Annotated in this window: 216 protein-coding genes, 1 tRNA gene and 2 rRNA genes (2 of these 219 cut by a window edge); 102 read left to right on the forward strand and 117 right to left on the reverse strand. The window is 59.7% G+C overall.

The window, feature by feature from the left end; translation table 11 throughout:
* Positions 1–893: the start of an FtsK/SpoIIIE family DNA translocase gene (locus tag GbCGDNIH6_RS10590; protein WP_072564541.1), read on the reverse strand. The gene continues 1,753 nt to the left of window position 1, outside the view; only the first 893 of its 2,646 coding nucleotides appear in the window; it begins with the start codon at positions 891–893; its stop codon lies beyond the left edge, outside the window.
* Positions 894–1,158: 265 nt separating this feature from the next.
* Here GbCGDNIH6_RS10590 and GbCGDNIH6_RS10595 point away from each other — a divergent pair, with 265 nt between their 5' ends.
* The gene (locus tag GbCGDNIH6_RS10595) at positions 1,159–2,256 is read left to right on the forward strand and encodes an alkene reductase (RefSeq protein ID WP_072564543.1); all 1,098 of its coding nucleotides are present in this window, start codon (positions 1,159–1,161) and stop codon (positions 2,254–2,256) included.
* A 29-nt stretch (positions 2,257–2,285) separates the two neighbouring features.
* On the opposite strand, the gene GbCGDNIH6_RS10600 is transcribed toward GbCGDNIH6_RS10595, so the two are convergent.
* The 7 genes from GbCGDNIH6_RS10600 to GbCGDNIH6_RS10630 all read right to left on the reverse strand — a co-directional run bounded on the left by GbCGDNIH6_RS10600 (position 2,286) and on the right by GbCGDNIH6_RS10630 (position 9,381).
* Positions 2,286–3,788, reverse strand: coding sequence for an efflux transporter outer membrane subunit (locus GbCGDNIH6_RS10600; RefSeq protein WP_072563852.1), 1,503 nt, complete (start codon positions 3,786–3,788; stop codon positions 2,286–2,288).
* Complete coding sequence (locus tag GbCGDNIH6_RS10605; protein WP_072563854.1) at positions 3,785–4,705, reverse strand: efflux RND transporter periplasmic adaptor subunit; 921 nt, start codon at positions 4,703–4,705, stop codon at positions 3,785–3,787. The genes GbCGDNIH6_RS10600 and GbCGDNIH6_RS10605 overlap by 4 nt, the downstream gene beginning before the upstream one ends.
* Positions 4,706–4,720: 15 nt before the next feature.
* Positions 4,721–4,915, reverse strand: coding sequence for a DUF1656 domain-containing protein (locus tag GbCGDNIH6_RS10610; RefSeq protein ID WP_072563856.1), 195 nt, complete (start codon positions 4,913–4,915; stop codon positions 4,721–4,723).
* Positions 4,912–6,933: an FUSC family protein gene (locus tag GbCGDNIH6_RS10615; RefSeq protein ID WP_081370099.1), complete on the reverse strand. Its 2,022-nt coding sequence runs from the start codon at positions 6,931–6,933 to the stop codon at positions 4,912–4,914. Before GbCGDNIH6_RS10615 ends, GbCGDNIH6_RS10610 begins: the two co-directional genes overlap by 4 nt.
* Positions 6,934–6,940: 7 nt before the next feature.
* The gene (locus GbCGDNIH6_RS10620) at positions 6,941–7,417 is read right to left on the reverse strand and encodes a MarR family winged helix-turn-helix transcriptional regulator (RefSeq protein WP_072563859.1); all 477 of its coding nucleotides are present in this window, start codon (positions 7,415–7,417) and stop codon (positions 6,941–6,943) included.
* A gap of 119 nt (positions 7,418–7,536) precedes the next feature.
* Positions 7,537–8,859 (reverse strand): ammonium transporter, encoded by a 1,323-nt coding sequence (locus GbCGDNIH6_RS10625; RefSeq protein WP_072563862.1) that lies wholly within the window; start codon positions 8,857–8,859, stop codon positions 7,537–7,539.
* Positions 8,860–9,042: 183 nt separating this feature from the next.
* Complete coding sequence (locus GbCGDNIH6_RS10630; RefSeq protein WP_025287441.1) at positions 9,043–9,381, reverse strand: P-II family nitrogen regulator; 339 nt, start codon at positions 9,379–9,381, stop codon at positions 9,043–9,045.
* A 264-nt stretch (positions 9,382–9,645) separates the two neighbouring features.
* On the opposite strand from GbCGDNIH6_RS10630, the gene GbCGDNIH6_RS10635 reads away from it, so the two are divergent.
* Positions 9,646–10,911, forward strand: coding sequence for a UbiH/UbiF/VisC/COQ6 family ubiquinone biosynthesis hydroxylase (locus tag GbCGDNIH6_RS10635; protein ID WP_072563864.1), 1,266 nt, complete (start codon positions 9,646–9,648; stop codon positions 10,909–10,911).
* Between the two features lie 28 nt (positions 10,912–10,939).
* Here the strand turns inward: GbCGDNIH6_RS10635 and GbCGDNIH6_RS10640 are convergent, their stop codons facing one another.
* Positions 10,940–11,221, reverse strand: a complete 282-nt coding sequence (locus GbCGDNIH6_RS10640) for a hypothetical protein (protein ID WP_072563866.1) — start codon at positions 11,219–11,221, stop codon at positions 10,940–10,942.
* Between the two features lie 307 nt (positions 11,222–11,528).
* Here GbCGDNIH6_RS10640 and GbCGDNIH6_RS10645 point away from each other — a divergent pair, with 307 nt between their 5' ends.
* From GbCGDNIH6_RS10645 to rpe, 3 genes are all read left to right on the forward strand, one after another.
* Positions 11,529–12,404, forward strand: coding sequence for a phosphoribulokinase (locus GbCGDNIH6_RS10645; RefSeq protein ID WP_072564544.1), 876 nt, complete (start codon positions 11,529–11,531; stop codon positions 12,402–12,404).
* Positions 12,405–12,497: 93 nt separating this feature from the next.
* Entirely contained in the window at positions 12,498–13,403 is a 906-nt protein-coding gene (locus GbCGDNIH6_RS10650; protein WP_232449810.1) for an AAA family ATPase, read from the forward strand.
* A gap of 39 nt (positions 13,404–13,442) precedes the next feature.
* Positions 13,443–14,117, forward strand: a complete 675-nt coding sequence (gene rpe / locus GbCGDNIH6_RS10655; RefSeq protein WP_072564546.1) for a ribulose-phosphate 3-epimerase — start codon at positions 13,443–13,445, stop codon at positions 14,115–14,117.
* Positions 14,118–14,128: 11 nt separating this feature from the next.
* Here the strand turns inward: rpe and dnaQ are convergent, their stop codons facing one another.
* From dnaQ to msrB, 16 genes are all read right to left on the reverse strand, one after another.
* Entirely contained in the window at positions 14,129–14,806 is a 678-nt protein-coding gene (gene dnaQ, locus GbCGDNIH6_RS10660; protein ID WP_072563868.1) for a DNA polymerase III subunit epsilon, read from the reverse strand.
* Positions 14,807–14,818: 12 nt separating this feature from the next.
* Positions 14,819–15,436, reverse strand: a complete 618-nt coding sequence (gene coaE / locus GbCGDNIH6_RS10665) for a dephospho-CoA kinase (protein ID WP_072564547.1) — start codon at positions 15,434–15,436, stop codon at positions 14,819–14,821.
* 82 nt (positions 15,437–15,518) lie between these two features.
* Entirely contained in the window at positions 15,519–16,373 is an 855-nt protein-coding gene (locus GbCGDNIH6_RS10670) for a shikimate dehydrogenase (protein ID WP_072564548.1), read from the reverse strand.
* 30 nt (positions 16,374–16,403) lie between these two features.
* Complete coding sequence (locus GbCGDNIH6_RS10675) at positions 16,404–17,675, reverse strand: MFS transporter (RefSeq protein WP_081370101.1); 1,272 nt, start codon at positions 17,673–17,675, stop codon at positions 16,404–16,406.
* Between the two features lie 20 nt (positions 17,676–17,695).
* Positions 17,696–18,397, reverse strand: coding sequence for a PRC-barrel domain-containing protein (locus GbCGDNIH6_RS10680; protein ID WP_157692421.1), 702 nt, complete (start codon positions 18,395–18,397; stop codon positions 17,696–17,698).
* A 159-nt stretch (positions 18,398–18,556) separates the two neighbouring features.
* The gene (locus tag GbCGDNIH6_RS10685) at positions 18,557–19,813 is read right to left on the reverse strand and encodes an arsenic transporter (RefSeq protein WP_072563871.1); all 1,257 of its coding nucleotides are present in this window, start codon (positions 19,811–19,813) and stop codon (positions 18,557–18,559) included.
* The gene (locus GbCGDNIH6_RS10690; RefSeq protein WP_025287452.1) at positions 19,813–21,102 is read right to left on the reverse strand and encodes an MFS transporter; all 1,290 of its coding nucleotides are present in this window, start codon (positions 21,100–21,102) and stop codon (positions 19,813–19,815) included. The genes GbCGDNIH6_RS10685 and GbCGDNIH6_RS10690 overlap by 1 nt, the downstream gene beginning before the upstream one ends.
* A 91-nt stretch (positions 21,103–21,193) precedes the next feature.
* Entirely contained in the window at positions 21,194–22,051 is an 858-nt protein-coding gene (locus tag GbCGDNIH6_RS10695) for a YihY/virulence factor BrkB family protein (protein ID WP_025287453.1), read from the reverse strand.
* A 257-nt stretch (positions 22,052–22,308) separates the two neighbouring features.
* On the reverse strand, positions 22,309–23,031 hold the full coding sequence (locus GbCGDNIH6_RS10700; RefSeq protein ID WP_081370102.1) for a response regulator transcription factor: 723 nt from the start codon (positions 23,029–23,031) through the stop codon (positions 22,309–22,311).
* Between the two features lie 14 nt (positions 23,032–23,045).
* Positions 23,046–25,610: a glycosyltransferase family 2 protein gene (locus GbCGDNIH6_RS10705; RefSeq protein ID WP_081370103.1), complete on the reverse strand. Its 2,565-nt coding sequence runs from the start codon at positions 25,608–25,610 to the stop codon at positions 23,046–23,048.
* Positions 25,611–25,637: 27 nt separating this feature from the next.
* On the reverse strand, positions 25,638–27,041 hold the full coding sequence (locus GbCGDNIH6_RS10710) for a tetratricopeptide repeat protein (RefSeq protein ID WP_025287456.1): 1,404 nt from the start codon (positions 27,039–27,041) through the stop codon (positions 25,638–25,640).
* Positions 27,034–28,749 carry a tetratricopeptide repeat protein gene (locus GbCGDNIH6_RS10715; protein WP_025287457.1) on the reverse strand — a complete coding sequence of 572 codons (1,716 nt, stop codon included), beginning with the start codon at positions 28,747–28,749 and terminating at the stop codon, positions 27,034–27,036. The genes GbCGDNIH6_RS10710 and GbCGDNIH6_RS10715 overlap by 8 nt, the downstream gene beginning before the upstream one ends.
* A 601-nt stretch (positions 28,750–29,350) precedes the next feature.
* The gene (locus tag GbCGDNIH6_RS10720) at positions 29,351–29,572 is read right to left on the reverse strand and encodes a hypothetical protein (RefSeq protein WP_011632856.1); all 222 of its coding nucleotides are present in this window, start codon (positions 29,570–29,572) and stop codon (positions 29,351–29,353) included.
* A 79-nt stretch (positions 29,573–29,651) separates the two neighbouring features.
* Positions 29,652–30,314 (reverse strand): class II aldolase/adducin family protein, encoded by a 663-nt coding sequence (locus GbCGDNIH6_RS10725; protein WP_072563875.1) that lies wholly within the window; start codon positions 30,312–30,314, stop codon positions 29,652–29,654.
* A 22-nt stretch (positions 30,315–30,336) separates the two neighbouring features.
* A complete protein-coding gene (locus GbCGDNIH6_RS10730; RefSeq protein ID WP_072563877.1) occupies positions 30,337–32,547 on the reverse strand; it encodes an amylo-alpha-1,6-glucosidase in 2,211 nt (736 codons plus the stop codon).
* 100 nt (positions 32,548–32,647) lie between these two features.
* Positions 32,648–33,076 carry a peptide-methionine (R)-S-oxide reductase MsrB gene (gene msrB / locus GbCGDNIH6_RS10735; protein WP_072563879.1) on the reverse strand — a complete coding sequence of 143 codons (429 nt, stop codon included), beginning with the start codon at positions 33,074–33,076 and terminating at the stop codon, positions 32,648–32,650.
* A 209-nt stretch (positions 33,077–33,285) separates the two neighbouring features.
* Between msrB and cysC the strand changes: the two genes are divergently transcribed.
* From cysC to GbCGDNIH6_RS10780, 9 genes are all read left to right on the forward strand, one after another.
* Positions 33,286–35,163: an adenylyl-sulfate kinase gene (gene cysC, locus GbCGDNIH6_RS10740; protein ID WP_081370105.1), complete on the forward strand. Its 1,878-nt coding sequence runs from the start codon at positions 33,286–33,288 to the stop codon at positions 35,161–35,163.
* 131 nt (positions 35,164–35,294) lie between these two features.
* Complete coding sequence (locus GbCGDNIH6_RS10745) at positions 35,295–36,017, forward strand: urease accessory protein UreD (protein WP_157692422.1); 723 nt, start codon at positions 35,295–35,297, stop codon at positions 36,015–36,017.
* 75 nt (positions 36,018–36,092) lie between these two features.
* Positions 36,093–36,395: an urease subunit gamma gene (locus GbCGDNIH6_RS10750; protein WP_072563882.1), complete on the forward strand. Its 303-nt coding sequence runs from the start codon at positions 36,093–36,095 to the stop codon at positions 36,393–36,395.
* 19 nt (positions 36,396–36,414) lie between these two features.
* Positions 36,415–36,720 (forward strand): urease subunit beta, encoded by a 306-nt coding sequence (locus GbCGDNIH6_RS10755; protein WP_072563884.1) that lies wholly within the window; start codon positions 36,415–36,417, stop codon positions 36,718–36,720.
* Positions 36,720–38,429 carry an urease subunit alpha gene (gene ureC, locus GbCGDNIH6_RS10760; RefSeq protein ID WP_198355759.1) on the forward strand — a complete coding sequence of 570 codons (1,710 nt, stop codon included), beginning with the start codon at positions 36,720–36,722 and terminating at the stop codon, positions 38,427–38,429. The genes GbCGDNIH6_RS10755 and ureC overlap by 1 nt, the downstream gene beginning before the upstream one ends.
* A 31-nt stretch (positions 38,430–38,460) precedes the next feature.
* Positions 38,461–38,997, forward strand: a complete 537-nt coding sequence (gene ureE, locus GbCGDNIH6_RS10765; protein WP_072563888.1) for an urease accessory protein UreE — start codon at positions 38,461–38,463, stop codon at positions 38,995–38,997.
* Complete coding sequence (locus GbCGDNIH6_RS10770) at positions 38,942–39,703, forward strand: urease accessory UreF family protein (protein ID WP_475689687.1); 762 nt, start codon at positions 38,942–38,944, stop codon at positions 39,701–39,703. The genes ureE and GbCGDNIH6_RS10770 overlap by 56 nt, the downstream gene beginning before the upstream one ends.
* Positions 39,700–40,350, forward strand: a complete 651-nt coding sequence (gene ureG, locus GbCGDNIH6_RS10775) for an urease accessory protein UreG (protein ID WP_072563890.1) — start codon at positions 39,700–39,702, stop codon at positions 40,348–40,350. Before GbCGDNIH6_RS10770 ends, ureG begins: the two co-directional genes overlap by 4 nt.
* Positions 40,351–40,612: 262 nt before the next feature.
* A complete protein-coding gene (locus GbCGDNIH6_RS10780; RefSeq protein WP_232450069.1) occupies positions 40,613–41,080 on the forward strand; it encodes a helix-turn-helix domain-containing protein in 468 nt (155 codons plus the stop codon).
* On the opposite strand, the gene GbCGDNIH6_RS10785 is transcribed toward GbCGDNIH6_RS10780, so the two are convergent.
* Positions 41,077–42,366, reverse strand: coding sequence for a DNA recombination protein RmuC (locus GbCGDNIH6_RS10785; RefSeq protein WP_072563892.1), 1,290 nt, complete (start codon positions 42,364–42,366; stop codon positions 41,077–41,079). The two genes, GbCGDNIH6_RS10780 and GbCGDNIH6_RS10785, sit on opposite strands and share 4 nt — an antisense overlap.
* 51 nt (positions 42,367–42,417) lie before the next feature.
* Here GbCGDNIH6_RS10785 and GbCGDNIH6_RS10790 point away from each other — a divergent pair, with 51 nt between their 5' ends.
* Positions 42,418–43,650, forward strand: coding sequence for an MFS transporter (locus tag GbCGDNIH6_RS10790; RefSeq protein WP_072563894.1), 1,233 nt, complete (start codon positions 42,418–42,420; stop codon positions 43,648–43,650).
* Positions 43,651–43,679: 29 nt separating this feature from the next.
* Here the strand turns inward: GbCGDNIH6_RS10790 and GbCGDNIH6_RS10795 are convergent, their stop codons facing one another.
* The 4 genes from GbCGDNIH6_RS10795 to GbCGDNIH6_RS10810 form a co-directional block, all read right to left on the reverse strand.
* Complete coding sequence (locus GbCGDNIH6_RS10795; protein ID WP_072563896.1) at positions 43,680–45,266, reverse strand: APC family permease; 1,587 nt, start codon at positions 45,264–45,266, stop codon at positions 43,680–43,682.
* 148 nt (positions 45,267–45,414) lie between these two features.
* A complete protein-coding gene (glgX, locus tag GbCGDNIH6_RS10800) occupies positions 45,415–47,514 on the reverse strand; it encodes a glycogen debranching protein GlgX (RefSeq protein ID WP_072563898.1) in 2,100 nt (699 codons plus the stop codon).
* A gap of 149 nt (positions 47,515–47,663) precedes the next feature.
* Positions 47,664–49,736, reverse strand: a complete 2,073-nt coding sequence (locus GbCGDNIH6_RS10805; protein WP_081370107.1) for a lysylphosphatidylglycerol synthase domain-containing protein — start codon at positions 49,734–49,736, stop codon at positions 47,664–47,666.
* Entirely contained in the window at positions 49,708–51,324 is a 1,617-nt protein-coding gene (locus tag GbCGDNIH6_RS10810; RefSeq protein WP_072563900.1) for a lysine--tRNA ligase, read from the reverse strand. Before GbCGDNIH6_RS10810 ends, GbCGDNIH6_RS10805 begins: the two co-directional genes overlap by 29 nt.
* Between GbCGDNIH6_RS10810 and GbCGDNIH6_RS12510 the strand changes: the two genes are divergently transcribed.
* The 4 genes from GbCGDNIH6_RS12510 to GbCGDNIH6_RS10825 all read left to right on the forward strand — a co-directional run bounded on the left by GbCGDNIH6_RS12510 (position 51,323) and on the right by GbCGDNIH6_RS10825 (position 55,479).
* Complete coding sequence (locus tag GbCGDNIH6_RS12510) at positions 51,323–51,475, forward strand: hypothetical protein (protein ID WP_157692423.1); 153 nt, start codon at positions 51,323–51,325, stop codon at positions 51,473–51,475. The genes GbCGDNIH6_RS10810 and GbCGDNIH6_RS12510 overlap by 2 nt on opposite strands.
* Entirely contained in the window at positions 51,475–54,381 is a 2,907-nt protein-coding gene (locus GbCGDNIH6_RS10815; RefSeq protein ID WP_072563902.1) for an ATP-dependent DNA helicase, read from the forward strand. Before GbCGDNIH6_RS12510 ends, GbCGDNIH6_RS10815 begins: the two co-directional genes overlap by 1 nt.
* 46 nt (positions 54,382–54,427) lie before the next feature.
* Positions 54,428–54,847: a tellurite resistance TerB family protein gene (locus GbCGDNIH6_RS10820; RefSeq protein WP_072564553.1), complete on the forward strand. Its 420-nt coding sequence runs from the start codon at positions 54,428–54,430 to the stop codon at positions 54,845–54,847.
* 101 nt (positions 54,848–54,948) lie between these two features.
* On the forward strand, positions 54,949–55,479 hold the full coding sequence (locus tag GbCGDNIH6_RS10825) for a hypothetical protein (protein ID WP_157692424.1): 531 nt from the start codon (positions 54,949–54,951) through the stop codon (positions 55,477–55,479).
* A gap of 121 nt (positions 55,480–55,600) precedes the next feature.
* On the opposite strand, the gene GbCGDNIH6_RS10830 is transcribed toward GbCGDNIH6_RS10825, so the two are convergent.
* From GbCGDNIH6_RS10830 to groES, 3 genes are all read right to left on the reverse strand, one after another.
* Positions 55,601–55,804 (reverse strand): cold-shock protein, encoded by a 204-nt coding sequence (locus GbCGDNIH6_RS10830; protein ID WP_011632878.1) that lies wholly within the window; start codon positions 55,802–55,804, stop codon positions 55,601–55,603.
* A gap of 332 nt (positions 55,805–56,136) precedes the next feature.
* Positions 56,137–57,771 carry a chaperonin GroEL gene (gene groL / locus GbCGDNIH6_RS10835; RefSeq protein ID WP_072563906.1) on the reverse strand — a complete coding sequence of 545 codons (1,635 nt, stop codon included), beginning with the start codon at positions 57,769–57,771 and terminating at the stop codon, positions 56,137–56,139.
* 84 nt (positions 57,772–57,855) lie between these two features.
* Positions 57,856–58,146 carry a co-chaperone GroES gene (groES, locus tag GbCGDNIH6_RS10840; RefSeq protein ID WP_025287479.1) on the reverse strand — a complete coding sequence of 97 codons (291 nt, stop codon included), beginning with the start codon at positions 58,144–58,146 and terminating at the stop codon, positions 57,856–57,858.
* Positions 58,147–58,434: 288 nt separating this feature from the next.
* Between groES and GbCGDNIH6_RS10845 the strand changes: the two genes are divergently transcribed.
* On the forward strand, positions 58,435–58,695 hold the full coding sequence (locus GbCGDNIH6_RS10845) for an usg protein (RefSeq protein ID WP_011632882.1): 261 nt from the start codon (positions 58,435–58,437) through the stop codon (positions 58,693–58,695).
* Here the strand turns inward: GbCGDNIH6_RS10845 and GbCGDNIH6_RS10850 are convergent.
* The gene (locus GbCGDNIH6_RS10850) at positions 58,646–59,407 is read right to left on the reverse strand and encodes a TVP38/TMEM64 family protein (RefSeq protein WP_232449814.1); all 762 of its coding nucleotides are present in this window, start codon (positions 59,405–59,407) and stop codon (positions 58,646–58,648) included. The two genes, GbCGDNIH6_RS10845 and GbCGDNIH6_RS10850, sit on opposite strands and share 50 nt — an antisense overlap.
* A gap of 110 nt (positions 59,408–59,517) precedes the next feature.
* Between GbCGDNIH6_RS10850 and GbCGDNIH6_RS10855 the strand changes: the two genes are divergently transcribed.
* The 3 genes from GbCGDNIH6_RS10855 to GbCGDNIH6_RS10865 all read left to right on the forward strand — a co-directional run bounded on the left by GbCGDNIH6_RS10855 (position 59,518) and on the right by GbCGDNIH6_RS10865 (position 63,275).
* Positions 59,518–60,642: a COX15/CtaA family protein gene (locus GbCGDNIH6_RS10855; RefSeq protein ID WP_081370109.1), complete on the forward strand. Its 1,125-nt coding sequence runs from the start codon at positions 59,518–59,520 to the stop codon at positions 60,640–60,642.
* A gap of 16 nt (positions 60,643–60,658) precedes the next feature.
* Entirely contained in the window at positions 60,659–62,107 is a 1,449-nt protein-coding gene (gene tldD, locus GbCGDNIH6_RS10860; protein WP_095413414.1) for a metalloprotease TldD, read from the forward strand.
* A 220-nt stretch (positions 62,108–62,327) separates the two neighbouring features.
* Positions 62,328–63,275 (forward strand): SGNH/GDSL hydrolase family protein, encoded by a 948-nt coding sequence (locus GbCGDNIH6_RS10865; protein WP_072563910.1) that lies wholly within the window; start codon positions 62,328–62,330, stop codon positions 63,273–63,275.
* On the opposite strand, the gene GbCGDNIH6_RS10870 is transcribed toward GbCGDNIH6_RS10865, so the two are convergent.
* Together GbCGDNIH6_RS10870 and GbCGDNIH6_RS10875 are read right to left on the reverse strand one after the other, a co-directional pair.
* Positions 63,272–64,660, reverse strand: a complete 1,389-nt coding sequence (locus GbCGDNIH6_RS10870) for a glutamate--cysteine ligase (protein ID WP_072563912.1) — start codon at positions 64,658–64,660, stop codon at positions 63,272–63,274. The genes GbCGDNIH6_RS10865 and GbCGDNIH6_RS10870 overlap by 4 nt on opposite strands.
* Before the next feature lie 45 nt (positions 64,661–64,705).
* The gene (locus GbCGDNIH6_RS10875) at positions 64,706–65,458 is read right to left on the reverse strand and encodes a 16S rRNA (uracil(1498)-N(3))-methyltransferase (RefSeq protein ID WP_072563914.1); all 753 of its coding nucleotides are present in this window, start codon (positions 65,456–65,458) and stop codon (positions 64,706–64,708) included.
* Between the two features lie 43 nt (positions 65,459–65,501).
* On the opposite strand from GbCGDNIH6_RS10875, the gene ubiA reads away from it, so the two are divergent.
* Both ubiA and GbCGDNIH6_RS10885 read left to right on the forward strand, forming a co-directional pair.
* Positions 65,502–66,425, forward strand: a complete 924-nt coding sequence (ubiA, locus tag GbCGDNIH6_RS10880) for a 4-hydroxybenzoate octaprenyltransferase (RefSeq protein WP_072564556.1) — start codon at positions 65,502–65,504, stop codon at positions 66,423–66,425.
* A complete protein-coding gene (locus GbCGDNIH6_RS10885; protein ID WP_072563916.1) occupies positions 66,422–67,060 on the forward strand; it encodes a class I SAM-dependent methyltransferase in 639 nt (212 codons plus the stop codon). The genes ubiA and GbCGDNIH6_RS10885 overlap by 4 nt, the downstream gene beginning before the upstream one ends.
* Before the next feature lie 3 nt (positions 67,061–67,063).
* Here the strand turns inward: GbCGDNIH6_RS10885 and GbCGDNIH6_RS10890 are convergent, their stop codons facing one another.
* The 3 genes from GbCGDNIH6_RS10890 to GbCGDNIH6_RS10900 are packed head-to-tail and all read right to left on the reverse strand — an operon-like array spanning position 67,064 to position 70,084.
* A complete protein-coding gene (locus GbCGDNIH6_RS10890; protein WP_072563919.1) occupies positions 67,064–67,900 on the reverse strand; it encodes a universal stress protein in 837 nt (278 codons plus the stop codon).
* 53 nt (positions 67,901–67,953) lie between these two features.
* Positions 67,954–68,280, reverse strand: a complete 327-nt coding sequence (locus GbCGDNIH6_RS10895) for a DUF952 domain-containing protein (RefSeq protein WP_072563921.1) — start codon at positions 68,278–68,280, stop codon at positions 67,954–67,956.
* 1 nt (position 68,281) lies between these two features.
* Positions 68,282–70,084 carry an aminopeptidase P family protein gene (locus GbCGDNIH6_RS10900; protein WP_072563923.1) on the reverse strand — a complete coding sequence of 601 codons (1,803 nt, stop codon included), beginning with the start codon at positions 70,082–70,084 and terminating at the stop codon, positions 68,282–68,284.
* A 161-nt stretch (positions 70,085–70,245) separates the two neighbouring features.
* Here GbCGDNIH6_RS10900 and GbCGDNIH6_RS10905 point away from each other — a divergent pair, with 161 nt between their 5' ends.
* Positions 70,246–70,482, forward strand: a complete 237-nt coding sequence (locus GbCGDNIH6_RS10905; protein WP_025287491.1) for a DUF1127 domain-containing protein — start codon at positions 70,246–70,248, stop codon at positions 70,480–70,482.
* A 59-nt stretch (positions 70,483–70,541) separates the two neighbouring features.
* Here the strand turns inward: GbCGDNIH6_RS10905 and rsmA are convergent, their stop codons facing one another.
* The 7 genes from rsmA to cysQ all read right to left on the reverse strand — a co-directional run bounded on the left by rsmA (position 70,542) and on the right by cysQ (position 79,447).
* Complete coding sequence (rsmA, locus tag GbCGDNIH6_RS10910) at positions 70,542–71,402, reverse strand: 16S rRNA (adenine(1518)-N(6)/adenine(1519)-N(6))-dimethyltransferase RsmA (protein WP_072563925.1); 861 nt, start codon at positions 71,400–71,402, stop codon at positions 70,542–70,544.
* Positions 71,395–72,726, reverse strand: coding sequence for a peptidylprolyl isomerase (locus GbCGDNIH6_RS10915; RefSeq protein ID WP_232449816.1), 1,332 nt, complete (start codon positions 72,724–72,726; stop codon positions 71,395–71,397). The genes rsmA and GbCGDNIH6_RS10915 overlap by 8 nt, the downstream gene beginning before the upstream one ends.
* Positions 72,727–72,781: 55 nt before the next feature.
* Positions 72,782–75,232, reverse strand: coding sequence for an LPS-assembly protein LptD (locus GbCGDNIH6_RS10920; RefSeq protein ID WP_198355761.1), 2,451 nt, complete (start codon positions 75,230–75,232; stop codon positions 72,782–72,784).
* Between the two features lie 69 nt (positions 75,233–75,301).
* Positions 75,302–76,414: an LPS export ABC transporter permease LptG gene (gene lptG, locus GbCGDNIH6_RS10925; protein WP_072563931.1), complete on the reverse strand. Its 1,113-nt coding sequence runs from the start codon at positions 76,412–76,414 to the stop codon at positions 75,302–75,304.
* A complete protein-coding gene (lptF, locus tag GbCGDNIH6_RS10930) occupies positions 76,415–77,578 on the reverse strand; it encodes an LPS export ABC transporter permease LptF (RefSeq protein ID WP_232449818.1) in 1,164 nt (387 codons plus the stop codon).
* A gap of 86 nt (positions 77,579–77,664) precedes the next feature.
* Complete coding sequence (locus tag GbCGDNIH6_RS10935) at positions 77,665–78,690, reverse strand: L-threonylcarbamoyladenylate synthase (protein ID WP_072563933.1); 1,026 nt, start codon at positions 78,688–78,690, stop codon at positions 77,665–77,667.
* Positions 78,683–79,447, reverse strand: a complete 765-nt coding sequence (cysQ, locus tag GbCGDNIH6_RS10940) for a 3'(2'),5'-bisphosphate nucleotidase CysQ (RefSeq protein WP_072563936.1) — start codon at positions 79,445–79,447, stop codon at positions 78,683–78,685. The genes GbCGDNIH6_RS10935 and cysQ overlap by 8 nt, the downstream gene beginning before the upstream one ends.
* A gap of 240 nt (positions 79,448–79,687) precedes the next feature.
* Here cysQ and GbCGDNIH6_RS10945 point away from each other — a divergent pair, with 240 nt between their 5' ends.
* The 4 genes from GbCGDNIH6_RS10945 to GbCGDNIH6_RS10960 all read left to right on the forward strand — a co-directional run bounded on the left by GbCGDNIH6_RS10945 (position 79,688) and on the right by GbCGDNIH6_RS10960 (position 84,628).
* Positions 79,688–81,157, forward strand: a complete 1,470-nt coding sequence (locus tag GbCGDNIH6_RS10945; protein WP_072564558.1) for a leucyl aminopeptidase — start codon at positions 79,688–79,690, stop codon at positions 81,155–81,157.
* Entirely contained in the window at positions 81,157–81,606 is a 450-nt protein-coding gene (locus tag GbCGDNIH6_RS10950; protein WP_072563938.1) for a DNA polymerase III subunit chi, read from the forward strand. Before GbCGDNIH6_RS10945 ends, GbCGDNIH6_RS10950 begins: the two co-directional genes overlap by 1 nt.
* Positions 81,607–81,760: 154 nt before the next feature.
* Positions 81,761–83,941, forward strand: a complete 2,181-nt coding sequence (locus GbCGDNIH6_RS12515) for a beta strand repeat-containing protein (protein ID WP_157692425.1) — start codon at positions 81,761–81,763, stop codon at positions 83,939–83,941.
* 108 nt (positions 83,942–84,049) lie between these two features.
* Positions 84,050–84,628: a hypothetical protein gene (locus tag GbCGDNIH6_RS10960; RefSeq protein ID WP_157692426.1), complete on the forward strand. Its 579-nt coding sequence runs from the start codon at positions 84,050–84,052 to the stop codon at positions 84,626–84,628.
* A gap of 121 nt (positions 84,629–84,749) precedes the next feature.
* Here the strand turns inward: GbCGDNIH6_RS10960 and GbCGDNIH6_RS10965 are convergent, their stop codons facing one another.
* On the reverse strand, positions 84,750–85,202 hold the full coding sequence (locus GbCGDNIH6_RS10965) for a GNAT family N-acetyltransferase (protein WP_072564559.1): 453 nt from the start codon (positions 85,200–85,202) through the stop codon (positions 84,750–84,752).
* Positions 85,203–85,215: 13 nt separating this feature from the next.
* Positions 85,216–85,857, reverse strand: coding sequence for a guanylate kinase (gene gmk, locus GbCGDNIH6_RS10970; RefSeq protein WP_011632905.1), 642 nt, complete (start codon positions 85,855–85,857; stop codon positions 85,216–85,218).
* Positions 85,858–85,992: 135 nt separating this feature from the next.
* Here gmk and GbCGDNIH6_RS10975 point away from each other — a divergent pair, with 135 nt between their 5' ends.
* Complete coding sequence (locus GbCGDNIH6_RS10975) at positions 85,993–86,832, forward strand: SDR family NAD(P)-dependent oxidoreductase (protein ID WP_081370113.1); 840 nt, start codon at positions 85,993–85,995, stop codon at positions 86,830–86,832.
* A 12-nt stretch (positions 86,833–86,844) separates the two neighbouring features.
* Here the strand turns inward: GbCGDNIH6_RS10975 and mltG are convergent, their stop codons facing one another.
* The 5 genes from mltG to fabD form a co-directional block, all read right to left on the reverse strand.
* Positions 86,845–88,134, reverse strand: a complete 1,290-nt coding sequence (gene mltG, locus GbCGDNIH6_RS10980) for an endolytic transglycosylase MltG (protein WP_081370114.1) — start codon at positions 88,132–88,134, stop codon at positions 86,845–86,847.
* Complete coding sequence (fabF, locus tag GbCGDNIH6_RS10985; RefSeq protein ID WP_072563943.1) at positions 88,097–89,392, reverse strand: beta-ketoacyl-ACP synthase II; 1,296 nt, start codon at positions 89,390–89,392, stop codon at positions 88,097–88,099. Before fabF ends, mltG begins: the two co-directional genes overlap by 38 nt.
* Positions 89,393–89,450: 58 nt before the next feature.
* Positions 89,451–89,690, reverse strand: a complete 240-nt coding sequence (locus GbCGDNIH6_RS10990; RefSeq protein ID WP_011632909.1) for an acyl carrier protein — start codon at positions 89,688–89,690, stop codon at positions 89,451–89,453.
* Between the two features lie 238 nt (positions 89,691–89,928).
* The gene (gene fabG / locus GbCGDNIH6_RS10995; protein WP_072563945.1) at positions 89,929–90,666 is read right to left on the reverse strand and encodes a 3-oxoacyl-[acyl-carrier-protein] reductase; all 738 of its coding nucleotides are present in this window, start codon (positions 90,664–90,666) and stop codon (positions 89,929–89,931) included.
* Positions 90,667–90,767: 101 nt separating this feature from the next.
* Positions 90,768–91,730, reverse strand: coding sequence for an ACP S-malonyltransferase (gene fabD / locus GbCGDNIH6_RS11000; protein WP_072563947.1), 963 nt, complete (start codon positions 91,728–91,730; stop codon positions 90,768–90,770).
* Between the two features lie 319 nt (positions 91,731–92,049).
* On the opposite strand from fabD, the gene rpsF reads away from it, so the two are divergent.
* From rpsF to GbCGDNIH6_RS11045, 9 genes are all read left to right on the forward strand, one after another.
* Complete coding sequence (gene rpsF, locus GbCGDNIH6_RS11005) at positions 92,050–92,514, forward strand: 30S ribosomal protein S6 (protein ID WP_072563949.1); 465 nt, start codon at positions 92,050–92,052, stop codon at positions 92,512–92,514.
* A 6-nt stretch (positions 92,515–92,520) separates the two neighbouring features.
* The gene (gene rpsR / locus GbCGDNIH6_RS11010; protein WP_011632915.1) at positions 92,521–92,796 is read left to right on the forward strand and encodes a 30S ribosomal protein S18; all 276 of its coding nucleotides are present in this window, start codon (positions 92,521–92,523) and stop codon (positions 92,794–92,796) included.
* A gap of 10 nt (positions 92,797–92,806) precedes the next feature.
* Positions 92,807–93,382 carry a 50S ribosomal protein L9 gene (rplI, locus tag GbCGDNIH6_RS11015; protein ID WP_072563951.1) on the forward strand — a complete coding sequence of 192 codons (576 nt, stop codon included), beginning with the start codon at positions 92,807–92,809 and terminating at the stop codon, positions 93,380–93,382.
* A gap of 161 nt (positions 93,383–93,543) precedes the next feature.
* Positions 93,544–95,067 (forward strand): replicative DNA helicase, encoded by a 1,524-nt coding sequence (locus tag GbCGDNIH6_RS11020; RefSeq protein ID WP_072563953.1) that lies wholly within the window; start codon positions 93,544–93,546, stop codon positions 95,065–95,067.
* Entirely contained in the window at positions 95,051–96,256 is a 1,206-nt protein-coding gene (gene alr / locus GbCGDNIH6_RS11025; RefSeq protein WP_232449819.1) for an alanine racemase, read from the forward strand. Before GbCGDNIH6_RS11020 ends, alr begins: the two co-directional genes overlap by 17 nt.
* On the forward strand, positions 96,253–97,032 hold the full coding sequence (locus GbCGDNIH6_RS11030; protein ID WP_072563955.1) for an MlaE family ABC transporter permease: 780 nt from the start codon (positions 96,253–96,255) through the stop codon (positions 97,030–97,032). The genes alr and GbCGDNIH6_RS11030 overlap by 4 nt, the downstream gene beginning before the upstream one ends.
* Positions 97,029–97,808, forward strand: a complete 780-nt coding sequence (locus GbCGDNIH6_RS11035; protein ID WP_072563958.1) for an ABC transporter ATP-binding protein — start codon at positions 97,029–97,031, stop codon at positions 97,806–97,808. Before GbCGDNIH6_RS11030 ends, GbCGDNIH6_RS11035 begins: the two co-directional genes overlap by 4 nt.
* Positions 97,809–98,021: 213 nt before the next feature.
* Positions 98,022–99,341, forward strand: coding sequence for a UDP-glucose dehydrogenase family protein (locus GbCGDNIH6_RS11040; protein ID WP_198355762.1), 1,320 nt, complete (start codon positions 98,022–98,024; stop codon positions 99,339–99,341).
* Between the two features lie 5 nt (positions 99,342–99,346).
* On the forward strand, positions 99,347–101,062 hold the full coding sequence (locus GbCGDNIH6_RS11045; RefSeq protein ID WP_072563960.1) for a methyltransferase domain-containing protein: 1,716 nt from the start codon (positions 99,347–99,349) through the stop codon (positions 101,060–101,062).
* Here the strand turns inward: GbCGDNIH6_RS11045 and GbCGDNIH6_RS11050 are convergent.
* Positions 101,048–102,037 carry an alpha/beta hydrolase gene (locus GbCGDNIH6_RS11050; RefSeq protein WP_072563962.1) on the reverse strand — a complete coding sequence of 330 codons (990 nt, stop codon included), beginning with the start codon at positions 102,035–102,037 and terminating at the stop codon, positions 101,048–101,050. The two genes, GbCGDNIH6_RS11045 and GbCGDNIH6_RS11050, sit on opposite strands and share 15 nt — an antisense overlap.
* A gap of 90 nt (positions 102,038–102,127) precedes the next feature.
* Here GbCGDNIH6_RS11050 and GbCGDNIH6_RS11055 point away from each other — a divergent pair, with 90 nt between their 5' ends.
* From GbCGDNIH6_RS11055 to uvrC, 4 genes are all read left to right on the forward strand, one after another.
* Positions 102,128–102,796, forward strand: coding sequence for a phosphatase PAP2 family protein (locus tag GbCGDNIH6_RS11055; RefSeq protein WP_072563965.1), 669 nt, complete (start codon positions 102,128–102,130; stop codon positions 102,794–102,796).
* A 60-nt stretch (positions 102,797–102,856) separates the two neighbouring features.
* Positions 102,857–105,058, forward strand: coding sequence for an excinuclease ABC subunit UvrB (gene uvrB / locus GbCGDNIH6_RS11060; protein WP_072564564.1), 2,202 nt, complete (start codon positions 102,857–102,859; stop codon positions 105,056–105,058).
* 124 nt (positions 105,059–105,182) lie between these two features.
* Positions 105,183–105,962: an SDR family oxidoreductase gene (locus GbCGDNIH6_RS11065; protein WP_072563967.1), complete on the forward strand. Its 780-nt coding sequence runs from the start codon at positions 105,183–105,185 to the stop codon at positions 105,960–105,962.
* A gap of 398 nt (positions 105,963–106,360) precedes the next feature.
* Complete coding sequence (gene uvrC / locus GbCGDNIH6_RS11070) at positions 106,361–108,289, forward strand: excinuclease ABC subunit UvrC (protein WP_081370115.1); 1,929 nt, start codon at positions 106,361–106,363, stop codon at positions 108,287–108,289.
* Positions 108,290–108,309: 20 nt separating this feature from the next.
* Here the strand turns inward: uvrC and GbCGDNIH6_RS11075 are convergent, their stop codons facing one another.
* The 8 genes from GbCGDNIH6_RS11075 to hisB all read right to left on the reverse strand — a co-directional run bounded on the left by GbCGDNIH6_RS11075 (position 108,310) and on the right by hisB (position 113,148).
* Complete coding sequence (locus tag GbCGDNIH6_RS11075) at positions 108,310–108,696, reverse strand: histidine triad nucleotide-binding protein (RefSeq protein ID WP_025287520.1); 387 nt, start codon at positions 108,694–108,696, stop codon at positions 108,310–108,312.
* Positions 108,697–108,750: 54 nt separating this feature from the next.
* Complete coding sequence (locus GbCGDNIH6_RS11080; protein WP_198355763.1) at positions 108,751–109,233, reverse strand: phosphoribosyl-ATP diphosphatase; 483 nt, start codon at positions 109,231–109,233, stop codon at positions 108,751–108,753.
* A 6-nt stretch (positions 109,234–109,239) separates the two neighbouring features.
* On the reverse strand, positions 109,240–110,016 hold the full coding sequence (gene hisF, locus GbCGDNIH6_RS11085) for an imidazole glycerol phosphate synthase subunit HisF (RefSeq protein WP_072563971.1): 777 nt from the start codon (positions 110,014–110,016) through the stop codon (positions 109,240–109,242).
* Positions 110,017–110,156: 140 nt separating this feature from the next.
* Complete coding sequence (gene hisA, locus GbCGDNIH6_RS11090) at positions 110,157–110,885, reverse strand: 1-(5-phosphoribosyl)-5-[(5-phosphoribosylamino)methylideneamino]imidazole-4-carboxamide isomerase (protein ID WP_072563973.1); 729 nt, start codon at positions 110,883–110,885, stop codon at positions 110,157–110,159.
* Between the two features lie 17 nt (positions 110,886–110,902).
* Positions 110,903–111,484 (reverse strand): GNAT family N-acetyltransferase, encoded by a 582-nt coding sequence (locus GbCGDNIH6_RS11095; RefSeq protein ID WP_072563975.1) that lies wholly within the window; start codon positions 111,482–111,484, stop codon positions 110,903–110,905.
* Positions 111,481–112,140: an imidazole glycerol phosphate synthase subunit HisH gene (gene hisH / locus GbCGDNIH6_RS11100; protein ID WP_025319902.1), complete on the reverse strand. Its 660-nt coding sequence runs from the start codon at positions 112,138–112,140 to the stop codon at positions 111,481–111,483. Before hisH ends, GbCGDNIH6_RS11095 begins: the two co-directional genes overlap by 4 nt.
* Positions 112,137–112,544, reverse strand: a complete 408-nt coding sequence (locus GbCGDNIH6_RS11105) for a hypothetical protein (protein ID WP_072563977.1) — start codon at positions 112,542–112,544, stop codon at positions 112,137–112,139. The genes hisH and GbCGDNIH6_RS11105 overlap by 4 nt, the downstream gene beginning before the upstream one ends.
* A 13-nt stretch (positions 112,545–112,557) precedes the next feature.
* Complete coding sequence (hisB, locus tag GbCGDNIH6_RS11110; protein ID WP_072563979.1) at positions 112,558–113,148, reverse strand: imidazoleglycerol-phosphate dehydratase HisB; 591 nt, start codon at positions 113,146–113,148, stop codon at positions 112,558–112,560.
* Between the two features lie 102 nt (positions 113,149–113,250).
* Between hisB and hslV the strand changes: the two genes are divergently transcribed.
* The 7 genes from hslV to GbCGDNIH6_RS11145 all read left to right on the forward strand — a co-directional run bounded on the left by hslV (position 113,251) and on the right by GbCGDNIH6_RS11145 (position 119,417).
* On the forward strand, positions 113,251–113,841 hold the full coding sequence (gene hslV / locus GbCGDNIH6_RS11115) for an ATP-dependent protease subunit HslV (RefSeq protein ID WP_072563981.1): 591 nt from the start codon (positions 113,251–113,253) through the stop codon (positions 113,839–113,841).
* Between the two features lie 6 nt (positions 113,842–113,847).
* Complete coding sequence (gene hslU, locus GbCGDNIH6_RS11120) at positions 113,848–115,164, forward strand: ATP-dependent protease ATPase subunit HslU (protein ID WP_072563983.1); 1,317 nt, start codon at positions 113,848–113,850, stop codon at positions 115,162–115,164.
* A 66-nt stretch (positions 115,165–115,230) separates the two neighbouring features.
* Positions 115,231–115,689: a SufE family protein gene (locus tag GbCGDNIH6_RS11125; RefSeq protein ID WP_072563985.1), complete on the forward strand. Its 459-nt coding sequence runs from the start codon at positions 115,231–115,233 to the stop codon at positions 115,687–115,689.
* Positions 115,690–115,710: 21 nt separating this feature from the next.
* Entirely contained in the window at positions 115,711–116,535 is an 825-nt protein-coding gene (locus tag GbCGDNIH6_RS11130; protein WP_072563987.1) for a TIGR01459 family HAD-type hydrolase, read from the forward strand.
* Positions 116,536–116,743: 208 nt separating this feature from the next.
* On the forward strand, positions 116,744–117,286 hold the full coding sequence (locus GbCGDNIH6_RS11135; protein WP_072563989.1) for a MarR family winged helix-turn-helix transcriptional regulator: 543 nt from the start codon (positions 116,744–116,746) through the stop codon (positions 117,284–117,286).
* The gene (locus GbCGDNIH6_RS11140; RefSeq protein ID WP_081370116.1) at positions 117,286–118,005 is read left to right on the forward strand and encodes a response regulator; all 720 of its coding nucleotides are present in this window, start codon (positions 117,286–117,288) and stop codon (positions 118,003–118,005) included. Before GbCGDNIH6_RS11135 ends, GbCGDNIH6_RS11140 begins: the two co-directional genes overlap by 1 nt.
* Complete coding sequence (locus GbCGDNIH6_RS11145) at positions 118,002–119,417, forward strand: ATP-binding protein (protein WP_095413416.1); 1,416 nt, start codon at positions 118,002–118,004, stop codon at positions 119,415–119,417. Before GbCGDNIH6_RS11140 ends, GbCGDNIH6_RS11145 begins: the two co-directional genes overlap by 4 nt.
* Here the strand turns inward: GbCGDNIH6_RS11145 and GbCGDNIH6_RS11150 are convergent.
* From GbCGDNIH6_RS11150 to GbCGDNIH6_RS11175, 6 genes are all read right to left on the reverse strand, one after another.
* Complete coding sequence (locus GbCGDNIH6_RS11150) at positions 119,401–120,321, reverse strand: lysophospholipid acyltransferase family protein (protein WP_072563992.1); 921 nt, start codon at positions 120,319–120,321, stop codon at positions 119,401–119,403. The two genes, GbCGDNIH6_RS11145 and GbCGDNIH6_RS11150, sit on opposite strands and share 17 nt — an antisense overlap.
* 10 nt (positions 120,322–120,331) lie before the next feature.
* Positions 120,332–121,354, reverse strand: a complete 1,023-nt coding sequence (lpxK, locus tag GbCGDNIH6_RS11155) for a tetraacyldisaccharide 4'-kinase (RefSeq protein WP_408874869.1) — start codon at positions 121,352–121,354, stop codon at positions 120,332–120,334.
* Positions 121,354–122,622: a 3-deoxy-D-manno-octulosonic acid transferase gene (locus GbCGDNIH6_RS11160; protein ID WP_232449821.1), complete on the reverse strand. Its 1,269-nt coding sequence runs from the start codon at positions 122,620–122,622 to the stop codon at positions 121,354–121,356. Before GbCGDNIH6_RS11160 ends, lpxK begins: the two co-directional genes overlap by 1 nt.
* On the reverse strand, positions 122,622–123,335 hold the full coding sequence (locus tag GbCGDNIH6_RS11165) for a lysophospholipid acyltransferase family protein (RefSeq protein WP_072563996.1): 714 nt from the start codon (positions 123,333–123,335) through the stop codon (positions 122,622–122,624). The genes GbCGDNIH6_RS11160 and GbCGDNIH6_RS11165 overlap by 1 nt, the downstream gene beginning before the upstream one ends.
* A 45-nt stretch (positions 123,336–123,380) precedes the next feature.
* Complete coding sequence (locus GbCGDNIH6_RS11170) at positions 123,381–124,451, reverse strand: glycosyltransferase family 4 protein (RefSeq protein ID WP_072563998.1); 1,071 nt, start codon at positions 124,449–124,451, stop codon at positions 123,381–123,383.
* A gap of 79 nt (positions 124,452–124,530) precedes the next feature.
* Positions 124,531–125,343, reverse strand: coding sequence for a UDP-2,3-diacylglucosamine diphosphatase (locus tag GbCGDNIH6_RS11175; RefSeq protein WP_072564000.1), 813 nt, complete (start codon positions 125,341–125,343; stop codon positions 124,531–124,533).
* A 201-nt stretch (positions 125,344–125,544) separates the two neighbouring features.
* On the opposite strand from GbCGDNIH6_RS11175, the gene GbCGDNIH6_RS11180 reads away from it, so the two are divergent.
* From GbCGDNIH6_RS11180 to GbCGDNIH6_RS11215, 8 genes are all read left to right on the forward strand, one after another.
* Complete coding sequence (locus GbCGDNIH6_RS11180) at positions 125,545–126,414, forward strand: diacylglycerol/lipid kinase family protein (RefSeq protein ID WP_072564002.1); 870 nt, start codon at positions 125,545–125,547, stop codon at positions 126,412–126,414.
* Between the two features lie 199 nt (positions 126,415–126,613).
* Positions 126,614–127,459, forward strand: a complete 846-nt coding sequence (locus GbCGDNIH6_RS11185) for a cytochrome c oxidase subunit 3 (RefSeq protein ID WP_011632950.1) — start codon at positions 126,614–126,616, stop codon at positions 127,457–127,459.
* Between the two features lie 61 nt (positions 127,460–127,520).
* Complete coding sequence (locus GbCGDNIH6_RS11190) at positions 127,521–128,228, forward strand: SURF1 family protein (RefSeq protein WP_157692427.1); 708 nt, start codon at positions 127,521–127,523, stop codon at positions 128,226–128,228.
* Positions 128,225–129,733 carry a carboxypeptidase M32 gene (locus GbCGDNIH6_RS11195; protein ID WP_072564006.1) on the forward strand — a complete coding sequence of 503 codons (1,509 nt, stop codon included), beginning with the start codon at positions 128,225–128,227 and terminating at the stop codon, positions 129,731–129,733. Before GbCGDNIH6_RS11190 ends, GbCGDNIH6_RS11195 begins: the two co-directional genes overlap by 4 nt.
* Positions 129,734–129,825: 92 nt before the next feature.
* Positions 129,826–131,274, forward strand: a complete 1,449-nt coding sequence (thrC, locus tag GbCGDNIH6_RS11200; protein ID WP_072564008.1) for a threonine synthase — start codon at positions 129,826–129,828, stop codon at positions 131,272–131,274.
* The gene (locus tag GbCGDNIH6_RS11205) at positions 131,274–132,554 is read left to right on the forward strand and encodes a M16 family metallopeptidase (protein WP_072564010.1); all 1,281 of its coding nucleotides are present in this window, start codon (positions 131,274–131,276) and stop codon (positions 132,552–132,554) included. The genes thrC and GbCGDNIH6_RS11205 overlap by 1 nt, the downstream gene beginning before the upstream one ends.
* Positions 132,551–133,882 (forward strand): TldD/PmbA family protein, encoded by a 1,332-nt coding sequence (locus GbCGDNIH6_RS11210; protein WP_072564012.1) that lies wholly within the window; start codon positions 132,551–132,553, stop codon positions 133,880–133,882. Before GbCGDNIH6_RS11205 ends, GbCGDNIH6_RS11210 begins: the two co-directional genes overlap by 4 nt.
* Before the next feature lie 100 nt (positions 133,883–133,982).
* On the forward strand, positions 133,983–134,936 hold the full coding sequence (locus tag GbCGDNIH6_RS11215) for a Tim44 domain-containing protein (RefSeq protein ID WP_072564014.1): 954 nt from the start codon (positions 133,983–133,985) through the stop codon (positions 134,934–134,936).
* Positions 134,937–135,011: 75 nt separating this feature from the next.
* On the opposite strand, the gene GbCGDNIH6_RS11220 is transcribed toward GbCGDNIH6_RS11215, so the two are convergent.
* From GbCGDNIH6_RS11220 to GbCGDNIH6_RS11250, 7 genes are all read right to left on the reverse strand, one after another.
* On the reverse strand, positions 135,012–135,221 hold the full coding sequence (locus tag GbCGDNIH6_RS11220) for a hypothetical protein (protein WP_157692428.1): 210 nt from the start codon (positions 135,219–135,221) through the stop codon (positions 135,012–135,014).
* Positions 135,218–136,171, reverse strand: coding sequence for a heme o synthase (locus GbCGDNIH6_RS11225; protein ID WP_072564019.1), 954 nt, complete (start codon positions 136,169–136,171; stop codon positions 135,218–135,220). Before GbCGDNIH6_RS11225 ends, GbCGDNIH6_RS11220 begins: the two co-directional genes overlap by 4 nt.
* A 32-nt stretch (positions 136,172–136,203) precedes the next feature.
* Positions 136,204–137,799, reverse strand: a complete 1,596-nt coding sequence (ctaD, locus tag GbCGDNIH6_RS11230) for a cytochrome c oxidase subunit I (protein ID WP_072549084.1) — start codon at positions 137,797–137,799, stop codon at positions 136,204–136,206.
* Positions 137,800–137,834: 35 nt separating this feature from the next.
* The gene (gene coxB / locus GbCGDNIH6_RS11235; protein ID WP_072564568.1) at positions 137,835–138,737 is read right to left on the reverse strand and encodes a cytochrome c oxidase subunit II; all 903 of its coding nucleotides are present in this window, start codon (positions 138,735–138,737) and stop codon (positions 137,835–137,837) included.
* A 144-nt stretch (positions 138,738–138,881) separates the two neighbouring features.
* Positions 138,882–139,607 (reverse strand): class I SAM-dependent methyltransferase, encoded by a 726-nt coding sequence (locus tag GbCGDNIH6_RS11240; protein WP_232449823.1) that lies wholly within the window; start codon positions 139,605–139,607, stop codon positions 138,882–138,884.
* A 226-nt stretch (positions 139,608–139,833) separates the two neighbouring features.
* Positions 139,834–140,043 carry a cold-shock protein gene (locus GbCGDNIH6_RS11245; protein WP_025318397.1) on the reverse strand — a complete coding sequence of 70 codons (210 nt, stop codon included), beginning with the start codon at positions 140,041–140,043 and terminating at the stop codon, positions 139,834–139,836.
* Positions 140,044–140,249: 206 nt separating this feature from the next.
* Positions 140,250–140,972: a GcrA family cell cycle regulator gene (locus GbCGDNIH6_RS11250; RefSeq protein ID WP_072564022.1), complete on the reverse strand. Its 723-nt coding sequence runs from the start codon at positions 140,970–140,972 to the stop codon at positions 140,250–140,252.
* 385 nt (positions 140,973–141,357) lie between these two features.
* Here GbCGDNIH6_RS11250 and GbCGDNIH6_RS11255 point away from each other — a divergent pair, with 385 nt between their 5' ends.
* The 5 genes from GbCGDNIH6_RS11255 (at position 141,358) to mtnC (ending at position 144,278) form a co-directional block, all read left to right on the forward strand.
* Positions 141,358–141,852: a CHAP domain-containing protein gene (locus GbCGDNIH6_RS11255; RefSeq protein ID WP_072564024.1), complete on the forward strand. Its 495-nt coding sequence runs from the start codon at positions 141,358–141,360 to the stop codon at positions 141,850–141,852.
* A 178-nt stretch (positions 141,853–142,030) separates the two neighbouring features.
* Positions 142,031–142,297, forward strand: coding sequence for a twin-arginine translocase TatA/TatE family subunit (locus tag GbCGDNIH6_RS11260; RefSeq protein ID WP_025318394.1), 267 nt, complete (start codon positions 142,031–142,033; stop codon positions 142,295–142,297).
* Positions 142,298–142,333: 36 nt separating this feature from the next.
* Positions 142,334–142,978, forward strand: a complete 645-nt coding sequence (locus GbCGDNIH6_RS11265) for a methylthioribulose 1-phosphate dehydratase (protein WP_072564026.1) — start codon at positions 142,334–142,336, stop codon at positions 142,976–142,978.
* A gap of 31 nt (positions 142,979–143,009) precedes the next feature.
* Positions 143,010–143,549 (forward strand): 1,2-dihydroxy-3-keto-5-methylthiopentene dioxygenase, encoded by a 540-nt coding sequence (locus GbCGDNIH6_RS11270; protein ID WP_072564028.1) that lies wholly within the window; start codon positions 143,010–143,012, stop codon positions 143,547–143,549.
* A gap of 33 nt (positions 143,550–143,582) precedes the next feature.
* On the forward strand, positions 143,583–144,278 hold the full coding sequence (mtnC, locus tag GbCGDNIH6_RS11275; protein WP_072564030.1) for an acireductone synthase: 696 nt from the start codon (positions 143,583–143,585) through the stop codon (positions 144,276–144,278).
* A 24-nt stretch (positions 144,279–144,302) separates the two neighbouring features.
* Here the strand turns inward: mtnC and GbCGDNIH6_RS11280 are convergent, their stop codons facing one another.
* The 3 genes from GbCGDNIH6_RS11280 to GbCGDNIH6_RS11290 form a co-directional block, all read right to left on the reverse strand.
* Positions 144,303–145,058, reverse strand: coding sequence for a hypothetical protein (locus tag GbCGDNIH6_RS11280; protein WP_072564031.1), 756 nt, complete (start codon positions 145,056–145,058; stop codon positions 144,303–144,305).
* A gap of 75 nt (positions 145,059–145,133) precedes the next feature.
* Positions 145,134–146,087: an Hsp33 family molecular chaperone HslO gene (gene hslO, locus GbCGDNIH6_RS11285; RefSeq protein WP_072564034.1), complete on the reverse strand. Its 954-nt coding sequence runs from the start codon at positions 146,085–146,087 to the stop codon at positions 145,134–145,136.
* 154 nt (positions 146,088–146,241) lie between these two features.
* The gene (locus tag GbCGDNIH6_RS11290) at positions 146,242–146,544 is read right to left on the reverse strand and encodes a metal/formaldehyde-sensitive transcriptional repressor (protein ID WP_072564570.1); all 303 of its coding nucleotides are present in this window, start codon (positions 146,542–146,544) and stop codon (positions 146,242–146,244) included.
* Positions 146,545–146,873: 329 nt separating this feature from the next.
* On the opposite strand from GbCGDNIH6_RS11290, the gene GbCGDNIH6_RS11295 reads away from it, so the two are divergent.
* Positions 146,874–147,071, forward strand: coding sequence for a hypothetical protein (locus GbCGDNIH6_RS11295; RefSeq protein WP_157692429.1), 198 nt, complete (start codon positions 146,874–146,876; stop codon positions 147,069–147,071).
* 58 nt (positions 147,072–147,129) lie between these two features.
* Here GbCGDNIH6_RS11295 and cysE read toward each other — a convergent pair whose 3' ends face one another.
* The 3 genes from cysE to GbCGDNIH6_RS11310 all read right to left on the reverse strand — a co-directional run bounded on the left by cysE (position 147,130) and on the right by GbCGDNIH6_RS11310 (position 150,199).
* Positions 147,130–147,972, reverse strand: a complete 843-nt coding sequence (gene cysE, locus GbCGDNIH6_RS11300; RefSeq protein WP_011632972.1) for a serine O-acetyltransferase — start codon at positions 147,970–147,972, stop codon at positions 147,130–147,132.
* A gap of 83 nt (positions 147,973–148,055) precedes the next feature.
* Positions 148,056–149,000: an ornithine carbamoyltransferase gene (gene argF / locus GbCGDNIH6_RS11305; protein ID WP_072564038.1), complete on the reverse strand. Its 945-nt coding sequence runs from the start codon at positions 148,998–149,000 to the stop codon at positions 148,056–148,058.
* Positions 149,001–149,002: 2 nt separating this feature from the next.
* Positions 149,003–150,199: an aspartate aminotransferase family protein gene (locus GbCGDNIH6_RS11310; RefSeq protein WP_095413454.1), complete on the reverse strand. Its 1,197-nt coding sequence runs from the start codon at positions 150,197–150,199 to the stop codon at positions 149,003–149,005.
* 116 nt (positions 150,200–150,315) lie between these two features.
* On the opposite strand from GbCGDNIH6_RS11310, the gene GbCGDNIH6_RS11315 reads away from it, so the two are divergent.
* On the forward strand, positions 150,316–150,906 hold the full coding sequence (locus GbCGDNIH6_RS11315) for a regulatory protein RecX (protein ID WP_072564040.1): 591 nt from the start codon (positions 150,316–150,318) through the stop codon (positions 150,904–150,906).
* Between the two features lie 78 nt (positions 150,907–150,984).
* Here the strand turns inward: GbCGDNIH6_RS11315 and GbCGDNIH6_RS11320 are convergent, their stop codons facing one another.
* From GbCGDNIH6_RS11320 to GbCGDNIH6_RS11370, 11 genes are all read right to left on the reverse strand, one after another.
* On the reverse strand, positions 150,985–151,395 hold the full coding sequence (locus tag GbCGDNIH6_RS11320) for a GtrA family protein (RefSeq protein ID WP_072564043.1): 411 nt from the start codon (positions 151,393–151,395) through the stop codon (positions 150,985–150,987).
* Entirely contained in the window at positions 151,392–152,696 is a 1,305-nt protein-coding gene (locus tag GbCGDNIH6_RS11325; protein ID WP_072564045.1) for an NAD(P)/FAD-dependent oxidoreductase, read from the reverse strand. The genes GbCGDNIH6_RS11320 and GbCGDNIH6_RS11325 overlap by 4 nt, the downstream gene beginning before the upstream one ends.
* A gap of 3 nt (positions 152,697–152,699) precedes the next feature.
* Complete coding sequence (locus tag GbCGDNIH6_RS11330) at positions 152,700–153,641, reverse strand: NAD-dependent epimerase/dehydratase family protein (protein ID WP_072564065.1); 942 nt, start codon at positions 153,639–153,641, stop codon at positions 152,700–152,702.
* Between the two features lie 11 nt (positions 153,642–153,652).
* Complete coding sequence (locus GbCGDNIH6_RS11335) at positions 153,653–154,396, reverse strand: SDR family NAD(P)-dependent oxidoreductase (protein WP_072564066.1); 744 nt, start codon at positions 154,394–154,396, stop codon at positions 153,653–153,655.
* Positions 154,393–155,733 (reverse strand): FAD-binding oxidoreductase, encoded by a 1,341-nt coding sequence (locus tag GbCGDNIH6_RS11340; protein WP_232449825.1) that lies wholly within the window; start codon positions 155,731–155,733, stop codon positions 154,393–154,395. The genes GbCGDNIH6_RS11335 and GbCGDNIH6_RS11340 overlap by 4 nt, the downstream gene beginning before the upstream one ends.
* Positions 155,733–157,172, reverse strand: a complete 1,440-nt coding sequence (locus tag GbCGDNIH6_RS11345) for a UbiA family prenyltransferase (RefSeq protein WP_232449827.1) — start codon at positions 157,170–157,172, stop codon at positions 155,733–155,735. The genes GbCGDNIH6_RS11340 and GbCGDNIH6_RS11345 overlap by 1 nt, the downstream gene beginning before the upstream one ends.
* A 171-nt stretch (positions 157,173–157,343) precedes the next feature.
* Positions 157,344–157,772 carry a pore-forming ESAT-6 family protein gene (locus GbCGDNIH6_RS11350; protein ID WP_072564068.1) on the reverse strand — a complete coding sequence of 143 codons (429 nt, stop codon included), beginning with the start codon at positions 157,770–157,772 and terminating at the stop codon, positions 157,344–157,346.
* A gap of 59 nt (positions 157,773–157,831) precedes the next feature.
* The gene (locus tag GbCGDNIH6_RS11355) at positions 157,832–158,404 is read right to left on the reverse strand and encodes a GNAT family N-acetyltransferase (RefSeq protein ID WP_072564069.1); all 573 of its coding nucleotides are present in this window, start codon (positions 158,402–158,404) and stop codon (positions 157,832–157,834) included.
* 37 nt (positions 158,405–158,441) lie between these two features.
* Entirely contained in the window at positions 158,442–160,406 is a 1,965-nt protein-coding gene (gene rpoD, locus GbCGDNIH6_RS11360) for an RNA polymerase sigma factor RpoD (RefSeq protein WP_072564070.1), read from the reverse strand.
* Positions 160,407–160,460: 54 nt separating this feature from the next.
* Positions 160,461–162,311, reverse strand: coding sequence for a DNA primase (dnaG, locus tag GbCGDNIH6_RS11365; protein ID WP_072564071.1), 1,851 nt, complete (start codon positions 162,309–162,311; stop codon positions 160,461–160,463).
* 32 nt (positions 162,312–162,343) lie between these two features.
* Positions 162,344–162,799, reverse strand: coding sequence for a GatB/YqeY domain-containing protein (locus tag GbCGDNIH6_RS11370; protein WP_072564072.1), 456 nt, complete (start codon positions 162,797–162,799; stop codon positions 162,344–162,346).
* A gap of 110 nt (positions 162,800–162,909) precedes the next feature.
* On the opposite strand from GbCGDNIH6_RS11370, the gene carA reads away from it, so the two are divergent.
* The 5 genes from carA (at position 162,910) to GbCGDNIH6_RS11395 (ending at position 170,777) form a co-directional block, all read left to right on the forward strand.
* A complete protein-coding gene (gene carA, locus GbCGDNIH6_RS11375; RefSeq protein WP_072564073.1) occupies positions 162,910–164,256 on the forward strand; it encodes a glutamine-hydrolyzing carbamoyl-phosphate synthase small subunit in 1,347 nt (448 codons plus the stop codon).
* A 93-nt stretch (positions 164,257–164,349) separates the two neighbouring features.
* Positions 164,350–167,628, forward strand: a complete 3,279-nt coding sequence (carB, locus tag GbCGDNIH6_RS11380) for a carbamoyl-phosphate synthase large subunit (protein ID WP_072564074.1) — start codon at positions 164,350–164,352, stop codon at positions 167,626–167,628.
* Between the two features lie 103 nt (positions 167,629–167,731).
* Positions 167,732–168,205: a transcription elongation factor GreA gene (gene greA / locus GbCGDNIH6_RS11385; protein ID WP_011632989.1), complete on the forward strand. Its 474-nt coding sequence runs from the start codon at positions 167,732–167,734 to the stop codon at positions 168,203–168,205.
* An 8-nt stretch (positions 168,206–168,213) separates the two neighbouring features.
* Entirely contained in the window at positions 168,214–169,410 is a 1,197-nt protein-coding gene (locus GbCGDNIH6_RS11390) for a threonine ammonia-lyase (RefSeq protein WP_072564075.1), read from the forward strand.
* A 32-nt stretch (positions 169,411–169,442) separates the two neighbouring features.
* Positions 169,443–170,777, forward strand: coding sequence for a dihydroorotase (locus GbCGDNIH6_RS11395; protein WP_072564076.1), 1,335 nt, complete (start codon positions 169,443–169,445; stop codon positions 170,775–170,777).
* Between the two features lie 28 nt (positions 170,778–170,805).
* Here GbCGDNIH6_RS11395 and GbCGDNIH6_RS11400 read toward each other — a convergent pair whose 3' ends face one another.
* Positions 170,806–172,131 carry an MFS transporter gene (locus GbCGDNIH6_RS11400; RefSeq protein ID WP_232449829.1) on the reverse strand — a complete coding sequence of 442 codons (1,326 nt, stop codon included), beginning with the start codon at positions 172,129–172,131 and terminating at the stop codon, positions 170,806–170,808.
* Positions 172,132–172,326: 195 nt separating this feature from the next.
* On the opposite strand from GbCGDNIH6_RS11400, the gene GbCGDNIH6_RS11405 reads away from it, so the two are divergent.
* The 4 genes from GbCGDNIH6_RS11405 to GbCGDNIH6_RS11420 are packed head-to-tail and all read left to right on the forward strand — an operon-like array spanning position 172,327 to position 177,263.
* Positions 172,327–172,995 carry a tetratricopeptide repeat protein gene (locus tag GbCGDNIH6_RS11405; RefSeq protein WP_072564078.1) on the forward strand — a complete coding sequence of 223 codons (669 nt, stop codon included), beginning with the start codon at positions 172,327–172,329 and terminating at the stop codon, positions 172,993–172,995.
* A gap of 3 nt (positions 172,996–172,998) precedes the next feature.
* Complete coding sequence (locus tag GbCGDNIH6_RS11410) at positions 172,999–174,381, forward strand: outer membrane protein assembly factor BamB family protein (protein ID WP_072564079.1); 1,383 nt, start codon at positions 172,999–173,001, stop codon at positions 174,379–174,381.
* A gap of 1 nt (position 174,382) precedes the next feature.
* Positions 174,383–175,834, forward strand: a complete 1,452-nt coding sequence (gene der, locus GbCGDNIH6_RS11415; protein ID WP_072564080.1) for a ribosome biogenesis GTPase Der — start codon at positions 174,383–174,385, stop codon at positions 175,832–175,834.
* Positions 175,835–175,844: 10 nt separating this feature from the next.
* On the forward strand, positions 175,845–177,263 hold the full coding sequence (locus GbCGDNIH6_RS11420; RefSeq protein ID WP_072564081.1) for a hypothetical protein: 1,419 nt from the start codon (positions 175,845–175,847) through the stop codon (positions 177,261–177,263).
* Positions 177,264–177,299: 36 nt separating this feature from the next.
* Here GbCGDNIH6_RS11420 and purD read toward each other — a convergent pair whose 3' ends face one another.
* Positions 177,300–178,574 carry a phosphoribosylamine--glycine ligase gene (gene purD, locus GbCGDNIH6_RS11425; RefSeq protein WP_072564082.1) on the reverse strand — a complete coding sequence of 425 codons (1,275 nt, stop codon included), beginning with the start codon at positions 178,572–178,574 and terminating at the stop codon, positions 177,300–177,302.
* A gap of 61 nt (positions 178,575–178,635) precedes the next feature.
* Between purD and xseA the strand changes: the two genes are divergently transcribed.
* Positions 178,636–180,267 carry an exodeoxyribonuclease VII large subunit gene (xseA, locus tag GbCGDNIH6_RS11430; protein WP_072564083.1) on the forward strand — a complete coding sequence of 544 codons (1,632 nt, stop codon included), beginning with the start codon at positions 178,636–178,638 and terminating at the stop codon, positions 180,265–180,267.
* 8 nt (positions 180,268–180,275) lie between these two features.
* Here the strand turns inward: xseA and GbCGDNIH6_RS11435 are convergent, their stop codons facing one another.
* The 11 genes from GbCGDNIH6_RS11435 to GbCGDNIH6_RS11485 form a co-directional block, all read right to left on the reverse strand.
* The gene (locus GbCGDNIH6_RS11435; protein WP_095413419.1) at positions 180,276–181,106 is read right to left on the reverse strand and encodes an ABC transporter permease; all 831 of its coding nucleotides are present in this window, start codon (positions 181,104–181,106) and stop codon (positions 180,276–180,278) included.
* The gene (locus GbCGDNIH6_RS11440; RefSeq protein WP_072564573.1) at positions 181,103–182,296 is read right to left on the reverse strand and encodes an ABC transporter substrate-binding protein; all 1,194 of its coding nucleotides are present in this window, start codon (positions 182,294–182,296) and stop codon (positions 181,103–181,105) included. Before GbCGDNIH6_RS11440 ends, GbCGDNIH6_RS11435 begins: the two co-directional genes overlap by 4 nt.
* A gap of 13 nt (positions 182,297–182,309) precedes the next feature.
* Positions 182,310–183,074 carry an ABC transporter ATP-binding protein gene (locus GbCGDNIH6_RS11445; protein ID WP_072564575.1) on the reverse strand — a complete coding sequence of 255 codons (765 nt, stop codon included), beginning with the start codon at positions 183,072–183,074 and terminating at the stop codon, positions 182,310–182,312.
* A complete protein-coding gene (locus tag GbCGDNIH6_RS11450) occupies positions 183,071–184,153 on the reverse strand; it encodes an acyl-CoA dehydrogenase family protein (RefSeq protein ID WP_072564576.1) in 1,083 nt (360 codons plus the stop codon). The genes GbCGDNIH6_RS11445 and GbCGDNIH6_RS11450 overlap by 4 nt, the downstream gene beginning before the upstream one ends.
* A gap of 6 nt (positions 184,154–184,159) precedes the next feature.
* Positions 184,160–184,732 carry a carboxymuconolactone decarboxylase family protein gene (locus GbCGDNIH6_RS11455; protein WP_072564084.1) on the reverse strand — a complete coding sequence of 191 codons (573 nt, stop codon included), beginning with the start codon at positions 184,730–184,732 and terminating at the stop codon, positions 184,160–184,162.
* A gap of 369 nt (positions 184,733–185,101) precedes the next feature.
* The gene (locus GbCGDNIH6_RS11460) at positions 185,102–185,494 is read right to left on the reverse strand and encodes a 6-carboxytetrahydropterin synthase (RefSeq protein ID WP_232449831.1); all 393 of its coding nucleotides are present in this window, start codon (positions 185,492–185,494) and stop codon (positions 185,102–185,104) included.
* The gene (queE, locus tag GbCGDNIH6_RS11465) at positions 185,494–186,141 is read right to left on the reverse strand and encodes a 7-carboxy-7-deazaguanine synthase (RefSeq protein ID WP_072564578.1); all 648 of its coding nucleotides are present in this window, start codon (positions 186,139–186,141) and stop codon (positions 185,494–185,496) included. Before queE ends, GbCGDNIH6_RS11460 begins: the two co-directional genes overlap by 1 nt.
* Before the next feature lie 114 nt (positions 186,142–186,255).
* Positions 186,256–186,930, reverse strand: coding sequence for a TetR family transcriptional regulator (locus tag GbCGDNIH6_RS11470; RefSeq protein ID WP_072564085.1), 675 nt, complete (start codon positions 186,928–186,930; stop codon positions 186,256–186,258).
* Between the two features lie 45 nt (positions 186,931–186,975).
* A complete protein-coding gene (gene proC, locus GbCGDNIH6_RS11475) occupies positions 186,976–187,803 on the reverse strand; it encodes a pyrroline-5-carboxylate reductase (protein WP_072564086.1) in 828 nt (275 codons plus the stop codon).
* The gene (locus GbCGDNIH6_RS11480; RefSeq protein ID WP_072549510.1) at positions 187,800–188,303 is read right to left on the reverse strand and encodes a type III secretion system chaperone family protein; all 504 of its coding nucleotides are present in this window, start codon (positions 188,301–188,303) and stop codon (positions 187,800–187,802) included. The genes proC and GbCGDNIH6_RS11480 overlap by 4 nt, the downstream gene beginning before the upstream one ends.
* Positions 188,304–188,453: 150 nt before the next feature.
* Positions 188,454–188,753, reverse strand: coding sequence for an accessory factor UbiK family protein (locus tag GbCGDNIH6_RS11485; protein WP_072564579.1), 300 nt, complete (start codon positions 188,751–188,753; stop codon positions 188,454–188,456).
* A 216-nt stretch (positions 188,754–188,969) separates the two neighbouring features.
* Between GbCGDNIH6_RS11485 and lgt the strand changes: the two genes are divergently transcribed.
* From lgt to GbCGDNIH6_RS11535, 10 genes are all read left to right on the forward strand, one after another.
* Positions 188,970–189,806: a prolipoprotein diacylglyceryl transferase gene (gene lgt / locus GbCGDNIH6_RS11490; RefSeq protein WP_072564087.1), complete on the forward strand. Its 837-nt coding sequence runs from the start codon at positions 188,970–188,972 to the stop codon at positions 189,804–189,806.
* On the forward strand, positions 189,803–190,837 hold the full coding sequence (locus tag GbCGDNIH6_RS11495; RefSeq protein ID WP_072564088.1) for a class I SAM-dependent methyltransferase: 1,035 nt from the start codon (positions 189,803–189,805) through the stop codon (positions 190,835–190,837). Before lgt ends, GbCGDNIH6_RS11495 begins: the two co-directional genes overlap by 4 nt.
* Positions 190,837–191,634: a purine nucleoside phosphorylase YfiH/LACC1 family protein gene (locus tag GbCGDNIH6_RS11500; RefSeq protein ID WP_072564089.1), complete on the forward strand. Its 798-nt coding sequence runs from the start codon at positions 190,837–190,839 to the stop codon at positions 191,632–191,634. The genes GbCGDNIH6_RS11495 and GbCGDNIH6_RS11500 overlap by 1 nt, the downstream gene beginning before the upstream one ends.
* A 67-nt stretch (positions 191,635–191,701) precedes the next feature.
* On the forward strand, positions 191,702–192,721 hold the full coding sequence (locus tag GbCGDNIH6_RS11505; protein ID WP_072564090.1) for a hypothetical protein: 1,020 nt from the start codon (positions 191,702–191,704) through the stop codon (positions 192,719–192,721).
* A 141-nt stretch (positions 192,722–192,862) separates the two neighbouring features.
* Positions 192,863–193,795 carry a ribose-phosphate pyrophosphokinase gene (locus GbCGDNIH6_RS11510; protein WP_011633014.1) on the forward strand — a complete coding sequence of 311 codons (933 nt, stop codon included), beginning with the start codon at positions 192,863–192,865 and terminating at the stop codon, positions 193,793–193,795.
* Positions 193,796–193,808: 13 nt separating this feature from the next.
* Complete coding sequence (locus GbCGDNIH6_RS11515) at positions 193,809–194,417, forward strand: histidine phosphatase family protein (protein WP_232449832.1); 609 nt, start codon at positions 193,809–193,811, stop codon at positions 194,415–194,417.
* A 137-nt stretch (positions 194,418–194,554) separates the two neighbouring features.
* The gene (locus GbCGDNIH6_RS11520) at positions 194,555–195,196 is read left to right on the forward strand and encodes a 50S ribosomal protein L25/general stress protein Ctc (protein ID WP_025287601.1); all 642 of its coding nucleotides are present in this window, start codon (positions 194,555–194,557) and stop codon (positions 195,194–195,196) included.
* 21 nt (positions 195,197–195,217) lie between these two features.
* Positions 195,218–195,793, forward strand: a complete 576-nt coding sequence (gene pth, locus GbCGDNIH6_RS11525) for an aminoacyl-tRNA hydrolase (protein WP_072564581.1) — start codon at positions 195,218–195,220, stop codon at positions 195,791–195,793.
* A gap of 45 nt (positions 195,794–195,838) precedes the next feature.
* Positions 195,839–196,933: a redox-regulated ATPase YchF gene (ychF, locus tag GbCGDNIH6_RS11530; RefSeq protein WP_072564091.1), complete on the forward strand. Its 1,095-nt coding sequence runs from the start codon at positions 195,839–195,841 to the stop codon at positions 196,931–196,933.
* A 154-nt stretch (positions 196,934–197,087) separates the two neighbouring features.
* Positions 197,088–197,954, forward strand: a complete 867-nt coding sequence (locus GbCGDNIH6_RS11535) for a quinoprotein dehydrogenase-associated SoxYZ-like carrier (protein ID WP_072564092.1) — start codon at positions 197,088–197,090, stop codon at positions 197,952–197,954.
* A gap of 47 nt (positions 197,955–198,001) precedes the next feature.
* On the opposite strand, the gene GbCGDNIH6_RS11540 is transcribed toward GbCGDNIH6_RS11535, so the two are convergent.
* A complete protein-coding gene (locus tag GbCGDNIH6_RS11540) occupies positions 198,002–198,400 on the reverse strand; it encodes a VOC family protein (protein ID WP_072564093.1) in 399 nt (132 codons plus the stop codon).
* Between the two features lie 268 nt (positions 198,401–198,668).
* The gene (locus GbCGDNIH6_RS11545; RefSeq protein WP_072564094.1) at positions 198,669–199,211 is read right to left on the reverse strand and encodes a hypothetical protein; all 543 of its coding nucleotides are present in this window, start codon (positions 199,209–199,211) and stop codon (positions 198,669–198,671) included.
* A gap of 217 nt (positions 199,212–199,428) precedes the next feature.
* Between GbCGDNIH6_RS11545 and GbCGDNIH6_RS11550 the strand changes: the two genes are divergently transcribed.
* Positions 199,429–199,914: a hypothetical protein gene (locus tag GbCGDNIH6_RS11550; protein WP_157692430.1), complete on the forward strand. Its 486-nt coding sequence runs from the start codon at positions 199,429–199,431 to the stop codon at positions 199,912–199,914.
* Positions 199,915–199,930: 16 nt separating this feature from the next.
* Here the strand turns inward: GbCGDNIH6_RS11550 and GbCGDNIH6_RS11555 are convergent, their stop codons facing one another.
* A complete protein-coding gene (locus GbCGDNIH6_RS11555; protein WP_081370123.1) occupies positions 199,931–200,572 on the reverse strand; it encodes a YceI family protein in 642 nt (213 codons plus the stop codon).
* Positions 200,573–200,638: 66 nt separating this feature from the next.
* Between GbCGDNIH6_RS11555 and GbCGDNIH6_RS11560 the strand changes: the two genes are divergently transcribed.
* From GbCGDNIH6_RS11560 to GbCGDNIH6_RS11595, 8 genes are all read left to right on the forward strand, one after another.
* The gene (locus GbCGDNIH6_RS11560; protein ID WP_072564096.1) at positions 200,639–201,076 is read left to right on the forward strand and encodes a DUF1489 family protein; all 438 of its coding nucleotides are present in this window, start codon (positions 200,639–200,641) and stop codon (positions 201,074–201,076) included.
* Between the two features lie 351 nt (positions 201,077–201,427).
* Positions 201,428–202,366: a DNA-methyltransferase gene (locus GbCGDNIH6_RS11565; protein WP_232449834.1), complete on the forward strand. Its 939-nt coding sequence runs from the start codon at positions 201,428–201,430 to the stop codon at positions 202,364–202,366.
* A gap of 51 nt (positions 202,367–202,417) precedes the next feature.
* Positions 202,418–203,203: a (Fe-S)-binding protein gene (locus GbCGDNIH6_RS11570; protein ID WP_072564097.1), complete on the forward strand. Its 786-nt coding sequence runs from the start codon at positions 202,418–202,420 to the stop codon at positions 203,201–203,203.
* Positions 203,204–203,343: 140 nt separating this feature from the next.
* Complete coding sequence (locus GbCGDNIH6_RS11575) at positions 203,344–203,895, forward strand: MaoC family dehydratase (protein WP_198355767.1); 552 nt, start codon at positions 203,344–203,346, stop codon at positions 203,893–203,895.
* Between the two features lie 86 nt (positions 203,896–203,981).
* Positions 203,982–205,421: a LutB/LldF family L-lactate oxidation iron-sulfur protein gene (locus tag GbCGDNIH6_RS11580; RefSeq protein WP_072564098.1), complete on the forward strand. Its 1,440-nt coding sequence runs from the start codon at positions 203,982–203,984 to the stop codon at positions 205,419–205,421.
* Positions 205,418–206,131 (forward strand): LutC/YkgG family protein, encoded by a 714-nt coding sequence (locus GbCGDNIH6_RS11585; protein WP_072564099.1) that lies wholly within the window; start codon positions 205,418–205,420, stop codon positions 206,129–206,131. The genes GbCGDNIH6_RS11580 and GbCGDNIH6_RS11585 overlap by 4 nt, the downstream gene beginning before the upstream one ends.
* The gene (locus GbCGDNIH6_RS11590) at positions 206,124–206,774 is read left to right on the forward strand and encodes a Smr/MutS family protein (protein ID WP_081370124.1); all 651 of its coding nucleotides are present in this window, start codon (positions 206,124–206,126) and stop codon (positions 206,772–206,774) included. Before GbCGDNIH6_RS11585 ends, GbCGDNIH6_RS11590 begins: the two co-directional genes overlap by 8 nt.
* Before the next feature lie 194 nt (positions 206,775–206,968).
* On the forward strand, positions 206,969–209,692 hold the full coding sequence (locus GbCGDNIH6_RS11595) for a response regulator (protein WP_072564100.1): 2,724 nt from the start codon (positions 206,969–206,971) through the stop codon (positions 209,690–209,692).
* 20 nt (positions 209,693–209,712) lie between these two features.
* On the opposite strand, the gene mltA is transcribed toward GbCGDNIH6_RS11595, so the two are convergent.
* Together mltA and GbCGDNIH6_RS11605 are read right to left on the reverse strand one after the other, a co-directional pair.
* Positions 209,713–210,867: a murein transglycosylase A gene (mltA, locus tag GbCGDNIH6_RS11600; RefSeq protein WP_232449836.1), complete on the reverse strand. Its 1,155-nt coding sequence runs from the start codon at positions 210,865–210,867 to the stop codon at positions 209,713–209,715.
* A gap of 84 nt (positions 210,868–210,951) precedes the next feature.
* Positions 210,952–211,638: a Tim44/TimA family putative adaptor protein gene (locus GbCGDNIH6_RS11605; protein WP_072564586.1), complete on the reverse strand. Its 687-nt coding sequence runs from the start codon at positions 211,636–211,638 to the stop codon at positions 210,952–210,954.
* 247 nt (positions 211,639–211,885) lie between these two features.
* Between GbCGDNIH6_RS11605 and GbCGDNIH6_RS11610 the strand changes: the two genes are divergently transcribed.
* Complete coding sequence (locus GbCGDNIH6_RS11610; protein WP_072564102.1) at positions 211,886–212,440, forward strand: histidine phosphatase family protein; 555 nt, start codon at positions 211,886–211,888, stop codon at positions 212,438–212,440.
* 103 nt (positions 212,441–212,543) lie between these two features.
* On the forward strand, positions 212,544–213,083 hold the full coding sequence (secB, locus tag GbCGDNIH6_RS11615; protein WP_408874870.1) for a protein-export chaperone SecB: 540 nt from the start codon (positions 212,544–212,546) through the stop codon (positions 213,081–213,083).
* Between the two features lie 74 nt (positions 213,084–213,157).
* On the opposite strand, the gene GbCGDNIH6_RS12520 is transcribed toward secB, so the two are convergent.
* Complete coding sequence (locus GbCGDNIH6_RS12520; protein ID WP_157692431.1) at positions 213,158–213,319, reverse strand: hypothetical protein; 162 nt, start codon at positions 213,317–213,319, stop codon at positions 213,158–213,160.
* 98 nt (positions 213,320–213,417) lie between these two features.
* Between GbCGDNIH6_RS12520 and GbCGDNIH6_RS11620 the strand changes: the two genes are divergently transcribed.
* Positions 213,418–214,344, forward strand: a complete 927-nt coding sequence (locus tag GbCGDNIH6_RS11620) for a LysR family transcriptional regulator (protein WP_072564103.1) — start codon at positions 213,418–213,420, stop codon at positions 214,342–214,344.
* A 7-nt stretch (positions 214,345–214,351) separates the two neighbouring features.
* On the opposite strand, the gene GbCGDNIH6_RS11625 is transcribed toward GbCGDNIH6_RS11620, so the two are convergent.
* On the reverse strand, positions 214,352–216,145 hold the full coding sequence (locus GbCGDNIH6_RS11625; RefSeq protein WP_072564588.1) for an ABC transporter ATP-binding protein: 1,794 nt from the start codon (positions 216,143–216,145) through the stop codon (positions 214,352–214,354).
* A 213-nt stretch (positions 216,146–216,358) separates the two neighbouring features.
* Between GbCGDNIH6_RS11625 and glgC the strand changes: the two genes are divergently transcribed.
* A complete protein-coding gene (glgC, locus tag GbCGDNIH6_RS11630) occupies positions 216,359–217,612 on the forward strand; it encodes a glucose-1-phosphate adenylyltransferase (RefSeq protein WP_072564104.1) in 1,254 nt (417 codons plus the stop codon).
* Between the two features lie 33 nt (positions 217,613–217,645).
* Positions 217,646–219,088, forward strand: coding sequence for a glycogen synthase GlgA (glgA, locus tag GbCGDNIH6_RS11635; RefSeq protein ID WP_072564105.1), 1,443 nt, complete (start codon positions 217,646–217,648; stop codon positions 219,086–219,088).
* 15 nt (positions 219,089–219,103) lie between these two features.
* Here glgA and GbCGDNIH6_RS11640 read toward each other — a convergent pair whose 3' ends face one another.
* Positions 219,104–221,002, reverse strand: coding sequence for a potassium transporter Kup (locus GbCGDNIH6_RS11640; protein ID WP_072564106.1), 1,899 nt, complete (start codon positions 221,000–221,002; stop codon positions 219,104–219,106).
* Between the two features lie 99 nt (positions 221,003–221,101).
* Positions 221,102–221,812, reverse strand: coding sequence for a YggS family pyridoxal phosphate-dependent enzyme (locus tag GbCGDNIH6_RS11645; protein WP_072564107.1), 711 nt, complete (start codon positions 221,810–221,812; stop codon positions 221,102–221,104).
* Between the two features lie 52 nt (positions 221,813–221,864).
* On the opposite strand from GbCGDNIH6_RS11645, the gene GbCGDNIH6_RS11650 reads away from it, so the two are divergent.
* Both GbCGDNIH6_RS11650 and GbCGDNIH6_RS11655 read left to right on the forward strand, forming a co-directional pair.
* Complete coding sequence (locus GbCGDNIH6_RS11650; protein WP_072564108.1) at positions 221,865–222,539, forward strand: thiamine phosphate synthase; 675 nt, start codon at positions 221,865–221,867, stop codon at positions 222,537–222,539.
* A gap of 155 nt (positions 222,540–222,694) precedes the next feature.
* Entirely contained in the window at positions 222,695–223,165 is a 471-nt protein-coding gene (locus GbCGDNIH6_RS11655; protein ID WP_072564109.1) for a DUF3576 domain-containing protein, read from the forward strand.
* Between the two features lie 318 nt (positions 223,166–223,483).
* On the opposite strand, the gene GbCGDNIH6_RS11660 is transcribed toward GbCGDNIH6_RS11655, so the two are convergent.
* From GbCGDNIH6_RS11660 to GbCGDNIH6_RS11670, 3 genes are all read right to left on the reverse strand, one after another.
* Positions 223,484–223,560 (reverse strand) — tRNA-Met (locus GbCGDNIH6_RS11660).
* A 37-nt stretch (positions 223,561–223,597) separates the two neighbouring features.
* Positions 223,598–223,712: ribosomal RNA gene (gene rrf / locus GbCGDNIH6_RS11665) — 5S ribosomal RNA — on the reverse strand.
* Positions 223,713–223,815: 103 nt separating this feature from the next.
* A 23S ribosomal RNA gene (locus GbCGDNIH6_RS11670) occupies positions 223,816–226,001 on the reverse strand (it continues 552 nt past the right edge of the window).

Consider the following 226,001-nt stretch of genomic DNA (forward strand, 5'->3'; position numbering starts at 1 on the left):
CTACCCCTGGCAGGTCCATTCCCGGATGGCGTGCGTTCCTGCACCTTCTGTCGGGCGCGGGCGGTGAGGGAGGAACGGGTTTCCTCCCGCACCGCCTGTTCCATCATCGTCATATCATAGCGGAGATGCCCCTCCGCATCGTTCTCATCATCCACCAGCCGGACCGCACGCTGTTTCAGCCGCCCCAGCAGTCCGCCACCCCGACCGAACAGACCGCGTGAACGAGACATGGCCGGACCGATATGGTCACCATAAACCGATGACAGTGACGCCGCGCCACGCCCTGCAGCCCGCCACTCCCCCGCAGACAGGCCAAACGCCAGGAAGACCAGCAGGATGGCCAGGCCAAGCCCTGCCACCCAGATCACTCCATCCCCCAGCGGTCCCAGCACTGCATGTCCGGCCTGGAGCGAAGCACCGGCCAACAGATCGCCGCTCAATCCGCCCAGGCCGGCGGAACTTGGCCAGTTCCGATGCAGGGCAGGAACCAGTTGCCCAACAGCCGCCACCACGGCAGACACAACCGGCATGGCGACAATCAGACTGCCGAACCGCAAGATCACACTGCCCAGTCCGCGATGGGACGAAATCCGCCATGCCCAGATCAGCATCGCCAGCACCGGCAGGATCGCCGCCACCCCAAATCCCTGCAACAATATATCCGCCAGCATGGCCCCGGCACGGCCTGCCAGATTGGTTGGCTCCTGTCCGGTTGCGGTGTCGAAGGAAGGATCGTGCGGGTTATAGGTTACCAGCGCGATCAGCAACGCCAAAGCGACAAGGCCCAGCACCAATCCCCCCATCTCCGCCATACGGCGATGGGCAAGTGCTTTCAGGGCGGGGGACAGGAAACGTTTTGCCTGCCTCTGACGTGGCGAGGTCACGACGGCCATCTGGTCTCCACTGTTCAGCAAATGTTTCAACCTTACCCGATAAGTCCCTGATCAGCAAAGGGTCATACCGCATCTATCCATACCGTGATGACATGTGTCAGTGGAAAGCAGCCGCTTCGCACACATTATCGAACCGGTCCATCATCAGAAACGTTCGCTCCGGACTTTCGCGGGGTTGCGACCGGCCGACAGCATCCCCACTACCAACATCATTGCCCTATCAGGGGCCCAGACATTTTTCCACGATCCGGAAGGATTTTTATCTATGTCGTCCACTACCCTTTTCTCTGCTGGTCGGATTGGTGCCATACCGGTTGCAAACCGCGTCGCCATGGCTCCCCTGACGCGCGCGCGTGCAGGCATGGACGGGGTGCATACGCCACTCGCAATCGCTTACTACCGCCAACGCGCCTCCGCAGGTTTGATCATCAGCGAAGCCACCAATATTTCGCGGCAAGGGCGCGGTTATGCCTTCACCCCCGGCATATACACCGATGCCCATGTCGCCGCCTGGCGTCCGGTGGTCGATGCCTTACATGAAGCAGGGGGACGTATCGTCCTGCAGCTATGGCATGTCGGGCGCATTTCTCACACCAGCCTGCAGGAAAACGGACAACCGCCTGTCGCGCCTTCCGCCATTCAGGCCGGGCAGACGACATTCACCGAATCTGGTCCAGCCCGGCCCTCCATGCCCCGTGCGCTGCATATCGATGAAATTCCCGGCATCATCGATGATTATCGCAATGCTGCACGCCGTGCCAAAGACGCCGGCTTTGATGGCGTGGAAGTACATTCCGCCAATTGCTATCTGTTGGAACAATTCATCCGCGACAGCACCAATCATCGCGACGACGCCTATGGTGGCTCGATCGAAAACAGAACCCGCCTGTCTTTCGAAGTCACACAGGCCGTTGCCGAAATATGGGGCGCAGACCGCGTCGGCATCCGTCTTTCTCCCATGACACATTCCGCAGGAGATACTCCGCTCGACAGTACGCCGGCGGAAACATACGGATTTCTGGCAGAGCGGCTCGGCACGTTGGGTCTGGCCTACCTGCACTGCATCGAAGGCAATACGCGTGAGACAAATGCCAAAGATGCTTTCGACTATCAGTCTCTGCATCGTGCCTTCGGGGGGGCCTATATCGCCAACAACAGTTATGATCGCGATCTGGCACTGGATGCAGTTTCGTCCGGACGGGCTGACATGATAGCATTCGGGCGCCCCTTTATCGCCAATCCTGATCTGGTGGAACGGCTCCATCGCAATACACCGCTCGCCACGGCATCTCAGGATGTTTTCTACGGTGGGGGTGCAGAAGGCTACACGGATTTCCCGGCCCTGACTGGTACCGGAGACTGACGCAAGAGACTCTTCCCCCTTTGACATCTTTAGTTCCGGGCTTTTTCTTCCTTAACCGGATTGTCCATTCCCAAAGGCAATCCGGTTCTTTGGAGCAAATGGGTTTCAATCTTCGGATCGTTGAAGGTCACGTTCTGCCAACCACCACCTAGCGCCTTGTAAAGCTGGATCGTATTACGAATACGGTCCAGCTTGCTGATGGCAACAGCATCTTCCGCTGCCAACGCCGTACGTTGCGCATCCAATACCCTCATATAACCGGTCAAGCCGTGTTCATAGAGAGTGCGGGATTGAACAAGTGCCTTCTGACTCTGGGCCTGCGCCTCCAGCAGATTTTTATCCCGCTCCTGTGCTGTGGAAAAATTGACCAGCGCATCCTCGACCTCACGCAGCGCAATCAGCACGGACTCCTCATACGTGATCCGCGCCGCTTCCGCTTCGGCCTGGGCTGCCGTCAGGCGGGCATGCCGACGGCCGCCGTCAAACAAAGGCTGTGCAATGCCGACACCCATCATCCAGGTCATACTCGCCGCACTAAACAACTGATGCAGTGTCGAGCTCATCGGCTGCACCACAATCGGGATCATGAAACGCGGATAAAGCTGCGCCTTTGCAACACCCACCTGGGCAAGCGCCATTGCGTAGTCCCGCTCCACCCGCCTGAGATCAGGACGATCAGCGATCACCTGCGCTGGCAGCAGAACCGGCAAGGCAGGCGGTACCGGCAGAACAGGGGTGGGTTGCAACAGCTCCGCCTCCAGCGCGCCGCCGGGAGGCTTGCCAATCAGCACACCGATCGCATGCGCAGCCATGGCAATCATCGCATGCAAAGGTGGTTCGGTTGCCTTGATCGTCTCCAGCTCCGCCCGGGCCTGTGACAGATCGAGAGTGGAGCGTATCCCCTGACCGACCTCTTTCGACACCAGATCAACAATATGCTGTGCGGTGACTTCGTTTTTCCGTACAATTTCCAACCGGAGCTGACTGGCCCGCAACACTGCATACTGGCTTGCCAATTCGGAAATCAGGCTGACCAATATGGCGCGTCTGCCCTCCACCAGCGCATCGGCACTGGCATTGGCAGCCTCCACCATCCGTCTTGTACCGCCGAAAATATCCAGCTCCCAACTGGAATCGAAAGTCGTATCCCAGTAACGGTAAGCAATCTGTGGCAAGCCCGGCCATTGCATCGTACCTGAATATCCACGACTTTGCTTGGTAGCACTGAGATTGATCTGGGGATACCAGCCGGCCACGGCATTTTCCCGCTCCGCACGGGCCATGATGATGCGTTGCTGGGCAATGGCCAGACTATGGTTGTTGGTAATGGCATCATCGACCAGCCGATCCAGCACCGGATCATCAAATGAGCGCCACCATTCTGCCAGGCTGATACGATCACGCGATGTCGCGTGCTCGTGCTTTTCCGTCCAGTCAGGCGGGATATCGGTTTTTGGCTTCCTGAAATCAGGACCGACTGTGCAAGCTGAAAAAAATACTGCAAGGCACAGGGGAAAAACAAACTGCCTCACAGATGGTCTTCCAGCCACTGCACGGCACGTCCAGCAGCGCTGTAGTCCTGATCAGCCTCATTACCAAGTGCCACAGAGCAGGTCATGCCGGCTGCCAGCGTAATTGATTTCGGAACCTTATCGATATGAATCCTGACCGGAATACGTTGCGCCAGACGGACCCACGTGAACACGGGGTTTACATCCGGCAAACCCAGATTATCCAGGGACTGATTCTTGTCGTTGATGCCACGGCCAATACTGTCGACGTGACCGGAAAGAAGCTCTGAATATCCCATCAGCTTGATGCGCGCAGGATCACCAGCCTTGATATGATGGAGTTTTGTTTCTTCGAAATAACCATAAATATAGAAGCTTTCGGCATCAATCATTGCGAGCAAAGCATGGCCCGCCGTTGCATAATCCCCAACCCGGAGCTGAAGATTCGTCACATAGCCATTGACCGGGGCATACAGGACCGACCGCTCCAGATTGAGCTTCGCTACATCCAGATCGGCTTTTGCTTTTTCCACCGCAGCTGCTGATACGGCAGCCGTGGTACGGAACTGTTCCTGTTCTTCAGGAGAAACAATCCCTGTCAGACCCTGCCGTCTTTTTACATCCGCCTGGTTGTTCCGATACCGTGCCTGAGCACTGTCCAGTGCAGCCTGAGCTTGCGCGATGGCCAGACGGAAACGGATCGGATCGAGTTCGAACAGCATATCGCCTTTATGCACAAACTGATTGTCTCTGACGGTGACCCTGGTCACATATCCTGGCACCTCGGGGCCTATGGAAACGACATAAGCGCGCACACGCCCGTCACGCGTCCAGGGTGCCAGCATGTAGACATGCCACAGCATTACACCCAGCCATAATGCCACAGCGACCACTATAAGCGTGATCATAACGCGAACGGCATATTTCAGAAATCGCATGATTAGGACTTGATCCTATGCGTAAAGAACAAGCAGGGACAGGATCGACACATAAACCGCCAGCTCAAAAAGCGGGGGGTGCCAGATGAATTGCAACAACCCCGTCAATCGCAAGAAACTGCGCAGGATCGCAAACAGCACCAGTGCCATCACACCGTAAACACTAATGGGGGCCACCAGAACACCCCAGATATTGACTTCGTGAATCATGACTGAGAAACCTGCCTGCCCCCTTCCAGCAGAAGCAAGTGAAGTTCGTCCAGAGATGCCGCAGTCCGGAGCAGCTGCGGATCATGCACACCGGCTGCTACCACCTCCCTGCATGCATGGTCAGCAAAGTCGGCAGCACGCTGCGGCTGACGACGCAGGACGGCCAGCAGCCTTTGCACGGCAGGACGGGCGGAAACCGGAATAATGCCATGCTCGATAGCATGCCTGATCTTGAATATCTCCCGCCCTGTCAGGACCAGCGCAGCCGATCCCCGGCCTATCCGCCGCCGCTCCGGCCCTGCGGGAGGTAACCGGGCGGAAATGCGCATCAGTTTCTGGTATTGCGGATATTCCCATGTCAGGTTGGAGGCCGGCATTTTTTTACGGGCAGCATCCGATACGCCTTTCCATAGGGACAGGGTAGCCAGCCGAATGGACATATCGAAACTGGGCGGCACCAGAATCATAAAGGCTATGTTGGCCGCCAGAGCACCGATAATGCTGCTGAAGACAGAATTCAGAAATCCAGTCAGGTTATAATGAATGGGATTGGCAATCGGGCTCAGCACGGCATAAAACAGCATGATCGACATTGCGAGCGCGGGATTTCGTCCGCTTACCTGCATATAGCCACATACTATCACTACGGGCATATAGGCCATCAGCAGCAGCGGAAATCCGTCCATATGCACCAGAATGCCATAGACCAGCACGAATGACAGGACACTGGCGATCAACGTACCTTGCAGGAACGCTTTCATCATCCCCGAGGGATTATCACCCGTTGCTGCCAGCGCAACAATAATCGCGGTCATCACGATTGCGCTGCCCCCGCTGGGCCATTCAGTATAGATCCAGAATAATCCCAACAATTCAGCAGCCAGAAACGCCCGCAATCCACTGCGCAGAGCAGTCACATGATCACGCCAAAGCGGTAGCCTGACCCGGCGAATTTTCTGTACCCGTGGATCGGCAAGCCGCGCCATCATCCGCAACTGCCGTGCAGCGTCATCAAGAAGATTGACCAGTCCGAGTGATTTCAGACACTGTGTGTGGTCGGCAAAGTGCCGCAGCTCCACATGCATGTGGGAGGATGCGGCAACCAAGTGTCGCAGCTCCTGAACATTGTCTGGTATATGCCGAATCAGATTTGACAATATCTGGCGCAAACGATCTGCAGCCTGTGCGGTCCGCGGATCAGCCGACAATGCCTGCAACCTCTCCCCGATCCGCATGCTGCTTGCCGTCACGGATGTCATGAGACCGAATAGCTGCCGGAAAGCATTGGCGCGACGGGCAACCTCACTGCTCTCCGCCGCCCCGAACTCGACCGCCTGATCGTAGGAGGCAATGCGGAACAGCAGGCGACGACGCGTATCAAGGATATTTTCTTCAGAGGCCCCATCCCTGACCATCGTCAGTAATTCCGACAGATCCCGCAGGGACTGCATGGAATCTGCTTGAAGCCTGTTTTCAGAAGTAGCCGGCTGAAGCAGCATCGTCACCAATGCACTGCATACAATCCCCAGTGACACCACGGACAGCCGGTCCAGCGCGACACTGAAAATCGTATCCGGATGGGCCAGCACGTCGCCGAAGCCTATCAAGGCGATGGTATATCCTGCCAGCGCCGCACTATAAGCACGAAAATAGCGCAGAAGGTTGGAGATATAACTGCAACATCCCGTCCAGATGGCAAAGGCGGACAAATACAGCAAAGGCGACTGCACAAACAGCGCAACCGCCATGATACTCGCTACACAGCCCAGGATCGTACCCAGAAAACGCCACAGGCTTTTGGAAAGAATGGCTCCCCGCATCGGGCTTGCGACAATGATCGTCGTGACAAGGGCAGAAGAAGGATTCTGAAGCTGTAGAAAATAGGCGCAATACAGGGCAAGCGATCCACTCAGGGCCAGCCTCAGCGCATAAAAAAAGGCCGCTGATCTCAGAAACGCCGGCAGCCAGGCTCCCATGTCAAACCCATCCTGACCGGCTGTATCCGATGCTACCGGCATGACCGTCTCAGCCCTCTGTCACTTGCGGGAGACCGGCCGCCACATCCCACATCCTGTCTTCTGTCAAAGCCTGTTCCAGATCAGAAAGGGTCTTTATACAGGCAGTCAACTGCTCTGGCTCTATCAGCGCCATCAGGGCCTGGTCGGTCCTGCAACAGATGGCCAGGACCTGATCCAGGACGCGCCTTCCCTCCGCCGTCATGCGCAGGAGTTTGGATCGGCGATCTGCCGGATCTTCATAACGTTCGATCAGGGATTGTCCTTCCAACAGATCGAGCAAGCGCACCAGAGATGGGCTTTCTATATCCAGCATGCGCGCAAGTTCGACCTGACGTACCCCATCCCCGGCCCGGCCCAGATAAAAGAGCGGGCGCCAGCTTGCTTCGGTCAGTCCGAAATGGCTTACATTCCGCGTGATCTCACGCCGCCACGCAGTGGTGACGCGATGCATCAGGCGGCAGAATTCTCCAAGTGGAATGTCCATTCCGGGTCATTAGAATACTATTTTTTAGAAGGCTATGAATATTATCGCAACGCTGAACAAAAAAGGGGAAGCCGAAGCTTCCCCCAGAAGGCTGGTATGCTGAATGAGGTAGAAAAAAATCAGCCCAGACGTTCGCCGTGCAACGTGACGTCGAGACCTTCGACTTCCTCTTCCTGCGTTACGCGCAAGCCGATGACCACATCAATGATCTTGAGCAGGATGAAGGTCATCACGCCACTCCAGACCAGAGTGATGCCAACCGCCTTGGCCTGAATGATCAGCTGCGGAATGCCGCCGACCACACCGGTAGGAGACGCGTCGGTCGCCGAAAGCGGGCCATAGGCAAAAACACCGGTCAGCAGAGCGCCGGTAATACCGCCGATGCCATGGACGCCCCAGGCATCAAGGCTGTCATCATAACCGAGCATGTGCTTGAGGCTGGTCGCACCCCAGAAGCAGATGGCACCAGCGATCAGGCCGATCAGCACAGCCGGGCCAGGCAGCACGAAACCAGCTGCCGGGGTGATAGCAACCAGACCGGCCACGGCACCGGAAAGTGCACCCAGCACCGTCGGTTTGCCGCGGACAATCCATTCCACCACGATCCAGCCAATCGCCGCACCGGCCGCTCCCAGCTGGGTAGCGACAGCCGCCATCGCCGCACGACCACCGGCACTGCCGGCAGAACCCGCATTGAAGCCGAACCAGCCCACCCACAGCAGGGAGGCACCGATCAGAGCGTAGGACAGGTCATGCGGCGACATATCGTCCCGGCCATAGCCATAACGCTTGCCGAGCACGAGCGCACAGACCAGACCGGCCACACCAGCATTGATATGCACGACTGTACCACCGGCGAAGTCAGCGGCCCCCATGCCGGCCAGCCATCCATTCGACGCCCAGACCCAGTGTGCGACGGGGCTGTAGACGATCAGTGACCACAGGACGATGAACACCAGATAGGCGCTGAACTTCATACGATCAGCAAACGCACCGGCGATCAGCGCCGGCGTGATGATCGCGAAGGTCATCTGGAAGAACATGAAAAGAGATTCGGGGATCGTCATGCCCGCCATCGGAACATCACTGCCCTTGACGATATGATCGGCAATGCCGTTCAGCAGGAAGCGGGACATATCGCCGACATAGGCATTGCCCGTCCCGAAAGCGAGGCTGTAGCCAGCCACCATCCACACGATGGACAGCACGGCCGCCGCGGAAAAGGCCTGCATCATCGTCGCCAGAATGTTCTTCTTGCGCACCATGCCGGCATAGAACAGGCCAAGGCCCGGAACGGTCATCATCAGCACGATTACACTGCTGATCAGCATCCACGCGGTATCACCGCTGTCGATCTTCGGCGTATCGGCCCAGGCGGGCATGGCCGCGAAAAGCGGCAGCGCCGCAGCGGCAGCACCCAGCCCCAGCTTGCGGCTCCCCATCTTGCGGCTTGGTAACCGCGCCTGTGCCCGGCAGTTTTCCGGGCAAGGAAGATCAGCTTTCATTCTTTGGTGTCCCCCAATGAAACACATACGCTGCGCATGCACGGGCTCAGCATTCTTTGCATCCCCGCCATGTGGCGCTTTTTGACCGCTCCCGGCCTTCAGTGATGTGGCGAAACGGCTTTACAGCGCGTCCGCATCCAGTTCCCCGGTGCGGATGCGAACGGCGCGTTCGATATCGAGAACAAAGATTTTGCCATCTCCGATCTTGCCAGTATTCGCCGCTTTCATGATGGCTTCGACCACCTGCTCGGCAAGGCTGGCCGGAACAGCAACCTCAATCTTTACCTTCGGCAGAAAACTGACGTGATATTCTGCCCCACGATAGATTTCAGTCTGGCCTTTCTGACGGCCAAATCCCTTGACCTCCGTCACGGTCAGCCCCTGCACGCCCAGCGGCGTCAGTGCTTCCCGCACATCGTCAAGCTTGAAGGGCTTGATAACAGCCACAATCAGCTTCATCCCGGTGCTCTCCTTCCCTTTGGCGGAACGCCATTGCAATTTGCGGGGCGCGTCCAACACGGGCAGGCCCCGTGATGCACAACGCACCGCATGCGAAATCTGTATAATCAAAAACCGTGCCGGGACGTTTCATCCCTGCATTTGCCGACGGATGAACCTATAGTAATCAGAGAACTGCAACAGACTGCCCATTTTGTACGCAATTCAAGACCCTGATCGCTCGTTTTACGAACGATCCGGTTTGAACGGGAAACGATATATCTGATGGTCCACGCACTGCCTGACATCCCGCCTTCTTCTGAAGGCACTTTGCTGGAAGCCGATCTCTGCATCGTAGGGGCGGGTCCGGTGGGTGGGACTCTCGCCTGTCGGCTGGCGGCTGCGGGGCTGCGTGTTGCGATCATTGATAAGGCATCCTTGCCGCCCATGGAGCATCCGGCCTTCGATGGCAGGGCCTATGCGATTGCTGCCGGGGTCAGGAATTTTCTGGCTGAGGCAGGACTTTGGGATCTTCTGCCGGATATGCCCTGCCCCATTCACGGTATCCGCGTATCGGATGGCAAGGTTGGACGCCCGGCCTCACCGCTGCATCTGCATTTCGACCATGCGGAGACGGGACAGGACAGCACAAGCGAGCAGGCTTTCGGCTGGATGGTGGAAGCGCGCGCCCTGCGCCGTGCGCTGAATCAGCGGCTGCATGATGACCCGTCGATTCATCTGTTTGCCCCTGCCGACTATGACATACAGCGCACGGAAGAAGGTGTGATCATCCATATCCACCGGCAAGGCCAAACGCCCGTGCAGCTTCGCTGTGCACTGGTGATTGCCGCGGAAGGACGACAAAGCCCGTTGCGGCAGGACGCGGGCATCAGGGTCACGAAGCTGGGATATGACCAGATCGGCATGGTCTGCGCCGTAGCGCACAAGTATCCGCACAACAACATTGCTCTGGAGCATTTTCTACCCGGCGGCCCCTTCGCCCAATTGCCGATGACCGGTATTCCCGGTTCTCCTCATATCTCGGCCATTGTCTGGACCGAGAGGGGTGCGATCGCGCAACGCCTCGCCACATTGGACGATGAGCGTTACACGAAAGAATTACAGCGTCGGCTGGGTGATCATCTGGGGGAGATCAGGCTGCTGGGCCGCCGCTGGAGCTATCCGCTTAGCGCGCTGCATGCACATCGCTACTATGATACACGCCTGCTGCTGGTGGGCGACGCCGCTCACGGTATTCATCCGATTGCCGGACAGGGCCTGAACCTTGGTTTCCGGGATGCGATGACACTGGCCGATCTGTTGATCAAGGCGCATCACACCGGACAGGATCTGGGGAATACGCGACTGCTCACCGCCTATCAGGCGGCGCGGCGTCCCGCCAATCTTGCCATGCTGCTGGCAACCGATGCGCTCGATCGACTGTTCAGCACCGATCGACGTTCTGTCAGACTGGCGCGTGATCTCGGGATTGCGGCGGTGCACCGCCTGCGCCCGCTGAAGCAGTTTTTCATGCGTCAGGCGATGGGATAAGCATCCAGCCAGACAGTCGGCAAGCTCCTCAGGAGGAACGCAGAGCCTCCAGCTCCTGCCGCAGTTCCGCGACGCAGCGTTCCAGTTCCTCAATCCGCTGCTCCATCCGTGTGCGGAGCTGGCTGCGTGGCCCCTGAACCGTGAACCACGAGCGACCACCACTCATGGCCGCCTCCCCACAGACGCGGGGGGACAAAGCCTCCGAGCTGGTCGTGGGCGCAGGAACCGCTGAAGCGGCGCGGGCACGCTCGGCCGAGCGGTCCGTCACATGTCTTGAACGGCCCGGGCGACCAGATGGCACAGTCGTCATCGTTTATCCTCCCTTTCCGTCTGCATTGGAGACGGATCGAATTATTTTCGCTTGCGGCGCATTTGGAAAGAGATTTTTTCATCCTTACCCATAAAATCTTTCTGAAAATTTCTTTATGGAACCATAACAGGAAATAAATACCTCTTATAATGAGGCCACTTTTGCGCCGTTCTGCGGCCGAAAACGGTCACAGGCCATGTTTTTTCAACAGCTTGTGACGAAGCTGCATTTACAGGAAGGTTGCGGCGACCGAGACTGTCCCTGTCCGGAGAGGTTTAAAACCCGTTATCCATGTCTGCCATCGCATATGTCTGAACGTCATCCCATCATTTCCGTCACCGGCTCCTCCGGTGCTGGCACGACCTCCGTGCGCAATATTTTCGACCATATTTTTCGTCGGGAAGGCATTCACGCTGCCTATGTTGAGGGCGATGCATTTCACCGTTACGACCGGGACGAAATGAAGCGGCAGGCAGACCGCGCCATGCGACAGGGCAACCCGCATTTCAGCCATTTCGGCCCGGACGCAAACCTGCTGAAACAGCTTGAAAACCTGTTTCACCAATATGGTACGACCGGCACAGGGCAGACCCGCCACTATATTCATGATTTCGATGAGGCCGCCCAGTTCGGCCAGCCCCCCGGCACATTTACGGAATGGGAGCCACTGCCGGAACACACCGATCTGCTGTTCTATGAAGGGCTTCATGGCGCGCTGGTGTCGGATGGCGTCAATACGGCTGCCCCCGCCGACCTCAAGATCGGTGTTGTGCCGGTTATCAATCTGGAATGGATCCAGAAAATTCACCGTGACCGCTCGGCCCGGAAATATTCCACCGACCAGGTCATGGAGACGATCCTGCGACGCATGCCGGATTACGTGCATTATATCTGCCCGCAATTCACGCACACGGACATCAATTTTCAGCGGGTTCCGACAGTCGATACCTCCAACCCGTTCATCGCCCGCGCCATTCCAAGCGCCGATGAATCCATCGTGGTCATCCGGTTCCGCGACCCGCGCGGAATCGACTTTCCCTATTTATTGTCGATGATCGCAGGCAGTTCCATGTCGCGGGCCAATTCCATCACCATTCCCGGCACCAAGCTGGAACTGGCGATGCAGTTAATTCTGACACCGATCATCCTGCAACTGGTGGATCGGGGTCGACAGGCGCGTTAAGGCCGATTCCTGCAACAGGGGATTGCACTCAATGCCGCAAAGCTGTTGAAAAGGGCTGCCTGTTTCAAAGCCGGAGCAACCGCCATTTCATCCGTGTCTGATATCGAACCGATCATCGATCTACAAAAGGAACTGGAAAGCGCCGGGGTGAGGGAGGTGCTGGAGGCGCTCGATCATGAAATGATCGGGCTGGCGCCGGTGAAAAGTCGCCTGCGGGAAATCTGTGCGCTGCTGCTGGTCGATAACGTTCGTCGCCGCCACGGGTTGATGAGCGAAGCTCCAAGCCTGAACATGGCGTTTACCGGCAACCCCGGCACCGGCAAAACCACCGTCGCCGCCCGCATGGCGGGCGTGCTTTATCGTCTGGGTTTCACCAGCCGCGACCGTCTGGTCAACGTGACACCGGATGATCTGCTGTCAGACACGATTGGTCAAACCGCTCAGAGAACCAAGGATGCCATCGCCCGTGCATCAGGTGGAGTCTTGCTGATCGATCAGGCGCATTTCTTGCTGCGGGGTGATAATGGGTTCGGACAGGAAGCACTGGAAATCCTGTTACAGGTGATGGAGCGCCCGGAGGCCGATGTGGTGTTTATCCTGACCGGATACACCAGAGAAATGCAGCATCTGTATTCCAGCATGGCGGGCATCCGCAGCCGTATCGCCCATCATATCGAATTCCCCGATTACGATGAGGAAGAATTACTGGACATCGCCGAAGCAATGCTGATGCGCCAGAATTACCGTTTCAGCGACAGCGGAAGGGAGGCCATGATCCGCTTCATCGCTCAACGACGGACAGAACCGTTCTTCGGCAACGGCCGCACCATCCGTAACGCGCTGGATATCGCGCGTCTGCGGCAGGCCAACCGTCTGGTTGCCATTGGCGGACAGGTCACTCCAGCCCAGCTTCAGACCCTTGAAGCCCCGGACGTGCTTGGGGAACGGCTGTTTGCCCATTCCGCGCCTTCCCTCTCCGGTTCTGATAACAAGGCCTGAGAACGCTTCCCTATCCTTCCAGCCGCCGGACCCATGACCATGACGACCACTTCTTCCGAGATCATCATCGCTCCCTCGATCCTGTCCGCCGATTTCGCCCGGCTCGGGGCCGAAGTGAGCGATGTCATCGATGCAGGTGCCGACTGGATTCATGTGGATGTGATGGACGGGCATTTCGTGCCGAACATCACGATCGGCCCAGCAGTGGTGCAAGCATTGCGGCCACTGACCGATCGCGTGCTGGATACACATCTGATGATCACCCCCGCGGATCCGTATCTGGAAGCCTTTGCCAAGGCAGGCTCCGACATCATCACCATCCATGCCGAAGCCGGTCCGCATGTCGATCGTTCGCTGGCCCATATCCGCCAGCTCGGCAAGCAGGCCGGGGTTGCGATCTGCCCCGGCACACCGGAAAGCGCCATTGAATACGTGCTGGACCGGCTGGACCTGATTCTGGTGATGACGGTCGAACCCGGGTTCGGGGGACAAAGCTTCATCCCGGCCATGGTCGAGAAAATCCGCCGTGTCCGTGCCATGATCGGCAACCGCCCGATCCGGCTGGAGGTTGATGGCGGCATCACCCCAGATACAATCCGGGCCTGCGTAGAGGCCGGGGCCGACACTTTCGTGGCCGGATCGGCAGTGTTCAAGGGCAACCGCGATGCCTATGCAAGCGCCATCACCGCTTTGCGAGCCCACGCACGCGGCTGAGCCGCGCGGCGTTACTCCATCCGCCAGACCGGGTCTTTCAGCCGGTCGATAAAGGCTTCATGGGCCGCCAGCGTTGCCTCATCCGGCATGATCGGACGCGGCACACGGCTGGCGGAATGTTCATATTCCGCCACAGCGGCCGCACGCTCGGCCTCCGTCAGTCCCAGCCCGCGCTGACGGCCTCCGGTCAGTTCTATGTAGACCTCCGCCAGCAGCTTGCAGTCGAGCAACGCATTATGGGTGGTGCGCTGGGACAGGTCGATGCTGAAGCGACGGCAGAGCGCATCCAGACTGTTCGGCATGCCTGGAAAACGGGCTTTTGCCATGACCAGCGTATCAATCATCCGGGCAGGATCGAGCTTCGGCTTTCCCAACTGCGCAAATTCCGCGTTCAGAAAGTTGAAGTCGAACGGTGCATTATGCGCAATCAACGGATCACGGCCGAAAAAAGCCAGCAGATCCTCCACAATATCAGCGAACAGAGGCTTTCCCCGCAGCATCTCTGCCGTAAAACCATGCACCCGCGTCGCTTCCTCCGGCACGTCACGGCACGGATCGATCAGGGTGTGGAAGGTGTTGCCGGTGGGCAGATCATTGAACAGTTCCAGCGCGGCAATTTCCAGGACGCGATCCCCGGTGAGGGGATCAAATCCGGTCGTCTCCGTATCGAACAGAACGGAACGGCTCATGTCCTGTTTCCTTCAATCATGAGCTTTCATCTTTCTCAGGACAGATAACAATTGGCGACGGGTTTCATGGCGATTCAGCCCCGTGCGAATGACATGATCAGCGCGGCGGCGACGCTCCTGATCCGGCATTTGACGCCGCAGCAAGGCCCGGACTTCCTCCGCACTCATGGCCCGCCGCGCCCGGATACGGGCAATTTGCACAGGGGGTGGCGCTGTGACCACGATTACCGCATCACATAACCGATCCCATCCGGCTTCGAACAGCAGGGGCACATCCAGCACCACGTCCCGTTTCCGCCGCCGCCGTGCCTGATGAAGAAAGTCCCGTGCCTGCCTCATCAGCAGCGGATGCATGATTGCTTCCAATACTGAAAGCGCATCTGGAGAGGCCGAAACGATCCGCCGCAATGCGGGCCGGTCCAGCACCCATCCGGGATGACCGGTGGCACTATCCTGCCGTACTGCTTGAGGAAACCGGGCGGCAATCGCTGGCAGGGCGGCCCCTCCCGCTGCCTGAAGCCGATGCACGGCAGCATCCGCATCGAAAACCGGGATTCCCATGCGGCGCATCATACAGGCAGTAGTCGATTTCCCGGCCCCCATACCGCCGGTCAGTCCTATCACCGTCATGCCCGTTGGCATGCCCGTGGGCATGCGCGTTGGCATGCGCGTTGGCATGCGCGTTGGCATATCAGCTGGCTTCCTCACCGGCCTATCCGGCCAGTACCGCCGCGCGGAGCGCATCATCGACCTCGGGCTCAACGCCGAACCAGGACCGGAACCCCGGCCTCGCCTGATGCAGCAGCATGCCCAGCCCCTCTGCTACAGGCAATCCGCGCAAACGGGCCGCATGCAGCAAGGGCGTTTCCAGCGGCGTATAAACGATATCCGCTACGGCCAGCCCGTCCGGTGCGTGTGACAGATCAATCTCCAGCGCCGGATGTCCCTCCATACCCGCCGCGGTGGTATTCACCACCAGCGCATGCTCCTTCAGCACGTCTTCCCGTCGGGACCACGGCACGGCAGAAACATTGGGCAGCAATGCCGCCAGTTCTGCCGCCGCCTCATCACGGCGGGCGCAGAGCGTCACTGGCACCCATGCACTCAGGGCCGCAGCAATGCCGCGTGCCGCACCCCCGGCACCAAACAGCAGTACCGGCCCGGCGGACGGATCGATACTGTGATCACGCAAATTGGCGATGAACCCGTCCCCGTCCGTATTACTGCCGATAATACGGTCATTCTCGAACACCAGCGTATTGACCGCACCGGCCAGCAGCGCCTGATCTTCCACCTCATCACACAGGGCAAGCGCCGCCTGCTTGTGAGGAATGGTGACATTGGCCCCGCGAAAGCCACAGGCGACCAACCCCCGCACCGCGGTTTCAAACCGCTCCGGCGGCACGGCCAGCGGTACATAGGCTCCGTCAATACGATAGCGCGCCAGCCAGTGACCATGCAGTTTCGGCGACCGGCTGTGCTGGACCGGCCAGCCGATCACACCAGCCAGACGGGCTGCTCCGCTCAGGCCGGAGCAGAGAGGGGCTGAAACAATCGAGGATGTCATTCCATCAGAAACCATGCCTGCCGACCGCTTTCAAACAACAGGTTTTGTAGAGGCCTGCGCATTGCTCCGTGCCACCCTTCCGGTTTCCGGCATGCCGAAACGTACCAGCGCGGCACCGGCGGCACCGGCCAGTGATAGCACGAGAAAGGCTGCCGACAGGCCAAACCGGTCAGAAACCGCTCCCGCCATTGTGGTGCTGATCGTAGCACCGACCCCTCCGGCCAGCCCCACCATTCCAACGCTGAGATTAAACCGCCCCGATCCATAGGTGATATCCGCCACGATCAACGGCATCAGCACACCGAACACGGCGGCACTCACCCCGTCCAGCATCTGGAGTGGCACGATGAACCAGTCATGGCTGATCCCGGCGAATAACAAGGCGCGAATGGGCAACGCCAGAAATCCGATCAGCAGTACGGTCCGACGCCCAATCCGGTCCGCCGCCCGTCCAACCCAAGGGGAAAACAGCGCCACCACGATCTGCGGTACCACAATACAGGCCGCAATGATCAGACTGGCATCAGGGCCACTGCGCTCCGTCGCAGCACCGCCGACCAGCGGTAACAAGGCAGCATTGGAAAGCTGAAACAAAGCCGAGCATGCGGCGAAAATCAGCAACCGCCTGTCCGTGAACAACACCCTCAACGACACACCGCTTTTCTTTTGGACAGCCTGCGCCCCATTCTCATGGTCCCGGGCAGGACGGATCATCAAAAGGGAGAACAAGGCAGGCAGGGTCAGCAATGCCGTCAGGATGAACACGGCGCGATTAGAAATATAGGTGCCAATCAGCCCCATCGCCCCCGCTGCCAGCCCGTTACCGATCGACCCCCAGCGGGCATTGCGCCCGAACCGCTCACCGATCCGCGATGCAGGCACCAGCGCCAGCGACATTGCCGCAATCGCAGGCACCAGCATACAGGTGGCAAAACCATGCAGCACCTCGGCCAGCATGATCGGCAAGCGTCCGGGAAAAAACGCGAACAGCAAGGCGCAAAAGGTCATTGCGATGGTAGGCAGGAAGGCAGCCAGCCGTTTCTGCGGCATGGCATCCACCGCCCATCCCCCCGGCAACTGGCTGAGCATCGAGGCAAAGGTACCGACACTCAATGCCAGCCCGATATCAGTCTGGGTCCAGCGATGGGATGCCAGATACACGGCGACGAACGGCCCGAATCCGGTCTGGAGATTGGCCACGAAAAAAACAAACAGATCCAGGCCGATCCGGCTGCGCCGATCTGCCGGAGAGGATGCTCCGGCAACCTCCCTGTTCTCAGAGATATGCTGAAAAACCGTCAAAAGATGCTGCTCTTGATCGTTCAGGGATGATCAGCTGCATCGCCCGGAGTAGGCGGTGGGGCCGCAGGCGATGTCTGGCCGGAACCATCAGAAGGATGTCCATCCTGAGGGGGAGGCACGTCGTTTTGGCCGGATGGATGATCTTTCTGTGCAGCAGGCGGGACGGTTTCACTGGGCGTCAGCACCGCACCACCTTCACCATCCTTGTATTCCGGGGCGGACTTCAGCTCATCCGTCGTCATCTTCAGCACGATGCTGCGCTGCGGATTGTCCGGCGAAAAGGCAAGCTGCTTCCATTCAATGGCAATCCGCCGGTCTCCCACCCCCAGAAATCCGCCGACATCAATCAGAGCTGCGACAGGCACGCCTTTCGCGTCGACAATCACATCCGCCATACGGCCAATACTTTTGCCATCCGTGTCGTGCACCTCCTGCCCCAGTACGCCCTGCGCCACTTTCGCGGGCACATGACGGGTCGGTGCTTTCGGCATGACAATGGCCTCCGGCGCAGGGGGCATCGGTTCTAAAGGAGATAACACCAGCGCCTTCGGCAGCTCGGGCTGGGAATCGGGACGCGGCCACGAAGCAGGCGGCAAATCAACCTGCCCGGAACCCGGCTGAGCTGTGGCAGCGGGTGCGGGTGTCGCATCCGGCGTCGTCTCCGCCCGGACGGGGCCGCCCTGCCACAGCAGCACCATCACCCCCATGATCGCAGCTTTCAAACCCTTCATCCCACCCTCGGACGACCTCAATTGACGATACCGGCCTGTGCGCCTTGCCGATCGCTTTTATCTGTTGAAGCAGGGTCTGGCCCGGATCGCAAATCCAGCCCGCTGCCATAACCCGCTGCCATCAGCACGGGTTTGTTGCCCCCGAAAACGCTATCCCAGTGCCAGACGCAACCCGAGCGCCACCGACAGCATCGCAGGCATCACCACAAGCCCCACCCGCAGAAAAGCGCCGAATGTGACTTCCTCCCCCTCACGCCGGATTGCGTTGAGCCAAAGCAGACTGGCCAGGGAACCGGTGATCGCCAGACTCGGCCCAAGATCGCCCCCGATCAGCAATGCATCGGAGATCAGCTGTGGCGGCTGAGCCTGCAATGTCGCCGTACCAGCGATCAGTCCGGCGGGCAGATTGTTGGTGACGTTGCTGATCAGGGCCAGCAACACACCTGAGATCATGGCCGTCGCCGGTGTATTCGCCTGTGCTCCACGACAAAGCAGATCAGCAATCGCTGCGACGGCTCCAATATGACTCAAAGCCTGCACCAGCACAAACAGCCCGGCAACCAGAAGAATGGCACTCCATGAGACATGCTTCAGGAAAGACAATGGAGAAGTGCCAGTGATGGCAGAAACCAGACCCATGCTTGCAAATCCCGCGATCAGGGTCGGCAGCCCCAGTGGCAGATCAAGCGCCGAGACCGTCACCAGCCCGAAAGCCGTCAGAATCAGGGCGCATAAAGCCGTCCGCCCGCCGGTCGATAAAGGCTCCTGCGGGACATTGCTTTCACTTTCGGCCTCGGTCAGCGTACGACGGAAAATAATATATAATCCACCATATCCTGCCAGCACTGCCCCCAGCGCGGGCAGACCAAAAGAGGCTAGCCAGACCGACAAAAACGGCATCGCGCCATTGAAAAATACCAGATTGGCCGGATTGGAAATCGGCAGCACGAAGCTTGCCGCATTGGCCACCGTGACACAGCAGAACAGCAGAGGCAGCGGTCTGGCCCCCGCCCGCTTGGCCACTGCATAGACGGCAGGCGTCATCACCACCGCTGTTGCATCGTTGGAGAGAAAAGTCGTCACAATCACACCGGCCACATACACCAGCGCAAACAATCTGACCGGTGATCCACGGGCATGATTGACGGCGTTGACGGCGATCCAGTCGAACACCCCTTCCCGCCGAGCCACTTCCGACAGCAGCATCATGCCGATCAGAAACCCGTAAACATCCTTGCCCCTGATGACGCCCTTCCCCACCTCAGACAGGGGCAGCAGGCCCGTAACAGCAAGAATACTTGCCCCCAGCGCGGCCCAGACCGCCTCCGGCAGGCGAAACGGTCGTACAACGATCCCCGCGGTCACGGCAATGCAAAGCGCCAGTGTGGCCAAAACAGCACCGTTCATCACAGGGTCCGGGTTTCAGGCATTAACAGAGCATAGAGGACAAAGCCCAACCCGGCGACGCCAGCCAGAGAGAAAAATGCCACGGAATAGCCGGCTTTGACGATGATCAGGCCCGCGATACCAGCACTCAGGGCAGCACCAATGCCCTGCGCCGTGGCCACAGCGCCCTGGCTGATATTGAACCGGCCGGTTCCCTTCGTCAGATCGGCGACCACCACCGGGAACAAGGCCCCGAATATCCCGGCCCCTACCCCGTCCAGCAACTGCACCCCCAGCAGCCACCATGGATTACCCGACAGCGGATACAACATCCCACGCAGCGCCAGAATACCGAATGCCAACAGGAAAATCGGGCGCGTGCCGATACGATCAACAAACCGCCCCACCAGCATCGCCACCGGCACCATTACCATCTGGGCGGCAACAATACAGGCTGCCGCCAGGGAGGTCGCCACATCCTTTCCGACCTCCCGCATCAGAAGCTGACTGACCGAGGTGAGCATGGCCGCATTGGCCAGATGGAACAGAAACACCAGCACGGCAAAGATCATCAGGCCAGGATGCTCCGCCAGAACCCGCCAGAGGCTGGGGGACGCCTTATCCTTCAGAGCGGCCCCATCCATACCGTTGGCTTCCCCCCCGTTGGCCAGATCATTGTCTATATGCCGGTTATCAATCCTCAGCACCGTTACCAGCCCGGCAATAGCCAGAAGACCCATCAGCCAGAACACCACGACCGGGCCGTAATGCCACGCCAGCAGTCCGGCAATTGCCGCCGAGACTGCATTACCGAGATGATTGAAGGACTCGTTACGCCCGATCCGCCGCGCAAACCCATCCGTTCCCACCAGACCCAGCGTCATCGCCGCAATAACAGGTGCGAAAATCGCCCCCGCCACGGCGGCCATAGATTGGGTCAGCGTCACCAGCGGCAAACCGGACATAAAGGGCAGCAGCAAAGTGCTGAGCGTTACCAGCAAGATCGCTACAGCCAGCAGGCGAGGCTTATTCCGGCTGCGATCAACCAGTGCTCCGGCAGGGGTTTGCGCAACCAGCCCGACAAGCCCGCTGATGGTCAGCACCAGGCCTACACTGTATTCATCCCAGCGCCCGTCCCTGCCAGAAGCCGACAGCAGGTACACGGCAAGGTAAGGCCCCAGACCATCCCGAACATCCGCAAGAAAAAAATTCAACTTGTCGAGAAGAGCAGATTCTTTCTGCTTCTGTCGGCTGTCAGAGGGGAGCTGACCATCTGACAGGACCGTATCAACCGCGATTGCCTCGCTCATTGCACCCGCATCCGAAAGCACCCCCGGTCTTACTTCCCCCTTCATACCGGGAGCGTAAACGTCTGGCTGAATATCTGGATACACGGCTTGTTTAGCTTTTTTTTTCGTTGCCCCGCAGCTCAAGCACACGATTCAACTCCGCCCCAAGCAAAATCGCGTAAATAACAGACCAGAACCATATCATGACACCGACGAACGCGCTTAATGGCCCATAAGTGGCGTCATAAGGTGCCAAACGGGCAATATACAGGCTCACCAGCAAAGAAACGATAACAAACAGCAGGGACGCAATCACCGAACCTGCCGTGATCCAGCGCCATGCTACCTTCATCCGACCCGGGCCATACCGATAAAGCAGAGATATCGAGAACAGCAGAAACAACAGCAACAGACCTATCCCCGCTGTTCTGGTCAGATACTCCCGGTATCCCGACATGCCCGTAAAGGAGATAACGGCGGGCAGAGCCACCAGAAGAGCCAACGAAATAACCCCCGCCAGCAGGGCCGCGAGTGTCATCAGCAATCCGACCAACTGGACGCACAGGAACGAGCGATTTTCTTTTTCCTCATACGCAATATTCAGGGCAGACATCATAGCTTTGATACCGGTCGAGGACGACCAGAATGCAAAGCCCGCACTGAACAGCGCGCCAAAACCCAGTGTCTTCCGAGGTTGAGCAACAAGCCAGTCGATCCGGTTTTCAACCAGCTCAAAGGCACCGGGGGGCAATAGTTCTGGCAGATGATCAAGTTGCGGCCTGATAGTGGCGGGATCGAGCAGCAAACCATACACAAAAATCAACATGGTCATGGTCGGGAACAATGCCAGCGTGGCATAAAATGCGCAGCCAGCCGCGATCAGCGACATCTGGTCACCGATCATTTTGCGTCCTGTTCCAATAATAACAGTGCGCCAGTCACTCCAGAAAGCACAAGGCGGTCTTGTCACCTGGCCACTTCCATTCCCACCACATGATCCAGAGTGCTGCCAGATAGCAGATTTCTGGATCTTTTATGTATCCTTACTCCCAAAAAATCACACGGCATCTCCCCACCTGCTAAGCAACAGTCGTGGTGGCTGATCATAATCAAGATTTGGCGAAAATTTTTAAAAAAATATAAAATAAAAGAAAATATAAAAATTTCTTTTAGGGTTTATAAAATAAAATAGAAATTTTTTATTTTATATTGAATTTTATGGTGCCGTCAGGCTGCAGCTTCTTCTTTTTGCTCTGCAACCAAACGATAGCCCTGCTTCCTTACGGAAAAAATTGACAGGCCAGAATGAACGGCTGACAGTTTCTGTCGCAAACGGCAGACATTGACCCGCACCAAAGTAGGATCACGTACCGTGGTATTAGGGCTCAGATGTCTCATGATCAATGCAATGGAACAGGCATCACCCGCGTTCTGCGCAAGTATATGCAACAATGAGAATTCCTGCGGCGTCAGAGTAAGGTATTCCTGTCCAACCCTGGCTGTACGACGCTGCACATCCAGCAGAACCTGTCCGACCTGTAATTCTCGGTGCAAAGTCCACCGGCTGGGAACTTTCATACGCACCATGATGCGTGCTTGAAGCTCCTTCGCGATTACATCCTTCGGGAAGACCTCATCGGCCCCTTCCGTCAGACACCTTACTCTTACCTCAACATCTCCCACACCCAGAACAATAATGGGAATTGTCTCGTCTATAAGTCGTACCTGACCTACCGCAACATCCGGAGGCAAAGATAACCCAGCCCCCTCAATGATAACCAGATTACAATCATTATCCTGAAGGTTCTTGACCAGCTCTGGAGAATCCTCTGTTGAAGAAATATTCCACCTGCCCCCAGGCATGCTGTTAAGCAATTCATTGACCAAATTGCTTACATGCCCAAGGACCAGCGCTTTCATTGCAACAATCTCGCCAGAGTAAGAAGTCATTGTCCAGACCTAAATTAAATATTAATCACAATTTTAGAATAATCAGAGAGAACAGAACGTCTTTTCATAATATCTCTGGCTGAAATACTTTCCAGCCAGTGCCAGATCACAGGTTCCGGATCATTAAGTGCATGAAAGGGCTGCATGCTGGTCGAAAAGTGCGGATTAAAGAACGGATCATGACGTAACACCTCTCCCCACCTTTCCAGCATGATTTGGGTTTCCTTGAAAAATCTGCGCTCCTGAGCTGGGCGTACATCATCCCCTCGGCTCAGGGACTCATGATGCTCTGCAAAAAATTCAGGGGTATAGATAATTGTATAACCCGCCGCCCTTAATCTCAGACAAAGATCAATATCATTGAACGCAACAGCCAACTTTGCTTCATCAAAACAGCCAATTTCATGAAATGCCTTACCCCTTACCAGCATACCGGCTGCTGTCACGGCCGACATTTCCTGTGTAAAATTGGCCCTTCCTCCATATCCACCTTCATCGCCAGGTAAGCCGGTATGCACATGCCCCGCCACCCCACCTATACCCAATATAACGCCGCCGTGTTGAATGGTGCCATTCGGATAAACAAATTTTCCACCGACCGCCCCAACCCGAGGGTCAACTTCTGCCTCTGCCACAAGTCGATATAGCCAATCAGAGGTAAGGACAAATAAATCGTTGTTTAAAAATACATAATAGTCTGCAGGATAAGACGCACAGGCAATATTATTGAGCAAGGAATAATTAAACGGTATTTCCTGCCGGATTATTTTAATATTGGAATGTGCTGAGACATAATCCTGCAAAAGTGATATATTCGGATCAGTAGACCAATTATCAACCAACACAATCTGATAATTGGTATAATGAGTTTTTTCGATAATGTTTTTGATACAATTCAGCGTAACGTCAATCTGATCCTTGAAAGGAATGACAATACTGACACTCGGGCTGTTATTCGTTTTCCAATCAATCTTGTAAAGTGTCATTCCATATCTGGTTGACACATCTGCCTTAAGACCGCGGCGCTCCAGATGCCGCGACACACATTGAAGCCCTGCTTCAATCGCATATGGCTTTGCACCGATATCGCCCGCAGTTGAACCGGGTGTAATACGCCAATGATACAGAATTTCGGGAACATGGAATACTTCCGATGGTTCCAGACGTTCCGCAATCCGCAACAGCATGTCATGGTCCTGCGCACCATCGAACTGCTTGTTGAAAGGACCTGCACTATTGATGACATCTCGCTGCACAAGAACGAAATGACAGATATAGTTTACCTCAAGTAAAAGACGATAGTTCCAGTCCGGCTTGAAGGCCGGATCTCTGAAAAACCCACTATCGTCAATTTTATCTTCGTCGCTGTAAAGCAGTTTCGCACCCGTGGCCTCTGCGGCGGCAATCATGATATCCAGTGCGCTGGCCTCAAGAAGATCATCATGGTCAAGAAATGCGATCCAGTTGCCATTGGCAGCTTTGAGGCCCAGATTACTGGCTTCGCTGATCCCACTGTTCTTTCGGGTGGCCAGATGCTGGATACGGGAATCAGCCTGCGCAAACTGGTGCAGCATATCCTTTAAATCTGCTTCTCCACTGCAATCATCAATCAGTATCAATTCCCAATTCTGATATGTCTGCGCGATGACAGACTCGACAGCCAGAGCAAAATCAGACAGGCGCGGTTTGTAGACAGGGCAAATTATACTGACCAGCGGAGCAGTTTTACGCCGCGAATCCAGACGGATCATCGAAGAATCATTAAGAGCCTTCGTATATTTTCTTGCCCAGGTATCATAATCATCAATATTATATCGATACGTTGGAAGCAGATCTTCAATTTGGGTTCGTAATGCCGTCAACTGACGGTGCAAATTTGCAACCATATCAGATATTTCGACAATACTTGCTTCCTGCTTATCGGTCAGAATAGACGTCACATACGGACTGCCATCCAGCTCGATATTTTCCGGCATTTTAAAAAAACGGAATGTCTGACTGAATGGTTTGGCAACTGGAAAGACAGGCCTGTATTCGAAACCACAACGTGGATCCGCACTGAGCGCACGCCCGACATCACTGCGATAACGATTGGCACGCAGCAGAGCGACTGTCTGTCCTTCACATTCCACGCGCAGCTGGGAATTACCAACGAATTGTTTCGGATCTTCCGCTGTATTTTCCAGAATCCAGCCCCGGAAAGCACCACGCTGATAACCATCAATAGAACTTCTGAATTCGGGAACCCAGCTCATCTGAAAAGAAACAGAAGCGTTCAGTACATTGTTCCACAAAAGCGGGACGGAGATCCCTCCTTCTGTCATCATTTCAAAATAATGAGTTTCTCCGTCTCTAAAACGGCCAGGGACACTAATTGTAAATCCGACCAGTGCGTGAGGGAAACCCGCAGCAGAAACGTCGGGACGCGATTCATCACAGGTAATACGCTGTATTTCCTGCCCATCCAAAACAATAATAGCCTTCAATGAAGAATTCGGGGCGGCCGGATCATGAGCCCACCCCTTTACAAGGCCCCCTTCAATAGAATCTATAATACAGCATAGATTATTCTTGATCATAAAATCTTGCTTTTTGATATGGTTGTATTACGATTTTATTTTCAGCGAACCAAGTTCAAGGCGCATTTGTTCAAAAACACTTTTCCAGTCGCCGCAATCTGACTGACGAAACAGACGCGCAGTCGGATACCAAGGGGATGTATCCCGACCAATCAACCATCTCCACTCAGCGACATGAGGCAATATCAACCATAAAGGCACACCGATCGCACCAGCCAGATGCGCCACCGAGGTGTCGATACTAATGACCAGATCCAACCCGGCCATAATCGCCATGGTATCTTCAAAGCTTTTGACTTCGAGACTGAGATGCACCACAGGCGCAACCCCATAAAATTCACCCACCTGCGACTGCGATGGCCCCTTCTGCAAAATCACGAAGGCAACATCCGGGCAGTTAGCTAGAGCCTCGAATTCCTTCAGCTGTACAGAACGCTTCCAGTCATTTTTATGTGTCGGTCGGCCAGCCCATACAATGCCAATTCTTTTGAAACGACGGGGCAGTATTTTATCCAGCTTTGCCGACCAGGCTGCTTTTTTTTCCTCATCGACATACAGATAGGGAACACGATCTGGAATATTATCAAGCGTGATATCAAAAATACGTGGCAGTCCTGTAATAGGTAGCCACGCCTTATAGTCACCGGTGTCATTCCAGTTAACGAAACAACGTGCTTCCGGGCATATCATTTGCAAAAGAGGCTTGAGCTCCGGACTGCATCCTACAGATACTTTCGAGCACCTTTCCAGAACACGGGGAATGAGCCGACCAAACTGGATGGCATCGCCAAATCCCTGATCTGCGACCAGCAGAAGTGTCTCATCCCCTTCGAACCGCGATCCATCCCATTGAGGTTTATCTGTATAAGGAATAGGGGGTGCTGCATCAGGAATACGGAATCTCCATTCGTATTCTTCCCACCCTTCCCTGAACTCTCCATTCTGAAGCAGGGCTTCAGAAAGGCCGAAATGGGCACCCGCCATATCAGGCACAATTGACAATGCCGCTCGAAAGCTCTTCTGCGCCTCTGCATTGAGCCCGGCATCCATTTCCACAATCGCCAGATTATGAAGTGCTTCACCATCTCCTGGATTAAGTTCGACTGCCCGCCGGGCGGTTACCAGCGCCTCATCCAACTTTCCACAGAGCCGGTAGAATTCGCATATATTGCGAATGTAAAGAGGGGTATTAACCCCGCAGAGAATGGACTGCTCTGCATAAGCCAATGCCTGCTGCATATTTCCTTTTTTATAAGAAATAACAGCCATCAGATGCAGGGCATCCGCATGGTGCGGATGCTGCTTCAGAATTGTCTGCAAAAGGCTTTCGGCTCTGTCAATCCGCCCGGCTTCATCATGCCGGATTGCAGCCTCGAAAATCTCGGCAACGCCTAGAGAAACCTGATCTGGCGCTATGGATAAATCAGACATTGGCATTTGCAGTGCTGGGTTCGCTCACAAGAGCCTCAAATCCTCTCGCCTCGATCAGGCTGGAAAGGATTTTAGAGGCTTCCGCCAGATGAGCAGAAAATGGCTCATATCCGATCATCGGAGGAAGAGTAAGGGAATGCTGTCGACCGTAGACAGGTTCGAAGCTGACGAAATTAGTGATCCGCTCACAGGCCATGGATTGGTTCTGCAGCAAATCCGAAATTTTGACCGGCAGATATTTCAGGACAAAATTGCTGCGCATATGTTCAGCAATGTCTGACATTGCTTTGACATATTCAGCCGCACCTTCAATCGTCCCGTCATATTCCAGCAACACCGGCGTGCTGGAAGCAAATTTCCGCACCGCAGAAGACAGAGGGTGATCGATAAGATGAATGATCGGCGCATATGGGAAAAGAAGAGCGATCAGGCCGATTTGTGTTTCATCAAGGGGATCAATATTCACGATCCAATTGCTTTTGTCCTGTCCCTGCGCCTGGACTGAGCGGAAATGGCCCTGCAGCTTTTCCCTGAGCGTTCTCAGGCTTGAGACACGATCAGCCATCCAGAGATCAGCCAAGGCCTCCGGATAGGCATACGGCGATGCCACCATTTCCGGCAGGCGCTCTATCAGGCTGGAGAGCAACGGCCCCAATGCAATGGTTGATGCCGAAATAGCTGAGGCAATCCATTTTCCGAACGGAGCCGTTACCTGGGAAGAAGCTCCCACTACGAAGATCGGCTGTATACCACCGTCGAATTCTTTCTCAGCGGGGCTGATCAATCCCAGTTTGTTAGCGGTAAAAAAGCTTTTAAGACGTTCGACATAACCACCCAACCCGACAGGCCCAACCCCCAGCGGCGCATCCGGAGCACGCCCACCTTCCTGCCATGCTGCAAAAGCGTCTTCATAACGACCCAACCCGTAAAGAATGTTACCGCGCTCCTTCCACTCAAAGAAGCTGCGGGTGATATCTTCCCCGGGAAGGGCATTCACAATATCCAGAGCCTGGGCCGCAAGACCAAGTTCATTGAGAACAGCCGCATATTGAACAGCCAGAAAGCGGTTTTCTCCTGCTTTTTCATAAGCCTGGGACAGGATGTCCCGAGCTTTTTCCAGTCGTCCAGCTTTTCTTTCCAGCAGGGCATGACCGATGACAGTCTGTGGAACATCAGGAGCAAGGCTGAGAGATTGCTCATAGGAATTGGCAGCTTCCTCGAAACGCCCCTGCAACGTCAGATTCCATCCGAGGTTGGCCAGAATGATCGCATCGGGCTGGTCGATCATGGCGATCGTATGCCGATAGCATGCCTCCCCCCCGATCAATTCACCTGCTTCACTCAGGATCATCCCCAGCACATTATGAGCGTCAGCAAGAGTGGGATCCGCACGGATCGCCATGCGTGCAACCCGCTCCGCATCTTTCAGTTCACGGACTTCCATATGCAGCCTGGCCAGCTGTGTCAGCTGAACGGCCAGATTAGGATTGGCCTTCACCAGACGTGAAAGCAGCGCCTTGGCAGCGCTATGATTATTCTGGGCCAGACGGATCTGGCTTAACATTAACAGCGCATCTGGGTCATAAGGGGACAAATCCAGAACGGCCAGGCTGAGCTCTTCAGCAACGGCGGCATTGCCTATTTTAAATGCCTGACGTGCCCGCTCGGTCGTGGGGGCCAGATAAACCGCGCTATTGGCTGCCACCATTGAAACCGGCTCAACCAAACAACAACGGACCGCTCGCAACCCACTACCACAATGGCACATAACAGAAGGATCAATCGACATAGCAATACCTCAAAAAATAAAAATCTTCACTGTGTTTGTTTATGTAGATTTTTTTGCGAATACATCCAACCGTTTTGGAAAATAAATTTATTTATCCGTATGATTGTAGAAACTATTAAAAGTAAGGAAAAATTATTTACTTTGACATATGATATCCTGGCAGGAAAATGACCACAGTACGTGATTGTAGGGTTAACCTGTAACCGCATTTGATATTCCGATTAAAGGAAACATAATAGCTTTTGCAACCTTAAATTGAGTTTTGTTAGGTAAATTGATTTTTATTATAATTAATTATATTTGTTACTTTAATCACATTTTTTTAAAATTGGGTTTTTATTCCATCAATGATAACTTTATCTGAAAAAAAACCTGACAAAATATTATTTAAATAGATAAAATTTTTATATTTGTAGGAAAATAGTTTTAAAATCGATAACCAACAAAATCTAAAAAAAAATTTGGCCCTGCTTAATAATTTTATATTACTTCGGGATCAAAACAGGGCCATCAGAGGCTTTTAACGAACGACTTCTCGCTCTCCTCTAATATGCCGCGCAGCCCGCTCAAGCCCGGCCGCAATTGATCCACGGGTGCCGACATTATCTTCCCGAGCACCCTGCGCCAGCACGCGTCCCAGATCAGCAAGGCATTCCCCGATCTCACGGACGGCGAGACGGAGATAATCATCCTGAAGATGGGGGGGCAGGGGTTCAAGGGTCAGTTCGGGGGATGACGCCATGATTTTTCACTCCTTGTGAGGGGTCGGTTGAAGTCAGAATCATACAGAGTTCACGCTTTGCGGAAACTGTTCTTACAGCTTAGGGCTTCTGTTTTTCCTGAAGTCCGTACCCTTGGAAACGAGCGCGGGTTTCTGCCAGTTCTCGCGGAGAAAGCAGAACTGGCCCCCCAATCTGAAGGCTGTGCCAGTATTGCCTGGCCAGCGTTTCCAGCTCCACCCCCAGCCACAATGCCTGACGCAGATCATTGCCACAGACCACCATGCCATGATTGGCCAGCAGGCAGGCCTTGCGCCCATCCAGAGCAGAGAGGGCCAGATCAGCCAATTCTGCCGTACCGAATGTTGCATAAGGAGCGCAGCGTATGTCATCTCCGCCGAAGCAGGTGATCATATAATGACAGGGTGGAATAGACCGTCGCGCCATAGCCAGCGCGGTGCAGAACACCGGATGCGCGTGCAGGACGGCCCCGAATTCCGGCCGTGAGCATAGGATACCATGATGGAAACGCCATTCTGTCGATGGCTTGCATGGCCCCTCCCACCTGCCAGCGTCATCATCCAATGGCATGGAAGCGACCATATCGGGCATCATTTCGTCATAAGGAATCGCGGAGGGGGAAATCAGCATCCGGTTTCCCCAACGCAGGCTGATATTCCCGGCTGTTCCCTGATTGATTCCCAAAGAAGTCATGGCCCGGCACGCATCCACCAGCGCGCGCCGGGCCGAGGATTCATCATGCATTTCGTCCGCGCCTGCCACTTTGCTATCGGGTCACGATGCTGACGACAGCGCGGCTGTTTGCACCTGGCAGACAAACCACGCGATCGCCTACCCGCTGGAAGGTCAGATCGACGAAGCTATCCCCCAGCTGCAAACGCTTCAGATGCAGGACATCAAGGCCATAGGGCAGAGTGGGCCGGTCCACCGTAATTTCCTTCTTCCAGCCATTGATACGCAGCCCGAGACAAGCCTGTAACATCATGAACACCGATCCTGCCGCCCAGGCCTGGGGCAGGCAGGCCACCGGATAGCTGATGGGCGCTTCTCCGGGGCTGCGGGGGAAACCACAGTACAATTCCGGCAGCCGCATTCCCAGATGAACGGCCGATTCGAACATATCGCGCGTGATGTGGGAAACAACGTCACGTTCGCCATAAGAGGCCATCCCGGCCACACACAACGCCGTATCATGCGGCCAGACCGAACCATTGTGATAGGACATGGGGTTATATCGCGGCGCCGTCGTGCCGAGGGTCCTGATACCCCAGCCACTGTTAAAAGAAGGCGAGGACAGCAAGCCGGTCAGCCGGGCCGCCCGCTCGGGCGATGGAACCCCCGTGTACAGCAGATGCCCGGCATTGGAGGCCGGCACCCGGCACAACTCCCCATTCCCGTCCAAGGCGATGCCGTAGCAGCCGAGATCCTCCATCCAGAACTTGTCTTCAATGGCCGCTCTCAGACGGGTCGCCTTGGTGCGCCAGCGCACGGCATCCTCGGTCAGACCACGCCGTTCGCTCAGGCTGGCAAGGGCGAGATAGGCGGCATGCACATAGCCCTGCACCTCCACCAATGCCACCGGCCCCTGGGGGAATTTGGCATCAGCCCCGAACACGCTGTCGAAACTGTCTTTCCAGCCCTGATTGGCCAGTCCGCTTTCCTCACCACGGGCATAGTCCAGGAACCCGTCGCCATTGGAATCTCCCGGCCCTTCAACCCAGGCAATGGCCGCCATCAGCGCGGGCCACAAAGTGTCGATCAGCGCCATGTCTCCGGTCCGATCGGCATAGGAACCTGCCAGCACCACGAACAGGGGCGTGGTATCGACACCGCCATAATACTGACCAAACGGTATTTCCTTGAGCGTGGTCATCTCTCCATGCCGCATCTCGTGCACGATCTTGCCCGGCGCGGAATCCTGAAAACTGGATGTATCTGTTGCCTGATGGCTGGCCAGAAAAGTCAGCACACCCCGCGCCATGCCCGGATCAAGCCAGAGCCTCTGCAGGGAAGTAATGACCGCATCACGCCCGAATGGCGTCGAGAACCATGGAATCCCGGCATAAGGATAGGGACCGGTCGGCAAATCGGTCGTCAGCAGCGCCAGATCAGCGGCAGACCGATCAATCCATTGGCGGTACATGCGACTGGGCGTGTCGATTTCAGCGGCGCGACGGCGCTTCGCCCGCATGGCCCAACGCGCACGTGCAGCTGCCTTGCGAAACCTTTCCCGTGAGGGAGAAGCATCAGCCTGCGGGCCAATTTCCATAAAGAGCTCAATCCGCCCTTCCCGCTCCAGATGAAAGAGAAACGCCGCCTGCCCCGGCTCCAGCCTGGCGGGAGGAATCGAGAAACTGATCAGCGTCACCCGGTTGATTTTATCCAGGCCCTGATAGGCGAAACGCATCATACCATGATTGATTTCCGGCGGCATCACACGCCCGCGTGAAACCCGCTGTAATCCACGCACTTCAAACATATCGCGGAAATCGGCTGCAAAACGCAGTTCGATTGGAACCGTGGCGGGCGTTTGCCCGAAATTGACCAGCGTGATGCGCTCGTAAAGACAATGATCCCACAGAAACCGGCGGCGCTCCACCAGAATGACCCCTTCCGGCAGGGACTGCCCACCCAGTGGCGGCAGAGGGCGGTTAGTCATATTGGTGGTGGCATAGACATTGTCATAGCTGACCGCAGCCCCGAGCAAGGAAGGAGAGCGATCCCCGATCATCAGACGGAAGCGCGACAGAACACGGGTATCGTTGTCGAAAAACCCATCATCGTCGCCATGCATGTCGCCCATCTGGTCTGCCACCAGAAAGCAGTCGCCATGTTTCAGCGCCAGTTGACGGCTGATCCCTTTTGCGCCGCCGCCTTCCTCTTCGCTTTCATGGGAAGGATGGGCCGGCCAAGGATCTGTCTCCGGCAGGTCGGTCAGGGGCGGGAAAGCGGGGTCGGTGTTGGGGGAATCGGTCATGGGAAGGCAGTGTCCTCAACCATCGCAGGAGGGTCAGGACACCGCGAGACGACATATTTCGCAACCCTGTGAACAGGAATTCCGCCAGTCCCCGTGCTTTTCAGCCTGATGCAGGCTGAAAACTCAGAGCAAGCCCGTTCATGCAGTAACGCAGACCGGTAGGACGCGGCCCATCGGGGAAAACATGGCCGAGATGTCCGTTACACTGACTGCAATGGACTTCGGTGCGAACCATGCCGTGGCTGGTATCCGTCGTGGTGGCCACCGCGCCCTCCCGCGGCTGGAAAAAGCTGGGCCAGCCAGAGCCGCTGTCATACTTCGTCGCCGCATCGAACAATACCTGCCCGCAACCGGCACAGGCATACAGGCCTGGCCGTTTTTCATCATTGAGCGGGCTGGTGCCGGGACGTTCCGTGCCATGCTGACGCAGGATGCGATATTGCTCCGGGGTTAACGTGTCCTGCCAGCGGTCATCGCCGCATGACGGTGCATGATCGCCACAGCCGCAGCCAGTGTTCTGATCGGCCATTCTGCCTGCCTCCTCCCCTTCAGACTCTCATGAGACACCCTCTATCGGGGCACCTTAAAGGATGCCATGCAATATGGGAGGCCTTGCCCCACAGGCAAAGCCTGTTCGTCTCCCTAGACAAGCTGGTGATTCCAGCGATAACACGCGCCACCTGACGGGATGACCGGATCAATCCGACATCCACACGCTGATCCGCCCGGAGAGATGACTTGAGCCAGCCCCCGCCCCCCCCCGCTTCTTCGGCCCGCTCCGGCGGTCTGCTGCGGTTTTTAACCTGCGGCAGTGTGGATGATGGCAAATCGACGCTGATCGGGCGTCTTTTGCATGATACACGCAGCGTTCCGCCGGATCAGATCGAGACGATGGTGCGCGACAGCATACGTCGCGGGCGCTCAGCGGATGATCCTGATTACTCCCTGTTGCTGGACGGGCTGCTGGCCGAGCGTGAGCAGGGCATCACCATCGACGTTGCCTACCGGTTTTTTTCTACCGCTCGTCGTCATTTCATCGTCGCCGATACCCCCGGCCACGAGCAATACACCAGGAACATGGCGACCGGTGCTTCCACTGCACAGGTCGCCGTGATGCTGTGTGACGCACGGCGCGGGCTGCGTGTGCAGACACGGCGTCATGCCACCATCGCTTCCCTGCTCGGGATTCGTCACGTCGTGCTGGCGGTCAACAAGATCGATCTGGTCGGCTACGATCAGGAGCGTTTCCGCGAGCTTGAAAACGAGTTCCGCACCTTCGCCGACCGCCTGAATTTCAGGGATGTCGTGGCGATCCCTCTCTCTGCCCGTGCGGGCGACAACATCACCGGCCCGAGCGAAAACACGCCCTGGTACAGCGGTCCGGCCCTGATCGAGTATCTGGAAACCGTCGAGATCGAGCCGGAAGAAACCAGCCATCCCTTCCGCATGCCGGTACAGATTGTTCTGCGCCCGCAGGGTGGCGGACGTTGCTTCGGCGGCACCCTTGCCAGCGGCGTGCTGCGCCCCGGTGATCAGATCACCAACGTCACCGGCGGAGCCTCCAGCCGGGTGGCCCGGATCGCCACCATGAGCGGTGATCTGGCCGAAGCCCGCACCGGTGATGCCGTCGCCGTGTTTCTGGAAGACGAAATCGACGCCTCACGCGGGGATGTACTGAGCGCTGCTGATTCCATCCCTCCCAGTGCCGATCGGCTGGAAGCCGATCTGGTCTGGATGCAGGAAGCCCCGTTACTGCCCGGCGCTGCTTTTCTGGTGAAAATCGGCACACTGACCTTGGGCGGACGGGTTGCTGCGATCCGCGCGAAAATCGATGTGGACACGCTGGAAGAAGAACCAGGCGAGCGCTTGATGCAAAACGAGGTCGCAAAGATCGAGCTGGTTCTCGACCGGCCTGTACCGTTCGAATCCTACGACGTCACCCGCCATCTGGGCGGCTTCATCCTGATCGACCGCATCACCAATGCAACAGCCGGAGCCGGAATGGTCCGTGCCGCCGCCGCCACGGAAGGCGCGGTCTGGCATCGTCATACCTTGGATACCGCAGCCCGCTCCTCACTGAAAGCGCACAGCCCCGCTGTGCTGTGGTTCACCGGTCTGTCCGGCGCCGGGAAATCGACCGTCGCCAATCTGGTGGAACAGAAGCTGCTGACCCAGGGGTGCCACACCTATCTGCTGGATGGCGATAACCTGCGGCACGGGCTTAACAAGGATCTCTCCTTCTCCCAGAGCGATCGGCGCGAGAATATCCGCCGTATCGCTGAGGTAGCACGCCTGTTCCATGATTCAGGGCTGATCGTGCTGGTTTCCGCTATCTCCCCCTATGCGGCTGATCGCGCGGCGGCACGGGCACTGGTGCCGGAAGGCGCGTTTATCGAGGTCTTCGTGGATGCACCGATCGACGAATGCGCCCGCCGCGATCCGAAAGGGCTGTATGCACGGGCCAAGGCAGGGGAAATCACCGGCTTCACCGGCATCGACGCCCCTTATGAAACACCGGAAAGCCCGGAGGTGCATCTGGAAGCTTTCGGCAAGGACCCGGAGCTTCTGGCCGAGCAGGTCGTCAGCCATCTGCGGGATAGCGGGCTGCTCCGCTGACGGGCGGGAAGCACCCTGATCAGGCAGACTCCCCCCGCCACCAGCGGGCCGATGGTCATGCCGCAATCCGGTTTCGCCATCATGACAGCCGTACCCGGCTGGCTGACCTGCATCAGGCAGCCCCTCTGCGCGTGCTTCTGCCCATGCCGGAAGCGGATGAAGCTCCGGTCGCAGCTCTGGTCAACATCGCTGGCGGGCTGGCCGGAGGCGACCGGCTCTCTTTCACAATGACGCTGGATGCGCAGGCCCGCGCCACCCTCTGCACAGCAGCGGCAGAGAAAGTCTACCGCTCGCTCGGCCCGGATACCGACATCAGCAACACCCTGACTGTCGGACCGGAAGCGGCGCTGGAATGGCTGCCGCAGGAAACGATCCTGTTCAACGGGGCCAGACTGCGCCGCCGGATGAATATCTCGCTGGCCGCCGATGCCCGATTATTGGCCACCGAAACCATCATTTTCGGGCGGACCGCGCATCAGGAAACATTTCTGAGTGGCCATTTCTCCGATCAATGGCGGCTATGGCGGGATGGCAGACTGCTCTGGGCGGACAATTTCCGCCTTCCGGACCCGCCTGCGCGCGTGCTGGACCATCCGTTCGGACTGAACCGTCATCCGGCCATGGCCACAGTCGTGCTGGCAACCCCGGATGCTGCCGCATATCGGGATCTGTTGCGAGAAAAATGGCAGGATGATACCGGCAAGGGCGTCACTGTTCCGCGTCCCGGTCTTCTGCTGGGCCGTCTGATCGGCTCTGCCACAGCCGTCAGACAGGGGGTGGAAGAGGCAATCATCATCCTGCGCGCCACCGTGATGCATGGGCCGGCCCGGCTTCCCCGCCTCTGGCTGAGCTGATCCGGCTGGACCACAACCAGCGGCACCCCCCATAATTCATCCTTTATCCCCAACGATCGCACACAGGCCACGTCGATGCATCTGACTCCCCGCGAAAAAGACAAGCTGCTGATCGCCATGGCAGCGCAGGTTGCCAGACGTCGTCTGGAACGCGGCGTGAAGCTGAACCACCCCGAAGCCATCGCCCTGATCACCGATTTCGTGGTGGAAGGCGCACGCGATGGCCACAGCGTGGCGGAGCTGATGCGCGATGGTGGCACCGTCCTGACGCGCGAACAGGTGATGGAAGGTGTGCCGGAGATGATTCACGACGTCCAGGTGGAAGCAACCTTCCCGGACGGCACCAAACTGGTCACCGTTCACAATCCCATCCGTTGAGCGGCAAGGACACGCCACGATGATCCCAGGTGAAGTTTTTTCCGCCCCCGGCGAGATCGTTCTGAATAATGGCCTGCCCGTGACGAAACTGGTGGTCGCCAATACCGGCGACCGCCCGGTTCAGGTCGGCAGCCATTATCATTTCGCCGAAGCCAATCCGTTGCTGCATTTCAACCGGGAAGCGGCGCGTGGACAGAGGCTGGATATTCCCGCCGGGACCGCGATCCGCTTCGAACCGGGGCAGAGCCGGGAGGTTCCTCTGATCCCCTATCGCGGGGCACGGATTGTGCATGGTTTCCGGAACGAAACCGGAGGAGCCCTCTGATGGCCCGCCTTTCCCGCGCCGCCTATGCCAGCATGTATGGTCCTACCACCGGGGACCGCCTGCGTCTGGCCGATACCGATCTGATCATCGAGGTTGAGCGTGACCTGACCACCTATGGCGAGGAAGTCAAATTCGGCGGTGGCAAAGTAATCCGTGACGGCATGGGCCAGTCGCAGATGACCAACGCCGCCGGTGCGGTGGATACGGTCATCACCAATGCCCTGATCGTCGATCATTGGGGCATCGTGAAGGCGGATGTCGGGCTGAAAGCAGGGCGTATCGCCGCGATCGGCAAAGCCGGCAATCCCGGCACCCAGCCCGGTGTGGATATCGTGATCGGCCCCGGCACGGAAATCATCGCCGGAGAAGGGCGCATCCTCACCGCGGGCGGGATCGACGTGCATATCCATTTCATCTGCCCGCAGCAGATCGAGGAAGCGCTGTCCGCAGGCATGACCACCCTGTTCGGTGGCGGCACCGGTCCGGCACATGGCACGCTGGCCACCACCGTAACGCCCGGCCCCTTTCATCTGCACCGGATGCTGAAAGCGGCTGAAGGATTTCCGATCAATCTCGGTTTTCTCGGCAAGGGGAATGCCGCCCTCCCCGCCGCCCTGGAAGAGCAGATCCTGGCGGGCGCCGCCGGGCTGAAACTGCATGAAGATTGGGGCTCCACGCCTGCCGCAATCGATAATTGCCTGTCTGTCGCCGATGCGCTGGATGTTCAGGTTGCATTGCACTCGGATACGCTGAACGAGGCGGGCTTCGTGGAAAGCACCATCGACGCGCTGCGTGGACGCACCATTCAGGCTTTCCACACCGAAGGCGCAGGCGGGGGGCACGCGCCGGATATTTTGCAGCTGGTGGGGGAAGCCAACGTGCTGCCCAGCTCCACCAACCCCACCATGCCCTATACGGTGAACACGGCTGACGAGCATCTGGATATGCTGATGGTCTGCCACCACCTTGATGCCCGCATTCCCGAGGATGTCGCCTTCGCCGAAAGCCGCATCAGGCGTGAAACCATCGCCGCCGAGGATATTCTGCACGATCTGGGTGCCATTTCGATCATCAGCTCCGACAGTCAGGCGATGGGACGGGTGGGAGAAGTCATCATCCGCACCTGGCAGACCGCTCACATGATGAAGCAGCAACGCGGCCGTCTGCCCGGTGAAACGGGCGATAATGACAATCTGCGGGTGCGGCGCTACATCGCGAAATACACCATCAATCCCGCGCTTGCGCAGGGGATCGCCGAGCATGTCGGCAGCGTGGCAGTGGGCCGGGTTGCCGATCTTGTGCTGTGGTCACCAGCGTTTTTCGGCGTCAAACCAGATATGGTGCTGAAGAACGGTACCATCGTCATGGCCCCCATGGGCGATCCCAACGCCTCCATCCCTACCCCACAACCGGTACATTACCGGCCTATGTTCGGCGCTTATGGAGCGGCGCTGCCGGAATGCGGCCTGATTTTTGCCTCCGGGGTTTCTCTAGCACACGGTCTGGCGGAGCAGCTGCAAACCCGTCGCGCCATGCTGCCGGTGAAGAACACCCGGTCAGGCCTGTCGAAACGGGATATGGTGTTGAATGATTACTGTCCGCATATCGAAATCGACCCGGAAACCTATGAAGTCAGGGCCGATGGTGAATTGCTGATCTGTGAGCCAGCGGAAATATTACCGATGGCGCAACGGTATTTTCTGTTCTGACTATCCATGCTGTTGCAGGAATTGATCCATCATGACCGAAATCGTGCCTATCGCCCGTCACGTCCGCCGCAGCGGCGAATGGAATGCCTCCCATGCCGATGACAGCGTAAGACTGGATTATGACGACCGGCATCGTCGCCGCAGGCTCTACACCACCAAACAAGGCCGCCGGATTCTGCTTGATCTGATCGAAACAACCGTACTGCGGGATGGTGACGCTATCCAGGTCGAGGATGGCACATTGATCGCCGTGAGGGCCGCACCGGAACCTCTGATCGAGATTACCGCGCATGGTCCGGACGAATTGTCACGGCTGGCCTGGCATCTCGGTAACCGTCATCTTCCAGCCCAGATCAGCGATAATCGTATTCTGATCCGTGATGATCATGTGATTGTCACTATGCTGCGGGGGTTGGGTGCGCATGTGCGTTCCGTGATCATGCCGTTCGATCCGGAAGGCGGTGCGTATGGCGAGCATAACCGGCATCACGCACATGCCCATGGTCACCCACATGAGCATACATATCCACACGATCATGGACACGATCATCCCCACACGCATGATTGACGATCCGGGCTCCAGCTCTGGCCCCACTGGCGATGCCGCGCTGTACCGGCTGCTGAGCTGGCTGTCTCCGGCCTATCCGGTCGGGGCCTATACTTACAGCCATGGACTTGAAACCGCCGTGGAGGATGGTCTGGTGCATCATCGGCAGAGCCTCGCCGATTATGTAGCCACCGTGCTTCATGACGGGGCGGCAGCGATTGATGGTCCACTACTCGCCGCTTCATGGCGGGCGGCTCAGGCAGAAGATCAAGTGCTGCTCGATGAACTTGCTGTGCTGGGGGCGGCATGGCGCAGCAGTGCGGAAACCGCGCTGGAAACCTCCGCACAGGGGCGGGCCTTTTGCGATGTAACGCAGGCGGCATGGCCTGATCCACGCTTTGCCGCTTTCTGCGCGCGTCATGATGAAAGCATCGTCCATCCCGTCGCCTTCGGAGTTGCCAGTTGTTGGCAGGGAATTCCGCTGCGGGCCGCTTTGTTCGGGTATCTGTCTGCCTTTGCCGCCAATCTGGTCTCCGCCGGTGTCAGACTGATTCCGCTGGGCCAGACGGATGGTCAACGGGCACAGGCTGCGTTGCTGGATGATCTTCAGCGCGCCACCGATCACGGGCTGAACACAGCACTGGAAGACGCAGGCTCGGCCGCACCGATGCTCGATCTGTTCTCTATCCGTCACGAAACGCAATATACGAGGCTGTTCCGATCATGACCGCCCATTCTCCTTCCGACCGCTTCGCACATGGCCCGTTCCGGGTGGGAATCGGGGGACCGGTTGGCTCCGGCAAAACCGCGCTGACAGACCGTCTTTGCAAAACTTTGCGTGATTCCTACAATATTGCTGTCATCACCAATGATATCTACACACGGGAAGATGCGGAATTTCTGACACGTTCCGGTGCCCTCTCGCCTGAACGGATCATGGGTGTGGAAACAGGCGGCTGCCCACATACTGCCATTCGTGAGGATGCTTCCATCAACCTCGCCGCGGTGCGTGATCTGAGCCAGCGTTTCCCGGGCCTCGATATCCTGTTCATCGAGAGCGGCGGCGATAATCTTGCGGCCACTTTCTCACCCGAACTGGCTGACCTCACGCTGTATGTCATCGACGTCTCGGCCGGCGATAAAATCCCCCGCAAAGGTGGCCCCGGCATTACGCGATCCGATCTGCTGGTCATCAACAAGATCGATCTCGCCCCTCTGGTGGGCGCCAATCTGGGGGTGATGGACCGTGATGCCCGCAAGATGCGTGGAACGCGCCCGTTCCTGTTCACCAATCTGAAAGATCAGCAAGGTGTGCAAGAAATCGCTGATTTCATCCTGCGAAGTGGTGGGTTTGTTACTCCGGATACCATCTGATTCAGGGTGATCTTCTCCAAAACCGCAAGATCGGTCGCGCGCGCCATGACTGTGCGCGTCCAGAATGGTGCCTTCACGGGGGAGCAGCCATGAAGGTACCACTTCAACACTATCATAGCCGTATGCAGAGAGTGCTCGATTACATTGACCACCATCTCGACGATAAGCTGAGCGTCGAAATACTGAGCAATATAGCGGCTTTTTCAAAATATCATTTTCACGGCAATTCACAGCGCTGTTTGGCCTGTCCGTTCACAATTATATTCAGCTCAGTCGCTTGAAGCGGGCTTCTTTCCGACTGGCCTATCGCAATGCCGAGCGGATTACCAATATTGCGCTGGATGCCGGTTACGATGCACCGGATGCCTTCGGCAGAGCCTTCCGGAAACAGTTCGGACAATCCCCTTCCACATTCAGGACAAAGCCGGACTGGCAACAATTGCTGGAAACATTTGAACCACTCGACCAGGCCAGAAGCAGATGCACACAGCTACGTTTCACAATAGAAGATATCACCATCCGCGAAACGGACCCGATACCGGTTGCCATCATGACGCATCGCGGCGATCCGGCGATGATTGGTTACCGATCAGCAATGAAACACCGGGAGATTTTCCGCTGTACTGTCAACGTATCACCCTGTTCCCCGATGTTGCGGAGCATCAGGCCGTCACCGACTTGTTCCTGCCGCTCCAATAAATCAGCGCCGCACAATGGGGTCAGCCGTTAAAACAGGCCCTCCTCAGCCTCTTCTGTTCCGGCTTCTCCCGTAGCAAGCAGACGCTCAGCTTCCTCCGGTTCCCTTCCCTCGACACCGCGCAAGGTGCGGGCGACGGCCCGCGTGCGGACACGGGCCGTTTCAATCGTGTTGCTGAAGGTACCAGCCTGTTTGGCCAGACGCTCCAGCACCTTATCCATGCGCTCCATCTCGGTTTTGGTTGCACCCAGCAACGTTCTGATCTGATCGGCCTTCTGTTCCAGCGCCAGCGTGACATGGCCGAGATGGATGGTCCGCAGCAAAGCCGGAAACACACTCGGCCCGAGCACCAGCACACGATGCAGGCGTCCCACCTCGTCGATCAGGCCAGGAACACGGGCGATTTCCGCATACAGCGCATCCGTCGGCACATACAGCACGGCGAATTCCACCGTACGCGGCGGCAGCACATATTTCGTCGCGATCTTGCGCGCCTCATCCTTGATGCGACGTGTCAAACCGGCCACTGCCATCCGCTCCGCCTCCACATCTCCTGCCTCCGAGGCAGCAAGCAGGCGTTCATAGTCCTCCACCGGGAATTTGGCATCGATCGGCAGGTAAACCGGTCGATCCCCTTTCATCGGCATGATGACGGCGAATTCCACCACCTCATCACTATCATCACGCAGGCGTTTATTGGTTTCATAACTGCCCGGCGGCAGCACGTCGTCCAGCATGGCGCGCACCTGCGCTTCCCCCCAGCCGCCACGGGTCTTCACATTACTGAACAGGCGCTTGATGTCACCGATCTGCGCCGTGACTGCCTGCACATCGCTCATCGCCTTCTGAACTGCGGTGAACTGGTCGATGACGCGGGCGAAACTCTCCGTCATCTGCTTTTCAACCGCAGCATGAAGCTGCTCGTTCACCGCCGTGCGGATTTCCTTCAATCTGGTCTCGCTGCTTTCACGCAGCCGGTCCAGCCCCTCTCTCAATGCGGCATGCAGATCACCGATGGCGCGGCCCTGTGCATCCCGCAACGCCCCCAGAGACCCGGTGACATCCTGACGCAATGCGCCGGTCGCGGTGCCAACCTCCGAGAAAATACGCCCCATGGCTTCCGTGTTCGCATCACGCAATGCCGCCGACAAGGCGCGTTCCATATCCAGCAGATGCCGACGCATCGCTTCCGTCTCATCACGGCCCCGCGCATGGGATTGCTCCACCGCCGCCGCCAGACGTGACGGCAGAGACAGAAGCATCCACACAACCGCCAGCAAAGCCAAAGCGGATAAAGCCAGGGCCAGCATATCCATCATCAGTGCTTAATCCTTTGAAGAGCGCTGTCCATACGATATTGGACTGGTCTCATGTCAAAAAATTCGCACTCTCCGCAGTTTGCGACAAGCAGCAGCCAGCACCCCCCTTCCGAAACTTCTGGTGGCGTATCCCCCTGGATACAATGGGTTCTATCCGTCTGTGTCGCGTGCACAGTCGGGGCGATCTATTACAATCAACCGATGCTCGGGGCGATCAGCGTGCAATTCCCCGGTCATCCGATGGCCATCGGAATGATTCCAACCGCAACCCAGCTCGGCTACGCGCTGGGTTTGCTGCTGCTGGTCCCGCTGGGCGATATGCTGCCCCGGCGTGGTCTGATCCTGATCCAGACACTCGCAGCTGCACTGGCCCTGATACTGGCCAGCATGGTACAAAGTGCCGCGGGGCTTGCGGTTGTTTCCGTACTGGTCGGGTTAGGCGCTTCGGTTACCCAACAGATTGTGCCGCTGGCGGCCGCGCTGGCTGCCCCCTCTCGCCGCGGTGCAGCAGTGGGAATGGTGATGAGCGGATTGTTCTGCGGCATTCTGCTCAGCCGTACCCTGTCCGGCTGGGTCACGGATATGGTCGGCTGGCGCGCTGCTTTCGAGGCTGGAGCCGTGCTTGATCTTCTGGCGGCTGTCGCTCTGGCGATTATGCTGCCTTCTCTGCCACCGGTCACGCGCACCCGCTATGGCTCGCTGCTGCTGTCGCTTGGCACGTTATGGCGGCAGGAACCGGTACTGCGACACGCGGCCTTTATCCAGATCGGACAGTTCGCTGCCTTCAGTATGCTCTGGTCCATTCTGGCATTGCGACTGGAACAACCTCCTTTTGAACTGGGGGCGGGCGCAGCCGGATTGTTCGGTATCCTCGGCATTGCCGGTATTCTGATCGCCCCTGTGACCGGACGCCTGGCCGATCGGCGAGGGCCGGCGCTGATGATCGGGCTCGGCCTGATTCTGGTGCTGACAAGCTGGGGCGTATTCTACGCCGTACCAGGCATCGCCGGACTTGCCGCCGGCGTTGTGCTGCTGGATCTGGGCGTGCAGGCAACCCAGGTCTCCAATCAGCATCGTATTTATGCACTCCGCCCGGATGCACGTGCGCGTATCAATACGATCTATATGGGCCTGATGTTTCTGGGAGGGGCAGCCGGATCAATGCTGGCCAGCCTCGTATGGCATCAAGGGGGCTGGACGCCGCTGTGCCTGCTGGGGGCTACCGTCACTGTGCTTGCGATAAGCGTGCATGTAACGGCAACCAGACAGCAAAGGCGATTATAAACGCTCCGAGGTAGCCCGCAGCGCCGCCCTTATTGAGCAGCGTGTTCTTTCGCGGCGATCTCAAGAGCATCGGTGCGCCAGCCACTGCGTACTCCCCAATGGCTGAAGACCAGCGAAATCGCTGCCACGATCGCCATATCCCATCCATAGGGCAGATAATCATGCCCTCCGAACTTATCACTCCCTGCCCATGACAGAGCCGCCATAACCGGCAGATACAGAATGAACCATTGTGCAGCCCTCACATCATCTCTGGCCCCGGTCCAACCGTTTTTGGTCTGGTAATAGAAATAAATTGGCAGGGCCGCGACCAGCAACAGGATAATATACCCGGTCAGCGGCCAGCGCGCCCAGTACAGAAGCAGGGAAGCACACATAAAAGCGAAGTGGCCGATCACATTAATTCCTGGCACACGCACCGGACGGTTCATGTCAGACGCCGTACGACGCAAGCTCATCGCACAGATCGGAATCATGACATAGCTGATGACTGTTGCCACAGAGATCGCCGCCGCCAAAGCTCCCCAGCCGCGAAAGAAATACAGGAAGATAAAGGAGACACCAAGATTAAACCATAATGCTCCACGAGGAATCCCGTAGATGGGATGCACGGCACCCAGCATATCGGGTGCCGTACCATTGCGCTGCATGCCATGAACCATACGCGTGGTACTGGCCATATAGGTGATGCCGGTACCGCTCGGGCTGACAAATGCATCCAGATATAACAGAAGCGCCAGCCAATTCAGATTAAGGGCCAGCGCCAGCTGCGCAAACGGTGAGTTGAACGTTACATGCGCCCATCCGTCTACGATTCTGGCCGGATCGACAACACCCAGATAAGCAACCTGAAGCAGTACATAAATTGCCCCCGCCAGCAGCACGGAACCGACCACCGCAAACGGGACACTACGCGCCGGATTACGTGCTTCTCCTACCAGATTCAAAGGACTTTGAAATCCGTTGAAGGCGAAGATGATGCCTGATGTGGCAATGGCGGTCAGCACACCCGCCAGCCCATAAGGCAGCATACCGCCTTCTGAAGTGGCACCGCTCACATTGCCGGGATGAAACGAAGAGGCCATCAGCGCCACCGCCGTTACAGCCGGAATGATGATCTTGAACACGGTAATGACTGAATTGCTACGCGCGAACAACTTCACGCCCCAGTAATTCAGCAGAAAATAAACAACGACCAATCCCGCTGCCAGCAGCTGCGCAAATCCGCTCAGCTCCCCGTTCACCATAAGATGCTGTGCCCATGGATAGGGCCATGAACTCATATATTGAACCGAGGCTTCAGCCTCGATAGGAATAACGCTGACGATGGAAATCCAGTTGGCCCAGGCGGTGAAAAATCCAAGCAGGGAACCATGGCTGTACCGTGCATATCGCACCATACCACCGGATTCAGGCATCATCGTACCAAGCTCCGCCCCCAGCAGGGCGAAAAGCAGCACGATTCCCATTCCCATCAACCAGGCAAAAATGGCCCCTGGCCCTGCCAGATTGGCAGCCCTCGCGGCCCCGAACAACCAACCCGAGCCGATAATCGAGCCCAGGCCGGTAAACATCAGTGCCCAGGGACCAACATCCCGTTTTAACTGCCCGGCCATCAGCGTATAACAGCTTTCAAGGGACGTTCCTTTTTTTCTTTTTAAAAGGTCAAGCAACTTCAATCATCATCGGATGAACGGTGGTTACATCAGCACATTCCGTCTCTGCTGTAAGCCTCAATTTTCTTATCAAGCCCCTCAATAATCGTCAGGGTTGGAGTGCGAACAGAACCACTGATCGCGCCGTGACAGCATAAACCTGCCCAATCCGATAGGCACGGGTTTTGGCACCTTCCGGCTGACTGGTATCGAATGTCAGTTCCCATCGCCGTGCCCCGGCACAGGGTGGTAAATGAAAGGGTACCTCCTCATGATGGGCGTTGTAAATCACCAGCAGCGTGGTGTCCGTTCCGGCCCGTCTGACACCACTGGCCTGTGCTCGCCCGTCCATGAGCATGCCGAAACACCGTGTGCCGTTTTCCCAATCGGCAGGTTCCATCGTGTCGCCACTGGCAGCGATCCAGGTGACATCCTGAACACCGAGTTCCTCATCATATGCACCCGTCAGAAAACGTCCGCGTCGCAGGATGGGGAACCGCTCCCGCAAGGAAATCAGCGTCCGCACAAAGGCTATCAGGGTATGACCATCCGCATCGATGTCCCAGTCGACCCATGAAATCTCGTTATCCTGACAATAGGCATTGTTATTGCCTTGCTGCGTGCGTCCAAACTCATCGCCCGCCAGCAGCATCGGCGTTCCCTTCGCAAGGAACAGCGTCGCCATCAGATTCCGCTTCTGCCGCTCCCGTAATGCACAGAGCGCCGGATCGTCGCTCGGCCCCTCCACTCCACAATTCCAGGAACGGTTATGAGAATGGCCGTCCTTGTTATCCTCGCCATTCGCCTCATTATGCTTGTCGTTGTAGGTGACGACATCCTGCATGGTAAACCCGTCATGTGCAGTGACGAAATTCACACTGGCCCATGGTTTGCGCCCACGACGGTTATAAATATCGGCCGAAGCGCATAGCCGCGCAGCCATGGCGGAGGCTGTTTCCTCCCCTTTCCAGAAACCACGCACTGTATCGCGAAACCGGTCGTTCCACTCGGCCCAGCCGGGCGGAAAACCACCGACCTGATAGCCGCCCGGCCCCAGATCCCACGGCTCCGCCACCAGTTTCACGCGGGAGAGAACAGGATCCTGCCGGCAGCTGTCCAGAAAGCCGCCTCCTTCATCGAATCCATACGCTTCACGGGCAAGAATAGTTGCGAGGTCGAAGCGGAAACCATCAACATGCATTTCCTCCACCCAATAGCGAAGGCTGTCAGTCACCATCTGCAACACCCGGGGATGAGACAGATTCAGCGTGTTTCCGGTGCCGGTATCGTTGATATAGTAACGTGGATCAGGGGCCAGCCGGTAATAGCTGGCATTGTCGATACCGCGGAAAGAAAGGGTCGGGCCCCGCTCATTTCCTTCGGCAGTGTGGTTATAGACAACATCCAGAATCACCTCGAGACCGGCATCATGCAGATGCGCAACCATCTCCTTGAATTCCGCCACTGCACCGGTGGCGGAATAACGTGGATGGGGTGCGAAAAAGCTGATCGTGTTGTAGCCCCAGTAATTGGAAAGATTCTGTTCGATCAGGAAACGATCATTCACGAAGTAATGAACCGGCAGAAACTCGATGGAGGTCACACCGAGCGATCTGATATGCTTCACCACTTCCTTCACCGACATACCGGCGAAAGTGCCGCGCAAAGGCTCCGGCACCATGGGATGACGCATGGTGTAGCCGCGCAGATGAGTTTCGTAGAAAACCGTTTTTTCCCATGGCACGCTGGGGGGATGATCTCTACCCCAGGTGAAAGCGGAATCGATCACCCGGCATTTCGGCATGAATCGTGCGCTATCACGCGTATCAAATGAAAGATCTTCATTCTCATCGCCGATGATATAGCCGTGGCAGGCATCATCCCAGTGCAGATCGCCCACCATCGCCTTGGCATAAGGATCAAGCAGCAGTTTGTGTGGATTGAACCGGTGCCCGACTTCCGGCGCATAGGGGCCGTGTACACGATAGGCATAGACCTGCCCTGGCCGGGCATCCGGCAAATAGCCGTGCCAGACCTCATCGGTATATTCGGGCAATTCAATCCGCTGTAACTCCCGCATGCCTGAAGAATCGAACAGGCAGAGCTCGACTTTTGTCGCATTGGCGGAAAACAGCGCGAAATTAACGCCCAGCCCATCCCAGGTTGCTCCCAGTGGATAGGGCAGACCCTCACTGATGCGCGTTCTCATGATTGCAATCAGACCTCGACGATGGGGTTCGGCAACAGGGAAGCTATGCTGCCCCAGTTGAGGGGCTTCAGAACAGAGTCATCCAGCCTTTGATCATGCCGGAAGGGGATAGGGGTGGGGGGAAATACCGATACAACGCGAAACACAGCTTATTCTGCCAGGTGGGAAGGCCTCATCAGCCCGGACAAAGCCGGCAGAATCGTTTGCAGATCACGCTCGGCCCTGCACACCAGATAGAGACCCTCCAGCCTTCCCTGCCCCCCGGAGAGCGGCAACCCGTCCTTATCCAGTGGCACAGCTTGAAGCCCGAGATCAGCATACACCTGAAGGTAGGTCTCCCCGACACCCCATAAAGCAGTCTCCCGCCCTTCCTGACTCGCCAGATCGCGGAGATGCCACACGGCAGAGACACGGTCTGCCTCTGGCCCTGTGGGGTCACCCAAACCGAGGAGAAGCGATCCAACGCGACAGAACGGAATCCCTGCCTGCGCTGCCTCCCCCAGAACGACACCATCAGCTTTGGGAATGCTGAGCCCGTTCATACGGGCACAACGCATCCGCCATTCGGGCGTCCATGGTTGAAAGGTCACATGCGCCGGACGAATCAGTCCCCATATGGCCGCAAGCCCTGCGAGTACCGCCCCGGCCACACTGGCACGGATCGCATTGGGTACATCCGCCGACAGGACAACACTCCACCAGGATGCCCCTGCCAGTCCGCTCACATGCCGCTCGAACCCTGCCAGCATCAGCAGGCAAATCACCAGGGCAAAAAGCGGTACCACCGTTTCGGCCTGCATCCGATCACGAAGAGAACGGGCCTGACGGTAAAACGCCTCCCTGAATGGAGCCAGCAGCAATCCGGTCAAAATCAGGACGGCTGAAACCCACAACCCTTCCCCCCTCGCCAGCGAGACCGCAGCCCCGCTGAGCAGCAGCAGAATGGTCATTCCCCACGCCAGACGCACCCGCTGCGCCAGACCGACCGCCATGACCAGCAGACCGGTTCCGAGCAGGGAAGGGAAAAACATCTCTGCCTCCCTCGCTGCATCAAACGCATCAATACCGAGCCAGGACAGATCCGGATTGGGATCGACGAAATTAAGGCCAAGCAACAGGGACCCGCTCAGAGCCACAGCCCCGGTTGCAGCCCCCACGGCCAGATCAGGTGCGCTCCAGCGTGATGGGGCGGGCAACGCGTCCTGTCCCTGATCCGCTGGCGGAATGGATTTACGGCCGCGCAGCAGAATCTCGTTCCCTGCAAAAAGAGCGCCGGATACGAAAAGCGGGATAATGTAATAATATAGACGAAAAACCAGAATCGCACTGACGATCTGGGGCGGGGGCAGCCAGCCTGACAACCCGATCAGGATGGCGCTGTCGAATACGCCCAGTCCTCCGGGAAGATTGGCCGCCAGCCCGGCTGTGTAGGATGACAGATAGACCCCGAGAAAACGCAGATAGGTCAGCCCCTCCGCTTCCGGCAGCAACGCATAGAAAATAGCCGCTGTCACTGCCACATCCGCCGTTGCCAGAAGAACCTGCAACACTGCCATCCGTGCGCCCGGCAGTGATATCTCATGACCGAACATCTGGAAGGTACCGAACATGCGCGCCAGGGTTACATAGCCTGCGACCACCGCCCACATGAGCAGACCCAGCAAATGCATACCCCAGCCCGGCAGCCACTGGCCGAAGAACGGGACTGATTCCGGCTCCCACAGCAGGATCGCCCCGCCCAGCACCATGCCGCCTAACCCGAAGGTCAAGCTGCAAAAGGCGATGACCTTTCCAATCTGGACCGGTGTCAGGCCCCAGTGCGCATACAACCTATATCGCACAGCAGCGCCGGAAACCGCCGCAAACCCCAGATTATGCGCCAGTGAATAGGCACAGAAAGACGCCAGAGAGACCTTCCAGTAACTGACCCGCCGTCCGGCATAAATCGTGCCGAGCCTATCGTACAAAGTCAGCACGGCATAGGAAACCAGAGTATATCCGGCGGAGATCCACAGTACGCGATTGGGGATCTCCTCCAATGCGCGTTTGATGTCATCCACCTTCAGATGGCGGAATTCCCTCTGCACCACATAGATCGCACCGATCAGCAGCAAAATCCCCAGAAAAGCGGGGGCCCGCCGCAGAATCCGCTTGCCGCGAACCAGCAGCCTCAGCTGGCGGATCCGCTTTGCGTCAAGCCGTTGGAGTGTTTTGGCGCGCAAGGGCGGCCTCGATCAGAGAAGCAGTTTCAGCAACGCCGTAGACGGCAACAAAGTTACCGAAGCGCGGCCCCTCCGCCTGCCCCAACAGCACCTGGTAAAGACAGCCGAACCAGGCGCGTAATTCTGCGAATTCATGTCTCTTGCCGACCTCGAACACTGCATTCTGCAGGACGGTTTCGGATGCATCCGGTTCCATACTCCGCAGCACATCACGCAGATCAACAAGGGCTGCCCGCTCGGTCTCTGTCGGATCGCGGTAATTTTTCTGCGGCAGCACGAAATCGCGATAATACATCACCGCATGATCGGCCAGCCGCGCCAGAAAAGGCTGCTTCTCCGGCGTGGCGCCGGGGCAGTAGCGGCGGATGAAGCCCCACAGAATATCAGCGTTCTCCGCATTCACCACACTGGCCAGATTGAGCAGCATCGCGAAACTGAGCGGGCTGCGCTGTTCCGGTACCTGCCGCCCGGCGATATGCCAGGAGGGATTGGTCTTCAGCGCGGTCTCATCCTGAGTCGCAGCTTTGTCGGCATGGGCGAGATATTCATCGGCAGCACGCGGGATCACGTCGAAATACAGGCGCTTGGCCCGCTGCGGCGCGTTATACATGTATTGCGCCAGACTTTCCGGCGGGGCATAGCGCAGCCATTCCTCGACGGACAGGCCATTGCCTTTCGACTTGCTGATTTTCTGACCATGCTCGTCCAGAAACAGCTCGTAGGTCAGCGTCACCGGCGGCTGCCCACCGAGAATGGAGCAGATGCGGGAGGATAGCCGCACGCTGTCGATCAGATCCTTGCCCGACATTTCGTAATCGACGCCCAGCGCGTACCAGCGCATCGCCCAGTCGGCCTTCCACTGCAACTTGGCGGCACCACCGGTGACCGGCGTCTCGAAACGTTTGCCACTCTCGTCCCGCCAGACGATCGTTCCAGCCTCGACATCGCGATGCTCGATCGGCACCTGCATGACAATTCCGGTTTCCGGATGAAGCGGCAGGAAAGGAGAATAGGTCGCCCGGCGCTCCGGCCCCAGTGTCGGCAGAATGACAGCGGTGACCTCCTCATACACTTCCAGCAGACGACGGAGGGCCACATCGAACCGACCCGACCGATAATACTCGGTGGAGGATGCGAATTCATAGGAAAAGCCGAACCCATCCAGAAAGCTGCGCAGCCGGGCATTGTTATGAGCACCGAAACTGTCATGGGTGCCAAACGGATCCGGCACACTGGTCAACGGACGGCCGATGAATTCAGCCAGCATCTCCTTGTTCGGGACGTTATCCGGCACCTTGCGCAGCCCGTCCATATCATCGCTGAAAGCCAGCAGGCGGGATGGCAGGCCGATCAGCTCCGTAAAGGCATTCCGCACCCAGGAGGTGCGCGCCACTTCCCCGAACGTGCCGATATGCGGCAGGCCGGATGGGCCATAGCCGGTCTCGAACAGCGCCTCCTTTTTTCCGGTTGCAGCCAGACGCGCGGAAACGCGCTGCGCTTCCTCAAAAGGCCATGCCTTGGGAACCTCCGGCACAGGGCCGGAAGAGGAGGGATCAGAGGGGGAAGAAGCGGATAAAGACGTCACCATGCGGCGCAAGCTAGAAACGGCAGGCCGTCCGGTCAATCGGAGCCGTGAACATGGCTCCGCTGACCGGCAGGAAATGCTGCCTGATCTACTCAGCGACACGATCCGCAGATACGCTCTGGCGGCCAGTCTGCTTAGCCCTATAAAGGTCTGATGCAGTCCCGCCCCCCCAGCATCATCCAGCAGGAATCTTCTTCACAGGCAGGGTATGCCGCCCTTGTCGCCGGATACGGACAGGCAGCACTCATTGATCCGGATGGCGTGTTGCACCAGACCAGCAGCGCCAGAGCCGCCGCCATGCTGCATACACTGCCACCGGTGCTGGTTATTCATGCGCCCGCCACCCTGAACCGGCTCGCTCTGCATGGCCATGCCATGCCGTGCCTTGATCTGCTGGAGTTGTTTGCTTTCGTGCTGCCTGGCAAGACCGCCTCCCCCACCCCGCGCGGGCTGGCGCTGGCGCTTGATCTGCCACCGCCAGGACCGTGTCTGGAGGAACAGGTCACCAGCCTGTCCCGACTGACGTCCAATCTGCTGAACCGGTTGCAGGCCGGACGCATGACACCGTTGAACCGCGACGCTGCGGCTCTCGCCGCACGGATGGGGCAAAGCGGTTGGGCATGGGCACCTTATGTGATGAAGGCGCTGGGCCAGCCCGATGCCGCCGCACAGGCCAACGCGCTGAGAATCTGGAACCGACTGCCGGAATGGGAAGACCTGCCGCCCGCGCCGCCACCCTCTTCCCACCCGGTCAGCGATGCCGAGGCAAGGAGCCGCCTGCGCAGCATTCTCGGCACTGATGCGGAGCAACGACCAGGACAGGCGGATTATGCGGGTGCCGCCAGCGCCGCCTTTGCACCGAGACAAAGCCGGGGCGATCCCCATCTGGTGCTGGCCGAGGCAGGCACCGGCACCGGCAAAACGCTGGGCTATATCGCCCCTGCCAGCCTGTGGGCCGAGCGTAACCACGGTTCCGTCTGGATCAGCACCTATACCCGCCATCTGCAACGGCAGATCGAGGGTGAGCTGGCCCGGCTATTTCCCGATCCCGTCATCAGGCGGCAGAAAACCGTGCTGCGCAAAGGACGGGAGAACTATCTCTGCCTGCTGAATTTCGAGGACGCCGTGGCCAGCGTGGCAGGGCTGGCGCATACCCGCACCATTCCGCTCGCGCTGCTGGCACGCTGGGCACTGGTGACGGAAGATGGTGATCTGCAAGGCGGCGATCTCCCCGGCTGGCTTCCGGAACTGTTTGGTGGCGGGTTGCTGCCAGCACTGGCGGACCGGCGCGGCGAATGTATTCACGCCGGATGCGGCCACTGGAAGAAATGCTTTGTGGAACACAGCATCCGGCGGGCACGCGGGGCCGATCTGGTGGTGGCCAATCACGCGCTGGTCATGGCGCAGGCAGTGTGGGGTGGACTGGACGATACGACAGTTCCCACGCGCTATGTCTTTGACGAGGGCCATCATGTCTTCGATGCCGCCGATAGTGCGTTTTCGGCCATCCTGTCAGGGATGGAAACGGCCGAACTCCGTCGCTGGCTGCGCGGAGCAGAAGGCGGCCGTTCCCGCGCCCGCGGTCTGCGCCGCAGGCTTGAGGAACTGGTGGCCGATGATCCCGACCTTCAGGCCCCGCTGGAAGCAGCCCTGACCGCCGCCACCGCTCTGCCCCCGCAAGGCTGGCAGATGCGTCTGGCCGAAGCGGCCCAAAATGCACAGGAACATCTGGATTCTTCACTCGGCAACGTCCTGCTGCCCGACCTTGGCGGAGTCGAGGCGGGGCGGCAAAATCCGGCGGAAGCCCTGCTGCATCTGCTGCGGCGTCAGGCTCTGGCGCGGTCAAACGACAAAACCGGGCTGCCCCGCACCGCCATTGAATCAGATCTGCATCCGGTTCTGCCCGAACTCCCTGACGCTGCTGCTGTGCTGGATCGGGCGCTGGACCGTATCCTCCAACCGCTGAAAACCCTCCGCCAGCGTCTGGCCGACCGGCTGGAAAGCGAGTCCGACACGCTCGATCAGCCAACCCGCAGCCGGATTGAGGCCACCTGCCGCTCTCTGGGACGCCGGGCCATCGACCCGCTTTCAGCATGGCGCACCATGCTGCTGGCAATCCAGTCACCGCCACCGGAAGCAGGACTCCGGCCGGAGCATGTGTATTTCATCCGCCTGCAACGCGGCGATACCGGCGACCGGGATGTCGGACTGCACCGGCATTGGCTGGACCCGACCATTCCTTTTACCGCCACGCTGGCTTCGCCCGCGCATGGATTGCTGATCACCTCAGCCACATTGCGCGACGGCGGCATGGAGGATCAGGCCGCCGCATGGGAAGCGGCTGAAGCACAAGTCGGCGCACCACATCTGCCCTCCCCCGCTATCCGCGCCGCTCTGGCCAGCCCGTTCGACTATGCGACACAGACGCGCGCCTTCATCATCACCGATGCAGGGTACGAACTTGCGGCACTCGCCGCTGCCTACCGTACCCTGTTTCTGGCGGCAGGCGGAGGGGGATTAGGACTGTTTACCGCTATTACCCGGCTGCGCGCCGTTCATGCACGGATTGCACCCGCCCTGGAAGCGAAGGGGATACAAGTCCTTGCCCAGCATGTGGATGCCATGGACAACACCACACTGGTGGATGTCTTTCGCACCGAAATCGATTCCTGTCTGCTCGGCACCGATGCAATGCGTGACGGGGTCGATGTGCCGGGTCGCGCCCTGCGACTTGTTGCGTTCGAACGTGTGCCTTGGCCGCGTCCGGACATTCTGCATCGGGAACGCCGTATGCATCTTTCTGGCGGCATGCCGTCAGCTTATGACGAGCGCATCACACGCATGAGATTGCGACAGGCTTTCGGGCGACTTGTGCGCAGCGCTTCCGACCGGGGCGTGTTCGTGCTGCTGGACCGCCGGACGCCCAGCCGTCTTCTCTCCGCCTTTCCCCCCGGCGTCACGGTCAGACGGGTTGGGCTGGCGGAAGCCGCGGCAGAAACAGCCGATTTTTTGGGAATTGAACACAAAAACGTGATGGGTGCCGACCCATTCGGAATTTGATGCGTTTCGGCTTGCACCTCTTGCCAGTATGAGCGAGTTTTTTCCTATGTTGACCCGAGAAACACTGACCCCCCAGGAAGCCCTTGTGTGTACGATGGTGCTGGTGGCGGCTGCCGATGGCGGGATCACCGACCGCGAAATCGGCACGATGGCGGGATTGGTCCAATTTTTGCCGGTTTTTCAAGGTTTCACGGCTCCGGAACTGGCCAGCGCGACCGACGCCACGGTTAATCTGCTGCGGGATGAAAACGGGCTGGCCCATGCCTCCCGTCTGATTCGCAACGCCTTGCCGAACCGGCTGCGCGAAACCGCCTATGCTCTTGCCTGCGAAGTCATCGCCGCCAGCAGCGAAGCCCAGCAGCCTTCATTGCGTATGCTGGAAATGGTGGCCCACGAACTGCATCTGGACCCGCTTGTCATTACCGCCATCGAACGCTGCACCCGCGCGCGCCACCAGCGGGTCTGATTATTTACCCTGTCGGAACCAGCCCGTTCAGAACCTGACGGAACATGTGCCGCCAGGGAGCGTTCGCCTTCCATGACACCAAAACCATGGGAGATGACGGAATGAGCCACGATCACAGCAAGCAAGGCCCGGATTTTCAGCCCTCCGTAACCCTCATACAAGCCCATTTCGACAGCGATGAAGCCGTACAGGCTGCCATTGATCGTGTGATGCAGGCCGGAATCGACCGTGGCGCCATTTCCCTGACCAATCGGGACAATGCCCAGGCTGGCCCCGATGGCAGTGTCGAGGCACCCACCACGGAAACAGATCATCGCCAGCTACGCACATTGGGGGCAGGAGTCGCCGCGGCGGCAGGCGCTATGGCTGCTGCCGGGGCTGTGGTAGCAACAGGCGGAGCAGCCTTGCCGGTGGTAGGGGCGGCGCTGGCAGGCGGTGCAATTGCAGGAGGTGCCGCGGAAGGCATCGGGCAGGCGGCCAGCCATGCCGGGCACGAAAAGCGTGAAACAGCTGCAGAGGCCAATGCGCTGATCCTGTCGGTCTCCGTACAGGATACGAACCAGCAATATCGTGCCGAACAGGCCTTGTCAGAGGCAGGCGGAACGTCGATTCGCCGGGTGGAGAAGGGCTGACACGTCTTTATCCATGTCTGAACATTAAAAAACCGGTCGTTCCATCAGGAACGACCGGTTTTTTGATCTTATGACCAGACCAGACCGATGCGGTAAAGCATCAGGCTGACTGAGCAATCAATCAAGCCACGCGAAGGTTGGTGGCAGCGGCCTTGCCGCGTTCCATCGCAACTTCGTATGTCACCTTCTGACCTTCGTCCAGGCCACGCAGACCAGCCGCCTGAACAGCGGTGATATGCACGAACACATCCTTACCGCCATCCTGCGGCATGATGAATCCGAAGCCCTTTGTAGCATTGAACCACTTAACTGTACCCGTAGCCATAGCGCGTCACTTCTCCGTCGTTAACACCACACACATTGTGCGGTGATCGACAACCGAGCCTTTTGTATTACTTGAAGGCTCCCCCCGGTGGGGCACCGGTGCATATGTTCCGAAAAACACTCTCACCGGGAACGGACGCGCAGCAAGGCAAGCAAAAGTACGATTGACAGTTTGTAGTGGGACAGAAAGCTCCGCAGATGTCAATTGCGGATCAATGACAAGCCGCCTCGGGGATCGACCAAAAACAGGTCTCTGATCTGGGGATTCAACACAGCTCAAAGAAAAAGGGCGGCCACCAGGGCCGCCCTTCAACCGTCTGATGAACGGATGGATCAGAAATCCATATCGCCCATGCCGCCCGGAGGCGCACCAGCCGGAGCTTTCTTTTCCGGCTTCTCGGCAATCATCGCCTCGGTGGTGATCAGCAGGGCTGCGACGGAAGCCGCATCCTGCAGAGCCGTACGGACGACCTTCGCCGGGTCGATGATACCGGCCGACACCAGATCCTTGAACTCGCCGGTCTGGGCATCGAAGCCGAAATTATAGGTGTCGTTTTCCAGAACCTTGCCGGCGATCACCGCACCGTCTTCACCCGCATTCTCGGAGATCTGACGCAGCGGTGACTGCAGGGCACGGCGGATAATTTCAATACCGACCTTCTGGTCGCCATTGTCATACCCGAGATCGGCCAGCTTCAGGGAAGCACGGGCCAGAGCCACGCCACCACCCGGAACGATGCCTTCCTCGACCGCGGCGCGAGTTGCATGCAGCGCGTCATCGACGCGATCCTTGCGCTCCTTCACCTCGACTTCGGTGGAGCCGCCGACGCGGATAACCGCGACGCCGCCTGCCAGCTTCGCCAGACGTTCCTGCAGCTTTTCACGGTCGTAGTCAGAGGTGGTTTCCTCCGCCTGCGCACGGATCTGGCTGCAACGGCCCTTGATGTCGTCGGGAGAACCGGCGCCTTCGACGATCGTGGTGTTTTCCTTCTCGATCAGCACGCGCTTCGCGGTGCCGAGTTGCTGAAGGGTGACGGTTTCCAGCTTGATGCCCAGATCTTCGCTGATCACCGTACCACCGGTCAGGATCGCGATGTCTTCCAGCATCGCCTTACGACGATCACCGAAACCCGGAGCCTTGACGGCCGCGATCTTCAGACCACCACGCAGCTTGTTCACGACCAGAGTGGCCAGAGCTTCGCCTTCGACATCCTCGGCGATGATCAGCAGCGGACGGCCGGACTGCACGACGCTTTCCAGCAGCGGCAGCAGAGGCTGCAACTGGGCCAGCTTCTTTTCGTGGATCAGGATGTAGGGGTTATCCAGCTCTGCGATCATCTTCTCCGGATTCGTGATGAAATACGGAGAGACATAGCCACGGTCGAACTGCATGCCTTCGACGACGTCCAGCTCGGTCTGGATGCCCTTGGCTTCCTCAACCGTGATGACGCCTTCATTGCCGACCTTCTGCATGGCCTCGGAGATCATACGGCCGATCTCGCTTTCGCCATTGGCGGAGATGGTGCCGACCTGAGCGGTCTCGGAGGGGTTGGTGATCTTGCGGCTGTTGGCCTTCAGATCCTCGATCACCACGGCAACGGCCTTGTCGATGCCGCGCTTCAGGTCCATCGGGTTCAGGCCAGCGGCCACGGCCTTGGCGCCTTCACGCACGATCGCCTGGGTCAGGACGGTCGCGGTGGTGGTGCCGTCACCAGCCTTGTCATTGGTCTTCGAGGCCACTTCGCGCACCATCTGGGCGCCCATGTTCTCGAACTTGTCGGCCAGCTCGATTTCCTTGGCGACGCTCACGCCGTCCTTGGTGATGCGGGGTGCGCCGAAGCTCTTGTCGATGACCACGTTACGGCCTTTCGGACCAAGGGTCACCTTCACCGCATCGGCCAGAATGTCCACGCCACGCAGCATGCGCTGACGGGCGTCGCCACCGAATTTTACGTCTTTGGCTGCCATTGTCGTTTCTCTCGATTACAGTCTGTGGGGAGGAAAACAGGACTTCATTCAGAACAAAGGCGCAGGCTTTTGCCGTGCGCAGCCTTATCCGATGATGCCCATAATGTCGCTTTCCTTCATGATCAGCAGCTCTTCGCCGTCGATCTTCACTTCCGTGCCGGACCACTTGCCGAACAGCACGCGATCGCCAGCCTTGACATCGAGCGGCTGAATCTGGCCCTGCTCGTTACGTGCGCCGGCGCCGACGGCGACGATTTCGCCTTCCATCGGCTTTTCCTTGGCGGTGTCAGGAATGATGATGCCGCCAGAGGTTTTTTCCTCAGCGTTCAGGCGACGGACCACGACGCGGTCGTGCAGGGGACGGAAACTTGCCATCGGAAAACGCTCCATAAAACTCGTGCGCCTCTGTCCGGCGCTTGATGGGCTCGTTTGTTAGCACTCCCGTTCGGGGAGTGCCAGCCATGTATGGCAGCTCATTTCATTTTTCAAGCAATTCGGTGCTCGGATCCTGTGAATTTTTGGCAGCCACAGCGCAGCGTGAGTGCTAATCCATTGATAAGAAACATTTTTCTTGAAATCACTCAAACTGCAATGTCACGCTTCTGAAACGGGCTGCGGTCAGACCGGCGCAGGCCCGGTTTTTTACCGTCAGGAGGCACTCTTATGAATCTTGGCCGTCAGTTGCAGGACTATCGTCTGACCACCGCTGAAATTCTCTATCACCTGCCCGATCATCCCGCCCTGTTGCAGAGCTATATCTGGCAGGAGCTGGACATGGCCCCCCGCTTTCCCGAACTCCATAAATTTCTGGATTTCTGGAGTCGCGAGCTTGAGGGCAAGCTCCATTCAGTGCGCGTGACCGCGGCCGGTCTGATCACGCCGGGCGAGATTCGTCATCCGGCGCTGGTGGCCACTCTGCACTGACGCTCTCATCCGGCTGTATCGCCTCCCGGCCAAGTCGGGTACGGCGATACAGCCAGAACCCAAGCATCATGGACATACAGAACAGCATGATGGCCACAGCCAGCTGGACGCCATGACCGATTCTGGTGCCCCCGCCCAGCAGCACGAACACCAGGGTTTGAGGGATAAAACCGACGATACTGGCCGCCACAAAAGGGATGGGGCGGATATCCAGCACGCCGGCCAGAATATTGAGCAGCACATTGCTGCCGACCGGCAGCAGACGCAGGGTCAGGGTGGCGCTGAAGGGATGCACGGCCAGAAGCCGGCTGAGCCTGACCAGACGCCCCCCCTGCTCGCGTCTTGCCAGAAAACGCCGCATCCAGGCACGCGCCAGCAGCCGTGCCCAGAGAAAATCGACAACGCAACCCAGCGCGGTGGCCGACAAGGCCAGACCAAATCCTTCTGCCGCGCCGAAACTGTATCCGCCCGCAAAAGCCACTACCTGACGCGGCATTCCGACTGCACAGAACAGGGCGGCCAGCAGCAGATAGGACATCCAGCCACCCGGGCTGCGCAGTCTTTCAACCGACAGGCCGCGCATAATCAGACCGGCCCCAACCAGACCGGCAATCAACAGGAGCGGCTTGCCGACACTTTTCCACAAAGGGGGTGAGACACGCAGCGATACGGACGGAGCAGCCTCGGGAGGCTCGGTTGTGACCATGGCCATCCCGGTTAGCGTCATGACCCGGCAGCATCAAGCCATACAGGTGACCCATACAGTTGCCATCGCCGTGCCTGCTGTTCGCCTGCCTCTGAAACCGGTATAGAGCGGGCATTATGTCAGATCATATCCGTGCCGCATCCTCTCCATCCCGCCATGGCAGCGAACATGGGTGGCAGCATGCCGTAACTCCGCAGCAGCGCAACCGGATTCTGGTTGCAACATGGATGTTCACGCTCTGCTTCATGATTCTGGTCATGGTCATGCTCGGAGGGGCGACACGGCTGACCGGTTCCGGCCTGTCCATCATGGAATGGGCACCGCTGATGGGGACGCTGCCACCGGCCTCCCAGACTGAATGGGAGCGGCTATACGCGCTGTATCAGAAGATCCCGCAATACGCGCTGGTCAATCACGGCTTCGGGCTGGACGGGTTCAAGCATATTTTCTGGCTGGAATGGACCCATCGGCTGTGGGGACGCCTGATCGGGCTGGTTCTGTTGCTGCCGCTGATCTTTCTGGCGGTGACGCGCCGGATCGAGCGCAGCCTGATCCCCCGCCTGATCCTGATTTTTGTGCTGGGCGGGCTGCAGGGTGCAGTCGGCTGGTTCATGGTCGCCTCCGGTTTTTTTCCGGACAGCACAGCGGTTTCGCCCTATCGTCTGGTGGTTCATCTCTCCTTTGCCCTGCTGCTTTACAGCGCCTTGCTCTGGACTGCGCTCTCGGTCCTGAATCCTGAGCCGCGCCCACTCCCCGGCACGGTGGGACTACGCCGGATGAGCGCAGTCACGCTGGGGCTGGTCTGCATCACCATCATTGCCGGCGGGTTCGTCGCCGGGATTCATGCCGGGCTGGATTACAATACCTTCCCGCTGATGGATGGACGCCTGGTCCCGGAAGGCTATGGCGAAGGCCCCCGGGCCATGTTCGAAAACATCCCCACCGTCCAGTTTGATCACCGCCTGCTGGCCACATTGACGGCCCTGACCGCGTTGCTCACCGGGATGATCGGATTCCGCAGAGGCGGCAATGCCCGGCGTGCTGTTTTGCCGCTGATGGTCGCAGTGATCTTGCAATATGCGCTTGGCATCGCCACGCTTCTGAGTGTCGTCGCCGTACCAGTGGCCGTGGCACATCAGGGCATGGCTGTCCTGCTGCTGACGGCCGCGATCGTCACCCTGCATAGTCTGCGTGGTGCCGGCCGCACCGCTTCCATCAATGCCCCGGCCTCTTCTCACTAGCCGGGCAGGAGTTGTCATGAGTCTCGATACCGCCCTCGCTGCCACCGATCATCTGTTCTTCGAGCGGGCGGACGCGACCCTCGATCAGGACAGCGCCCTGAAAATCACACAGGATGCCCTGCTCGGGGCCGAGGATGGGGAGCTGTTCCTGGAATATCGCGAAAGCGAGGTCGTCAGTCTGGATGATGGCCGCATTCGCGGCGCGAATTTCGACACCGCCACGGGCTTTGGCCTGCGCGCCGTCGCCGGTGAAGCCACCGGATATGCCCATGCCGGGGAGATCAGCGAAGCCGCCTTACGCCGTGCCGCCACCACAGTAGCCTCCGTCGCCTCCGGCCATGGCGGTACCCTCGCCGAGCCACCGCGGGCGACCAACGCACGGCTCTACAGCGACGCCAACCCGCTGCCGAGCGTCGATTTCGCCACCCGCACCGCCCTGCTTGCCACCATCGACGCCTATGCGCGGGAAAAAGACGCCCGCGTGCGGCAGGTGACGGCCTCGATCGTGGGGGAATGGCAAGCCGTGCAGATCATCCGTGCCGATGGATTGCGCGTCGCTGATCTGCGCCCGCTGGTCAGGCTGAATATCGCCGTCATCGTCGAACAGGATGGCCGCCGGGAAAGCGGCAGCTTCGGCACAGGGGGCCGCTATGGCTATGATCGCCTGCTGACTGAGGAAACATGGAAAAACGGGATCGACGAAGCCCTGCGCCAGGCACTGATCAACCTCGACAGCCGCCCGGCCCCGGCCGGGGAAATGCCGGTCGTGCTCGGCTCCGGCTGGCCCGGCATCCTGCTGCATGAAGCCATCGGCCACGGGCTGGAAGGGGATTTCAACCGCAAAAAAACCTCCGCTTTTGCCGGGCTGATGGGACAGCGGGTCGCAGCACCGGGCGTCACTGTGGTCGATGACGGCACCCTGCCGGACCGGCGCGGCAGCCTGACCGTGGATGATGAAGGCACCCCATCCTCCCGAACCGTGTTGATCGAGGATGGGATTCTCACCGGCTATATGCAGGATCGGCTCAATGCCCGGTTGATGGGCGTCCGCCCTACCGGCAATGGCCGCCGCCAGTCCTATGCCTATGCACCGATGCCGCGTATGACCAACACCGTCATGCTGGGCGGCACGCATGAGAAGGAAGAAATGATCCGCTCGGTGAAACGCGGCCTGTACGCAGCGAATTTCGGCGGCGGCAGCGTGGACATCACCTCCGGCAAATTCGTGTTTTCCGCCAGCGAGGCCTACCTGATCGAGGATGGCCGCATTACCGCCCCGGTCAAGGGTGCGACCCTGATCGGCAACGGGCCAGACAGTCTGACGAAAGTCGAGATGATCGGGCCGGATGTTGCGCTGGACCCTGGAATTGGCACCTGCGGCAAAAGCGGTCAGGGCGTTCCGGTCGGTGTCGGGCAGCCGACGCTGAAACTGACCGGCCTGACCATCGGCGGTACAGCCGACTGAGAGGGTTGCCTCATTACCGGGACGAACGTTTTCATTGCGGTTTGCGGTGTATCCTGACCGATAGAATCCGGAAGGCTGGGGTCTATCGGTAAGGATACACCCCTGCTGCACTCTGAAGATGAATGAGATTTAAACAGATTCAGGCTTTTCTCCCGGCTCTCTCCATGCCAGCGATAGTTCCTGTTTCATGGTAAGCCCTTATAAGGCTTGAGAGCATCCAATGATCAAACGTGGCGTGATAGATCGCATTGTCTGGAAAACCGGCGCTTTATTGGCATTCGCCGCTCCGGCCATTGGTACGCTCACAGTTCCTTTCATGGCCCATGCCATGCAGGAGAGTAAGTCTGCATCTTCCTCTTCCATCCAGGTGGCAACATCCTCCCCACCGCCGAGCTGCCCGGCTTACGAGATGCCGCCCCTGCATCTCAAAAATCTGCGGGATGCGCTGGAGGATAATGAACAGGTGGTGATCGTCGCCATCGGTTCCTCTTCTACGCAGGGATGGATGTCGTCAGATATTGGCGCCTCCTACCCCGCTTTGTTGCAGAAGGAACTGTCAGAGGCTCTGCCGCATGCCCATATCGCCGTGATCAACCGGGGCATCGGCGGGGAAGACGTGGCGGAGGAAACCCCGCGCCTGCAAAGTGACGCGCTGGATGTTCATCCTCAGCTCGTAATCTGGCAGGTCGGAGCCAATGGGGCGATGCGCAATATCAGCCCTGACATATTCCGCAAGATGGTCACGGCCGGTGTCGTCCGGATGCACAAAGCTTCCGCCGATGTGGTGCTGATGGATAATCAGCGTGCACCCCGTATCATCGCAACCAAGGAAGGCCCTTTACTGGACAGCACCATGGCCTCCATTGCCCACAAGACCGGTGCTGCGCTGTTCCAGCGTGGGCAATTGATGGATCACTGGCGGGATATGGGCCACCCATACGCTGATTTCATCGCCTCGGACGGGCTGCATCATAACGATCTGGGTTATCGCTGCGTGGCGCATGCCCTGGCACAGGCTATTCTGGCAGGGCTCAAGGAAACCGGAGCCAAACAGGATACCACCTCCGGCCTTCCTCATCACGCCGCCCATCCAGCGGTCAGAAAAGCCTCGCCCGGCGACGCTCACGGACCGGATGGGGATGATGATGGAGAGGATGAGGGCAGTTAAGCGATCTGAGCCTCGTTGAAAATCCGGCTCACATCCCCTGCCCAGACGCTCTGATAGCGGTTCAGCCAGTGCTCCGCCTGTGTTGGAGCGCCGCCTTCCACGATGTCCCGCAGTGGATCGAGGTATATTTCTTCCTCCTGCCCACGGGCACGCAGACCGTCAGCAGCGATGGCGACCAGATCGCGGGCCAGGTCGCGTACCGTGCCACCCGCGAAAGGCGTGTTCACCGCTTGCCTTGCGACCTCCGACCGCAACCCGACCAGACTCTGCCATCCATGGCGGTTCATCAGCGCGGTGGCGGCCTCCAGCGCAGCATCATCGTAAAGCAGACCAACCCAGAGCGCCGATTGAGCCAGCATCATCGCCATACTGCCGGCATCAGCGCCCCGCATTTCCAGAAAACGCTTCAGTCGGACTTCAGGGAAAGCCGTCGTGGTGTGATCGGCGAAATCACCGATGGTCGGACGCTCCCCTTCCCGGCCCGGCAGACGTCCGGCCATGAAATCACGGAAACTGGCTCCGGCGACATCGACATATCCACCATAGCCCTCACCGGGGCGATGCACGAAATACATCGGCACATCCAGCAGCCACTCCGTCCAGCGCTCGAAGCCGAACCCGTCCTCGAACACAATGTCCGGCAATCCTGTGCGATGGGGGTCGGTATCCGTCCAGATATGGGCGCGATAGGACAGGTAACCGTTCGGCTTGCCCTCCGTGAAGGGAGAGTTAGCAAACAGCGCCGTGGCCACCGGCTGGAAAGCCAGCGCAACCCGGAATTTGCGGACCATATCCGCCTCTGATTGCGTATCCAGATTCACCTGCACGGTGCAGGTGCGCAGCATCATGTCCAGCCCGAGCGTCCCGACTTTGGGCATGTAGGCACGCATGATTTCGTATCGACCCTTGGGCATCCACGGCATCGCGGCGCGGCTGTGCAGCGGCTGGAACCCCAGCGGCGCGAAACCCAGACCCAGCGGAGCCGCGACGCGATGCAACTCGGCGAAATGGATTTGAAACTCCTGCCTTGTCTGATGCAGATTCGTCAGCGCACCACCGGACAGCTCAAACTGCCCGCCCGGCTCCAACGACAGGGAGGCACCGAGGGAAGAAGCCGGACCTTTCAGCCCGATCGAGTGACCCCGGTCCAGAATCGGCGTCCAGCCCTCTGCCGCCTTGACAGCGCGCAGGCCTTCCAGAAGCGCCGCAATGCCAGCCGAACCATCATAGCGAGGGGCAGTCAGATCGGTCAGAGAAAAGCCGAATTTCTCATGCTCGGTGCCGATACGCCAGTCGGAACGCTCACGGCAGCCGCTGGCAAGATAATCTGCAAGCTGACGGGTCGTGGTCGCCGGAGTGATATCGGCATCGCCTGGATTGGACATCGGCTTCCTGATTGGCTGGAACGTTACAGGGTCGAATCCCTGCGGCTACTCAAGCGGCATATCAGACACAGGCGGAGCTGTCAGCAAGGCCAGCCCGGCAATGGCGGCGGTCTCCGCGCGCAGCACCGTTCGCCCGAGAGAGATTGGGATAACACGTGCGTGAGAACGCAACATGACCAGTTCCTGTTCCGCAAATCCTCCTTCCGGGCCGGTCAGCAGGGCCGATGGCCCGGCCACACCTCTGGCATGCGCCGCATCGGACCGTTCAATTGCCGCATAGAGTCGCCGATCCTCCGGCCAGTCACGTAACAGGGCCGGCAATGACTGAGGCGCCTGAAGCACCGGAATGGTCAGGCGTTCACACTGCTCTGCGGCTTCAACCACGATGGCTTCCAATCTGGCCGTATTGATGCGTTCGGCATTGGTGCGAGTGGTCATTACCGGAATCAGGCGGGAGACTCCAAGCTCGGTCGCTTTCTGCACCACCAGTTCGGTATTCGTGCGCTTCAGCAGAGCAAAAACCAGCCATGGCCCCTCTTCCGGTGCAGGAGAACGAATCTGCTCTGTCAGGCTGAGTGTGGCCCCCTTGCGGTCGATCCTCTCAATCACAGCCCGCCATTCGCCATCCGTGGCATTGAACAGGCTGAGCGCATCCCCCACCCCGCGCCGCATCACGGTGCCGAGGTAATGGGCGCGCGCTGTATCCAGTGTTAAATGCTCGCCCCCACGCAGGGCGTGGTCCATATGCAGCCGGATGGAAGGGGCACGGGCGGATGAAAAACGATTCGAGGCTGTCATGACAGGGCATCCTGCCACAAACCCTGCCCACACGGCAGAGAAGATGACGGGGCCTCATACCGATCTCCGCCCCGATGGATGGATCGCCCACCTGCCCCGCCGGATACAACCTTATGCTCTCCTCGCCAGGCTGGACCGGCCTGTCGGCATCTGGCTGCTGTTTCTGCCGGGTGTATGGGGAATTCTGGCGGCACGGCCACCGGACCGGGAAAGCCTGCGCCTGATCGTGCTGTTTTTGATCGGCAGTGCCGTGATGCGGTCGGCGGGCTGCGTCGTCAACGATATGTGGGACCGTGATCTGGACCGCAGCGTCGCCCGCACCGCCGGACGCCCACTGGCCGCCGGATTGCTGGGCATGCGTCAGGCGGCACTGTTTCTCGGCCTGCTGCTGCTGGCGGGATTACTGGTTCTGCTCCAGCTTCCGCGCATGGCACAAATAGCCGCTGCTTCATCCCTGCTGCTGGTGGCCGTCTATCCGCTCGCCAAGCGCGTGACATGGTGGCCGCAACTGGTGATGGGATTCACGTTCGGCTTCGGCGCACCCGCAGGTGCCATCGCCGCAGGCGCGGAGACAGGGCCGGACTGGTGGCTGGTGGGGTTCCTGTATGCCGCCGCTATTTTCTGGGATCTCGGTTTCGATACCATCTACGGATTTCAGGATATCGAGGATGATGCCGTGATCGGCGTCAAATCCACCTCCCGCCGTTTCGTGCATATGCCGCGGCGTTTCGTGGGCGGAAGCTACGCCTTGATGGTGGTTTTTCTGATTCTGGCCGGGATCAGGGCAGGGCTGCCATGGCTTTATGACCTTGCACTGACTCTGCCCGCCGCGCTGCTGCTGTGGCAGGTACACAGGCTGGATATTCTCAATCCCGCAGCCTGTCTGGGCGCTTTCCGGGCCAATACCCGAATCGGGCTGGCCGTGGCGGGCGCGTTCCTTTGGGGCTGGATCGGATTGTTGCCATGAAAGACACCGCCTTCATCCGCGAGAATACGGCTTGGTCCCGCGCGCCTCTGGTGCCGGAGCTCGGGCTGTTTCTGGCCACCGCCATCACCCCGATCTGGCAGGCCACGGAAGACTGGCTGGCGCAGCGGAATGTCGAGCCGCCTTTCTGGGCCTTTGCGTGGCCGGGCAGTCAGGCCATTGCCCGTCACGTGCTGGATCATCCCGAACTGGTGAAGGGCCGGCGGGTGCTGGATTTTGCGGCGGGATGCGGGCTGGCGGCTTTGGCCTGCGCCCGCAGTGGTGCACAGGAGGCGGAGGCAGCCGAGATAGATGCGCTGGCTCTGGCCGCCACCACGCTGAACGCAACTGAAAACGGCCTGACCGTCCGTCTGGCCGAAGGCGATGTGGTGGGAAACCCATGCCGCTGGGATCTTATCCTCTGCGGCGATGTCTGTTACGAGGCCCCCATGACCCGCCACATCATGCCGTGGCTGCGACACATGGCGAAAACAGCAGAGGTCTGGATTGCTGATCCCGGACGAAGCTATCTGCCGCAAGAAGGTATGACCGCCTTCGCCGAATATACCGTGCCGACCACGCTGGAGCTGGAAGATCGCACCGAACGGCATGTCCGCCTGTTTCGTCTTGCTCCCTGACCCCTATCGCTTCATCAGTACCGGAATACGCGCATGTTCCATCACATGCCGCGTCACCCCCCCCAAAATCATCTGTCTCAGGCGAGAATGGGAATAAGCCCCCATCGCCAGCAGATCGCAGGAAAAATCCTCTGCCGCCTGTAACAACCCGGCTCCGACACTCCCATCGAGCGGGTTGAAATGGGCAATATCCGCTCGAATACCGTGACAGCCGAGGTAATCCGCCAATTCCTCCGCCGCCGGTCCCTGACGGTAATAGGAATCAGCCGTCAGAATACAGACTGCCTCTGCCTTCTGCGCCCATGACAGAACGGCCCGTACAGCCGACGCACTTTCGACCGTGCCGTTCCAGGCAATGCAGACCCGGTTGCCGAGCGTATCCCCCGGCTGATCCGGCGCCATCAGCAAAGGGCGTCCTCCGTCAAAAAGCACCGCGTGCAGCGCCTCGGTCGAGGACAGATCATCGTCCCCGGACGGGCGGGCAATGACGGTGAGATCGGCCACACGGGCCTGCCATGCCACGATGTCCTCCTCCTGCCCTGTCCTTTCCTCCAGCCGGATGGAGACGGGGGGGTGCCGGTCACGGGTGACGGCATCAATCATCGCCTGAATGGCCACGCCCCGCTCCCGTGCTTCTGTCTCCACCGCCTCGATCATGTCTTGTACCATCGCACCGGACAGACCTTCTGCAGCCAGCGGTGCTATGTCACTGCTATCGGTACGGATGTGAACGGCCAGAATTTGGGCCTCCCATCTGGCAGCGGCCTGTATCGCGACCGCCAGTGCGGATCGGCCACGGCTCGGGCAACGGAGCGGTAATAAAAGCTTGCGAATAGTCATAGCAGCTTCCTTTTCCGATGATCATCACCCTGTTCCGCCTTGTGGGGATCTGTCTACGCCCGATCCTCCGGCGTTACCGGCCTTATCGAGAGAACCTGATCGGTCTTGATCGCGCCATATAAATGCGGGAAAGGCGGCTGATTCGGCTCCGATACCTCCCAGCGCAACGGTGCGGACAGGTCATCAGCCGACAGAAACAACAGCAGCAGACCGTCCTGATCAGGGTAATGAAGCCTCAGCACGAAAGAGAGTTGCTCCGGAGTACAGAGATGGATGAATCCCTCCCGCTCCAGACCCGGCGGCGCATAGCAACCCTCCTTTAAAGCATTCTGCCAGTCTTCCGGACTGATGATGTGCAGCAATGCCGGGGTTGTGCTCATCTCAGCCCTCCTTCGAAAGGGGTGCACAGGCGGCTTCCAGCCATGCCTGCTCCGACGCGGGCAGCAGCGGGCCGATCTCTGCCAGGACGCGGGCGTGATAGGTATCGAGCCAGACCCTTTCAGCCTCTGTCAGTAAACCAGGCTCAATCAGGGTGCGATCAAACGGGGCCAGGGTCAAAGTCTCGAAGCCGAGAAAAGGACGGGCGGTATCCAGCATGTCCCTTTCCTGCACCAGCAGCAGATTCTCCAGCCGGATGCCGTATTCGCCAGGCTGATAATAACCCGGCTCGTCGGACAGGATCATACCCGGACACAGCGCAACAGGACGGCCCGCGCGGGAGAGAGAGGCAGGTCCCTCATGCACCGACAGATAGCTGCCGACGCCATGACCGGTGCCGTGATCGTAATCAAGCCCCACATCCCACAAGGACCGGCGCGCCATCGCATCGATATGCGGTCCGGCCACCCCTTGCGGAAATTGCAGCGTCGCCACGGCGATATGCCCTTTGAGAACCCTTGTAAAACGGTCCCGCAACAGCGCAGGCGGTGCATCCGGTCCGGTCCAGATCGTGCGGGTCACATCCGTGGTGCCATCCAGATACTGGCCGCCGGAGTCGATCAGATAGACTTCGTTCGATCGCAAAGGCCGGTCTGTTTCCACCGTGACGCGGTAATGGATCACCGCGCCATGCTCTCCGGCACCAGAGATGGCAGGAAAGCTTTCTCCCCTGAACTCATCAGCCTGCTGCCGGAACGACAGCAGACGGGCAGCGGCGCTGGCCTCGGTTTCTCCCTCCCGCAGCGGATTCAGGCTGTACAGAAAACGGCACAGAGCCACGGCATCGCGCCGGTGGGCATGTCTGGCCCCCGCCTGCTCCACCGCGTTCTTGCAGGCGCGCGGCAGAGCGCAGGGATCAGCCCCGGGACTCAATACGGCCCCTGCCTGCCGCAGCACCTGTGCAAACCAGACCGGAGCCGTGGCCGGGTCGAGCCGCACGGTTTTTCCCTCCAGCGCCTGCAAGGCTGCTGCCAGCTCCGTCCGGGGCTGCAGGGTTATGTCAGCGCCAAGCCATTGCGCCGTGGCAGCGGGGATTTTCTCCGGGGCCATGAACAGCGCCACCTTGCCATCCGCGAACAGAACCGCAAATCCCAGCGCATAGGGCGTGAAAGGCACATCCTGCCCGCGAATATTCAACAGCCATGCCAGAGAAGCAGGGTCCGTCAGCACCACCGCATCCTCGCCGGCCTCGACCAGGACATCCCCGATCTCCGTCCGTCGGGACGCGGAATCCTGCCCTGCCCTCTCCAGCGGATGAGGCACGGCCGCAGCCAGAGGCGGCGCTGGCCGGTCAGGCCACACCGCATCGACCGGATTGGCGGCAACCGGCACCATGTCCAGCCCCGCTGCAGTAAAGCGACCCAGCCCATCCTCGCTGGTTAGCAGCGGATCATAGCCGATCCGCGCCCCTTTCCCTGCGGCGTTTGCCAACCAGAGCGGAGGAGGTGTCTCGATGATATGGCATTGCTCCCAAAGAGAGGAATCCGTTTCCTGAGCGGCCTGAAGCGTATAACGCCCATCCGTGAACAGGGCCGCACGCTGGCGCAACACCACTGCAAGACCAGCACTCCCCGTGAACCCGGTCAGGAAGGCCAAACGCTCCGCACAGGGCGGAACGTATTCGCCCAGATGCTCATCAGCGCGCGGAATAATGAACCCTTCCAGTCCCTGTCCCGTGATCACCGTCCTGAAGGCCGCGAGACGTGCCGCTGCCTGAGCATTCCGTCCCGTCTCCACCGTTGCCATCCTGCCGCCCTTATCTCTTTTTGCACTGCAACATATGCATGCCTGTCTTTTACTCTTTACTCGCCGCTTTTAGAGGCAAATAGATCATATAATCACCACAAGGACGCTGCCTTCCGAATCAATGCCAAGGAGGCCCGGCAGTGCCTCAGGGAACCGATCACATGACCACCACGACCTTCAATCAGGGTTTGCTTTCCTCCCGCAGCCTGCCCGCACAAATCGTTGCCGTCCATGGCTCCGTGCGCCAGCAGTTGAAGGCTGTTCACCAGCGCCTGCAGAACGAGCGCGCCCGGCGTTGTACAGCCCGCATTCTGGCAGCCCGCACGGATCAGGAACTGGACGATCTGGGTCTGCATCGTGGTCAGCTGCGCATCGAGCGCACCGGTCTGTTCGACTGATTCCTTCCGCCGACCTGATCGGATAGAAATGGGCGCGATCCTTTCGGGATCGCGCTTTTTTATTGGTCGCCGCCGAGGCTGGTGCGTGCCAGACGGTCAAATTCCTCGATCGTCAAGGTCTCCGCCCGACGATCACCGGCAATGCCCGCACGGGACAGCAACCCTTCGCCCCCCAGTGATTTGAGGGCACCGCGCAGCATTTTGCGCCGCTGACCGAATGCAGCCGCCGTGACCCGCTCCATCGCCGTGAACAAAGCCGGGGATGGTTGTTCCTCACGCGGCCACAGCGCTGCCACAGCGGAATACACTTTCGGAGGCGGATGAAAGGCTCCGGGCGGCACCGACATCAGCATTTCCACCCGGCAGGTCCACTGGGCCAACACCCCCAGACGACCGTAAGCATCGCTGCCCGGTGCAGCACAGATTCGTTCCGCCACTTCCTGCTGGAACATCAGGGTCATGCTCTCGAACAGCGCCGCCTGACGCAACCAGCCAACCAGAAGGGGCGTGCCGACATTGTAAGGCAGGTTGGCGACAATACGTCTCGGCCCCGTGGTCAGCGTGCCAAGATCGACCCGCATCGCATCCGCTTCCAGCACCGTCAGACGATCCGGATAGAAACCGGCAAGCTCCTCCAGCGCCGGGATTGCCCGATGATCGAGTTCAATCGCCACCACCCGCTCTGCCGCGGTCTCAAGCAAGGCACGGGTCAGGCCGCCCGGCCCCGGCCCGATCTCGATCGCTGTACGGCCCTGCATCGGGCCGGCTTCCCGCACGATTCGCGCCATCAGATGCGGATCGAGCAGAAAATGCTGACCCAACGCCTTGCGCGCTTCCAGCCCATGGCGGGCAATAACGTCGCGTAAGGGCGGAAGCGCCGGAGGGGAGGCAGGCACTGTCCCGACAGCCGCCTCAGTCATGGCCCCGCATATCGATCAGGGCGCGACGGCGCAGCTCACGCTGAAGCTGACGGCTAGCGGTTTCAACACGTTCGCCCAGAATCTGATTGGAAATATCTTCCTTGGCCGGCAGACCGAAATTCTTCTGGGTCCGGCTGCACACCATCATGATGGCAATACCGTCCTGAGAGACGATCGGCTGGCTCGGCTGACCCACCGGCAGCGAAGCCAGAAGGGCACGAAACTGCGGCGGATTAATGCTTTCCAGACGCAGCTCACCGGGATCGGAGGGCCGCGATCCTCCCATCGCCTTGCTGGCGGCCTCGACTGCGGCACAATCATGCATACCGGCGGCAGCGGCCTTCGCATGCTCCAGCGTTTTCCGCTGCTGATCGGTGGGCGCTGCCGGATTGAGCGGGGTCGTAAACGGATAGAAAACCTGTCGGATCGATAAGGCAGTCCCCTGATCATTACCGATGATCCGCTTGCCGCGCAGGGCCACGATCTCGATCCCCCCCGCCACATCGATCGGGTTGCTGATCGCCCCGGGAGGCATTTCCTTCAGCACCGACACAACCTGCGGATCAAGCTGATTGGGCTGCACCCATCCCAGATCACCGCCTTCAAGCGCGGTCTGACTCTGGCTGAACTGGGCGGCGACAACGGGAAAAGGCGCTCCGCTGCGTAGCTGCTGGATGACCGTATCGGCAAAATCATGGGCCGCCTGCGCACGGGAGGGATCATCAACGGGGATGAAAATTTCCGAAACGCGATATTCCGTCTGGCCTTTCTGGGATGCCAGCAGTTCTTCCTCGTCCTGGATTTCCTTGTCACTGATCCTGACACGCTCCCCCAGCTGCTGACGCAGCACACGGGTCCAGCCCAGCTGAACACGAATCTGGTCGATCAGCGTACGCATGCTGACCCCATCCGCAGCCAGTTTGTGGCGCAGCGCATCCGGCTGCATGCCGTTCCGCTGCTCCATCCCCTGAATGGAGTGGGCAATATCGCTGTCGGTAATAACGATACCGCGACGCTGGATTTCCTGGAGCCGCAATTTCTCGTCCACCAACTGGCGCAGGACCTGCGGAGTCAGACGATCCAGCACCTCCTTTGACATTGGCAGGCCTGTGGACATGGCAAACAGCCGCCGACGCGCATCCACATCGCCCTTGCTGATGACATCGCCATTCACGACCGCGACGATACTGGTCTCATCAGGCGAAGAAGCCGGTGCCTTTGCCTTGCCAGTGGCACTCTCCCCATGGGATGCAGCCAAGGCCGGATGGGCGGAAAACAATGCCATACCGACAAGAAAAAGGGCGCGGAAACGGTCAACAGCCATGAGGGTAAGCGTCCTGTCCTGATCCTGATATCTCTGATAGCCAGCAGCAGCCCGCTTAGAAAGCCCGGAAGCCAAACGATCCCAGCGTTTTAAACGTCAGAGAGAACATGATGGTCTCGTTCCCGGTATCGTTCAGGATCGAGGTATAGCGTTTGTACAAACGCATCGCCAAAATGAAGCACTCATTCTCGTAAGCAATGTCGCCACCCAGCGCCACCATCTGCTCGGCTTCCAGATTGCGACGCGCATAGGCGCTGAAGCGCCAGTGCTCATAATGCGTCGACAGGCCGAGCATGGCTTCGTTACGCGGTGTCGTGACCAGCTGATAGACGGGCGTAGAGGCAGGCAGCACCGTACCGGGCGCATAGGTCAGATCGTAAAAATTATTCTCGGCCGTATACAGATATCCCACACTGGCGCGCAGCCATGATGGTCCAAAGGATGCCACGGCCTCCCCGTAATGGATCCGACCGCTCTTGTGATCGAAACGGCCCCGTGTGGTCAGATCATATCCGATGCCGCTCAGGCTGACCCGCCCGACAATATCCGAGGCACGGTCGGACAGACCCAGCCCCGGCATGAATGTATCATCCCGATGGGTCCGATAGGACTGGCCAACCAACCCATCCAGCATGGTGGTCTTGTATTTCCAGGAGGCATGAAGACCGACATTGGCGCGGATGCCGCCTTCCATACGGTCAAGGCCATTGAAACGATTGAGCGAAAACAGATTGGCATCTGTAAACTGCGTCACCAGACTGTCTTCATTAGGGAAATAGCGATACCCGCCTCCCCCTGTATTGGGGGCGACGATCAGCTGGGCGATCGGCTCGACCACCTGTGTGCCCCACTGTCCCGCACTGCGGGCCAATGGAAGCCTGACCTCGACCGCCGCCTGTGGCAGAGCACGCGCATCGGTTGTGCTGGTATAGGGTGCATAGACCGGCTGCTGGTTCAGCCCCGTCGCATTATAGGCGACCGTATCGCCATGCAGCGTGAATTTCCACAGATCGCCGAAGCGCCCGATGGCAGGCCGGTCCCAGTTGAGGCTGAGCGAAGCTCTCTGATCCGAAACGCCCTGCTCGCGCAGGACACTGAAATCATCGGTCCTGAGCGAAAAATGTCCTCCCAGTGAATCCGGCTGCCCCGCATATTCATAGATATAATGCGGCAGGACGTAAGGAACCGTCGAATTGGCGAAGGAGCCACTGATCCCCTGATAGGACATCGCATTCAGGCGAGTATAGGAACCCTGACCGAAGCCCTCCAGATAGATATTGTTCGACAGGACGTTCGTGCCGACGCCGGAAATATGATAATCGCGCAGATAGGCAGCCGAGGTCGCATTGTTCAGATTGAAGCCGTAACGCCATGTATCGTCATAGACGAATTCGCCCTTCGCGAAGATCAATCCCTGAAAACCGGGTCGGATCGGGTCGTAATAGGCGTTACTGTCGGTGCGGCTGGACGACGCCACATAGGCGGCCGCCACATTGATCTGCATGTCCCCGCTATTGAACTTCTTCCGGTAATAGGCCTGCAATTGCGGTCCGGTCTGCGAGGGCAGGGTCGCGGTCAGAGTGACATCGGATGAGTCGTCGATCACCAGATAGTACGGAACCCTGGCAAAAACACCCAGATAGCCGGACTGGCCAATCCCGGGCACCATGAAGCCGCTCTTGCGCCTCACCGAAGGATCAGGATGCGACATGTAAGGGAGGTACAGCACCGGAATGCCGTAAATCTCCATCACCGCATCCTGATATTCGATTTTTTTCTCCTCCAGATCCTGTGTGCCGGTAAAGGCGCGGATCTGCCAGAAAGGCGGCTTTTTCGGGTCGTCCAGACACAGGTTACAGGTCGTGTAGAGCACCCGACTCATGTCATTGACCTTGCCATCGGTACGACGCATGCCGTTGGCAACCAAACGACCATTGAATTTCAGCAGGGCGCGCATGTTTTTCATTACGCCGTCTTTCATGCCCTGGCTGAGTTCGGCGTAATCGCTGAACAGAACCTCGCCATCCGGCTCCAGCAGCACCACATTGCCAGATGCGGCGGCAACATTGGTGTTACGATCATACGTGACCTTGTCGGCGCGCAGTACATGGTCGCCCTGCCACGCTTCTACATGCCCCTCCGCACTGACCAGCGAGCCATCACGGTCATATGTCAGATGATCGGCGGTGAAGGTGACCGGCGTCTGGCCACTGACCGTAGAGCCTTTGTTGTGTGGTGAGGGGGCCGCCACGGGCGGAGGGGCGGAGGCTCCGTTCGGATCGCTGCCCACCATGGCAGGCTCCAGCGCCGAGGAACCGCTGGCACCGGGGGAGGATGTCTGGTTGAACTGATTGAACAGGCTGTCATTCGCCTGCAGGGAACTGACCTGGGCAAAGGCCGAAGCCCCTCCGGCCAGCATGCACACTGACATCACACCCAGAAACAATGATAGGTGGTGATCATGAACAGAAGCCGTCAGCCCTTGCAGGACCAACCGCGTCTTCATTCTTCCGATACCGTTTCGTTTCATGTGCATGCGTGTCCTTAGCCTGTCCGCGCACGATCTGTCAGCATATCAGCCGTCTTCCAGATGCAGCAGCAGCGCCACTGCCAGCATCAACCCGGCGACTGAAGGCGCCCATGCCGCCAGCACCACTGGCACAGTGCCGGACTGTCCGAATTCCTCTGCCACTTTGGAGATGACGAACAGACAAAATCCGGCCGCCACGCCACTGCCAATCATTCTGGCCACCCCGCCCCGACGGGAAGGTCGCATGGAAAACCCCGCCGCCACCAGCGCCATGGTGGCACATAACAAAGGAAGGGCCAGCAGAGACTGAAAGCGCAGACGATGCCGCAACGATGAAAACCCCGACCGGTCCAGCAGACGGATGAAATCCGGCAGGCTCCAGAATGACAGCGTATCGGGGGAGGCAAAGCTTTCCTGAATACGCCGCACGGTCAGATCGGTCGGGATCTCCACAGTATGCGGCGGGTCCGGCAGATGGCTGGGACGCAAGACTCTGGCATTGTCCAAAACCCATTGGCCGGAGACTAGTCTGGCTGTTGCCGCCTCGATCCTCTGGACCAGGCGATCCTCAGAATCCAGCCGGAAAACACTGATCGAAGAGGCTTGCAGACTGTTTTTATGCGCCGCCACCTGCATCGCATGGATGATCGACACACCGTGCGGGTCCAGCCCCGGATCGGACTGACGCAGCCAGAGCTGGCCGCCCGCCAGCCGCATCGGGCCGCCACTGGTACGCAGATAGGTATTGTCGAGCTGCTCTGCCCGCGACAGCATGACCGATGAGAGCGGACTGATCACCGTCATGGCCAGCACCCCCAGCAGGGCAGCGGCCCCGACCGGCAGCGCCAGAAACTGCCAGGCGGAGATGCCCGCAGCCCGGGCCACAACCAGTTCCGAGGAACGGGTGAGTCGCCAGAATGCACCAATCCCCCCCAACAAAACCGCGAACGGCAGGATGGTGATGCTCATCCATGGCAGCCGCAAGGCCGCGATGGTCGAAACGAGCCCAAATGAGACATCAGGCTTCGTGGCCGCCCGACGTAACAATTCAATGAAATCGAACAACCCGACCAGCAGAGTAAGGGCAACGAGAACAACCAGCGCTGCGGCCAGAAAAACCCGGGTGATATAGGAAGAAAGGGTCAAGGCGCGGATCATTTAACGCGCCCCTGACGGAGGAATACTGGCAAACCTGTTATGACCAGTCTCTCTGGAAGATGTCCTCCCGCGCCATTCCGGCCGGAACATGATCCAGGCACCGGCCATACCGGGCGCAATAGCTGCAATCCAGATCAGGGGAATCAGTTGCGGCAGTTTTGCCGCCGCATTCGCCACGGCCAGTCCAACAGCCAGCAGAGCCACCACCACCAGCGCCGCCACACCCGGACGCAGCAGACCACCATGTCGACGAAAAGCGCCGTTCAACACCGAAACCAGCGCCACCACCGCAAAAGACAGCACATTGAGCGGACCAGACAGACGCCTGTGCGCCTCCACCCTCAGCTTTGGAATATCCCGCACCATCACCTGTGAAGGATCGGGATGCAAAAGCTCGGTCAGCGACATTTCATTGGCATCGCGCGACCGCTGTTCATCCTTGCCGGATTGTTCGAGGCTGATCGTGTTCTCGTTGAAAGTCAGAATATTCAGCCGACCCGTATGGCGGTCCAGCTCCTGCCGGCTACCGCTTTCCAGCACGACCTGAGGCGCACCATTATGACCCTGCTCCATCCGTCCACGCTGGGCGATGATCGTCGCATGGCTGTCGGCCTTGCGGGCATCATCAATCAGGATGCCATGCAATGTCCCGTCCGCATCGCGTTTACGTATGTAGACGATCATGTCATCGGAAATCGGTGTAAACACGCCATCCTGCAACAGGAAAGCCGCCATCTTGTTGCGGATTTCCCACTGATACTCCCGGAAGGCGCTGAAAGCCGCCGGCACGATCCACAGATTCAGGACGAAGGACAGCAGCATGGTCAGCAGTGCCACCAGCAGCGCCGGACGCGCCATGACCCAGCTGGACAGCCCGGCCGCCCGCATGACCGTCAATTCCCGATCCCCTGCCAGACGCTGATACACAAACTGGACCACAACATAAGTCGTGATGGGAATGATCACCGCCACAAAGCTGGGGATCAGCAGACCGGTCAGTTTCAGGAACACAAAAACGGACAGGCCGCGATTGACCACAAGTTCGATGAAACGCAGCGACTGGGTCAGCCAGATCAGCGCCACCAGCCCGCAGGTGCAGGCGACCAGCGCAACCAGCAACTGGCGCATCACATATCGGTCGAGTGTCGTCAGTCTCAGGCTCATGGGCATTGTCTGGGACAGGAACGAAAGGAAAGCAACCACAGGAATGCGACAGCACAAGCGACGAAGAGCACCTTCATCAGACCGTCTTATGGCTCCCGCGCCGCATCGGATGGCATCTCACGCGGGGCCGCCGCACGGGCCAGACGGTCATTGATGGCCTCACCCAACCCTTGCATCGGCACACGCATACAGGCGATCCCGCGCAGACCCCTTCGCTTCCCCTCGGTATCCAGGGTTCTCAATCCTGAAAACAGGCGCGTCGCACCCTCGATCACATCTCCGGCCGCGCTCAGATTCCACACCAGCCCCGCCCCGGGCAAAGGCGGCCCAAAAGCCAGCAACGCCTCATCAGCGGCAACCGACACCGCATCAAGCCGCACGGCCAGGGAAGGCGCATAATGAGAACGCATCATACCGGGAGAGAGCAACACTTGTCCTTTGCTTCCTTCCGGCCCTCCTTCCGGAGCGGACATAACCGTCACATCCCCGATCACCTCCCGCAATGCATCGCGGGACACCCCGCCCGGACGCAACAGCAGTGCTGAAGGACCGCTGAGATCAATCACGGTCGACTCAACCCCCACCATGCAATCCGGCCCTTCCAGTACGGCGTCGATACGCCCGGCCAGCCCCTCCATGACATGATCACGGCTGGTGGGAGAAACCCGTCCCGACCGGTTCGCGGACGGCGCTGCCACCGGGCACCCTGCCGCCACCAGCATCCGGCGGGCCAGATCGAGACCGGGCACACGCAATGCCAGCGTCTCCTGCCCGGCACTGGCCAGCAGGCTCACAGGGCTGTCCGGCTTCCGTCGCAACACCATGGTAAGCGGCCCCGGCCAGAATGCAGCCGCCAAGGCCCACGCCCTGTCATCTGCGATACCATGGGTAAAAGCGGATTCCGCATGCGGCAGGTGGCAGATCAGCGGATTGAAACGCGGCCGATCCTTGGCGGCAAAAATCCGCGCCACGGCATCGGCACAGGTCGCATCAGCCCCCAGACCCCAGACCGTTTCGGTCGGAAACGCCACCAGCGCCCCCTGACGCAACAGTCTGCCCGCCTCCTCAGGCTCTGTCAGCAAGGCGGTGGTGAAGGGCAAAGTGTCAGCCATGCGCGCCAGTACAGATGAAATGCGGATTTTCCCATCCCGGCTTGCCATAGCCGAGCATCTGGCCATCAAAAGTGAGAACCGACCCTCCGGCAGCCTCCAGAACCGCCTGCGGTGCGGCCGTATCCCATTCCATCGTGCGGCCCAGACGCGGATACAGATCAGCCTCGCCTTCCGCCAGACGGCAGAATTTGGCCGCCGAGCCGATATTACTGAGGGCTGCAACCTTGCGCTGACCAAGGAACTCGGCCAGACGCGGATCGTCGGCATAATGGCGGGAAGCCATGACGGTCAGCCCTTCCGCCGGTGGTGTGCGAACATGGATCGGCCTTTCACCATCAGCATCCCGCTTCCATGCGCCCTGTCCGGAAATGCCCAGAAACAGCTCCCCGTAAGCAGGCAGCGCCACGGCTCCCAGAACGGGTCGGCCATGACGGATCAGGCCGACATTAACCGTGAAATCCCTTGTTCCGGCGGTAAATTCCCGGGTGCCATCCAGCGGATCGACCAGCCAGAACGTATCGGCGGGGGCGGTCATCAGACCCGCTGCGACCTCTTCCTCCGCCACCACCGGCCATTGGGGCGTGGCGGCTCGCAGCCCGGCAAGGATCGCCTTTTCCGCTGCATGATCGGCCTCGGTGACCGGGCTGTGATCTGATTTATGGATCACGTCGAACCCGCGGGAGCGGATCGTCATGATAATCGAGGCCGCCTGCTGTGCCAGTTCAGCCGCCAGGGCCAGTGCTTCAATGTCATTCATGCGCTTATCATGCGGTGTATCGCACCAGAGTAAAAGCGCCAGAGTAAAAGTGGTGGAATAACTTTCTCCCTCTTGCCCTTTCGATCCGATGGTATCCCGTCTCTCATCAACAGGGCATGACGGCCCCGCGGTGCAGGCCGTTTTCATCCGCAGCCAATCTGCTTTAGCGTCAGAGCCATCTGACTGCTTATCCGTTCCGGAACGGCGTTCCCGTCCCGATCCAAGTCTGTGGGAGCCTGCATGCTCGATATCGCTTTTGCCAAAGCTGCCCTGCCCAAAAACGGGGCACTGGTTCTGTTTCTTGCACCCGATGAAACACCATCGGGACTTGTCGAAGCAGCGGACAAGGCTACGGGCGGGGCCATTACCCGCGCAATCTCTATCGCCAGTTTCAAGGCAGAGCATGGCAAAAGCCTCAATCTGCTTGCCCCCGGCGCCGGCCTGTCCCGCATTGTGCTGATCGGTCTGGGCAAGGATGTACCGACCCAGACATCTCTGGAAGAAGCCGGTGGCGCCGCATGGCCCGCCATTGCGAAGGAAAACACGGCCGCCATTGCCGCCCCCACCCTCTCCAAAGAACAGATTGCGTTCATCGCGCATGGGGCCACGTTGCGGTCCTACCGCTTCGATCGCTATCGAACTGATGAAAAAGCGGATGCCAAGCCGACACTGACCAAACTGACCGTTCTGACCACCGATCCTGCCAGCACCCGCGCCGCTCTGGCCCCGCTGCGCGCCATTGCCGAAGGCGTGTTCCTGACCCGCGATCTGGTGAGCGAACCCGCCAACGTGCTCTATCCGGCGGAATTCGCGGAGCGCTGCCGCAAGCTGACTACACTCGGTCTGAAAGTCGAAATCCTTGGACCGAAGGAACTGGCCAAACTCGGCTTCGGCGCCCTGCTCGGTGTTGCTCAGGGCAGCGAACGCGAAGCCCGTGTGGTGACAATGCATTGGAATGGGGCCGGGACCCGTAGCAAGGAAAAGCCGGTCTGTTTCATCGGCAAGGGCGTTACCTTCGATACGGGCGGGATCAGCATCAAGCCAGCCGCCGGTATGGAAGACATGAAATGGGATATGGGCGGGGCCGGGACTGTGACCGGGCTGATGGCCGCCCTCGCTGCCCGCAAGGCGAAGGTCAATGCGATCGGGATTATCGGGCTGGTGGAAAACATGCCCTCCGGCACCGCGCAGCGTCCGGGCGATGTAGTCACCAGCTATTCCGGCCAGACCATCGAGGTTATCAACACCGATGCGGAAGGCCGCCTCGTACTGGCGGATGTGCTGTGGTACGCCCAGCAGAAATACGATCCGCGGGTAATGATCGACCTCGCCACGCTGACCGGCGCGATCATTATCGGTCTCGGCCATGAATATGCCGGGCTGTTCAGCAATGATGACGCACTGGCCGAGCAGATCGCCAAAGCCGGTGGAGCAACCGGTGAGAAAGTGTGGCGGATGCCGATGCATCCCGCTTATGACCGTCAGATCCGCTCCGACATCGCCGATGTGAAGAATGTGGGGGGTCGTCCGGCAGGCTCCATCACCGCCGCCCAGTTCCTGCAACGCTTCGTCAACGGCAAGCCATGGGCGCATCTGGACATCGCCGGGATGGCATGGCTGACTCACGATACCAGCCTCGCGGAAAAAGGCGCTGCCGGCTATGGCGTGCGCCTGCTCGACCGTCTGGTCGCCGAGTATTACGAAGGCTAATGACGGAAATCGGCTTCTATCACCTGACGCGGACAGGGCCTGAACAGGCCCTGCCGCAACTATTGGGCCGCACTCTGGCAGCAGGCGAGAGAGCCATGGTGCTGTGCGGCGGGCCGGAGCGGGTGGCAGCATTGGACACCACGCTCTGGCTCTGCCCTAATCCGGACTGGCTTCCCCACGGCACCGCCCGCAGCGGCGATGCAGCCCTTCAGCCGATCTGGCTGACTGCACAGGATGAAGCCGCCCCCAACGGCGCCCACTTCCTGTTCCTGATCGACGGCACTACCAGCGAGCGACTGCACGATTATACCCGTGTGTTCGATCTGTTCGACGGAAGCAACGAAGACGCCGTCGCAGCCGCTCGCCTGCGCTGGAAACAGGCGCAAAGCGCTGGCCACATCCTCACCTACTGGCAGCAGGGGCCACGGGGGTGGGAGAAGAAACGGTAAGGCGCACCTCAGCTCTTTTTTCGTTCAGCGCTGGCCACGATACTGTTACATTTCCCGGCCGAAATAGCTTTTATAGGTAAAAAATCCGTTGAAATTTTGTTTGTTTCTTTAGGATTTTTCATTGCTAAACTGCAATGAAAAATCCTTCAGTAGAATGAAATATGTCAAATCCTCAAGTTATATATGCAAACAATACCACATTCCACTTTGGAAACAGCCAATCGTACATTGTGTATGGTTCAGGCAATCTTCTGGAAGTTTTGATAACATATCCATATCTGGTAGCAATGAAAATATTTATTTAGGAAATTCTAATACAGCAGGTATTTGGGGTGACAATAATTCTGTTTCTAGTGGAAAAAATGAAAAAATTGTTCTTTCTGGAAAAAACAATAATCTAGATTCTGTTGGACCAATTAGCACTGTTAATATTTCTGGTGATAATTTCCACGCAAACGCATCTTCGCTTGTTTCTATCCTTGTGGATAATAACAGCCACGGTTCCATATATGGAAATAATGATAATATTTCAGCTGGATCAGGCAGTTCTGTAGATATTTCCGGCAATAAAAACACTATTCAATTAGGGGATTCATCAACATCCAGAATATGGGGCGATAATGAAACTGTTGTTGGTGGAAATAAAGATACTGTTTCTGTAGCCGGAAACAATGAAAATATTTATCTCAAGAACTCCAGCATTGCTGGCATATGGGGCAACAATAACACTGTTACAGCAGGGACAGACAACCAACTTGTCCTCTCTGGAGATGGAAGCCATCTGAACACAATTGGCTCAGGAAGTACAGTAAATTTAATTGGAAACAATTTTTCTGCTTCTGCCTCGGCAAATGTTTCAATCCTTGTAGGCAATAATAGCAGCGGAAATATCTCTGCAACCAATGCCAGCATTTCAACAGGGTCAGGCGATACCACTAATATATCAGGGAATAATAACACTATACAAAGTGGGAGTTCAAATTCTACAAATATTTCAGGAAACAATAACAATATTACTGCTTCATCAGGAGATACGCTGAATATAACTGGCAACAGCAATCTTCTAACAGGCAGCAATACAACAGTAAATATTCAGAATAGTGACGCAAATAATGCTTCAGCTGATACCGCAAAAGGCAATGACCAGCAGGCACTGCTATGGAATACAGCGGCGCAGCTTGCACTTCGCATAGCCGCTCAGGATCCGGCGAACCGGACAGATTTGACGACCCGCATCAAGGTTGGTGACCATGTAACAGATGTCACCGTCTATGCGAACCCGGACCTCAGCATGATTGGGGCGGGTAATAAATTTCATGATATTGGTACTAATGCATGGGACATTGTGGAATTAGTAGGTGTTGCTGCCATTAATATTGCAGCCATTGCTTTTCCAGTTGTTATGCCCGCCGCTATTGCGGTTGACCTTGCAGAGGCGGGGAAAGAATTTTCGAATGGGAATGTTTTAGGGGGGTTTCTTAATCTCGCCACAGCCGCAGCGGGTGGCCTCGGGGCATATGCTGACGGGTTAGGAAGCGCAACGGGCATTTCCTCCGAAACCTTCAAAGGGGCATCGAATGTTATTTATACGGCCTCGCAGGCGGTTGGTGGCGTGTATGGTGCTGTTCAGGGGGCTGAAAACGGTGATGCAGGCGGGACACTGGGCAGCATTCTGATGTCCGCCGCTACCATCGCAAGCGGGACAAGCCTTGCATCTTCCGACGCCAGTTCCCAGGCATTTTATGCAAAGATAGCGTCCGGCCTGAATATGTTATCAGCAGGGACAAGTCTTTCAACAGCGTTTGCAAATGGGGAAATCACCACCGGTCTGGTCCAGAGCTTATCCCTTGTTCTAACAAACATGGCCAATAATTACGCTAACTATCGGGCAGCATCGCAATATGCGCTTCAGGTCGCTCAGATTACCCCCGGCATGTTGGGTAGGCCAGAGCATATTCCTTTTGTTGGAGGAGCTGGGGATTCTAGTATTTCTGGTCTTATAAAAGGATATGAAGATCATTATCAACATTATCACCCGAATGCAGATGTAAAGTATTTTACTTGGGATCAAAGTCTAGAACTGGCAGCTTGGGCCAAAAATTCTGGTGGAACTGCAACAATCATAGCACACAGTTACGGTGGATCGACCGCAGCCTCTGTCGTGGCAAGTGGAATACACGTCAATACTCTCGTTACTATTGATCCTGTAGGGTATTACACACCAGATTTTACAAAAATTACCGAAAATTCTCAAAAATGGTATGATTTCAATTCATCAAATAGTGGCATTAATATACCAAACGTTATTGCAGGCGTAGGGGGGGGCTTGGAATAACGAACCCTTAGGACATGCTACCTCTGTTATACCTATTAATCTTGACCATGGATCTATTGCTGTTCCCTTGATCCAAAATCTTTTAAATTTTTCTTGAGAATGCAGCATATGAATACCCTAAAAATGATAATAAGCAGCCTCTTGCTTCTGTTTATATCGGCATGTGCGCATGCCCCCAGTGATGTGACACTATCATCTGTTACAATTGTTGATAGAAGTAATTTTCCACCATTTCAAAGCGTTCCCAAAGAAGTCCGTGATTTAATTGGAAATACTGCATTAATGGCTGAATTTACTACAAAATATAATATGAATCAAAATACATCAGATGGAACGATAGTAAAATTTTGCGATCAAATTTATGGAAATGAAATTCTTTCTTATTCAAGCAACTATAAAATCACTCCGATTCGAGAAAATTCGTTTCTTTATTCAAAGAATATTTATAAATATTTATTTTTTATTGATTTATCTTTTTATTTAAAAAATAAACCTGATGATGATTTTAAAAAATTATATGATTTAAGAAAAGATGCTCGCGATGTTTGCTTTTATATCATAGTCTACACCATGCCATTTTCTGGAAAATCAAACATAGTCCGTATTCCTCGCTCCATGATTGAAGCGGCTTTCAAAAATGGCGTTCAACCACTGCCACCCCAAGTGAAAGGTAAAACACCCGACTAGGCTCTTATCTTACGCCCGATAAGCTTTCGCGCATGACCGAATCATGTGCATCCCCATGATGCAAAGCAGGCCGGGATGCACGTAGATTTCAAATCAAGGATAAAAACACTTTAACCCTCTCTCACAGCGTCCCGGTAAAACTGTACGCTGTGATCGACATGCCTTCCCGGAAATAAAAACGGTGTGCCCGGATACGCTGCACACCGGAATCGAGATCGAGTGCCTGACAACCCCTCTGCCGCGCCCGCTGCCGTAACCAGTCGAGCAAGGCCTCACCATGGCCACAGGAGCGGCTGGCTTCATCCGTCACCAGATCATCCACGTAAAACCGAAAACCGCGATAGGTGGTCAGGTAACACCGGTACACCGTCACCGCCCTGACGATACCGCCTTCCACCAGGATGGCCATCTCTGCGCCCTGCGCGATCATTGCCCGCATATGCCCCACATAAGGATCGGGAATCGCAGGGCGTAGCTGACGATGCACCGTCTCGGCAGCATCCAGCCATGAAGCGGCCTGTTCCTCCGGCAGATCGGTCACCGGGACAATCAGACGCCCCGTGCTGTCAGTCATGGCATTCTCATTTTCATTCCGACAGGCCGAGGCCACCCAGCCAGTGACGCAGCCAGCCCTGCCGTTTCGTCTCCGTGCGGGCCGCATGGAGAATGGTCCGCACCTGATCAATCGCCTCCGGCAGATGGGTGTTCACCACGACATAGGGGAACTCTCCTACATGGGCAATCTCATCCCGTGCCGCAGCCATACGCTGGGCGATGATATCCGGCGCATCGCCCCGCCCCTCCAGCCGGCTGGCGAGGTCGTCCAGCGAGGGTGGCAGCACGAAAATACCCACCACATCGCCCGGTAATGCGGAGCGGAGCTGGTGATAGCCCTGCCAGTCCACATCGAACAGGACATCGCTGCCCTCCGACAGGGCCTTCTGCACCGGACCGCGCGGCGTGCCATAGCTGCGCCCGAACACACGCGCATATTCCAGCAGCTGGCCCTCTGCGGCCATCGCATCGAACTCTTCCTGCGTGCGGAAATAGTAATGCACGCCCTCCTGTTCTCCGGCACGGGGAGCCCGGGTTGTCACGCTGACAGAAAGACGCAGACCGGGATCTTCCGCCAGCAGAGCACGGGTGATGGAGCTTTTGCCCGCTCCGGAAGGTGCCGCCACCACCAGACACAGCCCCCTGCGCCCCGTTTCAGGCAGTGGACGCATCATGCCCCCTGCCCCCGCAAGGCGGCATGGCAAATGGTTTGACGGGGTATAGTCTGGCTGAAATCGATTCGTACGGTCGGGCTGGGCACCATCTGAGTTCGTCTCCCCTCGCGCGCCGTATACCAGCGGGGGCAGGCAATGGGCCAGCGTGACAAACAGAGAATACGTCAAAAGGGGCAGATCGCCGCCCATCATCTGGCTCAGGAAGGGGCTATTGTTATCACCGGCGCCTCCAGCGGGATCGGCACGGCACTCGCCATTCTCTGCGCCTTTCCCGGCGCGCGCCTGTATCTGAACGGGCGGGATCCACAGAGGCTGGAGGCAACCGCTCAGCAATGCCGTGATCAGGGGGCGCAAGTGCACTGCTTCAATGCCGATGTCCGGGATGAAGCCGCCATGGCTGGCTGGATCGAGAGCATAGCTGCCCGTGGAGACCGGTTGGGAACGCTGATCGCCAATGCAGGCATCTCCCCCGCCATGAGCGGAGCGGCAACAGGGAGCGGTCTGGAAACACCCACCATCACCCGCGCTGTGTTCGAAACCAATGTCACCGGCATGCTGAACAGCGTCCTGCCCGCCATGACCCTGATGCAGGGGCAGGCCGCCATTGATGGCGCTCTACGTGGCCGGATCGCGGTGATCGCCTCCATCGCCGGGCTGGCACCCCTTCCCTATGCGCCCAGCTATTCCGCCAGCAAGGCCGCTGCACAAAGTTGGGCCACCGCCGCCGCCTCCCGTGCGTGGAAAGACGGGATCAGGCTCAGCGCCATCTGTCCGGGATTTATCCGCACCCCGATGACCGATAAAAACCGCTTCCGGATGCCGTTTCTGATGGAGCCCGAGGAAGGAGCGTCCCGGATCCTTTTTGCGATTGCACAGGGGAAAATACGCTACGCCTTCCCATGGCAGATGGCAGCCATGGCACGTCTGACCGCCCTGCTGCCCCCCGCGCTCACGGCACGGCTGATGCCTCAATAGAACCCCTCAGGGTCAGCGGCTTTTTTTGCCGTCCCGCCATTTGCGCACATTGGCCTCATGCTGGCCGAGATCGCGTGCGAAATTGTGCCCTCCATTTCCATCGGCAACGAAATAGAGATCGTCACTGTGCAGCGGATGGAGCACGGCTTCCAGCGCCGCCTGCCCGGGATTGCCAATCGGGCCGGGCGGCAGACCATGGATGCGGTAGGTGTTGTATGGCTCGTCAAAAGCCAGATCGGCATGGGACAAAGACCGCTCCAGCTGACCGCTGCCACCGCTGGCGGCATAGACCAGCGTGCTGTCCGCCTGAAGCCGCATCCCATGTTTCAAACGGTTGAGAAAAACCGCCGCCACATGCGGGCGTTCCTGGGGACGGGCCGTTTCCCGTTCCACGATACTGGCCAGAATCACCGCTTGCTCCGGACTGGTCAAACCGATGGAGCGATCCCGTCCCTGCCATGCTTTCTCAAGCCAGTGACGGCTGGCCTCGGTCGCCCGCTCCACGATCTGCTGACGTGTGGCCCCCCGTTCGAAAGCGTAGGTCTGCGGCAGAAGGCTTCCCTCCGGCGGTACCGGCGTATCGCCGGTCAGCACGGGATCACGGGACAGAATCTCGGCCACCCGGAATGCGGTAATGCCTTCAGGCAACGTAATCGTATGCTGCACAGGCCGTGCCGTACGCAGGATATGCAGCACGGTCATCACCGAGGCGTGAGCCGGAAATTCGAACTCCGCCGCGTGCAAGGTACCAGCCCCCTGCCACCGCGTGATCTCGACCGTGGCACGGAACAACAGAGGAGAGTCGATGATACCCGCCTGATGCAGTGCCTGCGTCACATGAACCAGACCACCACGCGGGACGATAACGATGGTACGGGCTTCGGAAGGGCCATCAGCATAGGCCGTCAGCCAACCATAACCGGCAATCCCACCCAGAACAGCAAGAAAAGCCGCCACACCGCCCCCCAACCACCACCGCCAGTGACGGTGCTTTGCAAGAGGAGAAGGCGGCATTGCCTGGTCAGGCGGAGATGGAGCGCCAGCTGCGGATGTATCATCCCCGTCCGATTTTGAACGTGCCTCACCGCTCACCGGTTGGGGTGAGGCTTCATCCATGACAGGGTCATTGGTGTCATCTCCAGCCCCACCATGCGTGGAAGCGGCCTCCGTATCGGCGGAAGGCCGCACCAGGCCGTGGCGGCGTACAGCCTGATCGTCTCCGTTCTGCGCGCGGGCACCATCGCCTGCGGAGAGCGGCTTATGATCAGACGGCGCGGAAGATGATGCTGGCGTTGGTTCCACCGAAACCGAAACTGTTGGAGAGCGCAGCTTTCACAGGACGGCGCTGGGCCTCAAGGGCCACACGATCGATCACGCTTTCGCGGCTTGGCGTGTGCAGATTGAGGGTCGGCGGCACCACGCCATCCCGGATGGCGAGGATGGAGAACACGGCCTCAATCGCGCCTGCTGCACCCAGCAGATGCCCGGTGGCGGATTTGGTGGAGGACATGGCCACTGTACGCGCCGCATCCCCGAAGAAACGCTCGACCGCATCCAGTTCCAGGTCATCGCCCAATGGTGTGGAGGTGCCATGCGCATTGACGTACTGAATATCGGCAGGCGTCATGCCGCCATTGCGGAACGCGGCCTTCATCGCCCGGAATGCGCCATCATGGCCCTCTGCCGGGGCTGTGATGTGATGCGCATCACCCGACAGGCCATAGCCGGACACTTCCGCATAGATTTTCGCGCCGCGCTTTTTCGCGTGTTCATATTCCTCGAGCACCAGCACGCCGGAGCCTTCCCCCATGACAAAGCCGTCACGGTCCTTGTCCCACGGGCGGGATGCCTCGGTCGGGGTTTCGTTGAAGCCGGTGGAGAGCGCGCGGGAGGCACAGAACCCGGCTATGCCGAGTTCACACACCGCCGCTTCCGCACCACCCGCAACCATCACATCGGCATCCCCGATGGCAATCAGCCGGGCAGCATCGCCAATGGCATGAACACCGGTGGCGCAGGCCGTGACGGCGGAATGATTCGGTCCCTTGAAACCATATTTGATCGACAGATGGCCCGAGGCGAGATTGATCAGCGCGGCAGGAATGAAGAAGGGCGAGATACGCGCCGCCTTGCCTTCATAAATCTTGACGGAGGTCTCGTAAATTGTCTGAAGGCCACCGATACCGGAACCGATCATCACGCCGGTACGTTCACGGCCTTCCTGATCGTCCTCGCCGGGCATCCAGCCGGAATCCTCGACCGCCTGCGTGGCGGCGACCAGGCCCAGATGGATGAAGCGATCCATCTTCTTCTGATCCTTGACCGGAATCCATTCGGCCAGATCCAGGCTGCCTTCGGCTTTGGTACCGACAGGCACCTCCCCCGCGATGCGAGCGGGCAGCGCCGATGCATCGAAAGACTGGATTGCGCCGATGCCGGATTCCCCGGCAATCAGGCGCTTCCAGACGTGTTCGACACCAAGCCCGAGTGGGCTGACAATCCCCATGCCGGTAACGACGACACGGCGTCCACGGCTGTTAGCAGAGTCGGAAATGCTCATCCCGCTCGATCCTGGTGTCTTGTGCGTCAAACTTGGAAAAGAGGGCCGGGCCGAAGCCTCAGGCCGCCTTCTGCTTTTCGATATATTCGACCGCGTCCTTGACGGTGCTGATCTTCTCAGCCGCGTCTTCCGGGATTTCCACCCCGAACGCTTCTTCGAACGCCATCACCAGCTCGACCGTATCGAGGCTGTCGGCACCCAGATCGTCGATGAACGACGCTTCGGGGGTCACCTTGGACTCCTCGACGCCCAGGTGCTCGACGACGATCTTCTTCACCTTGTCGGCGACTTCGCTCATCGGATCTCTATCTCCTGCTTGCAGCATGCTTGCTGTGGCCTGATCCGGCTTCCCTGTCTGGTCCACCGGACATTATCCCCAAAGATGTTTCGCCACCCGGCCTTTTTCGAATCCTGCCCGAAACCGGGCAGAACGAGGCCTGATGGACGATGACCCAAAGGCCGGAACATTCCGGCCATCAGGCTGACGGCTGCGCGATAGCATGGTTTTTCGCACACCGCCACCATCCTGCCATAGTTCAGATCATCGCCATACCGCCATTTACATGCAGTGTGGCACCGGTGACCCATCCGGCTTCGTCAGAGGCCAGATAGACCACGGACGATGCGATATCCTCCGGCTGCCCCATGCGGCCCAGAGGAATAGAGTGCAACAGCTTTTCACGGCTGGTTTCGGGAAGAACATCGGTCATCGCGGTTTCCACAAAACCGGGGGCCACGACATTCACCGTGACGCCGCGTGAACCGACTTCCTGGGCCAGAGCCTTGCTCATACCCACCAGCCCTGCCTTTGCTGCCGCATAATTCGACTGTCCCGCATTGCCGGTTGCACCGACAACCGAGGAAATCTGGATGATCCGGCCGGCCCGGCGGCGCAGCATCCCCTTCAGCGCAGCCCGTGCCAGACGGAAAGGCGCGGTGAGATCGACATCCAGAACCGTCTGCCAGTCCTCATCCTTCATACGCAGGGCCAGCATATCGCGGGTCAGACCTGCGTTATTGACCAGAATGTGAAGCGGGCCGGCCGCTTCCTCCGCCGCTGCAACCAGCCCTTCCGCCGCTGCGGGATCGGACAGATCGGCAGTCACGATATAAGCGCGCTCGCCCAGAGAGTCCGCCAGCGACTCGAGAGCAGGGCGGCGTGTGCCGGACAGAACCACGCTCGCACCCTGCGCATGCAGGGCACGGGCGATGGCAGCTCCGATCCCGCCAGAAGCCCCGGTTACCAGAGCCACTTTACCATCCAGCCGGAACATCGGCGTTTCCCCTCATCTCTTTATGCGTTGTCCGGTACGGAACCGGCCCCCGCCGGGGATTCCGCCCGCAACCAGTTTGGCCCCGTCACCAGTTTGGCCCGTCAAAACGTCTTCAGCAGCGCCTCGATCTCTGCCGGGGTTCCGGCAGACAGGGTCGTCGCATCCGGCGCAATCCGTCTGACCAGACCACCCAGAACCTTGCCTGCGCCAAGCTCGACAAACGTATCGACGCCGAGTTCCAGCATCGTTGCCACGCATTCCCGCCATCGCACGGTGCCGGTCACCTGCCGCACCAGCAGATCGCGCAGTTCCGCAGGGTCCGTGGCCTTGGCCGCCGTGACATTGGCGATCACCGGCACCAACGGCGCATGCAACGGATGCTCCGCCAGAGCCTGCGCCATCACATCCGCAGCCGGCGCCATCAACGCCGAATGGAACGGAGCAGAGACCGGCAGCAGCACAGCCCGCTTCACCCCCCGCGCACGGGCCACTTCGATCGCCCGGTCAATCGCACCGCGATGACCTGAAATCACGACCTGGCCGCCGCCATTATCGTTGGCGGGCTGGATCATCTCCTGTCGACCTGTCTCGGGATCGCTGGCGGCTTCCTCACAGATTGAGGCCGCCTGATCCATATCGACACCGATCAACGCCGCCATGCCGCCCTCCCCGGGCGGTACCGCATTCTGCATCGCCTGACCGCGCACCCGCAGAAGCAACGCCGCTTCAGCCACGGACAGCGCATTGGCGGCACACAGGGCGGAGTATTCACCCAGAGAATGCCCGGCCACCACCGCAGCCCTGGCAGGCAGGATGAAGCCGCCTTCCTTTTCCAGCACGCGCAGTACGGCCATCGACATAGCCATCAGGGCGGGTTGGGTGTTTTCAGTGAGGGTCAGATCCTCGGCAGGACCATCGAACATCAGGCGGGACAGTTTCTGATCCAGCGTGTCATCCACCTCCTCGAACACTTCACGAGCGATGGAGAACGCATCGGCCAGATCGCGGCCCATGCCGACGAACTGGCTGCCCTGACCTGGAAACAAAAAGGCGCGAACGGTCATTCGACGCAATCATTCCGAACTGTTGGAGGAACGCCGCGTAACTTTCACACGCCGATAAGTCAATGCCGGGCACTCCAAGCCCGACCAGCTTGCCCCGGATCGGAGCCAGACAGATGGCGGACAGACTGCCATGTGCTGCGATCCTGCCTCCGCTGCGCGGTTTTTCCTTGAAACGAAACGGGTTTCGTGATGTTACCCCGCCCTTCCCTGCCGGGGCGACGGCATCGTCCCGGCTATGCCCACATGGAGGGTCCGGTTTTCCGGGGCTCCCCTGCATGGACCATACCGGTCGGGGCCGAACAGCCAGAGGGGGAATGAAATGCCGCTTTACGAGAGCGTGCTGATTGCACGTAACGATGTGACCCAGCAACAGGTCGAAAGCGTTGCCGACCACGTTGCGTCCCTGATCGAGGCCGAAGGCGGCGCGATCAAGAAGCGTGAATACTGGGGTCTGCGCACACTGGCCTACCGGATCAAGAAAAACCGGAAGGGCCATTACATGCTGCTGGGCCTGGACGCGAAGCCCGCCACGATCACGGAAGTCGAGCGTCAGCTGCGCCTGAACGAAGACGTTCTGCGCTTCATGACCATCCGCGTCGAGGAAATCGACGACGTTCCGTCCGTGATCCTGTCCCGCAAGTCCGATGACCGCGAACGCGGTTTCCGCGGCCCGAAGCCGCCCGGCCGTTTCGAGTCGGGTCGCAAGCGTGGCTATGACGACCGCGAGGAATTCCGCGCCCGCCCCGGCAGCGACGATGACGACCGCGGTCTGGATCAGGAGTAAGCTGATATGTCCGATACCCAGGATGTGAACCCCGCCACCCGCCGCGCTGCGGTCGGTGCGCGTCGCCCCTTCTATCGTCGCCGCAAGTCCTGCCCGTTCAGCGGCCCGAACGCGCCGAAGATCGATTACAAGGACGTGCGCCTGCTGAGCCGCTTCCTGTCCGAGCGCGGCAAGATCGTGCCGAGCCGCATCACCGCCGTTTCGGCCAAGAAGCAGCGTGAACTGGCGCAGGCTATCAAGCGCGCCCGCTTCCTCGCCCTTCTGCCCTATATCCTGACCTGAGGAGGGACCCATGGCTGCTGTTGAACTGATCCTGCTGCAGCGGGTCGAAAAGCTGGGCCAGATGGGTGATCTGGTCCGCGTGAAACCCGGCTATGCCCGTAACTTCCTGCTGCCTGGCGGCCGCGCCATCCGCGCGACCAAGGCGAATATGGAGCGCTTCGAACAGCAGCGCGCCCAGCTGGAAGCCCAGAACCTGAAGCGCCGCGAAGAAGCCGAGCGCATCGCCGAACGCGTGAGCGGCCTGTCGGTCGTCATCATCCGTCAGGCGGGCGAATCCGGCGGCCTGTATGGCTCCGTCAGCAGCCGCGACATCGCGGTTGCCGTCACGGAATCCGGCCTGAGCGTGAACCGTCAGCAGATCCAGCTTGATCAGCCGATCAAGATGCTGGGCCTGACCGATGTGCGCGTCGTGCTGCATCCGGAAGTCGTGCTGCCGGTGACGGTCAACGTCGCCCGCAGTGTCGAGGAAGCCGAACGTCAGGCACGTGGCGAGGCTGTCGGCCTTGCCGCCGAGGAAGCCGCCGCTGCCGCGGAAGCCGCCCTGATTGAGGTTGCGGACGAAGAAGAGGTCGAGATCTCCGCCTAAGCGGTGATCCCGAGACCATGAATGAAGGCGCGGCACCGGTTTCGGTCCGCGCCTTTTTTCTGTTTCGTTTCAAAGAGATAACCAGTCCTATCCAAGTTATCCCCGTTATTAGCATTCTTCCACAGCGACGGGCGCGCCAGCCTGTCTTATGATCGCCGGTGATGAATACTCTGGTGACCACATCCCCGTCCGAACCCGCGCTGCTCGGCCTGTCGCAACGGCTGCCGCCCTCCAACCATCAGGCGGAACAGGCGCTGCTGGGTGCCTTGCTGACCAACAACAAAGCCTATGAACGGGTCAGCGAATTTCTGGCGCCCGAGCATTTTGCCGACCCGATTCATGGCCGTCTGTATCACTCTATCGCCCGCCGGATCGAAACCGGACAGTTGGCGGATGCCATCACGCTGAAGGCGGAATACGAGCATTCCGGCCTGCTGGATCCGGTCGGCGGCAGCGCCTATCTGGGCAAGCTGATGAGTGCCATGGTCGGCATCATTAATGCCGGGGAATACGGCCGCGCCATCCATGATGCCTGGCTGCGCCGCCAGCTGATCGACCTTGGCGAGCACGTGGTGAACCGTGCTTTCGGGGCGGCTGACGATGCCGCACAGGCTCTGTCTGCACGTGAACAGCTGGAAACCGCCGAGCAGACCCTGTTCGATCTGGCCGAGCGTGGCGGCAGTGAAGGCGGATTCGTCAGCTTTGAAGTCGCACTGACCGCCGCCATTGCCGGGGCTGAACGGTCCTTCAGAACACCGGGCGGTGTGTCCGGCCTGTCTACTGGCCTGCGTGATCTGGACAAGCGCAGCGGCGGTCTGCACCCCTCTGACCTGCTGATCCTCGCTGGTCGTCCCGGTATGGGAAAAACCGCGCTGGCAACGAAAATCGCCTTCGGCGCAGCCCGCTCCCTGCTGCTCGAAGCCCGGGAGAAAGACCCCAATGCGGTGCCGTCCGGCACAGTGGCTATTTTCTCCCTCGAAATGAGTGCGGAGCAGCTTGCCACCCGTCTCCTCTCCGAAGAGGCCCGCATCTCCGGCGATCGCATCAGGCGTGGCGATATCGGGCAGCGCGATTTTGACCGCTTCGTGGAAGTCAGCCGGGAACTGGCGGTTATGCCGCTCTATATTGACGATACTCCGGCCATCACGCTCTCCGCCCTGCGCACACGCTGCCGCCGGTTGAAACGGACCAAGGGGCTGGCGCTGATCGTGGTCGACTATCTTCAGCTGATGCGCCCCGCCGCCGGCACACGCCCCGAAAGCCGCGTGCTGGAAATCAGCCAGATCACGCAGGGGCTGAAGGCCATCGCCAAGGAACTGGCCGTGCCGGTCATCGCCCTGTCCCAGCTTTCCCGCGCCGTTGAAAGCCGGGAAGACAAGCGCCCCCAGCTTTCCGATTTGCGCGAATCGGGATCGATCGAGCAGGACGCCGACTGCGTGATGTTCGTGTATCGCGACGAATATTACCTGCAACAGCGCATGCCGAAGGATATCGCCTTCGAGAATGATGACAAATTCCACTCGGCCATGGAGAAATGGACACAGGATATGGAGTCCGCACACAATAAGGCCGAACTCTACATCGCGAAGCAGCGTCATGGGCCGACCGGAAAAATCGATCTGTTCTTCGAGGCTGAGTTTACTCGCTTCGGCGATCTCGATGTCGTCCATGGCGAGGACATCTGACGATACCGGGCCTTACGAAATGCCCCTGACAGGAGCGGGGACATCCTCTGGTCCGGTTGATATTTTACCTTCCTCTCAGGATAAGGCGCACCAGAACGGGCCGGGTGTTGCACGGCTGGAGATCGATCTGGAGGCCATTGCCTCCAACTGGCGCTTTCTGCATACGACCCATGGTACGAATCGCATCACCGGGGCCGTGGTCAAGGCGGACGGGTACGGACTGGGGGCCGACGTCATTGCTCAACGTCTGGTGCAGGAGGGATGCACTCACATTTTCGTGGCCCATCCGCAGGAAGCCCTGACGCTTCGTCCGCTGATCCCATCCGCCACATTGATCGTGCTGAATGGTCTGTGGCCCGGATGGGAAGCTGTTTATGCGGATCAGGGGCTGATCCCGGCGCTTGGCTCCCTCGCTGAAATTGAGGCATGGCGGCAGGAGGCAGGCCGCCGCGAACAGGCCCTGCCCGCCTTCCTGCATGTTGATACCGGCATCAACCGGCTGGGGCTGGACCCGCAGGAACGTGACCGGCTTGCCGAACGGCCCGAGCTGCTGGATGGCATTACGTTACGGGCCATCATGACCCATCTGATCAGCGCGGAAATTCCCGACCATGACAGCAATACGCTTCAGCGCCAGCGTTTTGCTGCCGCGTGCAGCCGCCTGCCGCCTGCCCCGCGCAGCATCGCCAATTCCTCCGGTATTTTTCTGGGGCCAGATTTTGCCAGCGACATCGCCCGGCCCGGTGCCGCGCTGTACGGCATCAACCCGCTTCCCGGCCGCCCGAACCCGATGCGCCCCGTGTTGCGGCTCTCTGCAAGAGTGCTTCAGATCAGACCGGTCGAAGCTGGGGAGATCGTGGGTTATAATGGTATCTGGGTCGCCCAGCGCCCCTCCCGGATCGCGGTGTGTTCAGTCGGATATGCGGATGGCTTCCAGCGTGCCCTGAGCAGCCGGGCAGAAGCCGCTTTTGACGGAACACGCATTCCACTGGTAGGCCGTGTCTCCATGGACCTGACGACCTACGACGTCACTGACGATCCCCGCATCACGGTAGGCTCCTGGCTGGAGCTTATCGGCCCGGAAGTATCCCCCGATGAAGTCGCCGCACGCGCCAGCACGAACGGGTATGAGGTGCTGACCTCCCTCGGGCGGCGCTACGAGCGAATTTACCGGCCTTTGACCCCATGATCCTCAGCCCGCTTGCATGGCTGGGCAGGGGCTTTTTCTCGGCCTGTGCCAGCACGGGCCGGATGGGCGTGTTCGGTCTCACCGCTCTATCGCATCTGCTGCGACCGCCTTTTTACGGGCGTATGTTTTTACGGGCATTGGTGGAAATCGGCTATTTCAGCCTGCCCGTCGTGGCACTGACCGCCATTTTCACCGGGATGGTGCTGGCGCTGCAATCCTATACCGGCTTTGCCCGTTTCTCGGCCGAAAGCGCCATTGCATCTCTTGTCTCGCTCTCCGTCACACGGGAACTGGGACCGGTGCTGGCCGGGCTGATGGTCGCCGGGCGCGTCGGCGCAGCCATGGCGGCGGAGCTGGGCACGATGCGCGTGACCGACCAGATCGACGCGCTGAGCACCTTGTCCACTCATCCGATGAAATATCTGGTCGCGCCGAGACTGCTGGCAGGCACCATCGCCCTGCCGTTGCTGGTCATCATTGCCGATATTCTGGGCGTGATGGGCGGATGGCTGGTGGCCTCAATCAAGCTGGGTTTCAATTCGCATACCTATCTGGCCAATACCATCGCCTCCATTCACATGGATGATGTCATGTCCGGCCTGACGAAAGCTGCCGTATTCGGATTTCTGATTGCCCTTCAGGGCTGCTACCATGGCTATAACAGCCGTGGTGGTGCTCAGGGGGTCGGCTCGGCCACGACATCCGCCGTGGTGACCGCCTCCGTTCTGATCCTGGCATTCGATTACGTCCTGACCGAATTGTTTTTCTCACGATGAGCGCACCCTCCATCCGCATCACCGGGCTGCGCAAGACGTTCGGCGAGCGCCGGATTCTTGATGGCATCGATCTGGATGTTCCAGCCGGTACCTCCATGGTCGTGATCGGCGGCTCCGGCTCCGGCAAATCAGTGCTGCTGAAATGCATTCTAGGCCTGATCGAGCCGGATGAGGGAAAAATCGAGTTCGACGGACGCGACATTCTCACTATGCCTGCCGATGAACGGGCCGCGCAGCGGCAACGGATCGGTATGCTGTTCCAGAACGGCGCATTGTTCGACAGCCTGCCGGTCTGGGAAAACGTGACCTTCGGTTTGCTCGCTCGTCACCGTATCTCCCGCTCAGAGGCGAAGGAGATCGCAACCCGATACCTGGCCAAAGTAGGACTCAGCGCAGAGATCGGGCGCATGTCTCCGGCTGAATTGTCCGGCGGCATGCAGAAACGGGTTGCTCTGGCCCGTGCCATCGCCATGCAGCCGGATATCCTGTTTTTTGATGAACCGACGACCGGCCTTGATCCCATCATGGGTGCGGTGATCGACGGGCTGATCGTTGAATGCGTCACCGCCGGCCAGTCAGGTGGCAGCACGGCCATTGCCATCACCCACGATATGGCCAGCGCAAGACGGATCGGCCACGAAGCGGCCATGCTGTTTCAGGGCCGCATCGTCTGGACCGGCAAGGCCAACAGGCTGATGGACAGCGACAACCCCTATGTCGATCAGTTCACCCATGGCCGACGCGAAGGCCCGATCCAGATGCAGCTGCGTCATTAGGAAATAATGCAGTCAGAAGTTGAAAAACATGCCTTATTTTTCTGTAAAAAATATTTATTTTGTTCTGTTTCATCTCCTCTGATTTTTAAAAAAGAGTTTTTCAGTATCTATTTTATTTCGATACTCAGATGATATGAATGATGAGAGATCATCATTTACTTCCCCCCCACCTCAACGACCCATCATCTTGATGAAGAGGAGATCACTGGACCAATGCGCATTGCCATGATCGGAGGCGGATATGTCGGGCTGGTCTCCGCGGCCTGTTTTGCCGAGTTCGGGGTTGAGGTCGCGGTCGTGGAATCCGATCCGGCCAAGCTGGCGGCTTTGCATGACGGTCGGATGCCGATCTACGAACCGGGACTGGACAAGCTGGTTGCAGACAATGTCGCCGCAGGCCGCCTGTCTTTCGGCAATGATCTGACGGCTGCCGTCAAGGATGTGGAGGCGGTGTTCATCGCTGTTGGTACGCCGACCCGTCGCGGCGATGGCCATGCTGATCTGACCTATGTTTTCACTGCTGCCGAACAGGTTGCAGAAGCCCTGACCACCCACTGTGTCCTTGTGACCAAATCGACCGTTCCAGTTGGCACTGGCCGCAGGCTGGAGGCGCTGGTGCGGGAAATACGTCCCGATCTGGAGATCGACGTTGCGTCCAACCCCGAATTCCTGCGCGAGGGGAACGCGATCGGCGACTTCATGCGCCCGGATCGCGTGGTGGTTGGCAGTTCCACCCCCCGCGCGAAAGAAGTTCTGAGCCGTCTCTATCGCCCGCTGAACCTGATCGAGACCCCGATCCTGCATACCGGGCTGGAAACCGCAGAACTCACCAAATACGCCGCCAATGCGTTTCTGGCGATGAAGGTGACCTTCATCAATGAGATTGCCAATCTCTGTGAGGCAACCGGTGCGGATGTGCATGATGTTGCGAAAGGCATGGGGCTGGACGGCCGGATCGGCAGCAAATTTCTGCATCCCGGTCCGGGCTTTGGCGGATCTTGCTTCCCGAAGGATACGCTGGCTCTGGTACGGATCGCCCATGATGCGGGCGCACCGACAAGGCTGATCGAGACGGTGGTCGATATCAACAATACCCGCAAGGAACAGATGGCTGAGCGCATTATCACCGCCTGCGGAGGCAGCGTGCGCGGCAAACGAATCGGCGTACTGGGCCTGACATTCAAACCCGCAACCGACGATATGCGAGACAGTCCCTCCATCCCGATCCTGAGCCTGCTGCATCAGGCGGGCGCCTCGATCATCGCCTATGATCCGGAAGGGATGAAGCAGGCCCGTCCCCTGCTGCCGGATACCATCACTTATGTAGACAGTGCCATTGAGGCGCTCTCCGGTGCAGATGCTCTGGTGATCATCACCGAATGGAACGAATTCCGTGCCCTTTCTCCGGAAATGCTGCTTGCGCAGATGAATGGACGAGTGGTTGTTGATCTGCGTAATGTCTTCGACCCTGCCGCGATGCGAGAGGCCGGCTTCTCCTATTCCTCCATCGGGCGCCCAGAGAAAAGGCATTAAAACGCGTGACCACTGCGGCGGCTGTAGATGAGGAATGGAAATATCCCGATATTCCCAACCCTGACATTCTGGACCGGATTCCGTTATCAGCCCGCATTGTGCTTGATGTGGGCTGCGGCAGTGGGGCGCTGGGGGCTGCCTACAAACAGATCAATCCAGCCGCCCGTGTCTTCGGAATAGAGACCAATCAACAGGCTGCCCGCCTCGCCTCATCCCGGCTGGAGACGGTCATCAACAGCGATGTGGAAACCGCCATTTTTCCTGACGAGCTGCTCGGGCGCGTTGACTGCCTGATCTATGGCGATGTGCTGGAGCATCTTCAGGATCCCTGGACGCTCCTGAAAAATCATGTGGAGACATTGCTGGCTCCGGGGGGTGTCGTCATCATCTGCATGCCCAATGTCGAGCATTGGAGCATCACCGCGCGCCTTCTGACCGGGACGTTCGACTACAGCGATACCGGCCTGCTGGACCGCACGCATCTGCGCTTTTTCTCACAGGCCATGATGGAGCGCTGCATCCGCGCTGCAGGGTTGCAGCCCATTGACTGCCTGCCACGTATTTTCGAGGCCGAGCAGGGGCGACAGGTCATCAATGCCCTGAAACCAGTGCTTCAGACGATGCAGGTCGATCCGGACGCCTATGCGCGGCGCGCCCTGCCAATGCAATATGTCTGGCGTGCCCGTGCCGGGGGGCCTGCCCCTGTTCAGGTCTATTCCACCATCCTGGCACCGGTCGGTGGGGTCAGCGACGTCAGGGTGATCGAGCCTATGCGTGCTCTGGCTGCCGAGCCGGGCGTCCGGGCGGCGATCGTCAAGGGTGGCGAACTGCCTCCCCCCGATCCGTCTTTGCCGAAAATCTGGATTTTCCATCGCCCTGCTCTCGCCGGAGAGGAAGGGCTGTCCGTGCTGCGGGGAATCCTGCGACAGGGATTTCTGATCGTTACGGAATTCGACGATCATCCGGATTACATTCCTGTTCTTCAGCGCCCGGATATGTGGAATTTCCGTGGTGTGCACGCGGTCCAGACCACCACCATGGGGCTGGCCGATGTATTCCGCAAAGACAATCCGGAAGTCGCCATATTCCCTAATGGCATCCGCGCCCTGCCGGTACCGCACAATCATGCGAAACGCCCGCAGATGAGAATGCTGTTCGCGGGGATCAATCGTGAAAACGACTGGCCCCCTTATATCGATGCCCTCAACACGGCGGCGCGGCTCTGTGGAGAGCGGCTGCATTTCGAAGTCGTACGGGACCGTGGATTTTTCGATGCACTGGATACGCCGCACAAATCCTTCTCCGACACGCTGGACTATGCGGCCTATCATCAGAAACTGTCAGACTGCGAGCTGTCCTTCATGCCTTTGCAGGACACGCCCTTTAACCGTGCCAAAAGCGACCTGAAATTCATTGAGGCTGCCTCTCATCGCGTCTGCGCTGTGGCCAGCCCGGTTGCGTATGAGAACAGCATTCAGGACGGCAAGACCGGCATTCTGTTCCGCACAGGGGCCGAGCTTCAGGAAAAGCTTGTGGCCCTGGTCAATAATCCTGATGCGGTTCTGCAGATCGCCACCGCGGCGCGGAGCTATGTCGCCGCCGAACGGATGCTGGCCTATCAGATGGCTGCGCGCACCGCATGGTATCGCAGCCTGTGGGCACGCAAGGATGCGCTTCACGCCGCCCTGCTGGAGCGTATGCCCGCCTTACGGGAAGGATAACGCCTTCCCCAGCATCGCTTCGTCCTCCGCTATAGGGGGAAAGGTGGTTTGGAGCGCCTGCCGGTCCCCGTCGCCTGCCATGCGGTGCAGGAAGCGGGAAGTCCGACGCAGCGAGTCCCGGCTTTCCGGCAGAAAAGTCGCGAAAATCTGGAACGCATGCGGCACTTTGGGCCAGATGCGCAGATCGACGGTGCCACCGCTGTTCCGTACACGCTCCGTAAGTCTGCAAGCATCGTCCAGCAGAACTTCGTCCGCCCCGACCTCGATCAGCAGCGGGGGAAGCCCGTCAAGCGCGCCATAAAGCGGCGAGGCCAGCGGATGGTAAGGGTCGGCACCCTGAAGATAGAGTGTCGCCGCACGGGATACATTTCCATCCAGCATCACATCCCGATGAGCGTTATAGCGCAGGGACGCTCCGGTTGCCGCCAGATCTGTCCAGGGAGAAAACAGCGCAGCCGCCACCGGCAATGGCAGCCCGGCCTGTTTCGCCGCCAGCATCAGGGACAGCGCCAAACCGCCCCCCGCCGAATCTCCAGCAATGACAAGACAGGCTGGCGGAATGCCAGAGTCCAACAATGCCCGATACACTGCCAGCGCATCCTCGACCGCAGCGGGAAACGGATTTTCCGGAGCCAAACGATAGGCAGGCGCATAGACTTCAAACCCGGCCCGGGCGAAAAACGAGGTGATCGGGCGGTGTGTGGCCGGAGAGCAGCCCAGATAAGCGCCCCCATGCAAATACAACAGGGTGGTCGGCAGAGCCTTCACCACCCCTGCGGTAGAGTGATGGGTGCACAGATGCTCCGTCTGCACGCCACCCAGTTCTTTCATGCTGATCTGCATGTCACCCGGCAGACGGCGAATGGTCAGCGCAAAATCACGACGCAGTTCACGTACATCTTGCACGCGGGACAGACGGCGTTTCACCGTCCAGCGCAGGATCGGCAGAAGGATACGAAGACGGAGACTGGACACGGCTTGTTTTGTCTCTCTCGCCTGTTTCGAAGCAAAGACGCTTCCGCTATCCAATCCGCGCCTGAAAAGCCAGCTTTATGAAAGCCCCGCATGAGCAGTCTCGGTCATAGCAGTGATGATACAAGCTCATCCCGCCCTGTCTGGTGGCCCCTGATGGGGCTGGCGGCAATCACGACCGTACTGGCCATTGCCTTTCTCGATCGGGGCTGGTCGAGCTGGGCTCACGCCGCCCTGCCATCGTGGAAACCCGTTTTCGTCTGGATGACGCGCCCGGCCGAAATAGCGGCACCGCTCGGCGCACTCTATCTGTTTTTGGCGGTCCTGGCAGCAGCGTCCGGACGCTGGCGGCCCGGCAGGCTGGGATGGGCGCTGATCGCAGCCTCTCTGGCCGCGCTGGTGGCAGTGCCTGTGAAGGATGAGCTAAAATACCTGTTCGGTCGTCCATGGCCGGAAACATGGATCGACAACAACCCATCCTGGATTGGCAACGGTATATTCGGCTTTTTCCCGCTGCATGGCGGACGGGGCTGGGCCTCTTTCCCCTCCGGCCATACGACGATGATCACCGCCCCCATGGCTGCACTGCGCGACCGGCTGCCGGAACTGCGCAGGCTGTGGCTGCTGCCAATCGCCTGTGTCGCCATCGGGTTACTGGGAGCGGATTTCCACTTCATCAGTGACGTGATGGCCGGAATGCTCACCGGCATCACCTGCGGAGTAGGCCTGTCCGCCGTCATACGCCCTTCTGAACAGTCCTGAGAGAGATCAGGACCGGCAGTTTTGCTTGCAGCGGGGCGTGTGGCCGCCCATCTTCCCGTCATGTCCCAGATCGCCGCCCATCCCATGCTGTTCATGCCGCAAAAACAGCCCGCGAAACCCCTCACAAGGGCGCTGGAAGTCGTCTCTGACTACAAACCCGATGGTGATCAGCCAAGCGCGATCAGGGAGCTGGTCAACGGACTCCGGCAAGGGGAACGCAATCAGGTGCTGCTGGGCGTCACCGGCTCAGGCAAAACCTTCACCATGGCCAAGGTGATCGAGGAAATGCAGCGCCCGGCCCTAATTTTGGCGCCAAACAAAACTCTGGCAGCCCAGCTCTACGGGGAGATGAAGTCGTTCTTTCCCAATAACGCGGTCGAATATTTCGTCAGCTATTACGACTACTATCAGCCGGAAGCCTACGTTCCGCGCACGGACACCTATATTGAAAAAGACGCCCAGATCAACGAACAGATCGATCGGATGCGTCATGCCGCCACCCAGGCCCTGCTGGAGCGGAACGATGTCATCATCGTTGCCTCCGTTTCCTGCATTTACGGTATCGGTTCGGTCGAGACCTACGCGAAGATGGTGGTACGGTTGCAGGTGGGCGGCCAGATCGACCGTGATGCGCTGGCCCGGGCGCTGGTCGATCTTCAATATCGACGCAACGACGCCGCCTTCCAGCGCGGCACGTTCAGAATGCGCGGAGAGACGGTCGACATCTTCCCCGCCAGCCATGAGGACCGGGCCTGGCGCATCAGCCTGTTCGGTGACGAGATCGATGCCATCAGCGAATTCGATCCCCTGACCGGCAATGTGACCGCAAAACTGGAAGAGGCTGTCGTTTACGCCAACAGCCACTATGTCACACCTCGCCCCACGCTCAGTCAGGCGATCAAGGAAATCAAGCAGGAGCTGCAACAGCGGCTGGCCGAATTCGATGCCGAAGGTAAGGTGCTGGAGGCCGAGCGCCTCCGCCAGCGCGTGACCTTCGATATCGAGATGATGGAGACCACCGGCTCCTGCAAAGGAATCGAGAATTACTCCCGCTATCTTTCCGGCCGCGCACCGGGAGACCCGCCGCCGACCCTGTTTGAATATCTGCCGGACAACGCCATTCTGATCGTCGATGAAAGCCATGTCACCGTGCCGCAGATCGGCGGTATGGAGCGGGGCGACCATGCCCGGAAATCCATCCTGTCGGAGTTCGGTTTCCGCCTGCCCTCCTGCATCGATAACAGACCGCTGAAATTCGATGAATGGGAGCGCTTCCGACCGGAAACCGTGTTTGTCAGCGCAACACCCGGCCCTTGGGAGATGGAACAGACCGGCGGTGTGTTTGCCGAACAGGTGATCCGCCCGACCGGGTTGATCGATCCGATCACGGAGATCCGCCCGGTGGAACATCAGGTGGATGATCTGCTGGCGGAAATACGTCTCGTCACTGCCAAAGGAAATCGCGTACTGGTCACCACCCTGACGAAGCGCATGGCGGAAGATCTGACTGAATACCTCACCGAGCACGGGGTGAAGGTTCGCTACCTCCACTCCGACGTGGACACGCTGGAACGGATCGAGATCATCCGCGATCTGCGCGTCGGCGTCTTCGATGTGCTGATCGGCATCAACCTGCTGCGAGAGGGGCTGGATATTCCGGAATGCTCACTGGTCGCCATTCTGGATGCGGATAAGGAAGGGTTCCTGCGTAGCCAGACCTCACTGATCCAAACCATCGGCCGCGCCGCACGGAATGTGGAGGGGCGCGTGATCCTGTATGCGGATACCATGACGCGCTCGCTGACCTTCGCGGTGGAGGAAACCGCCCGTCGTCGGGAGCGGCAGAAAGCGTGGAACGAAGCCCACGGCATCACGCCAACCACGGTACGCAAGCAAATCGGCAAAATGCTGGAAAGCGTATTCGAACAGGATTACGTCACCGTCGCGCCAACCTCCGCCACCTCGGCCGCCGAGTTCGTGGGCAAGGATCTCCACGCCTCCATCACCGAGCTGGAGCGCCGGATGCGCGCCGCGGCCGCCGATCTCGAGTTCGAGGAAGCCGGACGCCTGCGCGACGAAATACGCCGTCTGGAAGCGCTGGAAATGGGCCTGCCCCCCGTACCGGCCCCTGCTTCCTCCATGCGGGCTGGTGCGCAGAAAGATGGCGGACGCGCCCGCAAGGACCGCACGCCGCAACCGCTCGGCCCCGGCGGCGGAGGTTATGATCCCTCCAAGGTCAGAGGTCGGCGCCGGAGGGGATAAGACCCAGACTGCTGGCATACGACATCGAACCGTGTGGCAGAAGCCGGCCGCCTCCGGTCATGGCATGCTTGCACTGACTGTATGTCGGCCTCACAGGATCATCTCATCATGGAACCATCGTCGCATGCTGCATTCACTGCCCCTGTCTGAAGCCATGCCGCGCACCGCGCTCGTCACCGGGGCCGGACGCAGGATCGGGCGCGCCATTGCTCTGGCGCTGGGAGAGGCCGGGTTTTCAGTCGCCGTACATTACGGAACCAGCCGCACAGAGGCCAAGGAGGTCGTCACCACCCTTCATCAGAGCGGACGGAATGCCGTCTCCCTGCAAGCCGATCTCGGGCGCGAACAGGATACCCGGCGGCTGATGCAGGACGCAACTGATGCGCTGGGGCCGATCGGCGTACTGATCAACAACGCCGCCATTTTCGAATTCGATGCCTGGCATGACGCGACCCGCGACAGTTGGGACCGACATATGGAAACCAATCTCCGCGCGCCGCTGGTACTGGCACAGTCCTTTGCCCATCTGCTGCCCACAACGGCACAGGGGGCTGTAATCAATATGATCGACCAGCGCGTGTGGGCGCCGGGACCGGGTTTTATTTCCTATACAGTCGCGAAGAGCGGTCTGTGGACCCTGACCCGCACGCTGGCTCTGGCTCTGGCTCCCCGCATCCGTGTGAATGCCATCGGGCCCGGTCCGGCAGCCCCCAGCAAACGGCAGACCCCGGGCCAGTTCGCGGAACAATGCAGCAGTGTCCCGCTCGGCCATGGCACAAATCCAGAGGAAATCGCCCGGGCCGCGCTGTTTTTGCTCTCCCTGCCCTCCGTGACCGGCCAGATGTTGGCACTGGATGGCGGGCAGCATCTGCAAGGGGCTGGTAGTACGACTCTGGTTGAATAAGGCCCTTTTAGGGGCCACGACCTGAAAACCGGTCAAGCCATAAAATTGGCAGACTCACAGATTCTTGTGCTTGACACTCTCTTCTCAAAGCGGGTTACGGCCGGACTTGTCCACCTGCGGCGCAAGAGAATCATATTTTTCAGTATGATGACGGCACCACCATCCTTCACAAAGAATAAAACAATATATTTCAACGACTTATACTGTTGCTTCGAATCTGTGCAATCGGCGTGTAACCCTTGTGTACTGCGGGTTTGGCACAAATGTGCGCAGCTTCTTCCACAATGTTATCCACAGCTTTGGTGGATGAATTTTATCCTGTCTCTTATCCACTTCCCGCGCCGAGATCCGGGCGCCCAACCCTTGAGGAAGTGCGGGGTAACCCCTAATCCATGACTATGCCTGATGCTCCCGCCAGCCCGCCGAAAGAAGGTCAAAATCCTTCCCTGCCAATTGTCGAGGCACCCTCAGGCAAAGGGGTGACTGTCATTGAGGCAATGCTGAAACTGTTGCCGGACAGGCCGGGCGTCTACCGGATGCTCGATGGACAAGGCGAAGCCCTGTATGTCGGCAAGGCGCGTAGCCTGAAAAAACGCGTGGCCAGCTACACCCAGATCCACCGTCTTCCCGAGCGGCTGCGTCGCATGGTCAGCGAGACGGTTTCCATGGAGATCGTCACCACCCACACCGAAGCCGAAGCCCTGCTGCTGGAAGCCAATCTGATCAAGCGGCTCAAGCCGCGCTTCAACATCGTGCTGCGGGATGACAAATCCTATCCATGGCTGATGCTGACCGAGGATCATGCTTTTCCTCAGATCATGAAACATCGCGGCGCACAGACAAGAAAAGCCGCCAGCTACTGGGGGCCGTTTGCCTCGGCCTGGGCAGTCAACCAGACCGTGACCGCCATGCAGCGTATTTTCCTGCTGCGCTCCTGCTCGGACAGCGTGTTCGCCAACCGCTCCCGCCCTTGTCTGCTGTTCCAGATCCGCCGCTGCTCTGCCCCCTGCGTGGACCGTATCAGTCAGGAGGATTATGCCGAACTGGTCGATCAGGCACGGGCCTTCCTGTCCGGACGTGGCACGGACATTCAACGCGATCTCGCCCGCCAGATGGAAGAAGCCGCCGAAGCACTGGAATTTGAGCGCGCCGCCGCCATCCGCGACCGTATCCGTGGCCTGACCCATGTGCAGGGCACCGCCGTGGTCAATCCGGCCTCCATCGGCAATGCGGATGTCATCGCCGTCTGGCAGGATGCGGGACAAAGCTGTGTGCAGGTTTTCTTCATCCGTGGCGGCCATAATAACGGCAACCGTGCCTTCTATCCTGCCCATACCAGTGTCGAGACAGCACAGGATGTATTGGGAGCCTTTATCGCCCAGTTCTATGACGACAAGCCCCCGCCCCCTTTACTGTTGCTCAATCATGCCATCGCGGAGGAAGAGCTGGTCTCGGAAGCCCTCAGCCTGAAAGCAGGGCGCCGGGTGGAGCTGCATGTGCCGGTACGCGGAGAAAAACGCGCCGTGGTCGCCCATGCGGAGACCAATGCTCGGGAGGCACTGGAACGCAAACTGGCGGAAAGTGCTGGCCAGAACCGGCTGCTGGACGGCGTGGCGGAGCTGTTCGATCTGCCCACCCGCCCGGACCGGATCGAGATTTACGATAACAGCCATATCATGGGGACCAACCCGTACGGTGTCATGGTGGTGGCGGGGCCGGAGGGTTGGAATAAATCGGCCTACCGCAAATTTTCCATCCGTGGCCCGATCACACCCGGCGACGATTTCGCCATGATGCGCGAAATGCTGGAGCGTCGTTTCAGCCGTGGCCTGAAGGAACGTGCCGAAGGACCGGAAGGGGGAGCCAACTGGCCCGATCTGGTACTGATCGATGGCGGGGCCGGTCAATTATCAGCCGTGCGCGGAATCCTGGACGAGATCGGTGTCACCGATGTGAAACTGGTTGCCATTGCCAAAGGTCCTGATCGCGATGCAGGCCGCGAATGGTTTCATACAGAAGGCCAGGCACCGTTCCAGCTGCCACCCCGTGATCCGGTGCTTTATTACCTCCAGCGTCTGCGTGACGAAGCGCATCGCTTCGCTATCACCACCCATCGGGCGGGGCGGTCAAAAACACTGGTCCGTAGTGAACTGGACGATATTGACGGCATCGGAGCCGCCCGCAAACGCGCCCTGCTTAATCATTTCGGCTCGGCACGCGGTGTCAAACAGGCCGGGCTCGCGGCACTGGAAGCCACCCCGGGCATCTCGAAAGAAATCGCAAGGCGCATCTACGCCCATTTCCATCCAGGCGCGCGCGCAGAATAAGCCCGCGCCTTCAGCATCTTTCAGTCCTCGGTTTTCACCAGCATCGGGCCAAGCGGACGCCCGGCAAACAGATGCACATGGAAATGCGGCACTTCCTGCCCGGCATCCTGGCCACTATTGGCCAGCAGCCTGTATCCCGGCACTTCCAGCCCCATGTCACGCGCCAGCTTGCCAACCGTCAGGAAGAACGTTCCGACTTCCTCCGCGGAGGCGCGCTCCGTAAAATCCGCAAAAGAAATATAAGGTTTTTTGGGAATGATCAGCACATGGGTAGGGGCCTGCGGATTGATGTCCAGAAAGGCCAGCGCATGATCATTCTCCATCACCTTGCGACAGGGAATCTCGCCGCGCAGGATAAGAGCGAAGATATTGTCGGGGTCGTAATCCCCGATGGCGCTGACCGGCATTGGCTTGTGCCTTTTCTGTTTCCAAATCTCTGTCTGATGACGAGATCGGTATGATCAGGGAATTTTGGTAGTCTTCAACCCTGCGTTGCGCGGCAATATTTTGGCACGGGATGCTTTTTCAGCAATGCCACTGATGCCTTCGCGCTTGGTCAGTTCCCGCCATACCTCGGCAGGCTCGACCCCGACCGCGACCCATAGGACCAGAAGATGATACAGCACATCGGCGCTTTCACCGATCAGGGCTTCCTTGTCGCCGCTCACCGCCTCAATCAGACATTCGACGGCTTCCTCGCCGAATTTCTGTGCAACCTTGCCGATACCGCGGGACAGCAGGCGTGCGGAATGGCTGACCGCAGGATCAGCATCCCGGCGCTGCATGACCACTTCCCAAAGCCGGTTCAGTACCTGCACCGCATTATCAGGATCAATATCAGCCAGAGGCGAAACTCTTCTGGATTTGATCTTTACGGCGGAAGGAGCAGACGTTTTCTTGTTCGTCTTCGTGACTGTTTTTTTCTTAACGGCTTTGACCATCATGATCCCTCAGGCAGCCTGCATGGCAGGCCGGGTGAAACGAACGGGTTGTCCCGCTGCATGCAACGCATTTTTGACCTGCTCGATTGTGAACGTGCCAAAATGAAAAACGGATGCAGCGAGCAACCCTGTCGCCCCCGCTTCTGCACCCTCGACAAAATGCTGCAATGTGCCGATGCCACCCGAAGCGACCACCGGCACCCGCACAGCCGCACAGACCCGACGTAACAATTCAGTGTCGAATCCCTGCCCCGTTCCATCCCGATCCATGCTCGTCAGCAGGATCTCCCCGGCACCCAGAGACGCCACCTGACGGCACCATTCTATGGCATCAAGCCCGGTCCCTGTACGGCCACCATGAGTAAACACTTCCCAGCCCGATGACGTTTTCTTGACGTCAACGGCCACCACGATGGCCTGGCTGCCGAATTTTTCAGCCCCTTCCCTGATCAACTCAGGACGCGCCACAGCGGCTGAATTCATGCTGCATTTATCAGCCCCCGCCAGCAGCAGGCGCCGCATATCACCTACGGTGCGGACCCCACCCCCAACTGTGAGCGGCAGAAAGACCCGCTCGGCCGTGCGGGCAACCACATCGAGAATAGTATCACGATTGTCCGAGCTGGCCGTAATATCAAGAAAGGTCAACTCATCCGCACCGGCCGCATCATACAGGGCTGCCTGCTCGACGGGATCACCCGCATCGCGCAGGGATACGAAATTCACGCCTTTGACGACACGCCCGTCCTTGACGTCCAGACAGGGAATCACACGAAGCTTCAACACGGCGCAATCCGTTCACCGGCGACCGGCACAATTTAAGGATCAGGACTGGTCTGCGCCAGCCACTAAAAGTGGCGGGGGTTTTGCAGCTAAAAGCCGTGGAAATGCAAGAACTTCGTGCGCCGTTTTCACACCGGGGTTTGTTAAGGCAAAGAAACGGCCTGCAAAGCTGCTGCCGGGTCTATGCGACCATCGTATAAAGCACGCCCAAGTATAACGCCTGTAATTGTTCCGGCGTCGTAAACATCAACAATATGCGACAGATCACCGACGCCACCACTGGCAATCACCGGGATCGTCGTGGCACGGGCCAAAGCAAGCGTCTGTTCGACATTCGGACCCGTCAGCATGCCATCGCGGCCAATATCGGTGTAGATGATCGCGGCCACACCCGCATCTTCAAATCGGGCAGCCAGTTCAACAGCCGCCACCGATGATGTTTCAGCCCAGCCTTCGGTGGCAACAAACCCGTCACGCGCATCAATCCCTACCGCGATCCGCCCTGGGAAAGCACGGCAGGCATCCTTGACCAGCTGCGGCGTTTTGACGGCAGCACTGCCCAGAATGACACGGGAAATACCCGCCTCTATCCACCGCTCCACGGCCGCCATGTCACGAATGCCGCCACCCAACTGAACAGGGACGGAAACAGCGCCGAGAATGGCGGTAATCGCCTCGGCATTTTCCGAGCGGCCGGCAAAGGCGCCGTTCAAATCGACCACATGCAGCCAGACAAACCCTGCATCCTGCCATTGCCGGGCACGAGCGGCAGGATCGTTGCCATAGATGGTTGCGTCCTCCATCTCGCCACGGCGAAGGCGGACGCATTGGCCATCTTTCAGGTCAATGGCAGGGTAAAGTGTGAAACGCATGTTCTGTAAGGTCCGTGTCACGCCGTCATGATGCGGCTGTCAGCCTGCAACAGCTTGTAATAGTAATATCCGCGCAGGGTCTTCCCCCGCGCACGTGCATAGACCGGGTGGGTGCCCCAGCAAATATAGCCCATGGATTCGTAAAGCTTTTTCGCCGCTTCCTGATCTTCCCGCAGATCGAGATTCAGCACCTGAAATCCCAGCGCACGCGCGCAATCCTCGACCCGTTCCGTCAACATGCGGGCCAGACCGAAACCACGGGCGAAGGGAGCCACGAAACTATGCGCCAGCATCGCTCCGAACGCTCTGGCTTCCTCGTTCTTCGCTGGACGGATGAACTGGGCGGCACCAACCACCGCCCCATTCTGACGGGCAATGAACAATTCCCGCTCCGGCACCAGCAGAACGCCACGAAAATATCGCTCCAGAGCCTGATGCCCCGGCGGTGTGATCCAGCCGGAGCCGCCACCGTCCAGAATGGCGGCATGCGCGGCTTCACACAGGCTGGCCATATCGTCATCGCTCAGCGTCTCGACGCGCTCGACATCCTGCGCAGGCTGCGTGCCATGACCATCATGCGGCAGTTGAGAGCCTGTCATGAACCGCTTACTCCATCAGGAGTCCAGACCATGAAATTCTGCAGGATACGCAAACCGACTTCCTGACTTTTTTCCACATGAAACTGGGTTCCGGCCCGGTTGCCGGAGGCAACCATCGCCACCACAGGACCGCCATACTCCGTGGTGGCGAGGATCTGTGCCTGATCTCCATCACGCAATGCATATCCATGCACGAAATAGGCATGATCATCCGCCTGCAATCCATTCAGCAGCGGATGCACACAGCCGGTAGACGTAAAATCCAATCCGTTCCAGCCCATCTGCGGCAGACGCAGACCGGGGCAACTTATCGGCGCGATCTCGCCCTTGATCCACCCGAAGCCCGGCGCGCCTTCGTGCTCCAGACCGCGTTCGGCCATCAGCTGCATGCCGACACAGATGCCCAGAAAAGGCTTGCCCGCTGCAACGCCTTCCTCGATCGCGCCACGCATACCCTCGATTGCGGCAATGCCGCGTGCGCAATCGGCGAAAGCACCCTGTCCCGGCAGTACGATCCGGTCAGCAGTACGGACATCCAGCGGATCGGCGGAGGCAATGACCTTTGCATCCAGCCCGGCGCGCCCGGCCGCGATCTCCAGCCCGCGACGGGCAGAGGCCAGATTGCCGGTACCGGAATCGATCACCACCACTTTCATATCGTCTGCTCCCGCAGGGTCGGATGAGCGGCCTGCTGTTTTTCTTTCATCCGGTGCATCCGGGCCAGCGCCATACTGAGTGCGGTATCAGCATCGGCTGCTACCAGGACACCTGCCAGCCTGTATCCTGACAGCGTCAACGACCAGCGCCGCAGATCCTGCGCGAACAGCCCCTGCGCCACCATCAGCCCGGCAAAGACCGGTCCCTGCCAAAGCGGAGGCAGAAAAGCGACCAGCAGCATCCAGCCTGCCAGAAGGATCATCGCCGGCAGCACCGCCTGCCGCATCCCCAGCCAGAGCGGCCCAAGCAGGGTCGCCGGAATGCTGAACTGCTCCGGAATCACGCGTGGCAATGCGTTGCCCTTTGTCGCCGGATCAGGAAAATGAACGGTCCAGATCGTCATGGCAGCACAGGCTCTACAGGGCGCCCTTGGTGGAAGGAATGGCATCCCCGACCCGGGGATCGCGCTCCACCGCCATGCGCAGTGCCCGGGCCACCGCCTTGAAACACGCCTCCGCCACGTGATGCGTGTTGGTGCCGACCTTGAGCGTCACATGCAGCGTCATCAGCGCATTGCCTCCGAAGGCACGGAAAAATTCCTCGAACAGCTCGGTATCCATCGTGCCGACCTTGGGCTGCAGAAACGGCACCGACCAGGCTACATGCGCCCGACCGGACAGATCGATCACGGCTTCGGCCAGTGCCTCATCCATCGGGACGATGGCATGGCCGAAGCGGCGAATGCCTTTTTTATCGCCCAGCGCTTGGCGCAGCGCCTGACCCAGCACGATCCCGACATCCTCGGTGGTGTGGTGATCATCAATATGCAAATCGCCGGTGGCGCGGATCGTCAGATCCAGCAGCGCGTGGCGTGCCAGCGCGGTCAGCATATGATCCAGAAACCCGATACCCGTGGCGATATCGGTCTGTCCGGTTCCATCCAGGTCGATGCTCAACCGGATGGAGGTTTCCGAGGTCGTACGGTCGATGGTGGCTTGGCGCGTCATGGCGGAGTGCTAGCGCCTCCTGTTCCGAAACACCAGCTTTGAGACATCAATCCGTTGATCCGGCCTTGCCGCCATACGCTCGAAGCGCCATGTGAGGCGATCATGAGCATCTCCTCCTATCCTGCCGCATCATCCCATGATCCTGTGGGCTGGCACGGCACCACCATTCTCTGCGTCCGTCGCGGAGACACTGTTACGATGGCCGGGGACGGACAGGTCAGCCTCGGTCAAACTGTTGTGAAGGGCAATGCCCGCAAGGTCCGGCGTATCGGCGCGGGCGGTCAGGTTCTGGCAGGCTTCGCCGGCGCGACCGCCGATGCCTTCACCCTGCTGGAGCGACTGGAAGCCAAGCTGGAACGCTTTCCCAACCAGCTGGAACGCGCCTGCGTGGAGCTGGCGAAAGACTGGCGCACCGACCGCTATCTGCGTCGGCTGGAAGCGATGATGGCGGTGGCCGATCAAAGCCGCAGCTTCACCCTGACCGGCAATGGCGACGTGCTGGAGCCGGAAGACGGTATTATCGCCATCGGCTCCGGCGGGAATTATGCGCTGTCGGCGGCCCGCGCCCTGATGACGGTGGACGGGCTGGCAGCCGAGGAAATCGCCCGACGCGCCATGCGCATCGCCGCCGATATCTGTGTCTACACCAATGGAAACGTCATCGTCGAAACCCTCCAGGGCGAGGCAGAATAACGCATCATGGACATCCCTACCTATTCACCCCGGGAAATCGTCTCCGAACTGGATCGCTTTATCGTCGGCCAGACCGATGCCAAACGGGCCGTGGCCATTGCCCTGCGCAATCGCTGGCGCAGGCAGCAACTGCCGGAAGCGATGCGGGAAGAAGTCGTCCCCAAAAATATTCTGATGATCGGCCCCACCGGCTGCGGCAAGACCGAAATCGCCCGCCGTCTGGCCAAGCTGGCGCAGGCCCCGTTCCTGAAGGTCGAGGCCACAAAATTTACCGAAGTCGGTTATGTGGGCCGTGACGTCGAAAGCATCGTGCGCGATCTGGTCGAGGCCTCGCTGACCATGCTGCGCGACACCAGCCGCCGGAACGTTCAGGCCCAGGCGGAACTGGCCGCCGAAGAACGGCTGCTCACCGCGCTGGTCGGTGAAGGGGCTGCCGCCGATACGCGCTCCCATTTCCGGCGCATGCTGCGCAATGGGGAGCTGGAAGAAAAAGAAATCGAAATTTCCATTGCAGCCGCTCCTTCCGCACCGCCATCGGTCGATATCCCCGGCGTCCCACCCGGTCAGGCGATCAATCTGACCGAGATGATGAAGGGCATGTTCGGCAATCGACAGCAGCAGAAGAAACTCACCGTTGCCGCGGCACGGGATCTGCTTCAGCGCGAGGAAGCCGATCGGCTGCTGGATAATGAGAAACTCGGGCGCGATGCGGTGGAGCATGCCCAAAACAACGGCATCGTCTTCATCGATGAGATCGACAAAGTTTGCGCCCGCAGCACCGAAGGCGGCATGCGCGGCGGCGATATTTCCCGCGAGGGCGTGCAGCGCGATCTGCTGCCGATCATCGAAGGCACCACCGTAAACACCAAATATGGTCCGGTGAAGACCGACCATATCCTGTTCATCGCCTCCGGTGCGTTCCATCTGGCCAAGCCGTCCGACCTGCTGCCAGAGCTCCAGGGCCGCCTGCCGATTCGGGTGGAACTGCAACCATTGTCACGCGCCGATATGCGCCGGATTCTGGTGGAGCCCGAGCACTCCCTGCTGAAACAGTACCAGGCTCTGCTGGGAACCGAGCAGGTCGATCTGGACATCACCGACGACGCAATCGATGCGCTTGCCGATCTGGCGGCGGAGATCAATGACCGGGTCGAGAATATCGGTGCCCGCCGCCTGCATACGGTGCTGGAAAAACTGCTGGAAGATATCAGCTTCACCGCCGCCGATCGTGCGGGGGAACTGGTCACCGTCGATGCGGCGCTGGTCAGGGACCGTGTGGCGCCGCTAGCGGGCAAGGCTGATCTCAGCCGCTTCATTCTGTGACCGGCCCATGATTTCGTTGCGACCTGCCTGCTTGACGGCGCGGCGGGCAGGTCGCACATCGCAACCATGACAGACGATCCGTTCTACCACCCGCCGGAAGACAGCGCAGAGGCCGCCATCGAGGCCATCGCGGACGAGTTGTCCGTGTTCGATGAGGATTGGGATCGGTACCAGTTCATCATCGATATGGGTAAAACCCTGCCGCCTTTTCCCGCCGACTGGATGAATGACGCGCACAAGGTGCCGGGATGTCAGAGTCAGGTCTGGATGGAGGCACAGCTCGAGAATGGTGCGCTGTATCTGGCCGGCAAATCCGATGCCCAGATCGTCGGCGGGCTGATTGCGCTGCTGCTGCGGGTCTATTCCGGCCGAACGCCTGCGGAAATTCTTGCCACCGATCCGGTCTGGCTTAAAACTCTCGGCCTGACCGGATCGCTCTCCATAAACCGGGGTAGCGGACTGGAGGCGATGGCGCGGAAAATTCATGAACTGGCGGCATCGGTGCGGACACAGTCCGGCGCCTGATCCGGTATCAAAGGTGCGCGGATGAGCCTGCAGAACCTTGCCGCAAATCATGATGTTTTCCTGATCGACCAGTTCGGCACGGTCCATGACGGCACCCATCCCTATCCGGGAGCACTGGATGCGCTGTACCAACTGCGCGCCATGGGCAAACAGGTGGCTCTGCTGTCCAACTCCGGTCGCCGCGCCGGACCGAACGCGGAACGGCTGGCCAAAATCGGTGTACCGGCCGATGCCTATGATCTGAACATCTCCTCCGGCGAGGTCGCGTGCCATATGCTGGCCGCAGGGATTCTGCCGGAAGCCACCGGCGCGTCACGCTGCCTGCTGATCTCCCGCGATCATGACTGCTCCATGCTGGAAGGCAACGGGCTGACCATGACCAACGACCCGCAGGAATGCGATCTGGTCATCATCGGCGGCAGCGAGGGGGAGAAAGTACCGCTGGCCGATTATCGCACCCTGCTCGCGCCCGCCGCCTCGCGGCGCGTGCCCGCTTTATGCGTCAATCCCGATCTGGTCATGCTGACACCGCGCGGACAGGCCTTCGGAGCCGGACGCATCGCGGAGTTGTATATTGAGCTGGGGGGGCTGGTCCGATGGATCGGCAAACCTTTTCCCTCGATCTATGATTATACACTGCGTCTGCTCGGCGATCCGCCACGGGAACGGGTGGTGGCCATCGGGGACAGCGTGAGGCACGACATCAAGGGTGCCCGCGCCGCCGGATGCCATGCCGTATTGGTGCTGACCGGTCTTGCCGGTCCGGCAGTGCTGGATGATGAACTCCATCCCGATATGATCCTGCCGGGATTAAGATGGGATGCCCGCGCCGTACGGGAACATTGATCCTGACTTCCGACAGGTTATCAGCCATTCTTTCGCCATGAATCCGCCATCTGAAAGGCCAACTGGGATGCCTCATTGGAGCAAAGAAGGAGGACAGAGCAAAGGAATCCTCCTACCTTCATGACTGAACAACGGCACGGTCACGATCCCGGTCTTGTGAACCGCCCGGTGACCGAGTGCTCGATAAAACAGGGATGGCGACGTCATCATGCAATCAGAACGAGTGTCCTGGCCTGCGGAAACCTCTCACGGGGCTGGTACCCATCAGCTGTTCCTGCGTGAGGAGGAATTGCGGCTGGCACAGGATCTGCTGTTCTTCGCCTATCGCGATTTCACCGCTTCCGCAGATGCTGCGCTGGAGGAGCTGAGCTTCGGTCGCGCCCATCATCGCGCCCTGCATTTCATTGCCCGCAATCCCGGCCTGACAGTCAGCGATCTGCTGTCGATCCTGCGTATTACAAAGCAGAGCCTGGCCCGCGTGCTGGGCAATCTGGTGGATCGTGGTTATGTCATGCAGTCGCCCGGCAATGAAGATCGACGTCAACGCCTGCTGCGTCTGACCGAAAGCGGGGAGGCGCTGGAACGCCGCCTGTTCGAAAGACAGAAAGCCATTCTGACTGCGGCCTATCGCGAGTCTGGGGGCCATGCGGTGGAGGGTTTTCGCCGCGTGCTTTACAGCCTCGCGGGGAAGGATGCCCGCAACTGTATTGATCAGGCGGACCCGGCGTTTCGCAATCGGAGGAAAATCTGATGTCGCCCTCGGATCAGGGCGGCGGAGAAGCCACCATGATCCTGGTGGTCGATGATGATGACCGCCTGCGCCGCCTGCTGTCCCGCTTTCTGGCCGAGCGTGGATTTCGTGTCACCACAGCTGAAAATGCCGCTATAGCCCGGCAAACCATGGGGTTTCTTCAACCCGATCTGATAGTGCTGGACGTCATGATGGCGGGGGAGGACGGTCTGAGCCTCACCGAAAGTCTGCGTCAGGATGGACAGGACGTGCCCGTGATCCTGCTGACAGCACGCGGCGCACCGGAAGACCGGATTGCCGGGCTGGAAGCCGGGGCGGATGATTATCTGGCCAAGCCGTTCGAACCCGATGAGCTGGTGGCCCGCATCCGTGCAGTGCTGCGGCGCACCTCCATTCCGGTAACACCACCCGCACCGACCGGGCCGGTCAAGCTGGGGCAGATCATCTTCGACCCCGATCGCAGCGAATTGCGGGGACCGGATGGAACAACCCGTCTGACCGGCGGCGAAACCGCCCTGCTGGCGGCCCTCGCGGGACGGGCCAATGAAGTTCTTTCCCGGGAAGAGCTGGCAGCGGTACTGAGCATGGACGAAGCCAGTGAACGCGCCATCGACGTGCAGGTTACCCGTCTGCGCCGCAAGATCGAGACCGATCCAAGGGAACCCCGCTACCTGCACACGGTGCGGGGGCGTGGCTATGTGCTGAAACCGGGTCCATGAGCGGCCCGGACGATCACATCTCCGACCCGGACCGGCCGGAAGCGCAGTACATATCGCCCCGTTTCCAGTTGGCCGGTCGGATGCAACGCGCCGGGCTGCGCCGGGCCATTAAAAAATTTCTGCCTCGCTCCCTGCTGGGGCGCTCCCTGCTGATCATCCTGCTGCCGCTGGTGCTGGTGCAGGCCGTCTCGCTCAAGATTTTCTATGGCAGCCATCTGGATGTCATCTCCCGCCGCCTGTCATTCTCGGTCGCCGGAGAAATCGCCTACACAATTGATCTGCTGCGCCGCTTTCCCGATACGGCCGATCAGGACTGGATCCTGCGCCATACCTGGGGGCAATTCGCGATCATGGCCACCATTCGGCCTGGTGCCACCCTCAGCCCACGGGAACCCCATAACATTCTCGGCCCGATGGATGATGACCTCCGGGCCGCGCTGGAAGAAATGGTCAAGCTGCCCTTCACCATGGACTGGATTTCCGACACCCAATCCGTCCTGATCCATGTGCAATTGCCGCAGGGCGTGCTGGATGTGAAAGCCCCCCGCAAACGGCTTTATACCGCCACTATCTACCTGTTTCTGTTCTGGACCGTCGGCTCGGCTCTGCTGTTGTTCGCCGTCGCCGCGCTGTTCATGCGCAATCAGATCCGGGCTATCCGACGTCTGGCCGGGGCAGCGGAAGCCTTCGGCATGGGACGGGATCGCGGACCAATCAAACCGGAAGGCGCTATCGAGGTCCGCCGTGCCGCAACCGCCTTCAACCGTATGCAGGAGCGCATCCGCCGCTTCGTCACGCAACGCACCGAGATGCTGGCCGGGGTCTCCCACGATCTGCGCACGCCGCTGACCCGCCTGCGTCTGGCCGTGGCCATGTTGCCCACTGTACCTCCGGAAGAGCTACCGGAGGAAAGCCGGGCCATGATCGCCGATCTGGAAGATATGGAGCGGATGATTAAAGCCTATCTCGCATTTGCACGCGGTGAAGGAACCGAGCAAACCCAGCCCTCTGACCTCGTCCGGCTGGTGCAGGGGGTCGTGAACGGCACCCGCCGCGCCGGAGCCGATATCACGCTTTCAGCCCCGCCGGAACTGATGCTGCCACTGCGCCCGGATGCATGCCGCCGCGCCGTGGCCAATCTGGTCGATAACGCCTGTCGTCACGGTAAGCGGGTCGTGGTCAGCATCAACGCATGGTCCCGGGCCGCCCATGTCACGGTGGATGATGACGGTCCGGGACTTGCCCAGGAATGGCGGGAAGCCGCTTTCAAGCCGTTCCAGTCCGGCTCCGCCGGCGGGACCGGGCTTGGTCTGGCGATCAGCCGCGACATCATCCGCAGCCATGGCGGGGACATCATGCTGCAGGACAGCCCGCTGGGCGGCCTGCGCGCACGGATCATGCTTCCCCTGTGATGCGGTCCTCAACGGCCGCCATCACCGGCTTCGGCCAACGCCGGTGCAGCCATAACCATTGTTCCGGCACGGCCCGTATCCAGCGTTCCAGAACCTGATTCATCGCAAGGGTCAGCGCCGCGATATCCTCGGCCCGCTGGCCGGTCTCCGGCAGGGATAAAGGCGGTTCCACAATCAGGCGGAACCGCGCCGGGCCGATCCGCCGCATATAACCGGGGATCACCGGACAATTGAATTTCAGCGCCAGAGCCGCCGCCGCCGGGGCGGTCATCGCCGGATAGCCGAACAGCGAGGACTCGATGCCGTCATTCATCTTCTGATCGATCAGCATCCCCAGACAGCCACCGGCCCGCAGATGCGCAACACTGTACCGCGCGCCCACAGCCCCCTTTGGAAACAGCGGAATTTCCGCCCCGATGGCGCGACGACGCAAAGAAAGCAGGATTTTGTCCACCACCGGATTGGCGGGCGCGCGATAGATGCTGGACATGAACATCCCGAACGTCGCCACGGCAGGCGGCAGCACTTCCCAGTTGCCGATATGGCCGGAGACGAAAATACAGGCTCCCCCCCGCGCCGCCTGCGCAAGAAGAATCTCCTCGCCCTCGATTTCCCAGCCCGGTCCGGACTGCGTACGCTTCAGCAATGGCAGATGCGGATATTCGGCTACGGTGCGGCCCAGATTATCCCATACCCCCCCAATGATCCGCCGTCTGGCTGCTGCATCCAGTTCCGGCATGGCCAAACGCAGATTCCTGTCTGCGACACGGCTGACCGGCAGATATGGCCCGATCCTCCGCGCCACAGCCCCCCCGAGATCAGAAGCCCGCTCCGCGCCCAATGCCTTCAGCAATGCCAGCACCAGACGCAGCGCCTGACCCTGAATCGCGTGGCAGACCTTCATCAGCAAAGGCTCATGCCAGTATCGTGGCAGAATCGTGCGACTGTCGAAGAGCAGCCTCAGAAATACGGTCATGCCGGGTCGGCAATGTATCCAGCAGACGATCCAGCGCCTGTTCGTCCTCCCAGACGATGCGGACGCCCGATACGGTGACCCGCTTCTGCCACTCAGAACTCAACCGGACAGCATCTTTCGGTGTCGTGACCAGAATGGCCCCCATTGCGGCCGCATCCTGCGCGAGAAGAGTCAGGTCGCGCTCGGTAAAGACGTGATGATCCGGGAAACCGCGCAGTTCGGCGACCTCCACTCCGGCCCGTGTCAGAGTGTCGGCGAATTTGGCCGGACGGCCTATTCCGGCAAAAGCCAGCACAGGACGGCCAATCAGGGCTTCAGTCCCTGTTGCGGTCAGGTGCGCCCGCAGAACCTGCAAACCGGCAGGCAGTTGACGCGCTGTGCCGGTCACGTCATCCCCCACGATCACCGCCGCCCGACAGCGTGCTGCAGCCGCCGCGACCGGCTCCCGCAGCGGACCGGCTGGCAGAACGCGCCCGTTACCGAACCCGACCGCGCCATCGATAATCAGCAGGGACAGATCGCGGGCGAGACCGGGATTCTGCAACCCGTCATCCATCACCAGCACCGAGGCTCCGGCGGCAATCGCCTCCCGTGCCGCAGCAGCGCGATCCGGGGCGACCCAGCAAGGGGCAGAAGCCGCCAACAACAATGCCTCATCGCCGACCTGAAACACGGTATCGTCGGGCTGGACCTGCACCACACCCTTTACACGTCCCCGATACCCGCGGGTCAGGGCATGCGGTGTGAAACCACGCTTTTTCAGCCTTGCAATCAGATCCAGCGCAATCGTGGTCTTGCCTGCCCCGCCAACCGTGGCATTACCGCAGCATACCACCGGCACCGGTGCCCGCCAGCCCGGCCGGGCCACACGATGCGCCGTAAAAGCCGCCGTCAGGGCTGAAGCCGGGGCCAGCAACCTGGCGGTTGGGCCGTTGCGGAGCCAGAATCCGGGGGTGCGTATCATTTCGTCATCTCCGACACCATCACAGCCAAACGCCGCGGCAGATCATCCCATCCCTGTACCGCCGCGCAAGCCCGCTGCCCACGCGCGGCAGCTTCATCGGGATCATTCACCATATGCCGGACGAAATCGGTCAATCCGGCTTCATGATCAACCCGTATCAATCCACCCACTGCCTCCAGAGCCTCCACCGCATCGGCGAAATTCTCCATATGCGGCCCGGCCGCGCAGGGACAGGCAAGGCGCGCGGCTTCCAACGGGTTTTGCCCGCCATGCGGGATAAGGCTGCCACCGATAAAGGCGCAGTCAGCCACCCGGTAAAACAGCCCCAGCTCCCCGATCGTATCCGCAACATAAATCCCCGACTCGCCAGCAGGCGGAAGCGCCTGTTGCAACGATCTGCGTGGAGAACCGGGGGCAATCATGGCACCTCGTTCCGGGTGGCGCGGCACGATCACGGTCAGCAGAGGCGAAACAGACTCTCCAGCAAGACGGGTGTGTACACCTGAAACGACTTCATCCTCTCCCGGATGCGTGCTGGCGGCGAGAAAAATCGCGCGGCCACCAATCTGCGCCTGCAAAAGCCGCAATGCAGCCGGATCGGCAGGCAAGGGAGAAGCCGCAAATTTCAGATCGCCTGCCGCCTGCACCTTCCCACCCCCCAGCGACCGGAACCGGGCAGCATCTTCCTCCGACCGGGCCATGATGAATTGCATTCCAGCCAGCATCTCCTGCACCAGAGCGGGGAAGCGGCGCCAGCTTCGGGCGCTGCGCCCCGATAAGCGGCCATTCAACAGGGCATGAGGGATCCCCCGGTTCCGGCAGGCCGCCAGCAGATTGGGCCAGAGTTCGCTCTCCACGAACACGGCGGCATCCGGCCTCCATCCGTTCAGAAAACGTGCGGCCCAGAGCGGCACATCCAGCGGCACGAAACGATGCGTGACCGCTGCCGCCAGCCCCATGTCAGCGAGCCTCGTTTCCATCAGCGCGGCAGAAGTCACTGTTCCGGTCGTCAACAGCACATGCAGGGCAGGATCAAGACGATGCAGGGCAGTCAGCAACGGCAACACCGAAACGCTTTCCCCGATGCTCGCGGCATGCAGCCAGAGCAGACGCCCCATCGGACGATCAGCCCCCAACCCGCGACGTTCGGGCAGGCGACCAACCTGTTCCTTCCCGTTCCGCGCCCGTCTGGCCAGATGCCGGTTCAGCAGCGGGATCGCCATACTGGCCGCACCTGCGTACAGCCATCCTGCCAAAGAGCGCATCACCGTTTCGCCGCACTGGCCGACGGACCCGTCATCGCATCCGGAGCCAGACCACACAGCCGGTTCGCCTGATCCGAAGCATGGTTCAACGCTTCCTCCAGCCGGGCGGTGGCATAGCGCATGTCATCCCGCTCTACCCGGATCGGCGCAGCAACCACCACGGCACCACGCCCGAACGGCATTGGTACCACCATCCGGTCCCAGCTTTTCAGCACCAGACGACGGCTGATCTGCGCAGCAACAGGCAGCAGAGGGCGGCCACTCATCGCCGCAATCGCCGTGGCACCGGGCGCCGCCTGCCGCCGCGGGCCACGCGGGCCATCCGGTGTGATGATGATCCGGCCGCCCTGATCCAGAATGCGCAGCGTGTCCCGCAACACCGTGGCACCGCCCCGGCTGGACGACCCGTTGAGTGTCTTCGCCCCCAGCAGGCGCATCAAGGTCGCGACCAGACGCCCATCCCGATGCTGGCTGATAATCACATGGCATGGCTCCGGATTGGCCTTGCGGAACCGCAGCCAGACCTTCGGCATCAGGGCCAGCTGCTCATGCCAGAAAGCGCAGATCAGGGAGTCTCCACCCAGAAAAGTGGCCACATGCTCCTCTCCCTCCCACTGCCAGCGCGTCGTCGTCAGGGCGAAATGCAGCCACGCCCGGAGCAGCCAGGCACCGGCACTCTGTATTCCGGGATGACGGGAAAGGCGTTTGAGCATGGATCGCGCCGGTAGCACGCACACAGTCAAAGCGAAAGGCGCAACCTATCTTTCCTCCACAGCATGGTAGCGACCTGTTTTCTGCTGCAATCCCCAGACCGGGCGAAGATTGCTGACGAAAACGCGGGCACATTGCGCCCAACTGAACTGCTCCGCGAACCGGCGGCATTGCGCCCGATCGGCATTCAGTGCCTGCATGGCCGCCTGACCCAGCGCCTGCGGCGTCAGATCCTCCGCCAGCACACCGACCTCTCCGGCATCACGCAGCAGATCACCGGGACCCGTCACGGGAAAGGCCGCGACTGGCGTACCGGAGGCCAGCGCCTCCAGCGTGACCAGCCCGAACGTATCGGTGAGAGAGGGGAAAACCTTGACATCAGCGCCGGCAAAGCACGCCGCCAGCACCGCGCCATGACGCGCACCGAGATAGTGCGCAGAGGGCCATTGACGCTTCAGCAGGGCGGCATGCGGGCCTTCCCCAACCACAACCTTGCTGCCCGGCAGATCGGCGCTCAGGAAAGCTTCAATATTTTTCTCGACCGCCACCCGTCCGACATACAAAAAAACCGGGCGCGGCAGATCCACGAAGACATCTTCCGTATCAGCGCCGGGATGGAAAATATCGAGATCAACCCCGCGTGACCATGGCAGCAGCCGATTGAACCCGCGTTCGGAAAGTTCCCGACGCAGGCTTTCCGTCGCAACCATCATCCCTTCTCCGGTAGCATGAAAACGTCTCAGCCATCGGTAGAAGGGGGTAGCCGGCAGGCCGGTACGGGCCTTGATATAATCGGGAAACCGGGTGTGGAAGGCAGTGGTGAAAGGAAAGCCATTCCGCCGCGCCCACCGTGCAGCGGCCAACCCCAGCGGCCCCTCGGTCGCGATATGCAGCGCATCCGGATCGAACGCCACGATCATCCGCCTGAGTCTGGCCGCGGGGAACAGGGACAGCCTGATTTCCGGATAGGTCGGGCAGGCAATGGTGCGGAACCGGTCCGGGCCGATCACCTCGGCCACATGCCCCTGCTCTCGCAGTTCGCGCTCCAGCATGGTCAAGGTGCGCACGACACCGTTCACCTGCGGCTGCCAGGCATCAGAGATAATCAGGATGCGCAAGCCTACCCCCGTTGGAGGCCATACGCGATCGGAATCGCGGGCGATCCGCCCGAAACTGCCGGCCCTGAAAGCACTGTCATCAGGCAGTTTGCAGTACCTCCGACCGGCGGCCCGCGAAGAATGATAACTGGTTTCTGGCCGCCCAGTCGATCAGTTCCAGTTGACCGTCAGCATGCTCGACCAGCGCCGTACAGCTTTCCACCCAGTCACCGTCATTGATGTACAAAACACCGTTCACCTCACGCATTTCAGCATGGTGAATGTGACCGCAGACCACCCCGTCCAGACCACGGCGGCGCGCTTCACCGGCCAGAGCGTTCTCGAACCGGTCGATCGCCTTGACTGCCTCCTTGACCTGACGTTTCAGCCAGGCGGACAGGGACCAGTACGGATAGCCCATCCGGCGACGGACCGCGTTGAACCAGCGATTGATCTCCAACGCCAGCGTGTAGGCCCAGTCCCCCAGCACGGCGAGGAACTTCGCATAGCGCACAACGCTGTCGAACTCATCGCCATGCATGACCAGAAACTGGCGCCCATCCGCCGTTTCGTGCACGGCTTCCCGCATCAATCTGATCCCTGCCACTTCCAGCCCGTCGGGCTGAAGCCAGGCGCGGAACATCTCGTCATGATTGCCGGGGATATAGATGACTTCGGTGCCGGAACGGGCATGACGCAGGATCAGCCTCAGTACCTCATCATGCTGCTGATCCCAGTACCAGGCTTTACGCAGCCGCCAGCCATCAATGATGTCGCCGACCAGATAAAGCCGGTCACACCTCACCCGCCGCAGAAAATCCGCCAGAAACTCCCCTCTGCACCCACGCGTACCAAGGTGGAGGTCGGATATGAAAACGGTTCGGTAATGTTCGACGCTGACCGGCAGGTCCATCCGATGGCCTCCTTGCTTTCCGCATGCCGGATAGGCCGATTTACCAGTCAAAAATCATGAATATTATGTGACTCGGAAGTGATAATGGGATTATTTCAAATATAATATATCTGCCATAGTGTCGAAATACCGATGTCACATTTGAGCATCATAATGTGATATTCACCCTTTTTGTATACGACAGCGCAGGCAAGCCGATTCTTGATCGTCATTTTCAATCCAGTGGCAGGGCAACGTCGACCCGGCCGGCTTTGGGCCGTGCTGGATCTGCTGCTTGAGCATGGGATCAAGGTCGAGCTTGCGGAAACGCGCCATCCCGGCCACGCCACGGAGCTGGCACGGCAGGCTGCCGCCAGCGGTACCGACATGATCGTCGCTGCCGGAGGCGACGGAACCATCGCCGAAATAGCACAGGGCATGATCGGAAGCCCCACCCGACTCGGCATACTGCCGCTCGGTTCCGCCAATGTACTGGCGCATGAACTGACATTACCGGTCAGGGCCAAGGCCATTGCCTCCACCCTCGCCTTCCGCCGCACGCGCCCGCTCTGGCCTGGTCTGGTACAGGCCGGGCAGAGTCAACGCCTGTTCATCCAGATGCTGGGAGTTGGATTCGATGCGCAGGTTGTTCATCACCTCTCCCTCCCCTTGAAACGCTTTACCGGCCGCATCGCCTATGCCGCGCAAAGCATTCGGGAGATCAGCCGTTACCGCAGCACCCGCTTTCCGGTGATCATCGATGGCCAACCGCATGAGGCCGCCACCGTGATCGTCGCCAAAGGCCGCTATTACGGTGGCCCCTTCCTGCTGGCCCCTGATGCAGCCTCCGACAGTCCCGGTTTCTCCATCGCCATGTTTCAGCAGGATTCAACGCGTGACATTCTCAAATACGGGCTGCAACTGCTGTTTGGACAGTTGCCAGCATGCTCCGGTCTGAAGTTCCTGCGCGGCAGAGAGATCACGTTTCCAGGCAGCACAATCATGCCGGCACAAGCTGACGGCGACCCGGCCGGGCATACGCCGCTTCATATTGGCGATGCTCCCTTCCCCCTGCGGGTGGTGGTGCCATAAAGCCGGAAAACCGGGTTTTTGATGACCCCGCAACGGCACCCGGCAGAAAATTCCAGCATCAATGCGATAAAAGTATCATATCAGCCCTTGATATGACGGATTTTTTAATGATGATGCGCGGCAATAATGCGGGATTGAAATCAGGCTGACCGCACGCGGTGGTTGGCGTTCTTCCCTGTGATATGTTGATGGAAACGACATGAGCACCGACACGCACAGCGCCGCGATCCCGGTGAGTTCTGGCATCAGGCAGCCTTATCACCTTGTTGATCCAAGCCCCTGGCCCATTATTTCCGCCTTTTCAGGCGGTCTGCTGCTGTTCGGGATCGCCGAATATGCCAATCACCACAGCAAGCTGGTTCTGCCCGCCGGTATCGCCGCCGTGCTGCTGTGCATGTTCGGCTGGTGGCGTCAGGTTCTGAAAGAGAGCAACACCCCCGGTCTGCACAGCCCGCTGACGCGCCTCGGTCTGCGTTATGCGATGCTGATGTTCATCGCATCGGAAGTGATGTTCTTCGCCGCATTTTTCTGGGCGTATTTCAACTTCTCGATTTTCCCGAGCAATATGGGCAATCTGACCAGCGCAGCTGCCGCTGTCTGGCCGCCAGCCGGGGTGCATACCTTCAATCCCCTGCATCTGCCGCTGGTCAACACCCTGATCCTGCTGACCTCCGCCCTGACCCTGACCTGGGCGCATCACGGGATTGCCCATGGCAATCGTCGGACACTGATTATCGGGCTGATTCTGACCATCGTGCTGGGTATGTCCTTCACGATCTGTCAGGCACGGGAATATTCGGAAGCGCCGTTCAAGTTCACCGATGGCGTCTATCAGTCCGTGTTCTACATGGCGACCGGGTTCCACGGCTTCCATGTCATCGTCGGCACCATCTTTCTGACCGTGTGCCTGATCCGCGCCCTGCGTGGCGGCTTCACCGCAGAGCGTCATTTCGGGTTCGAGGCCGCCGCCTGGTACTGGCATTTCGTGGACGTGGTGTGGCTGTTCCTGTTCGTCGCGATCTACTGGCTGGGTTATCGGGGCTGATCCCTTCCAGATATCGAAACGCCGATATGAAGGCGCCCCTCTGGCGGGGGCGCCTTTTTTCGTGAATATCAGACCTATGTCCACCTATCGCCGTTTTCTGATTCCCACCGGAATCACCGTCCTGCTGATGGCGGTGCTGATCTTTCTCGGCTACTGGCAGGTCCAGCGTCTGCACTGGAAAACCGGTATTCTGGCCCAGATCGACGCGGCCGAGGCCGCACCACCAACGCCGTTGCCGGACGCACCCTCGCCGTTTCAGAAAGTCGTCGTAACGGGCACACTCGTCCCTTCGGAAAGCATATTGTTCGGCGCCGAAACCCATGTGACCCAACAAGGGGAGCCTATGGGGGCACAGCTTCTGATGCCGCTGTCACGTGCCAGCCATAAAGCGGTGATGGTGCAACTCGGCTGGGTGGCCGATCCGCCCGGACGGAATACGCCCGTGCCTGCCGGGCCTGTCACCATCACGGGTTACATCCTGCCGGATCAGAAAAAAGGTTGGTTCACGCCCCCGGCCGATCCGGCCCATCATCATGTCTATCTGCATGATTCCGCCACCATCGCTGCCCTGAGCCATGCCGGTGATATCGAGCCCTATACGCTGGTCGCGCTGTCACCCGTTTCGCAGGAGAACGGACATCCGATCCCGGCGGAGGGGCTGCCTCGCCCGCAGAACAATCATCTGGGGTATGCTCTGACCTGGTTCGGTCTGGCGATCACGCTGGCCCTGCTCTACGCGAGCTGGCTGAAAAAGGCGCTCCGCTCATGATCGATTCTGCCGCAGCCTCTGCCCCTTACCCGTGGTTGAAGGACCGTTTCAACCGCATCGCCACGCTTCAGGAAGCCTCCAGCATGCTGGGCTGGGATGCCTCCGTCATGATGCCGCCGGGGGGTGCTGCGGCACGGGGTGATCAATTGGCCCTGCTCGCCGGGATGGCGCACGAATTACTGGTCGATCCCGCCACAGGGGATGCGCTGGCATCCGCCGCCCGGACACCCCCTGCCGATCTGTGGGACCGACGCAACCTGCAACTGATGCAGCATGCCCATATCCGCGCCACGGCCTTGCCGGGCGATCTGGTCATGGCCATCAGTCGAGCCTGCTCCTCCTGCGAGAAAATCTGGCGGGAGGCACGGGCGCAGAACGATTTCGCCAGCGTGCGTCCAGCGTTGGAGGAGGTGATCAACCTCACCCGTCAATCCGCGAACGCGCTGGCGCCCGTGCTGGGCCTGTCCCCGTATGATGCGCTGATGGACGGGTTTCAGCAGGGAATCGGTGCCGCTGACGTGGCCCCGGTTTTCGCTGCCTACGAAACCTTCATCGCCGAGGCACTGCCCCGTGCGGAAGAACTTCAGCACAACCACCCGGCCCCTGTCCCGCTCGGCGGACCCTTTCCGGAAGCGGATCAGGAAAGCCTCTGTCGTTTTCTGGCGGAACGGGCGGGGCTGGATTTCACCAGAGCAAGGCTGGATCGCTCCACCCATCCTTTCTCCGGCGGTACGCATACCGATCTGCGCATCACCACCCGTTATGATACCGCCAATGTCGCATCAGCCATGATGGGGGTACTGCACGAAACGGGGCATGCGCTGTACGAAGCGGGACTGCCGGATGCGTGGAACAGGCAACCTGTCGGGGAAGCAGCCGGCATGGCCGCCCATGAAAGCCAGTCCCTGATCGTCGAGATGCAGGCCTGCCGTTCCGACCCTTACCTCTCCTGGCTCGGCCCGGTGTTACAAGAGCGGTTTGGCGGCAATGCGGACGCTTACAGCCCCGGCAATCTGGCAGCGCTCTGGCGGCGCGTGGAGCGGGGCTTCATCCGGGTCGATGCCGATGAAATGACTTATCCGGCCCATGTCATCCTGCGATTCCGTCTGGAACAGGCGCTGATCGATGGCAGTCTGACTGTTGCCGATCTCCCCACCGCCTGGAATGAGGGGCTGAAAGCGCTCCTCGGCATCGTACCACCGGATGACAGACATGGCTGTTTGCAGGACATTCACTGGTATGATGGCGCGTTCGGCTATTTCCCCAGCTATACGCTCGGGGCCATGGCCGCGGCGCAATTGATGGAAGCAGCCCGCGATGCCACGCCAGGACTGGATGAGGCGTTGGGGCGCGGCGATCTGTCACCGCTGATCGCGTGGCTGCGGACAGAGGTGCATGAACGCGGCAACCTGCTGGGTTTCAATGATCTGTTGCGCGCCGCGACCGGCAAGCCGCTTGATCCGGCGGCCTTTCTTACCCATCTGCGTCAACGCTACCTCGATTGAACGCCTGCCAGAGCCTGCCCCGCGCTTCAGGCAGGGCGGCAAAGCCCGAAACCTCCCTTTTACCAGCCCTCGCACCGCCATAGATTGAATCCATGCGTTATATCTCCACACGGGGCGACGCCCCGATCCGTAACTTCTCAGGCGTTCTGCTCGCCGGGCTTGCCGAGGATGGCGGGTTGTATATGCCGGAATCCTGGCCGCAATTTTCCCCCGATGAGTGGCGCGCCATGCGTGGCCTGCCCTATCCGGATCTGGCGGCACGGATCATTCAGCCTTTCGTCGGCGACTGCATCCCCACTGAAACCCTGCTGACGCTGTGCCGCAATGCCTATGCGGGCTTTACCCATCCGGCCATCGTGCCGCTGGTACAGCTCGATCACGATGTCTATACGCAGGAGCTGTTTCACGGCCCGACCCTTGCGTTCAAGGATATGGCCATGCAGCTGCTGGGGCGGCTGTTCGATTACGTGCTGAGCCAGAGCGACCGCCGCATCACCATTGTCGGCGCAACCTCCGGCGATACCGGTTCCGCCGCTATTGAGGCCGTGCGGGGAAGGGACCGGGTGGATATCGTCATCCTCCACCCCGAAGGCCGCACCAGCGCGGTGCAGCGGCGGCAGATGACCACCGCCATCGCCCCGAATATCGGCAATGTCGCCGTGCGCGGCACGTTCGATGACTGCCAGGATCTGGTCAAGGCGATGTTTGCCGATGCCCCATTCCGGCAGGAAATGAGCCTGTCCGCCGTCAACTCCATCAACTGGGCGCGGATCGCAGCGCAGATTCCCTATTACGTCTACGCCGCTCTTCAACTCGGCGCACCGGACCGGGCGGTGGCGTTCAGCGTGCCGACCGGAAATTTCGGCAATGTGCTGGCCGCTTATGCCGCCCATCGCATGGGGCTGCCTGTGGGCAGACTGGTTGTTGCTTCCAACCGTAACGACATTCTCTACCGCTTCCTGAGCGCGAACGACATGTCGGCGCGCCCGGTCGAGCCGAGCCTGTCGCCGAGCATGGATATTCAGGTCAGTTCCAATTTCGAACGGGTGCTGTTCGAATTGCTGGATCGTGATCCCGCCGCCACCGCCGCCACGATTCGCGCTTTCCGGGAAACAGGCCGCATGCCGGTGGCCGATGCCACATGGCAGAAGGCAAGATCCCTGTTTCATGGCTTCCGCATGGACGACACGGATACGGAGGCAGCCATTCGCGCCTTGCGACAGGAAACCGGCTATCTGGCCGATCCGCATAGCGTCATCGGCATTGCAGCGGCACGGAGCCTGCGCAACGCTGGCCGCCTGTCGGCAACTGGTCCCGTCATCGCCATGGCGACGGCCCATCCGGCCAAATTCCCCGATGCGATGGAACGCGCCACCGGTGAGCGCCCGGCCCTGCCCCCTCATCTGAGCGATCTGTACGATCGCGAGGAGCGGTTCACCGTCGCCGACAATAATCTGGCGGATATCGAGGCTCTGGTGCGCAACATCGCCCACCGTAATACAAGCCCGGCATCCTCCCCCGTAACCGGAGTGCCTGCCTGATGTCCGAAACGCTCGATGGGGGCGCGGTGCGCCTCACCCGCCTGCCATCCGGTCTGACCGTTGTGACCGAGCGCATGGAGCGGGTGGAAACAGTCTCGTTCGGGGCCTATGTCGGCGTCGGCACACGTCATGAAACCGCCGCGGAAAACGGCGTTTCCCACTTCCTCGAACACATGGCGTTCAAAGGCACGGAGCGCCGCAACGCCGCGCAGATCGCCGAGGAAATCGAGGCGGTCGGTGGCCATATCAACGCCTACACCGCCAGGGAACAGACCGCCTATTACGTCAAGGTTCTGAAGGAAAACACCGATCTCGCCGCCGATATCATCGGCGATATCCTGACCCACTCCACCTTCGACGCGGCCGAATTCGAGCGTGAGCGGGGCGTGATTCTTCAGGAAATCGGTCAGGCCAACGATACGCCGGATGACATCATCTTCGACCATTTTCAGGAAACAGCTTTCCCCGGTCAGCCGATGGGCCGCCCGACACTGGGAACCGAAACGATTATCCGCGGCCTGGAACGGGACGTGGTGGCCGGTTATATGCGGCGTCACTATGCGGCCTCCAACATGGTGGTCGCAGCGGCCGGCGCGCTGGAGCATGATCGTATCGTCGATCTGGTGCAGCAGCATTTCGCCGATCTGCCCGCCTCAACGGCGCTGGATGCCTCCCCCGCCGATTACAAAGGTGGAGAATTCCGGGAAAACCGCGATTTGGATCAGGTCCATATCGTGCTGGGCTTCCCCAGCGTGAGCTATGCCGATCCTGATTATTTCCCGACCATGCTGCTTTCCACCCTGCTGGGTGGCGGCATGTCATCGCGCCTGTTTCAGGAAATCCGTGAAAAGCGGGGGCTGGTGTACTCCGTCTATACGTTCAGCCTGCCTTTCCTGGATGGCGGCCTGTTCGGCATCTATGCCGGCACGGGCGAACAGGAAGCGAAAGAACTGATCCCGGTCACGCTCGCCGAGCTGTTGCGCGTGCAGAACGACGTGACCGAGCAGGAGCTTCAGCGCGCCCGTGCGCAGGTGAAGGCCTCGGTGCTGATGTCACTGGAAAGCACCGGCAGCCGCTGTGAGCAGATTGCCCGCCAGTATCAGATTTTCGGCCGGCTGGTGCCAACCTCCGAAACCGTGGCGAAAATCGACGCCGTGACGCTGGACGATGTCCGGCGCGTAGCGGCCTCCCTGTTCCGCGCCAGTCCCACCCTGGCAACCCTTGGACCAGCAGGCCATGTTCCTGATCTGACCCGTATCACTGGATCGCTGGCAGCATGAGCACCTATCTGGATTTGATCGACCAGCTTCTGACCCACGCAAAACGGGCGGGCGCCGATGCCGCTGATGCGCTGATCGCGGCGGGAACCTCGCTCTCCGTCCATCGGCGTCTCGGGCAGACCGAGCATGTGGAACGCTCGGAGGGCCGGGATCTGGGGCTGCGCGTGCTGGTGGGGCAACGTTCGGCGGTCGTGTCCTCCAGCGCACTCGATCCATCCGGATTCGCACGGCTGGCGGAACAGGCTGTTGCCATGGCTCGCGTTGTGCCGGAAGACCCCTATCTCGGTCTGGGCGAGGTGTTTTCTCCAGCGGACGCCACCCTGCTTGATCTCTACGATCCGTCCGAGCCGGATGCCGATACACTTGGTGCACTGGCGGGTCGGGCCGAGGAAGCCGCGCTGGCCGTCAGCGGTGTTACGAATTCCGAAGGCTGCGAGGCTGGTTACGGCAAGACAGACATTGCCCTGGGTACCTCCGCCGGTTTTCGTGGCGCTTATGCCCGCACCAGCTTTTCTTTCTCCGCCACCGCTCTGGCTGGCACCGGGACCGGAATGGAGCGGGATTACGATTACAGCACCGCCGTGCATTTCAACGATCTGGAGCAGCCGGAACTCATCGGCCGGACCGCCGGAGAAAAAGCCGTCGCCCGCCTCAATCCGGGCCGTGTGAAAACAGCGCGGATGCCGGTGATTTTCGATCCACGGGTTTCGAACGGGCTGATCGGTCATCTCTCCGGCGCCATCAATGGCGCCTCGGTGGCCCGTGGCGGCAGCTTTTTGCAGGATCGTCTGGGGCAGCGTCTGTTCCGCCCCGGCATTGTCATTCGTGACGATCCATCCCGCCGACGCGGATTGCGGTCCCGGCCTTTCGATGGAGAAGGCCAGCCCGTGCAGCCGCTGTCGGTGATTGAGGATGGTGTGCTGACAAGCTGGATTCTCGATCTGCGCAGCGCCCGCCAGCTTGGGCTGCATACCACCGGCCATGCCGCGCGTGGTACTGGCGGCGGCCCCTCCCCTGCGGTCAGCAATTTCTATCTGGAAGCCGGAATGCTCAGCCCGATGGCGCTGATGGCCGATATCAGCGAGGGGCTGTACATCACTGAAACCATGGGGCCGGGCGTCAACCTGACCACCGGTGATTACAGCCGTGGCTGTGCCGGTTTCATGATCCGTAACGGCGCACTGGCCGAACCAGTGGCTGAAATCACCATTGCCGGGCATCTGCTCTCCATGTTTGCGGAGCTGACGCCGGCGGATGATCTGCGCTTCCGTGGCTCGGTCGATGCGCCGACGGTCCGTATCGACGGCATGATGGTCGCCGGAGCCTGAGAAAAAGCCCCTGTAATCCGGCTTTCATCATCATGTCGCCGCTACAGTTTCGAGGAAATGCCCCTATATAAGGGTCATGATGATTCGGAACGGACCTACGATGCGCAAAGCTTTGCCGGTTTTTCTGGCCGCCACGCTGATCCTCTCACCTGTTCTGGCACAGGCGAGGGCCGGGGGAGGGTCGTCGATGGGCAGCAGGGGGAGCCGGACCTATTCCGCACCCCGCTCCACCCCTGTGGCACCTTATGCCGCGCCGATGGAGCGCAGCTACACCGCACCCAGCCGCCCCTCCTATAACAGTCCTCCCGGCATGCCGCCCATGCAGCCTGCCATGTCCCGGCGTTCCGCCTTCACCTCCGGCCTATTAGGCGGGCTGATCGGCGCGGGGATCGGCGGCTTGCTGATGGGCCATGGATTGTTCGGTGGGATCAGCGGGATCTTCGGTTTCTTCGGCCTGCTGTTGCAGATCTTCCTGATCGTGATGGTGGTCCGTTTCCTGTGGCGCCGCTTTGCGGGTGGCAATGCGCCCGCCATGGCACCCGCCATGACAGGCGCAGGGAGCGGATTTGCCAACCCGTTCACCAGCAATCAGGCTGATCGCGGCCAAATGGGGGGAGGACAGATGGGGGGAGGACAGAGCAGTGTCCAGCCGATCCAGCTTTCTCAGGGAGATTACCAGCGTTTCGAATCGTTGCTGAAAGAGGTTCAGGCGGCCTGGACCGATCGCAATCTTCAGCAGCTCGGCAGCATCAGTACGCCGGAAATGGTTGGTTACTTTAACGAGCAACTGACCGCCCTTGCCAGCCGCGGCCTGCATAATACCGTTACCAACGTCACCTTGCAGAAGGGTGACCTGTCGGAAGCGTGGCGGGAAGGTGCGCTGGAATACGCGACCGTCGCGATGCGTTTCTCCATGCTTGACGTAACCTACGACTCAAGCGGTCGGGTGGTGGAGGGAGATGCTTCCCAGCTGCAGACAGCGACCGAGTTCTGGACCTTCGTGCGCAGCCCGGGTGGACCATGGATTGTCTCTGCCATTCAACAGGCGCGATAACAGCGCGGAAACAAAGAAAAAAGCGCCCCGGCAAGGGCGCTTTTTTTTATCAGCCGGAGTGTTTTCCGCTTTCTGTCAGCCTGCCGGAGAAGCCATACCGGCAGGAACCTGGCCTGACTCATGCGGCGTCTGATGAGCGATCTTCACCATCGCCATCGCGTAAAACAAAAACGACATACCAAACAGCACAATCAACATCGCCCGATTACGGCCACGCCGTTTCCGACGAAATTCATCAGACTGCTCCTGCGTCAGGCGCGGGGGGAAATTGACCATACCAATCACACGAAACGATCAACAGCCAGCGCCAGAAACAGCACCGCCAGATAGATCAGAGAGTATTTGAACGCGGCACGGGCAGGCGCATCCTTGGTCAGGCTCAACCCAGCCTCGTCCTGCTTGTCCCGCAGCACCCGCCAGCTCTGCACCAGAAAGCCGATGCTCAGCACGATGGCAGCCAGTCCGTAAACGCGTCCGGTATCACCCAGCGCCCAGGGCAGCACCGCGATCACTGACAGCAGCACAGTATAGGCCATGATATGCTGACGTGTTTTACGTGCCCCCGCCACCACCGGCAGCATCGGTACCCCAGCCCGCTCATAATCCATCTGCGCCCAGAGCGAGAGCGACCAGAAATGCGGGGGCGTCCAGAAAAAAACAATGGCGAACATCATCACCGGCATCAGATCAATCGTGCCGGTCACCGCCGCCCAGCCGATCACCGGCGGGAAGGCACCTGCGGCCCCCCCAATGACGATATTCTGAGGCGTGCTGCGCTTCAGCCACATCGTATAGATAACCGAATAGAAAAAGATCGCGAAGGCCAGCACCGCAGCGGCAACAACATTCGTTGCCAGCCACATCACCAGCACCGATCCTACCGCCAGCACGATACCGTATCCCAAAGCCTCGCCCGGCTCGATCCGGCCTGCCGGAATCGGACGGTTTTTGGTCCGGCGCATCACCGCGTCGATATCGCGGTCGTACCACATGTTGATCGCACCAGAGGCCCCGGTCGCAACCGCGATGCACAGGATCGCAATGGCACCCAGAACAGGATGCAGGGAGCCCGGGGCCACCAGCATGCCGATCAGCCCGGTAAATACGACCAGACTCATCACACGCGGCTTGAGCAGGGTCACCCAGTCCGCTGCCGAGGCCATGCCAGGCATTTGAGCGGAAAGCGGCAGAGAGGATACCTCCCTGCCGCCATTGACGAACGCACTGTCGCTCATACGTCTTTCATCCGTCCCGAGGGAACCGCGCGTCAATTGACGCGCGGCAATTCCTCAAAGGTGTGGAAGGGCGGCGGAGAGCTGACGGTCCATTCCAGGGTCGTCGCACCCTCACCCCAGTAATTCGCAGGCAGATGTTCCTTCGAGGTGAAGGTCTTGTACACCACGAACAGGAAGATCAGCACGGAAAAACCGGAAATATAGGCACCGATCGAGGCCACATAGTTCCAGCCTGCGAAGGCATCCGGATAATCCGGATATCGGCGCGGCATACCAGCCAGGCCCAGAAAGTGCATCGGGAAGAATGTCAGGTTCACACCGATAAACGTTACCCAGAAATGCACCTTGCCCCAGAATTCCGGATAGGGACGGCCCGTCATCTTGCCGATCCAGTAATAGAAACCGGCAAACATGGAGAACACGGCCCCCAGCGACAGCACATAATGGAAGTGCGCGATCACATAATAAGTATTGTGCAGCATCTGATCGACACCGGCATTGGAGAGCATCACGCCCGTGACGCCGCCGACGGTGAAGAGGAAGATAAAGCCAACGGCCCAGAGCATGGGGGTCTTCATCTCAATGGAGCCTCCCCACATGGTGGCAATCCAGGAGAAAATCTTGATGCCCGTCGGCACGGCAATGATCATCGTCGCCGCCATGAAGTAGGCGCGGGTATCGACGCTGATACCAGAGATAAACATGTGGTGCGCCCAAACCACGAAGCCCACCACGCCGATCGCCACCATGGCATAGGCCATACCCAGATAACCGAAGATCGGCTTGCGGGAGAAGGTGGAGACGATGTGGCTGATGATCCCGAACGCGGGCAGGATCATAATATACACTTCAGGGTGACCGAAGAACCAGAACAGATGCTGGAACAGCACCGGATCACCACCGCCTTCGGGGGCGAAGAACGCTGTGCCGAAATCACGGTCGGTAATCAGCATGGTGATCGCACCCGCCAGAACCGGCAGGGACAGCAGCAGCAGGAACGCGGTCACAAGCTGCGCCCAGACGAACAGCGGCATTTTGTGCAGCGTCATGCCGGGGGCACGCATGTTGAAGATGGTGGTGATGAAGTTGATCGCCGCCAGCAGCGACGAAACACCGGACAGATGGAGCGCGAACAGGGCGCAATCCATACCGATACCGCTCTGGAACGTGCTGTTGGACAGCGGCGGATACAGCGTCCAGCCCGGACCGGCCTCCCCCAGATAGAGCGCATAGCTCAGCAGGGCGAAAGAAGGCACCAGCAGCCAAAAGCTGATATTGTTCAGACGCGGAAAAGCCATATCCGGCGCGCCGATCATCAGCGGTACGAACCAGTTGCCGAAGCCACCGATCAGCGCGGGCATGACCACGAAGAAGATCATGATCAGACCATGCGCCGTAACGATGGCATTCCACTGCTGTCCATCACCGATCAGGGTGCTGTGCGGATGCATCAGCTGCGCACGCATCAGCATGGACAGCCCGGCCCCCAGAAACGATGCCAGCACAGAAAAAATCAGGTACAGCGTCCCGATATCCTTGTGATTCGTGCTGAACAGCCAGCGGGAAATAAAGCCCGGCTTGTGATCATGATGATCACCGGCATGGGCATGAGATGTTGCAGTCGCCATTTCGTTAGCTCCCTCAGACACCGATCCTTGACGGATCAGCGCCCCCCTTCTGCGAACTGCCGCGGGATGGTCTGCCCGGCCGGCGTATTATTGAGCGACGTTTTTTTCGTCTTCTGGCTTTCCGCCCATTTCTGGAACTCTTCCGGAGACACCGCCTTCACCGCGATGGGCATCTGGCTGTGGAAAGCCCCGCAGATCTGGTTGCATTCGCCATAATAGACGCCCGGCTTATCCGCACGGAACCATGTTTCAATGGTACGGCCGGGAATAGCATAACGCTGCACGCCAAGGCTGGGAATAAAGAAGCTATGGATCACGTCGGCACTGGTAACCAGGACGCGGACATTCTTGCCATAGGGGACGACGACCTGATTATCCACCGACAAGAGGCGAATCTGATCCGGCTTCAGGTCGCCATCCTGAATGACCCGGCTTTCGATGCTGTCGATGCCATTGTCAGGGTAACCGTATTCCCAGTACCACTGATGTGCGGTCACCTTCAGGGTGACGTCAGGATTATGGGTCCGGTCTTCATAATAGACCAGACGGAAGGACGGAATGGCAATCACCGCCAGAATCAGGGCGGGGATCAGCGTCCAGGCGATTTCCAGCCACGTATGGTGGCTGGTACGGCTGGGAACCGGATTGCGTTTCGCGGAGAAGCGATACGCGCACCAGCCAAGCAGAGCCGCCACGAATACGACGATGGCGGTGATGATCACCATGATCAGATCATGCAGGGAATCGATCCGCTCTTTCAGGGGACCATAGGCGGTCTGCATACCGATTTCCCACGGCTTCGGCACACCAAGACCGGTCTCACTAGGCTGGGCATGGGCCGAATTGGCCATAATTTGGGCAAGCGCCACCAGCACGCTGGCAGCGAGAGGTTTTCTTAAAAATGAATTGGCGGCAACGCGCCGCAAGAAGGACACCATCGGCCGTTTCATCCCGGTTCTGGAGGATACGGCCAGAGAGCCGTATCTTTGCGCCAATCGGCTACAGGACTCCCCGCCCAAGATCAAGCGTTTGTCAGAAAAATGCCGCAGCTCCGTTGCTGAACGACAATTTATTACCGGAAATCAGTCGTTTTGGAGCTGTACAAGCGTAAAGATACCGAATGGTTGCACCGGCGTAATTTCCGCACGAGCGCGATCCTGTGGCGACAGAAGGGCCTCGAACGCGAAATCCGGATGCCAGCCCAGCGCATGGGAGGCAGGCGCCATGGCGCGTTCGATCCACCAACGCGGGCCTTTTTCCGCAGCGAAATGATTGACGAACAACAGCCAGCCACCAGGACGGACCACACGGCGCATCTCTGCCATCAACTGTACCGGATGCGGCACAACTGAAGCGACAAACATCGCCACCGCAATATCAAAGGAATTATCCGCGAAGGACATTGCCTCCGCATCCATTTCCAGCAGCGTCTCAACATGAGCAAGCTGCTGCTCACGCACACGTTCACGGCCTAACGCCAGCATGTCGGTTGAAAGATCAATGCCGGTAATCCGCTTGTCCCGGCAATAGCGGGGCAGAGCAAGGCCCGTTCCAACCCCCACCTCCAGGACCTGCTGACCAGCTAGTCGGTTCACAGCCTCCACAGCGCGGCGGCGACCATAGGCGGACACGCCGCCGAACACCGAGTCGTACACCTTTGCCCAGCGCCGGTAAGCATTTCTCACCGCATCCGCATTCAAGCTGGTATGGGGCACAGCCTGAGGGCCACGGGTATTCTCCGCCGCCCCGGAGCTAGAGGACGCATTCTGGGCAGATGTCTGCGGAATCTTCATATGAGAGGTCGACAAGCGGTACCGCTCCGGATGTAAGCCACAAAAGTGCTGATGTGGGTAGGCGACACGCTGCAACTGCGCAAGCCCGAACAGAAACACTGCCCTCAGCCTCTCTGCCGGACGCCTCCCCTCTGACCCCTGTTACTCCGAAGACGCATGATGAGAGATCCGTCTGCCAATGCCCTCTGGCCAATACCCTGATCGCTGACAGAACAAGACAGACGCGATCTACCCACCGCAATCAGTCGGCGCGTGTCAGATTGACCGCAGCCGCACGGCCATTCTGTTGCTGCTCGATTTCGAAATCCAGTTGCTGGCCTTCATTCAGGCTCCGCAGCCCGGCTCTCTGAACCGCACTGATATGAACGAAAACATCTTTTTCACCCGTGGAGGGGGCAATAAAGCCGTATCCTTTGGTCGGATTAAACCATTTGACCGTGCCGTGTAGCATGGCGCGCTGCCTTTCTTTAGCCGGCGCCCGCACATGGACCTGGCGCCGAAATTGACGTCAACGCCAGACCGGAATTCTCCGAACCGACGCCATATTTTCCTCTTCGGCCAGACACGTTTCTATTGAACGCCTTCACCGGCCAGCGGAAACGATACGTCGGTCTCTCGGTATCTGCAACAATGATATGAGGTGATTTTTTCTGCCTATCAGGCAGCATCATCCCGCCGATCACGCACTTTCACATAGGCCAAAGCGGCATGTTCCGCACAATACGGCTTCCCGGCCATAGCGGGAGCATCACAGAAACGGAACTCCTTTGTGCCCGGCTCTCCGATCGGCCAGCAACAGGAAACGAGCCGCCCGCCTGAAGGGAAAGCCTGGGACGCCACTTTGGAGATCGCACGCGGGGTGGGACGGGAAGCAGGCGGGGAAGAAGAGGTCGCAACGGCGGCAGGTTGCACTGACGGAAGCACCTTGTCTTCCTTGGCGATATTCCCGGCCGCAACAACCGGCACAGATCCCTCGGCCGGTTCAGGCGCCTGTTCCACCAAAGCGGCAGACACTGGGGAAGAAGCAACAAGTTCCACCGGCACGGAGGCAGCCTCAACGGCGCTGACGACTTCATCCGCTGCTACAGCAACGGTTTTTTCAGGCATTGACAAGGCAGCGATGGCCGCAGACTCATCACCGATAGAGGGATCAGCCATGGAGGGTAGCGTCACGGCACTGGAACGACGGCTGCCGGGTGAAGGGCGGGATGCCACCCCATCCCGCCGGATCGGCGAGGGGCGGGCCGCCAGGTTGAGGCGATGCGCCTTACCCACCACGGCATTTTTGGAAATGCCCATACGCCGCCCAATCTCGGCGGTTGAAAGCCCTTCATCCCAAAATGCGCGGAGCAGGGTGATTGCCTCGTCGCTCCACTCCATATCGTGCGCTCCTGATCTTCGCTGCCACTAAATACAGTATCTTTGCCGTTTTTCTCAACGGGCACATACGCCATAAGTTGTGGAAAACTCTATTAAACGACTCTGTCTACACACAGAATGGTGATCCTGGCCATAAAACGAAACCGGATACCGAATTGTGGCAGATTGGCGACACACGCTTTCTCTCCTGCATCAATCAGACTTTCTGAAAATTTTTTTCTTTACATGACGTGACTTGGCGGCCTTTCCTCATGTCATGGCGCAGGTGGGGACCAGGCCATTGTACTCACAAAACAGAGTACCTTGCCGGGACACAGGGGATCAGTGTCCGGAAAGCCGACAGCACGACACACATGGTCGGCTGTCGGCTTTTTATCTGTTGCCGATGCTCCTGCTGCTCACTGCGTGCGGTGGCTCACCACAAGGGGGCGGGATTTCGGCCAGTCAATGGCAGTGCGCCCCTTTTGCCCGCGCCGTCTCCGGCATCGTATTATCGGGGGATGCCGCGGATTGGTGGGATCAGAATGATGGACGCTACCTCTCCAGCCATCAGCCAGCGCGGGGTGCCGTCATGATTTTCGCACGCTCCCGCCGCCTGCCGCATGGCCACGCATCGGTGGTCGAGGATGTTCTCGGCAGCCGCACCATTACCGTGGCGCATGCCAACTGGGTTCATGGCGTCGTCAATACCAGCCAGACCGTGGTGGACGTCTCCCCCCGCAATGACTGGTCCCTTGTGCGCGTCTGGTGGCCGCCGGCAGGGACAATGGGTGTCACCCCCTATCCTGTACGCGGCTTTCTTTCCCGTGATGGCAGGGGAGCCGATCCAGCGCAGATCCTGTCGATGGCGGAGTTGACGGCGCACTCCAGTGCCTATTGAACCAGCATCACGCGCATCATTCCATACGTCCAATAGCGCATGACACAGGTTTGTCGTATGATGTGATTCTTCCCGACTGGGGAGTGGCCCAAAAGATATGGCTCCGGTTAATGGCTTGCGTTATCGCCATGTCCGCGCCATCTCCTGTTCGGTAACCGGTTCGCGCCTCGGAGAGATCATGGGTAGTCTGAGCATCTGGCATTGGCTGATTCTGCTGGCGGTTGTCGCCATCCTGTTCGGGGGTGGGGGCAAAATCAGTGGGCTCATGGGCGATCTCGGCAAAGGGATCAAATCTTTCAAGCGGAGCATGGCGGAAGAGGACGATGCTTCCATGGAGCATGATCCGAAAAATCCCGCGGTGCCGCCCCCTTCCCCGAATGCATCTTTGGGGAACCAGCAACCCACACAGCATGACACGACCCCTCGTCCACAATCTCATGTCTAACGACATCGCTTTATATCGGCAGAGTTGAGGATAGATATGACCGAGACAGTCACGTCGGTCAGGCAACCGCCGGAATGGGCTGCTGCCACCATTGTTGCAGCCGGACAACGGATGGATGCACGTGGCTGGGTGCCGGCAACCGCTGGGAATATCAGCGTCCGGCTGCCCGATAATACCATCGCCATTACCAGCAGCGGCAACCACAAGGGCTTTCTGAAGACCTCCGACATCATGGTGGTCGATCAAGCCGGTAAGCCTTTAACCCCCGGGCTGAAACCCAGCGCGGAGACTCTGTTGCATTGCCAGATCTATCGTCTGGACAACCAGGCCGGTGCGGTCGTGCATGGCCATTCCGTTGCCGCCACCGTGCTGTCGATGGCACCGGGAAAAAACGATGCCCCGCCCGACTTCATCCGGCTGGAAGGGTATGAGGTACTGAAAGCCTTTGGCGTGAAAACCCACCAGATCACGCTGGATTTACCCGTTCTGGACAATGATCAGGATATGGAAAGTCTGGCCAGCATTGCCGAACCGATACTTCTTCGTGGGGCACCGCTTGGATATTTAATTCGTGGCCATGGCGTTTATGTATGGGGGGGCGATATGGCGGCCGCTCTGGCACGACTGGAAGGTCTTGAATTCCTGCTGGCCTGCGAGTTGGAACGCCGGCACCTGCGCTGAGACACATCTGGATTGACCGGGGGCATACGAGATGAGCCGTCTGACCATTTACTCAGACTCCGCACCGGATACACCGCTGATCAGGACCGAAGATCCGGGACAGATCGTACAGGAGTTGAGTAACATCGGTGTTCGCTTTGAACGCTGGACCAGTGCTGTTACCCCGTCCCCCGATGATGACGAAGCGACCATTCTCGCCGCATATCGTCCTTATCTGAATGCGTTGATGGGCGAAACGGGTGCCGGCAGTGCGGATGTCATCCGCCTGCGGCCCGATACACCGAACCTGCCCGCGTTGCGGCAGAAATTCCTGTCAGAGCATACCCATACCGAGGATGAAGTCCGTTTCTTCGTTCATGGCAGTGGCAATTTCATTCTTCATGTCGATGACAAGGTTTATGATGCACACTGCACACAGGGGGATCTGATTTCCGTCCCCACTGGCATCAAACACTGGTTCGATGCCGGCGAAACACCCTTTGTCACCGCTCTGCGCGTGTTCACCGATACCACAGGTTGGGTGGCCCATTACACGGGTGATCCGATTGCCGACCATTTCCCGGCTGCCTGATAGATCCGCCTTTTTCCACACAAGGCCCCCGCCATGAATCCTCCCAAGGCCATTCTGACCGATATCGAAGGCACCACAACCCCAATCGCCTTCGTGCATCGGGTTCTGTTTCCCTATGCCAAAGCCAATATGGCCGGCTTTCTGGCAGCTTATTCGGATGATGAAGCGGTTGCCGCAATCCTTGCCGAAGTAGAGGCGCAGTATCCGGGCCGACCGGCGCTGGAAACATTGCTGGGCTGGATGGATGAGGATGCGAAAATCACCCCGCTGAAAGCATTGCAAGGCCTGATCTGGCGGGAAGGATATCGCAGTGGCGCCCTGCAGGCGGAGGTGCACCCGGATGCCGCGCAGAGCCTGCGCGCATGGCATGAGGCCGGTCTCAACCTGTTCGTCTACTCATCCGGTTCGGTCGAAGCCCAGCAATTGCTGTTTTCCTATTCCGATCAGGGTGATCTGTCGCTGTTGTTCGGCGGCTTTTTTGATACCAGGATTGGCGGAAAGCGCGAGGCAGACAGCTATCGCCATATTATCGCCAATACCGGCATGCAACCGCAGAGCATGCTGTTCCTCTCCGATATTGAGGAAGAGCTGGACGCGGCGCTGGATGCGGGTTTGCGCACCTGCCAGCTCGTTCGTGCCGGAGATGGCGGGGGAACACCCACCCAGCGCCACCCGCATGCCCCGGATTTTATCGCCGTCGCACACCAGTTCGGCCTGCCCCATCCCTGATGCGGGATAACTTCCCTTTCTCTTTCAGCGTTTGGGCAGGGTCAGGACTCCGCCAGGCGGAGACAAGGTTGTCGGAGAAGGGCCAGCTGCGGCCGAACCGGGTGTCGCCGGCGCTACAGGCTCAGGCAAGGGTGCCGTCCTGACGCCCGGAGGAGCCTGCAATGTCTGTTGCTGCACAGCCCCCGGCACCGAGGTCATTGACGTATCCTGCAACCAGTCTTTCAGCGAATGCCGAACCTGATATTCCAGTTCGACATTCATATCGTTCATCATACCTTTGGTGACATCGTAGAGCGCTGCCTGCAACGCATGAGGACCACGATCGGGATCCGTCAGCGCCCTGGTGACGCGGGCCTCGGCAAAGCCGCTGCGTGTGCCGCTGCCGGTATAGACATCGACATGCACCGCCATCGCCCCGTTCAGCGTGCCGTGTGACGAAACAATCGAGGCATCCAGAATCTTCACATCAGCCCGACCACTGCTACCGCCCGGCACAATGCGCTCTCTCAGATCCTCCGCCAGCGCCTGCGCTGGAGGAACCGGCGATTGCGGGCCGAGATCACCCACCTTCGGCAGAAAATCCGGTGTCACCTGCACATCACCCACATTCAGACGCAGCTTGGTGAGATAGGAATAATTGAGCGGTGCGAAACTGCGCGGCTCATCATCGCTGGAACAGGCTGCCAGTGCGGCCATGACGGCCATGGTGGTAAGGCGCAGAACACACGCCGCCATCGGATGCCGCAGCGCTCGCCGGGCAGATGGAGGGAAGGATGTCATTGCGGGAGTTTCACACTGCACGTTCATTCGATCTCTTCCACTTGCTTCAGCCACTCTGCACAGCCGGATCTTTATTCAGGCTTTACCCCGGACCTCTTCCCGCGCGAACCGGAAATCAAGGTTACAGAATTCACAGGTCATGACGATATCCTGCTCAATCGTCATATGATCCAGATCGTCGGTGCTGAAAGTCTCCAGAACACCTGCCAGCCGTGCCCGGCTGCATCGGCAACCAAAGGCCAGCGCCCGTGGGCGATCCGCCGCGACACCTTCGGAATGGAACAGCTGATACAGCAAACGCTCCGGCGGCAGCTCATCATCCAGCAGTTCCGAATCACGCAGCGTCCCGGCCAGCGCCAGAGCGGCGCGCCAGCTTTCCTGATGATCCTCCGTTATCTCCGGCAGCGCGCCAGTGCCACCTTCCCGCGCCACCTGCTCCAGCACAAGGGCACCCGCCCGCCAGCCATTCTCCGTCTGGCGGCAAGCCAGTTGCACATGACACTGCATCTGCTCGCTGGTCTGGAAATAATGCAGCGCCATGGCAGCGAGCGTCTCCCCCTCAATGCCGACGATCCCCTGATGAGGCTCCCTGTCCGGTCCCTGATCGACCAGAAAGGCAAAATATCCCTGCCCCAGCAATTGGGCGGCGGTCGGTTGGGGTGTCTCTGCCAGAAGGGCTTCAAGCGCTTCACCATCGGTGCGGGCATAACCACGCAGTGCGCCGGTATCGGTGCAGTCCGCCAGCAGCAGACGCAACGGTCCGTCGCCCTTGATCTGCACGCTGAAGGAGCCACGGAATTTCAACGCTCCGGCCATGGCGGCAGCCAGAGCCAGCACCTGACCGACCAGCTCCGCCACAACGGGCGGATGGTCATGACGGCTCAACAAGGCATCCGCCAATGGACCGAGCCGTACAAGACGGCCACGGACGGGACGGTCCGGGATGAAAAAAGGCGTCATACCACGCGGCACGACGATATCGGGGACGTCTGGACGTCCACCATCCAGAAATGCGGGTGTGTCGGACATGAGACGCTAAATAGGCGCTGCCTGCCATCACCGCTACTGTCTTGTGATGGCATTTCTGCACCAGCCCGACTCATACAGTCGGCGCAGAGAGGCTGATATGCATGATCATGGACGGGACATGCAGGCACATCAGTCATTTTCAGGCGAGGCAGGCTCAGGTGAGATAAGAATGCACCAGCCTGATCAGTTCCTCAGCCGCCTGAGATGAGTCCCCTGCGTTCCGGGCGTCGATGATCTGCTCCCGGATATGATCCTCAATGATTTCCGCGATGAATCCATCCATCGCTCCGCGACAGGCTGTCGCCTGCTGGATCAGTCTGGTGCTGGCTGCACCCTGCTCCAGAACCGCGCGATGCAACGCATCAACCTGCCCACGAATACGTTTGAGCCGCTTCAGGAGTCGGGTTTTTTCATCGGCTCTGGAAGGGATCGGGAGATTTTCGGGGCTTGATCTCATACCCCCATGGGTATACGCCAAAGGCCGTGATGGATGCGAGACTTTCCTGTCGCGCAATCAGCCACGACTTCGCGATCGGCTTTCACCGGTCATGTGCAACCAGTCAGGGATCACCATGAACCCGCGATCCAGCAGCCAGCCCCCGGAAGGCGACAGTAGGCGTTTCACGCCTGGACTGAGGATTTCGACGGGCTGGACATCATGCCCGGGTGTGCATGGAACACCGATAGCAAGGCGTCCGCAGGGCTGAGACCATGCGCCGCCGATCTTTCGGCGGCCAGACACTCCCGAGCTTCAGCAACCGCTTGAGCAAAAAGGAGGTGTCTGTGATGAGCACCCTTCTTCATATCGACGATCTGCACCGTCACCTGACGCTGCTGCCGGAAACGCTTTTCCGAACCGGGCAAGCCCACGGGCCTGCGATATCCCGTCCCATCCTGCACGCTCAATGGCATGTAGGGGAGGATGGCCGTCCGGCCTGCAGGTGGGCAGCCGTCACGCCACCCACATCGCATGCAGCCCGCTAAGACGCACTTCCGGCTGAACTCCGGGCCTGACAGATTCCATCAGGCCCGGAGCCGACTGTCAGATAGCGTATTCGGGAGGCGGCAGAGTTTGATCCATAGTCAGTGCCGGCATGCCCTGGTTACGGGGCCCAACCGGATGCGCGGGCACACCCACGACAGTGGTATAGGGAAGCACAGAATCGAGCACGATACTGCCGGCGCCGATCTTGGCACCTTCACCGATCGTCACATTCCCCAGTATCTTGGCGCCAGCCCCGATCAGCACGCCACGCCGCACTTTAGGGTGACGGTCACCGGTTTCTTTCCCCGTGCCGCCCAGCGTGACCTCCTGCAGGATGGAAACATCATCCTCCACCACGGCAGTCTCACCGATCACCAGACCGGTCGCATGGTCGATCAGGATACCATGACCCAGCCGGGCCGCCGGATGAATATCAACCGCGAAGCATTCCGACATACGGCTTTGAAACACCCGCGCCATATGCTCACGGCCATGGGTCCAGAGATGATGGCTGATGCGATACGCCTGCAAGGCCTGAAACCCCTTGAAAAACATGAACGGGGTCAGAAGGTCCGGGCAGGCGGGATCTCGGTCCCGGATCGCCGTCAGGTCGATGATCGCGCTTTCTACCAGAGACGGATCGGTCTCATACGCATCGCCAATCGGCCCCAGCAACTGGTCCGCCGGTATCCACGCATTGCCGAGCTTATGGGCGATCAATGCGCCGAGGGCCGCCGGGAAACATCCATGCACCAGTAAGGCACGTTCCAGCCCGGCTGCCATGGCCGGATCGGTCAGGGCGATCTCCCGCGCTTCACGGCACAGGTTGAACCACACATCCTCGACATGGATCGAACCGGCGGAAATCCGGCGGCATAAGGCAGCAGTGGCTGGGGACATCGTGTCTCACCGGATGCTATCGTTGCAGGAAGAGGTAGGAAGCCCTCCCTCTCCCTGCCAGAGCCTGACGGCGTGGCTTCACACTATCGTAGCATTCCCATGGCCCAGACCAGCACGCCTTTCTGGGCGTGCAGACGGTTTTCGGCCTCGTCGAACACTACGGAATGAGGACCGTCGATCACACCATCCGTGACTTCCTCCCCACGATGAGCGGGCAGGCAATGCATGAACAGCGCATCCGGTGCCGCCAGCGCCATCAGCGCCTCATCGACCTGATAGGGGCGCAGCTTCTCATGACGGCCTGCCGGATCGTCGGACATGCTGACCCAACAATCCGTCACCACACATTGCACACCGGCAACTGCCTCCTTCGGATCAGCCACCAACGTCACATCACCACCATTATCGCGCGCCCAAGCGACGATATCGGCGTGCGGCTGAAGTGTGTCGGGGCATGCCAGACGCAGGCTGAACCCGAACCGCGCCGCAGCCTCGATCCAGCTATGAGCCACATTATTGCCATCCCCGACCCAGGCGATGGTCTGACCGGCAATCGGGCCGCGATGCTCTTCGAATGTCAGAATATCCGCCATGATCTGGCAGGGATGAGACAGCTCCGTCAGGCCATTGATGACCGGAACAGTGGCATGACGCGCCAGCTCATGCAGTTTCGTGCTCGATCCGGTGCGCAGCATCACCGCATCGACGTAGCGGGATAGCACCCGCGCCGTATCGGCCAGCGTCTCACCACGCCCGAGCTGCATTTCCTTACCCGAGAGCATAATGACATCACCGCCAAGCTGACGCATGGCCAGTTCAAAGCTGATGCGGGTCCGTGTACTGGGTTTTTCGAAAATCAACGCCAGCGTGCGCCCTGCCAGCGGGCGGGAGGACGTGTCGGCTCCCTTGAACCCGGTGGCGGCATCCAGCATGCGGCGCAGTGCATCCGGCTCAATGTCTTTCAGATCCAGAAAATGCCGGACACAGGAAGCGTCCGGACCGGCTCCGGCAGCAATTCTGGCGGACATGCTCATGATGCAGCCCCCCCTATTTCACGCGCAAATGTTACGGCCGTCTCACGAATGATCGAAAGAGCAGCATCACAATCCGCTTCCGTCACAACCAGCGGAGGCGCCAGCCGAAGCACGTTTTCTCCGGCTGCCACGCTCAGCAAACCATTTTCACGCAAGGCTTCCTGTACGGCCGTATTGGCGGGACCACAAAGGAGGCCAAGCAACAGGCCTTTGCCGCGCACCTCCTTGAAGATATGCGGGTAATCCCGAGCAATGGCCTCCAGCCCGGTGCGCAGCTGCTGCCCGCGTTGCTGGACAGCATCCAGAAATCCGGGCGCCAGTACCACATCCAGCACGGCATTGGCCGCGGCACAGGCCAGCGGGTTGCCACCATAGGTCGTGCCATGCGTACCGGGTGTCAGATGACGTGCCAGTTCGTGGCGCGCCAGCACGGCGCCCATCGGGAAACCGCCCGCAATCCCCTTGGCGGAGGACATAACATCCGGCGCGGCATCACCTGCCCATTCATGGGCCCAGAGCCGACCGGTGCGCCCCATGCCGCACTGGATTTCGTCATAGCCAAGCAACAGCCCATGCTCATCGCACAGCGCCCGAAGCTGGCGCAGGAAATCGAGCGCGATCACACGGATACCGCCCTCACCCTGAACAGGCTCAATCAGGATCCCCGCCGTTTCCGGAGTGATGGCTGCCCTCACCGCGGCGATATCGCCGGGGGGAACCTGATCAAACCCATCGACTGCCGGGCCGAAGCCCGCCTGATATTTCGGATTGCCGGTGGCAGAGAGCATGGCCAGAGTCCGGCCATGGAATGCCCCCTGAAAACAGATCATCCGCCAACGTTCCGGATGCCCGGTCTCGCTTTGGGTACGGCGGATCAGCTTGACCAGCCCTTCATTGGCCTCGGCCCCGGAATTGCAGAAAAATGCGGCCTCCGCGAAGGAGTGCGCCGTCAAGCGCTCGGCCAGACGTTCGGCTTCCGGCACGCGATAGAGGTTGGAGACATGCATGACCTTCGCCGCCTGCGCCGCGATGGCGCCGGTCAGGCCGGGATGCGCATGGCCGAGCGAAGAAGTGGCAATTCCCGCTCCGAAATCGAGATATCGTCGGCCATTCACTGCCGTCAGCCATGCGCCTTCTCCCCGCTCGAAAGCGAGGTCAGCACGGTTGTAATTCGGCATCAGGGCGGAGGTCACGAACAGCGTCCTTGATATTTCGATTTTTAAATTCCGATTTTCCGCGCCTTGGGTAGGTAAGTCAATTATTCTGACCGCATATCGGATGCCGAACCCTTCGCAAGCCAATAAAGCCAATGTCCTTACATCCTCCTCCGCTTCCTGACGAAGCTGCGTTATACGAAGCGGCTCTGCGCTATCTCAGCCGGTTCGCGGCCACCCGGACGGGGGTCGCCCGCATGCTGGAACGCCGTATCAAGCGATGGGCGCGCATGATGGAGGGGACGGAGATGGATCAGGCCGCGCTGCCCGATGCCATCCATCAGGCGCAACAGGCGGCCCGGACGGTCATTGAGCGTCTGGAACGCAGCGGCGTGCTGGATGACGCCGCCTTTGCCGCCGCGCGCACCAGCAGCCTGACCCGCGCCGGCCGCTCCCGCCGCGCCGTCGCCGCCCATCTGGTGGCCAAGGGGGTACCGCCTGAGCTGGTGGCGCAGAGCCTGCCGGATAATCCGGAGCTTGAACTCGCTGCTGCGGTAAAGCTGACGAAACGCAAAAAACTGGGGCCATTTGCAGTAGAGCGAACAACACCGACACCACAGGCCCGGCAACGTGCGCTGGCCGCCATGGCCAGAGCCGGGTTCGATGGAAGGACGTCTCAACAGGCTTTGGGTATGGAACGGGAAGAGGCGGAGGCGTTACTGGAGGCGTTGCGCTCAGGGATTTAAATTCATCGACAAGACATCACCTGAATGCACACTCCCCATCTGATGCAGCATCACTGCATCAATCCTGCCCTGTTACTCTCAGTCAGAAGCAGCAACAGCCCTCTTCGAAAACGTGTAGTGCCTGTGCCCAATGTAGGAAATCGCAACGGGTGACAGCACCCCGATGAAATGGGCAATATCATCCGCATGCCATGTCAGCCCTACCCAGGGAAACAAAACCTTTGCCAGCCCAAGGCTCACACCCCAGACAACAAACAACGCAAATCCATTCACGATGGCAAACCGCCTGAACTCTGAAGCACGAGAGCGTCCCGACTCATCGAACACGTACATCCGTGCCAGCACATAGGCCGTGATCATACCGAACAGATAGGCAATCGGCACCGCCAGCCAGAACGGCAGGACGAGATTCAGAAGATAGCGACAGCTGAGATTAACCAGGGCCGCGACACCACCCGTTAACAGAAAGCGCAGGAATTGCCGGCTCATAGCGCGCCTTTTTGTCCCTTGATGGAGGCCTCGACAGACTGCGCCATCAGCCTGCCATAACGGACGCTTTCCGAAATGCCGCGATCTTCCGGGTAATAGAAACAGGTATCCGCGATCTGAAGCCCCTTCACCTGGGTCTGGACAGGCGGAATCTGGCTGGCAAATCCGGGCGGGCAAACAGGCTGGGCATGGCGCAGGCGGCCAACACGCGCATCGATGCGATCACTGTCTGTCAGCGCAGGGTTAACCCGCTTGAGATAGGAAAATGCCTCATCCAGCAGATCATCGTCCGAACGCGCCCAGTTGGGCTGATCGACCGGCATGTAGTATGGCACATACACAATCGTATCACCGGTCGGGCGCAGATTGGAGAACTCCACAAAGCCGGGAATACCCATCGCCGGATCAACCACATTGACCCAGAAATGAGGGGTGACCTGTTTGCGCAGTTTAAAAATCAAGCAGGCCACACCAATATTCAGAATATCCGCGTAGCGTTGCCGGTCCGGCAGATCGGGCACCATCTCCGGGATCAACGGCGTGGGCACAGTGAGAATGGCGGCATCACATGCTATTTCCTCACCAGCAACGACCACACCGCTTACACGACCCTGATTGGTCAGCACCTTCTCCACCGGGGTACGCAAGCGGATTTTACCTCCGCCTGCCTCTATGGCTTGCACAAGCCTTGCAATCAGCGTCTCGGAGCCGCCCTCAATATAGCCAAGCTCCTCCTGCATGATGGAACGTCTTGAGGTGCCAACACGCTTGATCCGTGTCCATATCCATGCCGCTGAAACAGGATCGGCGTATTGATAGAATTTCAGATCAAACAGGGAGCGCCACAGTTTTTGATAAACACTCTGCCCGCACCATGTCTCAATCCATTTCCTGGCAGAAATATTTTCCAGTGACCCTGCCGCTTTCCGCTTGGTAGCGAAAAACATCATCAGGCCATAACGAAATTTTTCAATCAGCGTGAGGCCGGGAAATTTAAGCAGAGCGACAGGGGTACCCCATTCGCTCAGTTTTCCCTCAAAAAAATAGCCCATGCTGGTTTGCATCCACCGCATTTTATCGCCGATACCCAGCTCCTGCATCAGATCGAAAGTCGGCTGATCGGATTTGCAGACAAAATGATAGTAGCGTTCCAGAGAAAGGCCGCCGAAATCGAAATGTGCCGCCATACCGCCTGGAACGGCATCTGCCTCATAAACGGTGACATCATGACCGGCTTTCACCGCATGATAGGCAGCCGCCAATCCCATGGCACCTGCGCCAACAACCGCAACACGTGCCATCTCTCAGAACTCCAGAGCAATCTGCGCATAGGTCGGGTCACGGAAAGTCACTTCCAGCGCCTTGCTCAACGGCGTGGACTGGACACCGAAAATACCGGGCCAGTCGATGACTTCAAAAATATCCGGCGTCACCAGAGCCTTCAACTGACTGGCGGTAAAAGGTGGATTGCTGTTCACCAGCGCATAGATCTTAAGCAACAGCCAGAACAGACCATAAGGAATGGTCACAATCCGCGCCTTTGCACCTGTGGCGGTCTTAACGGCCCGCATCAGGTCGATATAGTCGATACGCTCCAAACCGGTGATGTTGAAGGCAGAGCCGTGATGCGGTTTTTTAAGACAGGCACTGATGATATCACAGAAATCACCGACAAATAGCGGCTGACGCAGGTAGCGCCCATTCCCCGGAATCGGGAAAACCGGCACTTTTTTCATGAAACGGGCCAGCCAGCCCAGATGCTTCCGGTCGAACCAGCCAAACATCAAGGTCGGGCGCAAAATGGTGACGGGCAGGCCACTTTCAACGACCAGCTTTTCCTGCGCTTTTTTCGATTCCGTGTAAAAATCCCGCGCCGCAGAATTCACGACTGACGAAGAAATATGCACGACATTGCCGATACCCGCTTTTCTGGCAGCAGCAATGACCTTCTCTGTCGCCGTGATATTATTGGCGATAAAAGGCTCCTCCGTCAGGGCACCGATTTGCGCGTGGTTCAGCACCAGCGCATCCGCACCTGCAAAAGCATCCTGCCATGGGCCATCTTTTGAAAGATCAGCCTCAATGACCTCGATCCCGGGATGGAGCTTACGCAACAACGCGGTGTTGGACGGATGCTTGTCGATCGCAATGATCCGGCCAGCCTGGCGGTCCACCAGACGCTGAATCAGATTTTGCCCCACCAGACCAGCAGCGCCGGTGACGATAATCGTCCGTGTCGTATTCAAGTGTCGTCCCTTTACAGGCGGGTCTTGTGGAAAATACGTGCGGGCACTGAACGGATAACCAACATGATCAAACGCCAGAATCCCGGTGCATAAACAATGGTTCTGCCGTTTTCTGCAGCGGCCACAATGATCTTTCCAAGCTGCTCTGCGCTGGCCCAGAGCGGTCCTTTGGTAAATCCTTCCGTCATTGGTGTATCGACAAAACCCGGTTTGATGAGAACAGCACGGGCACCGCTGCGGGCAAGCCGATGAGCAATACCCTGCACCAGTACACCAAGTCCTGCTTTTGCAGCACCATAGACATAGTTCGACTGCCGACCCCGATCCCCCGCCACAGAGCCGATCACGACCAGACTGCCGAATGTCTGTTTCTCAAGCAGATTGGCTGCGGCCTGACACCACAAAGCAGCGCTGACGAAATTCACCTGCAACAGATCGGCCAAAGCATTCGGGTTCTGCTCCAGCATTGTCTGATCGCCGAGCACTCCATAAGCGAGCAGCACGATATCCAACCCACCAAACCGGGCTGCAATGTCATTGAGCGCGGTGACGGAGTCCGCCTTTGCGCAGTCGCAGGGAACCGTCACGATCTCGGAGGCTCCCCGCGTGGCCAGATCATCGGCAATCACGGCGAGCCGCCCTGGATCACGCGCAAGCAGCGCAAGGCGGGCACCTTGCGCCGCCCAGAGACGCGCCGCCTCCTGTGCCATGGCAGAGGTTGCACCCAGAATCAGGATCCGTTCAGGCGCTCTCATTGCAACACACGCTGCCAGAAACTGGAGGTCATGACCGGATCCTTATGAGGAAGAAATTGATCAAGCCGGGGAAAAGACTGTCTGAACATGCCGGCACTCATCCGCCCGTCTTTCGCGGGGTAAAGCGCCCCGCCCGCTTCCCGGACGATCTCATCCAGCCGCAGCAGCGTGGCCAAAGTCCCGGCTCCCCGGAAGGGAAAATCCAGCGCCAGAGTAGCACCGGGCCGGGGAAACGATAACAGCCCCGGTGAGGTTTTCGCACCGAACGTCTTGAGCACGGCCAGAAAGGAGGTCTCCCCGCTGCGTGCGATGGCATCCAGCAATACGGGCATGGCGGAACGCGCGGTCTCGAAGGGAAGGACGCATTGATATTGCAGCATGCCGCGCGCGCCATACAACCGGTTCCAGCTGCGGATGGCATCAAGCGGATAAAAATGCTGGCTGTAATGCTGGACCTGTTTTCCGGCTTTACGCTGATGGGCGCGGTAGTACAATTCGTTGAAGGCACGCACGCTGAAGCGATTCAGGGCGAAGCCGGGTGCATCGAGCGGAATGGATTTCCAGCTGCGATCATCATGCGGGTCAAGACGCCCATCCCGCCGCCAGTTGGCGCGCGTAAAGATGCCACGGCCTGCATGCGGGCCACGTGCCAGGCAGTCAATCCAGGCAACAGTGTGTTCGAAACCGCCTGCACTCTCGGCCGCCAGATCCCAGAAAGCATCGATATTCTCGTAAGGGATGGTTTCTACATCCAGCCATGCGCTGGCAATCGGAGAGAGCTGCAACTCCACCCATTCGATCACCCCTGTCAGCCCAAGCCCCCCGAGCGTCGCAGCAAACAGGCCATTGTCACTTCGGGCCTCAAGCACCCGCCGCTCTCCGTTACCTCGCAGCAGGCCGAGCGCACGCACGGAGCAACCGAAAGAGCCGGCAGAATGGTGATTTTTGCCATGCACATCATTGGCAACCGCGCCACCAAGCGTCACGAACCGCGTACCGGGGCTGGTCGCGGTAAACCAGCCCTTCGGTACGGTAAAGCGCAGCAGATCGGACAGGCTCATGCCGGCATCAGCCCGCACGATCCCGTTTTGTGCATCGAAATGGATAAAGCGGTTCAGCCCGGTCATCTCGATCAGGCGACCACCCGCATTCAACGGCGTATCACCGTAGGAACGGCGCAAACCAACCGCCAACAGACTGGCACTCTCACTCTCCGGCCCTGTCAGGCTGGACAACGCGGCAGGAAAGGCCGGTCGGGCGACATAATGCGGCTCACGGACCACGCGCCCCCAGGAGCAGATATCCGTCCGAAGCGTGAAAGGAGAAGCAGCCATCATCAAACCGGCATAATGGCAGCCAGAAACAAGGCTATTGCTGTCGCCCCATAGAATAGCGACACACGATCTTTCAGAGCAAAGGCAACAGGATCATCCTGCAGTTCCTGACGCTGGCATAACAGCCAGATGCGGCCCAGGAACAGAAAAATGATCATGGGAAAGCCCCATAACAGGGCGGGGTGACGATAAAAACTCGCCTGAAACGCTTCGTCGATCAGATACAGTACCATGATGGCGACCGCCCCCATGCTGGAAGCCACCCCGAGCGCCAGAATCAGTGGCGCATCCGCAGCCAGGTAGCCACGTCCGAGCACTTTCTGGTGACCATGCTGCACCATGCGCATCACCTCGGTATGTCGCTTCACCAGCGACAGGGAGAGGAAAATAAACATGGAAAACACCAGCAGCCATGGTGCCAACGCAACACCGGTCACCACCTGCCCGAGCACAAGCCTCATTGTAAACATGCCCGCCAGCAACAGCACATCAACGATCGGCTCGCGCTTGAACTTATAGGAATAGGCGAGGCTCATGACCAGATAGATGGCAAGAGTGACGATGGCACCGACACCATCGGCAGCGGCAAACAGCAGAGCAGCCAATCCGCAGACCATCAACAGAAACAGGCCGTCATCCAGTGGCAATTGCCCACTGGCAAGCGGGCGCTTTTTCTTCGACCAGTGGCGACGGTCCTCAGCCAGATCCCACATGTCATTGGCGATATAGGTGCCCGAAGCGAGCAGCCCCATCGCCATGAAGGCCAGTATGGCCGCCCCCCAGGCATGGGCCGAAAAAATTTGTCCCCCCAGCACCAGCGGCACAAAAACCAGAGCGTTTTTGGCCCATTGATGAAGCCGCGCCGCCCGGCGGAGAACATTGGCGCGTTGGCCGGAAGGGCGGATATGGGCCGCCACCGGGGTATCAGGCTGAACCTTGCTTCTCAGGCGCTTGCCGCGTTCAACGATGACAGCAGCACGGGCAGAGCGCCACACATGAAGATCTGCTTCGGAATCACCCGCATAGATGAAGCCATCCGGGTAGCGGCTTGTCAGGGCGGCAGCCTTGGCCGCTCCCTTCAGGTTACCCCGATCATCAGAGGACAGAACCTCTGAAATAAAAGGAAACCGGGCGCTTATTTTCTCCGCAATAGCCCGATTGGCAGCCGTCGCCAGGACGATTTTACGCCCTTTTGCTGCCTCCCGCTCCGCCAGCGCAATGATACCGGGGGTCGCAGGAAGGGCATCGATATCCTCCTGGGTCAGTACCTCGGCAAAGCGCTGCTTGAACTGCGCACGACCGGCCATCACCCAGAGCGGAAGCCTGACAAGATCAGAAGGAGTATTTTTCAGATGTTGCAGCAGAGATTCATGCAGTGAATCAGTGGCAATCAGTGTTCCGTCAAGATCAAGTACAAGAGGAATTGAAATATCCTGATCCAAGTAAGCCTCTTGCATTGAAATGTAGAAACCGTGGCATTGCACGGGCAAGCCCGTTAAAGAGTATCTTAAACTTGCCAGTTGTCAGGGGGAAGCGACACCGGTCGCATAAACCGCCCTCTGCCACGATTCATAAGGCTGGCGGCAGGGTACCCCGCCTGCCAGCCTGGGGTTTTATTTTTTCAGCCCGTTCATCTGACTGTTCATCTGGGCCATATTCTGTTTCAGCATCGTCTCCATCTGCTTACACAGTGCTGTTGGCGTGGTCTGCTGCCGCTTTGCCGCATCCTCTATCGAGATTGTCTGGCCGCCCATGGAGACAGTGCCGCCCTTGCCTGTCTGCTCAGCGGCAGCTTCGCCTGCATCTGCCGGGGGAGGCAGCATGGCGATGATTTTTCGCTGGATATCCAGTGTCTCTGCACTGATATCCCCGCGTGACTGGCAATATTCTAACACACCAAGCTGATTGGCCGCCGCCAGACGCACGGCTTTCATATCAGCGGTGGGAGCAGGGGTGGCGGAAGGTGCATCAGCAGCCTGTGCCACGCCGATGCTGAACAGGCCCGCGACAAAAGCAGGTAAAACATGACGGGTCAGAATCATGGTCGGCGTCTCCCAATGTTATTTTTCAGTCCTGACGATAAAGTCTAACGTCCTATCGGTCAGCCCTGTTGCAGATGCTCCGGGATCACCATGCCCAATCGGACAGGAATATTCCAGCGCTCGACCATCTGGCGGTAGGGATGAAACCCGACCTGGCGATACAACGGCAGTGCCCGTGGATGATCAGCATTACAGGTATTCACCGTGACATACCGCACTGAACCGACTGCCCATGCCATATCCACCGCATGCCGCAGAAAAGCATGGCCCAGCCCGCGCCCGACCCAGCCCGGCATCAGGCCGAAATAGCTTAGATTGACGGCAGGCGCATAGCGCGCATCCAGCTCATAAAATCCGGCTGTCTGCCCGTCTGCTTCCAGGACGAACACCCCAATTTGCGGATCAGATAACAAAGCCGCCAGATCCCGGTCCGGCATGACACGACGCAACCACCACAGATAGGGCGTCCCCACCGTCGCGTAGAGAAACCGGTAGAATGCAAGGTCAGGCGCAATGACCCGCACTACGCGCACCCCCTCAGGCAATGGAGGTGCCGGGACGGCAGGTGGGCGATCCATCCGCAGAAACGTCACCGTCACATGCGCGCGGATGACCGGTTCGGAACCGCTCATCCGGCCATGCCCGCGCCACAGGACACACGCCCGCCGATCAATCGTCTAGGAAAGAGCGCAGCTTACGGCTGCGGCTGGGGTGTTTCAGCTTGCGGAGTGCCTTGGCCTCGATCTGACGGATGCGTTCACGCGTCACGTTGAACTGCTGGCCGACTTCTTCCAACGTGTGATCCGTATTCATGCCAATCCCGAAGCGCATGCGCAACACACGTTCCTCACGCGGGGTCAGGCTGGACAGAACGCGGGTGGTCGCTTCACGCAGATTGGCCTGAATGGCGGCATCCAGCGGAATGATCGCCGCCTTGTCCTCGATGAAATCGCCCAGATGGCTGTCTTCCTCATCACCGATCGGGGTTTCGAGGCTGATGGGTTCCTTCGCAATTTTCAGAACTTTCCGCACTTTTTCCAGCGGCATGCCGAGCTTTTCGGCCAGTTCCTCGGGCTGCGGTTCACGCCCGATTTCATGCAGCATCTGACGGCTGGTGCGCACCAGCTTGTTGATCGTCTCGATCATATGCACCGGGATCCGGATAGTGCGGGCCTGATCGGCGATGGAACGTGTGATCGCCTGACGAATCCACCATGTCGCATAGGTGCTGAACTTGTAGCCACGGCGATATTCGAATTTGTCCACTGCCTTCATCAGGCCGATATTGCCTTCCTGAATCAGGTCAAGGAACTGCAAACCGCGATTGGTGTATTTCTTGGCAATAGAGATCACCAGACGCAGATTGGCCTCGATCATCTCCTTCTTGGCGCGGGCGCTATCGCGTTCGCCGCGATTGACGGTCTTGTAAACACGCAGAAATTCGGAGATCGGCAGTCCGGCATCCGCCGCAACCTCTCCGATCCGGCCCCGGATCTGGCCGACTTCCTGCGGGTAGCGAGCCGAAAAATTTTTCCATGCCTTGCCGGGCAAGGTGGAGACACGCTCCAGCCAGTTCGGCTCCAGCTCATGATTACGGTGCTGTTCCAGGAAGGAATCGCGCGGCACCTTACAGCTTTCCGCCAGACGCAGAAGCTGCCCTTCCAGTCCGGTCAGACGCTGGTTGAGCTGCTTGAGCTGGAGAACCAGCTCCTCCACGCGTCCGTTATGCAGCCGCACCTCGCTGACCTTCGCGACCAGCTCATCACGCATCTTCTCATAGGTCTTTTCGGAGCGGGCGGTGACTTCCTCGCCGGATGTAAAGCTGTCGAGACGCTTTGACTGCATCTTGGACAGTTTTTTGTAGATCGCCTCGATTTCCTCGAACCGCTGCAGGGTCTCCGGTTTCAGCTTTTCCTCGAGCGCGGAGAGAGACATACCGATACCGTCGGCATCGTCTCCATCCTCGGATTCTTCAGGCGGGGGCGGCGGAGTGAAGGCTTCGGCATCTGCCTCGCCTTCCTCAACACCTTCTTCACCACCCTCCACCACACCGGGCGGCGGACCGCCCTGCGTGGCTTCCAGATCGATGATGTCACGCAGCAGCATCTCACCGGCCTTGAGACGTTCATGCCAGGTGATGATGGCGCGGAATGTCAGCGGGCTTTCGCACAGCCCGCCGATCATCATGTCGCGACCGGCCTCGATACGCTTGGCGATGGCGATTTCGCCCTCGCGGGACAGCAGCTCCACGCTGCCCATCTCGCGCAGATACATGCGGACAGGATCATCCGTGCGGCCGAGGCTTTCCTCGTCCACATTGCCGGAGCGTTCCTCATCCTCGGTTTCTTCCGCCCGTTCGGCACGGGCAGCGGGTTCGCCGCTTTCCTCGGTCTCTTCACTCTCGACGACCTGAATGCCCATCTCACTGAGATTGGCCATCACGTCCTCGATCTGTTCGGAGCTGTTCTGCTCCGATGGCAGAACCGCGTTCAGCTCGTCAAAGGTGATGTACCCCCGCTCCTTGCCGCGTGCGATCAGGCGTTTCACCGATGCGGACTGCGTGTCGAGCAGGGTCGTTTCCACATCCTGTTCCGACGACGCGCTCTCCGCGGTAGCAGCCTGCTTCGTTGCCATCGATCAAACCACTCCTCAACACATCACAGGCGAGCCCGATACGGAAACCGGGGCTTATGCCTCGGGATCATCCGATTCGCCTCGCCTTATCTTATCACGCGCCTGAACCAGTGCCGTCAGGCGCCGCTGGCTCTGCTCGTCCCCATGTTCATCCCACGCACGCTGCGCCGCCATGACTTCCTGATCCAGACGATCCCGATGCAGAAAGCCAAAAATGTGCCACCATGCCGCCTCGGCCTCCGCCGGCATCACCGCGCCGCCGCAAACCGCACAGTTTGGAAGCGGAAAAGGATGAGGCGCGAAAACGCGCTCCACCTCCCGACCAAGCCCCGCGCGTTGCAGGTGGTCTATCAGACCCTCCGAGTCAAGCGGGTCCGTATGATCCGGGATCGTAAGGATCGCCCGGCGCAGCCTGTCCAGCCAGTCCGGCAGGTCGAGTGTGGCGAACGCTTCCTCCACATCATGCAGCAGCGCCGGATGGCTGAGCAGAATGGCGGTCAGGATACGCAAGCGTTCGATCCCGGCCATTTCCGCAGCCAGAGCCGGGTCCAGACGGTTCGGCGCGGGCTGAGTGAACTGCCAGCCACCTCCCCGGCTTCCTCCGCCATAATGTCCCCCTCTGCGGGCGCCGGTGGCAGGGCGGCGCAGCGCGTAAAATTTTTCACGCAGGGCAGAGCGGTATTCAGCCGCCAATGTCTTGTCTGCAATGCGCGCAGCGGCATCGTTCAGGCGGCGTTGAAATACGGCCCGCTGCTCCGGCGTCTCCAGCGCCTGCCCTTCCCGCAGCATGGCGAACAGCGCATCGGCAAAGCTGCGTCTCCGTGCATCCTCCAACACAGCGGAGAAAGTATCGGAGCCACGGGCACGGATCAGGCTGTCAGGATCTTCTCCGGCAGGCAGCCGCGCCACATGCAGGGTGCGTTCGGTCGTCAGGAAAGGCAGCGCCAGTTCCGCCACCCTCAACGCAGCCCGCGCACCGGCGGCATCCCCGTCAAAACACAGGATCGGAGCCGGGGAAAGCTGCCACAACGCATCAAGCTGCTCCTCCGTCAGTGCCGTGCCGAGCGGAGCCACCGCACCGCTGAACCCGACCTGATGCAGGGCAATGACATCCATATAACCTTCGACGGCCAACAAGGCCGCACCGCCACGCACCGCCTCCCGCGCCAGATCCAGCGCATAAAGTGACCGTCGCTTGGAAAAGACAGCGGTTTCAGGGCCATTCACGTATTTAGGCTGTCCATCGCCCAGAATACGGCCTCCGAAGCTGATGATCCGGCCGCGCCGGTCGCGGATCGGGAACATGACCCGCTCATGAAACTGGTCCCATGGACGACGACCAGGACCATCCTCATCAAGCCGGAGTAAACCGGCCTCGGCGAGCTGCTCCGGTGTGATCCCCTTTCCGGCCATAGCCGTGGCCAGACTGCCACGCGCAGGGGCCCAGCCCAGACCAAAGCGACGGATCGTAGCCTCACTCAAGCCCCGGTCCAGCAGATAGGTCAGGCCGCGCTGACCCTCCGGCTGTGATAACAGCATCGCATAATAGTCACCCGCCTGCGCCAGAACCTCATGCACCCCGGCACGGGCCTCGGCCTGCCGGGTTTCTTCCCGGCTCGGCTTCGGTATATCCAGCCCGGCCTCGGCGGCAAGCTGCTCCACCGCCTCCAGAAAACCGGCCCCCTGCGACTGCATGACGAAACTGACGACATCCCCATGCACACCGCAGCCAAAGCAGTGAAAATGGTCGTCATATACGTAAAAAGAGGGCGTTTTCTCGCCATGGAAAGGACAACAGCCTTTCCAGTTGCGTCCGGCTTTGCTCAGCCGGACGCGGCGACCGATCACCGAGGCAATCGGCGTCCGCGCCCGCAGCTCATCCAGAAAATCAGGCGACAAAGCCATTCCGGCACGCCCCCCTGCAGGAGGTTCCGGCTTTAGCCGTTCAGGCGCGCTTTCACCAGCGCCCCGGCGGCTGCCATATCGATGGTCGCAGCATATTTCGCCCGCAGCACCGCCATGACTTTCCCCATATCCTTCACGCCGACAGCACCGCTTTCCGCGATCGCCGCATCAACCGCGGAGGCCGTTGCGGACTCATCCATAGCCTGCGGCAAGAAGCTTTCAATTACCGTGATTTCCGCCTCTTCCTTTTCCGCCAGCTCCGGACGATTGCCTTGAAGATAGAGAGTTACGCTCTCCCGCCGGGATTTGATCATGCCACGCATCATCACCTGAAGCGCGGTATCATCCACTGTTTCCCCTTTGGCCCGGGCCTCGATATCCTGCTCCTTCATCCTGGCGATAATCAGCCGGATCGCCGCGACACGCGCCGTGTCACCGCTCTTCATCGCGGTTTTCATCTGGTCCATGAAATCATCGCGCAGGGCCATGGCGGGTCTCCCTCTGGTATTTCACTTCCCGAAATCGGGAGGCGAGAAAAATGATGTCGAAAGTGGGAAATTATTTCCCAAGCGCATCTGGGTGCCCTATATTAGCACGCATGACAACAAGTGTAGACGATATCATCGAACGCCTGGGCGGCGCGGACGGCGCTGCACGCAGGCTTGGCGTGGGCACGGAAGCCCTTCGCAAATGGCGTCAGTCCCGCTCGATCCCCGCGCGCCACTGGCCCGCACTGATCGAGTCGCTGGGTATTACGCTGGAGGATATTCCCGGGGCGCCGGCCCGCACCGCGCTGACAGAAGCCCCGCCGGAAGGGGCCACCGCCGTTTTGGCGCTCAGCGATGGCACACTGTTCTGGGGACGCGGCTTCGGTGCGCCGACACAGGGGACACAGCCTGCTGAAATCTGCTTCAGCACCGGGCTGACCGGATATCAGGAAACCCTGACCGACCCGTCTTTCGCCGGGCAGATCATCACCTTCACCTTTCCGCATATCGGCAATGTCGGCGCCAACAAGGACGATATGGAGGCCGCCACCATCGCCGCACGCGGGCTGGTGGTGAAGGAAGACATCACCGCCGCCTCCAACTGGCGGGCGGAAACCAGCCTCGACGCATGGCTTCAGCATCGTGGCATCACCGGAATTTCAGGCGTGGATACGCGCGCGCTGACATTGCGCATCCGCGATCTTGGCGCACCGCATGGTATCATCTCCTTTCCTGCGGACGGGCATTTCGACATTGCGGCTCTGGTAGAAGCCGCCGCCGCATGGCCCGGACTGGAAGGGCTGGATCTGGCGAAGGATGTCTCCTGTACCCAGAGCTATGAATGGTCCGAAGGCACCTGGTCCTGGCCTGGAGCCTTCTCCGCACCCCCGCCGAAGCATCATGTCGTCGCGGTGGATTACGGGGCAAAGCGCAACATCCTGCGCAGCCTTGCAAATGCCGGATGCCGGGTGACGGTCGTGCCGGCCACCACCTCCGCCGAGGATATCCTGCGACACAATCCGGATGGCGTGTTCCTGTCCAACGGCCCCGGCGATCCGGCCGCAACAGCCACCTATGCCGTGCCTGCCATTCGCGGCGTGCTGGAGGCTGGCAAGCCGGTTTTCGGCATCTGTCTTGGGCACCAGCTGCTGTCTCTGGCGCTGGGGGCAAAAACCTACAAGCTCGATCTGGGGCATCGCGGGGCCAACCAGCCGGTCAAGGAACTGGCCACCGGTCGCGTGGAGATCACCAGCCAGAATCATGGTTTCGCCGTGGATGCATCCTCCCTGCCTGCCGGGGTGGAGGTCACACATGTCAGCCTGTTCGACGGCTCGAACGAGGGTATTGCCGCGCCGTCGAAGCGTTGTTTCAGCGTGCAGTATCATCCGGAAGCCAGTCCCGGCCCCAGTGACAGCCATCATCTGTTCCATCGTTTCGTGGACATGCTGGGGTCGTAAGACCCGAGCCTCGCCCTTTTTTCAGGATAGCCCGGCGCTTCATGCCGGGTTCGCCGCCCGGGTCAGAAGCCGGCGGAAAGGAGAATTCCGGCCATGCCGAAACGTACAGATATCCGCTCCATCCTGATCGTCGGCGCCGGGCCGATCGTGATCGGTCAGGCCTGCGAGTTCGACTATTCCGGAGCCCAAGCCTGCAAGGCACTGCGCGAAGAAGGCTACCGGGTGATTCTGGTGAATTCGAATCCCGCCACGATCATGACCGACCCCGATCTGGCTGATGCCACCTATATCGAGCCGATCACCCCGGATGTGGTCGAGCGCATTATCGCCAAGGAAAAGCCGGATGCGATCCTGCCCACCATGGGCGGACAGACCGCGCTAAACACCGCGATGCAGCTGCATGCCAGCGGCGCACTGGAACGCCACGGGGTAGAGCTGATCGGCGCAAAGGCCGATGTGATCGACCGCGCAGAGGACCGGCTGAAATTCCGCGATGCGATGGACGAAATCGGCATCGAAAGCCCGCGCAGCGTCATCGCCCACACGCTGGAAGAAGCCCGTGAGGGGCTGACCCATGTCGGGCTGCCAGCGGTGATCCGCCCCAGCTTCACACTCGGCGGCACTGGCGGCGGCATCGCCTACAACAAGGAGGAGTTCGAGCAGATCGTCACCTCCGGCCTCGATGCCTCCCCCACCACCGAGGTGCTGATTGAGGAAAGCGTGCTCGGCTGGAAAGAATATGAAATGGAAGTGGTCCGCGACAGCGCGGATAATTGCATCATCATCTGCTCCATCGAGAATATCGACCCGATGGGCGTCCATACCGGCGACAGCGTGACTGTGGCCCCGGCCCTGACCCTGACCGACCGCGAATATCAGCGCATGCGCGATGCCTCCATCGCCTGTCTGCGCAAGATCGGCGTCGATACTGGCGGCTCCAACGTCCAGTTCGGCGTGAACCCGGCTGACGGACGCATGGTGGTCATCGAAATGAACCCCCGCGTGTCCCGTTCCTCCGCCCTTGCATCCAAGGCAACCGGCTTTCCCATCGCCAAGATCGCCGCGAAATTGGCCGTCGGCTATACGCTGGACGAGCTGGCGAACGACATCACGAAGATGGAAATCGATGGCCAGTTGCGCACAACCCCGGCCAGTTTCGAGCCGACCATCGACTATGTGGTGGTGAAGATGCCGCGCTTCACCTTCGAGAAATTCCCCGGCACGCCGGCCCTGCTCTCCACCAGCATGAAATCGGTGGGCGAGGCGATGGCCATTGGTCGCAATTTCTCCGAAGCATTGCAGAAAGCCTTCCGCAGCATGGAAACCGGCCTGAACGGGCTGGATGACATCACGCTTGACGGCGAAGGCCCGGATGCATTCCGCGCCGCCCTGTCAACCCCGCGCCCCGACCGTATTCTGGTCGCCGCACAGGCGCTGCGCCACGGCCTGTCGGTCGAGGATGTCAACGCGGCCTGCAAATTCGATCCATGGTTCCTGCGTGAAATCCAGAAGCTCGTCACCACCGAGGCCCATATCCGCACCCACGGCCTGCCGGAGAACACACGCTCCCTGCGCACGCTGAAAGCGCTCGGTTTTTCCGATGCGCGCCTCGCCATCCTGACCGGCAAGACCGAAGCGGACATTCTGGCGCATCGCGAGAAATTTGGCGTCATGCCGGTCTACAAGCGCATCGACACCTGCGCGGGCGAGTTCGCCTCCGCCACCTCCTACATGTATGGCACGTATGAAGGCGGGTTCGGGGCTCCGTCCTGCGAATCTAATCCCACAGACCGCAAAAAAATCGTCATACTCGGTGGCGGTCCGAACCGGATCGGGCAGGGAATCGAATTCGATTACTGCTGCGTGCATGCCGCCTACGCCCTGCGCGAGGCCGGGTTCGAGACCATCATGGTCAACTGCAACCCGGAAACCGTCAGCACCGATTACGACACCTCCGACCGGCTGTATTTCGAGCCGCTGACCGCCGAGGATGTCATCAACCTGATCCGCCGCGAACAGCAGAGCGGCACCGTGCTGGGCTGCATCGTACAGTATGGCGGCCAGACTCCGCTCAAGCTGTCCCATGCCCTGTCGCGCGCCGGAATCCCGATTCTCGGCACCAGCGTGGACGCGATCGACGCGGCGGAGGACCGGGAGCGCTTCCAGGCTCTGCTCAACGGCCTCTCCCTGCTTCAGCCGGAAAACGGCATCGCCCGTTCAGCGCAGGAAGCGGAAGCCATCACCGCCCGCATCGGCTATCCGGTGGTGATCCGCCCCAGCTACGTGCTGGGCGGACGGGCCATGGAAATCGTCTATGACCATGCCGGGCTGAACCGCTACATGCGGGAAGCCGTGCGCGTCTCCGGCGACAATCCGGTTCTGATCGACCGCTATCTGAACGACGCCATCGAGGTCGACGTGGACTGCATCGCCGATGGCGAGCGCGTCTATGTCGCCGGGGTGATGGAGCATATCGAGGAAGCCGGGATCCATTCCGGCGACAGCGCCTGCTCCCTACCGCCCTACTCCCTCTCCCCCGCCCTGGTGGATGAGTTGCGGGCACAGACCGAGGCACTCGCGCGCGGCCTTCAGGTCGTCGGGTTGATGAACGTCCAGTTCGCGATCAAGCGGGAAGCCGATGGCAGTGACAGCATCTATGTGCTGGAGGTCAATCCACGTGCCAGCCGCACCGTGCCCTTCGTCGCCAAGGCGACCGGCGTTGCGGTGGCGAAAATCGGCGCCCGGGTCATGGCCGGGGCCAGACTGACGGAATTCGACCTCGGCCCCACCCCGCGTCTGCCGCATGTCGCGGTCAAGGAAGCGGTGTTCCCCTTCGCCCGATTGGCCAATGTCGACACCATTCTGGGGCCGGAGATGAAATCCACCGGCGAGGTCATGGGGCTGGATACCAGCTTTGAGCGCGCTTTCGCGAAAAGCCAGCTCGGGGCCGGGGTCAAACTGCCGGATTCCGGCAGGGTGTTCCTCTCCGTCCGCGATACCGACAAGACCGCGCTGCTGCCGGTCGCCCGCAAGCTGGTGGAGCTGGGCTTCCGTCTGGCCGCCACACGCGGTACCGCCGCCCGGCTGCAGGAAGCCGGGCTGGAGGTCAAAGTACTGAACAAGGTGCTGGAAGGCCGCCCACATTGCGTGGATGCGATCCGCTCCGGCGATATCCAACTGATCATCAACACCAATTCCGGTGCGCAGTCAGTCAGCGACAGTTTCGATATCCGGCGCAGCGCCCTGACGCACGGCGTTCCGAATTACACGACAATGGCCGGAGCACGGGCCGCCGTTCACGCCATAGCCGCCTTGCGTGAAGGAACACTTGAAGTCGCGCCGCTGCAATCATACTTTCATCGTTCGTTCTGATCGCCCGGTACTGCCGGATACCCCTGCTCAAGGCTGTGGTATCCGGCGGCACGGGCCGATCATGTTTGGACATGATCCGTTTTTTGCCGAGGACTGACCCAAAGTGCAGAAGTTTCCGATGACCGCCGGCGGCCTACAGCGCCTGGAGGACGAGCTTCGCCAACTGAAATCAGTGGAGCGTCCCGCCGTCATCCGCGCCATCGCCGAGGCCCGCAGCCATGGCGATCTCAGCGAAAACGCCGAATATCATGCAGCAAGGGAGCGTCAAAGCTTCATCGAAGGCCGCATCGAGGAGCTGGAGGTCATCGTCTCCGCCGCGGAAGTGATCGACCCTTCCACGCTGAGCGGCGATCAGGTGAAATTCGGTGCCCATGTCCAGATCGTGGATGAGGAAACCGACAAGGAAGCCTCCTACCAGATCGTCGGACTGCATGAAGCCGATATCAAGCAGGGGCTGCTCTCCGTCTCCTCTCCGCTCGCCAAGGCGCTGATCGGGAAAAAGCCCGGTGACACCATCTCCGTGCCGGCGCCCGGTGGCGATCGGAGCTATGAAATCCTGAGCGTCCGTTTCTTCTGAGCCATTCCATGATCGGTCTTGAAGATGTCCGGGCGGCTGCGGAGCGGATCGCCGGAAAGGTGGTGCGCACTCCAACCTTGCGTAATGGGACGCTCAGCCACCTTGCCGGTGCCGATATCTGGCTGAAGCTGGACGTTTTGCAGGCAACCGGTGCGTTCAAGGAGCGGGGCGCCGCCAACCGTCTGGCCATGCTCTCCGCCGGGGAGCGGGCCGCCGGTGTGGTCGCCATGTCGGCCGGCAACCATGCCCAGGCCGTCGCCCGCCACGCCCAGTTGCTGGGAATCGAGGCCACGATCGTGATGCCTCGGTTCACGCCGGCCACCAAGGTGACCCGCACGGCGCAATGGGGCGCGCATGTCGTGCTGCACGGCAAGACCCTCGCGGAAGCCGCCGAGCACGCCTGGGCCCTCGCCGCCGAGCGGAGCCTGACCTTCATCCACCCCTATGATGATGAAGGGGTGATGGCCGGTCAGGGTACCCATGCGCTCGAAATGCTGGAGGATGCGCCGGATCTCGATACGCTGATCATCCCCATCGGCGGCGGCGGACTGATCGCGGGCTGTGCCGTGGCAGCCAAAGCCATCAACCCGGCCATCCGCATTTATGGTGTCGAGGCCGAGGGATATGACGCGATGGTGCAGGCCCTGCAGGGCCGCACGGTCGAGGTCGGTGGCTCGACCATCGCCGAGGGCATTGCCGTGCGCGATGTCGGGCAGCTTCCGCTCGACGTGGTGCGCACCCATGTGGACGATATTCTGGTCGTCACGGAAGTCGCGATCGAAAACGCCATCTCCCTGCTGGCCGAAAATGCCAAGATCGTCACGGAAGGAGCCGGTGCGACAGGTGTCGCCGGACTGCTGTCCTTCCCCGATTTGTTCAAGGGCCGCAAGGTCGGGATTCCCCTCTGCGGGGCCAATATCGACAGCCGTATTCTGGCCCATGTGCTGCAACGCGTGATGCTGCGGGACGGACGCCTGATGCGTCTGGTACTCGATATTCCGGACCGCCCCGGCGTGCTGGCTGAAATCTCCGCCCGTATCGGCGATTCCGGCGGCAATATCATCGAAGTGTCCCATCATCGCCTCTTCACTTCCCCCAGCGTCAAGTCCGCAAGGCTGGAAATCATGTTCGAGGCCCGCGACCCCGACCATGGCGCGGCAGTAGCGGCAGAGCTGGAGAAGCATTACACCGTCACCCGGTTGTAAGCCTTCACCACACGCTCAGGAGTTGCGTCACGATGTCCAGCGCCGTATCTCATTTCGATCTGCTGGTCCGGAACGGTCGCTGCATTCTCCCCTGGGGTGAGGCACAGACCGATATCGGCATCCTGGATGGAGTGATCGTCACCCTCTCCGCCCCTGCCTCCGCGACTGCCGAGCACGTGCTGGATGCATCCGGCCTGCATGTGCTGCCGGGGCTGACTGATCCGCATGTCCATTTGCGCGACCCCGGCAATGCCAGCGTGGAGACCATCGAAACCGGCACACGCGGCGCGGTGCTGGGTGGTCTGACGGCAGTCTATGACATGCCGAACACCAGTCCTTCCATCATCGATTCGAAGACGGTGCAGTGGAAACAGGGGCATATCGGCCGTACCGCCTGGTGCGACATGGGGTTTTATGTCGGAGCCACCAAAACCAACATTCAGGATCTGGCTACGCTGGAGCATCAGCCCGGTGTCTGCGCCGTCAAGGTGTTCGCGGGCAGTTCCACCGGCGATCTGCTGGTCGAGGATGATGCCAGCATCGAAGCCGTGATGCGCAGCGGCCATCGTCGCATCGCCTTCCACAGCGAGGATGAATACCGGTTGCAGGAGCGCCGCCCGTCATTTTCCAGCGGCATGCCCTATGTAAACCACATGATCTGGCGGGATGAGGAATGTGCTTTCCTCGGCACGCGCCGCATCATGGCGCTGGCACGCAAGACGGGGCGCCCGGCACATATCCTGCACACCTCCACGGCGGAAGAATTCGAGTATTTGAAAGATTTCCGCGATGTCGCCACCAGCGAGGTGCTGGTGAACCATCTGACCCAGATTGCTCCCGAATGCTACGAGACGCTTGGCGGCTATGCGGTCATGAACCCCCCCTTGCGCGACCGGCGGCATTACGAAGCGGCCTGGAAAGCGGTTAATAACGGTCTGGTCGATACCATCGGCAGCGACCATGCGCCGCATCTGCGGGACGCCAAGGAACGTCCCTGGCCCGACTGTGCTGCCGGTCTGACCGGGGTGCAAACCTTGCTGCCGGTCATGCTGGATCATGTGTCAGCTGGACGGCTCAGCCTGACCCGTCTGGTCGATCTGCTGGCGGCCGGTCCGGCGCGCGTGTATGGCGCGATTGGCAAGGGACGTCTGGCTGTCGGCTATGATGGCGACCTGACCCTTGTAGATATGGGGCGGCAGCAGCGGATCGAAGCGTCCTGGCTCGTTTCCCCCTGCGGCTGGAGTCCGTTCGAAGGCAAATTGTGTCAGGGCTGGCCGGTTGGCACCGTCCTGCGCGGGCAGGTCGTAATGCGCGATGGCGCATTGCAGGGTAAGGCCACAGGCCGGCTGATCTCCTTCCTGCCGTAATCTCTCTGATTGGAGAGGGACGTGCCGGTCAGCGTTCAGGAGCGTCCTTCGTCTCCGGCATCAGTGCGACGGCGATCATGCTGATCAGAGCGGCCGCTGTCAGATAGTACCCAACCCAGTGCAGACCACCCAAATCAGACAGGCGCTGTGCGATATACGGTGCCAGCGAGGCACCGACGATCCCCCCGAGGCTGAATGACAGCGACGCACCGGTATAGCGGAGCTTCACGGGAAACAGTTCCGGCAGCAGCGCGCCCATCGGCCCCAGCAGCATACCGGTGGTCATCAGCCCGGCGCAAAGAAACAGGAAAACCGCTTCCACCCTGCCACTGCCGAGGGCCGGACCGAGCAGACAGCCCAGCACCCCTGCCAGACCCATCACCGCCATCAGCACGGGCCGCCTGCCGTAACGGTCCGCAAGCAGGGCAGCGAGCGGTGCTCCCACCACCATGAAAGCAATGGCCACACATTGCAGGCCCAGAAATACCGGGCGGGAATAATGCAGCACCGTGGTACCATATCCGAGGATGAACACAGTGCAGAGATAAAACAGGGCGTAACAGCACACCATGGAGAGCATGCCGAGCACCGTCGCCCGCCCATGCCCGATCAGCACGGCGCGGAACGGCACGGCAACCGGCTCCTTCCGCTCCAGCACGCGGCGAAAAGCCGGAGTTTCCGTCAGCTTCAGCCGCACATACAGCCCAAGGATCACCAGCAACAGCGACAGCAAGAACGGCACCCGCCAGCCCCAGCTGCGAAAGGCTTCGTCACTGAGCGTCAGGGCCAGAATCAGGAACAACCCGTTGGCGGCAATAAATCCAATGGGAGCACCCAGTTGGGGGAACATGCCGTACCAGGCGCGTTTTCCCTCCGGCGCATTCTCCATGGCCAGCAGAGCAGCCCCGCCCCACTCCCCTCCCAGCCCGATTCCCTGCCCGAAACGCAGCAGGCACAGCAAAGCAGGCGCCAGAGCGCCGATCCTGTCATGGCCGGGCAATAATCCGACCAGAGCCGTCGAAATGCCCATGATCAGAAGAGAGGCAACAAGAGTGGATTTACGCCCGATCCTGTCGCCGAAATGCCCGAACAGAGCAGCCCCTATGGGCCGGGCGATAAAGGCAATGGCAAAGGTTGCAAAGGCATTCAGCAACTGCGCCGCGGGGGAGGCCGCCGGAAACATCAACGGTCCCAGCACCAGTGCCGTCGCCGTGGCGTAAATATAGAAATCATAGAACTCAACCGCCGTGCCGATAAAACTGGCCACCACGATGCGGCGCAGCGGCACGGCCTCCATCGCTGCCTCTGCACTGATGTTGCCTGATACTGTCACGGGATATGCCGACTGGGTCATGAAAGCTGCATACCGTTGCAAAAGAAGCCTGTCGCCTGAAAATCTCACCGCTTCCCCAACATTGTTCCCGAAAAGACAGATTTTCCGGCTCGGCTGCCCTGTTCTGCGTCCTCGCCGTTTGCTCCGGAGGCGTGGCGCGGCTATGGTCCGCGGCCATTATTCAGGCAAGCGTTGCCAGATTTGCGAGGACACTGCGTGGCCGACATCTTTGATGAGGTCGAAGAAGATCTGCGTGCAGAACGCGCCAAAAAACTGCTGGTCCGCTATGGCGGTCCGGCGGTCGGGCTTGTGCTGCTGGTCATTCTCGGCGCCGCTGGCTGGCAGGGCTGGCTTTGGTACAAGCATCGTCAGGATGCGAGCGCCGCAGAACGTTTCCTTGCCCTGACCCGTAATCCTGTCGACCCACTGGCGCCGCCGGTTCACATCGTACCCGATGCGAAAACCGAACAGGCGCTGATGGTCTTCGCCAAGGACAGCCCGGAAAGCTATGCGACGCTGGCACGACTGCGTGCTGCCGCCCTGCTGACGGCGGCCGGAGACAAAAAAGGGGCCGAGGCCATTTACGCGACGGTCAGCAATGATAACGCCGCGCTCCCGGCGCTGCGCGATCTGGCCACACTGCAATCGGTCTGGAACCGGATCGATGATGGTGATCCCGCGACCCTGCGCGGGCAGTTGGCCCCCCTGCTGGCCGATGGCAATCCATGGCAGCCTTTCGCACGGGAAGGCACTGCCCTGCTCGACATTCGGCAGGGCCGTATGGATGATGCCAGGCGGGGGCTTCAGACGCTTTCCCAAGACGAAAACGCTCCTCCAGGCGTGCGGAACCGGGCAACCGGACTGCTCGCGAAGTTCGGTGGTTGAGACATGACATTCCGTATTCGCCCGGCCTCTGCATCTGCTCAGAATAATCAGAATAAAACGCCCTCCGGCAAACGCTCCGCTATGGCGCTCCTGGCCCTGTCTACGGTCAGCCTGGGCGGATGCAGTATGTTGGACAGTTGGTTCGCGGCGGATAAACCGCCTTTGCCCGGTCGGCGTGAGACCGTGTTGCCGCTGAGCGATGTGCTGCCGGTGGCCTCCTCGCCCCCCGCTATCGCGTTTCCCTCGGATGCACCGCTGCAGAACTGGTCACAGCCGGGTGCCAATCCCACGCATCATGTCGATAACGTCGCCATCAAAGGCATGACGGAAGTATGGACCGCACAGGTCGGCTCCGGCAGCGGTTATCGCCAGAAGATCACCAGCACGCCCATCGTCAAATACAATCTGGTCTATACCATCGACAGCAATGCGCTGGTACGGGCTTTTGACGTCAAGACCGGTGCCATGGCCTGGGAATTCGTGACCCAGCAGGAAGGCGATCGCAGCACCAATATCGGTGGCGGTCTGACCTCCGACGATACCGGTACGCTCTATGCCGTCACTGGACGTGGAGATCTGATTGCGCTGGATGCCGCGAAAGGGCGGCAGAAATGGCGCGTGAAGATCGGTGTACCATCCCGCTCCAGCCCGACCTATGCCGAAGGCAAGCTGTTCCTGACCACGCTGGAACAGCAGATCGTGGCCTTTGATGCCTCGAACGGCAAAAAACTCTGGTCGCATCAGGCCAGCGAGGCCGATACCAGCCTGCTCGGCGATCCTGCCCCCGCCTATGCGGACGGACTGGTCATTGGCGGGTTCGGCTCCGGCGACGTGATCGGCCTGCGCGCCGCCACCGGATCGGTGGTGTGGACCGACAGCATCGCCTCCGCCTCCGGCCGCACCAGCCTGTCCGATCTGTCAGCCGTCACCGGCCTGCCGGTGATCGACGGCAATCAGGTCTATGTCATCGGACTGGGTGGTCAGTTCGTTTCGCTGGATCTGCGCACAGGCCGCCGTCTGTGGGAACGCCCGGCAGGCGGAGGACAGACCCCATGGCTGGCCGGAGACTGGCTGTTCGCCACCCTGACCAGCCAGCAGGTGATCGCCATATCCCGCAATGATGGGGTAGTGGCATGGGAAACGCAGCTGCCGCGCTGGAGCAAGGCCAATAATCGCGGCGAGCGCGCACAGTGGTTCGGCCCGATCATGGCAGGCTACCGTCTGGTGCTGGTCAGCAATTACGGCAAAATGATCACGCTCAACCCGGTTTCCGGCAAGATCAGCAGCGTCCGTGATCTGTCCGATGCAGCCGCTGTCCCGCCCATCGTCGCGCAGGGCACGGTCTTCGTGATCACCGCCGACGGCCTGTTGCACGCATACCGTTGAAATGACCGATTTGCCCCCCACCCCAGAAACAACCGACGAAACCCCCGCGGAACGCCTGCCCATCGTGGCGATCGCAGGGCGGCCCAATGTCGGAAAATCGACCCTGTTCAACCGTCTGGTCGGTCGTCGCATGGCGCTGGTTGCCGATACACCCGGTGTCACCCGCGATCGTAAAGAGGCGGAAGCGATGCTGCGCGGGCGCCTGGTCAAGCTGATCGACACCGCCGGGCTGGAAGAAGCTCCGCAGGACACGATTGCCGGACGGATGCGGCAATCCTCGGAAACGGCTGTCTCGCAGGCTGATCTGGTGGTGTTCGTGGTCGATGCCCGCAGCGGCATCACCCCAGCCGACACGCATTTCGCCAGCTGGCTGCGCCGCCAGAACCGTCCGGTGCTGCTGGTCACCAACAAGGCCGAGGCACGTGGTGCAGGCGCAGAGGCGCTGGAAGCCTACCGGCTGGGTCTGGGCGATCCTCTGGCCGTCTCTGCCGAGCACGGGTTGGGCATTGCCGATCTGATGCGGGAAATCGCCGACCGGCTCTCCACCGATGCAGACCGGCCCTCCGACATGCCGAAACGCAGACGCCGGGGCCAGGCCGAGGAGTGGGAAGACGAGGAAAACACCGTTGAGCAGGGCCCTCCCAAGCCCCTGAAACTGGCGATCGTCGGCCGTCCGAACGCGGGCAAATCCACCCTGCTGAATCGTCTGCTGGGTGAAGACCGCGTCATTACCGGGCCGGAACCGGGGCTGACGCGCGATTCCATCAGTGTCACCCTGTCCGATGACATCGGCGAGATCGAACTGGTGGATACGGCAGGGCTGCGCCGCCGCGCACGCATCGACGAATCGCTGGAAAAAATGTCGGTCAGCGCCTCCATCGAGGCACTGAAAATGGCAGAAATCGTGGTGCTGGCGGTCGATGCCACGGAAGGGCTGCATGAGCAGGATCTTCAGATTGCCCGACTGGTAGAACGCGAGGGACGCGGGGCGGTGCTCGCCCTGACCAAATGGGATGCGGTGGAAGATCGCGGCAAGGCGGCCCGCGCCATTTCCGACCGGCTGGAGACAAGCCTGACGCAGTGCCGCGGCATTCCGGTGGTAACCCTGTCCGGCCTGACCGGCTCAGGCGTACAGCGTCTGCTGCCTGCCGTGCGGGAGGCCCATGCGATCTGGAACAAGCGCGTGGCGACCGGAGAATTGAACCGCTGGTTCGAGGCGATGCTGGAACGCCATCAGCCGCCACTGGTGGACGGGCGACGCCTGAAACTGCGCTATATGACGCAGGCCAAGGCACGGCCGCCGACCTTTGTGCTGTTTGGTACCCGAGCAGAACAATTGCCGGAAGATTATCAGCGTTATCTGGTCAATGGCCTGCGTGAAGCGTTCGGACTGAAAGGCACACCGATCCGCCTGCAACTACGTGGCACTAAAAACCCGTACGCAGATAAATGAATTGGGCAGCATGAACGGCGTCCCGCAGAACGAGCAGCACAGTGTCCGTGATTTTCATGGCCTGACGGCAGACCCGTTTGCCCCGGCACATGGTCCCTCCCTGACCACATCGCAGCAGGCGGCAGCGAACGAAATCGCCGCGGCAATACAATCCGGTCGTCCGCTGATCATCATCGATGGAGAAGCCGGAACCGGGCGCCGGACTGTGCTGACTGCGGCGTTGTCCGCGTCTTCCGTCGGTGATGTGATCGAAATCGCCAACACCTTGCTACTGAGCGGAGACCAACTCCGGCAGCAGGCCCATACGGAAGAGGAACGCGCGGCCGGGACCGGGCAGAGCCCCCCTTTCATTCTGATTTTTCAGACCGCCGATACGTTGCAGGATGCTGCACAGGCTGCCCTCGTCGATCTGCTGCAGGAACGCAAGGGCGTGTTTCAGGCTATCCTGATTGGTGGACAGGGAGCTGGTAAGGCACTGTTGGACGGGCCGCTCGGTTCTCTGGCCGAAACGGAACGGCTGCATGTGACGCTGCCTGTGCCGACTGCCCTGGAAATGCGGGATATTCTGCGCCTTGCCATTGAGCAGGCCGGGCAGACCTTGTCCTCCGTCATGACGCCGGATGCTGTGGAACTGTTGCTGACTCAGGCCCGATTCAGCCCGGCACGGCTGGCCGGACTGACCCGGCAGGCGCTGGTGCTGGCACAGGAGCGAGGCATCAGGCCGGTCGATGCTTCCATCGTCACCATGGTGGCAGGCAGAAGCCTGACGGCTGAAAAGACCAATGGCAAAACACGCGAGCCCGGCCTGATTTCGCCACCCATGATGCTGTCCATCGCTGTGGCGGTTCTCGCGCTGCTGAGCTGGTGGGCAGCCGCACGCTACCTGCCCGATCTTATCAGGTCGGGGACCCCCTCCTCCGTATCAGCCCCGCCCGTTCCGACGCAGCCGGAGAAAGTCCAACAAACCGGCATGGCTGCAACGCCGGAAGCACCTCCGCCGCCTCCGGACCGCCAGCCTGAATCGAAAGCCACCGCCGAAGCGCCCTCCATCACCCAGCCCGAGCCTCCGCCTTCATCCTCCGGCCCGGCTAACGAGTATGATGATCTGCCCCAGCCGCCGCATCCCTACCGGCTGACGCGTTCCGGCACGATCGGCGAGATTCTGCTGGGCACAATCGACCGTGATGATGATGCGGCGGTCGAGGCATTACTGGAAGTCAATCCCGGCCTGACCCGCAGCGCCCGTCTGCCGGCGGGGGTGATATTGCTGATGCCCTCGATCTGGCCAGACCCCCTGGATGCGGCCCCCGTGCCGAAATCACCGTCACGGCCAAAACGACCGCGTCATCCGCGCCCGTCCTGGTGCGACCGGGCGCGTCCCACCACACCGGCTTCCATCGCCTATGTGCGCCAGCATTGCGGACGGTGAGGCCGAAATAGAATGGTTCCGGCTTCATCACTCCGATCAGGCTGAGCGCAAGGCGCGCCAACCAATATCCCGGCGGAAAAATCCTTCCGGCCAACGCAGCGCCGCCACAGCGCGATAAGCCACGTCACGGGCCGTCTGAATATCGGGACCGCGCCCCACCACCGTCAGCACACGACCACCGGCAGGATGGATTTCATCCCCCCGCAGGGTGGTTCCGGCATGGAACACCAATGCACCCGTCACGGCAGCCGCCTCATCCAGCCCTCCAATCGGTCCGGAGGGTCCCGGTGTACCGGGATAACCTTTTGCCGCCACCACGACAGCAACCGTCGCGTCCTCGCTCCAGCGCAGATCGAACGCGCCAAGCTCTCCGTCACAGGCTGCCAGCAGTGCCGCCAACAGGTCGGATTTCAAACGCGGCAGCAGGGCCTGACATTCCGGATCACCAAAACGGACATTGAATTCAATCAGTTGCGGACCATTCACCGTCAGCATCAGCCCAGCAAACAGCACGCCCCGGAACGGTGTGCCCCGACGGGCCATTTCCGCCAGAGCGGGCGTAACGATGCGTTTCATCGCCGCATCCGCCGCTTCCGGCGTCAGGAACGGGGTGGGGGTGTAGGCCCCCATACCGCCGGTATTCGGGCCGGTATCGCCCTCCCCCACCCGTTTGTGATCCTGCGCCCCGCCCAGCAGCAGCGCATGCTCCCCATCGCACAGGGCAAACAGCGAGACTTCCTCACCGATCAGACATTCCTCGATCACCACGGAAGCCCCCGCCGCACCGAGGCTGCCATCCTCCAGCATGGCGGTAATCGCGGCCTCGGCTTCCTCCACCGTGGCCGCCACCACAACGCCCTTGCCAGCGGCCAGACCATCGGCCTTCACGACGATCGGCGCACCACGGCGGCGCACGAAGGCATGGGCTTCTTCCGCATCCTCAAACCGTTCCCAGCGGGCGGTCGGAATACCGGCGGCATCAGCCACTTCCTTGGTGAAGGTCTTGCTACCCTCCAACTGCGCCGCGGCTGCGCTCGGGCCGAAGCAGCGGATTCCCGCTTCTTTCAGCGCATCGGCCAGTCCCGCCACCAGCGGCGCTTCCGGGCCGGGAACCACCAGATCAACCGCATGATCGCGGGCAAAAGCGACCAGAGCAGTGATATCCGTCACTGGAACGGGGACCAGCTCCGCATGGGCGGCAATGCCCGGATTACCGGGGGCGCACCACAGTTTTTCCAGCATCGGGCTGGCGGCAAGCGCCCAGCACAAAGCATGTTCCCGGCCGCCCGATCCGATCACCAGAACCCGCATTACGATTCCGCCTTCTGCCTGCGTTCTTCAAAGCTGGCCGCATGTAGCATAGGCTGCGGCCATGGACGATTCATCCAATCCACATACGGCCCAAGAAACCCCTGCCGGCATATCCGGCAGCCGGGGGCTGGACAATATTCCCGAATATTCGGTCTCCGACCTGTCCGGCACCATCAAACGCACGCTGGAAGGCGCCTTTGGACGTGTGCGCGTGCGCGGCGAATTGACTGAGGTCAAGCGCTACCCATCCGGCCATATCTATCTGTCGCTCAAGGATGAGGGCGGCAAAATTGCTGGTGTCGTGTGGAAATTCGCCGTTCCCCGTCTCGGCATGCTGCCGGAAAACGGGGTTGAGGTGGTCGCGACCGGCAAAATTTCCTCCTACGTGGATCGCTCATCCTACCAGCTCATCATCGACCGGATGGAGTATGCGGGGGCCGGAGCGCTGCTGGCGCGAATCGAGATGCTGCGTCAGCGTCTGGCGGAGGAAGGGCTGTTCGATGCCACCCGCAAACGCGCCCTGCCACTGCTGCCGCGAGTCGTGGGGGTGGTCAGCTCTGAAAAAGGGGCCGTTCTTCAGGACATCCGTACCACCATCGCCCGTCGCTTTCCCCGCACCGTCCTGCTCTGGCCGGTGCCGGTGCAGGGCGAAGGAGCCGCCGCGAAAATCGCTGCCGCCATCGACGGATTCGGCAGGCTGCCGCCGGATGGGCCGGTGCCCCGTCCCGACGTACTGATCGTGGCGCGTGGTGGCGGCAGTCTGGAAGATCTGATGGCGTTCAATGAGGAAATCGTCATTCGCGCCGCCGCAACCTGCCCGATCCCTCTGATTTCCGCCGTCGGACATGAAACCGATACCACTCTGATCGACTATGCCTCCGACCGGCGTGCGCCCACCCCGACTGCCGCGGCCGAGTTGGCGGTGCCGATGCGGGCCGAACTCGCGGCTGATCTGGCTCACAAGACCGCGCGACTCGGCGGGGCGCTCAGCCGGATGAGTCAGGGTGCGCGGTTGGGGCTGGCTCAGGCCGAGCGTCTTCTGCCTGATCTGCCCACTCTGCTTGGTCATGCGCGACAGAGGCTGGATGACCGCTCACTGCGACTGGGCATGGCGCTGCCCGGCCTGCTGGCAGCAAGACGGGCCGCGTTAAGGAATGCGGTGCTACGGCTGCCTCGCCCCGCCCACATCATTGCTGAAACCCGCCAGCATCTGCGAGGAACCGAAAACCGCCTGCGTGTCGCGATGCCCATGCTGCTGTCCCATAAAAGGAATGCCCTGCGGCTGCATGCGCTGCAACTGGGGGCCAGTCTGCGGCACAGCCTTCATCTGCATCTGGGTGATGCCCGCCCACTGTTCGCCCGCATGAGGGCAGCCCCCATACCCGGACGGTTGCGGGAGGCACAGGTGCGGCTGGACGGGCTTGGTGCAAGGCTGGAGAGCGTTTCCTATCAAGCGGTGCTGGCGCGCGGCTATGCGCTGGTGCTGGATCATGATGGCCATGCCATCACCCAGGCAGCCCGGATCGCCAGCGGGCAGACACTGACCTTGCGCTTCAGCGATGGCGAGAAAACCGTACAGGAAACAGGCAATCCTGCGAAGAGCACGCCACCGTCTGGAAAGAGCGATGTCTCTGTCAAACGCACTGCCAGAAAAAAATCAGGCCACCAGAAACAGGGGGATCTGCTTCTGTAAACTCTCCCTCAGCCGTGGGCACGCATCCGGTAGAGCAAACGCGCGATGGCATCGAGTAAAAATCCGAGCAGACCGATCACAAGCACGACCGCCGTCAACTCGCCATACGCCATGCGGTCTCTGGTATCGAGCACGAGGTAACCAAGCCCTCCGGCCACGCCGAGCATTTCCGCCGGCACCAGCACGATCCACAAAATACCGATCGCCAGCCGCACGCCTGTCAGAATCGGCGCCAGTACCCCCGGCAGAACGATACGTGTCAGTGTTTCCCACCGTGTTGCCGCAAGGCTCTGCGCCAGTAACAACCAACGCCGGTCAAGCTGCTTCACACCATCGGCGGTGCTGAGCAGGATGGGCCAGACCGCGGCGAAAGACAGCAGAAAATAGATCGGCGCATCTCCTACCCCCAACACCATGACGGCCACCGGCATCCAGGAAAGCGGAGAAATCATACGCAGAAACTGGAACACCGGCGATGTGGCTGCCTCCACCACCCGCAGACCGCCGACCGCCAGCCCCAGCGGCACACCCACCGCCAACGCCACGGCCAATCCCACCAGCACGCGTTTCAGGCTGAGCCAGACATGGGTCAGCAAATCACCATACCAACCCATCTCGATCAGGCTGGTCAGAGCAAGCCCGGGTGCGAAGCGACGACTGAAACTGCCTGCCGCGGCCAGTGGTCCAGTGAACAACCACCAGACAGCCAGCAATATCCCCAAGCCTCCCACGCCCAGCAGGAAGCGCCCTACACGGCCAGACAAGCCGAGGCTCCAGCGGCCACCACGCGAGCAGATACCAGGAAGAGAAACCGGCAGGGACACAGACAGATCGCTCACGCCGCAATCGTCTCCGTGCGGGTGAAGCTGTCGGAGATTCCGAACACGCCCGGACCACCCGCCGCCGCAATGGCGTGACGCACGAAACGGTCATCCACCAGTTCACGCGTCGCAGCAACCGGATCCAGTGCCGTCAGGAAGCCACGATCACCCTCGACAAGGGTATCCTGCAACCTCCGCACCAGTTCCTCGGTATAGGAAGGAAAGGGATAAGGCTGAAAATCGATCCGGCGATTGGTCCAGTCGGCATGGCGGATCGCGCCGGAGGCCACATAATCCGCGTGCGCCGTTTCCGATGGCGCCAGCACCTTCGCCAGCACCGCAGCGGGATGCGGTGTATAATGATTGGGATTCTCGCGTGAGATCAATTGAGCCGTCTCGGCGCGATGATCGCGGATCCATGCCTGCGCCTTGACGACTGCCGTCACGGCCTTCTGGGACCATTCCGGTCGCCGTGTCAGGTCTTCCTCATGCATCGCCACGACGCAGCAGGCGTGATCGCGCCAGACATCCCCCGTAAAGCGCAGCACTTTGCCTATATTCTGCGCCTCTGCCGCCGCGTTGAAAGGCTCTGCCACGATATACCCGGCAATACGCCGGGCGGCGAGCGCCGGAAGCATGTCTGAGGGAGCCATCACCACCAGCGCCACCTCTTCCGCAGCAGGGGCTTTGCCGTTGCGGGTAATGACGGGCTTCAATCCATTGGCCTTCAGCAGCGTACCCAGCACGACATTATGGATAGAATACCAGAACGGCACAGCGACCGTCTGACCCCCCAGCTCTTTCACACTGTTGATGCCGGGCTGCACCGTCAGGCCGGAGCCATCAAGATGATTCCATGCCACCACCTTCAACGGTGCCCGGCTGCCGAAACGGGCCCAGATGGTCATGGGGGACAGCAGATGCACCATATCGACCTGGCCCGAGAGAAACGCCTCGATCACCTGTGACCAGGAACGCAGCATGACCGGCTTTTCCGCGCGGATCCCTTCAGCTTCGAAAAAGCCCTGCCCATGCGCGACCAGCAATGGGGTCGAATCCGTGATCGGCAGATAGCCGATCCTCAATGGCGCATCCGGTCCCGGCTGCGCCATGGCCTTTCTGGCCCGCAGTAACGGCAATGCGCCCGCCGCCGTGAAAAGCCCGGCCAGTCTCAAGGCATCCCGTCGGGAAAAAAATTCATTGTCCATGGCGCTCATTCCATCAATGGCTCCGCAGAGCCGTGCGCAAAGTTTGGAGAATGTCGATACGCAGCCTGCCCAGCTCATCCAGCAGGGCCTCCCGCGGTTGAGGAAGGTCTATGTCCCAATCCCCGACCACACCTGCCGGAGTGCCTCCCAGCAGCAGAACACGATCCGCCAACAGCAGAGCTTCATCGATATCGTGGGTAATCAGCAGCGTAGCCGGGCGGCGCTCTGCCACGATGCGCAGCAGAAGCTGCTGCATTTCGGCCCGCGTCACCTCATCCAGCGCACCGAACGGCTCATCCAGCAGCAACACGGCGGGATGACGGGCCAGACAGCGCGCCAGCGCCGCGCGGCTGGCCATGCCACCGGAGAGCTGCGAGGCATGAAGATGCTGCGCCGCCTGCAATCCGACGGCCGCAATTGCCTCCTGCACCCGCGCCTTACGCTCCGATGTCGTCAGGGCGGCCTGATGTTTGAAATCAAGGCCGAATCCGACATTCTTCTCCAGCGTCAACCAGGGCAGCAAAGCCGGGTTCTGGAAAGCCAGCGCCACAGCGGGATGAGCCCCCTCAATGGAGGTTCCTCCCACCATAATCCGGCCAAAGCTGGCTTTTTCCAGCCCGGCCAGAGTCCGTAACAGGCTGGATTTGCCGATGCCGCTCGGTCCCAGCAGAGCCACGATCCGGCCCGGATGAAGATCGAGATCCAACCCCGCCAGCACAGGATGGGGGGAGCCGGGATAATGCAGGGCTATGTCGCGGGCCGAAAGGGCAGCATTCATGCCGCGCACTCCCGGTTGCGTGTGTGCCTGGCCAGCGCATCCTGCAACTGCACCAGGCTGGGGGTGATCACCGGGATGAAAGCAGCCTCCCGCCACCGCCGGGCGAAGGCAGAGCCATGCGGCTGGAGATACGCCTTGCCCCCCGATGCCTGTAATTCCAGCCCCACTGCCTCGGCCACAATGGCGGCCAGACGAATGCGGATTTCAAACAGCGCCTCCGGCACGGCCAGAAACCGTTCCGTCCTCAATCCGGCATACAGGGCGCGCTCCTCATCCCGAAGACGCGCGGTCAGGGTCTCCAGCGGTTCATGCAGGACATCCCGGGCCGCCCCTTCGTGCCGCAGCGCTTCAGCCAGAGAGCGACGGGCCAGACCGATCGACAGACCACATTGCAGACCCAGAAAAGCAGGCCGTACCTGTGGCAGCCAGACGGAAGCATCGGGATGAATAATCTGATCCGCGTCGATCCATGTCTCCTGCAGGGTAATCGCCGCCGTATTCGCCCCGCGCAGGCCGAGCAGGTCGAGATCCCCACTGCGTGTCAAACCCGGCGCGTCATGCGACAGAGCGGCGATGAACGCCCCGCTTCCATCCGCATGGCCGATCGCAGCGGCCACCTGAAATCCTTCCACGCGCAGATTGGTCACCCACGGCATCCGCCCGGACAGCCTGTATCCCTGCCCTTCCGGCTGCGCGGTAATCTGAAGCGGCTCCAGCCCCGACAGGAACTTCATCGCATTGGACAGGCCAGTCGCCCCTGCTTCCTCTCCCCGCAGCAAAGCGGGCAGCAGACGATTGCGGAGCCTTTCATTCGGACTTTGCAGCAGATATTCGATGAAGGAACGATGGCTCCAGAACACGAATCCGGCCGCCAGGGAATGCGATGAAACCGAGGCAATGGCCTCCACAGCCTCGGGGAGAGTGCTGCTTGCGCTGCCCTCCGTGCCGGCAAGACCGACGGCGAACAGGCCTGCCTGTGCCAGTCTGGGCAGCAGCAGGGCCGGATCGATATGGCCTTCATCCAGCGCCAGAGCGTTTTGCTCCAGCCATTCGGACAGGGCAGCGGGGAGAGCAGACATCAGCACTTACCCGGCCGAGTCAGCGTTGAGGCCATTCCAGCGGAACGGCTCAAGCTGTTCATTCAGCGGGGGCTGACCCAGATTATTGGCGAAATTGCACAAGGTCGCCAGGCTGACGCCCAGTACTACTTCCAACGCCTGTTGATCCGTGAAACCGGCCGCCTTGAAAGTGGCCAGCGCCTCATCCGATACGGCCCCGCGCGATGCAATGACAGCCCGCGTGAAATCGGCCAACGCCGCCAGTCTGGCATCGGTCACTTGATCGAGCTGACGCAGAGCCTCCACCGTGGCGGCATCCAGACCGGCTTTTTTGGTTGCCAATGCGGTATGACCCGCCACACAGAAACCGCATCCATGGGTGGCTGCGGCGGTGATCTGCACAACTTCCCTTTCCTGCAAGGTCAGGCTGGCGCGTGCGTTGATTCCGGAAACGGTCAGATAGGTCTCCAGCGCGACCGGAGCATTGGCCAGCACACGCAGCAGATTGGGCAGGAAACCGTTATTCTTCTCTGCCGCTGCCAAAGCGGGTTGCGCCTCGGTTGGTGCATTTTCCAGGGTACGAAGAGGGAAACGAGACATCACTTCGACTCACATGTTATACGTGAATCATTAGTGCTTATTTATTTAAACTTCAATAATATGTTTTTAAAAATAGGTTGAAAATGCCATTCAAAAAAGTGATTATTTTACATAAACAATTGATTTATAATGATAAAATAAATTTTGTAGATTTATAATACACTCTTACAAAATCACAAAAATTTACACTTATTCATTATAATTTTACGTTTAAAAAGGATTATTTATGGATGAACCTGTCATGATGAGACCGACAATTCTCCGTCTCACACCGGAGAAGCGGATCCCGTATCAGTCAGCAATCAGAGCGGGAAAAAATGTCACGACCGTGACGAAGCAGACAGGCAACAGGCAAACTGGCCCATTCCTTTATGCACCCCGACACGTGCAACGTTCGCCCAGCGTGTCACGGAACACGCTGACTTCCGCCAGAGCAGGAAGATCAGGGGCAAGATGCCGCCATATGAACAGAGCGATGTTCTCCATCGTCGCGGGCGCAAGACCCGGCACTTCGTCCAGCAGGCGGTGATCCAGAGCGTCGCGGACCGCATCCATCTTCCGTTGCAACAGGCCGAGATCCATCAGCATGCCGCTATCTGGATCGACCCCTCCACGCAGCACCACTTCCACCCGGTAGGAATGGCCGTGAATACGCAGGCTGGAATCGGTCTCGATCTCCCGATGCAGCGTATGGGCTGCTTCAAAAGTAAACTGCTTGCCGATTTCGAGCACACGCGGGGTAGAGGAAGAAACGATCGTCATCAGGGTATGCCCAGCGTCTTATGGGTCTGCACCGACAGGCGCCAGCGCGGATGATGGAGGCAGTATTCAATCGCAGCCCTTGTGTGATCCACGCGCCGCGAATCGTCCAGCGGCTGTAGCAGGAAATACTGGAAATCCAGAGCCTCAAACCGCTCCGGCAGCGCATCCGGCTGGGGGAATACCAATTTCAACTCGTCCCCGCCCGTCAGGACCAGCGGATTATCGGCCTTGGGGCTGACACAGATCCAGTCCAGCCCCGCCGGAGCCGGTTGCGTCCCGTTGGTCTCGACCGCGATCTGGAAACAGGCCTCATGCAATGCGTCGATCAGGGCGGCATCCACCTGTAACAGCGGCTCACCTCCGGTCAGCACGACGAAACGATGCTCGGCCCCACCCTGCCAGCATGCAGCAATGGCCCGCGCCAGACTGGCCGCATCGGGATAACGACCACCGTTTTCACCATCCATGCCGATAAAATCGGTGTCGCAGAAGGTGCAACGTGCCGTCTGCCGATCTTCTTCCCGACCACTCCAGAGATTGCAGCCCGCAAAACGGCAGAACACCGCCGGACGGCCGGCATGGATGCCCTCCCCCTGTAAGGTCAGGAAAATTTCCTTCACAGTGTAAATACGGCCGGGCTGCGTCATGACAGCGCCGCACATAGGGGGTCCGGGGCCTTATGTCATGCGCCGGATCGCCATGGCTCCGCTTCGTCCCTTGCAGGGGCGGGGGGAAGACAGCCCATAGGAAGATGGGAGGGTTTAAGCGGGGGGTGGTGGGTCATCCGGTGGAACGGCGACACGTTGCTCCGGGGCTGCATGCACCCCGGCATCCTCGTCATCAGCCTCCGATCCGACCGGCTGAACGGAAGGAAGCAAGGCGGCAAACTGCTCCGCCCGTTCCAGCGCCACATCCAGCGCCGCCAGAGTAGGGCCGAGTTCTTCAGTCTCGTCGCGGCTCCATGCCCGGATGGTCCACAGCCAGACGGTCAGCAATCCCTTGATCCGCAGCCCGCCCAGAATCCCGCCGGAGGGAATGCCGGCCCCTTCCAGCAGCCAGCCCATACTGGCGCGATCACGTCGGGCCAGAAACAGCGCCAGCACCGGATCGAACGGTACCGCTGTCAACAGTGCCAGCACGCCCTGACGATGAAGCTGTAATACGTCGATACGGCGCATCAGAATATCCAGCAGGCGATCCCTGATCTCTCCTCCCGGCAGAGGTCTGGCCAAGGCGGCTTGATCCGCCTGCCGCCCGAACACCGACAGGATCGCAAACCGGTCAGGAAAGCGCTGGCGCGCCTGATCGAGCGGCAGACCAGCCCGACGTGCCGCCTCCGCCACGGTCAGGCCTCGCCAACCACGCTCGGCAATCACGGAGAATGCCGCAGCGGTCAGGGCATGATCGAAAGCGGTATCGTCGCGTCCATACGTCATTGGCCCTGCTCCCTGACAGACCGGTTCGGGGGATTCATCGCACTCCTACCGCACAGGTTCCACGACCGGCGCGCCAGACAACTCTCCTGCCCGCCTGATCGCCGCCTTGACGGCACGGGAAAAAGCGGAAGGCAGGGCGTCTTCGGCCATCAGTATTTTCAGCGCCTGTTCCGTGGTCCCGCCGGGGCTGGTCACAGCGCGGCGCAATACCGCCGCATCCGCTTCCTCCCGCTCCAGCAGCGAGGCCGCGCCAATCACGGTCTGGCGGGCCATGCTGCGTGCCAGATCAGGCTCCAGCCCCTGCTCCAGAGCACAGCGCTCCAGCAATTCGGCCATGAGAAACACATAGGCCGGCCCGCCACCGGAAATAGCCGTGGCAGCCAGAAGCTCCGTCTCCTGCTCCGCCCATGCCACGGTACCGACGGCTTCCAGCAGGGTGTGACACAGGCTGCGCTGTGCGGCATCCACATGCGGACCGGCATGCGCCATGGTAAACCCTTTACCGATCGCGGAAGGGGTATTGGGCATGGAGCGGACGATTGCCGCTTGCTCACCCAATATTCCGGCCAAACCAGCCTGTGTCAGCCCGGCCATGACGGACAGAAACACCGAATGCCCGGCAAAACGGGCATAATCCGGCAAAATCGACGGCGCGACCTGGGGCTTCACCGCCAGAATCACGGCAGCAGGACGGAAATCGGCGGGAATTTTCGTTACATCCGGCACGACGGTCACGCTCTCTCCCAAGGCACGGGGGGAGGGTGAGACGACAAAGGAGCGGGATAGCCCCCGCTCCTGCCATGATCGCAACATAGCGCCGCCCATCTTGCCGCAACCGACCAGCAGGATGGGCGGGATCTGAGGAAGGCTCATGCCTCCCCCACACATTCCAGCATCGCCGCGGCCATGGCCTCGGCCGGGGCCTTGCCGCCCCACAGCACGAACTGGAAGGCCGGGAAAAACCGCTCGCATTCCGTAATGGCGATATCCATCATGTCCTCCAGACTTTCCGCCGACGCACCCGGCGCGCCACGCAGCAGAACGGAATGCCTGAACAACGGCATGCCATCCTCACTATCCATTCCGAAATGGCCGATCCAGAGTTTGTCATTGGCCAGTGCCAACAGCTCATAAAGGGCGGCGCGCCGCTTTTCCGGTACTTTCAGATCGAATGTACAGGTGAAATGCATGGCGCTGATTTCAGACGACCAACTGAAATACAGCCCGTAATCACACCATTTTCCAGGGGCCTCAGCGGCCATTTCGTGATCGCTGCGGCGATCGAAAATCCAGTCATTTGCGGTGACGATCTGCTCCAGCATATCCAGCGGATTGGAGGAACGGTCCTGCACGGAGAAGGACAGGGCAGTCATGATGGGTCTCCCACCTGGAGGAAGGCCAAATGTGGCCAGGGGGACGCAACGGCACCGGTGCGGTTCCGGTCGTACCCTGGATACCACTCTGGCAGCCTAACGATGTGTCGGGCCGTGCCGCAAGGGCTGCTGAATCATCAGGCGGCCCGTTCAGGCACCGGAAGGCTTGTCCTGTTGCGCAACAGAGACAGGATTGGCTTCCAGCGCGGCCACACGCTGCTCCAGCGCATCGACCCGGGCCTGAAGGGCTTCCTGCGTATCACGGGCGGTAGCAGCCAGTTCGAGCGCAACATCCAGATCCTCACGCCGGGCGACATCCAGACGGCGCAGCGTTTCCTCGACCCGCGCCCGCACCAGTGCCTCCACCTCCTCCCTCAGCCCGGAGACCGCGGAGAGGGCGCCACCAGCCAGACCAGCCAGATCGTCAAAAAAACGGGGGCGGGATGTCATTGCGAACGCTCCTTGCACGTCGGGCCTTGCACGCCGGGATGGGTCGATATCCCTTTTTGCAAAGGCACCCATCCTCGGTGGTCGATACAGCATTGAACGGGCAGTCAGGTAAAGAGACCATCCACCATATCAGATTCAGCCCATTTGACCGTCCGTGAAGCACTGCCTATTCACCCTCAGGACAGCCCCATCAGGCGTGACGCCGCGAGGAGTAACATGCTGCCCGTGATGATGTTTCCCGGCTTCGACCCCGTTCTGGTGCAGGTCGGCCCCTTTGCGATCCGCTGGTACGCGTTGGCCTATATTGTCGGGCTGGTGCTGGGTTGGCGGCTGATGCGACGGCTGGTACGGCTCGACCCCGCCGTCGCCAGTGTCGAACAGGTGGACGATTTCCTGACCTGGGCCACGCTGGGTGTCGTGCTGGGGGGGCGGCTGGGATACGTGCTCTTCTACCAGCCATCCTTCTTTCTGGCGCATCCCGGAGCCATCATTCAGGTCTGGCATGGAGGCATGAGCTTTCATGGCGGCATGTTGGGGGTGGTCGTGGCCACCATCCTGTTCTGCCACCGCAATCGCATTTCTTTTCTGGGCTTTGCCGACCGGCTGGTCGTCTGCGTGCCGCTTGGTCTGATGCTGGGGCGCATTGCCAATTTCATCAATGGCGAGCTGTGGGGCCGCGCCGCGCCGGACTGGTTGCCCTGGGCGATGATTTTCCCCTCCGGAGGCCCTGTGCCCCGTCATCCCAGCCAGCTTTACGAGGCGGGGCTGGAAGGCGCGCTGCTGTTCATCGTCATGCTGCTGCTGGTCAGTCGGTCTGGAGTGCGGGCGCGGTTCGGACAGCTCGGCGGCTCGTTTCTGATCGGATACAGCATGGCCCGCATCATCTCCGAGCATTTCAGAGAGCCGGATTCGTTCCTCGGCTTTCTGACATTCGGCCTGACGATGGGACAAATTCTCTGCCTGCCCATGGCCATGGCGGGACTATGGCTGGTCCTGCGTGCCCGCACCAGTGCCCCTGCCACAGGGCGGACGGATATCCGGTCCATCCAATGACCGCACGCCCGGAGCGGCTGGACCGTTTCATGGCCCGGGCTAACGCGGCCTATTACGCCACACATGACCCGTTTGCGGATTTCACCACCGCGCCGGAAGTCAGTCAGGCGTTCGGCGAAGTGCTGGGTCTGTGGGCCGCCATGGGGTGGGAGCAGATGGGCGCACCCGCTCAGATCGTGCTGGCCGAAGCCGGACCCGGGCGCGGGACGCTGATGGCGGATGCCCTGTCCGCGATCCGCCGGGCCATACCTGCTTTTGCCGACGCGGCCACGATCATTTTCATCGAAACTTCTCCAAGGCTGCGCGCCATTCAGGCGCAGCGCGTGCCGGAAGCCCGCTTTGCCGCCGATCTCGATGAAATTCCGGATGCGCCTCTGATTCTGCTGGGCAATGAGTTTCTGGATGCCCTGCCTATTCGCCGCTTCGTTCGACAGAAGGCGGAATGGTCGGAACAGTTTGTAGAGGTGCGGCCCGATGGGAGTGCCGCCCTCACAACAGGCCCCATGGAGCCTCCCTTCCCCTGCCTGCCGGAGACGGTCGCGGAAGGCACAATCCGGGAATGGTCGGAAACGTCGCATGACATCATCACCCGTCTCGCCGGACGGCTGACATGCCAGAGTGGGATGGCGCTGTTTCTGGATTATGGTCCGGCTCAAAGTGGTTTCGGCGATAGTTTGCAGGCTCTGTCGCAAGGTGTTCCGGTCGATCCGTTCAGCCTGCCCGCCGGAGCAGCCGATCTGACCGCCCATGTCGATTTCTCCGCCCTGCTGGACACCGCCCGCAACGCGGGTGCCCACGGATACGGGCCGGTGGCGCAGGGCCGGTTCCTGCTGTCGCTCGGTCTGATGCAGCGTTGCCAGCGTCTGGCATCCGGCAAGCCCACCGCCATGGCGCGCCAGATCATGAATGCGGGGCAGAGGCTGACACAGGCGGAATATATGGGCACCCTGTTCAAGGCGATGGCCCTGACCTCGCCCGGCCTGCCGGTTCCGGCAGGCTTCGAACCTCTCCCGATGCGGGATATGACCTGATGACCGATCTTGCCCTAGCTGCCTCCTCCCTGCCGGAGCGGATCACGGGGTCACTGGCAGCCCCGCATGGTTTTTTCACCCGGCGCGGCGGCGTTTCATCCGGGCCTTATGCCAGTCTGAACGGATCGCTTTCAGGCGGAGATGATCCTGTTGCCGTCCATGAAAACCGCGCCCGGATCGCGCATTGTCTGGGGGCAGACACGCTGCTGGGACTGCGGCAGGTGCACAGCACCACGGTTATCAGGGTCGAAACACCCTGGGCTGCCGGTTCCGGCCCGGATGCAGATGCGATGATCACCGACCGGCCCGGTATCGCTCTGGGCGTCATCACAGCCGATTGCGGCCCGGTGCTGTTCGAGGGCAGACGCGATGACGGCTCCCTGATCGTCGGCGCGGCCCATGCCGGATGGCGCGGAGCGGTGGCGGGGATTCTGGAAGCCACGGCAGACTCCATGCGGGCCTGGGGAGCAGTCTCCTTACGCGCTTGTGTCGGCCCCTGCATCGCCCGGAACAGCTATGAGGTCGGGGCGGATCTGCGGGCTGCCCTGCTGGCAGCCGATCCGGACGGCAATCTCTACCTGCATGACGGACGGGATGCGGAACACTGGCAATTCGATCTGCCAGGCTACTGCCTGCATCGTCTGACCCGGAACGGAATCGAGGCCGAGGCTCTTTTTATCGATACTCTGACGGATGCCGAACGCTTCTATAGTCATCGCCGCCGCACCCTCGCCGGTGGCGGTGCCATCGGCCATCAGGTCTCCGCCATTCTCTGCCCGAAACCCGGTGCAGTCTGACCAGCCAGCGACGCCCGTCAGGAACGCCCGTCAGGGACGCCTGCCAGCGACAATCGGGAAAGCATTCATGATCCGCCTGCCCTTCCGCCTGAGCCGCTTCACTCTCATGCTCGTCTGCCTGACCGGTCTGTTCGGTTGCGGCGATCTGCCACGTCCCTTCATGGGTCATCCCGGCCAGACCGCTATGAAGCTGGCCGCGCCGCCGCCGGCGCGTCTGGCAGTACCAACGCCCGGCAATGCCTTGCTGGATGACGATTCAAGCAAATTGTTCGCGACCTCCATTGCCCATGCTCTGGATGAACACACTGTGCCTGCCGTGGCCGGCCCGGTGAAAAAAGGCGACTGGTGGCTGGGAATCACCGCCACCACACAGGGCGACACTGTCGTGCCTCATTACGAAGTCTTTGACCCGACCGGAAAATCACACGGCAAGGCTGATGGTCAGTCCATGCCCGCCTCAGTCTGGGCCGCCGGAGACCGCCCGATGCTGAAACAGGAGGCCCTGACCTCCGCCGACAAAATTTCCGACCTGCTGAACGACGTCGATGCGGCCATGAAACAGAGCGATCCGAACAGCCTGTTCAACCGTCCGGCCCGGGTCGCCGTGCTGGATGGAATCGGCGCACCGGGCGATGGCAATATGGCGCTCTCCATGCAGATGAAGCTGGCGCTGCCCAAAATCGGGATCACCATCGCCAGTGACGAATCGGCCCAGACCGCGCCCGCCGATTTTACCGTGCAGCCACGCGTCAGAACCGCACCGGGGGCCAATGGATCGGAGCGGATTGAAATTCAGTGGATCGTCACCGATGGCAGCGGCCAGGAAAGCGGTCGCACCATCCAGATCAACGAAATTCCCCCCGGCACGCTGGACCTGCACTGGGGCGACGTCGCCTATGTCGCCTCCACCGAGGCCGCAGGCGGTATCAAGCAGGTGATCCAGAATGCCACCGGCCTCAACCGGGCCAAGACCAAGGCCGGAAAAACCACAGACAAACCGGCCGGGACCGCAACCTCTGCCGCCTTGTCCGCCCCCCCGGATGCCTTACACAAGACCCCTGTTTCGCCATTATCCCCTTTGCCATGATGGTGAAAACATCACCGAAACAACCCGCATGGCGGGTTTGCTGCACAGGATGGTTGGACACGGTTCCGACACATTGGTAGAAGGCGCGCGCCGTCGGGCATCCGGGCCGCAACGACGGTTAAGACGCGGGATCTGAAAATCATGAAGATTGTGGCTTGCAACAGCAACCGTCCACTGGCCGAGGCGGTCGCGGCAGCCCTCAACCTGCCCCTGACGAAAGCCTCCGTCAGGCGCTTCGCGGATATGGAAGTGTTCGTGGAAATCCACGAAAACGTCCGCGGTGAGGATGTGTTCGTCATTCAGTCGACCTCCTATCCCGCCAATGACAATCTGATGGAGCTGCTGATCACACTGGATGCGCTGCGGCGTGGGTCCGCGCGGCGTGTCACGGCGGTGATCCCGTATTTCGGCTATGCCCGGCAGGATCGTAAATCCGGCCCGCGCACCCCGATCAGCGCCAAACTGGTCGCCAACCTGATTACCGAGGCCGGCGCCAACCGTGTGCTGACCATGGATCTGCATGCCGGCCAGATTCAGGGTTTCTTCGATATTCCGGTGGATAATCTCTATGCCGCTCCGCTTTTCGCCCGCGACATTGCGGAGCGTTTCCACGGGCGTGACATTATGATCGTCTCCCCCGATGTCGGCGGCGTGCTGCGCGCCCGCGCCATCGCCACGCGCCTGAACACCGACCTCGCCATTATCGACAAGCGCCGTGAACGGGCGGGCGTGTCCGAAGTGATGAACGTGATCGGCGATGTCGAAGGACGCGACTGCATCCTGATCGACGATATCTGCGACTCCGGCGGAACACTCTGCAATGCCGCCGCCGCCCTGATCGCCAATGGCGCGGCCTCTGCCAGTGTCTATACTACGCATGGCGTGCTGTCCGGCGGTGCGGTCGCCCGTATCGCCTCCAGCCCGATCAGCATGATGACCATCACCGACAGCATTCTGGCCACCGAAGCGGTCAGACTGGCCCAGAATGTCCGTCAGCTGACCATTGCCCCACTTCTGGCCGAAGCGATGCGCCGCATCAGTGACGAAAGCTCTGTCAGCTCTCTCTTCGATTGAGGCCAGGAGTATCATGGGCCTTCCCCCTGCCTCCGCCAGCCGCATGCCACCCCCGCAGGGTCCGGAACTGGCCCCTGTGCCGTTCTGGTTCCTGCGCCATGGCGAAACGGACTGGAACACGCTCAATCTGGCGCAGGGTGCCACGGACGTGAAACTCAACGCCGCCGGACTGGCTCAGGCGCGCCTTGCGGCGGAGCGTCTGCGCGGGCGCGGCATTCGGACACTGGTCAGCTCTCCGTTGTCCCGGGCACGCGACACGGCGGAACTGGTCAGTCAGCATATCGGGGTACCGGTGCAGATTGATCCCAAGCTGCGTGAATGCGCTTTCGGAGAACGCGAAGGCCAACCGATGAGCGAATGGTTCGATGCCTGGGTACGGGGCGAATCAACCCCGGCCGGCGCGGAAAGCTTCAGTGATCTGAAGCGCCGGGCGGCCGTGGCAGTGGGCAATGCGCTGCAACTGCCGGGACCCGTGCTGATCATCGGGCATGGCGCGCTGTTTCGTGCGGTGCGGGCGCTGATGGGCATGCCGCCCAATGTCCGCACCCCCAATGCCCTGCCTTATCTGTGCCGCCCCCCCACCGGCAGCGACCGCCCCTGGACCCTGATGCCGGCCACCTGAGCAACGGTGAACCCGTTTCTTGCAGAACAGGCAGGAAACAGAAGCGTGTTGCCGGAACGGATACGATTCGCTAAACCGCGCCCCACGCCGGCACCCCTGGAGGCCGGCGTTTAACGTTTTTGCTTAGGAGCATTTCCATGGCCACTTTCACACAGATCGAGGCCGAGGCACGCTCGCGAGCCGGTAAGGGGGCGGCGCGGGCGACTCGGCGTGAGGGTAAGGTTCCGGCCGTTATCTACGGTGCGCGCCAGACCCCGGACCTGATCAAGCTGGACCCCCGTATCATTCATCGCGAACTCAATCGCGGTGGCTGGCGGTCCCGCCTCTACGAAATCAACGTCGATGGCGCCTCCACCCGCGCCCTGATCCGCGACGTGCAGTTCCACCCGGTCACCGATGCGCCGGAGCATGTGGACTTCCAGCGCCTTGCCGCCGGTGAGCCGGTACGCGTGGCCGTGGCCGTGCAGTTCCAGAACGAAGCCACCAGCCCGGGCCTGAAGCGCGGCGGCGTGCTGAACATCGTTCGTCACACTGTGGAAGTGCTGTGCGACCCTGATCACGTGCCGGAGCATTTCGAAGCCGATCTCGGCACGCTGGATATTGGCGACAACATCCGCTGGTCCGATCTGAAGGGGACCGGCGAAGCGAAGCCGACCATTCTGGACCGCGACTTCGTGGTTGCCACCGTCGCACCGCCGACCACCATCGCCGAAGCGGCCGCCCCGGCCGCCGAAGCAGCGGCACCCGCCAAGGCTCCGGCCAAAGGTGCCAAGAAGTAACGAGGCCGTATCGTGCCGTCCTTGCTGCTCTGGACCGGGTTGGGTAATCCCGAACCCGGTATGGCGCTTCAGCGGCACAATATCGGCTTCATGGCCGTCGATGCCATCGCGCAGCGCCATGGGTTCACCCCATGGCGTAACCGATTCAAGGGTCTGACGGCGGAAGGAACCCTGGCCGGGCGCAAGATCATCCTGCTGAAGCCGATGACCTACATGAACGCATCCGGCGAAAGCGTTCAGCCTGCCACTGCGTTTTTCAAATTGCCTCCCGAAGCGGTCAGCGCCTTTCATGACGAGCTTGATCTTGCCCCCGGCAAGGTGCGGGTCAAACGGGGCGGGGGTGCCGCCGGGCATAACGGTCTGCGCAGCATGGACCGGATGCTTGGGACACCGGAATACTGGCGGGTTCGCCTCGGGATCGGCCATCCGGGCAGCAAGGAGCGGGTGCACGGCCATGTGTTGGGCAATTTCGCCAAAAGCGATCAGGAATGGCTCGGTCCCCTGCTGGATGCCGTCGCCGATGCCGCCCCGCTTCTGGCAGAAGGCCGCGCCGAGGATTTCATGACGCGCATTGCCCTGCTGACCCATCGCCAATGAGTTTCCCGCCTGCATGCAGGCGCCTTATCCGAAGGTTAAGACCCCATGGGATTTAATTGCGGCATCGTTGGCCTGCCCAATGTCGGTAAATCCACCCTGTTCAATGCGCTGACCGCTACCGTTGCGGCGCAGGCGGCGAACTATCCATTCTGCACCATCGAGCCGAATGTAGGCCGGGTCGCCGTGCCCGATCCGCGCATGGAAAAGCTGGCAACCGCGGCGAAATCCCAGAAAGTCGTGCCGACCAGCCTGGAATTCGTGGACATTGCCGGTCTGGTGCGCGGTGCCTCGCGCGGTGAAGGTCTGGGCAACCAGTTCCTGGGCAATATCCGCGAAGTGGATGCCATCATCCATGTGCTGCGCTGCTTCGAAGATGACGACATCACGCATGTCGAAGGCAGTGTCGATCCGGTGCGCGATGCGGAAACCGTCGAGACCGAGCTGATGCTCGCTGATCTGGAAAGCCTGGAGAAGCGCGTGCCATTGCTTCAGAAAAAAGCCCGCGGCAACGACAAGGAAGCCGCAGCCCAGCTGGAACTGATCGAGCCGATCATCACCGCGCTGCAAGCCGGTCAGCCTGCCCGCACCGCCATCCCTGCGGATCAGCGTGTCGCCGCATCCCGCCTGCAACTGATGACGTCAAAGCCCGTGCTGTATGTCGCCAATGTCGAGGAGGCCTCCGCCGCCACCGGCAATGCGATTTCCGCCCGGGTCGCGGACCTCGCCGCCCGGCAGGGAACCCGTTCCGTGGTCATCTCCGCCGCGATCGAGGCCGAAGTCAGCCAGCTGGGCGATGAGGACCGCACCGAATTTCTCGCCGGTCTCGGTCTGGTGGATAGCGGGCTGGATCGCGTCATCCGCGCCGGATACGATCTGCTGGGTCTGCTGACCTATTTCACCTGCGGCCCGAAAGAAACCCGTGCCTGGACTATCGAACAGGGCACCCGCGCCCCACAGGCCGCCGGGGTCATCCATGGCGATTTCGAACGCGGATTCATCGCCGCCGAAGTGATCGGCTACGATGATTACATCACGCTGGGTGGCGAAGCCGGTGCCAAGGAAGCCGGCAAAGCCCGCGTCGAAGGCAAGGAATATGTCGTCAAGGATGGCGACGTTATTCTGTTCCGCTTCAACGTATGAGCAGGACCCTCTGATCCTGCCCTGACAACGGCCCGGATGCGCGCCCGTGGATTCCCACTTGGGATTTCCACTTGGGATTTCCACTTGGGAAAATACGGGCCGTCGCCATATCCTTCCCGGATAATGATAACAATGACGGCCGGGAAACGATTCAATGCGCGCCAGAGACCTGCTGATGGGCATGCTGCTGCTGACAGCTGTCCATCTCCCCTCCATGACACAGGCAGCAGAGGATGAGGACGATCCGGCCCGGCAGCATCGCTGGGCCGATCTGAAACAGGCGGTGTTTGCGCAGCGCCCTGTCGCGGTCGAGCCTGCCTCCGAGCATCTGATCGGGCTTGAAGCGCCCGCCCGCGCCCTGGATGCGGCACTGGTTCCCGTCACGGTCACGGTGTCTGATCCCTCGGCGAAGGGGATTTATCTGCTGATTGATGACAATCCCTCTCCTTTGGCCGCGCATGTCGTGTTCGGCCCCGCCATCGATCCACGGAGCCTGAGCTTCCGGGTGCGGGTGAACACCTACACCTTTATCCATGCGGTGCTGGAACGGGCCGACGGCTCCCTGATCGAAACCGCGCGCTTCGTCAAAGCCTCGGGCGGCTGCTCTGCCCCGGCAGGCAGCGACGTCGAGGAAGCATTACAGAATATCGGCAAGATGAAGCTGAAACTGGCCGGAAAGGACTCCCCTCTGGCCTCCCCTCTGGCCGCCACGCTGATGATCCGGCATCCGAATTTCAACGGTATGCAGATGGACCCGCTCACACAGGCCTACACACCCGCGCATTACGTCCAGAAAATCAAGACGACCTATGATGGCAAGCTGGTTTTCAGCCTCGATACGGATATCTCCATGGCGTCCGACCCGGTGCTTGGCTTCTTCCTGCGCACTGAATCCGGAAATGACCACACCCTGACTGTCAGCGTTCGCGACAATCAGGATGAGCATTGGGAAAAAACCTTCCCTGTTATCGCCCCCGGCCCCGCACCGGATGCGAAACTGCCAGCCAAACCCGGTGGTTAATGATCCGGGCTGTTGAAAAACGGCCCTGCTACGTTCCGGTCCGTCTGTCACGCAAACGATGCTGATATGGGGCGGACTGGAGTGACTGTCGTCACCTCAATGAAGTATCCGCCTGTGGCGCGGAAATAGAAGCACCAGGCGCCATGCGCATCATGCGGCATCTGGGTTTCCCAGCCATCATCACGCAGGCGCTCATAGAGTGCATCCACGGCTTCACGCGTTTCCTGAATGAAGCCGATATGCAGGATATCGAGCTGTCTGGGATAATCGAACCCATCAAGCTTCGTCTCGAAGTGATTGACGATCAGCACCAGCCCGTCATCGTCCTGCATGATCGCCATCTTGTTGCCACGCACGACAAGCGTGCGCAGCCCGAAATACCGCTCGAACATCACCCGATCGGCTTCAGTGTCGTGACTATAGAGATTGATATGATTCAGCTTCATGGTTGTGCCTTTCCGTTTGAAAAACGGACACCGATCAACCAAAGCCTTGAGCGACCCTGACCGATCACTTGCATGGAGCGCGCCTCCATGCAGTGTCCGGCCAAGGCCAAGAGCGGTGTCACCCGCTCAAGCGTGACTGTCTCCGGAGAGACCGCAGGTTGTCACCATACCTGCATCGCTGTCTTTTTAGGCGATCCGATATTTAGATAAGGGGTGGATCGCGTCAAGCTGCCCCTGCCACATCTGGCTGTTGACGGGGGAACCGTTCTTATTCCGTGTATGCACAACGGACAGCACCAGTCTGATGAACGGTCGCATCCGCATAACGAAAACTGGTTTCCGCCTCGATCACGGCTCCGCCACCCTGAGCCTTGAACTGCTTCAGATCAGGGCAGTTGGCCTGCGTGACAGGGCGGTCCGTGACCACCCATAAAGTCACGTCCGTTTTGCCGTATCGCGGCTGATCCTGCGTCGCCCCATGATACAGACGCTTTCGGGTGGCCATGTCATAGATGCTGAAGCCTCGCATCGCCGCAGTTCCGCTGTCGATGAACAAATAGGGTTCGATCACCTTCTGAACGTAATCCGCATCATCCCGCCCGCTGACGATCCAGTCCCCCGTTTTTTTATCAAACCGGCAAGGCCCCGTTATCCGGCCGCGCACCACAATATCCTGTCCGACCTCTGCCGTCCGGTCCCGCGCAATGACCCTGTGCCGATTCGTATCGAAACAGACCGGCTTTGCCACCGGATCGGGGTTGTTATCCGAGGCTGAAGCAGAAACGGGATGCAGCACACCGGCCGCAACCATCAAAACTGCCGCCTGAAAGACACAGTGAAACAAGGTTCTCCTTGTTAGGATGCAACACCACCCAGAAAAGAGATTTTCGTTCATCCTACAGGTCCACACACAGAGTATAGTCGGTCAGAATACATCCCCGGAACATTCCGGCCTGATCTGCATGCTCGAAACCAGAGCCATCAGCACGGGCGGAGAATGAGGCCGCAAGACTGCTCAAGGCAACAGAATGACGCTCACGACGCCACGCCTCATGACGGCCTTGATATGCGCCTTCGCTCTCAGTCTTGCATCCTATCCTGCCCATGCAGTGCCACAGAACCCGGATGACTGGGCCAAAAATATGGAAGTGGCTTTTCGCAACGGCAAGCTGATAACCATCGGCAAGCTGATGGATCAGGCTGTCGATGACCATGATCCGGGGGAAGCCAAACGAGCCCACCAGATCATCGCTGATAATATCCGCATGATGGTGGAAAGCTTCGGCAAGGAGGGGCCAAGCTGCGCCGAATTATTCGATACCCGTCGCATCGGCAGTTTTTTCCGCCGCTATGATTTCGCAGTGTGCAACGGTGCCGAGCGTATCTTCTTCCGTTTCGATCTGGTGCGGCGGGAGAAGCTGGGCTGGCTGTTACGTTCATGGCAGGCCAGCGAGAATCTCGATAAAATCGTCAATGCGCCTCTGCCCGGTAATGCCAATTACGACAGGGAATAAGCCTCCCCGTCCCGTATTACGGCTTCTCGAAAGGAGCGCTGATGATCAACTGCACGTCATCGCCCACCATATCCAGATAGCGTGATATCCCGAATGCAGAACGACGGATATTGCCCCGTGCCTCGAAGCCGATCGTATAGCGGCCTGACAGCGGATTGATCCCGCCGCCATTGAAGTGCACCGTCAGCGTCACGGGATGTGTGATGCCATGCAGGGTCAGGTCGCCGGTGATTTCCCCGCTATCCGGCCCGGTCGCACGGGCCGAGGAGGAACGGAACGTTGCCACCGGCCAGCGCTGCCCATCGAACCACTCCGCACCGACCAGCTGCTGGTTCAGAACCGGGCTGGTCGTGGACAGGCCGGAGACTGGCACTATTATCTCCAGATGACTGGCCTCCGGATGGGCGGGCACGAAATCCAGCCAGCCGGATGCCTCACCGAACCGCCCATAATAGGTGCTGAACCCCATATGCGAGAGCGCAAATTCAATCTGCGTATGGGAGGGTTCCAACATATAACGCGCAGCCGGCACCTGAGCCGGATTCCTTGTGGCCATCATCTGGGCCTGCGCCCCCATCGGTGCTGCGACAGAAAGCCAGCACGCGGCCCCCACCAGCACTATCCCGCATCGCCACCATGGAGTCCTGTATTCTTTCACCTCTTTCTCCTCTCTGCATCACGGCACGGCTTGCATCCCGACCACTCAGGCCGCACATGAGATGCCATGCTGCATCTCATGAAGCTGGCGGTCGGTGTCGAGTCTCCTGCGCATCTTGCCGCTCTACAGGCTGAACGCGCCAGAGAACGGACGGGATCACAGGGCGGAGAATTATGGCATCTGACCCGCCAGACTCCGCGTCAGGGGGAGGCCCTGCTGAAGGGCGGCTCGCTTTACTGGGTGATTGGCCGATTACTGTCCGTGCGCCAGCCTATTACCGGACTCAGTGAGCAGCATAAGCCGGATGGCACGCCGTGCTGTGCCATTCATCTGGCACCCGACCTGATTCCTGTCTCGGCTCGTGTGATGAAACCCTTTCAGGGCTGGCGCTACCTCAAGCCTGAAGATGCCCCACATGATCTGACCCATGCCGTCAACCATGATGATATTGCCCGCCTGCCTGAGCCCTTGCGGCGGGAATTGCAGGCGTTGAGCCTGATCTGAACCAGACAGGTTACCCGCTGTCGGCACTGCCCGCCCGACGGCCATATTATCCGGCAGCCGCAAGGGGGCAGCCTTTTGGGTGGGACAATTTGTCCATGCCAGACAGCAAAACGGGCGCTCATTGTCCTGAATTAAGGACTTGCGCGCCCGCTTGGCAGCTTTTATGTTGCAGTGCAGCAGCCGTTGGGTGGCTGTCTATTGGATGTTTCTTCCCCAAACTTGGCAGTGTCATAGGTATGTCCTATTGGCGCTGCCGAATTTTCTTTAGACCTGTGTGCCCTGCCATGCAACAGGCAATTTTTCCATTGTTTGCCCTTGCACCATCCGCCTTGGTCTGATTCATCTGATACCATGAAACAGCAGGCGATCACGCCGCCCGCGCCTTGCACGGATGACTCTGCCAGCCCCACACCTTCTGGCGGACCTGCCCGTGCCAAAGCGGGAAGGCCATCGAAAAAAAAAACCTCCTCACCATCGCTCCGGCCGATCTGGCCTAGTCCTGCTTCTGGCGAAGATCGGCATCGGCTGTATTGTGGGGATTGCCTGACCGTTCTGCCTTCCCTGGCAGAGGGCAGCGTGGATGTGATTGTCACATCACCCCCCTATAATCTCGATCTCGGCTATGCCAGCTATCTCGATAGCAGGGGGGAAGAAGAGTATCTTGACTGGATGACGCAGGTTGCTACCGCGCTCAAAAGGGTGCTGGCACCGGGCGGTTCGTTTTTCCTCAATGTCTCCGGCTCGCCTTCCCGCCCATGGCTGCCGTTCGAGCTGATCGTGCGGCTGCGCACCTTGTTCGTGTTGCAGAACCACATTGTCTGGATCAAATCCGTGGCCACGCCCGCGGTCTCAGTCGGGCATTACAAGCCGGTAAACGGCAAGCGTTTCCTCAACCATGCCCAGGAGCACATCTTCCATCTCACCCATAAAGGAGATGTGAAGCTGGACAGGCTGGCCGTCGGGGTACCTTATAAAGACAAGTCAAATATTGTCCGCCGCGGCCATGCCCAGGATCTGCGATGCCGCGGCAATACCTGGTTCATTCCGTATGAGACCGTACGCAGCAAAAGCCAGAAATTCCTGCATCCCGGCACGTTTCCGGTGACATTGCCGCGCTGGTGCATACGGCTGCATGGTGTGGCCGATGCGCTGGTACTGGATCCGTTCATGGGCACCGGCACCACCGGCGTTGCCGCACAGGCTGAAGGAGCGCGCAGCATCGGCATTGAGCTTGACCAAGGCTATATCAGCATTGCCGCAAACCGCATGATGGAAGCAGAAAGCAGCTGACAGCCTCTCTTTTCTCATGATCCGTCCCTCCCCAAGGCAGGAAGCGAGACCATGCCTCAACACTCGACCGCCCGCCTGAAGACAGAACCGCGCGTCGCCCTGTTCGTCACCTGTCTGGTCGATCTCTATCGGCCCAGCGTCGCTTTTTCCGCGATCAGGCTGCTGGAGCAGGCCGGATGCAAGGTTTCCGTTCCGCGTGGACAGACCTGCTGCGGCCAGCCCGCTTTCAATAGCGGAGACCGTGTGACGGCCAAAGCACTGGCGCGCGATATTCTGGCCAGCTTTCAGGGATATGATTACGTCGTCATTCCATCAGGCTCCTGCGGGGGGATGCTGCGTCATCAATTGCCCGACCTCCTGGCAGATGACCCTGCTCTGGCGCCTCAGGCTGCTGATCTGGCCAGAAGCTGTCATGAACTCGTCAGCTTCCTGACCGACATACGCGGGGTGACGACAACCCACGCCCCTTCACCGGGCCGGGTCACCTATCATGACAGCTGCGCCGGATTGCGGGAGCTGGGGATCAAGCAACAACCCCGCGATCTGCTGCGCGCCATGGATGCGGAGATCGTCGAAATGGAGGCCCCGGAAACATGCTGCGGCTTCGGCGGTACGTTCTGCGTCAAATATCCGGAGATCTCGACCCGCATGGCCCGCGACAAGGTGGCGGACATCGTGGCTACAGGGGCAGACATGATTGTGGCCGGAGATATGGGCTGCCTGCTGAACATGGCCGGCACGCTGCTGCGCGAAGGATCAACGGTGCAGGTCCGCCACATAGCAGAGGTTTTGGCCGGCCCCACTGGCCCCGCAATCGGTCAGCCCACCGACCGATAACCGTCACAGCCAGCCCAACGCGAGTTTCAAGGGATCCATAACCCGCGGCAAAATGATGACAGGGCTACCGCTGACACCTATTGCGAACGAGCGACCTTTACATTAGTTTCATCTTAACCTCTGGATACGCAATTTTTATTATGCCCATGCCAGCTGCACGGATGGAGACCTTCAACATGGACGGACATGCCGCCTCTTTCCGGCTCAGCCATGAGAGAGCAGACCTCCATGCGCGTTACTTTGACGATTTCCGGCTGGGGGAGCGTTTTATCCTGCCTCCGATTGCGCTGACCCATTCCCTTGTTGATTCTTTTTGCCTCATCAGTGGCGAGACTCATCCCCTGCATCATGATCCGGTCTGGTGTCGGGAGAACGGGCATCCCGGCGTGCTGGTGCATGGATTTCAGATCCTGGCAGTCACCACGGCAGGCGCATCGCCGTTTCATGCCATGGTGGAAAACAGCCTGCTGGGTCTGGTCGAACAGAACAGCCGCTTCATCCGTCCCGTCTATGCCGGGGATACACTCCATCCGGTGCTGCAGATCGTGGAGCTGACCCCTAATACGTCTACCGGGATACTTGTCTTGCGCAGCACCGTACATAACCAGCGCCGGGAACTGGTTTTGGAAGGCTCCCAGCGCTATCTTCTGCGCATGCGTGACCGTTTGCAGCCGGACGATAATCAGGCATAACGCCAGCATCCCCAGGCTGCTCCGGTTGTTTCGCGTGACAATCTTCCGCCGGGAAAGACGCGAAGGCAGCGCAGGAGGACAGCCAGATGCAGGCCCGCTCGGCCATCTTCAAGGATAATGCGGCCTCTGCCCTTGCTGATCAGCGGTTGCAACAGGCGCTGAAACAGGTACGCCCGCGCTTTACCGGTGGGCGCGCCCGGGCCAGGGAAGCGCTGCCCGAATTCGAAACGCTGCGCAACACGGCGCGCGATATCCGCAATCATACGCTGACGAATCTGGATTTTTATCTGGAACGCTATGCCGCACAGCTCGAGGCATCGGGCGGCCATGTGCATTGGGCACCCACCGCCGAGGATGCCTGCCAGACCATTCTGGATATCTGCCGCCGTGTGGGTGCCCGGCGCGTGGTCAAGGGCAAGTCGATGGTCAGTGAGGAAATCGGCCTGAACGATTTTCTTCAACAGGATGGGCTGTCGGTCGTAGAAACCGATCTGGGCGAATATGTTCTGCAACTGGCAGATGAAGCCCCCAGCCATATCGTTGCCCCCGCCTTTCACCTGAACCGTGATGACTGGGAAAACCGGTTCCGTGAAGCCCATCAGCATCTCCCCGCCGATCGGGCCTTTGAGAGCCGGCAGGACATCATGCGCGAAGCCCGCACCGTGCTGCGGCGCCGGTTTCTGGAGGCGGATGTCGGCATCACCGGGGCCAATTTTCTGATTGCCGAGACCGGCAGTTCCGTCATCGTCACCAATGAAGGAAATGGCGATCTCAGCCAGACGCTGCCGCGTGTCCATATCGTGCTGACCGGCATCGAGAAAGTCGTGCCGACGCTGGAGGACACGATGACGCTGCTGCGGCTGCTTGGCCGTTCCGCCACCGGTCAGGATCTGACAGCCTACACCAGTTTCTCTACCGGCGCGCGCCGACCCGGCGATCTGGACGGGCCGGAAGAATATCATGTCGTGCTGCTGGATAACGGCCGTGGCGCCATGATCGGAACCGAATTTCAGGACATGCTGCGCTGCATACGCTGTGCCGCCTGTATGAATCACTGTCCGGTGTTCGGGGCAGTTGGCGGCCATGCTTATGGCTGGGTCTATCCCGGACCGATGGGCAGCGTTCTGACACCCGGGCTGATCGGCATCGAACAGGCCGCCCTGCTGCCGAATGCCAGTACGTTCTGCGGCGCCTGCGAATCCGTCTGCCCCGTTAAAATCCCTCTGCCGGGCCTGATGCGGCACTGGCGTGAAAGAGAATTCGAGCGCCATCTGACCCCTTCAGCGGCACGTCGCGGTCTGGCCATCTGGGCTTTTCTGGTCCGTCATCCCACCCTGTATCGCCTGACGACCGGTCTGGCTGCCCGGCTGCTGTCCCTGGCTGGAAGACGCAGCGGGCGGTTCCGGCGTCTGCCGCTTGCCTCCGGCTGGACCGGCGGCCGTGATATGCCTGCCCCGGAAGGGACCAGCTTTTTTACCCAATGGGCTGCCTACCAGAGAAAGACCCGGAAAAGGGCGGTGTCATGAGCGGGGGCGCATCAGGAAATCTCGCTGGAAAGGAGATCATCCTTGCCACGATCCGGCGCGGTCTGCGGCGCGGGGTACTGCCACCGGATCAGGGTGCCATGCTGAGCTCCCGGCTGGCGACGCATCCACGCCACACCATCCCCGAACGCGCACGGCAACCAGCCGCAGAGCGCAGGACCGATTTCATCGCGCGGGTACGGAAAGAATTCGGCACTCTCGAGGAAGTCGCCTCCTGCGGAGACATCCCTGCCGCCATCGCCCGTTATCTGGCCTCACGCGGCCTTCCCGCTACCGTGACGGTCGCGCCGCATCCTGCCCTTCACAGCCTCGACTGGTCAGCAGCAGGCCTTGAGACGGAATGGGGCCGCGTCCATGGAACGGAAACTGTCTCGGTCCAGTATGCCTTTGCCGGGATATCCGAAACCGGTACCCTGATGATGCCCTCCGGGCCGGAGCGCCCGGTCACGCTCAACGTGCTGACGGAAACAGCCATTGCCGTCCTGCCGGTGGAACGCATCGTAGGCGCTTACGAGGATGCGTGGGATCTGCTGCGTACGGAGATCGGAGCCCTGCCACGCTCCGTCATGCTGATCACAGGCCCATCCCGCTCCGCCGATATAGAACAGCAACTGGAGCTGGGCGCCCACGGCCCCCGTGACATCCATATCATCCTGTTCAGCCAGCACACCCCATCCGCGCCGCATGGCTAAACGGCCTTACAACGTTCCTCCAGTCACGCCCGGCAAGGCGCTGACCAGGCCCGGACCTCCTTCCCGTCGCTCCGCACGGAAACTGAGTGAGGCCGAGCGCACGGAATGGACACGCTATACCGTGGCCGTGATTCCGCTGCACGGCAAAGCCGGACATGGGGAGAATGTGATTCCTCCTGCGGCAGCCATCACAGACTCTCCGATCCACAGCGCCAGGCACGGCCCCGTTGCCGCTCCATCCTTCCGCCAGACTGAATCCGGGGCCGGGGCACCCACCTTCGCCCAGCTTTTTCCTCTGCCAGCCGGGGCGCAGCCTCCGGGGGTGGACACCGGCACATGGAACCGGTTCCGCAACGGGCGACTGGGCGCAACCCGGACGCTGGATCTGCACGGGCATACCCTGCAACGCGCCTATCATACGTTCGAGGCGATGCTGTTGCGCGCCCATGCGGACGGGCTGCGCTGCATTGAGGTTATTACCGGGCGTGGCCGGACCGGATCAGGTGAAACCGTCGGTGCAATCCGAAGGGAGCTTCCCCTCTGGATCAATCTTCCGCATCTGCGTCCTCTGGTGCTGGGCATCACCTATCCCCACGCCGCCAATACCGGATCAGTGCGCATCCTGCTTCGTAAGCAGAAGTGATCAACCGATTTATTGTGCTGCCCTGATCGAGACGTTTTAAATTGACCATCGTCATGATACCCGCGTGAATGCATTATCCAGCCATGGACAGCGCTGATCCTGGGCATAAGTGCATGTGTGGTTTTGCTTTTTCCGCCGGCCAGGCCTGAATTTCATTCAGGCCCGGTCATCGTATTTGAAAAGAGTGGATGCCCATGTGCCCGCCTGAATCTCTCTCCGGCTGCGACGATTCAGCACCGGTCCTTTTTCCGGATGCGGCTCCCGGAGAAATCATTACTTATCTGCGCGCCATGGACTGGGGCGCATCCCTGATCGGTCCACCCGAAAACTGGTCCGAACCGTTTCGTAATGCGGTTGCGCTGATGCTCAATGCCAAAGCACAGATCGCCATGTTCTGCGGACCGAGGCTGATCGCGCTGTACAACGATGCCTACGCCCCTGCCATCGGCAGCCACCATCCGGGTGCGCTTGGCCGCCCGGCACAGGAAAACTGGCAGGAAGTGTGGGATGTGCTGGAACCGCTGCTACGTTCGGTTATGGAGACCGGCCAGACGGTGCATGGCCAGAACTATCCGTTCAGGGTCAACCGGCACGGGTACATGGAAGAAGTTTTCTTCGATATTTCCTACAGCCCCGTTCATGGGCCGGATGGAAAGGTGGAAGCCGTTTTCTGCATTGTCGCCGACCGTACCCAACGGGTCATTGATGATCGTCGTCTGCGCACCCTGCAGGCGATCAGCCTGAATATTCTCAGCAACACGGTTGAAAGCTGTGCGACCTCGGCACTGGATATTCTGGCGCGTGAAAGCACACAGGATATGCCGCACGCCGCCCTCTATATCCGCAGGGAAGCCCCAGAGTGCCTGGAATGCATCGGCTGGTACGGTGCACAGCCTGCAACGCTGAGCATTCCCCTCGTACAGCATACCCTCCTGGCAGCAGAGGATGTTGCCGCTTCAGAGTCCTGGAAAAACCTGATCAGGGCGGCTCTGGACAGCGGGAATGCCGTCTATGGTCCGTCAGGGGCACTGTTTCCCACTCTGCCGGCTTTGAGTGCGGAACGGATGGCCATTCTTCCGCTTCAGGTAACGCACCATATCGCCGGTGTGCTGATTGCGGGCAAAAGCAGGCTCTATCCACCGGATGCAGAGTATTATCGCTTTTTCCAGCTCGTGGCCAATCTGGTCTCCACCGGCCTGACCACAGCCATTGCCCTGCGCGAGCAGCGGCATCGAGCAAAGATCCTGGAACAGAAAGTCGCCGCCGCTATCGCCGAGCGGGAAATTTCCGAAACCAGACTGCGTCAGGCCCAGAAAATGGAAATGATCGGCCGTCTGGCGGGGGGCGTTGCCCATGATTTCAACAATCTGCTTCAGGTGATCGGCAGCAATCTGGAACTGACCATCCTGCAACTGCCAGAAACATCAGCTGAACGCAGACGCCTGACCTCCGCGTTGGAGGCGATGCAGCGCGGCTCCCGTCTGGCTTCCCAGATGCTGGCCTTCGGGCGGCGGCAGCCCCTGTCTCCCCAAGCGGTCAGCCCGCCGCGGCTGTTACAGACAGTGCAGGATATCCTGCTCCGCACTTTGGGGGCCGGGATTACGCTCAGAATCCACACGGCTCCCGACTCATGGAATATTCGCGTTGATCGGGGGCAAATCGAGGCAGCCATCCTGAACCTGACCCTGAATGCACGAGATGCAATGAAAGGCCATGGCAGCCTGACCATCACCACGGCCAACACTGTTGTGAAGCCCTGCCAGAACGGCTCGATTCTGGAAATACAGCCAGGGGATTATGTCACGCTGACTGTCACCGATACGGGGTGCGGCATGGCCCCCGATGTCATCACCCATGTGTTTGAGCCATTCTTTACCACCAAATCCGAAGGTCAGGGCACGGGACTTGGTATGTCGATGGTATACGGCTTCGTCAAACAAAGCGGGGGCGATATCAGGATCGATTCCGCCCCAGGTCGTGGTACATCCATCAGCCTGATCCTGCCACGCGCCCATGAAGAAGACAGCCTGCCGGATACGCCCCTTCTGGCGCTGGATAATACCACGCTGGAAGGACACGAAACGATTCTTGTGGTCGAGGACGAAGACGCCGTACGGCAAAGCGTGCAGGAAACCCTCAGTCAGCTGGGTTACAACGTTCTCACCGCCCGCGATGCCGACGAAGCCCTTACAATTCTTGACAGCGTGATCCGGATTGATCTGGTGTTCACAGACATCATCATGCCGGGAAGGATGCGAGGCACCGATCTTGCCATCAGGATCAGACAGCTTCGCCCCGAAACCGCCATCCTGTTCACATCAGGATATACGGATAGCTCGGTTCATCGTGATGATGACAACCCGATTCATTTACTGAACAAACCCTATTCACGCGATAAGCTGGCCCACAGCATCCGTGCCGCACTGATAACCGCACGCTCCACGCCGCCTCTTCCGCGCACAGCTTTCCTCCAGACAGCCGGTGATGTCTTGTCCTCCAGCCATTCCCTTTCCTCAGCCTCCCCGAAGCAACAATGGACCATTCTGGTGACCGAGGATGATCCGCTGATCCGCATGAACCTGATCGACCTGCTGGAGGAAGCGGGACATAGCCCGATTGAGGCGGAAGATGCCGAGGAGGCGCTGAGCTATCTAAAAACCCATTCGCCCGACATCCTGTTCACTGATATAAGCCTGCCGGGCCTGTCCGGTGTTGAGCTGGCCTGTCTGGCACGTGAACAATATCCTTCTATCGGGATCATTTTTTCCAGCGGATACGCGGATGTTCCCAGCCTGCCCGCGGAGATGAAGCAAAACAGCTGCCTGTTGGGCAAACCCTTCACCTCCCATGAACTGGTTAAAACACTGCTACAGGCCTGGGAAAACCGCCCGGCCCAGGGGACTGATCATGGAGGCTGATTACGGATGACGCGGCCGCTCTATTCGGTCGCCTTTGGCAGCAGCACATACAGCCGTCCTTGCTGGTTCATCTGCCCTGCCACCGCCTTTGCCTGCGGGCCATAGCCAAAATAAATATCCGCCCGCGTCATCCCACTAATGGCTGAACCGGTATCCTGCGCCACCATCAGACGCTGAAGGGCGCTTTGGCCGCCGGGATCCGTGGTATCCACCCAGACCGGCGCGCCCAGCGGAACGATACGGCGATCCACCGCCACCGACCGTCCTGCGCTAAGCGGCACCCCCAGCGTTCCCGGTGCCCCTTCATTGCCAGGCATGCCCGTCAGTTCACGAAAGAACACAAAGGACGGATTGGCGTTCATGATCTCTTGCGCCTGATCGGGATGGGTGCGCAACCAGTCACGGATGGAGGCTTCCGAGACCTGATCCGCCGTCATCTCACCCCGTTCGATCAGCACTTTCCCGATCGGCACATAAGGACGGCCGTTTTTACCGGCATAGGTCACGCGTACCACATGTCCATCGGGCAGGCGCACCCTGCCTGATCCCTGAATCTGCAGAAAAAAAGCGTCAATCGGATCAGCCAGCCATACAAGACCCAGACGCTGCTTTTTCAGGGCACCGGCCTCGATCTCCGCCCGTGTATAATAAGGTTCCAGCTGCCCACCGACCATACGGCCGCTCAGATACTTCCCGCCAGGATCCGCCGGGTCCGGCATCGACACCAGATCATCAGGGCGGCGCAGCAAGGGTGTCCGGTAACGCCCGATCGGAGAACGGGAGCCTTCTACCTCCGGCTCATAATATCCCGTGAAAAGCGTGGGGGCGGAAGAAATGGCATAAGCCTGAAAATAACGCTGCACAAAGGCCCTTGCCGCTTCCTCATCTCCTTCGGGAATGGCTTGAACCGCCTTGCAGGCCGGGCGCCACTGATCGGGCTGTCCACCCAGCCTCGCTGCCTGATCGGCGGCTCCCCCCAATGTCTGATCGTTCGGCAGCGTTAGAAGCCGGTCGCATTCCCGGGCGAAAACAGCAACGCCACGCGCCACATGGTCTGTTTGCCAACCCGGCAAATCATCCAGTGCCACAGGCTGAAGCTGGCCCACACGCCCTGTTTGAGCACAGGAAGCCAGCACCACCATCAGAAACAACGCATAGAGAGATTTTATCTGCATGCTGCATAGCATGCATGATGTTGTGTTCGAAAAAAACCCCTTAACCTTCTGAAAGGTCACATATTATATTGTTATTAACCTGTCTCAGGCATTGCCTGTGCCGGACAGACGCCAGGTCGGATCACGGCTGGCGAGATCCCGCTCAAACGTCCAGACATCGACAATTTCGGTCAGCCCTTCGACACCTTCGACCGGCTCCCCGGTGTGGTTGAGCATGACATTATGCTGATCACTGACAAAACGAACGGTCAAAGCGGCCTGCGTCTGCTCCAGCCGGGCATTTTCAATCCGGATATCCCTGATGGACTGGATCTCCGTCTGCTGCCGGGCACCTTCCTGTTCACGCGCATCAATGGCCTGACAGAAAATCGTAAACGTCGCCTCTGTCAGCAGGGGACGCAACGCCTCACGCTCACCCTGGGCGTAGGCCGTCACGATGACCCGGAAGGCCTGCTCCGCATTATTCAGAAAGCGCGCCGCATCAAAGCTGCGATCAACCTCCCTCATACGCGCAAGAGCCTGCCCGGTCGGGCTGGAAGCATCAGGCAGGACATGAATCCGCGCTTCGGCCGCCGCAGCATCGGGCCGACGCAGACGAACCGGCAGGCCGGGTATCCGGTTGCCGGTCCGGCCTTGATTCGCCGGCACCTCCGGGCGTTCAAACCCGACACGTCGCCCCAGCACACTGCGAAGACGCAGAACCAGAAAAACCGCTATCATCCCCAGCAACACCAGATCGACGGGAATATCGCCGTTCCTGATAGCCTCCATACCTGCCATCCAATCGCGCCATTAAAATACATAAAGACGGTTTCTGCTCATTCAGATAAGGGGGCAGGCCGCTCCACACAACCTTTGTATGTTTTGACTTCATCCTTCCAGGCTTTCTTACCTGATCAGAAAACAGACTCTGGAGAGTCCATCGCCTGACCGGAAACACAAGGTCCGTCAAAAAGAATTCTTCGTGTCAGCACGATCCCCGATTGCCGAGGATGGCCGCGCAGGCCATACAGGACGCATGATTTTGCTGCGCCATGGACAGAGCGAGTTCAACCTTCACTTCACGGCCACACGCCAGGATCCGGGCATTCATGACCCTGTCCTGACCGAAGACGGTCTGGCACAGGCTGAGGCCGCCGCCATGGCTCTTGCCGGGGAAGGGATCCAGCGCATCTTTGCGTCCCCCTATACCCGGACCCTGCAAACGGCACGGCCCATTGCGCAGAAGCTTGGACTGCCTTTGATCATCACACCGCTGATCCGGGAACGCTATGCCTTTGCCTGTGATATCGGCACCCCTGCCAGCCATCTGGCGAAAGAATGGCCCGAACATGATTTCTCCCAGCTTGATGAAATCTGGTGGCCCTCATTAACAGAAAGCGAGGCGTCAATCCTCGCTCGGGCCGGACGTTTTCGGGCAGAAATGGCTGCCATCAAAGGGTGGGAAAATACTCTCGTTGTGACCCATTGGGGTTTTATTCTGTCGATGACAGGACAATCATTAACAAATGGTGAATGGATACGCTGCGATCCACATCAGGCAGGACCAGATACAATTATCTGGTCGGCCTGAACATGACTTTTGTTTAAGGCCGTCTTATGCTGGCGCCTGCTTTTCGAATATGATATTGCTCTATTAAATCATTTAAGAGCCTTGGAGATACCAGATGGCTGACATTGACGATACGACTGACGAGGACGTGCAGGACGAGGCCGTAACCGAAAACACCGCCAGCACTGGCCCGCAGGCTGGTCCGCCGCTCGTGGTCAATGTCCAGTATGTAAAAGATCTTTCTTTTGAAGTTCCGGGCGCACCACAGGTTTTTGCAGCCCTGCGCACGCAGCCGCAGGTTGATCTGAATCTGGACGTTCAGGTTCGCCGTCTGGAAGAACAGGCTCACATCTACGAAGTCGTCCTGGCCATCCGTGCAGAGGCCGTCGAGCGGATCGAAGGCGAGGAAAAGGCCAATACTGTCTTCATCGCCGAGCTGTCCTATGGTGGCGTGTTCACGCTGACCGGCATCCCGGATGAAAGCATCGAACCGGTGCTGCTGGTTGAATGCCCCCGTCTGTTGTTCCCCTTCGCCCGCACGATCCTCGCGACCGTCACACGCGAAGGTGGTTTCCCGCCGGTCCAGCTTCAGCCGATCGACTTTGTCGCACTGTGGCAGGCACGTCGTGCCCAGCAGCAGCAGGAAACAGTCGGGAACGCCTGATCTCAGGCTTCTGCAGGATGTTGAACAGGAAACGGGCCTCTCACGAGGCCCGTTTTTGTTATGGGTTGATCTGGTCAGAGCGTGCAGGCAACCGCTTCGGTCCTCACCCCGCAGGCTGCGTCATGCGCATGATTGGCGGAAGCGATCATGATCAGGGCTGCCAGAACCAGACCGGACAGCATCAGGGCAGCGGCCCGGATTGGGGTGGGACAACGCATCAGAATGGATGTTTTCATGGAACGAGGACCTTCTCAGCGAGAAGCCGGCCCCGTGCCGGCCTTGCAAAGAGAATGTGATCTTTCCTACAGTATTAATCCAATCGATCCTTATCATAATGTCCATCGTTCATCGTAATCTGTCCCGCCTTGATCTGAACCTCCTGACCGCCTTCGATGCGATCTATACCGAGCGCAGCGTGACCAAAGCCGCCGAATGCATCGGGGTCGGGCAATCGGCGATGAGTCATAATCTCGCCCGGCTGCGCGAAGCCTTGCAGGATGAATTATTTGTCCGCACCCCCTCCGGCATGGAGCCAACGCCCCGCGCACGTGCGATTGCCGAGACAGTCCGCAATCTGCTCTGGACTGTGCAGGACAAGCTGCTGACCACACGCAGCTTCAACCCCGCCACAGCAGAGCGCATCTGGCGGATCGGACTGGCCGATAATATCGAGAGCCTGCTGATGCCGCCTTTGCTGGACATGATGCTGAAAGAGGCCCCCGGCATGCGTATCCAGGCGATCTTCACCGATGGTCTGCGCGTGCTGGAAGCGCTGGATCGTGATGAGCTGGATATGGGCATTGGCGTTTTCCGCCATGGTGGCAACGTTCATAAACGGCGCAATTTCACACCGGATTCCTATCTGTGCCTGTATGATCCAAAGCAGATTACGCTAGAGGGACCGATCACGCTGGACCAATATGCATCCCTGCCGCATGTACTGGTCAGCCTGCGCGGCATCTTCCATGGGGTGGCGGATGATGCGCTGTCCCTGCTGGGGCGGACGCGGACCATCGTGATGACCACACCGCATTTTCTCTCCGTGCCTTATGTGTTGCGGGGGGCGCCGATTATTACGACCCTGCCGGGAACGCTGGCACGCTCGGCCGCCTCGGCGCATGGGCTATGCGTCAGCCCGTTGCCTTTTGAACTGGCGCCATTCCGCCTCTCGATGCTGTGGCACAGCTCCTATGACAATGATCCGGCCCATCGCTGGCTGCGCAATACGGTCGCCAGCCTGATGGACCAGATGCACAAATAAGCCTCCGTCAGGACATCTCCTGCACCAGCCCCATGGCCTGTCGTTCGAACAGCCTGCGATACAGCCCGCCCTCTCTCTGGATCAGACTGTCATGGGTGCCTTCCTCGACAATCCGGCCATGATCGAACACCAGAATCCGGTCCATCGACCGAACAGTGGAAAGCCGATGCGCAATCACGATCGAGGTTCGGCCGGCCATCAGCCGCTCCATCGCTTGCTGAATCAACGCCTCCGACTCGGAATCGAGGCTGGCCGTTGCCTCATCCAGAATCAACACCGGAGCATCGGCCAGAAAGGCGCGGGCAATCGCAACACGTTGGCGCTCGCCTCCTGACAGCTTGACACCGCGCTCTCCCACCATGGTGCGGTACCCTTGGGGCAGGGCACGAATGAACGCATCCGCATTCGCGAGGCGGGCCGCCTGCATGATCTCCTCCATGGAGGCACCGGCACGGGCATAGGCAATGTTTTCAGCCAGAGACCGATGAAACAGCACAGCCTCCTGCGGGACCAGCGCCATCTGACCGCGCAAGGATGACTGAGTCACAGTGGCAATATCCTGACCATCTACCAGGATGCGGCCATCGGTAACGTCATACAGACGCTGCAGCAGCTTGACGAAGCTGCTTTTGCCGGATCCGGAATGTCCGACCAACCCCACCCGCTCCCCCGCTGCGATGCGCAGGGAAAAATCTTCAAACAGGGGCGTGGTGTGACTGCCATAGCGGAACGTCACGTGATCGAACGTGATTTCTCCCTGGCTGGCCCGCAAGAGTACAGCTCCGGGACGGTCCTCCACACCGAGCGGATGGGATTGCATTTCCACCAGTTCCTCCATCTCGTTCACGCAGCGCTGGAGATTGGCGACATGCTGCCCGATATCCCGCAGATAGCCATGCACCACGAAATAGGCCGTCATCACGAAGGTCACATCGCCCGGTGTCGCCTGTCCCCATGACCACAGCACAATCGCGTAACCGATAATCACCGTCCGTAAGGCCAGCAGCACCAGCATCTGCGCCGAGCCGCTATTGGTCCCGTATATCCAGGTGCGTCGGGTGCGCTGCCGCCATTTGGTGAGGATCCTGCCCAGCACCCTGTCCTCCCGCGCTTCCGCACCAAAGGCTTTGACGACAGCATTGCAGGTCACAGCATCTGCCATGGCGCCTCCCATCCTTGTATCCTGACGGTTGGACAGGCGGGCCGCCGGGGCCACACAAAGCAAAGACAAAGTAACCGACAGCCCGATATAGAAAATGGCACCGATCCCGACTGCCAGCCCCATCCCCGGCCAGTACCAGCCCAGCAGCAGCGCGGAGCCGACCAGAATTGTCAGAGCCGGCAACAGCGAGGTCAGCAAGGTATCGTTCAGCAGATCGACCGCCCAGATTCCACGCGTGACTTTACGGACAATCGAACCTGCGAAATTATTGGCGTGCCAGTCCGTGGAAAAACGCTGCACGCGATAAAATGCATCGGCTGCAATCTGCTCCATCAGGCGCAGGGTCAGAGCCGTGATCGCGACGAACGAAACATGGCGGGCACCGACGACCAGAGCCCCCAGCAATCCCATCATGACCAGAATCGTCCACGGATCCCAAGGTCGCAGCCCTGCATCAGGGACGGCCGATATGGCATCCACCAGCCAGCCGGACAAAACCGGCAGCCCCAGATCGGCAATGGTTCCTGCCATCATCGTCAGGGCCGTCAGCAGCACCATCCGCCATTGCCGACCCCAATGACGGAATAAAAATCTGAGCACCATGGCAACGGCACCCATGCGATCGCGGTAAACTGTCATGACGCGTTCGTTATCTTTCAGGCAATGCAGCAGCCATGCCGAATGACGGATCCATCCCCGTAAAGAGAGCAACAGGGAAGATGTGAAATATGGCGACCAGAATAATGTTCGATCATTCCCTGCATCCACCCTGTGCGGATCGTGGCAGACCTTCTACAGTTTCATGATCGACTGACGCCTTGCCCCTGCAATTCAGGTCCGGGAACTATCAGCATGAGCGGTACCAGCAGCATCGCCCGCAGCACAATGGCTTATGTCCTGGCGGGAGGGCGTGGCTCCCGGTTGCTGGAGCTGACGGATACACGAGCGAAACCGGCTGTTTACTTTGGCGGCAAATCACGCATCATTGATTTTGCCCTGTCCAACGCGGTCAATAGCGGCATCCGCCGCATCGGGGTCGCCACTCAGTACAAAGCCCATTCGCTGATAAGGCACATGCAGCGTGGATGGAATTTCTTCCGTCCCGAGCGCAATGAGGGCTTCGATATCCTGCCAGCCAGCCAGCGTGTCAGCGAAACCCAGTGGTATGAAGGCACCGCGGATGCAGTGTATCAGAATCTGGACATCATCGCGGGATATGAGCCGGAATACATGATCATTCTGGCGGGTGATCATATTTACAAGATGGATTACGAAATCATGCTCCACCAACATGTGGAGCGTCAGGCCGATGTGACCGTCGGCTGCATCGAAGTCCCGCGAGAGGAAGCCACCGGCTTCGGCGTCATGCAGGTGGATGATACGGGTCGGATTACAGCGTTTCTGGAAAAACCCTCCGATCCGCCCGGCATGCCGGGACAGCCCGACATAGCCCTTGCCAGCATGGGCATCTATGTTTTCAAAACGAAATTCCTGTTCGATGTTCTGCGCCGCGACGCCGCCGATCCTGACTCAAAACACGATTTCGGCGGCGACATCATTCCGGATCTGGTTAAAAACGGCACCGCCATCGCGCATCGCTTCAGCAATTCCTGTGTGCGCAGCAGCAAAACAGCAGAGCCTTACTGGCGGGATGTCGGGACGCTGGATTCCTACTGGCAAGCCAATCTCGATCTGACCAATGTCGTGCCGACGCTCGATCTGTATGATTCAGGCTGGCCAATCTGGACTTATAATGAGATCAGCCCACCTGCAAAATTCGTCTATGACGATGTGGGACGGCGCGGCATGGCCGTGGATAGTCTCGTCGCGGGCGGATGCATCGTTTCCGGGGCCTCGCTCAGCCGATCATTGATCTCTACCGGCTGTCGTGTGCACTCCTTCTCACAGCTGCACGGCACCATTGTACTGCCTTATGCCGATATCGCCCGCAGCGCACGGTTACGGAACACCGTGGTGGATCGGGGCGTGCATATTCCGGAAGGGCTGGTCGTCGGTGAAGACCCCGAGCTGGACGCGAAACGGTTCCGCCGCACCGAAAAAGGCATCTGCCTGATTACCCAGCCCATGATTGACCGGCTCGGCTGATCGTTTTCCCTGTTCTGATCGGTTCCTGTCCAGATGCGTGTTTTGAATGTGGCTTCGGAAGCCTATCCATGGATCAAGACCGGAGGGCTGGCTGATGTTGCCGGGGCGCTTCCAGCCGCGCTTGCCGAACATGATGTGGATATGCGCACCCTGCTGCCTGCTTATGCCGGGTTAAGGCAGAGGCCGGAGACACGTCCGGTTCATCATTACGCCGATCTGTTCGGTGGAGCAGCCAGTATTCTTGAGGCCCGCCTCACCGGTGGACTGACCCTGTATCTGCTGGATGCACCGCATCTCTATGATCGTCCCGGTGGTCCTTATACGGATGCCAACGGGCAGGATTGGGCCGATAATGCCGAGCGCTTCGCCGCTCTCTGCCGGGTGGCAGCCGATATCGCCCTTGGCATTCTGCCGGATTGGACGCCGGATATCGTGCACGCGCATGACTGGCAGGCAGGGCTTGTCCCCGCCTATCTGGCTCTATCGGAAGCCGCACCAAGACCACCCGTCCTTTTTACCATCCATAATCTGGCTTTTCAGGGCGTTGTCCCACGGGATCGTCTGGCCGCCCTTCTTTTGCCGCCCGACAGTTTCTCGGTGGATGGAGTGGAGTATTATGGCCAGATCGGGCTGCTCAAAGCAGGGCTGCATTATGCCGATGCGCTGACCACCGTCAGCCCGAGCTATGCCCGTGAAATCCAGACCGATATCGGGGGCATGGGGCTGGGAGGATTGCTGCGCGACCGCGCCGCCGTGCTCAACGGCGTGCTGAACGGCATCGACATGACCGAGTGGAATCCGGCCCATGATCCGCATGTGAAAGCCCATTTCGATCGTAACAGCCTCGAACACCGGACCATCAATCGGGAGGCCCTGCGCACGCGGTTTGGATTGGATTCCTCAGCAGGCCCGCTCTTCGGCATTGTCAGCCGCCTGACCGGCCAGAAAGGGATTGATCTGGTTCTGAATGCTCTGCCTTTCCTGATCTCACAACAGGCTCAACTGGTCGTGCTGGGCAGCGGAGACAAGGGGCTGGAACAGGGATTGTTACAAGCGGCGCAAACTCATCCAAAGCAGATTGCCGTCTTTTCAGGATATGACGAGGCCCTGTCCCGCCAGATTTTCAGCGGCGCCGATGCCATGCTGATCCCCTCGCGTTTCGAACCATGCGGTCTGACCCAGCTTTACGCGATGCGTTATGGCGCGGTTCCCATCGTGTCCCGCGTGGGGGGCCTGGCAGACACCATCATCGACGCCAATACCGCCGCCTGTGAGGCAGGCGTTGCCACGGGACTGATGTTCCAGCCGGACGGACAAGATAGTCTGATCGAACCGCTCTCCCGCGCTATCCGGCTGTTCCATCAGACCGAAATATGGGAGCGGCTTCAGCATCGCGGCATGGAGACAGATAGCAGTTGGACCTTGCGGAGCACAGCCTATGTCGCGCTCTACACTCAGTTGCTCTCGCCCCATTAAAAACCGCCTGATCGATCAGATCGGAACCCGCACCCCCAGCTCCACCACACGATCGCTGGGAATGCGGAAGAACTCCGTCGCCGGCACCGCATTACGGGCCATCACCAGGAACAGCCACAGACGCCAGAGCGGCATTTTCGGCGCTTTCCCGGCCACAATGGTTTCCCGACCGAAGAAATAGGAAACCTGCATCGATTCGATCGGCACACCCCGAGCACGCAGCGCATCGAGATCACGGGGAATGTTCGGGCTTTCCTTGAAGCCATAGCGTATGATCACACGATAGACATTCTCTGCCAGCTCCTCGACTTCCAGATGCTGATCCGGCCCGGCTTCGGGCTGGTCGAGCGTCTTGACGGTCAGGAACAGGACACGCTCATGCAGCACCTTGTTGTGCTTCAGGTTATGCAGCAGCGCGCCCGGTACATAATCCGGATTGCCGGTCAGGAACACAGCCGTTCCCGGCACACGCAGAATCCGCGATTGAGGCAGGCGCGCCAGAAAGGAAGCCAGCGGCAGGCTGTCCTGCCTCCATCTGCTCATCAGCAGACGACGCCCCGCGCTCCAGCTGGTCATCATCGCCATCAGCAGCCCACCCAACACCAGCGGCACATAACCACCCTGCGGGATCTTCAGCATGTTGGAGGCGAAAAACAGACTGTCCAACAGGAAGAAAAAGCCAAACACAGCCATAACACTGCGACGGCTCCAACCGAACTGACGGCGGAACACGACCACGGCCAGAATACCCGTGCACAGAAACGTTCCCGTCACGGCGATACCATAAGCCGCCGCAAGATTGTCACTGGTGCGAAAGGTCAGAACCAGCGCCAGCACTCCGATCAGCAAGGCGCTGTTCACCTGTGGCACATAGATCTGCCCCTGCTCCGTCTCACTGGTATGGCGCACCGTCATACGCGGCAGGAAACCCAGCTGGACGCATTGCCGTGCCATCGAGAACGCGCCTGAAATCATCGCCTGACTGGCAATCACAGTCGCAGCCGTCGCCAGCAACACCATCGGCAGGCGCAACCAAGGCGGTGTCAGCAGGAAAAAAGGATTATCCAGCGCCTTGATATCATGCAGGATCAGGGCACCCTGTCCGAAATAATTCAACGTTAGGGCCGGCAACACGATCCATAACCAGGCCTGCTTGATGGGCCGGCCGCCGAAATGCCCCATATCGGCATACAATGCCTCTGCCCCCGTCACAGCCAGCACGACGGAGCCGAGCACAATAAAGGCCAACAGCCTGTGCTGGATCAGCAGCAGCCCCGCATAACCGGGGGACAGCGCCAGTAACACCTTTGGGTGATGCAGGATCGCCAGAAGACCCAGCAATCCGATCAGAAGAAACCAGACCGCCATGATCGGACCAAACACGCGGCCCATGATGCTGGTCCCGCGCCATTGCACCATAAACAGCGCCACGATCACGACGGACGCAATCGGCAACACGTAATCCTTCATGGCGGGATAGGTGATCTCCAACCCTTCCACTGCCGACAGAACTGAAATCGCGGGGGTAATGACGCCATCCCCGAAGAACAGACAGGCGCCAATGATTCCCGTCATACCCAGCCAGTACCGCATGCGTCCCGGATTGGCGACACGCTGGGCCAGCGCCATCAGAGACAGGATACCCCCCTCCCCCTGATTATCGGCCCGCATCACCAGAAGCACGTATTTGACCGTGACGATCAATACCAGTGACCAGAAGACCATGGACAACACACCATAGACTTCCAGCCTGTTAATAACGGACCCATCATCCTGAAAATGCAGCAGAGCCGCCTTGAAGGCGTAAAGCGGGCTGGTCCCGATATCGCCGAACACCACCCCCAGCGCGCCCAGCAACATAACAAGACCAGTGGGCTTTTTTTCGTCAGCCGCCAGTTTTTCCGCCGCCGACATTATATCACTTCCCCGTTCAAGCCGTCGTCCAGTCGAGAGTTCAGTCGATGGCACAGGACGTGCCAGTCAATATGCCCGATTCTCATGAAGAATGAGCGTTTAAAGATGTCCGCCATCCGGCACGGACGGAGAAGAGTGTTCCGCCACAGATGGACGGGGCCGGGCACCGAAAATGGCTGTGCCGATTCGCACATGCGTTGCCCCATTGGCAATGGCCTGCTCAAAATCACCTGACATGCCCATGGAAATAACCGGCAATCCATGGCGCGCTGCTGCTGCCGCCAGCCACAAAAAATAGGGGCCCGGATCGACATCCGCCGGTGGAATACCCATCACGCCGCATAAGGCATCCCCGAAACGATGCCGGCACATCTCGATAAACGAATCAGCCTCCCGCGTGGGGATACCTGATTTTTGCGGCTCATCCCCGACATTCACCTGCACCAGCAGGCGGGGCAGACGCTTCTCCTTCTCCGCGGCCAATGCCAGTGCATCGGCCAGACGCGGACGGTCCAGACTTTCGATCACATCGGCCACACGCACCGCCTCCCGGGCTTTATTGGTCTGAAGGCCGCCGATCAGATGAAGGGTGGGAGGATCGGCTTCGTCACGCAGCGGCAGGAACTTCGACAGAGCCTCCTGCACCTTGTTTTCCCCGAACACGCTCTGCCCTGCCTGGCGCGCCGCCGCCACCGCGTCAGGACCATGCGTTTTGGAAACCGCGACAAGCGTCACCGTCTGCGGGTCACGTCCGGCAAGACGCGCCGCCGCATCGATCCGTGCCCGAATATTGGCCAAAGCAGCGCTCATAAGGTCAGGCTGCTGGTCTGAGAGAGAAGTATCAGCGTAAGATTGCAAGGACATGGACCAAAAGCTCATTGCCTGGGCGCGCGCCGTCAAGGCCAAAGCCCCCCGCAACGCACCACCGCCCCTCTGGCTGTTCACCGATCATCGCCGTGTACCCGATCCACGCCCTGACATTGCCCGGTTGCCGCGCGGATTATGCGGCGTCGTCTTTCGCCATGATGCCCTGCCTGACACCGTACGGGCAACTCTGTTACGTCAGGTCATGCGGCTCTGCCGTGCCCGGCGGCTGATGCTGAGCGTCTCTGGCTGCATCCCCGGGGGCCTGCCGATGCGGACGCAACCCCATCGACGCGGCGGCAGATTAGCCAACAGAGCCGACAAGGCTTCCACCTGTCTTCCCCCTGCGTTGCCCCCTGGCTTGCCCCCTGGCTTGCGAGGCCGACCGATAACCACCGCCTCTGCCCATACAATCCCTGAGCTACGCCGTGCACACCGTCTGGGCGCTGGCCTGATTTTCTTCTCCCCGTTTCTGCCGACGGAAAGCCATCCGGGGGCAGCCGCTCTGGGGGCCGGACACTGGAACCGGCTTGTTCGTATGGCTGGCCGCGGTCTTCACCACCAGCCGTACATTGCCGCTCTGGGTGGGATAAAAGGACGACATGCGGGTTTATTCCGCATCAGCGGCATCCTGAATGTGGGGGCTATTGGTGCCCTGCATACAAGGCACTGACGGCACCGCTCTCTGCTGACGTAATCTGGCGCAACAATCGTATGAGGAATCGTGAAGCAGGGATGGCTTGGCCTGCGTCTGCTCTGACGGTAATAGGGCATGGACCGCATCTTGTTGCCTGCCCATTATCGGTCCTTACCGTTCCGGAATACGACATGTCTTTATCCTATCGTTCAGCCATCGCCGTTTCCGCTCTTCTGCTGCTGGCCGCTTGCAGCAGTCAGGAAAACGAAAGCAAGGATTTTACCGATCCACAAAATCAGGCGGCCGCACAGAGCATCAGCAATGGGGCCAAACCCGGGCAGGAAGTGAATGTTTTTCTGTGGCGCGCGACGCTCGACACGCTGTCCTTCATGTCCCTGAAGTCCGCTGATCCGTATGGTGGGGTCATCATCACCAACTGGTATCAGCCCCCCTCTTCTCCCGGCGAGCGGTTCAAGGTGACGGCCTATATCCTCAGCCCGGTCATGCGCAGTGATGGTGTGCGCGTCTCCCTGTTCCGGCAGGTGCAGAAGGGCGGACAATGGGAAGAAGCACCCGTCGACAAGGAAACCGTTACTGAAATCGAAAACAAGATTTTGATGCGCGCCCGCTCTCTGCGAGCAGCCGGTTTTCAGCAGCAGTAAAACGGTTTTTTCCAGTGGCTGGTATTAAATCAGTGGCTCGAAGCCGGGCGACCACATGCCACTGTCTCGTTTCTCACGCCTGTCTTTTCAAAGTGTAACAACAACCTCTGAAATAGCGGCAATGATATCTGACCGAGGCATTTTTTCAGGAATTTCAAGCAAAGGAATGCCTCAAGCTGCCCTTCAGCTTTTCACATAGCCAATGCCAATAAGGAGAAAGATAAATGTTATGTGCAACTGCGGAAATAATCTAACGGACGCAAAAAAGCCGCCCGATTGGGGCGGCTGATATGCGCGATCTGGCATTAGCATTTGAGATGGTTGCGGGGGCAGGATTTGAACCTGCGGCCTTCAGGTTATGAGCCTGACGAGCTACCGGGCTGCTCCACCCCGCGTTTGTGGTGGTAGGTAGCGATAGAGGTGGGTTGGAAGACCTGGCGGCGACCTACTCTCCCGCATCTTGAGATGCAGTACCATGGGCGCTGGGGCATTTCACGTCCGAGTTCGGGATGGGATCGGGTGTAGTTTCCCCGCCATAGCCACCAGGTCGTCCAACCCACCTTTTTGGTGGTGGTGTTGTGATGGGATGTTCTGGTATTTTTTAGGATGTGCTGTGTGTCATGTGTGGATGACTTCTGTGCATGATGGAAGTTCTTGAGCCTATCGGGCTATTAGGACCAGTTAGCTGAGTGCGTTACCGCACGTATACACCTGGCCTATCGACGTGATGGTCTTTCACGGCCCTCAGGGAGACCTGGTTTTGAGGTGGGTTTCCCGCTTAGATGCTTTCAGCGGTTATCCCGTCCGCACATAGCTACCCGGCTGTGCCGCTGGCGCGACAACCGGTGCACCAGAGGTGCGTCCATCCCGGTCCTCTCGTACTAGGGACAGATCCTCTCAAGTCTCCAACACCCACGGCAGATAGGGACCGAACTGTCTCACGACGTTCTAAACCCAGCTCACGTACCACTTTAATCGGCGAACAGCCGAACCCTTGGGACCTGCTCCAGCCCCAGGATGTGATGAGCCGACATCGAGGTGCCAAACCTCCCCGTCGATGTGGACTCTTGGGGGAGATCAGCCTGTTATCCCTAGAGTACCTTTTATCCGTTGAGCGATGGCCCTTCCACGCGGGACCACCGGATCACTATGGCCGACTTTCGTCTCTGCTCGAACTGTCGCTCTCGCAGTCAGGCGGGCTTATGCCATTGCACTCAACAGCCGATGTCCGACCGGCTTGAGCCCACCATCGCGCGCCTCCGTTACCATTTGGGAGGCGACCGCCCCAGTCAAACTGCCCGCCATGCAGGGTCCCGGACCGGGCTGACCGGTCTCGGTTAGACACCAGAAAAACGCAGGGTGGTATTTCAAGGTTGGCTCCACACAAGCTAGCGCCCATGCTTCAAAGCCTCCCACCTATCCTACACAGCATTTTCCTGGTGCCACTGCAAAGCTGCAGTAAAGGTTCATAGGGTCTTTCCGTCTGACCGCGGGTACCCCGCATCTTCACGGGGAATTCAATTTCGCTGAGCCGATGCCGGAGACAGTGGGGAAGTCGTTACGCCATTCGTGCAGGTCGGAACTTACCCGACAAGGAATTTCGCTACCTTAGGACCGTTATAGTTACGGCCGCCGTTTACCGGGGCTTCAATTCAGTGCTTGCACACCTCCTCTTAACCTTCCGGCACCGGGCAGGCGTCAGACCCTATACGTCGTCTCTCGACTTCGCAGAGCCCTGTGTTTTTACTAAACAGTCGCTACCCCCTGGTCTGTGCCACCCACACCCGGTTGCCCGGACATGGGTCTTGCTTATCCCGAAGTTACGCAAGCAATTTGCCTAGTTCCTTCGACATCGTTCTCTCAAGCGCCTTGGTATGCTCTACCAGTCCACCTGTGTCGGTTTCGGGTACGGTCTATTCGCTGGAGCTATTTCCCGGAACGATCCGGCTGCAGGGGCAATCCAGTAAGTCCCCACAACGCTTCACATTCGTCACTTCCAGCAGGCTCAGGAATATTCACCTGATTCCCATCGACTACGGCTTTCGCCCTCGCCTTAGGGGCCGGCTCACCCTGCGTGGATTAACCTTGCGCAGGAACCCTTGGACTTTCGGCGACAGTGTTTCTCGCACTGTTTGTCGCTACTCATGTCAGCATTCGCACTTCCGATACCTCCAGGAGGGGTCACCCCATCTCCCTTCACAGGCCTACGGAACGCTCCGCTACCGCGTAGATCACTCTACACCCGCAGCTTCGGTGTGTGGCTTGAGCCCCGTTACATTTTCGGCGCAGGATTTCTATTAGACCAGTGAGCTATTACGCTTTCTTTAAAGGATGGCTGCTTCTAAGCCAACCTCCTGGTTGTTTTGGAATTCCCACATCCTTTCCCACTTAGCCACAACTTGGGGACCTTAGCTGGCGGTCTGGGCTGTTTCCCTCTCGTCCACGGACCTTAGCACCCATGGACTGTCTGCCGCGCTATACTTCCCGGTATTCGGAGTTTGGTTAGGTTTGGTAAGCCTTTGGAGCCCCCTAGCCCATCCAGTGCTCTACCCCCGGGGGTAAACACGCGACGATCTACCTCAATAGATTTCGCGGAGAACCAGCTATCTCCGAGTTTGATTGGCCTTTCACCCCTAGCCACAGCTCATCCCCGACTTTTTCAACAGGCGTGGGTTCGGCCCTCCAGTGCGTGTTACCGCACCTTCAGCCTGGCCATGGCTAGATCACTCGGTTTCGGGTCTTCTACCTGCAACTTGACGCCCTATTCAGACTCGCTTTCGCTGCGCCTACACCTATCGGCTTAAGCTTGCTGCAAACAGAAACTCGCTGACCCATT

The sequence above is a fragment of the Granulibacter bethesdensis genome (assembly GCF_001889525.1).
In the GTDB taxonomy this organism is placed as follows: domain Bacteria; phylum Pseudomonadota; class Alphaproteobacteria; order Acetobacterales; family Acetobacteraceae; genus Granulibacter; species Granulibacter bethesdensis_C.

Bases quoted from the DNA above. Each gene is read 5' to 3' on its own strand.
- hisA (WP_072563973.1), bottom strand. From the start codon at position 110,885: ATGCGTTTCACACTTTACCCTGCCATTGACCTGAAAGATGGCCAATGC.
- GbCGDNIH6_RS12510 (WP_157692423.1), top strand. From the start codon at position 51,323: ATGCGGCGCAAGCTAGAAACGGCAGGCCGTCCGGTCAATCGGAGCCGT.
- ureG (WP_072563890.1), top strand. From the start codon at position 39,700: ATGACCGCCCATTCTCCTTCCGACCGCTTCGCACATGGCCCGTTCCGG.
- GbCGDNIH6_RS11335 (WP_072564066.1), bottom strand. From the start codon at position 154,396: ATGAGAGCGCCTGAACGGATCCTGATTCTGGGTGCAACCTCTGCCATG.
- GbCGDNIH6_RS11250 (WP_072564022.1), bottom strand. From the start codon at position 140,972: ATGGAGTGGAGCGACGAGGCAATCACCCTGCTCCGCGCATTTTGGGAT.
- GbCGDNIH6_RS11545 (WP_072564094.1), bottom strand. From the start codon at position 199,211: ATGGTTGCGGCCGGTGTGCTGCATCCCGTTTCTGCTTCAGCCTCGGAT.
- GbCGDNIH6_RS10690 (WP_025287452.1), bottom strand. From the start codon at position 21,102: ATGAGCGAGGCAATCGCGGTTGATACGGTCCTGTCAGATGGTCAGCTC.
- queE (WP_072564578.1), bottom strand. From the start codon at position 186,141: ATGACGCAGCCCGGCCGTATTTACACTGTGAAGGAAATTTTCCTGACC.
- hisH (WP_025319902.1), bottom strand. From the start codon at position 112,140: ATGAAAGTGGTGGTGATCGATTCCGGTACCGGCAATCTGGCCTCTGCC.
- gmk (WP_011632905.1), bottom strand. From the start codon at position 85,857: ATGATGCGTCCACTGCCTGAAACGGGGCGCAGGGGGCTGTGTCTGGTG.
- carB (WP_072564074.1), top strand. From the start codon at position 164,350: ATGCCGAAACGTACAGATATCCGCTCCATCCTGATCGTCGGCGCCGGG.
- GbCGDNIH6_RS11030 (WP_072563955.1), top strand. From the start codon at position 96,253: ATGATCCTCAGCCCGCTTGCATGGCTGGGCAGGGGCTTTTTCTCGGCC.
- GbCGDNIH6_RS11395 (WP_072564076.1), top strand. From the start codon at position 169,443: ATGTCCAGCGCCGTATCTCATTTCGATCTGCTGGTCCGGAACGGTCGC.
- GbCGDNIH6_RS11470 (WP_072564085.1), bottom strand. From the start codon at position 186,930: ATGACGTATGGACGCGACGATACCGCTTTCGATCATGCCCTGACCGCT.
- GbCGDNIH6_RS11510 (WP_011633014.1), top strand. From the start codon at position 192,863: ATGAAGATTGTGGCTTGCAACAGCAACCGTCCACTGGCCGAGGCGGTC.
- GbCGDNIH6_RS10595 (WP_072564543.1), top strand. From the start codon at position 1,159: ATGTCGTCCACTACCCTTTTCTCTGCTGGTCGGATTGGTGCCATACCG.
- GbCGDNIH6_RS11505 (WP_072564090.1), top strand. From the start codon at position 191,702: ATGATCCGCCTGCCCTTCCGCCTGAGCCGCTTCACTCTCATGCTCGTC.
- cysQ (WP_072563936.1), bottom strand. From the start codon at position 79,447: ATGAATGACATTGAAGCACTGGCCCTGGCGGCTGAACTGGCACAGCAG.
- GbCGDNIH6_RS11150 (WP_072563992.1), bottom strand. From the start codon at position 120,321: ATGAAGGTCTGCCACGCGATTCAGGGTCAGGCGCTGCGTCTGGTGCTG.
- coaE (WP_072564547.1), bottom strand. From the start codon at position 15,436: ATGACGGTGATAGGACTGACCGGCGGTATGGGGGCCGGGAAATCGACT.
- GbCGDNIH6_RS11260 (WP_025318394.1), top strand. From the start codon at position 142,031: ATGGGTAGTCTGAGCATCTGGCATTGGCTGATTCTGCTGGCGGTTGTC.
- lptF (WP_232449818.1), bottom strand. From the start codon at position 77,578: ATGAGCCTGAGACTGACGACACTCGACCGATATGTGATGCGCCAGTTG.
- GbCGDNIH6_RS11355 (WP_072564069.1), bottom strand. From the start codon at position 158,404: ATGAGCGGTTCCGAACCGGTCATCCGCGCGCATGTGACGGTGACGTTT.
- GbCGDNIH6_RS11055 (WP_072563965.1), top strand. From the start codon at position 102,128: ATGAGCAGTCTCGGTCATAGCAGTGATGATACAAGCTCATCCCGCCCT.
- fabD (WP_072563947.1), bottom strand. From the start codon at position 91,730: ATGACCGTTCGCGCCTTTTTGTTTCCAGGTCAGGGCAGCCAGTTCGTC.
- GbCGDNIH6_RS11480 (WP_072549510.1), bottom strand. From the start codon at position 188,303: ATGACTGCCCTGTCCTTCTCCGTGCAGGACCGTTCCTCCAATCCGCTG.
- GbCGDNIH6_RS10795 (WP_072563896.1), bottom strand. From the start codon at position 45,266: ATGGCCGGGCAGTTAAAACGGGATGTTGGTCCCTGGGCACTGATGTTT.
- groL (WP_072563906.1), bottom strand. From the start codon at position 57,771: ATGGCAGCCAAAGACGTAAAATTCGGTGGCGACGCCCGTCAGCGCATG.
- GbCGDNIH6_RS11065 (WP_072563967.1), top strand. From the start codon at position 105,183: ATGCTGCATTCACTGCCCCTGTCTGAAGCCATGCCGCGCACCGCGCTC.
- GbCGDNIH6_RS10990 (WP_011632909.1), bottom strand. From the start codon at position 89,690: ATGAGCGAAGTCGCCGACAAGGTGAAGAAGATCGTCGTCGAGCACCTG.
- GbCGDNIH6_RS11140 (WP_081370116.1), top strand. From the start codon at position 117,286: ATGTCGCCCTCGGATCAGGGCGGCGGAGAAGCCACCATGATCCTGGTG.
- hslO (WP_072564034.1), bottom strand. From the start codon at position 146,087: ATGTCCGACACACCCGCATTTCTGGATGGTGGACGTCCAGACGTCCCC.
- ubiA (WP_072564556.1), top strand. From the start codon at position 65,502: ATGACGGGGCCTCATACCGATCTCCGCCCCGATGGATGGATCGCCCAC.
- GbCGDNIH6_RS10730 (WP_072563877.1), bottom strand. From the start codon at position 32,547: ATGACCGATTCCCCCAACACCGACCCCGCTTTCCCGCCCCTGACCGAC.
- GbCGDNIH6_RS10630 (WP_025287441.1), bottom strand. From the start codon at position 9,381: ATGAAGCTGATTGTGGCTGTTATCAAGCCCTTCAAGCTTGACGATGTG.
- GbCGDNIH6_RS10895 (WP_072563921.1), bottom strand. From the start codon at position 68,280: ATGAGCACAACCCCGGCATTGCTGCACATCATCAGTCCGGAAGACTGG.
- GbCGDNIH6_RS11400 (WP_232449829.1), bottom strand. From the start codon at position 172,131: ATGACCCAGTCGGCATATCCCGTGACAGTATCAGGCAACATCAGTGCA.
- GbCGDNIH6_RS11650 (WP_072564108.1), top strand. From the start codon at position 221,865: ATGGACCAAAAGCTCATTGCCTGGGCGCGCGCCGTCAAGGCCAAAGCC.
- GbCGDNIH6_RS10960 (WP_157692426.1), top strand. From the start codon at position 84,050: ATGAATACCCTAAAAATGATAATAAGCAGCCTCTTGCTTCTGTTTATA.
- coxB (WP_072564568.1), bottom strand. From the start codon at position 138,737: ATGGTGTCCTTCTTGCGGCGCGTTGCCGCCAATTCATTTTTAAGAAAA.
- mtnC (WP_072564030.1), top strand. From the start codon at position 143,583: ATGAATCCTCCCAAGGCCATTCTGACCGATATCGAAGGCACCACAACC.
- GbCGDNIH6_RS11410 (WP_072564079.1), top strand. From the start codon at position 172,999: ATGACATTCCGTATTCGCCCGGCCTCTGCATCTGCTCAGAATAATCAG.
- GbCGDNIH6_RS10685 (WP_072563871.1), bottom strand. From the start codon at position 19,813: ATGAACGGTGCTGTTTTGGCCACACTGGCGCTTTGCATTGCCGTGACC.
- rpe (WP_072564546.1), top strand. From the start codon at position 13,443: ATGACGACCACTTCTTCCGAGATCATCATCGCTCCCTCGATCCTGTCC.
- GbCGDNIH6_RS11500 (WP_072564089.1), top strand. From the start codon at position 190,837: ATGACCGATCTTGCCCTAGCTGCCTCCTCCCTGCCGGAGCGGATCACG.
- GbCGDNIH6_RS10700 (WP_081370102.1), bottom strand. From the start codon at position 23,031: ATGACTTCTTACTCTGGCGAGATTGTTGCAATGAAAGCGCTGGTCCTT.
- GbCGDNIH6_RS10615 (WP_081370099.1), bottom strand. From the start codon at position 6,933: ATGCCGGTAGCATCGGATACAGCCGGTCAGGATGGGTTTGACATGGGA.
- GbCGDNIH6_RS11080 (WP_198355763.1), bottom strand. From the start codon at position 109,233: ATGATGGTCAAAGCCGTTAAGAAAAAAACAGTCACGAAGACGAACAAG.
- GbCGDNIH6_RS10785 (WP_072563892.1), bottom strand. From the start codon at position 42,366: ATGATGGATATGCTGGCCCTGGCTTTATCCGCTTTGGCTTTGCTGGCG.
- GbCGDNIH6_RS11515 (WP_232449832.1), top strand. From the start codon at position 193,809: ATGGGCCTTCCCCCTGCCTCCGCCAGCCGCATGCCACCCCCGCAGGGT.
- rsmA (WP_072563925.1), bottom strand. From the start codon at position 71,402: ATGACTGAGGCGGCTGTCGGGACAGTGCCTGCCTCCCCTCCGGCGCTT.
- uvrB (WP_072564564.1), top strand. From the start codon at position 102,857: ATGTCCCAGATCGCCGCCCATCCCATGCTGTTCATGCCGCAAAAACAG.
- GbCGDNIH6_RS11485 (WP_072564579.1), bottom strand. From the start codon at position 188,753: ATGACATCCCGCCCCCGTTTTTTTGACGATCTGGCTGGTCTGGCTGGT.
- rpsF (WP_072563949.1), top strand. From the start codon at position 92,050: ATGCCGCTTTACGAGAGCGTGCTGATTGCACGTAACGATGTGACCCAG.
- GbCGDNIH6_RS11535 (WP_072564092.1), top strand. From the start codon at position 197,088: ATGCGCGCCAGAGACCTGCTGATGGGCATGCTGCTGCTGACAGCTGTC.
- fabG (WP_072563945.1), bottom strand. From the start codon at position 90,666: ATGTTCCGGCTGGATGGTAAAGTGGCTCTGGTAACCGGGGCTTCTGGC.
- GbCGDNIH6_RS11130 (WP_072563987.1), top strand. From the start codon at position 115,711: ATGAGCCTGCAGAACCTTGCCGCAAATCATGATGTTTTCCTGATCGAC.
- GbCGDNIH6_RS10810 (WP_072563900.1), bottom strand. From the start codon at position 51,324: ATGGTGACGTCTTTATCCGCTTCTTCCCCCTCTGATCCCTCCTCTTCC.
- GbCGDNIH6_RS10890 (WP_072563919.1), bottom strand. From the start codon at position 67,900: ATGACTATTCGCAAGCTTTTATTACCGCTCCGTTGCCCGAGCCGTGGC.
- GbCGDNIH6_RS12520 (WP_157692431.1), bottom strand. From the start codon at position 213,319: ATGAAAACATCCATTCTGATGCGTTGTCCCACCCCAATCCGGGCCGCT.
- dnaQ (WP_072563868.1), bottom strand. From the start codon at position 14,806: ATGAGCCGTTCCGTTCTGTTCGATACGGAGACGACCGGATTTGATCCC.
- GbCGDNIH6_RS11215 (WP_072564014.1), top strand. From the start codon at position 133,983: ATGCGCAAAGCTTTGCCGGTTTTTCTGGCCGCCACGCTGATCCTCTCA.
- dnaG (WP_072564071.1), bottom strand. From the start codon at position 162,311: ATGGCTTTGTCGCCTGATTTTCTGGATGAGCTGCGGGCGCGGACGCCG.
- tldD (WP_095413414.1), top strand. From the start codon at position 60,659: ATGAGTCTCGATACCGCCCTCGCTGCCACCGATCATCTGTTCTTCGAG.
- GbCGDNIH6_RS11585 (WP_072564099.1), top strand. From the start codon at position 205,418: ATGAGCGGGGGCGCATCAGGAAATCTCGCTGGAAAGGAGATCATCCTT.
- ureE (WP_072563888.1), top strand. From the start codon at position 38,461: ATGACCGAAATCGTGCCTATCGCCCGTCACGTCCGCCGCAGCGGCGAA.
- glgA (WP_072564105.1), top strand. From the start codon at position 217,646: ATGCGTGTTTTGAATGTGGCTTCGGAAGCCTATCCATGGATCAAGACC.
- GbCGDNIH6_RS11520 (WP_025287601.1), top strand. From the start codon at position 194,555: ATGGCCACTTTCACACAGATCGAGGCCGAGGCACGCTCGCGAGCCGGT.
- GbCGDNIH6_RS10935 (WP_072563933.1), bottom strand. From the start codon at position 78,690: ATGGCTGACACTTTGCCCTTCACCACCGCCTTGCTGACAGAGCCTGAG.
- ctaD (WP_072549084.1), bottom strand. From the start codon at position 137,799: ATGGCGACTGCAACATCTCATGCCCATGCCGGTGATCATCATGATCAC.
- GbCGDNIH6_RS11265 (WP_072564026.1), top strand. From the start codon at position 142,334: ATGACCGAGACAGTCACGTCGGTCAGGCAACCGCCGGAATGGGCTGCT.
- hisB (WP_072563979.1), bottom strand. From the start codon at position 113,148: ATGACGCGCCAAGCCACCATCGACCGTACGACCTCGGAAACCTCCATC.
- GbCGDNIH6_RS10610 (WP_072563856.1), bottom strand. From the start codon at position 4,915: ATGATTCACGAAGTCAATATCTGGGGTGTTCTGGTGGCCCCCATTAGT.
- GbCGDNIH6_RS11645 (WP_072564107.1), bottom strand. From the start codon at position 221,812: ATGAGCGCTGCTTTGGCCAATATTCGGGCACGGATCGATGCGGCGGCG.
- GbCGDNIH6_RS11325 (WP_072564045.1), bottom strand. From the start codon at position 152,696: ATGGCACGTGTTGCGGTTGTTGGCGCAGGTGCCATGGGATTGGCGGCT.
- GbCGDNIH6_RS10950 (WP_072563938.1), top strand. From the start codon at position 81,157: ATGACGGAAATCGGCTTCTATCACCTGACGCGGACAGGGCCTGAACAG.
- GbCGDNIH6_RS11595 (WP_072564100.1), top strand. From the start codon at position 206,969: ATGTGCCCGCCTGAATCTCTCTCCGGCTGCGACGATTCAGCACCGGTC.
- GbCGDNIH6_RS10865 (WP_072563910.1), top strand. From the start codon at position 62,328: ATGATCAAACGTGGCGTGATAGATCGCATTGTCTGGAAAACCGGCGCT.
- GbCGDNIH6_RS10715 (WP_025287457.1), bottom strand. From the start codon at position 28,749: ATGGTGGCAGCCAATAGCGCGGTTTATCTGGCCCCCACGACCGAGCGG.
- ureC (WP_198355759.1), top strand. From the start codon at position 36,720: ATGGCCCGCCTTTCCCGCGCCGCCTATGCCAGCATGTATGGTCCTACC.
- GbCGDNIH6_RS11440 (WP_072564573.1), bottom strand. From the start codon at position 182,296: ATGGACAATGAATTTTTTTCCCGACGGGATGCCTTGAGACTGGCCGGG.
- GbCGDNIH6_RS10850 (WP_232449814.1), bottom strand. From the start codon at position 59,407: ATGGCCATGGTCACAACCGAGCCTCCCGAGGCTGCTCCGTCCGTATCG.
- GbCGDNIH6_RS10900 (WP_072563923.1), bottom strand. From the start codon at position 70,084: ATGGCAACGGTGGAGACGGGACGGAATGCTCAGGCAGCGGCACGTCTC.
- GbCGDNIH6_RS11160 (WP_232449821.1), bottom strand. From the start codon at position 122,622: ATGCGCTCTTTGGCAGGATGGCTGTACGCAGGTGCGGCCAGTATGGCG.
- GbCGDNIH6_RS11340 (WP_232449825.1), bottom strand. From the start codon at position 155,733: ATGATGGCTGCTTCTCCTTTCACGCTTCGGACGGATATCTGCTCCTGG.
- GbCGDNIH6_RS11445 (WP_072564575.1), bottom strand. From the start codon at position 183,074: ATGAATGCTGCCCTTTCGGCCCGCGACATAGCCCTGCATTATCCCGGC.
- GbCGDNIH6_RS10905 (WP_025287491.1), top strand. From the start codon at position 70,246: ATGACCACCACGACCTTCAATCAGGGTTTGCTTTCCTCCCGCAGCCTG.
- GbCGDNIH6_RS10705 (WP_081370103.1), bottom strand. From the start codon at position 25,610: ATGATCAAGAATAATCTATGCTGTATTATAGATTCTATTGAAGGGGGC.
- GbCGDNIH6_RS10965 (WP_072564559.1), bottom strand. From the start codon at position 85,202: ATGACTGACAGCACGGGGCGTCTGATTGTCCCGGTGACCGATCTGCCG.
- msrB (WP_072563879.1), bottom strand. From the start codon at position 33,076: ATGGCCGATCAGAACACTGGCTGCGGCTGTGGCGATCATGCACCGTCA.
- GbCGDNIH6_RS11590 (WP_081370124.1), top strand. From the start codon at position 206,124: ATGGCTAAACGGCCTTACAACGTTCCTCCAGTCACGCCCGGCAAGGCG.
- GbCGDNIH6_RS11460 (WP_232449831.1), bottom strand. From the start codon at position 185,494: ATGACGATCGTTTCTTCCTCTACCCCGCGTGTGCTCGAAATCGGCAAG.
- GbCGDNIH6_RS11145 (WP_095413416.1), top strand. From the start codon at position 118,002: ATGAGCGGCCCGGACGATCACATCTCCGACCCGGACCGGCCGGAAGCG.
- GbCGDNIH6_RS11225 (WP_072564019.1), bottom strand. From the start codon at position 136,171: ATGAGCGACAGTGCGTTCGTCAATGGCGGCAGGGAGGTATCCTCTCTG.
- GbCGDNIH6_RS11575 (WP_198355767.1), top strand. From the start codon at position 203,344: ATGCCCATGCCAGCTGCACGGATGGAGACCTTCAACATGGACGGACAT.
- fabF (WP_072563943.1), bottom strand. From the start codon at position 89,392: ATGAGCATTTCCGACTCTGCTAACAGCCGTGGACGCCGTGTCGTCGTT.
- GbCGDNIH6_RS11620 (WP_072564103.1), top strand. From the start codon at position 213,418: ATGTCCATCGTTCATCGTAATCTGTCCCGCCTTGATCTGAACCTCCTG.
- GbCGDNIH6_RS11625 (WP_072564588.1), bottom strand. From the start codon at position 216,145: ATGACAGTTTACCGCGATCGCATGGGTGCCGTTGCCATGGTGCTCAGA.
- GbCGDNIH6_RS11020 (WP_072563953.1), top strand. From the start codon at position 93,544: ATGAATACTCTGGTGACCACATCCCCGTCCGAACCCGCGCTGCTCGGC.
- GbCGDNIH6_RS10640 (WP_072563866.1), bottom strand. From the start codon at position 11,221: ATGACGACTGTGCCATCTGGTCGCCCGGGCCGTTCAAGACATGTGACG.
- GbCGDNIH6_RS10975 (WP_081370113.1), top strand. From the start codon at position 85,993: ATGGGCCAGCGTGACAAACAGAGAATACGTCAAAAGGGGCAGATCGCC.
- GbCGDNIH6_RS11655 (WP_072564109.1), top strand. From the start codon at position 222,695: ATGTCTTTATCCTATCGTTCAGCCATCGCCGTTTCCGCTCTTCTGCTG.
- GbCGDNIH6_RS11205 (WP_072564010.1), top strand. From the start codon at position 131,274: ATGTCCGAAACGCTCGATGGGGGCGCGGTGCGCCTCACCCGCCTGCCA.
- GbCGDNIH6_RS12515 (WP_157692425.1), top strand. From the start codon at position 81,761: ATGAAATATGTCAAATCCTCAAGTTATATATGCAAACAATACCACATT.
- GbCGDNIH6_RS11580 (WP_072564098.1), top strand. From the start codon at position 203,982: ATGCAGGCCCGCTCGGCCATCTTCAAGGATAATGCGGCCTCTGCCCTT.
- carA (WP_072564073.1), top strand. From the start codon at position 162,910: ATGACAACAAGTGTAGACGATATCATCGAACGCCTGGGCGGCGCGGAC.
- GbCGDNIH6_RS11495 (WP_072564088.1), top strand. From the start codon at position 189,803: ATGACCGCACGCCCGGAGCGGCTGGACCGTTTCATGGCCCGGGCTAAC.
- GbCGDNIH6_RS11450 (WP_072564576.1), bottom strand. From the start codon at position 184,153: ATGTCTGCTCTCCCCGCTGCCCTGTCCGAATGGCTGGAGCAAAACGCT.
- GbCGDNIH6_RS11295 (WP_157692429.1), top strand. From the start codon at position 146,874: ATGAGCACCCTTCTTCATATCGACGATCTGCACCGTCACCTGACGCTG.
- GbCGDNIH6_RS11350 (WP_072564068.1), bottom strand. From the start codon at position 157,772: ATGATTCTGACCCGTCATGTTTTACCTGCTTTTGTCGCGGGCCTGTTC.
- GbCGDNIH6_RS11605 (WP_072564586.1), bottom strand. From the start codon at position 211,638: ATGGAGGCTATCAGGAACGGCGATATTCCCGTCGATCTGGTGTTGCTG.
- GbCGDNIH6_RS11320 (WP_072564043.1), bottom strand. From the start codon at position 151,395: ATGAGCCGGCAATTCCTGCGCTTTCTGTTAACGGGTGGTGTCGCGGCC.
- GbCGDNIH6_RS11565 (WP_232449834.1), top strand. From the start codon at position 201,428: ATGAAACAGCAGGCGATCACGCCGCCCGCGCCTTGCACGGATGACTCT.
- GbCGDNIH6_RS10620 (WP_072563859.1), bottom strand. From the start codon at position 7,417: ATGGACATTCCACTTGGAGAATTCTGCCGCCTGATGCATCGCGTCACC.
- GbCGDNIH6_RS10720 (WP_011632856.1), bottom strand. From the start codon at position 29,572: ATGGCGTCATCCCCCGAACTGACCCTTGAACCCCTGCCCCCCCATCTT.
- GbCGDNIH6_RS10635 (WP_072563864.1), top strand. From the start codon at position 9,646: ATGGTCCACGCACTGCCTGACATCCCGCCTTCTTCTGAAGGCACTTTG.
- GbCGDNIH6_RS10825 (WP_157692424.1), top strand. From the start codon at position 54,949: ATGAGCCACGATCACAGCAAGCAAGGCCCGGATTTTCAGCCCTCCGTA.
- GbCGDNIH6_RS10790 (WP_072563894.1), top strand. From the start codon at position 42,418: ATGTCAAAAAATTCGCACTCTCCGCAGTTTGCGACAAGCAGCAGCCAG.
- GbCGDNIH6_RS10945 (WP_072564558.1), top strand. From the start codon at position 79,688: ATGCTCGATATCGCTTTTGCCAAAGCTGCCCTGCCCAAAAACGGGGCA.
- GbCGDNIH6_RS10855 (WP_081370109.1), top strand. From the start codon at position 59,518: ATGTCAGATCATATCCGTGCCGCATCCTCTCCATCCCGCCATGGCAGC.
- argF (WP_072564038.1), bottom strand. From the start codon at position 149,000: ATGTCCGCCAGAATTGCTGCCGGAGCCGGTCCGGACGCTTCCTGTGTC.
- GbCGDNIH6_RS11135 (WP_072563989.1), top strand. From the start codon at position 116,744: ATGCAATCAGAACGAGTGTCCTGGCCTGCGGAAACCTCTCACGGGGCT.
- alr (WP_232449819.1), top strand. From the start codon at position 95,051: ATGGCGAGGACATCTGACGATACCGGGCCTTACGAAATGCCCCTGACA.
- GbCGDNIH6_RS11455 (WP_072564084.1), bottom strand. From the start codon at position 184,732: ATGTCTCGTTTCCCTCTTCGTACCCTGGAAAATGCACCAACCGAGGCG.
- GbCGDNIH6_RS11165 (WP_072563996.1), bottom strand. From the start codon at position 123,335: ATGCTCAAACGCCTTTCCCGTCATCCCGGAATACAGAGTGCCGGTGCC.
- proC (WP_072564086.1), bottom strand. From the start codon at position 187,803: ATGAGCCTTCCTCAGATCCCGCCCATCCTGCTGGTCGGTTGCGGCAAG.
- GbCGDNIH6_RS11185 (WP_011632950.1), top strand. From the start codon at position 126,614: ATGAGCACCGACACGCACAGCGCCGCGATCCCGGTGAGTTCTGGCATC.
- GbCGDNIH6_RS11420 (WP_072564081.1), top strand. From the start codon at position 175,845: ATGAACGGCGTCCCGCAGAACGAGCAGCACAGTGTCCGTGATTTTCAT.
- thrC (WP_072564008.1), top strand. From the start codon at position 129,826: ATGCGTTATATCTCCACACGGGGCGACGCCCCGATCCGTAACTTCTCA.
- GbCGDNIH6_RS10645 (WP_072564544.1), top strand. From the start codon at position 11,529: ATGTCTGAACGTCATCCCATCATTTCCGTCACCGGCTCCTCCGGTGCT.
- GbCGDNIH6_RS11640 (WP_072564106.1), bottom strand. From the start codon at position 221,002: ATGTCGGCGGCGGAAAAACTGGCGGCTGACGAAAAAAAGCCCACTGGT.
- lgt (WP_072564087.1), top strand. From the start codon at position 188,970: ATGCTGCCCGTGATGATGTTTCCCGGCTTCGACCCCGTTCTGGTGCAG.
- GbCGDNIH6_RS11610 (WP_072564102.1), top strand. From the start codon at position 211,886: ATGATTTTGCTGCGCCATGGACAGAGCGAGTTCAACCTTCACTTCACG.
- GbCGDNIH6_RS11540 (WP_072564093.1), bottom strand. From the start codon at position 198,400: ATGAAGCTGAATCATATCAATCTCTATAGTCACGACACTGAAGCCGAT.
- rpsR (WP_011632915.1), top strand. From the start codon at position 92,521: ATGTCCGATACCCAGGATGTGAACCCCGCCACCCGCCGCGCTGCGGTC.
- rpoD (WP_072564070.1), bottom strand. From the start codon at position 160,406: ATGGCAACGAAGCAGGCTGCTACCGCGGAGAGCGCGTCGTCGGAACAG.
- GbCGDNIH6_RS11390 (WP_072564075.1), top strand. From the start codon at position 168,214: ATGATCGGTCTTGAAGATGTCCGGGCGGCTGCGGAGCGGATCGCCGGA.
- GbCGDNIH6_RS11560 (WP_072564096.1), top strand. From the start codon at position 200,639: ATGCTGCATCTCATGAAGCTGGCGGTCGGTGTCGAGTCTCCTGCGCAT.
- GbCGDNIH6_RS10750 (WP_072563882.1), top strand. From the start codon at position 36,093: ATGCATCTGACTCCCCGCGAAAAAGACAAGCTGCTGATCGCCATGGCA.
- GbCGDNIH6_RS11270 (WP_072564028.1), top strand. From the start codon at position 143,010: ATGAGCCGTCTGACCATTTACTCAGACTCCGCACCGGATACACCGCTG.
- mltA (WP_232449836.1), bottom strand. From the start codon at position 210,867: ATGCAGATAAAATCTCTCTATGCGTTGTTTCTGATGGTGGTGCTGGCT.
- GbCGDNIH6_RS10625 (WP_072563862.1), bottom strand. From the start codon at position 8,859: ATGGGGAGCCGCAAGCTGGGGCTGGGTGCTGCCGCTGCGGCGCTGCCG.
- GbCGDNIH6_RS11290 (WP_072564570.1), bottom strand. From the start codon at position 146,544: ATGAGATCAAGCCCCGAAAATCTCCCGATCCCTTCCAGAGCCGATGAA.
- glgX (WP_072563898.1), bottom strand. From the start codon at position 47,514: ATGAGAACGCGCATCAGTGAGGGTCTGCCCTATCCACTGGGAGCAACC.
- GbCGDNIH6_RS10770 (WP_475689687.1), top strand. From the start codon at position 38,942: ATGAGCATACATATCCACACGATCATGGACACGATCATCCCCACACGC.
- GbCGDNIH6_RS11040 (WP_198355762.1), top strand. From the start codon at position 98,022: ATGCGCATTGCCATGATCGGAGGCGGATATGTCGGGCTGGTCTCCGCG.
- GbCGDNIH6_RS10820 (WP_072564553.1), top strand. From the start codon at position 54,428: ATGTTGACCCGAGAAACACTGACCCCCCAGGAAGCCCTTGTGTGTACG.
- GbCGDNIH6_RS11035 (WP_072563958.1), top strand. From the start codon at position 97,029: ATGAGCGCACCCTCCATCCGCATCACCGGGCTGCGCAAGACGTTCGGC.
- GbCGDNIH6_RS11125 (WP_072563985.1), top strand. From the start codon at position 115,231: ATGACAGACGATCCGTTCTACCACCCGCCGGAAGACAGCGCAGAGGCC.
- groES (WP_025287479.1), bottom strand. From the start codon at position 58,146: ATGGCAAGTTTCCGTCCCCTGCACGACCGCGTCGTGGTCCGTCGCCTG.
- GbCGDNIH6_RS11175 (WP_072564000.1), bottom strand. From the start codon at position 125,343: ATGGACCTGCCGGTCAGCGTCGAACATTACCGAACCGTTTTCATATCC.
- GbCGDNIH6_RS11255 (WP_072564024.1), top strand. From the start codon at position 141,358: ATGCTCCTGCTGCTCACTGCGTGCGGTGGCTCACCACAAGGGGGCGGG.
- GbCGDNIH6_RS10710 (WP_025287456.1), bottom strand. From the start codon at position 27,041: ATGTCTGATTTATCCATAGCGCCAGATCAGGTTTCTCTAGGCGTTGCC.
- GbCGDNIH6_RS10870 (WP_072563912.1), bottom strand. From the start codon at position 64,660: ATGTCCAATCCAGGCGATGCCGATATCACTCCGGCGACCACGACCCGT.
- GbCGDNIH6_RS11570 (WP_072564097.1), top strand. From the start codon at position 202,418: ATGCCTCAACACTCGACCGCCCGCCTGAAGACAGAACCGCGCGTCGCC.
- GbCGDNIH6_RS11195 (WP_072564006.1), top strand. From the start codon at position 128,225: ATGATCGATTCTGCCGCAGCCTCTGCCCCTTACCCGTGGTTGAAGGAC.
- hslU (WP_072563983.1), top strand. From the start codon at position 113,848: ATGGACATCCCTACCTATTCACCCCGGGAAATCGTCTCCGAACTGGAT.
- GbCGDNIH6_RS10830 (WP_011632878.1), bottom strand. From the start codon at position 55,804: ATGGCTACGGGTACAGTTAAGTGGTTCAATGCTACAAAGGGCTTCGGA.
- GbCGDNIH6_RS10920 (WP_198355761.1), bottom strand. From the start codon at position 75,232: ATGAAGACGCGGTTGGTCCTGCAAGGGCTGACGGCTTCTGTTCATGAT.
- purD (WP_072564082.1), bottom strand. From the start codon at position 178,574: ATGCGGGTTCTGGTGATCGGATCGGGCGGCCGGGAACATGCTTTGTGC.
- hslV (WP_072563981.1), top strand. From the start codon at position 113,251: ATGAGCATCTCCTCCTATCCTGCCGCATCATCCCATGATCCTGTGGGC.
- cysE (WP_011632972.1), bottom strand. From the start codon at position 147,972: ATGTCCCCAGCCACTGCTGCCTTATGCCGCCGGATTTCCGCCGGTTCG.
- GbCGDNIH6_RS10815 (WP_072563902.1), top strand. From the start codon at position 51,475: ATGCAGTCCCGCCCCCCCAGCATCATCCAGCAGGAATCTTCTTCACAG.
- ychF (WP_072564091.1), top strand. From the start codon at position 195,839: ATGGGATTTAATTGCGGCATCGTTGGCCTGCCCAATGTCGGTAAATCC.
- rplI (WP_072563951.1), top strand. From the start codon at position 92,807: ATGGCTGCTGTTGAACTGATCCTGCTGCAGCGGGTCGAAAAGCTGGGC.
- GbCGDNIH6_RS10875 (WP_072563914.1), bottom strand. From the start codon at position 65,458: ATGACAGCCTCGAATCGTTTTTCATCCGCCCGTGCCCCTTCCATCCGG.
- GbCGDNIH6_RS11095 (WP_072563975.1), bottom strand. From the start codon at position 111,484: ATGACAGGCTCTCAACTGCCGCATGATGGTCATGGCACGCAGCCTGCG.
- GbCGDNIH6_RS11315 (WP_072564040.1), top strand. From the start codon at position 150,316: ATGTCCTTACATCCTCCTCCGCTTCCTGACGAAGCTGCGTTATACGAA.
- GbCGDNIH6_RS10885 (WP_072563916.1), top strand. From the start codon at position 66,422: ATGAAAGACACCGCCTTCATCCGCGAGAATACGGCTTGGTCCCGCGCG.
- GbCGDNIH6_RS10915 (WP_232449816.1), bottom strand. From the start codon at position 72,726: ATGGCTGTTGACCGTTTCCGCGCCCTTTTTCTTGTCGGTATGGCATTG.
- uvrC (WP_081370115.1), top strand. From the start codon at position 106,361: ATGCCTGATGCTCCCGCCAGCCCGCCGAAAGAAGGTCAAAATCCTTCC.
- der (WP_072564080.1), top strand. From the start codon at position 174,383: ATGACCGATTTGCCCCCCACCCCAGAAACAACCGACGAAACCCCCGCG.
- GbCGDNIH6_RS11370 (WP_072564072.1), bottom strand. From the start codon at position 162,799: ATGGCCCTGCGCGATGATTTCATGGACCAGATGAAAACCGCGATGAAG.
- lptG (WP_072563931.1), bottom strand. From the start codon at position 76,414: ATGATCCGCGCCTTGACCCTTTCTTCCTATATCACCCGGGTTTTTCTG.
- GbCGDNIH6_RS10725 (WP_072563875.1), bottom strand. From the start codon at position 30,314: ATGCATGATGAATCCTCGGCCCGGCGCGCGCTGGTGGATGCGTGCCGG.
- GbCGDNIH6_RS11105 (WP_072563977.1), bottom strand. From the start codon at position 112,544: ATGACGATCTGGACCGTTCATTTTCCTGATCCGGCGACAAAGGGCAAC.
- GbCGDNIH6_RS10845 (WP_011632882.1), top strand. From the start codon at position 58,435: ATGAATCTTGGCCGTCAGTTGCAGGACTATCGTCTGACCACCGCTGAA.
- GbCGDNIH6_RS10605 (WP_072563854.1), bottom strand. From the start codon at position 4,705: ATGCGATTTCTGAAATATGCCGTTCGCGTTATGATCACGCTTATAGTG.
- GbCGDNIH6_RS11280 (WP_072564031.1), bottom strand. From the start codon at position 145,058: ATGACATCCTTCCCTCCATCTGCCCGGCGAGCGCTGCGGCATCCGATG.
- xseA (WP_072564083.1), top strand. From the start codon at position 178,636: ATGGACGATTCATCCAATCCACATACGGCCCAAGAAACCCCTGCCGGC.
- GbCGDNIH6_RS11210 (WP_072564012.1), top strand. From the start codon at position 132,551: ATGAGCACCTATCTGGATTTGATCGACCAGCTTCTGACCCACGCAAAA.
- GbCGDNIH6_RS10755 (WP_072563884.1), top strand. From the start codon at position 36,415: ATGATCCCAGGTGAAGTTTTTTCCGCCCCCGGCGAGATCGTTCTGAAT.
- GbCGDNIH6_RS11550 (WP_157692430.1), top strand. From the start codon at position 199,429: ATGACGCTCACGACGCCACGCCTCATGACGGCCTTGATATGCGCCTTC.
- GbCGDNIH6_RS10670 (WP_072564548.1), bottom strand. From the start codon at position 16,373: ATGACATCCTCGATTGTTTCAGCCCCTCTCTGCTCCGGCCTGAGCGGA.
- GbCGDNIH6_RS11075 (WP_025287520.1), bottom strand. From the start codon at position 108,696: ATGCCGGTCAGCGCCATCGGGGATTACGACCCCGACAATATCTTCGCT.
- GbCGDNIH6_RS11245 (WP_025318397.1), bottom strand. From the start codon at position 140,043: ATGCTACACGGCACGGTCAAATGGTTTAATCCGACCAAAGGATACGGC.
- glgC (WP_072564104.1), top strand. From the start codon at position 216,359: ATGAGCGGTACCAGCAGCATCGCCCGCAGCACAATGGCTTATGTCCTG.